The organism is Brevibacillus sp. FIR094 (assembly GCF_050477165.1).
Lineage (GTDB): Bacteria > Bacillota > Bacilli > Brevibacillales > Brevibacillaceae > Brevibacillus.
Map to the genome: position 1 here is coordinate 1 of NZ_JBEAES010000001.1, position 230,686 is coordinate 230,686.

The following is a 230,686-nucleotide window of genomic DNA, read 5'->3' on the forward strand; positions in this document are numbered from 1 at the left end:
AGGCACGCCGCCAGCGTTCGTCCTGAGCCAGGATCAAACTCTCCAATAAAGTTTGTTACTGGTTCAAAGCTGGCAAATCATTTAATGATAGACTCATTAACGCTTTCGCTGTTCAGTTTTCAAAGAGCATTTTCACAAGCACTTCAAAAGTGCCGGAATCACAATATACCATGTATGATTGTTTTAAGTCAACAGGTAATAATTGAAGTGTTTCATTTTGTTTCGTTCCGTCCTTTTTGAAAGGCGGAATACCAATATAGCATGATCTATTTGCTTTATCAAATGAAATAATTGGAAGTCATTACACTTCAGTACCTTTAATCAGATTAAACTGCCCAATAGCTTAATGAGGCAGCCGAATCATCTCCAGCAGCCTCTGATATTTTGGTAAGCTATCGATTCCGTTCGTTCAATTATAAATTTTGCTAAGTTTAGCTAATGTTGGGCTTCCTCAACGGCCATTAAAGGGATCTCGTATCCCAAGGCGTACTTGGAGCCTAGTCCCCAATAGTCGTAATCATATTCTTTTGGGTGCTTGATCAGGTATTTAGAACGTTCGAGCCAATTTTTCAGTTGTTCTGATTTAGCAGTTTTGGCCACATTTTCTACTAACGCTGATAACCTAACTATGTCTTCCGTACTTCTTGACCGAACGATATCCCCTATAAACACATAAAGACTGCTAAGAAAAAAAGGAGTGTGCTTGCATTTTGCATCGTCAATAAACGTACAAATCATTGGTATGTTTTCAAAACTGTTTACAGCAAGCTCCCAATCTTGCTCAGGGATCTTTTCATTACTGTATGCCCATGCTTTAATTTCTTCTGGACTTGGGTTCCATCCTCCCTTGTTTCGTCAAGGAGCGGTTTGCAGTTTCAGAGGGATTTGTTCTTGATGCTCTCCCCGATCATCTGTCCATTTTATATCCACCTTTAACTCAGAGAAGTAATATTCGAGCTGTTCTTTCGGCGTATCTTTTGCAGGAAAATCAGTCGAGAGAAGGTTCGGGTACTCCTTAAAAAGCAGAAACGGTTGCTTATCATTAAGCTTTTTTATAGATTCGTGGTCGAAATTACTGCTCGGATTACCGTTAACTAGGTGAGCCTCGAAATGCAGCTTCGTAACGTCATTCTCCATTTTCTTCGTCAGGTAAAATGGGTAAACAACATGAGTGTGTTCACTCTCAGTCGGCCTGATCTCCATGACCACGCTCCAATTGCCGCTCTCTCCCGTAAATGTGTGAACCCAGTCGTCATTCGCAGAGCAACCGCCAACGCTAATAAGTAGCATCGCAAATAGAATCAAGACAATCTGTCTCATCCTACTCCCCCTCTGATCGATAGGCCTTCGATCTACAGTCCCTCATTGCTCTTGCTCATCTGCCCACTCCAAAAATCCGGACAACAGGCTCTCTTCTTCTGCTTCATTTCCGCGTAGCTTTGCTTCTAACCGATCCATCCGCTTGTGATAGGCCTCTGCGTCGTCCTTGGACCTGTTTCGCAACAGACTCCCGCGCTTCTTCCACTGCTCATACGCTTGCTTCGTATAGCGCAAAGCCTTCTCCCAATCCTTCAACTGGTGCTCGTACAGCTTGGCAGCCTCAATATACACCTCATCCGGGACATATCCGGTGGACTGGATGCACGACTCCCAAACGGTTAGGGCTTGGTGCCATTCCTTTTGCTTTTTATACAGATGACCGATGGCGAGCTTGGCCCGGTTACTCCACGCATGATCGCTGTCTGCAACGAGACGATAGCCTGCCATTGCCGCCTCCTGATCCCCAAGCGCGTCGTACCATCTGGCAATTTCGTAGCTTTCCTCGAAAGATACTGTTACACTCCCTTGCCCTACCAATAGCCGCGTCATGTGGATGTACATCGTGATCAGAGACAGGACGTCCGTCTCGTTATGCCGCAGCACGCCTTCGATAACATCAGGGTCTTGGTCATGCAAAAAGTCGAAATACCGCACCGGCGCCAAATAGCCGGGCAAATCATCCTCACGATAAACATCCAGCTTTTCCTGCTCAATGATGCCCAATCGGCACGATTCCAGCTCTGTCTTCCACAGCCTCCTCGCCCCGTGCAAAAGGTCAAAATGACTAAAGGTAGGCAAAGCAGGCACTTGATCGCGCACCAGTGTATGCCGCGTCCGAACTTGCGGCCAGTCAAAGGACTTTCCGTTAAAGGTCACCAGATGCGAGGAGTTCTGTGCTTGCTCCAAAAACGATTGGTACAAGGTGACCTCTGCATGCGGGCCCGGGAGAAAATGCTGACGCACCACGACGTGCTCCCCCTCGAAACGACTGTACCCCAAAAGAAAAATCGCATTGCCTGCCCCGCCTGACAGCCCTGTTGTCTCCGTATCGAAAAACAGCAAGTCTTCTGGCCTCCTGCCCGCAGCGGACAGTGGATGCTCTCGACCAGCCGCTTCCCACATACGGATCGCCTCTTGCAACTCGGAAAAAGCGTAAGCGCCATGCTGCTGATCGATCGGATAACGAACCTCGCGAATCATGACGTACTCATCATCCCAGATGTAGGGCGATGCCTGCATTTCCTTCCACTTGTCGGCAAAAGGTATCTGTAGCTCGGCGCTGCCATCCGTTGGTACAGCCGCCCTCGGCTCTTCCCCCGTCTCTTTCTGGAGATTGGGCCTTTCCGATTCAACTGTTTTGACTGCTGGCGCTACCGCTTTGTCGGTTTCCAGCGAGAGATGTCCCTTCATCCGTTGCAGCTTGGATTTAAGAGACATAAGTACTTCCCCCTTGAGCGATTCGCAGCAAGGTCATGGCTAGCCCCTTGCTACCGTCATCTGTCGCTCCCACACAAGATGGACAGCCTGACTCACACGGGCAAGAGACAATCATCCGCTCTGCCTGTGTCAAAATCGTCTCCATTTCCTTATACACTTGCTCGCTCAAGCCGATGCCTCCCGGATAACGGTCATACAGAAAAATCGTCGGCTCCTGCGAATGAACGGCCTTTCGTTGCGGTATCACGTGCAGGTCCATCGGGTCGCACATGACAAACAGCGGAGCTACGTGCTGCAACACATGTGCCAAACCAACCAAGCCGCGTTCCACATCCTCTGTCCCAATCTCGCCGAGCAGCGCTTCGGAAAAACCGATCCACGCCGCATTTGTATGCAGTTCCTCTTCTGGCAAATGAATCGGTCCCGAGCCGATATTTTCATGCGTTTCGAACTTGATTTTCTTAAAGATCGTCGCCATCGCATTCACAGCCACTTCACCATAAGCCAACGTGCTCTGCGCATGACGACGGGACTGATCCTGCTCCAATACCTTCAGCGAGACGGCCAAGTTTGCATCTGTGTAATAATCGACCTGCACTTCCCGGACATACGCCTTCTTTTCCTCGTAGTCCAGCTTTTCCACCTGGAATTGCGTCCCTTGATGCAGGTAGATAGCCTCGTCATGCAAGAGCGTCATGGAGCTGAAACGATCCATTTCCCCGATGACACGCTCATTTCCCCGTTCGCTGATGTCGATGATCACGACATTTTCCTGCGAGGCTGACCGCAGACTGATGTTGTGGGCCGGGAATGAATCGTTCATCCAGAACCACTTGCCCCGCGAGTAATGAAGCACTTGCTCCTCGGTCAAGAACTCCAGAATTTCCACGATTTCCGCGCGCCCGAAGGTATCACCCTCACGAAACGGCAGCTCGTATGCCGCACATTTGAGATGATCCACCAAAATGATCAGATTATCGGGATTGATCCGCGCTGTCTCAGGACTGCGGTCGAAAAAGTACTCCGGATTGGCGATCACATATTGATCCAACGGCGTGGAGCTACCGACCATCACGACGACGGATTCCCCCTGCCGTCTTCCTGCCCGTCCTGCCTGCTGCCATGTGCTTGCGACCGAGCCCGGATAGCCAGTAATGACACACGCCTGAAGCTGCCCGATATCTACCCCAAGCTCCAGCGCATTGGTGCTGACCACGCCCATAATGTCACCATTGCGCAAGCCGCGTTCGATCTCTCTGCGCTGGCTCGGCAAATAGCCGCCGCGATACCCTTGGATCGTTTTTGGCCCAAGCTTGCGGCGAATCAGCTCCTGCAAATACGTCAACAAAATCTCTACACGTACACGGCTTCTCGCAAACAAAATCGTCTGGATGCCATTGATCAAAAATTGCTCGGTAATATCTCGCGCCTCCAACGTGGCACTGCGTCTAATATTGAGCTGCTTGTTGACCACAGGCGGGTTGTAAAAAATGAAATGCTTGATGCCAGACGGAGCACCATTGTTGTTGACCAGCTCTACCTCTTCTTCTGTCAGAGCTTCTGCCAATTGCTTCGGGTTGGCGATGGTAGCCGATGTGCAAATAAATTGCGGGTGGCTCCCATAAAAGGCGCAAATGCGCTTTAGCCGCCGAATGACATTGGCGACATGGCTGCCAAAAACGCCGCGATATGTATGCAGCTCGTCAATCACGATGTATTTGAGATGCTCGAAAAAGGACACCCACTTGGTGTGATGGGGCAAAATGGCGGAGTGCAGCATGTCTGGGTTGGTGATGACGATATTTCCTGCCTTCCGTACCATCTGCCGGATATTTGCAGGTGTATCACCATCATATGTTTCGGATTTGATTGAAAGGCCCATTTCCGTAATCAATTCGTGCAACTCCGACTTTTGATCCTGTGCCAAAGCCTTGGTTGGGAACAAGTAAAGAGCCCGCGCTTGCGTGTCTTCCGATAACGTCTGGAGGATCGGCAAATGATAGCACATGCTTTTGCCAGAAGCCGTGGGCGTAACCGCGACGATGTGTTTGCCTTCGCGCACATGGCGAAAAGACGTTGCTTGATGCGTGTATAAGGAGGGAATGCCTCTATTCGTCAGGGCATCTCGAATTCGTCCGTCCAGTTCATTTGGAAATGGAACAGACTTTGCTTCCCGAGCAGGAATTACCCGCCAGTGCGCGATATTATCGCGAAATCTTTCCTCTTTTTTTATGTGATCCAATATGGCTGCGATATCTTTTTTCACATTCATTTTCGTCACCTTCTTGCTTCCATTTTACGAATGGACGTTCGGCATGTAAACATGGAATAAAGATCCACTTTGAACAGATATTATTCGAGATGTGAAAGTCGAGGAATAATTTATATTTATTTATTTTTATTCCAGCAGGAAAACACAATTCACTTACATAATTTGTAAAAAATACAAATTAACTATATGAAAGGGTGGTTTGTTTTGAAACTTGTTAAAAATAGGCTTTATAAGCTAGGTTCTATGCTATTATTAGGCGCCTTAATGTTTACTTCAGTTGTTTCTCCAACCTCAGCTACCGAATCTAGTAACATTGAGTATATTGAGTCTATGAATGATACCTTACAGGAAATAGATGAATTTGCAGCCGAAAATGTGCAAATTGATTATATTAAAGAAGATGATCAATTTAGAGAAACTAAGATTATTAGTAATAACGAACAAGTAATTACCCGGTTAAATAAAGAAACGAATCAATTGGAAATAATTACTGAAAATGATGAAGCTTTCATCATAAACTTGGATGAAAAACAAAAAAATGAACAGAAAAAAAGTTTAAAGGCTGCAAGACCTAATGAAAGAGGATCTTCCTTACTTTATGATGGTGAGTATAGCGGATGGTATAATTACTCTAATGGAAAAGACTTTTGGGCTTTGGAGTGGGAAGGTAATACTAAAAGCACCTTCGAAAACAATAAGAACTCTAGCAATATAAAAGATTTTATCCAGGCAATTGACGCATTAGAAAGTAAAGAAGATAATCTTGCTACCGCTCTCGCTATCGGTGTTCCTAGTATAGGCGTTTCAGTAGTAGTCACAGCTATTACTGCAACACCAGCAGCGAAGTTGACGTTATCTGTTTTGGCTGGAATTGCAGCTACTCTTGCATTAACTGCTACTTGCATAACGATTATGAATGACATGCTTCCTACAGTAAGAATAGCGAACCGGACCTTCTATAAGATTTCTATTGAAACACCAAAAATTGCTCCGCTCTCTGACGAATCTTTTGAAGAAATCTCAACTCAGTAGAATTGTTAATCCGCCTTTCTTTTAAGGCGGATTAGCTTTTTCAAATAATATAATGATTCATTGGAGGTGATTATCTTTGATCTTAGAATTAATATTTCTTCCTTTGATAGTTGCTTTGCTATTACCAATCGCATTCAGTCTCAAAAAAATAACAGTGCAAAATGATAAAATAATTGAACTTCTTGAGGAATTGAAAAAGCGTTAGCCAAAGCAGCTACTTTTCCCCTTGATTAGCATAGATGTCCTAGAAGTATACAAAAAGCCACGAAAAGAAGATTCGTGGCTTTTGTGATTCTGCTTCCTAAGTTATTACGAATGGACGTTCGGCATGTAAACATGGAATAAAGATCCACTTTGAACAGATACTACTATCAACTCAAGTACGTAGAGGTATGTCCATGAAAGACGCTACTTTAACTTTTTTTCAGGTAGTTTGCATGCTGATGCTCACCATTGGCTTAATGAACCATGTAATCGTCATCCCGATTTTGATGGATGCCGCAAAACGGGATGCCTGGCTTTCCGTAATTTTGGCCGGTGTCTTCTTCATTGTGTGGGTCTGTCTTCTCTACTCGGCTGTTGCCAAAACTCGCCAGCAAAATCTCTTTCTCTTGCTGAAAAAAGCGTACCATCCCGCTGTTTCCAATTTATTAGCAGCTATTGCCTGTGTGTATTTATTCATGATGTGCGCGATTACGATGAGAGATACGGTTACCTGGATTCATGTCGCGTTTTCCCCGAAAATGCCCACTATTTTCATTGCCTTCATGTTGGCTTGTATTTGTTTATGCAATGCATACTTGGGCATACGCTCCATTGCAAACACAGCGGTCCTTTTCCTGCCTCTTGTCATCTTTCTTGGATTCTTTGTCATGTCTGCCAACTACACGCATAAAAGCTATATTTTGCTCAAACCATTTCTGGAGTACGGCATGCTCCCTGTATGGAAAGGCGTGGTCTTTGTCGGGGCGGGTTTGATTGAACTGATGATCCTTCTGTTCATGCAGCAGCATATTCGATCCAAGTATTCGCTACTGCCACTCTTGATCTTGGCTGTCATTTTAATTGGACTAACCTTTGGACCCGTCACGGGGGCCATTGCCGAATTCGGACCTGAACAATCGGAGAAGCTGAGATACCCTGCTTACGAGGAATGGCGCTTGGTTAATATTGGCCGCTATATTGAGCACATGGATTTTTTAAGTATTTACCAGTGGTTTTCCGGTGCCTTTATTCGGATGTCTCTGACCATATTTCTCATCGTCGATATTCTTCGATTGGAAAGCAAAGCGAAAAGAATGATGGTCCTTGTCTTGCTTTCTTCTCTTTTGGTTGCCATTGCCGTTCTCCCCTTCAGCGATAACGTCTTTCTGGACATGTTAACTGCTCATATCCTTCCCATTATGTTTTATACGATGGTCGTCTACTCATTCGTCATTATCGTGCTCGTAAACTGGTCCAGTCGAAGGAGGGGAATGATTCATGAGGAGAAAAAAGGGGATTGATGTATTTGTCCCAAGCGACCATCCACCATCCATTCCAGATGACCAGCCATTAACTGAGGACTATTTCCGCCAATTGTTTGCCTCATGTGCGGATGTCATCATAGATACAATTAGCCTCCCTTATCACGGAAACGTGGAGGGTTCATCTCTCGTAACCATTATTTATTCTGAAGGTCTGTGCGATATCAAGCAGATCAATCAATATGTAGTCCCGAAATTGTCCAAAATGCATCAAACCGCTCCCATGATGAGTTCTTTGGACATGCAGCAATACAGTGAGCTATTTTTGAAAGAGGTCATCGACGATCGAAACCCTGACCATATTGTCAAAAAAATATTCGAAGGGGAACTGCTCCTCTTCTTTCATTCGTTAAGCAAGCTGTATTGGATGGAACTCTCCGACCCGCCGCAACGTGCCCCCGAAGAATCAAATACAGAGGTCTCTGTAAAAGGACCGCGTGATGGCTTTACCGAAGAACCACACATCAGCATCGGGCTGATCAGGAAGAGACTCAAAACCAATCGGCTCGCCGTAGAAGAGTACAGATTGGGAGATGAGACGCACACAAAGGTCAATTTACTGTTTCTCAAAAATCGGATCAATCCAGATACCTTGGAAGAAATTCGCACAAAGCTTTCTCATTTGGAAGTACAGGCTCTTGTGAGCAACACGCAGTTGGAAGATATATTGACAGGCACCCGCATCCCCTTGTTTCCTCTGTTTGAGTATACAGGCCGGCCCGACTTTGCTGTGAACGCCTTGTTGCACGGAAAATTCGTCATCTTTGTGGAAGGATCTCCTTCCGCCACGATTGCTCCTGTTACGCTGACCTATTTATTCAATACGCCGGAAGATGTCTACTCGTATTTTTGGTACAGCGCGTTTACCCGACTCATGAGATTGTTTGGATTCGTATTGGCCTTGTTTCTGCCTGGCTTCTGGATCGCCTTGATCACCTATCATCAAGACCAGCTCCCATACACGTTGGTAGCCACACTCGTTTTATCCCGACAAGGCGTCCCCATTCCTGTCCCTTTTGAAGCAATTGTGATGCTCTTATTGTTTGAGTTATTTCGGGAAGCAGGCATGCGCCTTCCCATGGCTTTTGGCCAAACCTTGTCCGTCGTCGGCGGGCTGATCATCGGACAAGCCGCGATTAGTGCAGGCTTAACCGCTCCAGGGATTCTGGTGGTAGTAGCCATGTCCGTACTCTCTACGTTTTCGCTGGTCAATCAAGACCTCGTCGGAACAGTTAGCTTGCTACGGCTCCTTATCTTGATCGTTTCTGGTATGGCCGGATTGTTTGGCTTTTTCATCATGGTTGGGATCATCGTGCTGTACCTGACTAATTTGCGCTCCTTTGGGGTTTACTACCTAGAACCAATCTCTCCCCCTGTTTTTCAGGATTTGTGGAAAGTCATCTTTCGGATTCCATGGGGAAAATGGGGAAGCGTCCCCAAAATGCTGCAAAAAACCAGATCAAACAAGGAGAATTAACAATCGCTATGCAAAAACTACGATGTTTTTTCACAATTGTATTGATCTCTTCCCTATTAAGCGGATGCTGGGGCGCCAGAGAAATCGAGCATATGATCTACGTCAATTCCATCGGTATCGACTATGTAAAAGGGAAATTTGTGTTTTACGCGCAAATTATCAGTTTCAATAACATTGCCAAACAAGAAGCAAGCGGACAACGCAATCCGCAAACGATTTCCGTCGGGAAAGGAGAAGGAAGAACATTGGATGAAGCCATCTTCAATCTGTACCGGACTGCCCAGCAGCGTCTGTCCTGGAGTCATATCAAGGCCTTTGTTTTTACCGAGGACGCCTTGAAGAAAGATGTAATTAATCAATTATTGGATGTGATCGACCGATATTACGAATTTCGCTATACCGTATGGACGTTTGCAACGAAAGAGCCGATCGAAGACTTATTTAACGCCAAACCGATTCTCAACATCTCCATTCTTTATTCCCAATTAAATGACCCGGAGGATATTTACCGACAAAGCTCTGTGATAGCCCCCCTGTTCCTTTACAAGTTTATTTGGAAGTGGAAAGAAAGTGGACAAACCGTGCAATTGCCCTTATTGAGTACCAACAAAGTACAATGGTCCGAAAACAAAAAAAAGCATCCCACCCTGATCATGAGTGGCGTCTGTTTTTTGCAAAACAAGAAACTAAAGCTATGCCTGCCGCGCCCGGAAATCATGGGTCTGCGCTGGTTGGATAAAGAAACGCGTCGACCTGGGATTACTGTTTTCCATAATAGTGAACCCATTACCACACTCGTCATGGAAAAGATCAAGCCTGCGATCATTCCTCAAGTGGAGGATGACAAAGTGACGTTTCATCTCAAGGTGAATACAAAGGCAAACATGCCCCAATTGGTGAAAGCCGTTCCAGAGGAGGATTTACGAAAATATGCGGAAAAAAGTATTACCGACGAGATCATGCACACGTACCATCTCGGACTAAAAACACAGACAGATGTGCTGCAATTGTCAGATGCCCTTTATCGAGAAAATCCCAAAGCATGGCACAAGTTAACGAAAAATGGTGAGCTCCCCCTACGTCCCGATACGATTTCACGCGTGGAAGTAAAGCTGCAGCTTTTCGGGGGAAATTTGTCCAAGATACGGGAGCATTAAAACGAACCGGGACCAGTCTCTGCGGACTGACCCCGGCCTTTTTTGTTTAGGAAAGCTGATTCAAATGATTGTGCGGCGTTTCATTGCGTTGGATTCGTTCAATGTTTTCCACAAAAAATTGGTACCTTTTCTCGTGAAACTTGGTTCCGTCAGGCATGCCTGCCGTATGCGGCGTCAGTACGACATTTTTCAAAGCACGCAGCTCACTGTCCACGTTGAGAGGTTCTACTGTGAATACATCGAGGCACGCTCCGCCAATCACATTGTTTTTCAGCGCTTCGATCAAGTCTTCTTCACAAATGATCGGCCCTCTCGCTGTATTGACGAGAAGTGCATCGTTTTTCATTTTCGCTAAAAACTGCCTGTCCACCAAATGTCTCGTGGATTCATTCAGAAAAATGTTCAGGGTGATGACGTCTGATTGGGCAATCAGCGTGTCCAGATCAACCATTTCGGCATCATCGCTCTGCCTGTTCGGGTTGGTGTCGTACGCCAGTACCTTCATTCGGAAGGCCTTTGCCAGCTCCGCTACGCGAGAGCCGATGGCGCCAAAGCCGATGGTACCGATGGTTTTTCCTGCGAGCTCGCCACCGACGTAGACGATCTTGGTCTCATCCTCCCGGTTTTTCATCGCTTGATCGAGATAAGAGATGTTTTTGTAATACCCAAGAATGAGCGCCATAATATGCTCGGCTACTGCGTTTGCATTCACGCCAGCCGCGTTGCTCACCCAAATGTTTTTCTTCGTGCACGCCTTAATATCCACGTTGTCAAAGCCCGCACCCGTCTGGACAAACTTCAAGTTATGCGCTTTGTTCAGCAACTCTTCGTTTACTTGGATATGCTCAGGAATCAACACATTTGCTTCGCTGATAAATAACTCGATCTGCTCAGGCTCCACGATTTGGATGCGCCAATCCTGCGGAAACGCTTGTGTCACGCGTTGCTTGGAATAATCGGTAAAGTATCCCGTAATCAATACATTCACTTCTGCCACAGCCCCAGTCTTTTGTTTATGCATCGGCCCATGCTTCGTAAAAAGCACGTTTTACATTGGCGATTACCAGCATAGGCGATTCATTCTCAAAGCGCCCCACCTCAAAGGTCATGACTGGCTTCCTGGTCGGTTTTGGGCTCTTGAAAAAATCAATGTCATTGAGCGTCGTGATGAACGTCGTTAGCTCATTCACACCAACCTCTGAATCCTTGACGTGAAACGGGAGGTGCTTATCCCCGAAATAGCTGGCTTGCCTGTCTTTCAAGTAACAGTTTCCGAGATGAATGTGCGTCAAATAATCTTTGGCCAGCCACAAGGACTTGTGCGGGTCTTCGCCCATAATCGGTAAATGGCTTTGATCCAGCAAGAGGCCAAAATTGTCGTACTCGCTACGGATCTCATTTGCTACATGTACCGCCTCATGAGTAGGTCCGAGCAAATAATTGCGGTCGACATACCGATCCCCGATCTCCAAAGAAATGCACAGCTCGTACGTATCGGCTTTTTCTTTTGCGTACTTGCACAGCTCCATAGCCGAAGCAATAAACGCCTGGATGTTTTTCGGCATGTTTTCCTCGCCTTGAAATTTACCCGTTACGATATGCATGATTTTCGCGTTCATTTCATAGCAGTGGTCGATCAGCATCCTGCCTGATTGAATAGACTTGTTGCGAACGACCGGGTCCAAGGAGCTGAGATCAATCTGCAATTCTCTGGCTGCATCTCCGCCGTTGAAAATAACCTCGACTCCGCTGTACGCCATATACTTTGCCGCTTGTTCCCTCGTCTCTTTGTCTGCGATATAGGACACTTCTATCGCTGTAAAGAATGGGTCTTCCAGGATCGTAAGAAGACTCGGAAGCATTTGTTCAGGCCTGCTTTGTGAAAAAGGAAACAGCTTCGGCAAAACGATTCCGATACTCGCCATCTTCTCCACAGGGTAGATCATACGATTTTACCGGACAGAATCAGCTCTGGCAGTTCCTTTACCGTGTCGAGCACATGCGTATGATAGTACTTGCCCCATACCTCGATTGGAGTCGAGCCTTGCATCACGCCAATGACCGCTTTGCAACCTGCGTTGTAGCCTTCGAGCATATCTGCTGGCGTATCGCCGAGCTTGATGACTTGTCTGACGTTTTGTACGTTCAAATATTCCATGGCTTTGAAAATCATGAACGGGGCTGGGCGTCCTTTTCCTTCTGGTACCATATCCAGGTCTACTGCATAATCGATCAAGCCATCCTTCACCCAACCGAGCGACTCCATGATGACGCTGTTGATTTCTTTATGGAAGCCTGTCCCAGTCGCTACCTTGATGCCATTTTCTTGGCACCATTTCAGTGTTTCGGTTGCGCCTTCGATTTCGCGGCAATTTTCCTGATAAAACGCAATCATGTATTCGGTATAGCGTTCGTACAGCTTGACCGCGTCCTCGAACGAAGAGTTGTCGATATCGATTTCAAAGTTTTTGAAGTCGATCCTATTTCCTTTTGTTCTCGCAATCAAATATTGATAGAGATGAATCTTGTTCGTTCCCATGTGCGTGCTGATTTCATCTGGTGTCACGTTTAATCCGTATTCCACAGCCGCTTTATGCAGACAATCTCTCACGGCGTTATCGTCCTCTACCAACGTTCCTGCCAGATCAAATACAGCCAATTTGATGTCGTTTTTCATTTTTCCATCTCTCCTGTTCGCTATGTGTTATTGATTCAGTGCCTTGTCGAGTTCTTTCTGTGCCTTTTCTTTCGCTACTTTGAGCGCTTCTGCGGCAGGGACGTTTTCGATCAGCACCTTGTCCTTCGCCAACTCAATTTCTGCGTAAATTTTGCCGCCTGTCGGGTCTACAAAAGGAGCAATCCCATTCGTTTTCGCCTGTTCCAAAGGTACCGAGAAGTACGGATTTTCTTTCAATTTGTTCTGGTAAATTTCTGTGTTAACGGCGCTGTCGCGAATGGGAATATAGCCTGTCTGTACGGCCCAGTACGCTGTTTTTTCTGCTTCCGAGAAGTACTTCACGAATTCCCATGCGCCCTCTTGCTGCTCTTTCGAGGATGCTTTGAACAGGTTGAACATGACAGAAATGGCGACAGGTCTAGGTGGTTGTCCATTGAAGCCTTTTTGCATGCCGGTTGCTACCTTGGTGAAATCCAGATCGCCACCGTCACCGGAAGAGCCTGTATAACCTGCGGATTTTCCGTTCATCACGTTGTCGATGGTTTTGTACCACCATTCCCAGCCATTGCCGCCATAGACGGTATCCATGATTTTGTCCTCATGAATGTACTTGCGAATGCTGTCCCACGCATACACCCATTCTTCCGAGTCAATCGTGACAGTCTTGCCGTCTTCGCTCACGATATCGCCGCCAGCTGAACGAGCGTAGTCGATCATATGCTCCGTGTACCACATGATGGACCAGCCGTTGATTCCTTCTTTTTCTTTGATGAGCTTGGCTGCATCTGCCAATTGCTCGAAACTCGTGAGTGCATTGTAGTCAATCTTGTATTTGTCAAAAATGTCTTTGCGGTAGTACATCATTTGTGTGCTGACATAGGCAGGAACGCCGAGCATCGCATCGTTGTACTTCCCTTGCTCTAACAGCAGAACATCGTCCTTTTTATACTCCGGCTGATTGATCTGCTCATCCAATGGCAGCAAGGCATCGCTTTTCGCCAGCTTCATAAATTCCGGATACGCATTGATCGCCAAGGCTGGGGGCTTGCCAGCTGCCAGAGATGCCTGGAGCGCTTGTAACGTCTCGCTGTAGTCACCTTGGACAATCGGAACGACCTCGTATTTTTCATTGCTACTGTTAAAGTCCTGCACGATTTTTTGCATCGTCTCCCCGAGCTTGCCGCCGAGACCGTAGTAGAACTCCAGCTTGATTTTCTCGTCAGGGCCAGACGCTGCATTCGCGTTGCTGTCAGACGCGGCGTTGTTCGAACAACCGACAGCTCCGGTAAAAATAAGCGCAGAACTCAGGATGGAAAAAATGATACTCTTGGTGTTTCGCTTCTGATTTTTCACAATGACTCCTCCCAATAAATAGCGGTCTTGGTCTATTTGTTGACATACAGATTAGCCATGGAATGAATGATTCTTTTGCTTGCGATTGCGAGCAGGATCAGCATAGGTGCCAGTGAAATCGCACACGCTGCCATCGCCAGTGGGAAGTCCATCCCGTAGCCCGCCTGACTCATAAATAGCCTCCGCAAACCAATCGTGACGAACATGTTTTCCTCCGACTTGATCAAGAGCGAGGGCCACATATAGTTGTTGTAGCTGTAAATAAAGGTGATCAACACCAGCGAAGCAATCGCATTTTTGCAATACGGGATATACACGGTGAAAATGAGTCGTAGATGCCCCGCCCCATCCAGCTTGGCTGCATGCACCACATCCTTTGGCACCTGCGCGAACGATTGCCTCAGGAAAAAGATGGCGAAGATGCTGATCAGCTCGCTGAGAATATAACCCATGTGCGTATCCAGCAAATTCGCTTTGGACAGCAAAATAAAGGATGGAATGTACGTTACCGCTGATGGAAGCATGTAGGTCGCCAAAATAAGCACGAAGCAGTAACGAACCCATCTTTTCTGCGCCGTCGCGAAAACATACGCCGCAAAAATCGCGGTGAACATTTGAAAAACGATGATGATCAGGCTGACAGAAATGCTGTTCCACAAATAAAGCAGCATCTTCGTTTCCGTGAATACGCGGATGTAATTCTCAAAATGAAAGGTGGAAGGCAGCAGGCTCCCGCTGTACACCTCGCTTTTGGGCTTGATCGAAATCAAGAACATCCAGAGAAACGGAAACACCATCAGTACGCTTAACAAAATTAACATTGCATAATTGATGCCTGTTTTTAATTTTGCCAAGGACAAAGCTCCCACCTCATTTGGTAAACAGTAGTTTGGACAAGAAGAAATTCAATGCGCTAATCAATAGACACATAACCAAGAAAATCATCGCCAACGCTGAAGCTGGTCCGGTTTCAAAATATTCAAAAGCGAGCACGTAGAAGTAGTACAAGATGGTCGAAGTCGCTCCTGAAGGTCCACCCTGCGTCAAAATATAAATCTGATCATAGGCTTTGAGCGAATTCAGCGTAAAAAAGACGAACAGAAAAACAAGAATTGGTGAGATCGCAGGCAAGGTGATTCTGAATAATTTTCGTAATCCTCTCCCTCCATCCAAATCATTCGCTTTCTCTACTTCCGGGTCCAATTTTGCGAGAGCAGAGGAAAGCAATAAGATCCCCAGCCCCATGTACTGCCAGATGGTGACGATCATGACGACAATCATCGCGGTCGTTTGTCCACCCAGCCACTTTACTGGCTCCATACCGAAACCTTTCAGGACATAATTGACAATCCCCGAATCGGTATCGAATATGCTGACCCATACCATGGACACAACCACAGTTGGCGTGATCCACGATGAAAAGGCACTCGCCACAAAGAAATGGCGCAGCTTCTGTATTTTGTTTAACCTGATTGCTACGAACAGCCCGAAAAGAATCGGCGGAACGACTGTAAAAAAGGTAAACACAAGCGTGTTCAACAGCACCTTCCCGAAGAAAGCATCGCTCATCAAGTTTTGGTAGTTTTCCAGCCCTACGTAGTTGTAGTCAGGTGATATATAGTTCCAGTCGGTAAAACTGATTTGGAACGTTTTGATCATGGGGTAGATCCAAAAAATAACTAACGGAATCAGTGTCGGCAAAAGTAACCCAAGCGACCATGCGTTATCCTTGATCGTTTTGCTGATTGGTCTGCCCATTTACTCGTACTCCTTGAAGATATCTTTGATCGGTTGCCCGTCACATGGATGAGTGATTCGGAACAACTGCGCCAGTGTGGGTGCAATGTTCTCGATGTTTGTTTCTTCCATCACTTTGCTTTTCGTAAACGCATCCCCTAAGCACAAGAGAAATCCATTCATCTCATCGACATTGGCGGGATGATACCCGTGCAGGCTTTTCATCTCCTTGTATTTCGGCTGTTCGGGAAACGCGATATCTTCGCCGCATACTGTATGCTTCAAATCGAGGATACCGAATGGCCTGCACGTTGAAGGAGTTTCCCCTGCCAGCTCGTAAAAGTGATGTACTTCTGGCATCTGTTCAAAAAACGCCATGATTTCTTTGTTTTGCTGATAATCCAACGAGCTATAAAACAACAACGCCCCGCTGCCGTCCCCTGCGAATTTGATTTGTTTGTTTCGAAAATGCTGCTTCCACTGGCTTTTGGCCAAAATCTCATTCGGGTAAAAAAACGAGTGAATATCGCTTTGACCATGATCCGAGAAAATGATCAGGTTGAATGGTTTTTGTGTCTTTTTCAACGTTTGCTCGATTTGATCGAGATACGTAAGCAGCTCCTTTAGGCACCGCATTGCCTCAGAAGAGTCTTTTCCATATTGGTGCGACAGCGCATCATAACCGACAAACCTTGCCGCGATAAAATCATAGGTTTCCGTTTTGATCGCCTGCATCGTTTCACGTAGTGCGACATGATCGATTTCCTCTATTGAAACCTTTGACTTCAGCTTTTTTTTGCTGCCGGATTCCGTAATCAAATGGTGAATATACGGATTTCCGGACGTCATGGGCCAATGAATGCAGCAGCTCGTCCCTGCCTGTCTCGCCAACGAATGAAAAATCGTCTGCTTATGAAGTGCTTCGTTGCAAAGAATCTCGTGGTCGCCGTACAACGCCACTCTTTCCATCGTTTCTTGGCAAGCTACGATATTATCAAAAACACCATGCTTACCCGGTTGGCTCCCAGTCATCGCTGCCGCATGCGCGGTAAATGTGACCGAGGGAAACGTCGTGATCAGTTTTTGACAGAAGGAGTAACCGTTTTCTATCCACTGCTGCGCATAAGGTTCAAAGCTTTGATAGCTGATGCCGTCTAACGAGATGAGTACATTCATGGGCGGCACCTCAGATTCATTTGCGTACGCTTGTCAAATACATGGACATGGTCAGCGCTAATCCCTACGTTCACCTTTTGACCCTTTGCATACGTCTGGGTAAAGCTTTTTTTCACGATAAAATTGCTCCCTTTATACGTCAGATGGACCAACACATCCGTTCCGATAATTTCCGTGAACAGTACCTCCATGACGAGTGCATCTTCACTGTTTTCGGTGAGAAAGCAATGCTCTGGTCTGACTCCCGCTACAATCTCAGGAGCTTGTTCTATCACGGCGAGCGGGAGTTTGGTTTCCAGCGGCACCCCGTCTACCTCCACATATACCCGGCCATCTCGCTGAATCAGACTCGCTTCCATATAATTGATGGGAGGTGAACTGATGAAATTGGCAACGAACATATCCACTGGGCAATCGATGATTTCCATCGGCGTTCCGATTTGTCGGAACTTGCCTTCTGCCATAATCGCGATTCGATCCCCTAAGGTAACCGCCTCCACCTGGTCATGAGTCACGTAAATGAACGTCGAATCCAAGCGTTCATGCAGCTTTTTGATCTCAATCCTCATTTCATTTCGCAGCTTGGCATCCAGATTGGACAACGGCTCGTCCATCAAAAAGACTTTTGGCTCCTTCACGATGGCCCGCCCGATTGCGACCCTCTGTTTTTGCCCACCAGACAATTGGCTGGGGAACCGTTTCAACAAATGATCAATTTGCAAAATATCCGCTGCTGCCTTGATGCGCTTTTCTCGCTCTGCTTTTTTGATCTTTTTTATTTTCAGGCCGTATGCCATGTTTTCGTATACGGTCATATGCGGATAAAGGGCATAGTTTTGAAACACCATCGCAACTCCCCGATCCTTTGGCTCCACTTCATTGACACAAACATCACCAATGTACACATCGCCTTGGGTGATCTCTTCAATCCCGGCAATCATTCTGAGTAACGTAGATTTTCCACATCCGGACGGTCCCAATAACACCAGGAACTCTTTGTCTTTGATTTCCAGACTGATATCGTCCAGGGTGTATCTATCGTTGGTATATTGCTTGGACAATGACTTCAGCATAATACTCGACATGTTGAAAACCCCTTCATCATTCAATCTTTATTGGACAATTGTCATTTTTTTCATATTCACACCAACAATCTAATTTTTGTTCAAAAATGTTTGTACACTCATCGTAATCCAGCATTGTTAACTGCGTATCAAAGCCCATTGTGTTCTTTGTAAACCAGCGCACACGACGAAAAAAAGCAATCAGATCAACCTTTCCTTGATCCGATTGCTTTTCTTTATGGGCTTGTTTGTATGTGTTTCTTATCTTGTATGAAGAATGGACCATCTTTTTCGTAAAAGAAGTGTAAAGACCGTTATTGAAACAAGGATGCAAGATGATGCTCTAACACTTTTGTAATCCATTCCCCATTGACACGCTCCGGTTCAAGATAGGCATGCAGCGCCAGACCATCGATGACGGCATAGAGCTTTTCTGCTTCCATCTCTTTATCCAGCTCTTTACGTAATAGATTCAGTTGATCAGCAGAGTCCAACAGCTTGCGGACGGCGGCATAGATCCCGTCGTGCTGTGCATCAAAGCCTTCTTTCTTGTGTCGGAAGTACACGGTAAAAGCAAACCACACTTCCATTTCGACCATCTTTTCTTGATTCGTAGGGAGAAGCTCCAGCAAGATTTTGGTGATTCTCTCTTTTGGCGCCCATTCTTCATTCGCGGAGATTTCAGCAATTCGAGCGATTGCCCTCTCTTTTACGAGCTGCATGGCATACATCAACAGTTCATCCTGTGTTGCAAAGTAATGTCGCAGAGCACCTAATGAAAGTCCTGCTTCTTTTGCTATGCCCCTTACCGTTGCTCCCTCCATTCCTTGCTCGACAATAACACGCCACGTTGCTTCTGCTATTTGTTCTCTTCTTTTCTCATGATCGATTATTTTTGGCATAGTTGTATTTTAACAAGATTTGTAGGGGACAAGCAACGTTGATAATACGATTGTATTATTTAAAGTTTGATGATAAAATTCTTTTTGATAGCACAGTTGTATTATAAAAACTTCTCATACAGGAGAATAAACTTCCGAAAAGGAGACCTATTATAGTGAATTTTGTTGCATGGATGATTGTCGCATGTGAAATTGCATTTTGGGTGGTCATTGTACTTGGTCTTTTCACAAGGTACGTGCTCAAACAAAAAAAGGCCGGGCTCTTTCTTCTCGCCCTGACGCCTGTTGTTGATGTAGTTTTGCTCGTCGTTACGAGCGTGGATTTGTATCGTGGGGCTACCGCTACGATTCCTCATGCGTTGGCTGCCGTTTATATCGGGGTATCACTTGCGTTTGGGAAAAGCATGATTCAATGGGCGGATGAAAAATTTCAGCAGTACGTCACCAAGCAAGGTACGGCGAAGCCCAAGTTATACGGCATGGAGTATGCCAAGCATTACGCCAAAAGCTGGTTTAGACATCTCTTCTCTTATGTAATTGGGGCGGCTCTCTTAGCGGGGACCATCTACTTTATCCATGATGCGGAGCGAACGGCTTCTTTATGGCATATTCTCCGGCTATGGACTGTTGTTCTGGGGATTGATCTGTTGATTACAGCCAGCTATTTTCTATTTCCAAAGAAAGATAAGCGAGACACTGCTTCCAAAAATAGTTGGTGAGTGGCTAGCTTTCGTCTTCACTGTCATCCTCACCAAATGCAAGTTCCATACAAATGAATTGCATCACCAGCTGGCATATTTGATCGTTTTCATCTAACCCAAAATAGACAGGATAGGCTCCGTCTCCAAATCCCGTCTGAATCATCGGAACGGATAAATCGGTGCCTGGTATCGTCCAGTTTATATAGTCTCCAGCGCTTCTTTGGTATTTGGGATTGTCTTTGTAACTTTGTGCAAAAACCCCAGCGAAATATTCATCATAAATATTGCCCTCTGGATTGTCTTTTTTCCATCGATCATAAAATTCCAGATAAGCATCTCTCGTTTTGACATCTACCACAGTAGCCAGGCCTGCATCCACATTAAACCCAAAATATTCGCCTTCTCCTAGATTTTCGAGATCCTCGTTTCCAATGAGGGCTTCCGTAAATTTTTGGGGAGTTTTCTCTGTGAACTCCACCTTAGCAGCTGCATACCTGTAGTGGTCTTCTTCAACGGTTACCACACAAACGGTTAATGGGAAGGTTCCGGTAGGGACTTTTCGAAAATACGGGGCACTATTTCTCTCCAGATACACAAGCGGATCACGAACGATGATGTCTCCAGTGGGAATCGTGATTTCCCCCAATGAAAGCAAGCTGATTGGTTTCCCACTGATCTTTGTTGATGTGAAATAGGTGTGTAAATCAATTTGGGGCTCTAACATCGGTTTTTTTTGTTCATATCGTGCTAGCCATTGATCGTTTGGAATCTTATTCATCTTTATACCCATCCTAAAATTATCAATTTGTCAGTCACTCCTCAAATTATACAGAATCACCCATAGAAACGGTAGAACGGCTTGGATGTTTGCATAACGGGCAAGCCGATGCATAGGCATGGTTAGTGGATGAAGTACGACAAAACCTATGCCTGTCCAAGGATGAAGGAGGTTGCCCCGAATGAATCCGCCAGACAAAGGGAATCAAATTCCGCAGCCGATGAGAAGTGACGGGACCGGGTGGGTCGATCTCGGCCCACGGAACGTGATGCGTGATCGGCAAAATCCGAATATGCTCGTTCCTCCCGTCACAGATGCGGGCCTGCTGCCCAATCTGAAATTTTCCTTCTCAGATGCCTCGATGACATTAAATCATGGCGGCTGGTCCCGTGAAATCACCATTCGCGAGCTGCCAATCGCCACTACACTTGCGGGTGTAAACATGAGCCTGACGCCAGGCGGTGTGCGCGAGCTGCACTGGCATCAGCAGGCGGAGTGGGCTTATATGCTGCTCGGCCGTGCACGAATTACATCGGTTGACCAACGTGGACGGAATTTTATCGCCGATATCGGGAAAGGCGATCTGTGGTATTTCCCTCCCGGCATCCCCCACTCGATTCAAGGGCTTGAGGAAGGCTGCGAGTTTTTGCTCGTTTTCGACGATGGGCATTTTTCTGATCTGAATACGCTATCGATCTCCGATTGGTTTGCTCATACGCCAACAGATGTGCTTTCCGCAAATTTCGGTGTACCAGAATCAGCCTTTGCCGACATTCCCGACAAGCAAGTGTACATATATCAGAGCGAGGTTCCGGGTTCCATCGAAGCAGATGAAGTGGAATCTCCGTACGGAAACGTCCCCCTCCCTTTTTCTCATCGTTTACTCGCCCAGCGTCCCCTCATTACACCTGGTGGTAGTGTACGCATCGTCGATTCCCGCAACTTTCCGATCTCCAAAACAATCGCGGCAGCACTCGTAGAGGTCCGTCCCGGGGCCATGAGAGAGCTGCATTGGCATCCCAATAACGATGAGTGGCAATATTACATTTCAGGCCAAGCGCGGATGACTGTTTTTATCGGAAACGGAAACGCTCGAACTTTTGACTACCAAGCAGGTGATGTTGGTTATGTTCCTTTTGCGACGGGGCATTATATCCAAAATACCGGGACGGAAACAGTGTGGTTTTTGGAAATGTTCAAGAGCGACCGCTTTGTCGATGTGTCACTGAATCAATGGATGGCGCTCACCCCGCATGAACTCGTCGCTTCCAACTTGTGTGTAGGTCCTGAACTATTAGATGCTTTACGTAAGGATAAATGGCCTGTAGTCGAATATCCTGGCTATGGCTATGTCCCGTGAATGCAAGAAAAGACCAGCCCGAATGGACTGGTCTTCTTTTTACTTTTCTTTTTTGGGAGTCTTGTAGCTATTCGGTTGCTTCAGGCCACGCTGCTCCATGACCTCACGCAGACGGTCCAGGTAATCCGTTATGATCCCGTCTACGCCATCGTTGATCAGCTTGTTCATCGTAGGTGCATCATTCTCGTCGGTGACTTTGCCGTTTTGTGGAGAGCCATGCACAGGAGAGATCGCGTCTGCACCGAACGAGTGTGCCGCCGCCACGAGGTCTCCTCCAAAGTCGTCAATGTCGATTCCGCCCAGCCACGGTGAAGCTCCGGTTGACCAGGCAGCAAGAATTCCGCACGGTTCGTCAGTGCCAAAGTCCAGCGTGCGCACATGGTCGAGAGTGAGGTCCTTTATGTATTTGCCAACGTACGGGTACTCAGGATCGCCAGCGAAAAGTGGGCCTGTGTCCCGGCACTTGACACCCGAAATCTTGCGGTCATGCGTAATAACAGCCTACTTGTCCTCCGTGATTTGTACATCGAGCTCGAGTGTGCTCACGCCTAATTCAAGGGCGTGGGAGAACAACACTAACGAAACACAGCATAAGGGGAGCAGTTGCTAGCATTATCTTCTTCCCAATTACTTCCTCCGCTCTCATCACATGTTTTACTTTTTCACTATAGTAGAAAGATGTAAATTTTCATTTACATAGCTGTTAAAAAACCATAAAGAAAACATAGGAACGCTTTCATACAAGTCAACGAAAGTTCATTTCTGTTTACAACTGTCGTCTAGTATCAAAAAAAGACGCCCCTTGTAGGCGTCTAGTCATCGTCATCGTTTACATATGAGAGGCATTCATAACGCCCATCGATTGAATGTGATTCTTGGTTACTTCTGTCCCACACTCATAGAGCGTAGTGTAAATTTGCTGTAGACACTCATCATAAACATCATTTTCGGTATCAAAGTGATAAGGAATCGCTACGACATGACCACGCAAGAATGTACCAAACTCATACTCAGTCCTTTGGTCAAACAAGGTTCTCAGTGCATGCACTTGCAAGTCGGTTGCTTCTATTTCAAACTCATACGTTGCGTCACCTTGGTTTTCCAAAATAGTCCCGGCTTGAACAGAAACGTAGTATCGTTTTTTTTCCATTAAAATATCAGCCTCCAGAAGCTAAGAATATACAAGGATTGAAATTAGCACAACAACTAGCAGAACGGCAAAAGCTGCAATATAAACAAGCATCCCGACATTTCCCAAAACTTTATGCTTTACTGTCGTTTGGCTTATGTTGTGATCCAATTCCTTCGATTCTTGCCTCTTTATAAAACGTATCGTCAATAATAAACCTGCTAAAAAAATAAGAGCAAAAATACCGTAGTAAATCCAGGTATTTTGGAGCATTTCACTTCCCCGCTTTCGTATATGACTGCAATTAGTTTGTGGGAGACGGTACTTTTTATTCACCATTAATTAAATTACCTATCTTCGCTCCAAAAAAATCCCTCTCCGCATTGAGAAGGATTTGCTATATTTTTCACCTGAAACTAAGCAACTGAAAGCAACCATCCGCTCAAAGCCCCCGTAACCACAACCAGCCATGGCGGCAGCTTCCAGTGCTCCAGCATGATAAACAATATAGCCGCTACCGCAAAATCCAGCGGAGCAAGAATGGTACTCGTCCAAATCGGATCGTACAGGGCTGCCAGTAAAATCCCGACGACTGCTGCATTCACACCTACCAGCATTCCCTGGATTTTCGAATTTCTTCTCAAGGCATTCCAAAATGGCAATGCGCCAATGACGAGTAAAAAGGACGGTAGAAAAATCGCAATCGTAGCCACTACTGCACCGATTCCTCCTGCAATCATTGCTCCCAGATAAGCGGCAAACGTAAACAACGGCCCCGGTACTGCTTGCGTAGCCCCGTAGCCCGTCAAAAAAGCTTCTTGCGTGATCCAGCCTGTCGGGATCACCTCCCTCGCAAGCAAAGGCAATACAACGTGACCCCCACCAAAAACAAGTGAGCCCGCACGGTAAAAGCTCTCAAACAAAGCTAGCAAGGAAAAGCCTATACTCTCTCGGAGGATGGGCAGCACAAGCAAAAGTCCGAAGAAAACGATCCAGCAGGCAATCGCTAGTGCACGACTGATCGGCACACGAAATTCAGGAAGATCCAAAACTTTTTGTTGCCGGAAGATAAGCAACCCTGCTATTCCTGCTAGAATCATGACTGTGACCTGACTCCATGCAGAATGCCACAACAGCGTGATGGTAGCAGCGCTGATCGCAATCGTCACCCGTGTTCGATCCGAGGCAAGCTTTTGTCCCATCCCCCATACGGCATGAGCAACAATCGCGACAGCTACTAATTTGAGACCGTGAATCCAAGAAGCACTGCCACTGTCCACTCCTTGTAAAGTGAACGCAAAGATCAGGAGGGCCAATACCGAAGGCAGAGTGAAGCCGATCCATGCTGCAACCCCTCCCCACAATCCGGCTCGCATGATTCCGATTCCGATCCCTATCTGGCTGCTTGCGGGACCAGGGAGGAACTGACAAAGCGCAACCAAATCCGCGTAGCTTTGCTCATCCATCCATTTTCTTCGACGAATGTATTCGTTGTGAAAATACCCGAGATGCGCGATGGGACCGCCGAATGAAGTCAATCCCAGCTTGGTAGAAACGAGCAAAACTTCACGCACAGCTTCCCATCTACTTATTTGGTGCCCGGTTTCTTCTAAGAGATTATTCTTCACTGTGCTGTACCCCTCTCCGCTTTCCGCCTCATCATACATGCTATTTTATCGCGTTTCTCACCCTTTCATTGTAAAAAGATCGTGAAAAAGGCTCCGCATCGATACGGAGCCTAAACCTTGCTATTCCATTCGAAATACCGGTCCTCTCGCCACGAACGGCAGGTTACTTCCCTTCGGCAGCATGATGGCATGACTACGAGTTACTTTGATCCGATCACATTCCCCATCGGTAATGATCAAAATCGGTCCGTCCTTTGGAAAATCAGTTGCTTTCTCCAGCATGTCAATGCCCGGCTGCAGGATCGTTCCCCCGCGTCCTTTGACTTTGACGCGACCTGCAATGTCCTCGGGAGAAAGGTAGCCCGCATCATGCGCCTGCGCATCACAAAAGACCACGCGCGCATACGGAACATCTCGCGCTTCACTATAGCTCGCGATCGCCCCCAATGCTTTGCCGAGCAGTTTGGTATCCATCGAGCCGGATGTATCAATCACGACGCCAAACGTGCGTGCCAGCTGATCCGTTTCCCGAAAGCTCCAGGCAGGACGGGCAATGTCAGGTGTAGAGGACTGTCTGCGGCTTGCCCTTGCATACGTGCGGCTCTTTTCCAACGGCGGAAAATGCTCGTCAAACCAACGAGCAAGCTGAACATCCCACGGAATAGGCGGTTGCCCCAAGGCGCGAATCTCTTCTACCAAGCCCGCAGGCAAAAGCCCTCTCCCTTTCTCCTGATGGTAAATCAAGCCTTGCGACATCGCATTGCGATAAAAGTCATCCAGCGTCGTTCCCGGGCCCTTTTCCCAAAAACGCGGATCGTCGCCATCCAGAATATCGCCCATGCCGATTCCTCGTAAGGTGTAGAGCTTGCGATACGTACGCATGTCTGTCACGATCCGATCGTAAATCGCCTCTGCCGAGAGTCCCTTCAAGTCTGGGTCGTACAGTCCGCCAATTTGCGGGAAACGTCCCACACCGAGTTCCATCAGCCATTGATTAATCACGTAATCGCAGCTGACATTCCAGTAATACGGGTCGCGTCCTTGGCAGCGCTCATGGTGGCGAAGCCCTGCGTGCAGTAGCTCATGTGCCATCACGAATTTGCATTCCTCTTCATCCAAGCCCGCCGCAGGATTGATGAAGATTTCGTTGGATGTGACATCAATGGCTGCCACCGAGATTTGTAGCCGTTGGCAGATCTGCGAATCCTCGATAATCGTGAAATGACTTGCTAAGGAAGCCAGCAATGGATAATGATTGATGAACCAACGTTTGGCCTTTTGTGCCTCAGACAGCTGGTTCTCTTCATTCCCGAGAGCATCGGAATAGCCGCCCGCTACGCTGACAGCACTTTGCACCGCTTGCGACAGCCCGATTCCCAAGAGCCGCTCCCACTTCACATCTCGATTGTAGGTGTACCGGACATATTTATCCGAGAAAAGCATATCTGCCTGTTTTTCCCCGCCCGTTCCATACAGCTTCAAATGCTCTGGCACCCCATGCATCACGAACCAGTCATACAGCTCTTCTTCGCTCTTTCCCGATTTATCCAGCTCAAAAGCCATTTCAGCAGGAGGCCTCCCCAGCTTCATATCTCTCAAAAAACGCGTAATATAACAATCACATGCGATGTTCCACAAAATCGGCTGCTCTTTTTCCACAAAATGTCCGAAGCCCAAATGCAGCAGCGCATGTGCGAGAACATAAATCCATTCCCCGACTTCGCCTCTGCGCTTCGGATGCGCGTACAAGCTGCCTTCCCGGGTCACGACTACCCAACCGTTATCTGGACATATACTTCTCTCGGAACGAGTAAAGTGCGCTCGCGAGGACAGTGGACCAAACATCGGGTGATGACTCAAAAAATGTACGGCCTGCTCGTAGTTTTGCGTCGACGGGTCGTTTTTAACTCCACGGGCCATTGGCTATTTGCCCTTCCTGTCCATGGCCAATCGCGGTAAATCACGAATGACCTCCACGACGAACCAGTCTGGCAATCCGTCCCCATCCTCGTGTCGCGCCACTATCATCTGTGCCATTTCCAGTGAGATGGACGCGAGCTCCTTCAAGAGAGCTTTCGCTCGGTGCGCAAACCGTTTATGCTGCTCCCCAACGGAGGCTTTATCCGCTGGCAGTTCTTTTTTGATTTGCGAACGGAAAGAATCGGCCAGAAAATACAGGACGTCCCGATCTTCTGGAGCCGTTGGGAAAGAAGCCTCTCCCTCCAAAATACGGTTGAGCTGGTATTTGCCCTGAATGTTCTTGTGAAAAGCCCGAAATTGAGCAGCATGCTGGGGCGTCAAGCATCCGTAGGCTAGTACCCCCACCATCTCTGTCGTCAAGTTCTCACCGAATTCGTTCAGGGCATCAGATAGCATGTGCCAGGAACGCGGAGTAGAAAACGGTTCCTCGCTCTTCGGTGGCTGCGACCACAAATAGTCCGGGCGCACCTCCAAAAATTGCAGCACGTAGGAATGGATGCCGTTGCTGTACGCCCACTTCATCCATTGTTCATACGAGACTAGCAATTGGACGTGGAACATCCGATTGATCAGAGCAGATGACATCGGTTTGACAATCGCGCTATCCTGCGCCCTGTTTCCTGCTCCAATCACAATGGACCCTTCTGGCAGATGGTAATCCCCGATCCTCCGCTCATGAATCAGACTGTAAAACGCCTTCTGCACTTCTTGCGAGCATGCATTCAATTCGTCAAGAAACAAGCAGTACGGTTCTTCTCGCGCAATTTGCGCAGGTGGGCAAAATCTGCTTTTCCCGTCTACGATCTGCGGGACACCGATAATATCCTCAGGTGCCAGTTGACTACCCAATAACGATACGCAAGTCAGGCCCACCTGCTCGGCAAACGCCTCGACGAGAGACGACTTGCCGATTCCCGGTGCGCCCCAAATAAATACTGGACGAGCTACCGCAACATTTAGCAGCACATCCATCAGTTGATTTTGCGTGACTTGAATTCCTAGATTCATTTCATAACCTCTCTTGTTTGATTGATTTTTGCAGCAATCTACCTCTTTTCGTAATTGATTTCCATTGACTAGAGCGACCGTCACACCACAAATATTTCCTAATATTACAAGAAGATTGAATAAGGAGCAAGAAAGAAAGGCATCACCTTGTAAACCGTACCTGAATAAAAACAATGAAACCGACCACTCCCCTTATGCACAGTATCGGAATAGGATGAAAAGACATGAAGAAAGAAGGAGGACGTTTCATTTGTCACAAGCAAATATCCCCAACATTACCCCGCTCATTACTATCACACAAAGCCAAGTCGCAAACTTGCTACTCGCATCCATCGCATTAGAAGAGCTTGGGTTAAGCCATATCATTAACGCAGAGGCGGAAAAGCTTCAATATGTCCTTGGCACACTCCCAGGATTAACAGGTCCCCCTGCAACCATTAGTGATTTGCTGAACGTGAATTCTAGTGTAGTAAATACACTCAGAGAGATAACAAAGAAAGAAATTCTGCTAAACAACAAGCTAAATTCCGTATTATCAGCATCGTTTATTGCTAGTCTCACAGGACCAACGGGAGCCACTGGAGCAGATGGAGGTGGAACAGGAACAACAGGGGCTACGGGGGCGACTGGCGCTACTGGAGTAGGAATAACGGGGGCGACAGGAGTCGGCTTGACCGGGGCCACGGGGGTAACAGGCGCTACTGGCGTTACAGGAGCTACAGGAGCCCCGGGTGTAATAGGCGCGACAGGTACTGTTTCCAGTGTTTTCGGTAACTTCTGGCTATCCTCCGCTATCGATATTTCGCCAAATACGATCGTCCCGCTAAATGTATCCAATGCAGACAATTCACTTGGCTTTTTACTCGCTGGTGGGCAAGTGACCGTACCTGCAAGCGGGATCTATCTCATCAGCTATCGTGTTACTACTGCACAGGCGAGTGAAGTGTCTTTCATTATCAGAAGGAATGGCGCCAATATTACGGCCTCTGCCGGAACATCAAGCAGTGCGGATAGTGCAGGGGATGGAAATGCATTTGGCATGGTTACCTCTTTCACCCGATTAGTAGCAGGTGACATCGTAGACATATTCCGTACTGGAGGTATCGCAGACCAGTTTTTGCAAAGCTTCGCAGACGGAACGACGACGGTGACCGGCTTCCTCACTTTAGTGAAGATTGCCGACTAATCCAAACATAAATCATTTCGCCACTCGGAGCCGCAGCTACGACTCGATCCTGGCTGTCGTTGCGAGTGAAGCTCTTGCTGCGGACAAGCCTACTTCTCCTCCTTCTGTAACATTCCTTTTTTTACCACGTCACATAGGCAAAGGGGGAATAACAAAAGATGAGAAAAATCGTGAAAGTAAGTGGCATCACCATATTGGTCGCATCCTTGATTGGGTGCAGTTCGAATGGACAATTGGCGACAAGCGGTGCGGGTGAGAGCCAGCAACCAGCACCTGCCCAGAAAAGCGAGAATAAAGAATCCTTGAGCTCAAGTCCACGCAGTAGTTCAACCGCCCTGGCTGATTACGCCCTGGAAAAGACATCTCCCCCACCTACAAACGATATGTACTTCAAAGACTATGGCACCAATACTTTTGTCTCTACTGCAAAAGATCGCCTGTCTACCTTCGCCGCAGATGTGGATACTGGCTCCTACACGATCATGCGCAGTTTTGTTCAAGACGGCACTCTTCCTCCAGCGGAGGCTGTTCGGGTGGAAGAATTCATCAACTATTTTCCAGCAGCTTATCCGGCTCCCACCAATCAAACATTTGCCGTTAAAGTGGATGGCGGCCCCTCACCTTTTCAGAAAAGCAACCAATTGGTTCGAGTAGGCATCAAAGGAAAGGAAATTGCAGCCGAAGACAGAAAACCTGCAAACCTCGTCTTTGTCATTGACGTATCTGGCTCGATGAATAGGGAAAACCGATTGGAGCTGGTAAAAAGAAGTCTGAATGTCCTCGTGGATGAGCTACAACCCACGGATTCAGTAGGAATTGTCGTTTATGGATCTGAGGGACGGGTTCTTTTGCCTCCTACCTCTACTGAAAACAAAAACGCGATATTATCTGCAATCGCTGAACTCCAACCCGAAGGCTCCACCAACGCGGAAGAAGGACTGACGCTCGGCTATGAAATGGCGGCCAAATCCTTCAAGCCTGGCGCTATTAACAGGGTAATTCTGTGCTCCGACGGGGTGGCTAACGTAGGAGAAACAGGGGCCGAGGGCATATTACGTTCAATCGAGGACTATGCACGAAAAGACATTTATTTGAGCACCTTCGGCTTTGGAATGGGAAATTATAACGACGTCCTTATGGAGCAGCTTTCGAATAAAGGGGAAGGAAATTACGCCTATATCGATACTTTTTCGGAGGCGCGCCGTTTATTTAACGAGTCATTGACGGGCACCCTCCAAACAATCGCACGTGACGTAAAAATTCAGGTGGAATTCGACCCTAAGAAGGTAGACTCGTATCGCTTGATCGGCTATGAGAACCGCGATGTCCGCGACAAGGATTTTCGTAACGACAAGACAGACGCAGGTGAAATCGGTGCTGGGCACAGCGTGACGGCCCTTTACGAAGTCAAGCTTGCTTCCCCTACAAAAACAGATCTAGGGACGGTACGGGTTCGCTATCACAATACTGTTTCCCAAAAAGTAGAAGAAATTGCCGAGCCCGTGCAAGTGCAAAGCGCGCTGTCACCTGAGCTGACGTTCCTGGCTTCCGTTGCAGAGTACGCGGAAATATTGCGGGATAGCCCCTATTCGGAAAGAAACTCTCTTCCCGACGTACTCAAGCTAGCCGAATCGACAGCCACCGGTGAGGAACAGCTGGAATTTGTCAGCTTGGTCCGCGATAGTATGTCAATTATCGGGAACTAACGCTTCTTCCTTATGTCCTGCTGCTGTTCCTGTACCTCATCCAAATATAAACCATCATTCCAATCGCCGAACCGATTAGCAAAAATGTGATGCCGTAATGACGTATATAGACGACGACCTTGAGCCACTCTTTCTCAAGCGCCTGACCCAACAGTAAAAAAGTGACACTCCAAAGAAATGCGCCGGCGTAAGCAAAAATAGCGAATCGTCGAAACCCCATTGCGGAGACTCCTGCCAAATAGGCGGTAACATGACGGACGCCAGGCAAAAAATAGCCGATGAGCAACAGGTATGGACCATACTTGGCAAACAGCTTTTGGGTTGACTCTATTTTTTTCGGCGTAATATGCAAGTACGGTCCAACCTTCATAAGCAACGGCAGCCCCCACTTCCACGCGATGGCATAGCTGATCGAAATCCCTACTGCCGCTCCCAAAAAGGCGCTCAGCACCGTTAACGGCATGTGCAAAATACCGCGGGAAACCGCATAGCCAGCGTACGTCATCAGTACCTCATCGGGAATGGGGAGCCCTACAACACCAAGTGTGAGCGAAAAAAAGATGCCGACATATCCATATTTCATCAAAAAAAGATCCAGATGCTGCTCCACGGCTACCTCCAGTAATGTTGTCCTACTTCATTGTATTCTCTCCCTATTCTTTGACATTCTAGCTTTTTTACAAAAAATCAGATCAGGGCATATGGTATCCTAAAAAAAGATCTTATTTCCTTTTTCAGGTGACGACATGAACTATATGGAACAAATAACTTGTGCCCTCTCTTTTATCGAAAAACAGTTAACGGAAAAAGTCACACTCGATGAAGTGGCATCAGCCGCCGGATATTCCAAGTACCATTTTCAGCGTTTGTTTTATCACGTGACAGGAGAAACTGTCGGCCAATACATTTCGAAGAGACGCTTGACCGAGGCTGCCAAAGCGTTGTCGCTGGAACAAAAGAGCGTGACGGAGGTCGCCTTTACATACGGCTTTGATTCTCACGAAGCCTTTACTCGCGCTTTTACCAAACGCTTTGGCCTGCCTCCTTCTGCTCTTCGTCGATCTGGAAAAATGCCGAGATACATGATGCTGGAGCGCATGGAGTTACCGTATTTGGAAAATATTCAGCGGCAGTCCATTGAGCCCATTTATGTCCCGTCGCACGAAGCACTGCATCTCGTAGGCTACTCTCAAGCTACTTATTCGTTACATAATATCGTCCATTGCTGGAACCAATTGGGACAGACAATCGACATGCAGCTAAACAAAAAGCGTTATGGTGTCTTACGCTACCCCGATGCTTTTGGGCTGGAGCTGAGCTTTTCTTATTTTGCTGGGATGCAAACTCCGGAGCATGATGACACAGACGGACGGGAATCACTTACACTTCCTGCATCTAGTTATCTTGTGTTCCCTCACAAAGGACCGGTGCAAAATATCAAGCTGACGTATCAATACATTTACGGGAGCTGGATGACACACGCATCCGACCAGTTTTATGCCCGCTACGATTTTGAATACTACGATCACCGCTTTCTCGGATATGACCATCCTGATTCGCTTTGCTTCATTTATATACCCGTTCTGGCCAGAGAATAGTCGGTAGCGGTTCGCATTTTCGATCAAGTTTTCCTCGTGTTCCTGTCGTACGCTGGACGTGTGAAAAGGAGTGAATCGAATGAAAGAACTGATCGATTTGACAGCAACGGAGATGGGCACTTGGATTCGCGAGCGTAAAATAAGCGCCGAGGAAGCTACCCGGCATATCTTTAAACGAATCAACTTCCTCAATGGCAAAGTGAACGCCATTGTCGCTTCTGACGAAAAGTCTGCCATCGAAGCCGCCAAACAAGCAGACAAAGAAATAAGGGAAGGCATCTATCGCGGGCCTCTTCACGGGGTACCAATCACAATCAAAGATTCTTTTGCCACAGCAGGACTCACCACTACTACTGGTTTCACACCTCTCAAAGGCTACATTCCGCCACACGACGCGGCAGTTGTTAGCAGACTGAAGCAGGCAGGAGCCATCATCCTGGGCAAAACGAACGTCCCTCCTCTTCTGATGGACATGCAAACAGACAATGATATTTACGGTCGGACGAATAATCCATGGAATCTGGAGAGAACAACAGGCGGTAGCAGCGGTGGATCGGCAGCCGCAGTTGCTGCCGGACTTTCCTATTTGGATATTGGCAGTGACATTGGCGGTTCATTGCGTGTTCCTGCTCATTTCTGTGGCGTATTTAGCTTGAAGCCGACAGAAGGAGCCGTTCCGGCAGCTGGACACATGCCAGGCTTTGAAGGAATGTCTGATTATACATCGTCTCGTCATCTGGCCTGCTATGGGCCTGTAGCCCGTTCGATCGAAGACCTGGAAGTGGCGTTTTCCATCATTAGTGGCGGAAACGGCAACGCTGGCCTGCCTCATGGACCACAAGTCTTGACGCCTCCTCTCAAGGAACAGCCCCTGCACATTCGCTGGATGGAGGAGCTGCCCGGCTACCCGACGAGTCGAGCCATTCGCGATCAGTTGCGTCGCTTTGTCAAAATGCTGGAGCAACAAGGCATGCGCGTAGAACAAGTGACGGCACCGCCCCTGGATGTACGCAAGACTTGGGAAACATGGGGAAAAATGATCGACGCGGAGTTAAACTCTACGACGCCTTCACTTCTTCGCGGTTTGGCTCATCTCATGACGATGCCGATTTATCGCCAAATTCCCTCGGCTACCATGCTCATCCCGCTGACGTTCAAAAACTACATGCGTGTCTTAACCGTTCGGGAGCAGCTCATTCGCAGCTTCGAGAAATTTATGGCCGACTGTGACTTGTTCTTGTGTCCGGTTAGCTGCACGACAGCTTTCCCCCATTTGGCAAAATCGAGAATGTGGGGTTACAAGCCGCTTTACACCAAACCGCTGTACGTAGATGAGAACCCGCAAAACTACTGGGCCGCTACGACTTTTTATACGAGTCTGTTTAATGTCACCGGAAGTCCGGTCGTGACGATGCCGATCGGTTTTGATGAGCAAGATCTTCCTATTGGTATACAGTGTGTAGGCAAGCGATGGCGTGATAGGGAATTGCTCCAGGGAGCATCGAAATTGTATGCGACCTGCCCAGAGTGGCGGGCGCCTTCAATTTCAGTGGAGTAACATGACAAGCACGACGCATTGAAAATAAATTATTCCAGCTCAACTTGCATAAAGCCCCTTTCCTATGAAGAAAACTACCAGTGCGAACCCCATTTCTGGTATGTAGGAGGGGCTTTATGCTTCCATTATTGAAAAAGCGCCTAACACTGATCGTTTCCCTGCTTTGTGTGACACTTCACCTGTCTGGCCTGTCATTTGCAAAAGAGACCACAAACGCTCCATCTGTCCAACAGTCACTTCTCTTCCAAACGAAGCCATTTCTTCAATCGCAGGAGAGACTTGCCTACTCACTCGGCATTCAAGCATACATCTATGGCTATCCATTAGTGATGTCCGCCAAAACGATGGAAGCCATGGTCAAAAATCGAGCTCCGATCAACCAGTTTTACTATGCGGACACACTCGCTTCCCCAGCTTATCGGGATATCGTGACGCCAAACTCCGATACATTGTATATGAGCGCATGGCTGGATTTATCAGAGACGCCCGTCCGATTGACTGTCCCCGCCAATCCGCAAAACCGCTATTATACCGTGCAAATGCTGGATGCCTACACGAATACGTTTCGCAATGTCTCCAATCGTTCCACCAAACAGGAGGCCGGACAATATATCATTGCAAGCCCACAATGGAAAGGTCCTACCCCTGCCCATATACCTGTGATCTACGCCCCTACAAATACCGTCTGGCTCATTGGCCGTGTCGAGGTAAAGGGTGAAGCTGATTTACCGCAGGCTGTCTCGTTTGAAAAACAAATCGCGATTGCCCCTGTCCACCCAAAATTGCAAACAGCACATGTTCCCGAAACGCTTCCACCTGATGTATTGTCGACCCTTTCCTTTTTTCAAGTCATGACGAAATGGATCCAGAGCAATCCTCCGCCCGAATGTGATCGCGTCTTGCTCGATCAATTCACACAAGCCGGGATCGATGTCCAAAAAGGCTTTGATCCTTCCGCGCTCGGTCCAGCCAAGCTTGCGGGTCTACAGCGTGCCTTACAGGATGCCCCGTCCATCGTGCAAAATGGCTTTCCCGGCTACTCCACCTTCCGTAATGGATGGGGCTCCTTTTCCCCCATTGGCACATATGGAAACCAGTTTCTCGCCCGTTCCTTTATCGCCTATTCCGGTATTGGGGCCAATGTGCCGAGCGAGGAAGCCTATTATCGTGCATTGACAGATGGATCAGGAAAGCCACTTACGGGAGCCAAAAGCTATACGCTGCATTTTACAAAGGAACAGCTTCCCAAGACGTCAGCATTCTGGTCGATCAACGTCTATGACAACCAGTTGTTTTTAGCCAAAACAGCGGCCGATCGCGCATCAGTTCGCAGCAATACCGGAACGCTTGCGTACAATCCGGATGGCTCCCTCGATCTGTATTTGCAACAGCATCCGCCAAAAGGCAAGGAAGGCAACTGGCTCCCGCTCCCTGAAGGCGCGTTCAATCTCGTTTTGCGGGTATTTGCACCAGAGCCTGCAACCCTGGACAACCAGCACGCTTGGCCCGCTGTCATGGAAAGCAATCCAATACCATAACACATCAAAAAGGCACCGCCCCATCGAGAGCGGTGCCTTCTGTATTGAGTCTGTTACTTCTTCAAATCTTCAATGGAGTTGATCTCCATATAAGCTGGAACGGCCAATCCGAGCTTGGTTCCTTGCAGGTTCGGACCGAGGTCCTCCACGTCTTTCCCCAGCTTCTCCATGTAGTCTGCGTGCGTGGTTGGCAGCCACGCTGCTACCATCCCATCCACATCGCCATTCGATACACCTACCCACATTGGGCCAGCTTCTACTTGGCTCAGTTCTACTTTATATTTCAGCTTTTGCTCTAGTACAGTCTTCACCACATTCGTGCTGGCGATCTCAGAATCCCACGCGACGTAGGCGAGCGTCAATTTCTTGCCTTCTGCAGGCTGAATGCCTTCTACCCACTTGTTGACGGTAGCCTCATTGTTTTTCACCCATTCGGCTGCTGCCTCTTCCGGCTTTTTGCCGCTCTCGATATCGAGCATCACTTTTTCCATGTCCGCAGGTGTCCACGAAAACTTGTCGAGGAACGCATACGCGCTTGGGTGCTCCTCCTTCAGTCCTTTGCGCACGATGGTATGAATTTGCTCATCCTTACCGAAAGTGCCTTTCGGGTCATCGAGGTATTTCATCTCGAACTTGGAGAACATCCAGTGAGGCGTCCAGCCAGTCACGATAATCGGCTTTTTCTCTTTGTAGGCTTGTGTCAGAGCTGCCGTCATCGCTGCACTGGAGCCTTCCACCAGTTCCCAATCTTTCAGATCGTAGTCTTTCATGGCTTTTTCGGTCGCTTTCATCAGACCAGCACCAGGATCGATTCCGATAATTTTATGATCCACTTGTGCTCCAACGCTATTTGGTGCAGACGTACCCGTGTTACCCTCGGCAGGCTGATTTCCTTGCGGTGTTCCCGCGTTTGAACATCCTGCCATCACCATACTGAGTCCGAGTGCGACTGCCAGCCCTTTCAAGGTGCCTTTTTTCATTTTCATGAAAACCCCTCCTACGCGTTTTTTCTCTTTCCAACACTTTGCGTGAGACGATCCAGCAGAATCGCTAAAATAACGATGGCCAGGCCCGCCTCAAAACCTTCACCGATCTTGATCTGTGTTACAGCACGATACACGTCTGCCCCCAAGCCTTTCGCCCCAATCATGGAGGCAATCACGACCATGGACAGCGCGAGCATAATGCTCTGGTTAATCCCTGCCATCATGGTCGTCTTAGCAATCGGCAGCTGTACCTTCGTCAGTTTTTGCCAGTAGGTAGAACCGAACGCTTCCGAAGCCTCGATCAGATCGGCAGGAACTTGACGAATTCCCAGGTTGGTCAGACGGATCGTCGGTGGCATCGCAAAAATGACAGAAGCGATAACCCCCGGTACTTTACCAAGCCCGAAGAAAAAGATGGCGGGAATCAAGTACACAAACGCCGGCATCGTCTGCATGAAATCAAGCAGCGGTGTGACGATCTTTTGCACAGAATCATTCTTCGCGCACCAGATACCGACGGGAATCCCGATAATCACCGAGATCAACCCTGCCGTCAATACCAGCGCAAGTGTTTCCATTGAATGCTCCCAATAACCCAGATTCTGAATCAGAAGAAGTCCAATGAAGGTAAAAAGAGCAATTGCCACTTTGCCAGCGCGATACGCCAGCAGCGTAAACAAGATGATCAGGGCCCAAAACGGAATTCCTGTTAGAATCCACGATAACAAGTCAACGGTTCCACCGATTCCAGCTGATATGAAGTCGAACAAGAAGCCCAAATGCTCTTCCAGTCCATCTACAATTGTCTCTATCCAACTGTCGAGCGGCAGCTTCGGAAATAGTTGGCTTTGACTCATGATGGATTCACCTGCCCCTCTTCATTCGTTGGCTCTGGAACTTGTTGATTAACTTTTCCTGCCAATCCACCCAAGACGGCTCCTTTTACAATCACACCCAAGAGACGATTTTGTTCCCCTGTAACCGCTACGGGAATATCTGAAAACGCAACAAGGTCAAACATCTCATTGAGAAGCGTCTGCGGTCCGACAGTCGGTACCTCGGTTCGCAGTACGGATTCCAGCGACTGTCCTGCTTCCTTGGCTCCGTTTACCGCGTCTGCCGTCAGCACACCCAGCAATGTTTTTCGTTTATCCACCACGTACAGACTGGAGACACCGCGCTCCCGCATCATTTGCAATGCGACGCGAGGCCCTCTGTCCAGTGTGATCGTCTCTGCCCGCTTCATGACTTTTTCAGCGGATAACACCTTGGAACGATCCACATCCTCTACGAAGCGTTCTACGTATTCGTTTGCTGGATTAGTCATGATTTCTTCCGGCGAGCCGATCTGCACGATCGCACCGTCTTTCATCAGAGCGATTCGATCCCCGATCTTCAATGCTTCGTCCAGATCATGCGTAATGAAAATAATGGTCTTCTGCATGGTACTTTGCAGTTCCAACAATTCATCCTGCATGTCCTTGCGAATCAACGGGTCCAAGGCACTAAATGCCTCATCCATCAACAGCACATCGGGTTCATTCGCGAGTGCACGAGCCAGACCAACACGTTGCTGCATCCCGCCACTCAGCTGATCCGGGTAGCTTGCTTCCCAACCGCCGAGACCGACGAGTGCGAGTGACTTTTTCGCTTTTGCCTCACGTTCGGCTTTTGGCATCCCTTGAATCTCCAGACCGTACTCCGCATTTTCAAGCACCGTCCTGTGAGGGAACAAGGCAAACTTCTGAAATACCATACCCAGCTTCTTTCTTCTTACGTCCTGTAACTGCTCCGTGTTCATACTGACGATATCCGTACCGTCAATCAGGATTCTGCCTTCTGTCGGCTCAATCAACCGGTTCAACAATCGAACCAAGGTCGACTTCCCGCTTCCCGAAAGCCCCATGATGACGAATATCTCGCCTGCATGCACCTCAAAACTCGCTTGATTCACCCCAAGGGTAAGACCCGTCTCTTTTAAAATATCTTGCTTAGTCTTCCCCTGCTTCACCTGGGACAATGCGCGTTGGGGTTGGCGTCCAAAGATTTTGGTCAAATTCTCTACTTTGATCTTGGGCATATGGTCACCTCCAACTTTCTGCCCGAATCCGGACTGTTCTTTACCCTTACAATTGTAACCAGCCAATTTTTTTACCTCAAATTGGGTGAGCCATGATAATCGGGCATTTTCAGCGTTCAGAAAAAACTTTACGTACTTTTCTTTCTGTATTCGCAGTTTATCACGTATATACTGTACAATATCTCCATTTACTTTTTGCTTTTGGAGACGTACAATTCTAGTCAGGTTACTTTGACTAGAGGAGCTGCTTTTTTCAAAATGGATACCAATCAAGAAAAAATCCTCGAAAAAGCTCAGGAACGCGTGATTGAAACGCTTGCTCGCAACATGGATCTGTATGGAATTACCATGTCAACGGGACTGCTGTATGGCACATTGCTCTTTCAGGACAAGTCAATGACACTCGATGAGATGGGCGAAGCACTGGGCATGAGCAAAACCAGCATGAGCACTGGCGTTCGCACATTGATGGACTTAAATATGGTAGAAAAGATATGGAAAAAAGGGACACGGAAGGATCATTACGAAGTCAATCTGGATTGGTACCAGAACTTCATCGATCTCTTTTCCGTGAAGTGGCGACAAGCCTGTGAACATAATGTACACGCCTTGAAAAAGTCGCTCCTTGAGCTTCGCGCTCTCCAGCAATCCGAAGAGCTTACGGAAGAAGTCAGGGAACGTGTTGACCTTAGTATCAAGCGCATTGAAAATGGGTTGGAATATTATCTGTGGCTGTCCCGTTTAATCGACTCCTTCGAATCACATGATATCTTTCAGTTTGTACCGAAAAAGGAAAATGAATCATAAGAAGTTCGTAATCGAAAAAGACTCGTTCCTTCCAATAGGAATGAGTCTTTTTTGTGGTACAATTATCTAGAACAGTTTCACGCTCTTCTATGATGAAAGGAGTGGTCAGTTATGAAAAAGGACATGAATCGACGTTCTTATAAAGCTGTGCGTGTACCAAATAACCAAAAAGGGGAACACCAACACTAACCCCCTTTCACCTAGGAGGAAATGGATTGATTCGGAAAACAGCTCTTCTGATTATTGATGCGCAAGTAGGAATTATCGAGGGACAATTTGGTCCTGTTTATCAGCCGGCAACACTTGTCCAAACATTGAAAAAAGTGCGGGAAGACGCCTACAGCAAGGATATTCCTGTGTTGTACGTTCAGGATGATGATGTTGGAGAAGTCGGTTCAGACGACAATGCCATCCACCCTGAGATCGCACCTCTGCCATCAGAAACGGTGATTCGAAAACTAGCGACAGACTCGTTTCACGGAACAGATCTGCACGAAAAACTACAAGCACTCGGGATTAACCACCTTGTCATCATGGGGTGCAAAACCGAATATTGTATTGACAGTGCCTGCCGCAAAGCGACGACACTCGGCTATGATGTGACACTTGTCAAAGATGGACACTCTACGTCGGACAATGAAGTGCTGTCTGCGGAACAGATCATCGCCCATCACAATACATGCCTGCATGGATTAGGAAATATTGAGCCATTTATTTTGGTACGGGAATCAACGGAGGATGTCTTCGCCCCTACCCATGATTCTTACCGATAAAACGTTTTGCTGAACTTCTCGAAACCGTCTTTTCAGGCGGTTTCTTGTTTTGTCCTTGTCTTACCCACGATTCGTCCATGCTATTATGGAAGAAACGAATTTGCCGTTCGTGAAGGAGAAAATCATGTCGACTACTATCGCTATACCAAGATTGGGCGTAGGAGCTGTCATCTTAAACGACGAGAATGAGATTTTGCTGGTTTTACGAAACAGAGATCCAGAGAAGGATACGTGGAGCATTCCCGGCGGAAAAGTTGATCCCTATGAACAACTGGAGACGAGTGTCATCCGTGAAATCAAAGAAGAAGTCAATCTCGATGTCGAGATAAAGGCCCTCTTGTGCACCGCAGAAACGATCCGCCCGGAAAATGGCGAGCATTGGGTTTCGGTCATATACGAAGTCACGATCCTCAGTGGAGAAGCACGTAATTTAGAGGAAGACGGGGCGATTGGAGACATGCGCTGGTTTTCACTCGATGCACTTCCGTCGAATCTGGCTTGCTTCGCCGTACCCGCTATCGAGCATATGCAGAACCGGAACCGATCATGAAATGAAAAACGGACAGTTGCCCATGTGGCCTGTCCGTTTTTCTGAAGAAGATTACTTCCCTTTTTGGATAATCTCTTGCACTCTCCCCACTTGTCCATCCGTCAAACGAACCTTGATTCCATGTGGATGTGTACTGGAGTTCGTCAGGATATCCTTGACGATCCCACGGGTGCGCTTGCCAGTGCGTTGGTCCTGTTTCAATACAATTTCGACTTCGAGTCCTGCTACGATGTCTTTTCGGTTTTTTCCGTTCATTTTCCCTTCTCCTTTTTTCGTTCTGTGTCCCACCTATGATATAATCGACAAACAAATCCATCTCACCGGAGGAATCCATGCTTACTTTTGAAGAAAAACTAGCGATTATTGAATCTTTTCCACAACTGACTCGGAATGACGTCTCCCTGAAACGGGTTAATTTCCATTATGAGGAAAGCCTTCATGACAAAAAGACCGTGGTCTATCATCTGCATCCGAACGGCAACGGGTTTGTGTTCGTCGGCTTTGTGAAAAGCTACCAAAAGCAAAAAGACGATAAGGGCTTCATCAACATCCGTGATTTCTCGGCGGAAGAGCTGCGCACGGTTATAGAAGCATCGATCCACTCTCTCTCCCAAAAACGTGAAGAAGCGCCTAAAAACACCGCAGCAGCTGAGCAACTCGAGCAAACGTGGATCGACAAACAAAACCGCACGCTCTTGTTACAACAGGAAGACGCCCTGTGGAACGTATACCACGGAATGAATCTGGAAGCTTCCTTTGAATCGTACGTGGAAGCAGAGCAGTATCTGATTGAAGAAGGATTTTCCCTGCAACAATAAGCCCTTCCTTCTCCCTGCTACATGTACCATACCAAATTGTAGATGTTTTGATCAAACTGGCGCAAGCGAACGACTGCTTGCGCCATCCCAACACAGGGGGACGGTACGACATGATCAAGTACAGAGATACGCTTCTTACGAATATCCACAAACAGATTGAGACTTGGTACGACCAGGAGGTTTCCATCTCTCATGATGATCTCTATCGATTTCTCCATTCGTTGAAGGGGACAGCGGGGACAATTGGATTGACCGACTTGTCTGATCTGTCACAGCTTCTCTTGGAACAAATGGACGACATGCCTGCCAAGAACTGGCCGACGAGCGAATGGCGAGTGTTTTTGCATGAGTTGATCACTTTATGCTGCGAGAAGCGACCAGAACGGGACGTTTTTATCGAGAACCCCACTCTTCACCGGAAATCCCCTTGTGAGCAACAACCTTTAGTCCTCATCCTGGATGATGACGTCACTCTGCTCATGTATCTAAAAGAATATTTAGAAAAACGCAATTGGTCTGTCATCGCTACGGTCTACCCTCATAAGGCTCTCGACTATTTTCACGACATGAACCCTGACTGCTTCATTCTGGATTTGAACATCCCGGAAACGGACGGCTTCCAAGTGATGCAGACGATTAGCGAAAAAATAAAGAAGCAATACGTGCCTACGACCATTATCAGCATCGATTGCGAACGGGACACCCGTTTGAACGCCTATCGTTTGGGCGCAGATGACGTCATGTGCAAACCACTGGATATGGAAGAGCTGGTCGTACGCCTCGAACGCCAGCTTCGCCGGAAGAGCTGGATGAACAGCATCTTGTTTTTGGACGAGCTCACGGGTGTCAACAATCGCAATTCTTTTGTTGATACGTACCAACGGCTTCTTTCTGATGCCCAGCGAACCAACACCCCCTTCTCACTGGCATTTTTAGATATCGATTTTTTCAAAGGGGTCAATGATACATACGGTCATCTGATCGGCGACGAGGTGCTGACTCGTTTTGCTGCTTTCATCGGACAGAGCGCCGAAAAACATGATGTATTTTTCCGGTACGGCGGAGAGGAATTTATCCTGCTGATGCCGCGTACGACTGTACAGACAGGTAAGATGCGCCTGGAGCAGATGCTCTCTGCTTTTTGTTCGCTCACGTTCGAAGCTACTGAAGGAACGTTTTCTTTGAGCTTTTCCGGTGGAATCGTACAAGTAGATGATCCTCTTAAACCGCATACGTATTGGGTGGAAGCTGCGGACACTGCTTTGTATGCTGCCAAAAATGCAGGGCGGCGCCGGATTGAAACCGCCCAAATCACAGAGACGTATGACTCCCCTAAGGTAAAACTGAAGGTCGCCATTATTGATGACGATCCGATGATTCGCGTGATGCTTGCCGATTCCATCAAAACCAGCTTTGACGGTTGGATACACGTCAACATCCAGACTTACGAAGAAGGAGCAGCTTTCTTTTACTCCACCTGGCATCAAGGACAAGAGCCTTATCTCGTCATTTTAGACGGGATGATGCCACAGATGGATGGCCTCGAGGTTCTCCAGAAAATCCGGAATTTGCCGAATGCCAAGAAATATACGGTGATTATGCTTACAGGTCGTACAGAAGAGCAAGACATTGTCCGTGCCCTTCAGCTCGGTGCTGACGACTATATGACCAAGCCATTCCGTACACGCGAACTGGAGGCTCGCATCAAGCGACTGGTTAAGCGAATGTTGTAAGGAGGTAGTGAGATGGCAACGATTATGCTGGCCGAGGACGAAGCCGTGTTGCGCATGTTGATTGGCGACACGCTCGAAGACGAGGGACACGAGCTCGATATCGCTTGCGATGGAGAGGAAGCCCTGCAAAAAATCGGTCAAAATGAGTACGACTTGATCATTTTAGATTATATGATGCCCAAGCTAACAGGCTTTGAAGTATTGCAGCAGCTCAAGCAGATGGACGACAAAAAGGCAGTTAAGGTCCTGATCCTCTCAGCAAAAAGTCAACATGCCGAACAGGAGAAAATGCGTGCAGCTGGTGCCGATGACTTCATGCCGAAGCCCTTTAGCCCGATGGATCTTGTTCGAAAAGTGGAGGAAATGCTCGCATGACCGGGTTCTGGGCGTTTTTCAGAAAAAGTATCACTCGTCGCTTCATGGCGATGATGCTTCTCTTTCTGTCACTGATGATTGTGGGCGCTGGCATCGTTCAATATAGAAATAACAGCGCATTTACCGAATATCAGACAGCGATACAGGCAGCCAAACAAAAACAAGATTTGGTGAGAGAAATCTCTGAGCATACGAACCAAATCTTTTTTAGGGCCAGAGGTTATTACGCTTTTTTGAACCCGTATGAGTACAATGAGCTATTTCTGGAGAAAGAAAAGCTCGAACAAGCGCTGGAAGCTTTGAAAAAACTGCCGCTCAATCAAGAGGAACAAGCGCTCGTCGCTTCCATCGAGTCTTTTTTCACGAACTTTTTCGCCAATGTGTTTCCGACGACTTCGAATTATGCAAAGACCGGAGACTATGAATCCTTGCGAAAAATTTCGTCTAGTGGCTTGAATCAGTCAGTGAACAACCTGCTTCACTATGCCGTGCGTTACGAAGATGAGCATGAACAGCTATTGTACAAGAAAAACCAAACCCTTTTCCAAGAGCTGTCGGAGCAAAGCACCTGGTTCATCATGTACGTGCTGATGGTGCTCCTGATCATGATTTGGGTAACCATTCAAACCACACGCGATGTTGGCAGGCCCTTGGTTCGTTTAGCAGAGGATGCGGAGCGTTTCGCTAATGGGGATACACCCCTCTTGCAAGATTTGAACCGGGCGGATGAAATCGGTAAGCTCTCCAGCTCCCTCGACTATTTAATCAGGCAAATTCAAGCCAAAGAAGAAGTTCTCATGGCTCAAAACGAAGAGCTGCAAGCCCAGCAGGATGAACTGATGATGCAGCAAGAAGAGCTGCAAGAAGCGTTGGGCAAGATGGAGGATAATGAACGGTATTTGGAAAAGAAAAACCGCTTCATCCGCTCTTTGTCGAATACGTTGAATAAAAGCGAGCTGCTGTCTAGCATCATTCGCAATATAACCGAGGTCATGGATGCCGATAAAGGTGTCATCGTCATGCTGAACGCTGACAGGGATGCTGCTAGCTTTGGCGTTTCCCAGAACGTGCTGGAGCAACTGCGAAAAGGATTGGATGAAGGTCCGTTCATGCGAATCAAGGAAACGAGCCAGCCATATGTCCTGATCCGTGAAAGTACAGACGCTGAACGCGGCTACAAGGAGGAAATCTCTCGAACTTCCGAGCTCTACCTTCCTGTGTTCGATGCCCATCAGACAATCGTGGCATGTATCATCCTCTCCCGTATCGATCGCAAATTCACGGATCTGGAGCTACAAGTCATCATCGCACTCGCCAAGCAGATTTCCTTGGCATTCGATAAGCTCGAGATGTTTGAAGAGACGGAACGACAGCGCAAAATGACGCAGGATATGCTCGATTCTGTACAAGAAGGCATTCAGCTCATTGATCTTGGTGGAGAAACACTGCAGGTGAACCGGAATTTTAGTGAGCTCTTGTGCTACGACCATCAGCTCGCGTCGCAAGGATTTGACTTGGAACAGTTCCTTTCCTATCTACAGAGTCGAACCTCAGAGCCCGATCGGCTGATTCAATATGTCAGAGCTGTCGTTTTAGATGAAGGAGCCATTCCTTCAGGCAGCATTGTGTTTCAGATGACCGGACCGCAAGTACGCTATATTCAGCTCTATGCAGAGCCACTGTACCGGAATCAAGAGAAATGGAGCACCTTGCTCGTTTACCGTGACTTCACCACAGAATACGAGATCGACCAAATGAAATCGGATTTCGTCAGTACAGTCAGCCATGAGCTGCGTACCCCTCTCGCCAGTGTGCTCGGCTTTGCGGAGCTGCTGTTAACGAAAGAACTCAAGCCCGAACGTCAACAGCGGTACATAGCGACCATTTATCAAGAAGCGACCCGCCTGACTGCGCTAATCAACGATTTCTTGGATTTGCAGCGCATGGAATCCGGCAGACAGACGTATGAGCTAGAGAACGTTGCGATTGATCAAGTGATTCGAGATATTTTCGGACTTTATCGAGTCCAGTCCCCTCTCCATCGATTCGAACTCGATTTGCAAACGGAGCAAACTGTTGTTTATGGAGACCAAGCCAAGCTGCGTCAAATATTTATGAATCTGATCAGTAATGCCGTCAAATACTCCCCGCATGGTGGCCATGTCCGGGTGAGCTGTCGACAAGATGGGAATCGCTTGCTCGTAGTGGTCCAGGATGAAGGGCTAGGCATTCCTTCCGAAGCTATCCCTCACCTATTTACTAAATTTTATCGTGTCGATAACTCGGATCGCCGCGAGATCGGCGGTACAGGACTGGGTCTCTCTATTGTTCGGGAGATCGTGCATATGCACAATGGTGAAGTTGCCGTTACGTCCGAATCGGGCAAGGGTAGTACATTTACAGTTACCCTTCCGCTGGCTGAGCACGATTTATCCCCCGGCTATCTAGCGAGGACGGAGGAGGTAGTCACTCCAACTGGTCAATGCAATGGAAACGTTGTGATTATTGAGGACGATTTGAACTTATCCGAGTTGTTGCGTGATGAGTTGACCAGCTCTGGATTCCGTGTCAATTCCTTCTCTACGGCGACTGAGGCAGTAGTAGCAATCGAGGAGCTGCGACCGGATGCTGTCGTACTTGACCTTATCTTAAAGGACGGCGAGAGTGGTTGGAAGGTCATTGAGGAAATACGGAAAAATCCGGATTTACGGACCATTCCGATCGTGATCTCCAGTGCTTTTGAGGAAAAGAAAAAGGCATTTGATCTGGGGGCAACCGGCTATCTGATCAAGCCTTATCATCCTGATACCTTATCTAAAGCGATATTGCTGGCCATCACGAATCAAGAAGCAACGGGACAAATCTTCATTCCCGATGAACAGTAAAGCTGTACATGGACAAAAGAGGCTACGGCTATGCAAGTGCTACCTCTTTTTTTTACCTTCTAGCAATGAAAATCTTGGTATATTCATGCGCTTTCCATCACACATTAATAGAGGTTACTTTGTGCACTTTTGCCCTGCAAAGGAGGAGTTCATGTGTATTTCTCAAAAAAAGCAATCGTTCCAATCGAAGAAGAGGAAACAGATGTATGGACGTGCAGTAACGAGGGCTGTACGTGCTGGATGAGAGATAACTTTTCCTTTGATAAGAGCCCGAGCTGCCCCTTTTGCCATGCCCGTATGGTAAAAGACACGCGCATGCTGCCAGTCCTAACCAACCACAGCAGCAGGCGGAACTCTTGAGCTCTTCTTTTCTTTTTTCTTGCGGGTATTCTTCCTCTTCTCTACAATAAATTCATGACGTACGAATGTTAGAGGAGTATGCCCATGAACCGAAAAGAGATGGAAGATCAAGTGATTCAAGCCTATCAGCGCGACGAGGGTATGATGATTCTCGTTTTTGCCCAATGGTGTGTGAATCACGGTCTAGATGCACGCGAATTATACCGCCGCGCTTATCCCGCTCAAGGGGAAAATACGTTACTTACTCAAATGCTGGACAATACCGTTCCTAAAGAAGAAGCAGAGGACATTCCTGATCCGACTCTCCTTGCTGTATTGTCGATGTTTGGCAATGACGATTTGGCGTTTGTGGTCAGTGAGACCATCGATGAAATGAAAAAGAATCCGAAATAATGTATGAAAGCCATACTCGTGCAAAAGCTACGCGCGCGGGTGTGGCTTTCTTTCTTTCTTTCTTTTTCCCTTTCCAGAACTCCCCTCCCCTGTCCAAATACGAATCAAAGAAAACTTTATTATCATAAAAACCATTCACAGTTTATTGTTTGAGCGACAACGTCAGCCGACAAACGATGAAATGGAGAATATCGAAATGTATACAGATTCAAAAATCTTGAAATCTCTGTTTTACATCCAGCTCTTCTCAAGTTTTCTCGTTGTAGTCGGTCATTTCACGGCTTCTGCACTTTCTTTTACAGATCCGTTTTGGATCGTGGCCCTCAATCAGATTAGTCGCTACGGCACTGTCCTGTTGACGATCGCCACCGGTTATTTGACTGCTTATTCTTTAGAAGCCAAGAGCCCTACTGCTCGCGAGTTTTTTTCAGGGAAACTTCTGTATATTTTTGTCCCTTATTTAGTATCTGGTGTCCTGTACCATTACTTGTTGAAAAAAGGGATGCCACATACTGCCCAAGACTTTACGAACATTGTTTTAGGCAAAACGGGTGACCATCTGTACTTTGTATTTATGATTTGCCAGTATTACGTTTTTGCCTTTCTGTTTCGCCGTATGATCACCAAGCGCAACATTTTGTATGTCATTTGGATTCTGCTCGGTATTCAGTACGTGTACATCAACTTCATCCATCAGGGCTGGTTCGGGCTCACCACGCGTCATATGCTCCCGAGCTGGATTTTCACCCTGTACATGGGACATGTGTTGTATTGGTACCGTGAATCGATCCTTTCTTTTCTGCGAAACAACCGCTCCATCCTGACGCTGATGACGGGTGTTTCCACTGCGGCTGCGCTGTTTTTTGTTGTCTCAAACAAGCTGTATGTGGCTGTGCATTTGACTTTTGTCTTCGCCACGCTTCTGTCGTTTCTCGTGCTCATGGTCTTCTTTCTGGAACGTATCGATCGTTTGCACATCAAGTTTCGAAAAGGGCTGACGTATTTTATCTTCTTGTTCCACTCTGCTTTTTTGATCATGTTTAAAGATTATCTGTTTGAGAAATACGGCGAGGTCGCTTGGCTGTTTGAAAACACATGGTACTCGCTGCTGTACTTGCTCGTAATTATCGGGTGCAGTTGTCTGTTTGCGCTCATGCTGGTCTGGCTGGTAAACAAACTGGAGAGTATCTCCAAAACCATACGACAAACACGCCGGCAGCTTCACGCTAGCAAATAAACAGCTTTTTCACAAAAAAATAACCTATTCATGGTGCACGTCTGTTAACGATCGTGCCTTCATGGATAGGTCGCTTTTTGTGGTATTAGATATGCTGGCTCATCGACATCGAGCCACTTGTACATGCGTCGCAGGGCTTGAACTGCATGGAAAAATTCGTCTGCTGATCAGTAGACTCGCACGTAATCGTTCCTCCATGCCGCTCAATGATTTCTTTGCAGACGTATAAGCCAATTCCGGTACCGAGCTCCTTCGTTGTGAAAAACGGTTCAAAAATAACCGAGAGCAGGTCAGGTGGAATTGGTGATCCATTGTTGGAAACGGTAATTAAGGACCTGTCAGGCGTTTGGGACACCTCAATAACAATCTCCTTATCGCCTGTTTTTTTATGTAACGCATCCAGCGCATTGGAAATGATGTTGATAAACACCTGCTTCATCTCATCCTTGTAGCCTTTTAGTTGAAAGGTAGGATCGATACTGCATTTGATATCCACATTCACGTCAACGATATTCGGATAGAGGAAGGAAAGAATCTCATCGAACAACTCCCAAACGCTAAAAACCTCCATTTGTTTATAGACCGCTCCCTTTTTCGAGACCAGCAAAAACTGCGAAACCCGGTAATTCAATTGCCGCAGCTCATTTTCAATAATCTCTACGTAAGGGAGATTCGGATAATCTTCTTTTAACAAACGAGAGAATCCCATAATAGAAGTAAGCGGATTTCGGAATTCATGGACGAAGCTAGACGCCATTTGCCCCAGAATCGTGAGCCTGTCTTTGTGAGAACGCTCGATAAATAGCTTCTTCTCTTCCAAATCGTTGTCTTTGAGATCGGTGTATTTGAACACAGCGTGTACCAAAAAGACATCAAAGCATTCGTTTATTTTCAATAAGGCGGGCATTAAAGCGGCAGGCGTAAACGGACCTTTTTGGAGAAGATTGATAACCATTTCCCGGCCCATGCACACGTTGGAAACAAAATCGCCAATGTTGGTCTCTGCCCGGTTTCGTTCATAGGCGACCTTGTAAGCCAATTCTTTAATATCTTCGAGAGTGATTTCCGAACGAAAATATTCAATAACCATACGATACAGTGCTCGTCCATTCAGATGGATCAATCCCTTGTATTGATCACTTTCCGAAACGGCAATTCGTCGCTTGAATTCTTTCACGGTCGTTGCCTCGTGCTCGTCCAAATATACTGCCAAGTCATCCATCGGCATCTATCCCCACTCCGAATAATAGGCAAATCCCCTTCCAACCTATTATACTATCATTATTGATAATTAACTAAATATTTTTACTACTTTAACAAAAAAGAAATAGCAAAGGTAAAGGAGCTACTTGTCATCGTAGCTCCTTTTGCCTACTACGTACTAATTTTAATAATCGTCAAGGTCGCTCCAGCCCCTGTCAGAAGGGTAGCTGTTCCCAATAATCCAAACAGTTGCAGCGTGATTGTGGCTCCAGCGGTGAGAGGAGCTATGACGGTATTATTGAACGATGAAAGTGATAAGGCTGGTGCGATGATAGTCGGAGTGTATGGTGTCCCATTTATCAAGATTCTTGAACTAACCAGTAATGCAGCTGTTGTATTGATGGAATACGAAATTAAATAGTTGCCTGCCGACGGAACCGTAAATACTGTATTGGCTCCATTCACCGTAATGCCACCTGCTAACACCTGGTTGTTCGGTAGGGGGATATTCGTTCCTCCTAGGACTACTGCTATGAGAGCTCCTGTGGTATTGGCCCCAAAGGCGTTGATGTTGGTGAAGACTGTACCTGTCGCTCCGGTAGGGCCGGTGGCTCCGGTGGCTCCGGTTTCTCCGGTGGCTCCAGTGGCTCCCGTGGCTCCCGTGGCTCCCGTCGATCCCGTAGTTCCCGTGGATCCAGTTGATCCGGTCGCTCCAGTGGCACCAGTGGTTCCAGTCGTTCCAGTGACTCCGGTCGCTCCTGTTGGTCCGGTGGCTCCGGTCTCTCCTGTTGTTCCAGTCGCTCCAGTTGATCCGGTTTCTCCTGTTGTTCCGGTCTCTCCTGTTGCTCCGGTCGTTCCAGTTGTTCCGGTCTCTCCGGTCGTTCCAGTTGATCCGGTCTCTCCGGTTGATCCCGTTGTTCCCGTTGTTCCCGTTGTTCCCGTTGATCCGGTCGTTCCAGTTGCTCCGGTTGTTCCGGTCTCTCCCGTTTCTCCGGTTACTCCGGTCGCTCCCGTAGCTCCAGTCGTTCCGATTGTTCCGGTGGTTCCAGTCTCTCCTGTTACTCCGGTTGCTCCCGTTGATCCAGTCGCTCCGGTTGTTCCGGTCTCCCCAGTTGCACCAGTCGATCCCGTTGATCCGGTGGTTCCAGTCTCTCCCGTTGCTCCAGTTGATCCGGTTGCTCCTGTTGTTCCGGTGGCTCCAGTCTCTCCCGTGACACCAGTTGATCCGGTGGCTCCCGTTGCCCCGGTCTCTCCAGTTACTCCAGTGGCTCCAGTCGCTCCGGTTGCTCCGGTCTCTCCTGTTGTTCCAGTCGCTCCAGTTGATCCGGTTGATCCTGTTGTTCCTGTGGCTCCGGTCTCTCCCGTTGCTCCAGTTGATCCGGTTTCTCCTGTTGTTCCGGTCGTTCCAGTTGTTCCTGTCTCTCCTGTTGCTCCGGTCGTTCCAGTTGTTCCGGTCTCTCCGGTTGCTCCGGTCGTTCCAGTTGTTCCGGTCTCTCCGGTTGCTCCAGTCACTCCCGTTGATCCAGTCGATCCGGTTACTCCGGTTGATCCGGTTACTCCGGTTGATCCAGTCGATCCGGCTACTCCGGTTGATCCGGTTACTCCGGTTGATCCGGTCTCTCCTGTTGTTCCGGTCGTTCCGGTGACTCCTGTTGCCCCAGTCGATCCTGTTGATCCGGTTGCTCCCGTTGCTCCCGTTGCTCCGGTCGTTCCAGTTGCTCCGGTTACTCCGGTCTCTCCGGTTATTCCGGTCACTCCCGTTAATCCGGTCTCTCCTGTTGCTCCGGTGGCTCCGGTTGTTCCAGTTGCTCCGGTCTCTCCAGTCGCTCCGCTGGCTCCAGTCGTTCCGGTCTCTCCAGTCGCTCCTCTGGCTCCAGTCGTTCCGGTCTCTCCGGTTGTTCCAGTCTCTCCTGTTGATCCTGTCGATCCAGTTGCTCCGGTCTCTCCTTTTACCCCAGTAGCTCCGGTTACTCCAGCGGCTCCGGTTACTCCCGTTGCTCCGGTCTCTCCCGTTGATCCTGTCGATCCGGTTGTTCCGGTTACTCCCGTTGCTCCGGTTACTCCGGTCTCTCCGGTTGTTCCGGTTGTTCCGGTCTCTCCTGTTACTCCGGTCTCTCCCGTTGATCCTGTCGATCCAGTTGCTCCGGTTGCTCCCGTTGCCCCGGTCTCTCCTGTTGTTCCTGTTGTTCCTGTTGTTCCTGTTGTTCCTGTTTCTCCCGTAGCTCCTGTTGATCCTGTCACTCCAGTTGATCCTGTCACTCCAGTTGATCCTGTCACTCCAGTTGATCCGGTTACTCCCGTTGCCCCGGTCTCTCCTGTTGTTCCAGTCTCTCCCGTTGCTCCTGTCGATCCAGTTGATCCGGTTGATCCGGTTACTCCCGTTGCCCCAGTCTCTCCGGTGGTTCCTGGCGCTCCGGTTGTTCCTCTCACTCCGGTTGCTCCGGTTACTCCGGTTACTCCTGTTCCCCCGGCTGCTCCTAGCGCTCCGGTTGTTCCTGGCGCTCCGGTTGTCCCGGTCGCTCCTGTTGCCCCGGTAGCTCCGCGTGGTCCCCTCGGTCCACTAACTCCAGTTGCTCCCGTAGCTCCCGTAACGCCCCTCGGCCCTTTCTCTCCAGTTGCTCCGGTCGGTCCAGTTGGTCCAGTTGGCCCCGTAACCCTCCTTACCGGACATTTAGAAGCATCCAGCACTGCCTCCAGTTTCTGTTGCAAAAGCATGTCTTGCTTTGTCGCTGCTTCGAGCATGTCCCGCGCACTCTTGTTTAACGCGAGCAAATCCGAAATGGTGGCTCCTGGTCCAGATAGCCCGGGAATTGTCCCGAGTGCATACTGAATTTTTTCAGCTTCCGCATTTAAAATATGACTAAGCCCCAACTCTTCCATAGCTAAAGAAGACAACATTAAATTAAGCGCTTCGTCACGCCCTATAAGAATGGTCGGGGTGATATTCGGTATATTTGGAAATGACATGATTCTCCTCCTCTTTGAAAAGGATGTTTCCCCTCCCTCATGAGTTGTTACACAAGAAGCCGTGGCATACTGATTTCCCAATCATCTGAAAAAGTATGGGACAAAAAGAATGGCACTTACAAACAACTACGAGAAAATAGAAGGAAAAAGGAAACCGTTGCTCATTCATTAGAGGAATCAATACGAGGAGTAATCGTTATTGAATTGCTTTACCAAACCGTAAACGGGGTCTTAGTTTTCATCCATCCTCTTCCTCCAAAAAAAAGAAGCCATCCCCCTTAATCTAAAAAGGGATTCCAACAAACTGTCATGCAGCTCTTACCAGTAACGGATGGAGAATCTCCTTCTTTAATCAACGGGGATCGATTCCATTTTTGTAGAGAAGACCCGTGCAAATAACAATTTCCCAAATACAATACCTACTACCAAGAAGGAGTATAGCCATCTACTGTTCTACCGAATCCGGTTGCTCCAGTCTTGCAAAATAAGCTTCGTTGTACGCTACACTTGGATGCGTCGGGTAATACAGCTTTGCCATGTCGTGGTGAATTTTAGCCTTTCGTTGATCTCCGATCCGATCGTAGCAGTAGCATAGCTGTATATGCGGCAGCCACGTCCATGCCGATTCATCTACCTTCCCCATGGAACCTTGTGCCCGCTCCAATAATGTCGCTTGCCGGTACCAGTAAATGGCCTTCGGGAAATCCTGCTTTTCCACAAAAAAAGCCCCCATCCTGCAGCAAATCTCCGCACGCGGAAGGTCAATCGCAAATGTCCTGGTCAAAGATTGAATCTGTTTTTCAGGTTGCTTCAAGTGAGCGTAACACTCTGACTGCTTCTGACACGCCCATATCTGATCCTCGATCCAGCCCAAGCCTTCGTCCAAAAACAACTGATACTGCTCAGCCGCTTCTTCGTACCTCGCATGATCGAGCAATTCATTTGCAAAATAAAATTGGTCTCGCGGATCAAAAACTTCACCTTTTTCCTTGCGCTTTACGAAAATTTGCAAATTCCGGTCTGTATACGGCTTATTTTTTTCGTGAGTAATGGCGATTTCACTGTGCAGAATTTCCCCCGCGACAGCCAAATACTCATGGACCGCCCCATGCCAAACAAAATTACACTTCCGTCTGACGAGGCGATTTCTGCGCAAATAGTGAACGGGCTTCCCTCGCTCATCTACCATTAAGTGGTACGGCATCGAGACACTGTCGTAATCAAAATGGTCCAAGGCCTTCAGTGCTGCAAATCGTTCCCGATCCACTTCCAAAAGCACATCATCCGCATCCAGCCAAAAAATGTACGTCATCTTGGCTTGCGCAAAAGCAAAGTTACGAGCTGCTGAAAAATCGTCCACCCAGGTAAAATCAAACAATTGTGCACCATAGGTCAATGCAATTTCCTTGGTCCGATCGGTCGACCCTGTATCGACAATGATGATTTCATCTACCAAATCGTAGACTGTCGACAAGCATCGACCGAGTGATTCTTCCTCATCCCGAACGATCATGCACAAGCTAACCGTGAACATGCAGATCGCCCCCTCCCCAGAAAATCATTTTCTCAACATCCTATTTCCTACCATCCACCTTTATGTATCCGTACTTTCATAACCATCTCCTCGCACGAATATGGTGTAACAATATGTTCTGACAACACCGAAAAGAAGGTGATCATCCGAATGAGCCCTCCTCTCCTTTCACTCTGCATGATCGTCAAAGACGAAGCAGACCAGATCGAAGCATGTCTGTCCAGCGTGCATATGGTGGTGGACGAGATCATTGTTGTCGATACAGGATCAACCGATGGTACACAGGATATTTGTCGGAAATACGGAGCGAAAGTTCTGGAAATTCCTTGGGAAAACAGCTTTGCAAAAGCAAGAAACGCCGGATTGCAGGTTGCCAAGGGAGAGTGGATTTTATGGCTGGATGCGGATGAAATCGTACAGGAAGAAAAACCGGGCGTGCTTCGTCAGGCTGTGAGTGCGAGCAAAGGTGACGCCTTCTTTATGAAAATGATCCATTACACTGGTTCGCAAAAAGAGCAAGCTTCACGCCACTCCGCCTACCGATGCGGGCAAATCCGCTTATTTCGTAACAAAAAAGGGTTTCGATTTGTGCGAGACATACACGAAGTGCTTCAATGGCCGACCTCCGCTTCTAGAGATCTCGCCGTCCCTTTGCTACCTGTACATATCCACCATCTCGGATATATGGAAGATGCCGTTCAACGAAAACAAAAAGCTTTGCGCAATTTGAGGCTCTTACGTCACGAAAGGAAGCAATCCAAACAAGACCCCTGGTGTGATTACCATCTCGCAAACGAATTTTTTCGCGCTAAACAATTAGAGCATGCCTTTACACTGGTGAATCAAGCAATGAAAGGCTTTTTGACCACCAAACAACCTCCCCCGTCTATTTGCTACAAGCTGAAATTCGATATTCTTTTTCAGCATGGCAGTATGCGCGGAGCATGGCCGGGTATTGCACGAGCTATTCAAATCTACCCCAATTACGTAGACCTTCATTTTTACAAAGGCGTTTTCCTGATGGAACATGGTCTGTATGCCGAAGCGATAAAGGACTTCGAGTATTGCTTAGAGATCGGGGACAATCAGTGGGAGCATTTTAGTGAGCAAGGAATGGGGAGCTTTTACGCTTTTCACTTTTTGGGACGATGCATGGAGCGCATGGGTAAGGCACATGAATCCCTTGTCTACGATTACACAGCGAGCTCCCTACATGCTTCGCACTTCGCACAAAAGCGAGAGGTGGTGCTATGAGCGTGAAAACAAGTGTGCTAATCGGAAGTCCAGTTTGTCAGAAACCAGATGTTCTCCGGATGTTTTTGTTTTCGTTAGAAAGGCTGGCAACCTCAAACTTGACGTTGCACTATTTGTTCGTAGATGACAATAACGATCCACTCTCGAGTAAAATCCTTCATAACTTTGCAGAAAAACACACGGGACGGGTCGACATTATCCCCGCTGCTGGTAGCCTCCATCCTTACACATGCGATGAGACGACCCACTACTGGAGCGACGCACTCGTTTGGAAGGTCGCTGGATTCAAGGACGAAATGATCGCCCGCGCCAAACACCATGATTACGATGCCCTCTTCCTCATTGATTCGGATTTGCTTCTCCAGCCAACTACTTTGGAAGTTTTGCTCGCCTCTGACAAACAGATCATATCTGAAATCTTCTGGACGAGCTGGACACCAGATACCGTCCCTGTCCCTCAGGTGTGGCTCAAAGATGAATACACCCAATTCGAATGCGCACGCCATGAACAAATTTCATTAGAAGAACAATACTTGCGGAAGTACGCTTTCTACGGACAGCTCCGTGTCCCCGGCGTATATGAGGTTGGTGGTTTAGGGGCTTGCACCCTCATCCGCAGAAAAGCACTACAGGCTGGCGTCAGCTTTAAACAAATTCCAAATCTGAGCTTCTGGGGCGAGGATCGTCATTTCTGCATTCGGGCTCAGGCTTTGGGTTTGTCCCTTTTTGTGGATACACATCATCCCGCTTTTCATCTCTACCGGGAGAGTGACTTTGCGGAAGCGCGAACCTGGATGAAGCAAATCTACGGCTCCGCTCCTTTACGCGTCAAAACCACTCGCTCTCCTGTGGTCAACAATACGATCCCCCTTGGAAACTAACCCATTATATGGTATAGTCATTCCACGTCTATTTGGATGGAAAGGTACGGTAACTACGTATGCCAACAACTACTTTGTAATGGCCTAAAAAACTGGATAGTTTGCCCTTCGGAAAACGAACTGTTTTTCGCACAGGTGCAGTCTGCCCTTTTTTCCCATTACAAAGGAACGTAACGAAATCTGTAGGTGTATATCCTTACGGAGGTTCGCTATGGGGAATCTCCGTTTTTTTGTGTCCAAAAACAGGCCTGCCCTACAGGACATCCAAATAGCAGCTGCGTTCCTTTCACTTTTTACACGAGGTGAAGGACCATGCATACCATCGAGCATACGTGGGTTTTACGTGAAAATCATGAAAATCAGCCAGTGCGGCGACATTGCAGCAATTGCGGGCGAATCGTTCTCTTTTTCGATACCAACATCCGCCGCCACAACGCTAACGGCAAAAACATCTATCGCTTCGCTATCTATAAATGTGAAAAAAATCATACGTGGAACGAAAAGCTGGCCATCTACAAAGCCTTTACAGATCATCGGGAGGTGCCAGACACGGAGTTCAGTGAAGAAATCGCGCCACTCCCTACTCTCCCCTTTCATGAATACCAGGAAAAGGGCGTTCAGGAAGTGACGATTCGGATTGAGCGCGCAGAGGCTCGGTTCCGACTCGACAAGCTGCTGTCTGAACAGATAGAAGGCTGGAGTCGCAGCGAGATTGTCCGCAAGATCAAGGACGGGCAAATTCGACTGAATGAGCAGGAAACGAAACCAAGCGCTGTCTTGAGTGCGGCGGATATCATTCAGATTATGATTGAATAAAAGTATGTATGGAAAAGTCGCAGACAATATCTGCGGCTTTTTCTTTTATTTCTTTAATACGACCGCTTTTCTCGGCTCGTCCCACTCCACTTGCAACCCAAGTAAGGCAGCCAGCTCTCTTGTTTTTGCAAAAGTAGTTCCCTGATCGTTTACATAGGAGACTTCCTGTCCGTTCACGGTCACTTTTTGCGTGGAAGGCTCCCATTCCACTGCTCCACCGACTGCCTCCGCAATCATTCGGATGGGTACATACGAAACATCATCGATTAATTTTCCTGTGGAAGTAAGTGTTAGTTCAACTACACACTTATCCACATCAGGCTGTGGTTTTTGTGGATAAGCTGTGAGAAACCTGTGGACATCCTGTTGAAACTTTGCCCATGAGTCCTTCGCTGACATTCCCGTATATGTTTGAGCGGTCGTATTGACGACAAAAAAGGCCGGGCAGTTTTTCCCCGTAATGTCGTAATGACGCCACAGGTGCTCGACTCCCCAGCCATGTCGTTTCAAGATATCCGCGGTCAGTGCCACTGTTTGCTCGTACATTTTCTCAAAGCTTCCATCTGCATTGACGCACATTTCAATCCCAATCGTGCAGTTGTTCGGGTAGTTGCTCAATTTGGTCAAGGCGACCTGTGAATAAGTTTTCGCCCCGACGTGGTAGCCCATCTCGTCCTCGGGGAGACAGCGAACAATTTCTTTGTCATCCACGATGTAGTGTGCGCTCGCTACTGTCGTTGGTCTGTTGAAGTAGTTTCGGTTTGCGACAGCATTTGCACCGCTGCCCTCGTTGGCCGTCCAGTGGATGACGACTCCTTTTGGGACGATCTTCTTTTTGGGACGGGAATTTACGTTGGTCAGAAGCATCTCGGTGATTTTCATTGTTTATTAGGACTCCTTTCGTTTGGCTCGCTCAGCCTTTGCTTTGATTTCGGCGCTGACTAATTTCTCGACGGATTTGGGCATCGGCCAGCCTGCTCGGTGGGCATTGGCGGTAAGGCTTGTCCAGGTGTGGTAGATGAGGCCGAAGGTGACGCCGTAGAACAAGAAGCCAGGGGTGCCCATGACGCGGTCTAGGAGATTGGCTACGGCTGGTAGGGCCATGAGGAATAAGGTGCGGGGAATTCGGGATAGGCCGTAGTCGGATGAGTAGGATTGGTCTTTTTTGGCGGCGGAGATGCCTGTGATCCAGTCGAGGACGATCATGAAGAAGAGGACGATCAGGATGTCTTGGCGGTTCGTGCCGTATAGATAGTGAAAGGCGGGCGACACGATGGCACCAGCTGTTGTCGCCCAAGCGTTTGCTGGGGTTGCGATGCTTTCTAGGCTGTGTAGGGATTTCATAAGTTCGTACCTCCTCGCCCCCTTGGGGGAACAAAAATAGCCCCGCTAGGTACGGGGCTGACTCAAATTCTCTGTGTTTGAAATAGTAGTAGCTTAAAAGTCTTGGTTGGTAATTTGCTTGAATTCCTTTGGAGAGATTTCTCCAAAAGGATTGGATGTAGTCTTTACAGCAAGTCGCAGCTTATCTGCTGTGATCCACTTCATGTTAAATGCCAACTCCCAAAATGCCATCACTTAGCACCTCCTTTTAATTGGATGAGCTCAAGCTTAACTTGGGCTAGCTGTTCGCCCATTGTTTGGATTAACGCATCCTTTTGGATGTTGCTAATTTTGAGTGTGGAAAGCTCCTGTCCCATTGTCATAACTGGATCTGTTTGTTGCTGTTCTCTAATCACTGAGATAGCCTCTTTATTTTGCATCTTCATTAATCGAACGCACCCCCATAACCATTTACAAGTACACGTTCCCTAGCTGTTCCTTTGTTGATTGTCACCCATAGATTAATAGCCCATTCGGGAGCTGTTTTATTCTTATTGGTGAACAAATAGCCTCGGTTGACCTTTACCGCATTTGTGCAGTCTTCCCATGTCGGCACATCATCTAAGTAGTTGTTGCAGACTTTCACACTCTCAATTGACGAGCCTTCTGGCAAGTATCTTTCAAGTGTCACCAGGACACGCAAGGGCATACCGTCCAATGTGAAGTCTGCTTTCATATCTGGATTTCCGTACTCTAGCAAAAATTCGATATGCGTCTCTGTTCGGGTGAATGTGTAAATCCGTTCGGATGAGATTCCCGCGCTGTCCGTGGCAACGATCTTGATTTGATGCTGTACATCCAAATCCAATCGAATCCAAGCGTCATGGCTAATTTCAACTGTGTATTGCTGTCCGGCTACGCCCGCAAACGACCTGATTTGCTTGCCGTTCAGATATTCGGTAAAAGTGAAAGTGTTGGCCTCTGGATCGGTGGCTGAATAGTTCACTGTTGGAATTTGCATGAACGCGCCGAGGTCTTGATCTGTTCCGCTTATGACTGGCGGCATGTTGTACTTAACTGTATACGTGCGTTGCGCTGTTGCATACAGGTTGTTCGTTTGGTCGAAAACTTGTATAGTCGCGGCGTTAACTTTGTTTTCTTGCAGGATTGGCGATACCGCTGTGTTTCCGTCGAACATCTGTTTGTTTCTGTATGTGTATGTCTTGGTGAATGCCTTAGGTGTTACTCCGTCAGAGATGAATGTGTCTAATGGGAATGCCCCGGCTCCAAAAACTCCACTAATTACAATTACAGCTCCGACAGATGCGCTTTTTGCAGAACCAGTGAATGTGTACGTTTGACCTTCGATCAACTCTACACCATTATTTGGAGATGTTAGTGTAACCTCTGGCGGATCAGCTACTTTCCATGTACCCAAGAACGAAACTGTTTGCGCGTTGTTTGTTGGGTTTGTTCTTCTGAAAGCCAGTGGAGGTACAGTGAATTTCGTTTTGAAATTTTGTTCTCTTAGAACGGATAATCGGTTGCTGTTCGGAACGGTAAGTTCTGACGACACTGTTTTTGAGGCGGGGAACGTAACGAATCCATCCGTTGACGATGTAAGGAACAACGTATTTCCGTTTGCGACATATGCATAAACCACGCTGTCGTTATCTACAGCCATCTGAACATCCGTACATACGCCCAAATCAACGTGAGCTTGCCAGCTAACGCCGTGATTAGACGAACGCGCGAACCTAGCTTTGACGGCGCCAGAAACCGTTTGTGCAACGAATATATTTACGTATCCATTAGGTGTGTATCGCGCAAACAGACTAGTGATCTCTGATGCTCCTAGCTCTGTAGTTCTAAACTGCCATGTGTTGTTTGTCAAGTCGTAATGCGCGGCTCCTACTTGTGTTCCGCTTCCGGTCATGGACTTGTAAAGTATGAACTCGTTATTCCCATCCGCAGAAACGTCGTGACTAACACCCATAAAGTTGGTGGTAGATACGTTTGCCATGCTCATTAGCACTGATTTTCGATTAGCTGGAGTGAGGTGCCCTTGAACATCCAGCATAACTTGTCCTCTAACAATGTTGTACGAGTTAGGGTACGACGGAACCTTAGCAGACACAACGTAAGAAATGGAATTTCCTGTATATGCGTTGAAAACTAAACTTAACCTTTCTGCTGACACAACAGTCTCAACTTGCAACGGAGTCTTTGTTATAGGCGCGTTCGGCATCGGTTTCGTGACGTCAAGTGATAATATAGACACGTTCGATGCGGTAGGCTGATAAAGAAGATACAACATGTTGCCGTTGGAAGCTATCGACCAACCAGGAGAAGGTGATGTTGCCGTTGCTGTCAAGTCACCAGAGAAGTCCCACTTCTTGCCTCCGTCCTTGCTCAAGAGGATAGATAGCGTTGTTCCAGCCGCATTCACTACAACCTGCCCAAGCCACCCATTTGCGAATCTAACAATAGGCGATGACGATGTGTTGTAGAAACTCCCGCTGGTAACTTCCGTCGGAACTGTGATAACTCCGTTTTTTTGTTTCACTTCGAACGGAGCGGAACTGATCCAAACAGACGGAGCTCCTTTGTCGTCGACAGTGCGCACGCGAATCTTTGAGCCATTTGTATCTAACATAGGTCTGCACATATAGCTTGCTGGTGAAGCATTGGCATCGACTATATTTGTATATTCTTGTGTCGCTGGATTAAGTTGCTCTATTTGAGTTTTTACAGCCCCTCCTTCTGGGTCTGTTCCCGGCGTGAAGCTGACTTTGATCGTGTCGCCAACAAAGTATGAAGTTTTATCAACCGCAATGTTAGTCGGTGGTGTTGGTGGTTCGTTGACGATTGGATTAAGGACAAGTGCTGTTGTTACTCCTGCCGTCGAAGGAGAAAAGTTGGTTGTCATTTGTGCAGACAAGACCGTCTCTTTGGCGAACAGACTCTTCGATCTGTGCGTCTGCAACGTTCCCGGAACGCTAAAATTGAAGTCTGTGTTGAACACAAATGGAGTTGTGTATTCGTTCGTTTGTGTAGCGAGCAAGTTGATGTTAACTAGCAACGAACCTATTTCCGTAGGCGTGATATCTCCGGGTGCAATGTACGAATTGAACATTTCGTAGGAATTGCTCTTTACCATGCCTATACTTTTTACATTGCGATAAGCTGACATTGATCCGTACCAAGAAACTCCGGAAAACGATTTGAATGTCGCGTTTCCTGATAATATCTCGTCGTTAGTGAGTCTTTTGTAGAAAAGTCCCATTCTACCGTTGTTCTTCACTTCTGTTATCGTAGCCCATCCATCAGGCGGAGTAATTGTGTATGTCGGAGACTCTGAGTTGTGCTTGAGAGCCGCGAACGCAATATCTCCAACTTGCACCCCGGTTGGAAATGGCAACAAGAAATCAGATACCGCAGAAAGGCTTTTTGAACTTCCAGCAACAAAATACACATCATTCCTGATAGACGGCATGTTGTACGTGATTGTCAAATACGGTCTTGGTGAAATTGTTCCATGTTCTTTTGAAGCGAATACGAAGTAAGCGGATTCTGATTCGTTCTTGTTCATTAGCATAAGCCCGTAGTTAGGAATCTCTGCGCTTACCCACTTTTGAACAAGCATGGAGATGTCAAGAGACATTGTGCTAAATTGGTGGTTGTTTACAAACGACAATCTCGTATTAGACAAAGCTGGTTGAGTGTTATACGTTACTGTTTCTAGCCACTTTTCTGCCGGAGCAACAACGTCTAAGTTCGTCAACCCTCCCAGACTATCTGTTCTTGTCAGCGTTAGGACTGCCGACATAACAACGGCGCCTCTCGGTATTAAACCGAGATCGAACATCAGGTATGCTCTATTTACTTGACCGCCACCTATCAAACCGAACGCAAGTGTGGTGGTTCCTCCACTATTTGATCCGGGTGATGCTGATGTAACCCCTCCGTCATACGCTAATCCATTTGTATAATCTAACTTAATCGTAGGCATCTTTATCCTCCTATCGTTCTATTACTACGATGGTGTGTCTCATGATCGTGTCTGATGGAACAGGGACATATGTGTTATTGGTGCTGGCTCTTCCGCAAATGTCCGTTCTTGCGCCTCAATTCTTGTTTCTACTATCTAAACCTCCAACCGGCTCTGAGCTTCGTTATAGTAGCCCCGAATCACCCTGATAAAACTGATAGTAGACAGGTCATCGTTGAAATTGTTGTGTACGAATCCGTCCGGCAATGTAGATTCGATTGTATTCACTCGCACTTTCAGGTTCGAGACATCCGCTTTCAACACTGCCAGCTCCGCATGGGCATCTGCAATGCCCTGCTCCCAACGATTAATGTCCACCTCAGTGACCGGATCATCGTGTTTCCAGTCCGTTTTCGCTACATAGGACACTTACACCCCTCCTCTCGCTTCGATAACAAAGGTCAGGTTTACGAACTGCGCCCCGTTCATTTCAATGTTTCCTGTCTTCTCAGCAACGACCGCTCCAGTTCTGGTCCTCAACTTTGCGCTCGTGATTACTGGCACGCTGGCGACATGTTGGGCAGATACTTGTAATGCAATTCCGTCTTTTATGCCTGCAATCGGATGCGAAGAAATCTCCACAGCTTGTACAGGCACTGAAACTGTGCCGTTTATCAAAATATCGCCGCCCGACACCCTAGCCAGCAAGTCATTCCGGACGGTTTGAAGATAGCTTGGCAGGATCATTTCACGACCTCCTCGTAACGCTTGATTGGTGTCATCCCTACACGAAATTCACTGACCTTGTGGTACTCCTTAATCCCAACCACTAAGACATCTCGCAGCACGATCTTCTCCGACACAACAGGTTCAAAAGCAACTCCATTACAATGAACTGGCCTGATTCTCTCAACAGCTTGAACAGCATTCTTTGTATCAAATCGGTCCTCAATCGAGTAGACGTACCGAATGACCTTCTTTCCGAAATCTTCGACCATCTGGACATGCTTGAATGATGAGGAACTCAAACCAATCGCCCGCAGCACGCTGGGAGTAAAACCAAGATATGACCAATGTTTTTGCTGGATATTCTTTCGCCGTTCCTCAACACTCAGCAATTGCTTTCTCCCGAAATAAATCCAATCCCAGACATCCAACCCCCAGGTAGCTGACCATGGGCTAAACTGCTGTAGGATGTCCTCACGCTGCAAATCGAAAGCATCTACAACTGTCCCTGCACCTTCAAAGTGAAATTCCGCCACTTCATTCTCGTACCATTGCGGCGGCAGCATCTGCCGATAGCGTTCTGGAATCATGTTGTCACCGCCATGGTTAGAGTCGATACAGAGTCAGCAGGCACCGTCAAATTCAATTCCGCGCCGTTTAAGGTGTAGCCAGTGAAATCTATTACCCCATCCACGAAAAAGAGCGCCCCGATCTGCTGGTACACGATCTGAGAACGCCCTTTAAGGTAGGTTTTGATTTGTGCAGTAATTTGGTCTTTGACCTTCTCGATTTCCGCATCTGGTCGCAAAGCCAGTTTTACAGCGATAGTCACCGGATAAACGTTCGCTGGCAGTACCTGCAAGTCGTGCAAGGCCCTTCGTTTGTCTTCCAGTTTTGTTCGTACACTCGTAGCCAGTTCCTGCCCTGCAGGATTGCCTGTCAGGTCTGTGATATACACATCAATAGATAGGTCATGTCGTGCCTTCTCGATGGCAACGGCTCCGCCTACCCCGTCAACATTTCGTGCCCACCGCTCGTAATCTTGGCGTCTGCCGTCTCCCTCTTCTGTCCGAGCTCGGTCAATGAGGCGTTGTCGGTAGGCGTCGTCGGTCTCCCCCTCATTGCGAGATAAACCGAAGAATACGCCTGTTGCATCCAGAAATTCTCCGTCTGCCCAGGGTAGAAACCGCTGAAGAAAGCCGTACTCAAATAACTGCTGCTGATCGCTGATTTCCTCTGCGATCGGATAGCCGAGGTCATAAAAGATTTCTCCCTCTTCCGTCGCTGGTGGCGTCTCTCCACGCTTTTGTGCGATCATTGCCATCCGATTCGCCATCCGCTGATAAATCTGATCCGGGGTTTCCCTGAGAATCGGCATTTCTGGTTTGTCTAACGTTGCCATGTATTCACCTCCGTCCTAGTTGTTCCTCTCGTGCCCTCCATTTCGAGCGAAAAAATGACCCGGTTGTTCTCAAACCGAATGTCTACCACTTCCGCACGCTCAACTTCACTGTGAGCCTCTAGCGCCTCTTGTGCTTGCGTCTTAATCGCTGGCAATGAAATGCCCGAGCGCATCCTTCCTGTCTCATATAGGAAGTCTACTCCGTACCTTTCCGAGTAGATCCCGTACCGGAAACGACGCGTATTCAGGATTTTCTTTGCTGTCTCTTCCAGGTACTCCTCATAGGTAGTCGTCCGTAAATAGCGACCATCTGGCCCTTGCTGCAATTGTTTTGTAGTCCAGTCGAATTTGTATGTCCATGGATTCGGGTTATCTGTAGATTGAACCAGTTGTGTTTCGTCTCCGTTCAGCTCTGGAAACATTACTCCACCACCCCAAGCAGGAGGTATTGTTCGTTGTTGCATCGCAGCAGGGCTACTTTTTTGCCCACATCTTCTGGCTTTAATTGGGCAGAACGCAATGCCGACAGCTCATACGGTTCCAAGGGTGTCGGGTCCTCGTCGAGCTTTACAGACAAGGGTGAAAGTGACAAAAGCTTGCCGAACTCCCCTTGGGTATTCTCGATGCCGTCCTGTGCGTGCCCTCGCAGTTTTGCGATAACCGAATGCATCCCTTACGTCCTCCTTTCCAATTGGAGATCCATTGTGTACTGACCGCCCTGCCAGCGCGCTTGGCAGCTGGTGACGATCCAATCCGTGATGGTTTTATTGTCTTTCTCCATGATTTTGATGAGCCAGCCTGCACGTAACCTAGCGGCATTTTCATCCTCGTGCCTGACCGAAATGGAACGTGTCTTGGGGATTTTGGACAACTCTGCGAGCTGCTTGGCTGCCAATCCAGCTACGTTTTTGTCTTCACCTGCGTCGATGATTTTTTGCATGCGCCCGAGTTGTTTGACCAAGCTATCATTAGATTTCGTTGCACTACTTACCACTCGATCATCCCGGTAGCGTTCTACTGTCACGACGGTGTATACATCCTCGATACTCTCACCCGTCGAGCTGCTTGTGAGCAAGCTCGCTTTGAACATCGGGATGATGCTGTTTTTCCCCTCGGGGAGTACCGTCAGCTTGTCACGCTGGTATTGCACGAAATAGCGGGTGCCTGTCTTTTCATAAGCTTGCTCGGTCAGCGAAGTAAAGAGAGACGTATATGATTGGGACGAGATTCTCTCCTTGACCGTAAAACCGAACGCCGGGCAGCTAAAATGGATACCTGCCGACTTGATGATTCGTGCAAGCTCTGTCCCTGCGTCCCCGTCCAGCTTGAGTCTGGAAACTTCGTTTTTTTGCAAATACCAGCCAAGCTCGTATGCTGTGGCGGATAGATCGCCTGTCCGGTCATCCCGGTCAAAACGAACGAGCGGACCATGGAAAAGCTGCTGAGACTCTTTTAGCTCTGTCCCCGAAAAGAGCATCAAAAAACCCGCCGATTGTAGCGGCGGGCCTTCCTTGATTCTCACATCACAATTTTGAGCGATTTGCCCCCTGGCCGAGGACCAGGACAACTCGGTAATGGCTGGGGTCAGGTCATAGCGGGTCTGTTCTTTTCCGTAAATGACTTTCATTTCGTCTGCCCTCCGTTACATTCTGTTTTCTCTTTCTAGCTTTTCGTGAATCTCTCTTTTCCTGTCTTCCAATTTTTTGCTGTCTATCCGTGGGGCCGCTTGCTGTTTCCGTGTCTTCTTTGCTACCTTCCCGCTCGTATTCGGACGAGCTGACTGCTGTCGTGTGATGACTGCACCTGGGGATAGAAGTTGCGTCTGATTGCTCCACGTAATGAATTCGTCTTTGACAAACAGCGGAAGATCAATTGAGCCGTGAAAATCTACGTTTTTCCCAAGAAATTTGCCGTCGCATGGCCCAATGAGCACATTCCAAGCCAGATCAAGCTCATCTATAGTCAAAAGTGCTTCTGAGCCCGTTAAACGATCCAAGCCAGCAAGCCACTGTCTGGGCCCTTGATAGCCCTGCACCTCGACGTAGGGAGCTGTACTGTCTCCAGGTAAAATGAAGTCAAAGGAAATGGATTTTGGGCGTCTAGAAGAGATGCGGTTGCCGGACAATAACGTTATCGAAGTCGTGCTTTCGATGTCGTTGCCATAGCCGCGAAACTGGATTTCCGCAGGTGTGACGGGAAATGTCAGCCTATATTTTCCTTGTAGACGGATCATGTCGTTACTCCTCCCCTCGTCTCTATTGCATCGAGCAGCGAGCGTTCGATGATGTCTTTTATCCTCTGCGCGACAGATGGATCGCTGAGCATTTTTAACATGGTCGGGATATCCTGTAGTACGCCTTGTACGTGTAATGGGACTGAAATTTGCGGAATGGTGATGGAGACGGGCTGTTTTGGCATACTGCTGACAGGTGAACGATTTGGCATCGAAGCGACTGCTGGGATTAAGGGCTGTATACTAACCGGTTGTGGAGGAGACGTATCCTGCCACCATGATTTGATCCAATCGTATAGAGCTCCACCTGCCATTGATCCACCGATATTGCCACCGACACCACCAGCCAAACCGCCGACGAATGTACCAACGCCAGGGGTAACGAGTGAACCAGCGGCTAATCCGACTGTCGCTCCCAATCTAGCTCCAGCCCAGCCTCCGAGGGATTCCGCCCCCAAACGAGCTGCAGCATCAAGCTTGTTCTCCGATGTGAATACTTCTGCGAGGCTTTCGATGATTCCGAGTTTGGGTACCTTTTTCATCCCAGCTTTCATTTTGTCGATGGGCAATTTATTGAATTGTTCCATGAACTTGTCTTTGAGTTTACTCGGGTGCAATTCTCCAAGCTTATTCATGAACCCATCCTTGAGTTTGTCTAGTGACAAGCTATTAAACTGCTCCATAAGCTTGTCTTTACTCAACCACAATCCCCCAAGCCCAAGGCCCAACATGATCTTACCTGTCCGTCCACCTTTGAGCTTCCCTAAAGGAAAGCGTTTCATGAGCTGGTCTTTTAACTGATCTGCTAACTGGTCTATGACCTCACTCGTACGTCGTTTCCTTGGAGTATTCTTGTTACGTCTATTTTTTGAAGAAGAACCTGATTTACGGTTTCGGTTATTACGGTTATTACCCTGACAACAGCAACAGCAGGAGTCTTTTCCGCCAGTCGCTTCTTGAGGAAACTTTTCAATGGTTGTCCGAAGATCTCTGAACTTTTTCAGTTGAGATGTCGTATGAATGTTCAGAGCACTACCAAGGAGTAGTAATCCTCCGGCAAAAATCGCAGTACCTTTTATCGACTCGTCCAAAGAGTTGAATGAGCTCATTACTCCTTCAGCTGCTTTCGAAATCTCCGTATTTATCCCAGACATTTGTTCTGTGTACAGAGTCGCGATCTCCATGGCCTCGTTTCTCGCCATAGCTTGTGCCTGCCCAGGTTTGAAATAAACATCGTTCTGTGCAGACAGCTTATGTGCATTCACCGCTTCATTCCCGACTTTATATTCGTTTTGTTTTTCATATTCTGGTACAAAAACCCCTGTAGTTATATCCTTTACTTCTTTCAGACCTTTCGACAACTCATCTCCAGTATCGCCTGTCAACCCAGCGAATGCCTCTCGTTGTGTTGTCTCATCTTTTATGGAAGAAAAAGTCGTTATGAGTTTTGCGAGGGCGATATTAATTGTTTCTTTCTCCCCCGATGCGAAATCTCGATTCAGCTTTGCTATATCTTGGGCGGCCTTGGCCTTTGCATCCTTCTTATTTTGAGCCTTGTAATGCTTCTCAAGGATTACGGCGAGATCACCATTATCCGACATCTTCTCTGCATTCTCATACAACGCACCATACGTTTTAAAATCATTCAAAAGCTTTCCTATTGAGACATAAGTAGCGGCCATTTTTTCAGGCGTATTCAGCAATTTGCCATTCTGAAGGTTGAAGTGAGCCATGGATTCCACAAATTTTCCGGTCGCGGCTCCCCCTCCCTTATTGCTTAAATACTGAACGGCATTTGACTGTCTAACAGTACTATCATGACCAGTAGAAAACTCAATAGAACTCATCATTTTCATGATCTCATCTTCCGTAAACCTCGTCGTGTATTTTAGCATGCCTGCTTTTTCTGCGTACTTTAAACCATTGGTTGCATGCACAAGTTCGGCTTTGGCGATGAGGCCGTATGCTTGATCTTTCTTTATATCCGGGTTGAGCTCACGTATTTTTATGGAAGTCTCTTCTACCTTCAGGAGTTGCTCATTACCTTTGCCACCAGCTTCAAAAAGTGTCTTTTCTCTTTCTGTCGCCTGAGCTTCTTGGGCAACCGAACTCAGCGTTGTTCCAAGAGCCTTTTCGATCATGGGAGTTAGTGAGCCCAGGAGTCCTTTTTTGAATTCGTCATATTTACCTACTATTCCGCTATAAGCATCAAATGTTTCCATCATTGTTCCTGCCATTCTTTCACCTCCTTGTCCTCCCAGATGTCTACACCCAGCAAAACCCAAAAAAAGCCGGGAGACCTACCCCCCGGCCCTTTCCTCGTCCTCTGCCTCAATCATCTGACAGGAAAAAATAAACAGCTTCTGCTTGTACAAATCGACTTCGTACTCGAGTAGATCCGACGGGCGGCCTCTGCCTTTTAAAAAGGCGCGGCAAATATGCCAGGCCTCGCCGTCAGATCGGATTAGTTTTTTGCTTCTTCAATGGCTTCTTCTTCCGTCTGGGTTGCATTGACTTCACGGACCGCATTGAGCAGCTTGGTGTAGCCTTCTGGATTGTCGCGGAAAATTTTCTCGACGAGCTCGTACTTGGTGCCGACCTTGTACGCTTTTTTCAGCTCTTCCTGATTCCAAGGGAAATCGTGCTCGGTGGCTTTCACCAGACGTGCATCGTTGTACAGGAACCAGTCCGTTTTCTCACCTTTGTCAGCCATTCGTTCGCACTCGCGCAGCTCGGACAAATTCAGTTGGCGAACCTTCCACTCGTCACCGTCGATGGTTACGGTGATTTCTTTTCGCGAAGCTTGTTCATTGGCTTTGGCCAAAAATTTCTCGAGTTTGTTTTTGTTCATATTCAAGCACTCTCCTATTCCGTGTAGGTTGGCAATTCATCCAGGTAGTCCGGCTTTTCGATGGACATCCCTTTCAGGTCGTAGGTCGCGTGATCGTTGCCGTCTGCTTTGGCTTCCCACAGCGTAATTTCGTCTGGGTTCAGCACGATATTGGAAATGCGGACGCGTTCGGAGTTGCCCGCTTCCTTGTCCAGTGTCTCGCCGATCAGGAATGGGAGGACTGGGGTCTTGCCTTGCGTCAATTGATCGACGCAGTAGTATTTCAACGCAGCGTTAGTTGCGGTAATTTTCAACGTCACTTCTACATGCCAGTCGTTGACGGTCTGGATTTTTCCTTTTTGCAGGCGGTTCGTATCGCCGTACTCTACCTTGAGGACCATTTTGCCTTCCAGAGTACCGAAGATAGGGTCTCCGTTTTCATCGTAAATTTGGCAGTTCTTCAGTTTAATATCGCGTGCAATAGCCAATTACAGCACCTCCCAGTCAATGTCAAAGTATTCGATGGCATCAAGCGGCTTCGCAGACAAGAGGAAGCCACGGCGATCCCCGATGCCGTTCTTTTGATCCGTAAACGTCCAGCCTGTATCAATAGCGCCCTGCTGCTCGCGGACGGTCATGTACGCGTTGACGGCAGAGACAAACACTGCGCCGCCCAAATCGTTGTTGCCGAGCTTGCCTTTGTATTTCTTGCCGACTTGGCTGATGTCGTTGACGATCTGATCCAGCGTCATGCTGACACGGATTTTGCCGTAGTCCTCGCGCTCATGCGTACCCAGAACAGCCAGTGTATTAACGGCGCTCTCGATGATGTACACATCCCCGTCGCGGGTTGCGATCAGCGTACCAGAGCCGAGCGCACTCAAAATATCGGTGTGGCCCCAATCCTTGTGCGCTTTTTTCAACGGAACGACAACGGCTGTCAGCGATTCATGCGCAGGTGTCGCGGCAATCATACCCGCTACCCATGCGGCCCACTCCAGGCTACCGTATACTTTTCCGTTGTTGTGCTGACCAGCGATGGCACTATTCACGACAAAACGGGCATTTTGCGCCACAGAGCGCTCGATGTGGTTCGCCATGTTCTCGTCATCCGCCGCCTTGCCGCCGATTACCAGCGTGCTGAGCTTCTTATTTTGCGTGCGACGATCGCTCATGAATTGCTTCGCTGCCGCTTGTACAGCCGCATCGTCAAAAGGCAGATACATCGTGTCGAAATCAGCACCGGAAACAGCCATGAACAGCTTAGTCGAGTCAGCTGGAGTAAGCGCTACTGTGCCACTTTTCGCTCCTGCCAGTGCTGTTTCTGGCACGATTGTAACGGCAGTCTCACCCAGCTTTTTCACACGTACATAGTTGGATTGGCTCGTTTTCGTTGCCAGCTCATTCGCATCCGCAAACGAAAACTTCTCGGTTTGCAGAGGGCCTGTTACTTGGAGTTCCTTCTTGCCAGGCTCGGACGTTGAGGCAGTGATCGTCACTTTCAACTCGCTACCTACCAAACCTGGATACAGAGCCTCGACTCTGATCGCATCGGCCTGCTCATACGCCGCTTTTGTGGCTGTGCCATTCGTCATGCGGTACGCGAGAATCGTCGCGCCGCCTTCTGCTGCCAGCTCCACGGTATCGACCTTGCCAAATGTCTGCGCAAGTCGCTCCTCAAAGCTCCCCAGCTTCACCAGCTCGTCTGGCGCGCCCCACTCTGCTTGATACGGCACCAATACGACACCGCTCTTCGGTACTACACGTTCTTTTGCTTTTGCGATCAGTTCGACCGTTACACCTGGACGTTCACGTTGAATGGTCATGCTTACACCCCGCCTTTGTATTTGGTCAGTCGGCTTTTCACTTGTCCTTCTGCCAGTAGTTGATCATCTGCTTCAGAAAAAAGAGCACCTGCTACCTCGAACCGTTCGGCTCCAAGATAAGCGGCGCTCTTGATCCACTCTAGTTTGGTTTGCACAAGCTCTGAGGCCTGTGCTTGTTGTTCTTTTCGTGCCACTATGATCGGACCCCCTCTACATCGAATTCGTTGATTTTGTCTGTGACTGCTCTCTGCACCGCCACGTTGTAGGTGAACTGGAACGCGATTTCCGTCCGGTCCTTTTTATCCCGCCATATACGGAAGGTGGAGCTATCGATCTCGATGGACAATCCAGACGTATTGCCTTGATAGCTAAATTGCCGCTGACGAAGGAGCTCACGCAGCGGCTCAGCTGAAAGTGGCTGATAGACACCTGCTACCTTTGGATAGTGGAGGACGATGGCTGCTTCTGAGACCACTTGATAGGAAGTGAGGCTTCTTCCTTCTTCACGGACCCCTTGCGTCAAAAGAAACGCGATAGGCGGCTGAAATCGCTGCGCCATCCAGTCGTCCACATTCACAACAGTAGCGAGTTCTGGATACGCTTCCTTCACCAGCTCAATGAGAACGGCTAGCTCACGATCCATTAAGCTTCCACCTCCCATACTTGCGGTATTCTCTTCTGTCTTCGTCACATGTCTCTTCCCCCCACCATTTCACTTCATTTGGCAAGGCATTCACGGCAAATGCCCGCCGAGCAGGGAGCGAGTAGCCTTAGGCTTTGAACTCGCAACATCACGTGGCGCCAATCGCCGTTTTCCCCGCTCGCCGGACAGTTGAGTCATCGGCGTACATAAAAAGCCACCCGACAGCTTCATCGGATGGCTCGTATCTCTCTTACTTGTTTCGCTTGACTCAAGTATAACCGATTCGGAGAAAAAACCGGGAAAATGACCCTATGTGTCAGGTAGTGTCAACCTATGTCAGCCTCAACATGCTTGCGAAAATGAAAAGAAGCTGTCATCATCAGACAGCTTCTCGTCTATCGCGAGGTGCTTTGTTTCCATTATCCAGTCTGCTGAGCCTGATCGCCATACATCGCCCAAGCCATCTTCATCACGGCACTGCGCTTGATTTCATAATACCGCTGTCGGGACACACCGATTTCTTTGGCAATCAGATTGTTCTTATCGCCATCCAGCAAAGCTTCGACCACCAATCGCTCTTGCTCCCCCGGAATCGTCTCTACCGCTTGGTTGATCCGCTCGATTTTATCCTGCAACTTTTGCAGCCTCTTCCACTTTCGCTCCCGGCGTGCAACCTCTGCGTGCGTCCGATCTCCCGTGGTGCCCTTTCCTTTTGGCATCCCTGCATCCAGTCCGTACTGTGCGACCATTCCTTCCCCCGCCTCACGCAAAAAACGCTGGATGCGCACGATCTCGATCTGCATGTAATTGTAGTCGCGGATTTCTTCCTCGGCTTTTTGTAGAAATTCTACGATGGGGGCTTGCTCACTTAGCCGAACGAAGCCTTCTTTTCTAGCGGATACTATCTTTTGCTGCCCCTTTTCCTTTTGATCCCGCATGTACTTGTCCCACTCCGGGCAAGAATCAATTTTTCCTACGTGCCTATCATGAACCTGACAATGTGATTTCTTTCCCCAACACGTTGCCGGACACACCTCGCATACTGCTTCCATGAAAATATCTTTATTGATCAAGGCACTATTCCCCCTCGGTCATGTCTATGAAGTCTGTATGATTGCTTAACGGTTTTCGTTGACTCTTGCGCCTTTTCTTAATCTTTGAGACAAACCGATCTGTCCGATAATGACTCCGATCAATAAGACAGCTGCTCCGATTAATGCTGCTTCTATCATTTCGTACGTATCTCCTTTGCATCATCATTTTCTTGTATAATGAAAGGGGCAAAGAGGATACTCACCAGTTGTATTCTTTGCCCCAAGCAATCAATGGGGATTCCGATCGTCAGTCGGAGTCTCCTTTTTTTGTTCCAGTTGCTCTTTCTTTTTCTCTTTGTTTGCCTTTAATTGCAGGTTGAACAGATTATTAATCCGAATCTGCAAATCTACTTGCTTAAACGTGACGATTAAAGCAAGGAAGCACACGACAACCGCGAGAACCTGAACGTAGTCAATCGTCATCATAGCATCACTTCTCCACTGCGGATTACTTCGAGCATCGCGGTTTTCATTTCTTGCATGCTCTCTTCGCGAGGCAATTTGATAAAGGAAGCAAGGTACTCCATGTCGGGAAGCAGAAAGTCGAGGATCGTCAGTACGGCCCGATTATCCCCTGACTGTGCTTTTTGGAGGGTCAGGCTGAACGAGTCAGCTTCTCGGCCAATTGGCGCAAATATTTGTTTTTGCATTTACTCACTCCTTGTCTAGTCATATTCAGTTTTTTGGCTACTTGTTCTTCTGTCATTCCTTGAAGGACGACATGCTTGATAATGATCCGGGCTTTTTCTGGGAGTTGCATCAACACCTCCTGAACATACAGGTCCGACAGGTTGTCCTCGATCGCTTCCGTTCCCCGTATCCCCTCTTTGATCACCGTCTCCCTGTACAAACGCTTCTTGGCGGCGTACTGCAATCGCCAAGCAATCCTCTTGAGCACTTTTCTGCAATGCTCTTTCAACTGCTCATCTGTCACATGCTTCACCTTCTGTCTTTTTCATCCGGAAATAGGAACGTTAGTTCTCTTTATAGTACAAGTATCTCATACCTCGGTAAAAAGTTCAAGTTCTTTCTACCAGATTTTTGGAGATGATTTTTCCGGTTGATCCTCTGCATAACTGTCAAAAAAGACGTCAAAAAACACGATCCCAACTGGAGATCGTGCCTGTCTGGAAGTATTACATTATCTTTACACAGCTACTGTCCCTACTCCATAAAAGTACATAATTCTCATACTTTTTGGGTTTTATCTGCCCATCATACGAGAATCACCTTTAATGAAGAAGGACCTTTTAAATAAAAAAGCAAGCCCCTCTCGCATCCACAACAGAAGAGCTTGCCTGCTTTTCTATCCTTCGCACTCTTTAATCCCAAATATTCGGACGTTCAACACCCATCGTTCGCATATAATCTAACAGTTGACCGGTATGTACCGACTCATGATAGGCGATTCGCAGCAGCATGTCTCCAAGCGTGCGGACATAGCCGATATCGGATCGATCGATGCGGACACTTTCCAGGTCGCTCTTGGACAGCCCGCTGACAAAGCGGAGAAATTCTTCTCGATACGGCTTCGCAAAGGCCAAATCTTCTTCTACAGTCGAAAACTCTTTGGTTTCATATGGATTGGGGAGAGTAGACAAAGCGGCACTTCCCCGTTGGATCAATGGTGATACAAAAACTCACCCTCGATGACATGGCGAATCATTTCCCCACACGTGAACGCTTTATCGTCAGGCTTCCAGTGCAGCATTTCTTTAGGAATTGCCTTCCAAACTTTGATGCTTCTACGTCTTACTTCCCCAAAGTTTAAGAGTAAGAGATCATTTTCGTTCATGCCATTCTCCCCTCTCCGTAAGCTCGTCCTAGTTTTTTTGGTAGAGATCACATGTCGCTACGTGATCATTGACCATGCCGACTGCTTGCATAAAGGCGTAGCAAATGGTTGAACCGACAAACGTAAAACCGCGCTTTTTCAAGTCCTTGCTCATCTTGTCACTGATTTCGGTAGAAGCAGGCACATCCTTCATTTCTTGAAAATGATTATGAATCGGCTTGCCGCCTACAAACGACCAGATATAGCTGCTAAAGGACCCAAACTCCTCCACAACCCGCAAATACGCGTGGGCGTTCTTCACGACGCCGCGAATCTTCAGCCTGTTTCGAACGATTCCTTCGTCTGTCAGTAATTGCTCGATCTTGGCTTCATCGTATTGAACGATTTTCTCCGCTTCAAAGTTATCAAACGCTCTTCGATAATTTTCCCGCTTCTTCAAGATCGTGTACCAGCTCAGTCCGGCTTGAGCACCTTCCAAATTCAAATATTCAAAGAGCAAACGATCTTCATAGATAGGAACTCCCCACTCGTGATCGTGATAATCCATATAAATAGGGTCCTGATTCACCCAGCCGCACCGATTCATGGCAAGAAACCTCCTCCACAAAATACGAACATATATTCTTATATAAAGAATATACAATCATTGGCTATTCTGCAAGTTTTTCTTCACAAAAAAAGACCTCAACAATATGAGGTCTCCCTGCTATCAAGCTGTTAAAATAATTGGCTTCCCCTTCGTTACAACGATAGTGTGCTCGTATTGAGCTACATAACTCTTATCAGGCGTAATAAGCGCCCAACCGTCCCTGCCATCGTCCACATATTCCGTCCCCGTTGAAATGAATGTTTCAATCGCCAACACGAGACCTTCTGTGAGCAAGCGTCTATCCTTTTTGTCATAGTAATTCAAAATGTAAGCAGGCTCTTCATGCAAGCTTTTACCGATGCCATGACCCGTAAGGTTTTTGACGACTGTAAAGCCTTTTTTCCTGGCCTCCTGGTGAACAACGCGACCAATCTGGCTTAGCTTCGATCCTGCCTTTACCGCATCCAATGCCTTATACAGAGACTCCTCGGCGCATCGGCATAAAGATTGCTTTTCAGGCTCGCCTTCTCCTACCACGATAGAAGCACCTGTATCGGCAAAGTATCCATCCAGCTCTGCCGAGACATCGATATTGATGATATCGCCATTTTGCAGGACCGTATCATCAGGGATGCCATGCGCAACAATGTGATTGACACTGATGCACGTATGCCCTGGAAAATCATAGGTGATATTCGGTGCAGACCGCGCTCCGTACTTTGCCAATATCTCTCCGCCAATTTGGTCGAGTTCTTTTGTAGTCACACCTGCTCTCACGGCCCTAATCATCGTCTCTCTTGCCTCTGCCACAATACTACCGATCCGTTTCAAGCACAGCAAATCATGTTCATTTTGAATCGACATGTGTCTCCCTCCTGTCTACAAATATAATTATTTCCCTTATTCATACTCACATTGGAACATTTTCCTTCACCAATCGCAACCGAAGAAAAAACAAAGAACCCCAGAAGCATCCTCTGCGGCTCTTATCTTACGAAGCTATGCTGGATTCCATGCATACATTCCTTGCGCTATTGTCGACTGCTTTTGAATAAACCCGATGGAGATTCGGTTAAATTCTTCCGGCTGGTCGACATTGACGACATGGCCGCAGTCAGCGACTAGACTCAACTGTGCAAATTGTCTTTTTTTCACACGCATCTGGACGAACGGCAAAAACATATGGTCTTCGTCACCCATAATAAACAAGGTAGGGATAGGAGGCTCTTTATCAAAGAGGGTTCCTAGGAATCGATTAATGCCTTTTGTCAGCTTAAACCATCTCTTGAATTCTTTTTGACAAAGCTTTTTGGCTTCGCGGATAAACAAGGAGCGCGATTCTTTATGACGCTTGCTCGGCATGATCACCCATGCAAACAGTCGATACAGCCACATGTACGGGATGAAATGTTTGACCATATTCCCCAGCGTGATTAGCACCCGCGACCGCACGTTCATATGCGTCACAGCTCCTGCCAAAACCATCGAACGCATTCTCTCGGGGGCCTGCTCCGAAATAATCTGCACAATGATCGTCCCCAAGGAAATCCCCACAAAATGGGTGGAAGTGATTTTTAAATGATCCAAAACCTCTATGATATCTCTGCTGACATCATCAAAGGTGTATGTTTTGAACAGCTTGCCTGGGATGTTTTTAGATTTTCCGTGACCACGCATATCTACTAGAAGAACATTGAAATTCTCTTTGTATGCCTTAAGTTGTTTAAACCAAATCGATGAGCTGCCCCCTGCCCCATGGACAAAAGTCACCCATTCGCAATCTTCACCACATATGTATGTCTTATAATGGATCACTAATATCCCCCCACCAGTATTATATAGGAGGGATGTCCCAGGTGAAAGGATTACCATAATATTGAAATTTTTGTGTACATAGTGGCATATCGCTTCACCTGAGTCTCTCTACCAAAAACCAAACGACATTGGAAATGAGTAAAGACTGTCCGACTCCAAAACTGAACCCTGTGAAAAATCGCAGCTTGTTATTGCTTGTTCGCCACTTCCATTGTTGGGTAAAGCCATCCATCAGCATCGGCAATAATAGGAATTCAATCAAATAGTAAGAGGTCACGATATGCATCCCTGCAAAAACAGGCGCCAGCAGGTATCCCGCTAGTATTGAAACACATCTGGCACATAGCGGCATTTGCTTACCACCGATATAAAAGGAACGATCTGGTCGCCGATGACAGGGAATCCACTGCGTATTGATCTTCATCAACTCCCTCAATCTGGCTTACAATCGCAATCACAATCTGGTGCATCACAATCTGGACAATCGACTGGAAGATAGTTGCAATCAAACATGCTACTTTTACGCTTTCTCCTATTTGTTGAGTAATAGAGGAACATGCTAATCAATACAAGAAGCCCAACAACGATCAGGACTCCTCCCGTTACATAATCCCCTTGATACAGAAATACGCCTCCCGCTATCCATGCGATCATGCAAAGCGTTAATCCAACAAAAAACAGGTACATCCTCTCCCTTCTTTTCTTTCTACGTCAAAGAGTATTTGCAGTTTCACTGTACGCTACGACCCGGCTGATTTGTTATGGCGATGACATAGTTATACCACTCTGAACACGTGTATTTGAGCCGATAAACGGGGATAGGGACAGGTCGCTTCCGTCGGATATGTAATCATCACTTTTCTCCCGAACGAAAAAAACCGTCAATGCAGACACTGACGGCTTTCTCTAAATGAATTCCAAATCCTAATCATCATCACCATCATCCAAATCATCGTCGTTGTCGACGGAGTTGGTGTCACCACTTGTAGAAGTATCTGCCGGAGCACTGCCATTTTTATCGGCTGGTGTCTGATCATCATCGTCATCGTCATCATCATCGGTAGAGCTATTGTCGATGGTGGTCGTCGAAAGCACTTTTCCGGTAATAGCATGTATGCGTACATCTACCGTTTTGGAGTCTTTTTTCGTGATCACCCGATAGACTGCTCCACTCTTTGTCTCGATTAAATCAACATCATCGATCTTGCCGCCACTTGTTCTTTCCGTCGCAATCTGTTTCGCTTGCTGTTCGGTAATTTTGGTCTGTGGCTGCGCTGATGGATTCGAGCTTTGATTCGGCTTTGGCTGCTGCTGTGTTTGGGAGTGGGTTGTAGCTGGTTTCCCCGTCCCTGCTGGCTTGGTCGCGTTGCCTGAAGCATCCTTCCCGCCGTTATTTGGTTGCGGCGCTGTGCTGGCTGTCGGAGTTGAACCCGGCTGCGTTGGATTCGTCGCCGTTTCGTTTGCCTTCGGCTGTGCAGTGGCTGCGACCAAGGAGAGCTCCTTCAAATCAATAATCTCGCCCGTATGTGCATTCACCATCACACTATATGTTCCACGCTCATTGAGGAGTTGGAGATTGTAAATGCTGTTTTCTCCTACATCTGTCATGGAGATCGATTCAATCTTTCCCGGGTAGCGGGTCGTCACGATCTGTTTGACTTCCTCCTCTGACAATGACTGCAAATCCATGCTCGCGAAGATCCGTTGCATGCCAAATGCCGTAGTGACTAACAGAAAACTCGCCAGCAGCCCTATTTTCCATTTTTTATTCATACGTACCTCCTGCTATTTCTTAGCCGGCCCCGGCAGAAAAACGGTCACGAGCGTCCATTTCCCTTCTTCACTATCGAGTGCAATATCGCCTTGATGGGCATCGACGATCTGTTTGGCAATGGAAAGACCGAGTCCTACGCCCCCTGTTTCGCGGCTGCGGGCTTTGTCTACACGGAAGAAACGATCAAAAACATGCTGCAAATCTTCTTGCGGAATCCCCATTCCGTAATCCTTCACTGAGATGTATGGGCGATCCCCTTGAAGCCCCACCCCAACCTCAATTTCATTCGAGCTGTATTTCATCGCATTGTCGAGTAAAACGACGAGCACTTGTTTTAGTTTTTGTTCATCGGCCATTACAGGAACCGATTCATGGTTTACGCCCAGTTGAAAGGACCTGCCATACGCATTGGTCAATTGTGCAATGGTCGTTTGGCACATAGAGACCATGTCGATTTCTTTGACATCCAGATTCCATTCGGCGCTATTGTTGGCGAGAAGAAGCATTTGATTGGTCATATCCTTCATGCGCACGGCTTCCGAATAGATCGCTTCCACCGACTCTGCCAAAACCTCAGGCTTTTTCGTCCCCCAACGCTTCAATAGCTTCGCATAGCTTTCTACTACGGTCAGCGGCGTTTTCAATTCATGGGAAGCATCTGAGACGAACTGCTGCTGCTTCTCGAAGTTTTGCTGTAATAAATCCATCATCTTGTTAAAGGTACTTCCTAACGCGTGCAATTCATCTTTGGATGTGTGCTCAAGCGGTATTTTCTTAAAAATACTGCGCGCTTGAATGTCTTCCATCGTTTGAATCATCGAGTTGACTGGTCGTAAAATCAGATTGCTCAACATGCGTCCGGCAAAAAAAGCAGGAATCAACACGAACAGCGATGCAAAAAACAGAACGTTTTGCAGCAAGCTCAAATTTTCTTGCAAACCCGCAATACTTTCAATAACTTCTAACGTGACAATTTTTCCATTCGTCCAAATGATCGGGACCTTGACGTACGCGTATTTCGCTCCGTTGACATCGAAGACACCGTCACTCGCTTTGCTATCAAAGATGGGCTTCGGTGCCGGGATTGGCTGCGTGCTGTCTACTTCCTGCGTGACGATAGCCCGCGATTGCTGATCGATAATCCGGATCATCCCGTTTGACGGCAAATATGGCTGCAGCAGCGTGGCCGGGTCGAAACTTTCCACACCATTCTGATTGAGTCCACTCTGGATATGCAGAACTTCTCGTTGCAGACGATCCAATTCTCCGTCTGTTGTCACTTTGTAGAACATGAAGTAAATGAAGCTATTGACCATGAGCAACAGAAGCAAGAGTGCGACCGTGGAGAACAAATGAATTTTATTTTTGATTTTCATAATCTACCCCTTCAGCATATAACCAACGCCTCGTACTGTATGCAAAAGCGGGGTTTCATACCCTTGGTCCACCTTTTTACGCAGGTAACGGATATATACGTCAACGACATTTGTGTCTCCGAAATAATCAAATCCCCATACGTGTGTAAGAATCTGTTCACGATTCAGAACTTGGTTTTTATTCTGCATCAGATAAAGCAACAAATCGAATTCACGCGGCGTCAGCTCGATCTGACTGGAACCTCTCGTCACTTCCCGGGATTTTTCATCCAGGCTTAAATCTGCTACTTCTACTTTGGAGCTGGCTTCCACTTTCCTCGTCATTTGGGACAAGCGGAGGCAGGAACGGATGCGAGCCAGCAGCTCTTCGATTTCAAAAGGTTTCGTGATGTAGTCGTTCGCTCCTTGATCGAGTCCATTTACTTTGTCCACGACAGCATTTCTGGCCGTCAACAAAATGACTGGCGTCGAGGAGTCCTTTACCCGAATCCGACGAAGCACTTCTATACCTGACAAACCTGGCAGCAGTACATCGAGCAAAATCAAGTTCCATCCGCCTTGATTGTATTGTTCCAGCGCCTCGATCCCTGTTTTGGCGATCTCGCTTTCGTATCCTTCGTATTCCAGCTCTAATTGAATCACACGAGCAATTTTCTCTTCATCTTCCACAATTAATATTCGCTCCGACATGTAATCCTCCTAAGCCTTGCATCCATTATCCAGTTGAGTTTAGCAAATATTGTCTGTGGATCAAAGAGTAATCCGTACGAAAGATATAATTTTTTACTTATATCGATAAACCCACCCACTGCCAGTACGCGTAATAAAAGACGACCATCAGTATCGCGTGGGCCGCACCAGCATACAAGCTCAATCGCAGCAGATCCTTAGGCAAAAAGGTCTCCTTGCCGCTTTCCTGGAACATGAGCAATGCTTTGGAGCTGACAGGGAAGGTCAGGCAGTAGTTCATGCCAACGATTCCTAAGAACAACACGGTCACTTCATTCAAATCAAGGCTGCTCGCAAAGTAGAGAAGCGGCGGAACAAGAATGACGGCTCTCGTTGTATGCGATGTAATGTAGAGATGAGATGTCAGTGTCAGCAAAGTAATGACCACAATGATCAGAAGCGATGATTCCCCTTCCAGTTGCTCGGTGATCGTGAACAGCTTCTTCATGATCCACTCTGCCGCGCCGCTCTCCAACAACGACTTTCCAAGTGCAATGGCTGCCCCTACAAACAGAATCAGGTTCCACGAGACAGACTGTACGCCATCCTTCCATTTCATGACGCCTACATTGGGGAGTGTCAAAAGAAAGGCGCCGACGACTGTCGTGGTAGCAATCTCGATTCCGTGAAACCGCTCTGTCAGCCAGAAAATGACCATCGCCCCGATCACAGCAACCGTATATTTTTCGTTGCGGGACAAGCTGAGGGAGAGCTTTTTACTCGCGAGTGGGCGCTGCATCTCTTCTTTGGTGAGAAACAGAACCAGAACAATCCGGCAAGTCACGATGCTGGCCACTATCCCGAACGGCAGTCCCCACAACAACCACTCCGCAAAGCTAATCCCTTCCCCATTGAACTCCTTTAGCATATCGAGTGCGATAAAATGGGAGCCCGCTCCGATCATGGTGGAGCTCGTCGATACTAAAATAATCGTCGGAATCAGGATCGCCATAGCTTTCGTGATTTGCTTGTTCCCGATTTCTGAGGTCAGCGAGTGGAAAACAGGCAGTAGCACCGCTGCGCGTCCAGAGGTAGACGGGATAAAGAAAGCGAGAAATTGAACGACGACCGTCAAGAGCCAAAACAAGCTTTTGACGTTCTTTGCCTTGCTCACGACCAGATCTGTGAGTTTGCCTGCCAAGCCTGTCACTTGAAGTGCACCACCGAGAATGAACGAGCCAATCATTAACCAAATAACATCGGAGGCGAGCGAGTCGAACAAAATTTCCTGGTCGGCTGTTCCTGTTACGACGAGGAGTAGCACGGAGCCTATTGCTACATAGGCGGAGTTTAGCGAGGTTGTCGTCCACAGGATCACAGCGACACAGAAGCAAAACAAGCTCCATTTGGCTTCAAATGTCAGGGAAGACGGCAGCATGAGCAGTAATTCAACGAACATAATTAGGACAATCGGAAGGACCCAGGCAGGTCTTTCCTTAGCAACAGTCTGTGCAATCACGATACTTGCTCCTTCGCCATTAAACGATTTGCGAGCTGCAGGCCCACCATAATGGTTCTCATGGAGCTTTCCGAGCAATCAGTCAGCCATTTCTGCGCATGCGTGAACGCTTCCTCCAACGTTGACGGCATCGGCAAAATACTCGTGTACGCATCAATTCCGTGCTCATAATTGAGTCGGGCACCTTTGCCAACAGTCCCCACCAAAGCCACTACCGGCAGGGCATGCTTCTTCGCCCGCTTGGCCACTTCCACTGGAATTTTTCCTCGCGGTGTTTGAAAATCAATGCTGCCTTCCGCCGTAAACACAAGGTCTGTCTCTTGAAGCATTCGATCCAAATCAATGTACTTCATGATGATGTCGTAGCGTGGATACAGATTCGCACCAGTCAGTGCATGCAGTCCAGCTCCCAAGCCCCCCGATGCGCCACTGCCCGGCATTTCTCTGACGTCGATACCGAAATCCCGCTCGATGATAGCCGCGAATTGTTCGAGTGCTTCTTCCAGCTCAACGACCTGCTCAGGCGTCGCTCCCTTTTGCGGGCCAAACACGCGAGCGACTCCGTTTTCCCCACACAGCTTGTTAAACCAGTTGCAAGCCACATCGATTTGCACCTGCTTGAGTCTTTTGTCTATGCCAGAAACATCGATTTTCGTTACTTTTGCTAGTGAGATTCCGCCTTCAATATGGATTTCTTGACCGCTTGCATCCAAAAATTTCGCACCAAGTGCTTGCGCCATGCCTGCCCCGCCATCGGAAGTACCGGAATCGCCGCAGCCTAGCAAAATACGTTCTGCCCCCATGTCCAGCGCCTCTTTGATCAATTCACCGACGCCATGAGTCGTCGTTTTGCGCGGATCACGCAAGCTTCTTGGAACCAGTCGCAGTCCCGCTGCTGCCGCCATCTCAATCACAGCCGTTTGACCTGTTGTCTTTGATCCGAATATCCCGAAATGGGAAGGAACCTTTTCTCCTACGGGGCCTGTTACTTCCTTATCGATAATCGATCCATTCGCAATTTTCACAATCGCTTTTGTAAAGCCTTCTCCTCCGTCTACCATCGGCAGTGTCTGTACTTGGGAGAGCGGGAGCACGCGCAAAATTCCTTCTTTCATGCACTCCGCTGCTTGCTCGGCATCTAAACTTTCCTTAAAGCCCGAAGGCACAACGAGTATACGCATAAAAACAACATCCCTTCTCTTTATTTGAATTTGCTTTTGCATTTGTCTCACTTGAGTAAGACCAATACTAAGCTTCAAAAAAGAGAAGGGAATAATAGGAAGATGAGAAATTGATGAGAGAAAAGCAAGAAGAACGTTACGATTCTAAGCGTTTCGCTTTCTGCGCAGTTGATAATAGGTCACAGCTAGGGCCAGCGCCAAAACCGCTCCCTTAATAATATCGTAAGCGTAATACGGTAGATTGAGCATTGTCATGCCGTTGAGCAGCACTCCGATCAGGATGGCTCCCACAAATGTACCGAATACGTTTGGCTTTCCTGCACCGAATACGGAGAAGCCTACGAAAGCAGCCGCTACTGCATCCATTAGCATGGAGCCACCACTACTCACCTGCCCGGTACCGATCCGCGCTGCCAAGAGCATCCCGCCCAAGCCTGCAAAAAGAGCGGAGAGCACATAAGCCAAGGTACGATAGCGATTCACAGGAATCCCCGACAGACGGGCTGCTTCCAAATTGCCGCCTGTCATGTACAGCATCCGTCCCTGTCTCGTATAGGTCAAGTACACATGCGTGATCGCGACAAGTAAAAAGGTCAGGATAACGGGAACCGGTACGGAAAGAATTTCTCCTTGGCCCAGCCAGAGGAACCATTCCTGGAATTTTCCCGGAGCCTGTGAGCCGTCCTGCATCGGCATGTTTGCGTAGATCGAGTAGCCTTGGGAATACGTCATATGAATGCCGTTGACGATGTAAAGCATCGCCAGAGTAGCCAGCAAATCAGGGATGCGGATTTTCACGACCAGGAAGGCGTTGACCAGCCCGACGAGCAAGCTAAGTACAATCGGAACAACCAGTGTCGTGAAAACTCCTTGTTCGTACCAAACCATCATCGAAGCAGAAACGACTGTGGTCAATGAAACCGTCGATCCTACGGACAAGTCAAAGCCTCCGACAATCAGCGAGAACGTAACGCCAATCGCGACAAATGTCACAATCGAGATGGAACGAAGAATGTCCGTCAAGTTGTCGTACGTGAAGAAATACGGGTTGGTCAAACTGAATAACAACATGACAATAACGATAACTGCAACCGTACCGTATTTGTAAACAAAATCAAATAAGCTAAACTTTTTATCTGCCACGTTACTCACCTCCGCTTGCGTAGTACATAATCAGCTCTTGTGTTGCTTCCTCGCGACTCAATTCCTTCACGATCTTGCCCTCGAACATGACGAGAATTCGGTCTGCGATCCCGATGACTTCCTGAAACTCACAGGAGAAATACAGGACACCCTTTTTCTGCTCGGCAAGATTTCCGATCACGCGGTAAATATCGCTTTTCGCACCGATATCCACCCCTTTTGTCGGCTCGTCAAACATAAAGAGGTGAGCGTTTGTATCCAGCCATTTGCCGATAGCCACTTTTTGCTGGTTTCCGCCACTGAGGAAACCGACCAGCTGCTTGATATCGGCTGTTTTTACACCAAGGCGCTGCACGAGCTCTCTTGCGTTAGCCGCTTCCGCCCCTCTTTTGATAAAACCGAGCCAGGACTTCTTTTTCAACGAGGCGACAGACAGGTTGTTCTGCACGGACTCTTCTACGAAAATTCCTTCTTTGCGCCTTTCCTCCGGGACGAGTACGATTCCTGCATCGACGGCGTCTTTTGGCGAGCGCAGTTGGATACGTGTTCCGTGCAATCGAATGGCACCGGCTTTTGCCTCATCCGCACCGAAGAGCAATCGGGCGAGCTCAGTCTTCCCTGCCCCAACCAGACCAACGACACCCACAATCTCTCCCTCGTGAACCTCCAGGTCGACTCCGCGTACTTTGCCACCAGCCACGCCTGACGCCTCAAAAATCGTTTCGCCAATCGGCACTTCCAGCTTCGGGAACTCCTCGTCAAAGCTTTTGCCCAGCATGTTCGCAATCACTTCATCCATGTTAGTCTTCGCCGTGTCTGTGGTCACAACATGCTGTCCATCGCGCATGATGGTGATCCGATCACAGATTTCAAAGATTTCCGGCAACCTGTGGGAGATATAAATGATCCCGACTCCAGCTTTTTTCAACTGCGCAATGATTTGAAACAGCCGCTCGCTCTCCTTCGTGCTCAACGGCGCTGTCGGTTCATCGAAAATGACGTACTTCGCCTTTTGAACGGTAGCCCGTGCTATCAAAATCAATTGTTTTTCCGACAGCGTACATTCTTCGACGAGCATCTTCACTGGAATGGAGAAGCCGAGGTTTTGTAAAATCTGCTTCGATTCGTTGTACAGGCTCTGCCAGTTGATCAGTCCCTTGGTTTTCGCCTGGACGAGCTGGCCCGTCAATATGTTTTCGGCAACGCTCAAATACGGGATCAAGGCGGTGTCCACTTCCTGATAGACACATTGAATGCCCTGTGCTTTGGCGTCCTGCGGAGATTGAATCGACACGGCCTGTCCATCGATGGTGATCGCACCGCCATCTGCCTGGTATGCTCCCGTGAGAATTTTCATCAGGGTACTCTTTCCCGCGCCATTGGCACCGAGGAGTGCATGAACCTCTCCAGCGCGCACCTCAAAATCGACGGATCGCAGGGCAGGAACCCCAGAAAACTGCTTCGCCATCCCTTTCATCTGCAATGTGGACATTTTTCACACCTCCTGTTTACCTGCGTATTCCAACCCCTATAAGGAAAAATCCCGTTGACGGGATACAGATCAACGGGAAAAGCCAATTTGGTTCTTACTTGCCCCAATCTTGTACGTATTGGGACAGGTCGCCCATCGTTACTTTCTTATCCTTCGGCAGGTCTTCCTGTTTCACCAGCACTGGATTCAGCTTCACGTTGTCTGGCACTTGCTCGCCTTTGATTTTTTGGAACACGGTTTGGGCATGAATGCGTCCGATATTGGATGGGTCTACTGCTGCCGTCGCTGTCCACGGAGAGTTTTCCGCCTGGATCATTTGCAGATCCTCATCGCTCAAATCGATGGAGTATACTTTGATTTCCGTACGACCTGCTTGCTGGATAGCACGTGTCGCCCCTTTGGCAAATTCATCCCAAGCTGCCCATACTGCTGTGATGTCGCCTTTGTTGGGATACTTTTTCAAGATCGCTTCCATCTGCGTTTGTGTATCGAGTGCCGTATTGTTGGTAGCAGAACCGAATGCCGCAATCTCTTTCAAGTCCGGGTATTTCTTCTGGAAAGCTTCATACGTCACTTGGCGTTTTTCCATAGGCGCAAAGCCAGCTACCCAAATTTTTACGATGTTGCCTTTGCCATTTGTATCTGCCGCCAGCTTCTCTAGGCTCAGCTCTGCCAACTTGTTGTCATCCTGCGCCACAACTGGCACACCCGGAATGTTGATGTCTGTATCAAACAGGACGACCGGGATTTTTTTATCCACGGCCTTTTGCGTGCCCTGCTGCAACGCTTCTGCCGTTCCATGGTCGATCAGAATGCCATCAAACTTTTGGTTCACAGCCGCATCGAGGTTGGACGCCATTTTTGCCAGATCGGTATCTGCGTTGAATACGGTCAACTCACCGCCGTTTTTCTCCACCTCTGTCTTCACGCCATTAATGTATTGAGCGGAGAACGTCCCTACGTTTTGACGCATGATTAATGCGATTCTCTTCGCGTTCTCTCCACCCGGCTTGTTCGTGCTACCGGTTCCGGTGCTTGTTCCTCCGCCGCATGCTGTAACGAGTACGGACGCAGCCACAACAAGTGAAGTCAGTAATCCCAGTTTCTTTTTCATCGCAAATGTTCCCCCTTTTTCTCTTTGAAAACAGATGATACATGCAAAAAATCCTCTTTCACAGAGAAAGAGGACAAAAATCGACAAGATTCTCGCCTCTTATCTGTCAGGTATTCTACCTGTTGGAGTTAGCACCTTGGCTCGAAAGAACACAATCTCTCGTGCTAGGTTGCCGGGCTTCATAGGGCCATTCCCTCAGCCTTCTCTTGATAAGAGTAGTTTCTATTTTCAAAACGTTTGTATAAGTATATACAGAATATAATCTGGCAATTACCTATCTGTCAACTAGGTTTACCGAAAGAATTTTCTTGATAAATATTCCAGTTTCTTGTGTACAACAAGAGGGATTTTGTTGTGTCTTGTCGAATTATCGTAGATTGATACAAGCCTAGCAAATATTTGCGATGGGGATGCTACATGAGTCTATTAAAAGAAGTTATACTTCAATGGTTTTTCGCCATTATCCCGTTTGTGTTTTTCAACATCTATTACCGTGACAAAATGAGGAACTACAGCCGTTCCTTTATTGTCATCATTAGCTCAGCCTGCATGTTTCTCGCGATGACCTTCGCCCCGAGTGTCACGAATGGCATGTTTTTTGATATCCGACATGTCATCATTCTTTTCGGACTGGTTTATGGCGGAATCGAGATTGCCTTGCTCCTTTTGATTGAAGCCTTGGTTTATCGGTACTATTTGGGTGGAGAAGGAACATGGGTTGCGCTGCTGATCCTTACAGTCAATTTTGTCTTGTCACTCTTTTTATATCGACACTACAAAGCCAGTTATCGAAAAACACTGTATCTTTTTATGACGAGTGCGATTTTTTCTACGGTTGCTTTAGGGACTACTTATTACTTTTTTCCCACGTATGTAACTCAACACCTCGTTTACTACACCATAGTGATTCCTATTCAGAACTTTTTCGGCCTCTGGTTATTAATGTCGCTTTTCAGCAAATGCGTTTCGGATAAGGAGCTGTTTATTCGCCACGCGCAAAACGAAAAAATCCAGACGATGAGCCATGTTGCTGCATCGCTCGCACACGAGGTTCGCAATCCGCTGACAGCTGTCAAAGGCTTCTTGAAATTAATACAGGAATCCCCGGAGAATTTGGTAAAAACCGATCAATACATACGCATCAGTCTCGACGAAGTCCAACGGACAGAAGCCATTTTGACCGAATACCTTGCGATTTCCAAGCCGCTCAAGGAACGGCATGAAATCATTAATGTTAGCGAGCATCTGCATGCCATCCGCGAAGTGATGCTCCCCTTTGCTAATATGCATAACGTGGAGCTTACGCTGCAAGACTTTGAGAGACCTGTGACGATCAAGGCCAATCCAGACGAGTTCAAGCAAGTGTTGGTGAATTTCATCAAAAATGCCATCGAGGCATGCTCGGATATTTCGGACGGAAAAGTCTCCCTGGACTTGCTCATCGAGCGAAACAAAGCACTGTTGGTCATCAAAGATAACGGTGTCGGCATGGATGCAGGACAGATCAGCCGTCTCGGAACGATTTATTTTTCTACGAAAACAACTGGAACCGGTCTTGGATTGACGTATTCCTATCATGTCATTCATGCGATTGGCGGAACTGTCAATGTATCAAGCAAACCACGAGTAGGAACCAAGTTCACCATTATGCTCCCGTATAAGGCACAGTAACTTCTTGCAGTTTTTGCAGAGGGACTGTGCCTTTTTCCATTTCGATAGCTAATGATGCAACGGAGGTACTTGTGGTTCTTTTTCGTTTTTCAAGGAGAACTGCAATTCATTTTTGCGATTGATCGTTGCGAGAAAGACTTGTTCGGACGCGATCCCCTTTTTCTTCAATTCGTGCACAAGCCATTGCTCATCACGGTTCCGGTATGACAGCACATCCGGATAAATCTTGCCTTCCACAATGACAGGCAACGACATTCCCGAAGAGGAAGTCTGGATGTTTACATCCTGTTTCGTTACGAACTGCTGCTCAACTTTTTTGAGCACAGTCAACCGACCGTTCGCCTCGATAATGGCCAAATCAATCTCTGCCAGGTCAAAAATGTCTTTTTCACGAAGCATATGAAGGACATTATCGAGCGAGTAGCGGATTTTTTTCAAGTTTTTGACATGAAAAGCTCCGTTGTAGAAAATGACGGTCGGTTCAAATGTAACCATTCTGCCAAACCAGCGAAAGACAATGGACAACTGCGATACGACTCGTTGCAAGATACCCAACGTCACAATCGCCAATGCGATCGATATGTGACGGACATCCGGCTCTGCAATGTCAGCCCCTGCCACTGATCCCAATGTAATAATGATGATAAAGTCAAAAACAGGCAGCTCCCCAATCGAGCGCTTGCCCATGAACAAGGTGACCAGCAGTAATAAAGGAATAATCGTACAGACACGCCCGATGACGACCATGCTTTCTCCGAATCCTTCCACATTTGTCCCTCCCCTCATTCTTTACTATGCAATTTCTGGGAAGGCATTATGCAAAACAAAACACCAGGAGTCTCCCCTGGTGTCTCTCTTTATTCGTATGACAGCCATTCTCCCGTAATGGCATCCACATCCCCATTGCTCTTCAGTATTTCTGCCGAATAGACCAAGACCGGTTGCTCTTGAATCCTATTGTTTTCAAGCGGGAATAGATAGCGGGCACTGAGCGGATTATGTTGGAGATAAACCTGCGACGCCTCTTCTGCTGAAATCACCTTGGACGCATCTGCGAAGCTCTCCTGCTCATGCGGGAATGTCAAATTTATCCCGATAATTTCTCCTGTCTGCCCGTCGAGCGTGACCTTATAATACTGATCTCGCACCAATACGCCGTTTACTTCCCGGACAAAGTTCAGTTCAACCTGTCTACCCATCACGTAAATTTGCTCCTGCATCCGAACAGACTTCACCCGCGTATCCAAATACGGCTCCAAAAACAAGATTGCACGCTCCTGCAATTCTGCGACGGTGAGTGTCGTATCACCTTCTCTAAGCTCAGGATAAGAAATCTTGAACGCTGTCGCCCGACTATCAACGGTAGTCAGCTGCATAATTCGCTGACCTTTTTTGGCAACGTATTCCCGTTCGTTGTCTCCCATCATATAAGCGGGCACATTGCTCCCCGTAAACGCATAGCCCTCTACCTTCTGACCGAAAAACTCCATGGTAGCCGCAGCCTCTTTTACCGACGCAGCCATTGCCTTCTTGCCGCCTGACTTGACGGCGATACTGTCGCTAAAGGACTCCCCACCCCACAAGGTGGTTTTCACTTCCTTGCCTGTCTGCGCGTCAAGATACCCGGAGAAGTTTTCTTCATAGCGAAGGACGTAGTCCACATCCTTCTTTCCAACTCTCTGATACGTCAACTGCATGACTTCTGCAAGCCCACTCTCGGCTTTTTTCAGCGAAGGTAACTCATCTATGGCTTGAAACTGCCCGATGTCCAGATTGACTCCCGTTGTATCGCCTGAATTGATGTAGCCAATCTGGCCCATATCGTTCATGCCGATCACATAGGAATCCCCTTCTACCTGTACATCATTTACGTAGCGTTGCAATCGGACAGCGTCGTGCGAAACGGCATCCGCTCCCTCTTGCGTATCTAATGGTTCGAACCGATACTGTGCCATATTTTTACCCAGAAACGATTCCATGAATGCCTTCGCCTGTTGCTCTGTTCTCTCTTTGGAAGGCGCTCCCTCGATTTTCTCTTGCCCTGGAATTTTCTCTGCATCGAATCCCAGCAAGGCCCCGCTTTTGGCGTCTAGTTTCACTCTTGCATATAGCGACACTTCTGTTCGTTCCTTATTGCTGAACGTGCGAAAATCTATGTTGTATACCTCTCGGGGGGCTTTCGTTACAGAGACCGATTTTTCCGCTTCCCGAAATGGAGGATATTTCTCGTACAACTTTTCCAGCGTTCTGATCGCCGCTTGGCTTAACTCGCCTTCTTTTATTTCTGTCGATAAGAAGGAGCGCGGAACCAATTGCGATTCAAAACGAGATTGTGTGAACAACTCCGGAGTTACCCCCATCATCCATACTGCTGCTGCCACCGTTGCAGCGGAAACCGTCCATGTCGCCAGCTTGATGCCGACTCTATTCGGACGATTCATTTTTGCGCGCGCCCGTTGCACCAGCTTTGCTTCCAGTGCTTCTACGAATTCGTTCCTTGGCTCCGCATCCTTTGACCGAGGAAGAGTCGCGAAGAATTGCTCATCATTTGGAGTATTCATTAGCCAACCCTCCTATCCAGTCGACATGCAAAACTTTTTTGAGTTCTTTTGTGGCCCGGTGAAAATCTACGCGAACCTTGGCTTCGCTTGTACCGAGAATTTCCGCCGTTTCCCGGATACTGTAAGCCCTGATGCCGCGTAAAATCAGTACATTCCGATGATGTGGCTTCATTTTCTGCATCGCCTGCTCAATTTCCAGCTGCTCTTCCTTGGAAGCCAGCTCCGCTTCCGGCCTCCCCAGAAGAGAAGGTAGCCCTTTTAACAATTCCATGCCAAAGAGCGTTTGCACCCGTCTCTTCCGGTAATCATCGATGGCGACATGCTTGGCAATATGTAAAATCCACGTCTTCACACTGGAACGCTCCTCGTATCTGCCCAAGGCATCCAAGACCCGGATAAATACTTCTTGCGTCAAATCCTCCGCATGCTCGCGCTTCCCCGTGAAGTAGTAGAGGTATTGATAGACATCCCGGTAGTGCTCGCGATAGATCGCTTTGATCCGCGACTCGTAATCGATTGTGTCCTGCACTGGATTTCCTCTCCCTGCTCCCTACTTGATGGATTGACCTGTAACTGCATCAATCTTTCCGCCTCTTTCTTTCTGTTCATAAACAAGGACAGGTGTTGCCTGGTAACGTCCGTTAGGGGAAGGAAATACGTAGCTCAGTGTAAGCGAATTTGCTGTCAGCAATGCTTGTACGGCTTGCTCCGGCCCTACGACATTGGAGGCATCATCATAGGATAATTCACCAGTAGCTTCTGGAAAACCGGCGGATACAATGTCTCCCGTATGCATGTCAACTTTTACCGAATAGGCCTGGCCCTCCACCATAATACCTTGGTGTACTGGGAAAAATAGAAACGCTTGCTTGCCTTCTTCTTTGTTAATCATTTGTGGTACCAGCTCCGTTACTTCTGCGTCTACAAACGGTTGCAGAAACGCCACTGCTTTTTCCTCTGCAGCTACCTCTGTAATCACCTTCTGCTTTGGTGGGTTTTCAAATACATGAAAGTACGTTATCTGATCATTCATTGTCCTCACCAAGAACCTTTTGTTGCCAACCAGGGCATCATACTCCTTTTCCCCTTCGAGAACTAGAGCACCTTTGGTCATTTTAAATGCCATTCCTTCTGGAACAGGAATAAAGGTAGAGAGTGCTGTGGCTATCTCCTCATTTGTCTTGGCGAAAACCCGTTGGTTTCCAGATGTTACCGTGATTGGTTTGCCGTACTTATTTTTCCTGGTCCATCCGGACTCTACCTCGGCTCCTGATCGTGCATCCAAATAGCCTGTATAAATTGGGCTGTAGACAGGGCGAAAGCCAGCGGTAATGTCCTTTGCTTTTTGCTGATAGCTGAGGTGCAGCAGGTCTTCTAAATGCTTGCCGATTACATCTGGTTGCTTAACCCCTGATGGAGCGGCGAATTTGCTGGTGTCCATCTGCAATCCTGTTGCTTCGCCTGCGTTTATATAGTCCAGCTTTCCTGCGCCATTGATCGCCACTACGTACCCATCGTCTTTGACCGGAATCTGATTCACGACACGGACGAAGCGTACGTTTGCTATAGCCTCTGTGCCCTCACCATCAACTGTTACCTCTTCTATCCGGTATTGCTTAATGGCATCACCACTGAAATCCTTCAGGATATTCTGTGCTTTTTCTTTTCCCATCGCTTCCGTAGGCCGCGCAGTGGGTTTCTTTCCGGGAATATCCCGGGCAGAGAAGGACAACAGTGTACCCTTGTTTGCATCGATTCTAGCATCCGCATACAGGGATACCTTCGTCCGCTCCTTGTTGCTGAAGATGCGGAATTGGATGTGGATGACATCTCGCATCTGATTGTTTCGCGAAATGGTCTTTTCCGCGTTTTTCAATTCCGGGTAGTGTTTGCTCAGCTTGCCCACGGTTTTCTGGACTACTTTGCTCAACTGGGGTTGCGTCGATGTGGCTGCCGCGGCTTGTACGGTTACTTGTGGTTGCGTTACCCACAATGGGCTTGAGAAGAGCACAGCAGCAGCTCCTACTGTGATCATCAGCTTTTGGGTTGCGTATGATTTCATTTTAAATTTCCTCCTGGCTTCCTCTTTTTACGTTCTTAGCCAAATAGTCGGAAGCGAAAGGGAAATGTTACAAGTGAACCTAAATTTTATAGGGAACAAATGGATTTTTTCTGAGTTGAATGTCAAAATGTAATTACGATCAATTTCTTGTACCCGCAATGGAAGCTGTTTTCCCTCTATTCTTTCTGGGCTTCGTTCTTTCTTTTGGCGTTTCTTTTGCTGCAAGGGAGCGTGTATTGGTATTTCAAATGGAAAGGATTAAAAAGGGAGAAAGAGAAACACTTTCTCGTACTCGTTCAATGGAAAACCCCACAATGTAAAAACCTCCCAAAATTTTTATTTATAAAACGAAAAAGAGCATAAAAAAAGGCCAGTCAAGCCTTTGACAGGCCGCCTAGCCGTTGCGAGGTTTTGTGAGCGACATCCTTTACCCGTTCACTCAAATACTGGAGTCGTTCCTCCTTCAAATCATACGTAACAATTCCAATGCTTAACGCCCCGATTACCTTTTGGGTGTAATCAATCACCGGCGCTGCGACTGACGCCGTATTTTCCGTCCGCTCCGCAAAACTAACTGCATGACCAGCTGCTCTGATCTCCTGGAGCTTCTCCATAAAAGCAGGCACCTGCTCTTCACCCACTAGCTGCACTACGGTTTGTCGTGCTTCTTCCACAGACATATGTGCCAGCACGACTTTATTGGCCGCACCGATATGCATCGGAATCCGCAAGCCCAATTGGTCGTAGATACGGATATTATGCTGACTGTCTACACGATCGACGACAATGGATTCAAGTCCGCTAGGTTGACTGAAGTAAACACTTTCGTTTACTTCTCTGGCGAGCTCCTCGATCATCGGCTTGATCACTTTGCGATAATCGATCCGATCAAGCACGCGCAAACCGAACTCCATCCACTTAATCCCCAACGTATATTGCTTGGTCGCAGCATCCTGCTCAACCAGTCCATGCTTCATCAACGTGTACAACAGTCGATAAATGGTGCTGACCGGGAGCTGGCATTCCTTCGCTAAATCATTGATCGTCCACCATTTTCTATGTTCATCCGACGAAAGTGCCGTTGCAATCGCCATCGCTCGATCAAACGATTGAATCACGGTCATCCCCCCTTTTCTATCTATCTTCTCATATGAAACTATGTTAAACCATTTGCTCTAATTTTGTGAATCGCAAAAAAACTCGAATGAGGAATCACAGATTGACAGTCAGAAATCAGAATGTGTAAACTAATGGTGAACATTTCGAAATATGAACAATATTCTGCAATGTGGAAAAAGGGAGGCAACTATGTTCCAAGGCAGCCAATCCATGGTCAAAAAGATGAAAACGGTCATCATCAAGCATCCCCATCAAGCATTTATCAGCCAAGAACATCTCGATCAATCGTGGAAAACCTTCAACTATACAGACCGCCCTGACTGGGACCGCGCTCTGCATGAATACGCCAAATTCGAATCAATTTTGCGCGAGCATGTAGAAAACGTCCTGCACTTGCCACAATCCGATAAAACTGGACTGGATTCCATTTACGCCCATGACCCGGTGAAATTTACTTCCAAAGGGGCAATCATCCTCAAATCTGGCAAAGAGCTCCGTCAGGGAGAAGCCGAAGTATACAAAGCCTTTTTAGAAGAAAACAACATCCCAATTCTGGGGCAACTCACAGGCGACGCGTTGTCAGATGGCGGCGATCTCGTCTGGCTGGATGACAAAACACTCGCAATCGGCCTTGGCTTCCGTACAAACGAAGCGGCTATCGCTCAAATTACGGAAATGGTCAAGAATTTCACAGAGGAAATCATCGTCGTACAGCTTCCTTATGATCGCGGTCCTGCGGAATGTCTGCATCTGATGTCGATTATCAGCATGGTCGATCATGATTTGGCAGTCGTCTACTCCAAGCTGATGCCCGTATTTTTCCGCCAACTCCTCATCGACAGAGGCATTCAGTTCATTGAAGTACCAGATCATGAGTACGATAATCTGGGCAGCAATGTTCTCGCCCTCGCTCCACGAGTGTGCATGGTCGTGGCAGGCAACCCGATTACCAAGCAACGCCTTCTCGACGCAGGTGGGACTGTGTACGAGTATGAAGGGGAAGAGATTTCCTATAAGGGAACAGGTGGACCTACTTGCCTGACAAGCCCAGTGGAACGAATGTAACCGACTGTACCCCAATTGTTAGACCATTAACGATTGGAGGTGCAGTTTTTTATGACGAAAAAGTTTCCTTAAGCAAAAACTTTGTTGCCTGGGAAAGAATCTTACCTTAAACTAAAATCATGAAGATATCGAATACGTGCACTTTTTTTTACCTTCATTTTTGCCCTAAGCCAACAGTTTGTCCTTAATGAAAAAGGAGAGTGAACATCATGCCATCTATCAGCATTCCTTTGTCTGATGCCTTGATTGGTAGCCACATCTGCCTGGATCGTATTGACGTTCAGGGTATACTGCGCAGGCGATTGCTGGATCTCGGCTTCGTCCCCGGCAACATCGTTGAAGTTATGCAAAAAAGTCCGCTCGGCGATCCCATTGCCTTTCGGGTAAATAACACGATCATCGCCCTGCGCAAAGAAGAAAGCTCCCTTATATTCGGGGAGTACGTGGGAAGTGACGAAAAATGACTTCCTACACGATTGCCTTGGCAGGAAATCCGAATACCGGTAAGAGTACATTATTCAACACATTGACGGGACTTCGCCAACATACAGGAAACTGGGCAGGAAAGACAGTCGTAATGGCTGAGGGAGAATTCTCACGGGGAAATACGGCTTTTCGGATCATCGATTTGCCAGGCACGTATTCCTTGTATTCCAACTCGGCGGATGAAGAAGTGGCGAGAGATTACATTATCTTCGAGCAACCTGACGTCACCATTGTGGTACTGGATGCAACTTCATTGGAACGGAATCTCAATTTGGCCTTGCAGGTGTTGGAAATGACCCCTCGCGTCGTCGTATGCGTCAATTTGATCGATGAGGCGAAAAGGCTTGGCATTCGTATTGATCTGGAAAAAATCTCACAAAGATTAGGCGTTCCCTGTATCGCCATTTCCGCCAGAAATCAAATCGGGATCGAGAATTTGCTCGATCAGGTGGAGAAAGTAGCGAACGGAACCATCGTGCCCAATCCTGTACAGATAACCTACAGTGATCAGATCGAATCCAAGCTGGCTGAGTTGGAGCCGCTCATCGAGAAAACCTTGGGTAGCCGTTTTCCGACAAGATGGATTGCTCTGCGGTTGTTAGATGGAGATGAAAGTTTGTTACGAACCTTGAGAGAGCGCATGCCAGATCCGGCTACAACTGCAAGAAAGGAGCCTTTGACCCATGGCCGAACCGTTTGCCACTAATCCGTCTGATTCCCTTGATACGCTTCTTTCCGCGGCCCGGACCTCAGTGGAAGGAAGTGAAATTCGGGACACGATTGTGAGTGACATTTACCGCACTAGTCGCAGCATTTGTAAGGAAGCCGTGACGTACGAAGACAAGCAAAAGCTGTCTAACGCATACAAACTGGATAAAATCGTGACGTCCAAAATATGGGGCTACCCCATCATGCTGGCGATTTTAGGCACTGTATTCTGGATCACGATCGCAGGTGCCAATGTTCCATCCGGAATGCTTGCCGACATGTTCGGTGTTGTCGAGGGGTATCTAACTGCTGGCTTTCAAGCTGTACATGCACCTGATTGGCTGCACGGGATTCTGGTTCTCGGATTCTTTCGCGGTACCTCCTGGGTTATCAGCGTCATGCTTCCTCCGATGGCAATCTTTTTCCCAGTCTTTGCCCTGCTCGAGAACTTCGGATATCTGCCGCGTGTCGCGTTCAACATGGATCGTCTGTTTAAAAATGCTGGCGGACACGGAAAACAGGCATTAACCATGTCGATGGGGTTTGGCTGTAACGCAGCTGCCATCCTTTCAACCCGGATTATCGAATCTCCTCGGGAGCGAATGCTGGCGATTCTGACCAATAATTTCGTCCCGTGCAATGGTCGTTGGCCAACCTTGATCCTATTGGCTTCACTGTTTATGGCAACGAGCGCGACCAGTGGCTGGCAATCTTTGATTACTGCTCTCATTGTTATGGGTATGGTACTTTTTGGAATCGTTATCACTCTTACCGTTTCCTGGACGCTATCCAAAACAGCTTTGCGCGGAGTACCTACACACTATACGTTGGAGCTGCCCCCATACCGCCGTCCGCAGATTTGGAAAACGATCCTCATTGCAACCAAAGATAAATCATGGAGTGTGCTAAAAAGGGCTGTCATTGTAGCCGCTCCTGCCGGTATCATCACTTGGATATTAGGCAATATCTATGTCGGTGGGGATAGCATCCTCGCCCACATGGCTGCCTTTTTTGATCCGTTCGCGCAAATCATTGGTCTCGATGGCTATATTCTCATGGCCTTTATTCTCGGCTTGCCCGCTAATGAAATCGTGCTGCCGATTCTTCTGATGGGGTATATGTCCTCCGGTGCCATGGTTGATGTGGAAGGGATCGACAATATCAAGGATGTCTTCTTGCAGCACGGGTGGACTTGGTTGACAGCACTCAACATGATGCTGTTCTCGCTGCTTCACTACCCTTGCGGCACAACCTTGTTCAATATTTACAAAGAGACGAAAAGTGTGAAATGGACAGTGCTTTCCGCACTCATCCCTCTAGCCATTGCGATCGGAGTAACGTTCTTGACTGCCCAGGTGGCAAGGGCACTCGGTTGGGTGTAGAAACACAGCAAAAAGCCTTTGCACAAAACCAGAAATCCTGGTTCGTGCAAAGGCTTTTTTATTGCGTAATAGGTATCACTCCTCTAAGGGGGAATCTCTCAAACACAAGTCCGCTCATCTCCAGCTGATACGTATCCTGTTTGGGTACCTCGAAGACAATTGAAACAGTCTCAGCGTTCTCTGCGACAACAAAATCCTTGTAGTACTGACCATCTACACGCAAGTTAATCTCTTCCGGTCCCTTATTCGGGATGACGATGAAAAGCTTACCTTTGTCATAATACACCTTTTCTATGTTCAACTTTGTCTTTTTGCCAAATGGAATGCTTTGCGGAGATTTGGCATTCCGATCCAGCACGATGTTTTCTCTAATGGTCTTATTCGCAGATACCTCGTCGAATCGAAGCTCGAGTTTTTCAGGTACGTCTTCAAAGAAAAGAGATGGAAAAAACTGCATGGTATACTTGTCGCTGCCTTGAACCCTGATAGCATCGCCACCTCGAAGCCGTTCAAGATTCTCATTGAATCGGTCATCCATTGCCGGATATTCCTTTCCGTTCCCATCTACCAGCTTCACATTCTCCAAGCGATACAGCTCGAACCCATCCTGCAAAGTAGCTTCTAGCTCCGCTTCCATCACAGTCGGAGAAGCTATGATCTGGTTTACTTTCAGACTCGTCAACAGGCTGTCTGTTTCTAGCACAGCATCTACTTCTGCGTCCGGTTGAATTACCTTTTCTGCTACAGTGACGGACTTTGGCAGGGGCAGCAACAGCTCGGCTACCACTTCATCAACTTCTTTCTTGCGCATATCTACAATTTGCACAGGCAGAACGGGCTTCGTCTGATTCATGAACTCCTGCATTTTTTTCTCGTCAATTCGGTAATTCGGTGTGATGATAAGATAATGCACACCATCGATTACTTGAAAATCTTTCGGAGCATGACCGATTTCTTTCAGCTCCCCCAAATCTACACGAAGACTCCCATAGAGCATCTCGCTTCTTTTCGATTCGTCCGGAATCCGAGCGATCTCCTCCATTTTTTCACCGGAGATTAACAGTGTAAACGTAATCCTTCTGTGATCGACCATGGCATCCCTGATCTGATAAACAAGACCGTCCTTCTCCAATTTCACCTCAGGCAGAATCGGATAGCCATTTTTCAAAGCATGCATGAAACCTTCATCGGGCGTGATCCATTCAAACGATTCCTGTCCTTTCTCTGCTCCCGTCAGTCCCCACAAGCTTCCATCAAAGGGCTGTGCAATCTGGAAGAAAATCGTCGCAGCAACTGCCACTCCGGCTGCCCAAGAGGTTACCTGCAAGCGACGGCGACGTTTCTCACGCTGAATTTTTGTGAGTACTTCCTGCTCGAATTTTCCCAAATGAAACGGATATTTCTCACGAACGGATTGCTTTGCTGATTGACTCCATTCCTTCCACATGCGATCGTCGCTCATCCTTTTACCTCCTTCGACATGGTCTCCTTCAATTGCTTCCTGGCTCGATGCAAACGCGTACGAACGACCTCCTGCGAAACCGCGAGAATGTCCGCCACTTCCGCAATCGATAGGTCTTCGTAATAATGCAGGAGGATGACCTGCCTGTACTTCGGTGCGAGGGATTGAATGTACGTGACGACCTCTTCCCGCTTCACCCGGTTTAAAATCTCTTCTTCTACCTGATTGTTTGCCTGCCGATCCATCAGGTCGCCAAGATGATCATCCATCGTCGGAAAAATGTTGCGGAACGACCACGACCGAAAATGCTTTTTGCTTTCATTCATCGCGATCTTGTAGAGCCAATGCTTGATCTGTCCGTCCCCGCGGAACTGATCGAGATGCCGATATGCCTTGATAAACACGTTTTGGGTAATATCGTCCGCCAAGGCATGATTCTTCACCGTGAGACTCACCAGATGAAAAATCTTCTCCCCGTATTGCTGCATTAGCCATTTCAGTCTGGCTTCCCGTGTAACCTCCAGACTCACTGGCATTGTTTCTGCTTCGTTCAACCCTTTCACCTCGTCCGTTGATTGCTTGCTATTAGGTATGATCCGTCCCACAGCAAAAAGGTGACAGAAATGAAAAAGAAACCGCTGTGGTTTCCACAACGGCTACTTCGCTGTTCGTTCTTCCTTTTCCAAAAACCAAACCTTTTGAATTATAAAAAATGCTGCATCCAAATATTCGGCTCGATATATATGACTTCGTTCTTTTCCACGTCAACCTGCACGGGAACTAATGCGTCTGGAATGATGTACGAACCGGACTCGGGGAATTTCATTCCTGTCCAGCTTTCCCATTCCATCAAGCTTCCTCTGATCAGCATGGATTCCGGCGCCACCTGCATGATCGTCGCTCCCAGTTTCCAATGTGTGCGCACCCACGGATCAAACGGAGCGTCATCGGTCGTTTTCCACTGCACGTACTTGTCCATTGGCGTGAGCGGATACTTGTGCTTGAGCGATGGACGTACGGGTGCCACCACGTACGCCAAGCCATTTTCCTTAGCGATATCCTTCATTGCCGTAACCATCTGCTTGCTCAGACCGAGTCCCCGATAGTGGGGATCGATAGAGATAGAGAGTGCCGATAACGCGTTTGGTTGTTGTTTTTCTTGGCGGTAGTCTTCGATCCCTTGCAGAAAGACATCATCCCAGCCTTTTGGCAACCCTTCCGTAGTGCCATCCCAATAAAATGGAATCGCATTTCCTACAGCCATCACCTTGTCAGCCTCATCCGTCAGCATGAATTGATAAGAAGAGAACCAGTCATACAGATGACCGTAATATTCGTTAGCCACTTCGTCATTCAGCATGAAGGCAGACCAGCTTGCTTCGATTAGTGCATCAGCTTGATCGTTTAAATCCGATCTTTGTGCGAAAGTGTAGATGTTGTATGACATGCTTGGAATCCTCCTACGAACTCAGATGTCTATCTTCCCATCTAATCCCTATTCGATTTTCTTCGACATTTTCCTCTTGCGGTGTGTCACACAATCGCTCCCTCGCTCGTTATATGGTCAAACCAAACGAGGAGCTGATTGGCATGAAAGAACGAACATGTGTGATTGTCGGAGGCGGGTACGCAGGTATCAACGCACTAAAAGCCGTTCGCGAGACGTGCAAAGGACGCCCGATCCGCTTCATCTTACTCGATAAAGAGCCTCATCACCTTCGCAAAGTCCTGTTGTTCAAACCAGCTGCTGGCAAAACAGATATCTCGATTCCGCTAAAAAGTCTGTTTCCAGAGGGCGTCGAATGCGTGCAAGGTACAGTCACGTCGATCAAAGGGAAGGAGAAGACCCTCTTATTCCGGAACAAAGACGGCCAAGAGCAGGCGTTGCCCTACGACATGCTCATCCTGGCAGTAGGAAGCGTCATTCGCCAACCCGAGCCAGAACAAGGCGGCATCGCTTTGACGGGCGTCGAGGCGGCCGAGGCGGTTCGGGAAAAGTGGCTTGCCAACATGCGCCAAGCCGTCCATGAGAAGCAGCCATCCGAACGTGAGCGATTGTTGACGATCGCCGTTGCCGGAGCGGGTATCAGTGGGATGGAGACCGCTGCGGAGCTGGCTTTCGCTATGCGCGAGGAAGCGAAGAACCTCGGCATCCATCCTGATGAAGTCAACATCTATCTCATCAACGCACAAAATCGCTTGTTTACCGAAGGGTCTGCCAAAATGGGGCACAAGCTGGAGAGTGCACTCACAGATGGTGGCGTAACCATTCTGCATGGTCAAAAGGCACTTCATGAGCGGGACGAAATGCTGACGCTAGCCAGTGGTCGTACGATTGCTGTCGGACTATGCGTCTGGTCGCTCGGATTGCAACCCAATCCCGCATTGCGCAGTATGGGCGTACCACTGACCACACACGGACAGGTGGTCGTCGATGAATCCTATCGTGTGGCGGGAACGCCGGGGGTGTACAGTATTGGCGATTGTGCACGCATCGTAGATCCAACCAGCGGGCAAGCAGACACGATGACATGCAAGGAAGCCTCCGGACAGGCGATGCGTTTGGGCAAAATTGTGTTAGCTGACTTGGATGGAACCCCTGCTCCCACACACAAAAGCTACATGGACATTTACTGCGTCGGACTCGGCCCTGAACGCGGAATGGTTTGGACGAGAAAATGGGGACTCGATATCATTTTGACAGGGAAATTGGGGTGGAAGCTTCGCCAGTTCACCTGGAATGCTGCCAGCATGATAAAATAGGAAAAAATAGGGACGTACGAAGACACAAGAGGAAGTGACACAGCCATGGAGGCTCTGTACAAACAATATAAGGGGCTCATGTTCCGCCTCGCCTATCAGATGCTCGGCTCGGCCACGGATGCGGAGGATATCGTGCAGGACGTATTCGTGAAGGCCCATGATGTCTCGCTGGAACAGATGCTTGAACCGAAGGCTTACCTGTGCAAAATGACCACAAATCGCTGCCTCGATTTGTTAAAATCGGCCCGCAAAAAACGGGAGCTGTATACTGGACCATGGCTGCCAGAGCCCATCTCTACCCCTGATGCAGACAGCTATGATTCTGTCATTACCAAAGATTTGCTATCCTACGCAATGCTCGTCCTGTTGGAGCGGCTTTCTCCCCCAGAACGAGCGGTGTTCGTCCTGCGAGAAGCCTTTGACTTCCAATATGACGAGATTGCCGAGCTGGTTGGAAAAAGCGAAGCGAATTGCCGCAAGATCGTTAGTCGGGCGAAAAAGAAAATGGGGATTGACCCTGAGGAATCTCATCTCCCCCCAGAAAAAGAGCTCGGCGAAGAATGGATCGGCCGTTTTCTGTCTGCGCTGGAGCACGGAAATGTCGATTCATTGCTCACTCTGCTTGCCACAGATGCAGTATTGCTCTCGGACGGCGGCGGCAAGGTCACCGCAGCCCTGCATCCGATCTTGTCTGGCGAACGCGTGGCATCCTTCTTACTTGGCTTGATGCGCAGCTTCTCGAAGCATCCAAATTTCTCTATAGTGCTCGCACCTTTAAACAACCAGACTGGCTTTGTGATCAAACAGGACGACAAAATCGACACCGTGGTGTTTTTGCATATCGAGCACGGAGCCATTCGTAATCTCTATTTTGTCAGAAATCCTGATAAGCTAAGATTCATAGAATCATAGTCATCAAAGCGAAAAGCCACCAGTAGCAGGTGGCTTTTCTTCGTTTTATTTTACCGTTACCCGAAGCGTTACTTCTTTTCCGCCGTAGCTTCCTCTCAGTGTCGTGCTGCCAATGGAAACTGCTGTCACTTCTCCACCGTCTACAGTTGCTACCTCAGGATTTTCCGATACCCACTCAACCTCTTCGGAAACCAATTCGGTATACCCTCTTTCATACTCGGCATGAACTTGGAGGGTAAAATTCTCTTCTGGAGAAAGACGCAGTGTGGAACGGTTCAGTTTTAACTTATTCGGCGCTTTTTCATCAAGCACTAAAACTCTTACACGCGTGTACTTATTGTCGTACCTAGCAGACACATAGGCTTTTCCGCTTTTTAGTGTTCTGATCTCACCGTTTTCGAGCACTTCCAGAACATCAGGATCGCTCGAAGTCCAGGTGGATTTTTCTGTGACGTCCTTACTGCTCTTGTCGCTAAAGGAAGCGGTTAGGGTCAACTGCTTATTTTGTTCTGGTTCCAACACAAACGTTTCCTCTGACAATTGAATCGATTGGAGAGTCAATCCAGATACACTTACCGGAATAGTGAGATCCTCTCCTTGGTACTGAACGGTAATGACGGATTCGCCTTCTGTTTTGCCAGCAGTAATGCGTCCCTTTTTCAAAGAGATCAGATCATTGTCGATGCTGTACGTAGTCTCTTTGTCTTTCGTAATATCCTTGCGCTTTTTACCGTCTATCACATACACCTTGAGGTACTTGGACTGTTGAGGTTTGAGCATTAGTTCCTCTGGTGATGCTTCCAAGGTAAAGGTTACTTTTTTCTTCACAGTAACCTTGGCGTTTGCCGTCTTGTTCCCGTCCAATGTTCTTACGGTGATTGTCGTCTTTCCTGCACTTTTCGCGGTTACGTTGCCTTCCTTGTCTACCTCTGCTACCTCAGGGTTGCTACTGGTCCATTCTACGGTTTTGTAGGAAGCGTATGTTGGCTTGATCGTGGCATGCAGCCCGACAGGCTCATCCCCGAGTGTCATCGTGAATGCCTCTTCCTCCAGTGTTACTTCGGAAACCGGATAGTAGGATGGCTGTGGCGTTGGTGGAGTCGGCTTATTCACGACATTCACGGTCCTTGTGATAACGGTTGATATGTTTCCAGCCGAATCTCTCACATAGTACTTCAGCGTATATGTCCCTGTCTGACTGGAGTCGATTTGACCGTCGACTTTCGCCTCTAAACCGCTTTCCCGGTCCGTGATGGTTACACCAGGATCAGTGAATGTACTTCCTTCGAAAATAGTCATCGTCTCATCGCCATTTAACGTGATAACTGGCGCCGTCTTGTCTATGCGGACCTCTACTTTTTCCTCATCACTCTTTTTTTGCGAACCGTTGACCTGTACGGCGACAACCTCTGTAATTCCCTCCGTCGATATCGTAATCTTGTCAGTGTAAGGTTGCCAGGTGCCGTTGTTCAGCTTGTACTGAATCGTATTTCCTGGTTCGCCCGCCATCGTTACTTTGACATCCTGATTGGTCCAGTTGTTATGGCTAAGTGTCAGGACTGGCTTGGATGGAGTAGCTTCGACAGGCGTAGTCGCGTTGGAAGGTGCAGAAGGAATTGATTCCCCTATTTCATTTGTGGCAGTGACTGTAAATGTGTACTCCGTTCCATAGCTCAACCCTGTTACTGTAATCGGGCTTTCTGCTCCAGTAGCCTTCAAGTTTCCAGGATGAGAAGTAACCGTGTAGCTCGTGATTGGTTTTCCGTTTGGATTTCCAGACTGGAAGCTTACAATCGCACGATTATTTTCCGAGGTGGCCTTCACATATAACGGGGCCTCTGGCTCTTTGACATCGAATAATTTCAATTCCCCAATCACTGGTGCTAATCCATCATAGGTATCTGTTACATTGACTCTTACATATCGACTTGTTACAGGAGTTGACAATAATAAAGAAGTTTGGCTTTCTCGATTACCTGTTACTTTCGCGTTTGCATCAGGAATATCCGAAAAATTGATTCCGTCACTGCTTATTTGCAAGGAATAGTCCATGTTACGATCATTGAATCCATATACTTCCCATAACCGAAAATCAGTTGGCTCACCTAAGTCAACTTGCAACCATCCCGTTCGTTTTGTACTACTGATCCAGCTATTTAAAGGGCCCAACTTTCCATCTACCGCTTTGTCTGAAGAAAACTGTGGTTCATAATTGCCATTTGACGTAGTCGTTTTCCCTAAAGCCAAATTCTCGGGAAAAACAGCACTCACAGGATTCTCGATCCCCAACGTAAGGAGAACGAAACAGAGCAATGTAGCCAATCCTTTTTGAAACAGAAGATGTCCTTCCTTTCGCTTTGATATTCTGTCTTTTTCGCTAGCCATTTTCACGCCTCCTAGTCATGTCTCGTAGTCGGCTCCTAGCGTATCAAATGATTCTCACAAAAAACTCACAAAAAACCCCCTTTCGTTTTCATGAAAAGAGGGTTTCATCCTTGTCATACGCGTTCTAAAAAAGTGTAATCAAAATAGGATTTGAAATTCGGATACAAAAAGATCAGTGATTCTTTCAGTTTGTTACGATCCGTATTTTCGTCATCCATTTCAAACAAAATTTCATGGTCAATTTCATAGATTCCACACTTCTCTTCGTCTGGACTTTCTTGTAAATCGATACATCGTATATTTCCGTACTCCGTATCCCATGAAAAAGGAAGGTAACCTAACTTGCAAAGCAATGGATTGTACATATCCCGAATACGATCGAATGGCTCATCAATCCCTTGTTCAGGGATGACGTCGAAAAAATGATGATACGTAGAAATGAAGACTTTATACCACTCCGGAAATTTCAGCCCAAATTCTTCTTCGAGCGCAGCCACATCATCGTGACTTACGATTGAAGGAACCAGCTTCCATCTGGACCATTCCTCATCGATATCAGCTACCTTCATGACATCAGGGACGCCTGGCCGCATCCATCTGCAAAAGCCTCCCTCTGTCACTTGGTTATATCGCGCATAGTGGGCTTCAAAACCATTCTTGATATACTCGTTTCTATCCATATGTAAAGCCTCCTTTTTCCTATAGGAAGTCAGTTCCTCCATAATCGCTTCACTTCCACGAGCACTTCATCTTCGAATTCCATTTTGTAAATATCAGGCTTGGACATCGTCCATAAAAAATCCAAGTCGTACTGACTGTCAAAGTACCCCATCATCAATGTCATAACGGCACCATGCGTTCCGATTACAACTTTCTGCCCTCTATATTGCTCTAAAATTTTTCGCAACGTACTTACCACACGATTCCGACAAATGGTGATGGATTCCCCCCCAGGCAACGAAAAGTCTGGCTCAGTAAACATCTTCTTTACTAATGGATACAATTCATTATCAGCCATGATTTGATCATTTCCGATAAAAACGAGTTCTCTCAGCTCTTCTAAAACAACGATCTCTTTCCCTACGGACTGGGCTAGTTCTTCTATGGTTGCCATTGCTCTTTTATACGGACTAGAAATGAACGCATCGATCCCCTCATCTTTCAACAATTGCGTAATGATACCGGCATCTGACCTACCTTTTTCAGTCAGTCCTCGTGTTCTTTCGTCCCCTTCGGTTTTTGGTGATTCTCCATGCCTGACCATGTAAATAAAGGTTTTCATGAGTACCCTCCCTGTATATGTATTACGAAAAAGCCCCCTTTCTGTTTTCACCAGAAAGGGGGACCCTCTTAGATTTTGAACCGATGCACGATCTCTTCCATCGTCTGCGTCAAGCCGACATTTCTCTCTGAAATAGCTGCGACCTGTTGGTTGTTATCCGCAATAATGCGAGATTGCTCTGTGATCGCCTCCACACTGTGGGCACTTTTCTCCATAGAGTTCGTCACTTGCTCCACCACAGTAACCACATTGCTAATCGTTGAATTCAACTCTTCAAAAGACGCATTGAATTCCGCCAGCAACGTATGGAAACGGTGTGCATCCATAGTGTACTTCTCCGATGTTTCCATCATGCTATCATAGTCAGGGCTGACCCGCGTATCGATGAAGTCCAATACGCTCGACGAATGAGTCGCCAGATTGTCTACAGATTCGCCTGCGACCTGAATAATGCGTTGAATATCAATCACGACCTCCGACGATTGCGTCGCCAGTCTGCGTATCTCATCCGCTACGACAGAAAACCCTCTACCGCTGTCTCCCGCACGTGCAGCTTCAATCGCCGCATTCAATGCCAACAGATTCGTCTGTTCAGAGATCGTGAGTATCGCCTCTGCCAACAGGTTGATTTTTTCCATCGAATCCTTCGAGTCGGTGATCGCAATTTCCGTTTGTGCCTTTACATTCATATAGAGCTCTGTCGTCATTTTATCCGCAGCCAATGCATGTTCCCGCAAAGCAGTTGCCCGCGAGCTGACATCCTGCGCGGTCACAGCCGCTTCTTCTGTTCTTTTCGTAATCGTATGAATGACCGTCTCCATATCGTTTAAGGTCGCATTCATCTCTTCTGTGGCCGCCATCGTCTCCTGCATATGGGCGAGCAAGATGCCTGTAGCCTCCGCGGTTCCGCTAGACTGCTCGCTTACTTTGTTCGTAGATTGCTTCGCGCTCTGTGCATTTTCAGCGACCGAGCGAGACACGGCTGTCAGCTTGCTCACAACCTCGCTCAATTGCTCACGCATGACAATGATCGACTGTGCCGTTAATCCAATCTCATCCTGCGTGCCCTGCTCGTTCACCGCTATTTTTTCCCGCAAATCAAATTGAGCCGTCTGCGTAATGATCTCCCTCATTTGATCAATCGGGCGGGTAATCCAGCGACTCAACAGGAAGGATAGCAGCAACGCTCCTGCCACGGAACATACCAGCTTCCAGACAACAGACTCCAGATTGTCCGCCAACTTCTGGTTCAGCTCCGTATTGTCATACACAATCTTGATAACACGTGATCGGCTGAGATCATTAGGATCTTTGCCTAGCTTATACGGGACGAGGCGATAAGTGAGATCTTTCTCCTCTGTTTTTTCATGAAACTCTCTGATTTCTTGTGATTGGTATGCTTCCATAAAAATCGGCAAGTGATTATCGATCACCCGCAAGGCTTTCCCGTCGCTCCCTGTTCTCCCCAAAGCGTAACCATCATGAGAAAAGACCAGAATGTCTTTTACCATGTTGTATTTCTCCGTCATCGCCTGCGAAACAGCCAAGAAATTAAAGGTCTGGAAAAGAGAGCTGTCCTGCAAATTCACACTGACTTCAAACAGGTACTTCTGGTCAAACGTTGGGAGATAAGCGAACTTTTTAATTTGACCTGTATTGACGGAAACCTCCATGCCATCGGCAGAAAACTCTTTTCCATCGATCCGATTTTTCAACAGCTCCGTAAATGCTCCTGCATTGCTGAAATCAAGCCCAATATCGGTTTTGACGCTGGAATGAACGACCTTGATATTTCGGTCAATGATGAAAATATCCATCCCATACTGCTCACGCAAGGCTGCATAGTCCCACGTCTCCACCGCTGGATTTTGCCGATAGTTGTTCGTTAACACTTGCAGTGTTTGCTGCATGCGGTTTTCCATGTCTTTCTCAAAAACGCCGTATGCCATATCCACATTCTTCACTGCATTCGTGACATGATCCTCTACCAGCTGGTACTGTACCACTTGGTCAGAAATAATATTCGCCTTGAACTGAACATAGTCAATAATAGACAACACAATGGCTACCAGCATCGTAAATAAAGAAATCATCAAGGTAAGCTTAGTACGAAAAGACATCCACATTCGTTTCATAAGTCTGCTCCAAGAAGTTTTATTTTTAAACATAACTTAACATAATTTACCACAACTTAACTTGTCAATCCTTTCATAAGTTTACTGTATTTTGGCAATATATACACTAGGATTTACCATTAACACCGTGCTTATAGTGTCAATGAACACCGTATGAACTTATACCCAAAACCGCACTACACCGCCAATTGTTATGTTAAAATCGGCTCGAACAAAGATGTTCAAAACGTATGTAGGAGGAAACCCACATGCAAAATCGTCAAAACGAAATTATTATTCCTGAAAATCCTGTTTCACACTTCCTGTTCTCCAGCACGAAATCGGCTGCGATCTGGTTGATTATCAGACTGTATGTCGGCTATGCATGGATTACTGCGGGATGGAAAAAAGTCCAGTCCGATAGCTGGACTGGAGATGCGGCTGGCGGCGCGATTCAAGGGTTCGTAAAAGGCTCCTTGGCAAAAGCAGCAGAAGGAAAGGACGTAACGGGGTGGTACGCTTGGTTTCTGGAAAATATGGTATTGCCAAATGCCAAGGTGTTCGGCTTCCTCGTTGCTTGGGGTGAGGTACTCGTCGGACTCGGCTTGATCCTTGGATGCCTGACAGGGATCGCAGCGTTTTTCGGCGGCTTGATGAACGTCAGCTTTCTGTTCGCAGGAACGGTCAGCACCAACCCACTTCTTTTTGTTTTTGCCACTTGGCTCGTTCTGGCTTGGAAGGTTGCGGGCTGGTATGGTCTTGATCGCTGGGCGCTTTCGTATCTCGGAACACCTTGGACGAGAAAATCGCGCGATGGTGTTTTGCCGATGAACAAGTAATACGATCTTCCCTAATGACAAAGCCACCTTTTGCGGGTGGCTTTTGTTGTTCCTTCAGATCAATCGTTATTTAAGTAACGGACAAATTGTATGAATTTATTCCGACAGGTAACCGTGATTTCTGATGAATGTTTATACATTATGTTGAATGACTGTCTGATTGCTGTGCATTATTCTTTTGAGGAACTATAAATTTTCTTATTTTTCAAATAATTCATCAGGAGGACTGTATGAACAAGTGGCTACTAGGCATTTCTACTGCTGTTTTGTTGTTTAGTCTCTCAGTCGGCTGTAGCTCGAAACCCGCCAACAATATCCAATCCCCTCCAGCGGAAGCAACAGCAAAGCCTACTACCTCAGAGCCAATGGTCCTGCAATGGAGCATCACCGGGGAGCCGTCTACGATGGATGCCGGCATTGCAACAGATTCAACCTCCATGGACATGATCAATCTCAGCTTCGAAGGACTGACCAGCGTCGATCGTCAAGGACAGATGATCAACGCCATCGCAGAGAGCTACACGCATACTCCTGACTTCACTCATTTTACTTTTACCATTCGAAAAGACGCCAAATGGAGCAATGGCGATCCTGTTACCGCTCACGATTTTGAGTACGCCATCAAGCGCAATCTCGACCCCAAAACCGCTTCCGGCTACGCGTATCAGCTCTTCTATATCAAAGGGGGAGAGGATTTTTACACCGGAAAAGGCAAGCAAGAGGACGTCGGGGTAAAGGCAAAGGACGACTACACACTAGATTTCACCTTGCGCTCACCAACACCGTTCTTCCGCGAATTGACCTCATTTACTACCTACTACCCGCTTCATAAGAAGACCATCGAGAGCAACCCCCAGTGGGCAACCGAAGCCAAAACGATTGTCGGCAACGGCCCGTTTGTGATGGACAAGTGGGAGCACAAGTCCAAGCTCACCTTCAGCAAAAGTCCTACTTATTGGGACAACGCCAACGTCAAGCTCAATCAGATCCATATTGTCATCATCGAAGATAACAACACCGCCCTGTCCATGTTTGAAAATGGTGATTTGGACTGGGGAGGCTACCCTTCCTTTGGCTTGTCTCCGGATGCGATCGGACAGATTAAAGAAGAAGGCAAGCTGCTCGTCGCAGATAACCCAGGTACCAAAGCCGTTATCTTCAATACAAAGAAGCCCCCTTTTACCAACAAAAAAATTCGCCAGGCGTTTTCGTATTCGATCGACCGACAGCAATTGGTGGATAACATCCTACAGACCGGTGTCCCGCCCGCTTATGGCTGGGTTCCCGTATCCATGGGGTTGAATCCAGACGGCTACTTTAAAGAGGATGTAGCGAAGGCCAAGCAGCTTTTAGCAGAAGGCATGAAAGAGCTCGGGCTGACACAATTCCCTAAAGTTACGTACTACTACGACACCGGAGAGACGGACAAGAAGTTGGCTCAAGCACTCCAGGACGAGTGGAAGAAAACACTTGGAGTCGACATTGACATTCGCACCTCAGAATGGAAAGTGTTCAACGAGGATGTCCAAAATGGCAAATACGACTTCGGCATCTGGCTATGGGGAGCCGATTTCAACGATCCAATCAATTTCCTCGAAATGTACAAGGACTTGGGTGGCAACAACGTCGTTCGCTTTGACAACAAGGAATACCGCGATCTGCTCAATAAGAGCTACTATGAGACCGACGAGCAAAAGCGCAAGCAGCTGATGTTCGATGCAGAGAAGATTTTGATGGAAGAAATGCCGCTGGCACCGCTGCATTTCCGCGGCAATGCTTATGTGAAAAACGACAAGGTGAAGGACTTCGTGATCTTCCCTCTCGGCGGTTCCTACTTTAAATACGCGTATATTGAAAAATAATAAAGCGCGGGCATCCTCTCTATGCGAAACAGATAGAGAGATGCCCGCGCTTCCATTACAAATACCGCGCGATCATCCGAACTAACTTTGCAGGGAACTCATGTAAATTGGTAATATCCAAAAATCTTTCATTCCCATAGATTTCACTTATCACATCCTTATCTTGACCGATTGCGGCTGCAAGAAATGTGACTCCTTTTCGCTCATATTCCTGTATGGTCTGTTTCATATCTGTAACAGCATAACTCCCGGTATAGTCATCCATTGCTTTCGGTTGCCCGTCACTTATGCTAATCAACAGTTTTGTCTTTTGGTGGGAAGCGGCTAATCGTTCCGCCATAATTCTAAGCGCCATTCCATCGCGATTATTACTTCTCGCATGAATTCTCATTAACCTGAAGCGATCATTAGCATCCGCTTTATCGAAGTCGGCATAGGCAAAGATCGACATTTGCTCCAATCTGGAAACATCCGCAGTATCGCCGTAGATCAAAATGGGGATATGACAAAGCTGACAATATTCATATACGGCAATCACTGCTCGTTTTGCTGCTTCTAATCTCCCATAAGCTGACATAGATGCGGATTCATCAACCCTAAGACCAACCACAAGAGAGGGGGATTCCGTAGGAGGACGTTTCTTGGCAAAATACTTGTAATCCCTGTAAGCAACGCTGTCTGCTTGAAATTTGCTGCCATAGTAACGATTCCTCGCGAAGTCGGAAGAGATCTCATGTTCCAGATACGGAAGTGTCTTTCTGGCAATCTCTTGCACGATAGGCATGAGTCCCTGACAAAGCCGGGCATATTCCTGTTGGTTTTCCTCATCATAGTCTGGACGGTGAACAATGAGCTTTACGTTTTTATGAATCGAATCGGAAATGACCTCTCTTGCGTCGCGATTCAGCTTTTTACGGAAATCGCGTTCCTTTTGTTTCGCTTCCTCTGACATGGATTCGGGATTTGCCTGATGATAGTTGGGAGAGCCCTCATCCCCCAAACCTGCACGTTCCATATGGGTTGAATCATCAGAGACACGGGAAGAGCTTTCGTCACTATTGGCAGATTTTTTCAATGCGATGCCCTTTTCCTCTCCATGGTTGTCTTTGCCAAAATCAGTGTCGTCTATGTCTCCCGATGTCCTGATCTCTATGGCGTCGTCAGATTTTCGTTTTTTTTTAGTTCAATCTCGGCCTCTTCCAAGCTGGCAAACAAACCATGATTTTTTAGTGCTTCTTCCAAAAGCTTTATTTCTTCCGAATCGGTTGTTATCTTGTAGATGACCTTATGATAAAGGGATTCTTTTGCGGAAGCTCCTCCGGCAATCGCATCTGCCCAGTAGAAAAAGGAACGCATTCCAGCCACACCCTTGATCGCATTGGCCCGCGCTGTTCTGTCTAAAACCATAATCATGTCCGCTAAAATACCCAACACCTTTCCATCTTGAAAACCGGTTTTGGCTATTACACGTTCGATCATGATTTCTTTGGTCGGTAGGTCCATCTTTTCCGTATGCTGAACCCTGTCACGCAGCGCTTCGTTTAACGGTCTGGTTCCCGCATAACTGCGGTTTGTTGTGATAACCGCTATGAAGTCTGGATGCCTGCGTATGATCTCGGTGGGAAGATTGATGCTGCCATCCAGCTCCAAGGCAGAGTTTAGTGCCATTAACACCGCAGCATCACGAATCACGTTTGGTTCTTGGATTTCCAGAAGATAACCCTTTTGATAAGCTCTGACGATTTCCGAAGGGTAAAATCGGTACTCAATCGGTTCGCCCTCGGTGTTTTCCGCTGCTGCGAGCTTCAGTAATTGCTTCATCTTTAAAGCTGCCTGTTCCTGTGTAATCCCCAGTGCATCCATTACAATTTCAGCTATGCTTTGAAACCCATCGCTTTCATATAATGCTTTCCATATCGTTTGGTCGGCAGGCTCCATTTTCTCTAAACGTTCAGAAGAAATGACCGGCAAAATGGCGCCAATAATATCCGATTTATCCATATCAGCAAAACAAGTCACTTTCGTATACGGCAGCCCGAAATTAGCCGATAATGCTTTGGCTAGTTGTGTTTTACCAGAACCAGCGTCACCTTCTAATAATATATTGGCGATTTTCATTTCCCCGCGGTTCCAGTTACGTTTTATTTCTTTACGAATGCGCTGTTCTTCTTCACTGACCATATGAGTGGAAGGCTTTTTCCAAACAAGCTTTTTTTCTGCATCAGTCAGCTGTCTTTCGGGTGACAAATCATATTTTTCATTTTCAGTCATCACATTTCTACTCCCCTCATAGCGCTGGTCCACTCTGATCTTTTCCCTTTTTCTCCACAAGAAGAGGCAGCAACAACGACGCACCGATCATAATCAAAACACCACTCACCACATATACCGCAACCAGCGAGAACGTCTCCTTCAGATAGCCGGATATAAACATGCCAATTACCATCATCCCCATAAAAACAGGCGTGATCGTACCAGATACCCGGCCAATAAACGCCCCTTCTGTGTTACGTACAAGTAGCGTCTGGATTCCGCTTTGAATACAAGGGAAAAAGAAACCACTGATCACTAATAGAGCAATGGTCAGCCAAATCATTGTAGATGCGCCTATTCCCATCGTACAAACGGCCGTGACAAGCAAGCCTACCATGAGCAACATCTGTGGCCTCACCTTTTTGGCCATCCCGATTATGATGGCTCCTCCTGCCAACATGGCTGCCCCATTGGCCATAACCAACCACTGTAGAAATGGTTTGTCCTGTCCCAAATTCTCGATGACAAGAAAGATCTGAAGTGGCTGTGTCAGACCTGACGCTAATCCGACAGCGCAGAAAGTTAAACAGAGAGTTCGTAAGGATTGATTGGACCCGATATAGCGCAGCCCGGCCTTCAATTCCTTTATAAAGCCGCCGGCATCGTCAGACTTCGGTTCCTCCGCGTCACGGGGAAGTGTCGCTAATATAAAGGAAGACCCTAGGAACAGAATAGCTGTCAGAATCAGGGAAACTGTAATTCCAAACTGTATGAAAATAAACGTGCCGATGACCGGACCTAAAACCGTAAAGACAGCGACAAGCGTTTGGGACATTGCCATCGCGCCCTGCAATTGTTCAGCTGGCACATGACGTTTGTACAGCTTCATGGCTGAGGGCTGAGAAAATTGAGACAGGCTGGCGGAAATAAAGGTTCCGATGAGAAGTGCCATCCATCCACCATTCGTGAGTGCAAGCAACACAGCCGCTACGGACACGGCAGACAGCAGATCGCTCCAAACCATTGTCCGTTTCGGCCGCCATCGATCAGCAAAGGTACCACCAATAAGGCCGAATAGAAAAATGGGTGCGAATTCCGCAACCGAAATCAGTGATACATAAACCGGATCATTATTCGTCCATTCACTAACGAAAAGTAGAACGGCATAATTCCGGATCCAAATCCCCAAATGTAGCAGCACACGGGAGAGGATAATCGTTCGAATATAAACATTGGAAAACATTTCAATACCCCATATCTTTTAATAGTTTTGACAAGGCGCGCAGACGCTCGCTGATCATCTCATCGTCGTTGCTCAGCGCTTGGCTGAACAGCTTAATATCTTCATGAAGACTCTCATTGTCCGTACATATCGCCACGTTCATTGCATCCCCTTGCAAGGCAACCCGGTCGATGACAGGCTCCTGCGGGTCATAATAATGCTCATATCTGTATGCGTCGCGAAAGTGTGCCAAAGACCGACAAATCAGTATGGACATATCAAGAACCCGATGGAGAGGCAGTTCCTCCGATTGTTTTGTCCATTCTTCTCCTGTGCATCTCCATACCTTAGCTGATAGATCGACCTTTCTTCTCGAGCTGCCCTCTACCACTCCCAGAGAAAGTGCTTTCGCATCTGTATTCCTGGCTAATCTGCCATCCACGCGCTCATAGTTATCCGACACCACAACAGGCTTATGGTTCAAGGTAGTAGGTATTTTCATTTCTTTTCCCTCTTTTCGTATGATTATTGTTCTTTCTTTTTTTCCTGGTTGTATCCGCGATCTCCGTATGGCTGGAGCTGATCGAGCCATTTTTGTTCCAGTTTCTTCAGGGCATCCTTTTCATCAAAGTATCCGTCTTCCTTCTTTTTCAAAACCTCCAACACTTCAAATACGAATGCCTCTTCTCCGTACTCATTCCATTCCTGTTGAAGCTGCTTGTTTATATGCGAACCCATTTTGAGAGTGAACAGCTTTCCGTTCATCGTCTTGAGATTGCGGGTGGCGCTGATCCAGACTTTTTGGTTTTGGGTGTTTTTGATCTGATACACCCCGGCCTGCGTTTTCGATTCTTTATACAGTTGTTTCAGTTGTTTCAGTTCTTCTCGATCCATGGTTGCTCCCTCACTTCACATTGACTAAACCAATAAACAAAACATCTTTTTGTTTGGTATTTAATAAACATAATGATGCATCGTTTTATCGTTGTCAAGTAAACAAAAAAGCACCGGAACATGTCCGGTGCCTAATTTGGGTCGAGTTACAACGAGTACAGGGCCTATGAATCTCCAATAAACAATAGAGAGAAATGTCTATGCTTATGCTTGTTAGCTGGATAAAAGGCGCTACATATGGTACGGCGAATTGCACGGTTGACCATATCTTACAGACTATTCACACTATTAACAACGAATGATAATAACTAAATGACCGGCCTGATAAATTAATGAGTCAATACCATGGCTGCACGTGTGAGAAGTAACCCTTTCCATTCATGCATTGGTCAACTAAACCCGCTTCTTCAAATAAAAGTAAAACAAAACGCCATTTTCTGTATTATCAACCCCATATGGAACGTTATGCAGTTCGAGAATGTTCTTAGAAATGGCGAGCCCTAGTCCGGAACCTCCTTGCTCACGCTTACGTGACGTATCTACTCGATAGAAGCGGTCCCATACTTTATCCAATTGGGCTTCTGAGATGTGAGCTCCCTTGTTCTCAATACTCACTTTCACCCATTCACTTTCTATCATCAGCGAAATATAAATGTGTCCCCTCTCTGGTGTATAACGAATGGCATTTGTTATAAAATTGGTAATGACCTGTTCTATGCGATGCTGATTAGCGATGACTTCTACGGAGGGAAGCTGTAGTTGTACTTGAAGTTGCTTTTGTTTCATTTTATGTGATAATTGCTCACAAATTTGCTCGACTCCCCTATCGATTTCAAAAATATCCATCTCCATCTTATAGGTACCTGATTCAAACCTGGCAAGCTCCAGCATATCTACGATCATCAAGTTCATCTTATCAACTTCTTTTTCCATCGCTTCGAAGTAATGCTCTCGCTTATCGTAAGCAACGCCATCCTTTAAAATAGAGACACAACTCTTCATGATGCTTAGTGGTGTTTTCAACTCATGAGAGACGTCCGAAATAAATTCCTTCCTCGTTCTTTCCAACTGTTTTTCTTTTTCAATGTCCAGATGCAACTTTTCTATATATGAGTGTAGCGTCTTCGATAACCGATTGATATTTTTTGACAAATCACCGATCTCATCACTAGAGGCTATAGGCACAAGTTCGGAAAAATTGAGATTTGCGATCTTCTCGGTGGTTTTATTGATTTGTAGCAGTGGTCGGGAGATTTTTTTCGAGTAGTAAAATGAAACAAGCAGAATGAGCAACATCGCTAAAACAACGAGGTAACCATAATATTCGTTCATCATCTGAACCGCTTCATCAACTGGCTGCAGTGAGGCAATCGCGCACACGTACACGGTCGAACCATCCCTATCTTGAATCGAGTCAATGAACATATAATACTTTACATTACCATATATCATTTCCGTTGATCGCATCGAAACCAGGCTTGGGTTTTGTTCATTGAGCAAGAGGTTTGCCTGGAATTTTTTAATTTTCTCCATGAACAACATATCGGTATTTTTAAAGTTTGAATCAATATTTCCGGTGGTGTCCTGGATTTTATCGATGATTCCGTCAAGCATCACCATCGTATCGCTCGCAAATTTTAACTTGAGTGAGGTTGGGTTTAATTGTTTCAAAATTAGCTCGTTACCCCAATAACTGCTATTATTTGCTTGTATTTTAATTGGAATATAAGAGTTATTCTTCTTGATTGCTATAATCATGACTTTTGTTCCTGGACGTATGGTCGTATTCGGATCTACCCCCTCATTAACTTTAACAAGATTGTAGAGGGGGATCCTGAGGACTGTATTCGCGAGCTCTTTATTATATGGGGAATTGCTTATTTTAACATCTACGAAAGAGTCAGAGACGTTCTGTAAGTTCCCATTACTGTCGAGCGTAGTGATTAGTGCATTGTTTGATCGGTAAAAATCTTGTTCCAGTTTCATAATGGCAGTTACGTTGCCTTCGCTCTTTACGTAATCTTCTCCAAATTTTTTGATGCTGGTTTCAATATTATACAGTTTACGATTTTCGTAATATTGCTTAAAAAAGATTGTTTGTCCTAAATAAATGGTTGCAAGAATGAGCATGCATAAGATGGTAGTCAATAGGAACAATTTCCATACGATGCCGATTCTCATATATTTACCTCAAATTTATAGCCAACCCGGACAACGGTTGTTATGTGTCTCCCTCTATCACCCAACTTGTGACGAATGTTGCGAATATGTGTGTTCAACGTACGATCGTCCCCTACGTATTCATAACCCCATATTTTCATAATCAGCTGTTCCCTCGTAATAGCAATGCCCTGATTAAGCATCAAATAGGCTAAGATTTCAAATTCGGTATACGTTACGTTTATATTTTCTCCTTCCACAAAGACAGTACGCGAAGAACTGTGAATGCTTATGCCGCAGACAGATAATGTGTCCTGAGGTGAAATAACTTGGCGGCTGCGGCTGTCCAGCAGACGCTTTGCCCTCGCAAGCAGTACTTTGGGACTGTACGGCTTTGTTACGTAATCGTCTGCCCCGAGTTCAAAGCCAAGCAACGTGTCATCTTCGTCAACCCGAGCAGTCAGCATGACAATTGGAATATTGGAGGTCTTTCGAATACGTCTACAAACAGACCAGCCATCTATTTCGGGAAGCATAATATCGAGGATAATTAAATCAAATTCATATTCTTGAAAATAAGTTAACGCTTCTTTTCCATCTTTTGCATCTTGCACATCATAGCCCTGATCTAATAAATAATCTTTAATAATTTCACGCAAGATATCCTCATCTTCTATAATCAGTATTCGCTTTTTCATTTTTTACTCCCTACAAAAAGATTGCGTTTGAACGTGATGGGGAACTAGCGGCAATTACTTCCAACTATAGCATGCTCGCCAATATAGGAACAAAGGAAGATCTTAGGTGATTCTGCAAGCCTTTAGCAAATACCACCGAACCTACGATTAAACTACAGACGTACAAAGGTCGATCTTGTGCAGTATTACGCTATGAAAATGTATTATTAATTGTAGAAAGTAACTCTTGCCAATCAAGATAGAATCAAAATCGTATAAAGATTAAATAAAGAATATAAAGATCATTCACATACTCAAGGAGCATTTACAGAATTCCTTCAAAAAGGAACCAAGGCACTTTTCTCTATAAGAAAAGGACCTTGGTTCCTTTTGAAATAAGTATATTTGAAAGCTCCAAATCCTCTCCCGACAGCTAACTTCCTCTTACCTTCGAAATTTATATCTTTGTCCATCTGTGAGATTGATTCGAACATTCACCTTTTCAAGGGTTGTAGGTTTCAACGGAAGGCTTCCATTAACACTGTGTTCCCTCCATTCTTTCGGATTGCTTTTAAATAAATGACTTCCTAGTTGAAGAAAATCCGCATTTAACTCTAAGCCTTTATTGTAAAACTCCCTCAACTCCTTCTCGACGGTTTGTTCAGCAAGCTTCTCGATTCTGTCAAGCGATATATCCTGTTGCTTCTGAAAAAGGGTCCCTGTCAAAGACAACACCAACTCAAAACGAGGCTTTCCCTGAACCCCTTTAGTTTGAATATCATAATCGGATCTTTTCACGCCCAATGTAGCTACAGGCTTTAAATCTTGCTTGATTGTTATGATAGATTGATTGTAATTTCGATATGTCCAGCGCCCCATGTTTGCCTCACTATGACTAATCCAGCCTTTATAGCGATATCCACTCATGATGAACTGTCCATTCAATTTAAGCATAGAAGTCACTTTCATATCCTCTGTCCAGGTCTTCGAAGTAAGCGCAATTGCTGGGATAAATACCGTCGAATTCGGTTCATTCATCTCCGCAATCAGATCATTCATGTAGAGTGGATGTTCATTGGAAATTTGTCGATACTGATCCTGCGGGTTATTCAAAAGGCTATCCAGGTTACTTGTATCAAACAGCGCATGGGTAGATAACAACTCATTCAAGTTCTCTCTTGTTGCGAATACCCATTTTGAATACCGCATATCTCGATGACGAGTTACCTCTTCAATGATTTCCGGTAATTTTCCCTCTCGAAGGATGTTTTCGCTGATAATAATGGCATATACATGTCCCCAGAATTCGCGTCGCTGGCTACTTTTCGCGATTTGTTCCACTGCGTCAAGAAACGTCGCTCCCCGTCCTCTACCTACCGATATCTTCGCTTGCGAGATCAGCCCTTCGGTTTTACCAGTGCTCTCGAAGTTCAAGATTTGGACGTAGGCCTCCATGTATCCATTTTTGTAATCGACACCAAAGGCTGTGATATAATTTTGATTTTGGATTTCTTTGGCATCCCAACAGCCCTCTAGAGTAAAGGTGAATAGGAACGAAATAACGAAGACAAGCGCTAATTTTTTCATGATCGTTATTCTCCACCTTCAGAATGTTTACTAGCCGACAATCCATTTTTAGAAAATGGAAGTCGAATGAATCGGAGAAATCCATTTCTCAAATTAATGTTAGCTGATGGGAAAAAGGGAGACCCGTACGAATGTAAATTCAACAAATACAACAAGAGAAATAGAAGGGCCAAGATGGTCCCGTAAATGCCCAACCATGCTGAGAAGATAAGAACAAACAAGCGCAGAATTCTAACTGCCCCCTGAAGGCTGATATTAACGATCGTAGAGCCCGCAACGAATGAAAAAGCAGCAATATACGTCATACCTGGAGATAATACTCCTGATCTTAATGCGGCGTCACCAATAATAAATCCCCCCACTACCGTGATCGTAGAACCAATAGGAGTCGGAAGGCGTGCTATGGCTTCCCTGAACATGTCCAACAGAATCAATATCAACAGCATTTCTGCAATAGCTGGAATCGGTAGTCCGTTCCTTGATAAACCAATTGTCGCCAAAAGCGGAAACGGGATTTGGTCCTGATTGTACGTCAATAAGGCAACATAGAAACCCGGGGTAAAGAAAGCAATGAAAAAACAGATAAAGCGGATGAATCGTCCGACAGTCGCAACAATATAATGGTAGTATGAATCCTCAGGACTGAGAAATTGATCAGCTAACGTAGAGGGGCCAATGGTAACTGTCGGAGTGCCCTCGAAAATTAGCAAAAATTTTCCTCGAAGCAATCGTTCAGCTGCAAAGTCTGGCCGTCCCGTATAGTCATTCAATTGAAAAAGAGAATAACGGTAATCCGATACGAGGTCTTCTAATCGGCCACTTCCCCCGGTTAAAGTTGTGTTCTGTAGACTTAGAAGTCTTTTCCGAATGACATCGAGAGTCTCTGGGGACACACGATCCGAAACGTACAATAAAGCCACGCGAGTTCGCTGCAAGCCATTCGCAGTAAACATTTGCACGTTCAGCTTCTCCGTAGATAGGCGCTTTCTCACAAGCGCGATATTTGTATCCAGTTCCTCTACGAAACCGTCGCGAGCCCCACGCATTGTAGGTTCAACAGGGGTTTCTTCCGGTTTGCGTGCAGGTTTTCTACTTATGTCCAAACTTATTATGGAAGATTCCTTTTCCAAATAAACGAGGAGCTTCCCATTAAAGAGATTGGCGGAAATCTCACTATCTTCAAGAGTTGGCACAAAAATTGTAGCACCCATTTCGTGCTGAAATCTTGTCCAACCTGCTTCGCCTTTTTCCAACAGATCAATGAGTCTCGGAACAACAAACTCGCGGAAATGCTTCATATCGATTAAGGCCGCCTGGTAAAACAAGTGCACACTCTGACCATAATCGGAAAATTGCTGCTTTTGCACGTCAGCGCATGAATTCATAAGTACTTCCATTCTATCGAGGAAGTTTTCCTTCATCCCGAATTCACTCCTCTTTTCTTGCTTATAACAATAAGTGCAAAAAGAATGCAGGAGAACAGAAGCGCAAACCATACTGTAGCAGGAAAATACCACTGAGCTAGGAAATCATAGAATGATTTATCGTTGTATGGAAGGCAGGTAATGACAAACATCAAAAATGCAAACCCTAGAACGGTACCATTTTTTCTTTTCACAGAACGATGAGGGAGTATATTTTTTAGGATGAGTAAGGCCAAAGCGATTCGAATGAAAGCTCCAGCCAACCATTGGTATACTGACAAAAAATCGACATGATCAATATACTTACCTATTTGCAACAATCGCCACTCTTCAAACGCCGGGAACCGTTGTTTACTCGCTTCGACAATGCCAAACTCAGCAATGGACCCGATTAAAGGACCAAGAGTAAGACCACAGAGCAACCATACGAGAATGATGAGTTTACTTGTTTTTGGTGTTTTGATAAGAACGGGTTGCAGGAATAGAATCAAAACAACTTCCAATAAGCCTCCGCAAATATAAATCAATCCTTGTGAAATCGATGTATAGCCGTTCTCCAGAATCGGTAACAAGTGAGAATAATTTTTGCGAGGTATATTAGCGGTACTTACAAAAAAACCTAAGATGACCACGAATGGGAGAAGAAAAACAGAGGCTCTGGCAATGACATTGGAACCTAACACTGCCGCCCATGCGCAAGCAAGAATGAGCCAAATTGCCAGAAACCATACGGGTGTATTGGGTAGCATCATGGTTTTTATCCATGCAATCGTATCAAGCAAAGTAACGGTTCCCAAAAGAAACACAAAAATCATGGCCGGAACTAGGAGCAATAATGATACAATCCGGCCAAATCGTAATCGCACCCAGGTATATAACGGTTCCATGTTCGTATTCCACATGATATACGGAATAAGTGGAACCCATATGGAAATCAATCCAGCGGCAACCAAAACGGAGATCCAAGAACTTCTTCCTGCTGAACTTAATAAAAATGGTAGAACAGTGACATGATTCATTAGACCAGTAGACAATAGAAAAATCATCATTACTTGCCCGAATTGAATTGATCTTATAGTGGTATCCATATGAATTTCCTTTATTTATTCTGAGTTGATTTCTTAAAAGTAATGTCCCCTTTATGGAAAATGTTATGCTTTAAAAAAGAAACGGAATGTCCTAGGAATCCCGTTTCATAGCGATCAGGGGTTCCTATTTACATCCCGTCCGAGGTAAAAAACATTTTTTATAGGGAATCTGCGTATACTACCGCTTAAAGATTTGAATAGAGGTTGCTGTGTCATTAAAGTTAAAATCTTTTAAGTTCACAGCATTTCCAGTTAACTTTATTGATCTCCCTTGGAAGTTCATGTGTTCATATAAGATGACTTCGTATGAGCCGACAATTCGAACTGAGCTTACCAAATCATTCATGTTAATGGGGGAATAAACACCAATGTTCGGATTATGAGTATCAACCCTTATGTTTTTCCCTTGGTAATTCGAGTCCGCATATAGCCATACACCATCTTTAACACCAGCAATATTTTTCCCTTTGTCTTTAAATACGAAATACTCTTTTCCTCCCACCACAGCTACCAACGCGTACTCATCTTCCGGATGGTATGGTAACCAGTCGGCCCATGCAGCAGTATTTGGTCCTACAGCCCACAAATCATGAGTAGTATTTTTTGTTAAATTAATCACTTTATAAAACGCATGTGGTGCATTTGCTCCAGACAGTATTTCAAAGGTATAAGCTGCATGAATCGGTTTGTAAAAATAAGAAATACTAGTAGGTCGAAGTTGATTCATGATTTTTTGATCATCTTGATCCCAATTTTCTGCCACTTTTGTTTTGAGATTGTCATTTTTTTCATCTACTGCATATACGACAATATGTTTTCCTGCGTAAATTCTACTTTCACTAATAAAATCTCTGAAGTTGATCGTTCGCTTACCTTGTGAATCTACTTGAGGGGCAGGTCTAATGCCCGTCAAATTTCCATCTATAGCTAGTTGGTAACGTACGGTTGTGTTTGGAACTTTAGAAAACGTTACACTGTCAAAATATCCGGGTTGTGGAGTATTCCAACGTGATACAATATGATTTTTTACAAGATTTTCTGTTGTACGCCATTCTGAAATAGCAACATCGTCAATATATAATTCAGTCCCACCCGTATTATGAATTGCCAGTGCATTATATTTTTCTGGAGAACTATTAGTATTGAAAGGAATTTCCAATAATTTCCATTCGCTACTTGTTCCTGTTAGGGTAAAACTTTCGTTTAAACCTTGCCCTCCCCCTAAAAGGATGCCAACATTATGTGGACTTGTTGATGATGATTTCATCCACATACGAACTGTATAAGACGTGTAAGGTTTTAAATTCAGACTTTCATTTAGATATGCCGTTGAACCTGGGCTAATAGATCCATAATGAGATCCTGTGTGGGCAAAACCACCACTATGCCACCAATGAGTCATATAACTAAAACCAGTAGTTGATTCCATATCATAATACTTCAAAGGCATAAGAAGCGTAATTTTCATGCCTCTTTTCAATTTGATATCAAACACTTTTTTCTGTTGCATTTGATCTAATTGCCTATTAAATTCTGTTTCTGTTCTCTGATCCACCACAATATTAATGGCACTTTCATGAATAGGGATTTTCTTACCTGTATCTTGCTCTGTATAGTATAACAAACCGCCTACTTCAGTAGCTCCAAATGCTTTTTTTATGGCCTCTTTGACTGTAATTTCAGGTGTTCTATCCTCCGGATCATTGATATCTCTTGCAGTAACTCTTCGTTCTAGCGTTTCCTTACCCGTTTCTAAAATGAAAGATGCTGAAGTTGCATCAATATTAGATCGGATAGGATCCCACTGCTTATTAGCATCTGTAACAGAATTTCCTGTTGAATCTAATATGGCGTATTGTCCACTACTCTGTGTCGTTTCTAAATCAATGGTCTCATGCTGTGTTTGAATACTATCCAATTGAGCTGCATTTACGGAAATTCTCACTACTCCTGTGTCACTTGCTCTATCGAGTGAAATGGCCGTTTGACCTTTCCTTGGATATGTCTCTCCTGGAGGTAAACTATTTCCTATTTGATTCGGTCCAGATCTTACCGTTGCTAAAGATTCTTGTGCTTTTTGTAATACAAAATTCGTTGTTGGGCGAACCTCATAAATGGGTGCAGTACCTGTGTTATAATATCTTACATTTGCATTCAAAAATGCAGCTTGATCTGTATTTATTCCAATTTGTTTAGACCAAGATTCGGACGATGAATCCTGTACCGCGGTACTGGTTGTCCAAGTGTGGGAATAGCTAGGAGAAAATTCAAAACTAAGCCCTTTATCAGAAAAACCAATTTTCGCACCAATGCTTACCGTGTCTGAATTCGTGTCTGTCTTCGTTGTACTTATAGATTTTGAACCGCTTGAACCATCCGTCACATTTTCATTTTTTGAAAATATTAATTTTTCCATCACAACTCCAACAGCTGGATATGCAGCTACTAAGGGGTCTCTAGCTTCTGATTTCGTTGCTGCTGGCATATATCCGGTTACTTTTTCAAAATCTGTATATGGATCTGAGGCAGTTCGAGCCTTATACGGATTCGATACATATTTTTTATATCCTTGGGAACTGAATGCATTATCCCATTTTGTCACAACATTGTTCCTTACTGTGTATCCATTTAATTCCCAATCATCTGGAATACCATCTCTATCAGAATCGGTAACAGGATCTTCCCAATCAACTGGAATTCTTTGCAACATAGTGTTTGCACTATTTTTACTTAGATTAGATTTTTGTTGATTTGCATCAGAATTCAAAGAATTTCCAACTTCCTCTTTCGTAACAGAATCAGTATCTGCTTCGACATCGGTATCTGCCTCGACATCAGTATCTGCCTCGACATCAGTACCTGCCTCGACATCGATATCTGCCTCGATATCAGTATCTGCCTCGACATCAGTATCTGCCTCGACATCAGTATCTACATTGATATCTGAATTGCTATGGTCATTAAATAAGCTAACATTTGGAAGTAAAGCATGTTCGGATTCTTCTGTGGGAAGCTCTGCTTTTTCTGAGAAATTTGGCGCGAATAAATTTTTAGCAGGAATCCTCTCCTTTTCTATATCAGGAGTGGACCAGAAAAGTTCTAAATCTTCTAACGTATTAGACTCACCTCTAAACTCAATTTTTATTTCGTACAACTTATCTCTCTCCAATTTCACATGGTCTTTCATAGGAGATTGATTCATGATCGAATTGCCATCCAACAGGATGATGACATTTTCGTCAGAAGAGGTTGATAATTGATATTCATCTGTTTGAGAAGACATAATATAACCGATCCATCGTGCAGATTGAATACCTTGCTTCTCTTGCGTAGATAGTTCTTCTTCTACTTTTTGATGAAAATACAACTCACTGGTTGAATTTGGCTGTATGACAGCTAAATCTCTAAATTGGCTATCTTTAAAATAGTAGCCTACTAAACCTGTTGCTGGGTTCTCTACAGGATTTAAAGAATCATTGTTTCTCTTATTTCCTGTTTCTGCATAAGTTGTAGCTGGAAGCACAACCGTAACTTGCGCGAGTAACGTAGCAATGGCTATACATTTGTTAAAATGCTTTAAATTCATATTCCTTCCCTCCTCTTTTCATAATGCCAAGACAACATTTCCAGCGAACCCCCCCTTTATTATTTTGAATAGCTTTTATATTGTGAATACTCGTTGTGAATTGAAGGGTAATGCTTACAAATCAAGATAGAATCAAGATTGTAAGAAAAAAGAAAACAACCTGAGTCTTTAGGAATACCAAACTCAGGTTGCTTAGAAATATACACCCTCATATGTTACTGGGAATAAGGATTCGATGTAATCTCATATTCAATCATTGCTTAAGATGTATCGGCTGTTCCTGAAATATTACCTTCGTCTATCGGTAATACAATATACCCCATACTATCATCAGCGTCTAATATACTTGGGTCATATTCCACTACTTCTAATTTCAATCGCGGATTATCATCAGAAACTGCTATATGAATGGTGTTGGCATATTATTCCAAATCATTATTTGCTGTTTTTTGGTCACCACCAAAATTGACACGATGTGCTACATGTAAAGCAGCATTATCTTTCATCCATACTCTTTCTCCTACATATCTCTCTCCATTTACAGGTGAAATATTAACATAAATGTCAGGTAGATTATTTCCGGGGTCCTTGTAAGCTTTGGGAGTAACAGATTTAATTGTCACTTTATGTGTCCAATATGGATTGTACACATATTCATGAGAAAATGTTCCTAATCCATTAAAGTCGATATCAAATAGATGGGCTGGGTCCGTGAAAAAGATTCCTCTTCCTAGAGTGCCATCTTCTTTTTGCTCCTTGTCATTCCAGTTCCACGGGGCATTTGCATTTCCGTTTCCAACTGTACTTGGAAAAACTCCAAATGATTTAAATGGCGTATTATTATACTGATATTTTTTATTCCATATTTCCTCTATAGGTAAGATTCCATATTGATAGGTGTGCTGCCATTTCGGTGAAAATTGATTCGGCTCACCAGATGGATTCCCGCCATATATATAAATAATCGCATCATTGCCAGCATCTTCGGTACCGGTAAAAGCACTCACATCATGCCCGTACTTCCATTTGAAGAAATATATACTTCTGGGTGGGTTCGTCCTGATAAACGAACTGGCGTGTTTTCAATTCCAACGTGCCCTGGCTTTACGTTTGAATCATGTAAACGATACCGTAGGAAATCAGAGTGACTAATTTTTTCCATCGCCACAGGCACACCATAGCTTCCATAGTAAATCTGCTCTCTCATCGTAATTAGCATTTACATCTTGATAAATAACAGGAGAATATTTTTCAATATATTCACTATAGGACTTTCCATCTGTACTTAATCGATTAAATAGAGGGGATTGAATGCTCGCATTTTGTGTCTGTTCAGCTTCTACTTTTGGGGATAAAAAAATGAGGCTCCCCAATAATGCTGTAAATCCAATCGAGCAAGCGGCTGTTAGTTTTGCAATATGTGATATATTCAAATGCATCCCTCCTTTTGCTTCATAACGATACTATAGTCACTCCTCCACAATTATTGGGAATGAATAAACGATTACCTCACCCTCGACATTCGTCACTCTTGAAGCACCCGCCAATAAATTAAGCTTTTCTTCATCGTCATCAAATACGAACTCAAGTCTGAATACTCCTCTTGAGACGGTTACCGTCCTAGGTAACACCCAAATCTCCCCAAGCATTGTTTGATACAACAGACGATCATGGTATCTTACCTTCTTACTAGAAGTATCTACAGTTTGGTAACCATTCTTGTTCATCTACTTCTGCCCTCCTTGTTCATCTAGTTCTGCCCTCCTTGTTATTGGGTTCAAGGATATATATCAAAATCAGGACGATAACGTATTGAATTTATTGCTATATGATAAAACTTACTTCTCATAGATCAAGATAGAATCAACACCATATAAAGATAAAACAAAGAATGTAAAAACCAACAAACCATGACCCCATCGATCTCTCATATAATCTCCTGATATCTTTCAGTTGCACAAATATATATAAAAAGACAGGCTTCTTCATCTTTGTAGAGATGAAGAAACCTGTCCTAGTAATTCTGAGAATATCTATCGTCCCCGTTCCATCGTAAACGACACCCCTTCTATAGCGTTTTCACCATATAATAGCGATCGTTTCCACTACCCTATTCCGCAATTCGTGTCTCGATAACCGCAAAGCCTGCTTTTTGATAGAGTCCGACTGACGAAAATCTCTCATGAGCTGAGTTCTTGTATCGCTCACGTGTTGATCCCCCTCAACATGATCAAAATTTCCTCAATCACCATCTCCGGTTCATCGTGATGAATATAATGCCCGCTGCGAGTAGCCATTCTTTGCTTGCTTGAGGTTGAAAGTCTCCTGAAATCCGCTTGCAGACGCTGTTCGATGGTTAAGATCTCCTCGTTTGGCCATTCCTCGTCCCACACGTCCGGTAAGCCTCTCGTGATAATCGAGACAGGTATGTCACTTTGCCGAAAATAGTCAACGATCTCTTGGTAGCTTCGTATCTTATCAATCTTCTCGCTGTTTCGCATCGGATTCTCGTAATATTCTCGATTGGCTGCGCTCAAATTGTCAGGCAAAACCTTTTCATATGCGAGCTCCTTATATTCGGGAGCAGCGTCAACCAAAACCATCCCCGAAACAAGCTGCGGATATAGACTAGCAAACAGTCTAGCGACCAGACCACCAAAAGAATGTCCGACCAAAATACAAGGCGCCTCCATCTCAATATCCTGCAACAAATCGTATAGCTCCTCGACCAGATCGCGACAAGTTCGCGGGACGACCGCTGCCGCTGGACTCCTGCCAATACCCGCCCGATCATAGGATAAGGTAGACGCTTCCTGCGAGATACGGTCTTGAACAATCTGCCATGTCTCACCGCTATCGCCCATTCCTGCTAAGAAGATCACACAAGGTGCCCCACTTTTTCGTGAATACAGTCTATGTATCCGTCGACACATGATCCCAATCATCCTCCATGTAACGAACCAGCCAATTCAATGCTCTGTGTCTTTCTACGACTACTTCGTCATTCAAACCACCCGCAACCGTGCGATTGTTGATGCGCGCATCCACGCATGCCCAGTCATAGCGGTAGATTAAATCTGCTTGGTCGAGAATCTCTTGTTTGCTTCTCACAACCGCATTGCCGTAGAAGGTGTCATAGTCACCTGCGCTTCTGAGAGCGTCAATCGCGGTGTTTACATCACAAATCTCATCTGGGAAATGGAGTTCTTCCACATAACTGAGCGCCCACAGCAGTACCCAGTAGCATTCGTACATCCATGCCATCTGAATCATATCGGTTCGGTCTGGCTGTGGATCATTCAAGAAGTCTCTCTCTTTTTCCGTAAAAAATTCAGCAGCGCCAAACTGCTCAATAATTCCCTCGATGAACTCCCGCTCTTCCTTGATTTGTCCGTTTTCAGCGATCCCTCCGGCATATACCGCAATCAAACATAGAGCAATCGCTCGCTGAACCATCTCATCCTTGCTCCTGATGACAGCATCCTCGTCCCCTACGATGACAGGAAGATGCGAGATGTACGGAATGCCTTGCTCCTGCAATAGCTTGATGCTCCGCTCTTTGCGCGCATCTCCTGACTGGGAGGGCTGAATATGTCCATCGATCAGGTCTACGCTGACCGTCACCAGAAAATCGTCCACTTCCGATTCTCCTGCCGTATTGAGAATCAGCCTTCCTTGTTTATCGAGCATGTCTCCGGTAGGGAGAAAGACGATCCCGTGCACTTCTTCGGCAATCGCCATAATAGCCGCAAACGTCTTCTCGTCGAATTCCTTGCTCGCTACGATCCCTACCGCCACATTGAGCGCTGTAATTTGGTACAACAGCTTTTGTTGGACCTTCTCGTGGGCCGTTTCAATCTGTGCGAAGTAACCGTACATCCCTTTTTTCATCTGGAGAAATTCTTCTTGGTCATCATCCTCGCACATAAGATTGAAGGTGATCTTGCTCTTGCTAAACCATTTTTTATCTGTCACGGTCACGGCCCACTCGTCTGCGGATAGTTCTACCAATTGATCACGAAAAGCCTCGACAATCGCAGCGACGACTTTCTCGCATTGCTGGATGGAGACATAGATGGTGCATTGATTCATCTGACAACCTCCTTTGCTGAGCAAACATTTTCAAAGCGCTGAATTTTTTGTAATCAATAGTCAATTATGGTATTCTACCCCTGTTTAATCAAGCTCAAATCTTTATAGTTATCGGCGAATCTACCACGATGATTGAAGGTGAAACCTATGAAAAACATCCTATTAGAGGAGTTCTCTCCCATTTGTCCGATTCAAGCTTTTGTCGAAGAGGATGAGAACGGCGTCTTTTTTTATTTGTGGGATTATCCCGGTGAGGAGCATGCCAGCATTCGCTCTTGTTGGGTAAGAAATTACGGACCTGCACCGGACTCGCTCGATTTCGAGGCCATGCAGGATGGTCAGGCTCCCATGCTTACACGCGATTGCTGCGCTCATCCGGATGGAGCAGACAGGCTAGACCCGGAACAGCTCTCGATCGTTTGGCTGGAGGAAGGCGATGCAGCGGCACTTTTGTATGAGGATAAGGTGCTGTGTGTGATTCCCGCCTGGGCTGGCCCTTCTCCGGACGGCTCGCACTATCCTTCGTATGCGCGAGATTGCACCGGAGAATCTCATTTATGTTTTCCACTGGGAACACCAGAAACGAACGCCATGTTTGCCCGCATTGAGGCTGCCCAGCATTTTTGGACGAGCTGGGATGGCAACCCTTGGCCTGACATCCAGCAGCAGTTCATGGACGCGATTACCTCGACTCTCGGCCCAGTTAAACAGTATTACGGCATCGACGGCGGTCATTGGCCCCCAAAAGCATTGGTGACCATCGAAAAAGGCGACGTTACCTATGCAATGACCCTCGGCGTGTCTATATTGCGTCAGCCAAAAGTCGAGCAGTATACAGAAGAACCAGAGCAATTACGCCGATTCGAACTGGCCTTTGCCTGCGAAACCAAATGGCTTGCCCAAAACGAACAGCAATTGCTGGCCTACATCAGCGGCCAAACCTCTCTGCCGTGGTCGTATATGACCTTCCTCGCACAAGGTCACACCATTCCGTGCCAGGAAATCAGTCAAGTCGATAGCCGTTTCTCCTCCATACTGCTCGTAAAGCCTGAGGATGCACCGACCATTCCACTTCCGCTCATGGCGGGCGATCCTGTGAATCTATTATGGATGATTCCGATTACCGCAGAGGAACAGCAGTATGCAGAAATGAACGGTTCAGAGCAATTGACTCAGCACTCCGCGGGAGATGGGGCGGATTGGGTTTATAACGGGGTAGCGAAATTTATGAAGTAAGTGTGAAGTTTGAAAACAGTCTCTGCGGAATACATTCTGTGGGGACTGTTTTTTGTTTTCTCAACTTTGAGACGGGAAGAGATTGTATTAATCTCCGTGAATCTCCCCTACAACAGCTACTATTATCAAAACAAAAAACCACCCTATTCAGGTGGTTCCAGTCACTACAAATCAAGCAGCTCCATTCTCTCCATCTCTTTCTTCCTCTTCGCCTTCATCGCTCTTCTGCCTGCCAACCAAGCCAATGATAGAATCGCGCTGCCACCAATTGCTACCAAGACCAGTGTCAGTTCACTGCCTTCTTTAAATAAACCAGTAATATAACCGTAGACCAGGTACGCTAAAAAGAAGCCCGGGAAAATAGCCCCCCAATAAGCGTGATTCAGTCTGCCGAGTAAATTTTGCATCCCCACAATACCGAGCCCAACCAAAAATTGAATCATCCCCGTACTCATCTGTTTTCATCTCTTTCTTGTTTGTATTTTTCAATAACGAGCTTGGCTACCTCCAAACTCATCCGTTCGTCAATGACCAGGTTTTTGATCATTTGCACGAACTCTACTTCCGCTTCCTTGCTATGTAATTCGATCTTTTTAATGATTCGGTCGAGCTTGGCCCTCACTGTTGGGTACGATACACCGTATTCATCAGCCATACCCTTGAGAGAGCCCGAACTGATAATAAACTTCCTGATAAATTCGAGGGTTTCCTTGTCCAGAGCTAACACCCAAGATGGAATTTCGTCGCGTTCCATGAATCGCCTCTCCTCCTGTCTTTCATTATATTAATAAAAACTTTAATTTTATTCAAGTATTTATTAATATAATGAAAATCAACTATAAAAAAGGAGCATCCTCACCTGATGCTCCCGCTCGTGTCCTCATCCTTCTACTCAACCTTCGTTAGTCGAATATCCATCCAATGTGCCAAACTCTCATTATTGCCCAAATACATTGAGTTCAGCTACACTTGTCCATGGGTTATTGTTTACCTCGCTTAAGGCACGCAATTTAATATAGCGACCTGTCTTGGCTGCAAAGCTGACTTCTTTCAACGTCGTATCATTTGCAAAGGTTCCTGTAGCTACAGCTGTCCCCCAATTCACTCCATCACTACTGACGTAGAACTCATAATTCTTGATCGTTCCGTTCACTTGACCATCTTGTCTTGGCAGGTAACGGAACTTGGAAATGCTATACGTTGCACCCAAGTCAATTTGAATCTCGTGCGGCATTGGAGCTACGGGGCTCCATTTTGTGTGCCAAAACGTGCTGTTGTTTCCATCAAAGGCTTTCGGGGCTTCATTGTACAATTCATCGCTGTCTACATATTTTAGCGTCCAATTCGTTTGCGGAATCAGACTGCCTGCTCCTGCTGTGACTGCCACATTCATGGCAGAATTACTTGTGCTTGTCGTCGTAATCGTTACTCCCGAATTTTCTCCAGCGTAGGTATTACTGTTCGGATTGGTGTTTGGCCCAAAGGAAGCAGCATGATTATTATTCGTGTAATAGAATGGGTCTTGGTATTCGCTCACGGATTGCTCTATGTCAATGAAAGGATGAGGATCATTCGTGTTATTATTCATGGATTCATCAATGTGCCAAACCGCGATGCCACCAGAATCTGTTTGCAAGCTCGCATCATATCCAACTTTTTCGCGATTCTCAACTAAAAAATACGTATTATCCTTTAAAGGAACCTTTAAAACATTATAGTTATTTGGGATGGCTTGTAGCGTAAAATTGTTGGTGGCATTTACGACAGTTGGTGTTACAAATCCTAATTTTACTTTTGACCAGGCATCCATATGAGTGGGTGTAGTTCCAGGTTCTTCCCCTTGGAGATTATTCCAGGTTCCATTTGCCATTATACTTAGACCACTCACATGATTATTAGCACCATAGAGATCTGGAAGGCCTAAGGAATGACCCAATTCATGAGCAGTGATACCCATCGTTGCCATATGACCAAATTGTTTTTCACCCTGCGTCGTATACATACCTGATACTGTAACACCATCATGATTGGTGTTGGGAGCATACCACTGATGTGCCCAAATATTTGGCACTGCACCACCACTAGCCTCTTCATTACCAGCAAGAACCGTTACAATGTAGAAGCCATCTTTGGAGTCGATGACTTGATCATTATTGGTATCAAAACTAGCAAAGTTCACCTCAGAATCCGCTTTATCCAGTGCATCTGTTATAACCGTCCTAATGTCTTTTCCCGATGTATCCGGATGAGCGTAATCTAATCTGACTTTCACAACTCCATCATTTTGCGTACCGTATATTTCGGATGCTGGAGTGATCTGTGCTTTTCCATTACTCACTTCATTATAGTAATGCTTTACTGACTTTTGATTTGCAGAAAAGAATTTGTTGCTCCAATCGTTGGAGCTATATGCGATATCAACATCTGTAAACCCAATTAACAAAACAAGCAATTTTGGGTTTCCTGAAACTGGCGTGACACTTCCGTCAATATTTTCTGGCGATCCCGAAAATTCTTGTTGTAGCTCATTCATGAACTCCTGTTTTTTATTTGCTTGAGGGTCGGACTCATTTATCCATTCCATCAAATTTTTTTCATTTACCGCTTCTGAAGGCTTTTCGTCAATTTTATATTTTAATCCCGTCGATTTCAGATCATCTGATGTAAGTTCAGCGTAATTCCAATACCCCTCCTGATCTTGTAAAAGTACATCGCCATCCTTTGTGCTTGCCCAATGGAACCATTCATCTCCATGCATCACGGCTTGAAACGATTCACCTGACGGTTGCTTCATTTTGACAACTCCATCGTATGCGGGTGCGGCAAAAACATCCGTTTGAAAGTACAAAACACAAATCAAAGAAAAAACAGACGTGAACAGGTATTTAAAACCTTTTTGCATAGACCTTCCCCCTGTTTTCGAAGTGGTTATCCTGTGGGAATGGTTCCTCTATAGATTCATGAAGATCGCCCCCCTTTCTATGGCATGCGGGAAATTCTGTTGAGAACTGCACCAGATTCATACATAGGCTGAATGGACAGATCATCTATACAGAACTACCAGAATACCCTTACCTACAATATTGGGAATTTTTGGTAACATGTTAACTTTTTCTATAAATTGGAGGTTTTTTTTTATAATTAACTAATAAAACGGAATGGATGGAGCATGCTTGCATTTGAATGCCTTTCCTGTTACTGCATCCATCCTAAAGCCTGAAATCGTGTCCACCGTATAAACCAGAAGTAGCTTTCGTTGCAGCCTGCTGCTGATGAGAGCTTCACTCCCTGCCCTTGATTGGTCGCAGCTTGTACGGTCATCGTTGGGTGTTCAGCCATAGCGGAGTTGTCGCCAACAGGCTTGCCATTAGAATCGTGCTTGCCAATTTCTTTGTATGTTTCACAGTTGTTCCCTCCTGAGGAATTTTGTGTTTGTTTTTTGTCCTATGTAATAGTCGGAAAAACCACAAGGAGGTTACAAAATAAAAAAAACCACCCTTTCAGGTGGTGGCATTATTCATGACCCATGAGCACTAGATAGAGACTCTCCTGTAGTATCTGTTTGAAAATGAGCTCCCCACTCTCGCAAATAATCAATGACTGGACCCAAGCCTTGCCCTAGCTTGGTCAACTCGTACTCTACTTTTGGCGGAACGACAGGATACACTTCACGCTTGACGATTCCTGCTTCCTCCAACTCCCGCAATTGTTCTGCCAGCATTTTATGATTCACACCGATTATATTTTTCTTTAACTCACCGTACCTTTTCTTCCCTCGGAGTAGCTGACAAATGATCGATATTTTCCACCTTCCCGCAAAAACCGAGACGGCAAGCTCGATCGGGCAAGGATATTCCTTGCCATTTAACAGGTACATCATCGATGGCCTCTTCTTCATCCCTCTCACTTCCCTTTTCGTAAGTATTAACCGAAAAAGTGCGTACTTACTTTTCTTTAGTGTATTCGGTATGATCAGTTTTGTAAAACACTTTTAAAAGGAGCCAGCTATCGTGAAATCAACTCTGGACATTTAGTGCCGTGGGAACAGGGAGAGACCCTCATTGAGGAAGTCGCCCAATTTCTATCAACGGTTTCATAAACTTATTCGAAAGTAGGATGACATCATGCGTAAAGATCAAATCATAGAAGCTTATCAATTCAGGCATGCCTGCAAAGAGTTTGATTCAGCTAAAAAAATTACGGTTGAAGACTTTGATTTTATTATGGAGACGGCTCGCCTGTCGCCCAGCTCCTTTGGCTTTGAACCATGGAACTTCCTCGTGCTGCAAGATCCAGCTCTTAGAGAAAAGCTGCTACCCGTTACATGGGGTGCGCAAAAGCAACTGCCTACCGCAAGCCATTTTGTCATCGTACTTGCGCGGACCAAACAAGAAATGGCCGCTGATTCCGAGTATATCCAACATATCATGAAAGACACGCAGGACTTGCCGGAGAACGTCGTACAGCAAAAAGGCTCTGCCTACGATCACTTCCTGAAAAACGATTTCGCCCTGTTTGACGACGAGCGGGTTATGTTCCAATGGGCATCCAGACAGACCTACATCGCGCTTGGCAATATGATGACGTCTGCTGCCATGATCGGCATTGATTCCTGCCCCATTGAAGGCTTTGCAAAAGAAAAGGTCGAGGATATCCTTGCGGCAGAGGGACTCCTCGACAGAGAACGCTTCGGCGTCGCCTGCATGGTGGCTTTTGGCTACCGGAAAAATGAACCACGTGCGAAAACCAGACAAACGAAGGAAGAGATTATTCGTTTTATCGGGTAAAACCAACGATTGGCTCCACGTAAAAAAGCATTCGAATTCCGAATGCTTTTTGTCGTTTCCTTACTCATCCATATACTGAAAGCCTACGATACGACCTGCTTCATCGACGGAGATCGTGATTCCCTTGCCTTTGGCTGGACGGAACGCCACCTCTGCTGTCACAAATCCATAGTCGTAGTCTTCAAAAATGGCACCGCCACCTCCCCGCTCTACCTTTGCCTCTACGTTATACTGACTTGCTTGATCGCCCACCAACTGTTTCAAGAAAACGGCCGCTTTCTCTTTTGCCACCTTCTCGGCAGGGAGCTTTTTCGACACCCACGCTGGGTTTTGGATCATTACTTTACCCAATTCGTTTGTACGGGTTTCCATGATAACGAAAGCTTCTGCTCGAGGAGTCGGACTGTACACCTGTTTTTGTGCTTCAAACATTTTCAGGAGTTGCCAGTTACCTTCGATACCATAGTTATCATAATCGGAAAACTGTGCAGTGTCTGGGAAAAGCTGGGTCACCTCAGCTACTACCTTTTCCACCTCAGGGGAAAACTTGCTCTGCTCCACTCCCGCTGGAATGCTCACTTCGAATGTTTTCTCATCAAATGCAGGGTGGAAATCCACCTTGTCTACGTTGTACGAAAATGCTTGTGCTTGATTGTGGGTGAAGGTGCGTTTGAGCAGCAGCCCTGTTTCTTTGTCGATCCACAAGTCATCCTGGTAATGGTGAGGCTTGCCATCAATTTTCGCATCTTCTTTTTTGACGACTTGATACACGGCCCGATTCAACAGTTGTGCTTCCTTCAAGGTGATCGTCACCTTCGAATCTGGCAACGCCACTTTCAAGCGCTGGAGCTCTCGCTTCGTCTTGTTGATTTCGTTATCGTATGGGCCAATCGTTGCGGAGTGGACAAATCCTCTGCCGCCTTCTTGATACGCCGCCACCTGTCCTGCCTTTCCTACGGCATGCTGAACCCTTTTCCCGTCTGAGATTTCCTCTCTCCATTCTCCTTTGATCGTGTTATCCCATGTTTTTGCCTTTTGGGTCTCGGTGCCCTGCTTCGCTTTCGATATGTGCGTGGATTCAATGTACATGGAAACGGGTTGTTTTTTGTCCATTTCTTTGACGAGCTGATCAAAAGTGATCGCTTGCGCTTTATTCGCAGCGACTACCATGTTGGTTTGAGCTTGTGCGATCCCGAATGGGGATACCACTGAGAGAAGAAGTGCTGCCATGCTAGCAGTAACAAGTGCTTGCTTTTTCATGTCGGTTCATCCTTTCGACTCGTTGATTGCTGTTCACTTGTTACGATCCTCGTCATGCACAGCTTGTGACACAAACCCCTGAAAACATATGTTTTCGATCATCCCTTTTAGCAAATCGCTAGTATACATAGGGAGAGTCAGCCGATAAAAAAGTGATCGAATGGTGCCGTGCTTTTGGCTTTCAGCAAGTCATTGTGCTCTCATCGGACAATGGTACTCCTTGTCCGACGATGTTTCTGTCTTGTGTCGGCCGTTTTGCGGTTCAATATTTGGGAGAGAAGATTCGCAACTGCTATATTACGACACAAAATATATGAAAATAGGAAAATACGCCCATTTTTCAGTTATTTTAATAGGTGTATTTAGTCCTAGTACCCTTGAGTATGTAAGAGAGAAGGGGTATTGTTCGAATTTTCACAATTAACCTCTCGTATTCCCAGTATTATACACCCCATGATAGAATCGGAAAGGAAATTCCGTAGTTTTCCAATTATGTATAAAAAGGTGGATCTATTCAGATGAAAAAACTAGTATCCGTAGCTTTGTTGCTCTCCATGTTGGCTGTCTCTGCTTGTTCAAACAAGCCAGCTGATACTAAGCCAGCTGAGCAAAATGCAGCACAAACCACAGAAGCCGCTAAAACAACTGATGCGCCAAAGACAGATTCGGCTACACCAGCGCCAGCTACAAACGACAAGCTGGAAGCGAAAAAAGTTCTGAACGACAAAGTGGAAATCTTGATTCCAAAAGGCTTTACTGTCATGTCTGATGAGATGGCAAAAGAAAAATACCCAATGGAAAATCGTCCTTCCTTGATTTATACCGATGAAAAAGGTTCCATTAACATTGCGTTTAGTCATACAGAAACACCTATTCAAGACAGCCTTCTCAAAGACATGAAGGATCCAATGAAACAAGCGTTCTCCAACATGTACCAAGATGCAACCTGGTATCGCGATGAAGTAATCCAAATCAACGGGAAAAACGTTGGTGTGTTCGAACTGCTGACTCCTGCTGCTGATACGAAAATTTACAACCTCATTTTCTTTACAGAGCTTGACGGCAAAATGCTGATGACTACTTTCAATTGCACCGAGGCACAAATGGAAGAGTGGAAGCCGCTCGCACAAGAAATCTTGATGTCTTATAAAGTGCAATAAGGAAACAACGCTTCCCCCTCATAAAGTAAAAGCACCCTCTCATGGGTGCTTTTTTACCTTTTATCCCACTCTTTCTTCCAACGAAGCAAAGCCTCCCGAGAAGGATACGGATTGGGAAACTGCAATGCTCGCTCGATGGATTGAAGAGCCAGAGCATGCATCCCTGCTTTTCTTTGCGCGTCCCCTAGGTAGTACCAATACCTCGCCGCATCACTCTCTTCAAGAACAGACTCATAGTAGGCAACGATCTTCTGAAAATAATAGGGATAGACATCATCTGCGATTACCAAATTTCCTGCGTCCCACCTATACACCTCTACTTGAAACGCTCTTCCGCTATCATGTAGCCACAGCGCAAGCTCAGCGTTGCCATCCATTCCATTAACCCCCGGCATATCTTCTACCTCAACCCTGCTTGCCCGTGTCTCCTGATGGAGCATGTGCATAAATCCATTCGCTGTCCACTGCAAAATATCTATATTCGACCATACCCCGCCTATTTGCCACCCGATCAATAAGCTATTCATTTGGGCGTTGACAATGGGAGCAGCCAATAATTCGGAAACCGTATAGCCTTGTCCTTTGAAATTGCCGATTGGATGCCAGCGATTCTCATCCTGCTTGGCAATCATGACGTACATTTCTCCTTGGTTGCGATAAACACAGGCTACTTCCTGATGCTTATCTCCATCGAGATCAGCGACGATAACGGCTGGTTGATCGTGTGGCTTTGGCATGACCACTAGTTCTGCCGTAGGAGGTATTAAGCTCTTTATGACGCTCCGATGCTGCGTTCCGATTCGATTCATATTGGTCTCACCCATCTTTTCCAGTCTCAACAAAATATATGCTTCTTTTTTCACCACATGCTCGCAGTATCCTTGATTGCACTCGCACACAAATAAAAATAGACATTTTATTTAATTGTCTATTATAATCAAAACAATAATTAAGTTTGTTTGCGTAAATTTAAGGGGGGCCTATCATGAATCAGTTTGAAAACAAAGTAGCGGTCATTACCGGAGCGGCCAGCGGTATTGGTCGCGCATTGGCAATGCGCTGTGCTGAGGAGCAGATGAAGGTTGTTCTTGCTGATGTAGAAGTAGCAGCACTTCAACGAGTAGAGCAGGAGTTAAAGGCAGTAGGAGCAACTGTCCTCGCCGTTGTAACGGACGTAAGCAAAGAAAAAGATATCCAGAAGCTTGCACAGAAAACGCTAGACTCGCTCGGTGCTGTCCATCTATTGTTCAACAATGCAGGGGTTGGGGCAGGCTCGACAATCTGGCAAAGTACCCTCGCTGATTGGCAATGGGTCATGAATGTGAACTTGTGGGGAGCCATTCACGCTACACAAAGTTTCGTACCCATGATGTTAAAACAAGGGACTGAATGCCACATCGTGAACACCGCCTCTCTCGCTGGCCTTGAGTCCGGACCAGGGAATAGTATTTATCGTGTAAGCAAGCATGCGTTAGTCAGTCTGTCGGAAACCCTCTATCATGAATTGAAAATGATTCAAGCCAAAATCGGAGTTTCCGTTTTATGCCCCGGCTTTGTTCAGACGCAAATATGTGACGCCCATCGCAATCGTCCAGCCGAGTACAGCAAACCAGGAGATATTGTGGAGCCCTCACCGATGACCACCGCCATCGACCAGTTCATTCGTTCAGGTGTCGAGCAAGGAATTTCTCCGAAAGAAGTAGCTGATCACACCTTCCTAGCGATCAAGAGCAATCGCTTTTACATTCTGCCAGATCCCTCGTATAAAGAGACTGTGCGTCAGCGAATGGAAGATATTTTGAACCAGCATAACCCGACGTTCGTGATTCCCTCGCATATTTAACTCCGATTGAAAATGCGATTCAAACCAAAAAGCCACGCTCTCAAAGGAACGTGGCTCTTGTTTTATCTATCCGTTAATTCTCGATCTCGTAAAGAAACCAAAATCACGAATCCAATCATCACCTCTGTAATGTTAAACGCTACCTGCTGACCATTCCATACTTGTGATTGCCACATGGCGAACCACTCTGCGCCCACAATTGCAAATCCGAAAAACCAGATACAAAAAGCAACCATGTATGCGATGTATGCGAATGTTTTAGAGTTATTGAACGTTTTCGCATCCTTCTTTACATTACGCAGCATATTTCCTGTAGCGACCCAACCATAAAGGGAGAACACCCCTTCCGCTATGATGATTCCGATATAAGCTATAGTGTGAGCAGTAGGATCAGTAATCGCTCGCCACATAAGTGCGTTACCCTCAAACGTGGTATCCATGGACAGAACATGTTGAACAAATTGATAATTGGAATGGTAGTCCATAAGATTCCCCAAGAAAATGGACGTCCCAAATGCTGCGGACAGTGCTACAACCAAAACCTTCAAATACCGTAACGTCAAATTACTCAATGATGATCACTCCTCTTTTCCCCTATTCCCATATAATGTCTTTACTCATTCTCGATCGGATTGACACACCCTTTCTCTTTGCAAGAAAAATCTATCTATTTTCATCACGAGTATTCATCACCATTAGATGGAAACCTATTCGGAACTGGAACCATCTAATTCATGATTTTTTTACCCATCCATGTTCAACAGTTTGGAACGATTTTGTCACATGTATTTTTCTTAACAATGTTATGATGAAATGGATTCCCCCCATATAACAAACAATGAATATGTGCAAGGTTGTGATTATCATTGGAAGCCTGATCGGTCGAGCAGTCAAACACTATACCACCAAATAGCCGATGAGATTGAACGCAGAATTTCATATGGAGAGTTCCCCCCTGGGAGCCTGCTCCCTTCTGAGAGAAAACTGGCTGAGCAATTAGGAGTAAACCGAAGCACTGTTATTTTAGCGTACGAGGAACTTCGGGCATTAGGCATCATCGAAAGCAGAACAGGAAGCGGTACTCGTGTGAGTAAAAATAAATGGGAGGCAACTCCGAAGCATACACCGAACTGGCATCGATATGTAGAAGGTGGTCAATTTCTCCCGAATTTGTCTTATCTGCGGCGGATCAGAGAAGCCTTGCAAAAAGACAGCAGCCTCATCGATTTTGCGAGTGGTGAATTGTCTTCCCAACTCTCACCCGGCAAGGAAATCAGTACCCAGATGAAGGAAAACCCCTTCACTGAATATTTGGGATACGACAATCCACAAGGCTTTACGCCATTGCGTGAAGAGCTGGTCTCGTATTTGTCACGATACCGGAATGTGCAGACAACCGACTCTTCCATTCTGATCACGTCGGGTTCTCAGCAATCTCTGTATTTGATCACCCAATGTCTGCTTGCACCAGGCGATGCAGTTGCCATCGAAGATCCCTCTTATTGTTACTCGTTGCCTATGTTTCAATCTGCTGGCCTTCGTCTGTTCCGCCTTCCTGTCAGCAATAACGGAATCGATCCAGAAGATATTCGTGCCTTGTATAAAAAGCATCGAATCAAGATGATCTTTATCAATCCTACTTTTCAAAACCCGACAGGGATTTGTCTTGATCCCACTCGGCGCGCGCAACTGTTGGATGTAGCAAGCGAACTCGGTCTTCCGATTGTCGAGGACGATCCTTTCAGTCTGACTTCCTATGACGGCAAGCCTCCACTGCCACTCAAATCATTGGATCAGCTTGGCTCCGTTGTCTACATTGGTTCCTTTTCCAAAATTGCTGCATCCGGTTTACGAGTCGGTTGGATGGTGGCTCCTCATTCCGTTGTCGAACGTTTGGCAGATGCCCGCCAACAAATGGATTTTGGCCTGAGTGTGGTGCCACAAAAAATCGCGGCCCAGTTTTTACATTCCGATAACTTCCTGCCACATTTAGAGCGGTTACGTATGCATTTACAGTACAGAAGAGATTTGCTTGTGGAGGCACTGCAAAAAGAGTTGCCCAATGAGCTGTCTTTCACCGTTCCCCAAGGCGGATTACACTTGTGGTGTAAAATTAACCCGGATGTGAACGACAACCAATTATTTGAAGAAGCCCTTCGCAGAGGCGTCGTTTTTGTGCCAGGCAGTGTGTATGGCTCAGACTCCGGCTACATTCGCTTTACCTTTGCGCGACCAAAAGAAGAGGAAATTACGCTTGGTGTCACTAAATTTGCGGCTGCGTTGAAGGCTGTTTTGACCTAAAGATGGTGGTCCGCTAACTATTGTGGTCGGGAGAAGCCCTGACACATGTTTTCCAGTCGCCTGTATCCTCTCTACGCTCGGGCGGTCTCCTTCCAAACATGTGTCAGGACTTTCATACATTTTTTGTTTATTTCAGGCTATTAGAGCGTTTTGCGTGTTAGAACAGAGGAGCTTGATACCACTGATTTACTTCCTTGGATTCACGTTCAAGTTCTTTGCCAAAGCTACGTAGGAGAAGCGCATTTCCAGTCCAAGCGCCTCTGGAGCCCATCCCAGCACAGGAAGAAATGGCGGGGAATTTCAGCTTCACTTATGAAATGCTTCTTCGAAAATTCTACGTTTGAAGCGCTCCCGCCATTTCTTTCTGTGCGGACAGTCTTCCCCCCTTGCAGGGCGTAGGTTGAAGCGTAGACTGGAAATGCGCTTCGCCTCCACTACAGCAACTTAAAAAGACCTCCACCGTTTTATAGCAAATGGAGGTCTATTACTATTTAGTTGCAAAATGTCCTACTTCATCCATTTCACATTCTCTTTTTTCTCTTCATTCACCAACAATGTAAAAACATCCGGTCGCGAGTAATGTCCAACGACATCAAAATCGAATTGGCTATAAGCGATGTCGCGAATGTCCAGATCAGCGTAAAGAATCTCCTCCCGACCAAAAACAGGCTCGACGATATAGTCACCCAATGGCCCCACAATCGCACTTCCACCTCTGCTCATCTCGTCTGGCGAAGAGGCAAGATCGTCGTAGCAGGCCAAATCAGTTGGATACATATCTTTTGTTACGTACTGATTGCTCGATAAGACGAAGCATCTGCCTTCCAATGCGATGTGGCGGATGGTAGCTTGCCATGCATCCCTTGCATCAGCTGTAGGTGCGATATAGATTTGAACGCCTTTTGCATACATCGCTGCTCGCGCTAACGGCATATAATTCTCCCAACAAATCAGGGCCCCGATCTTACCGTAAGGAGTATCGAATACCGGCAAAGTACTTCCGTCCCCTTCGCCCCAAATCAACCGTTCGGATGCAGTTGGCTTCAGCTTGCGATGCACGCCGAGCAACTCACCATCAGGTCCGAAAAATAAGACGGAACAATATAAGGTGCCGCCGCTATTTTCATTGTCTCTCTCGATCACACCAATGACGAGATACACGCCAGCCTTGCGCGCTGCCTCCCCGAGCTTGTCTGTCTCTTCACTCGGGACGACAATTGAATTGTCCCAATAACGAAACCAGTCTTTGCGACCTTCTGAGGAACGACTGCCTACCTTTGTCCCAAAAGTAAGGCCTCTTGGATACGCCGGGATAAAAGCTTCGGGAAAAACAACGATCTTCGCTCCCTTTTCTCCTGCTTCCAGTGTCAGTGAAACAGCCTTTTCCGTACTTGCCTCCCTATCCATGATGACAGAAGCAGCTTGCACAACAGCAACTCGAACGTTTTGTTGCGGATTAGACATATTGACCTCCCCTGCTCTCCTAGAGAAATTCGCTTGTTCTCCTACTATTCGGTGTATCCGAGGGTCTCCCCTACTGCTGCAACAATTTAATATCCTCGATAATTTTATCGTAAGGCACGTCCGTCATCCCATCATAGCGACCAACCAGATTCCCCTGTTGATCGACCAGATACAACAGCGTGTCGTGAATAACTTGATCGGAATTCGGGTCCTTGGCTATCGGTGTCTTAAACGATTTGAGAATAAACGTTTTGATCTCTTCGAACGTATAGCCCGTCAAAGCGTGCCAGTTTGAGAAATCGGCATTGAATTTGCTGAGATACGTTTTTAATGCTTCTGGCGTGTCTCTTTCTGGATCGACGGAAAAGGAGACGAACTCCACATCCAGACCCGCTTCTTTTGCTTTTTTCTGCAATTCGGCCATGTTTGCTGTCATCGTCGGACAGACGGTTCCACAATACGTAAAAATAAAGTTGGCGATCCATACTTTATTTTCTACTTCAGTTGAAGAGAAAGGCTTCCCTTCCTGATCCGTATACGCAAATGGATGAACCGGATTGTTTAGATCATATCTTGCTGGAGCACACGCAGTTACCAAAACCATCAGGATACTGAGCATGATCAACCAAGCTGTTTTTTTCATGGTACCGCCCCTCTCCTATTCCTTTTTCTCAGAGAGCCACTTCGCTAACTGGCCGATTTCTTCGGCGCTGAGTACATTTTCATAACCAGGCATGCCATTTGCGCCGACCGTAATTATTTCAACGAGTTTTTCCTCTGTCATTTTCGAGCCAACTTGCTGCAAGCCTGGACCCACCCTACCGGATAAGTCGTTACCGTGGCAGCTCATGCAATTATTTTTGTATAGCTTCATCGCACTTTTATCTGCATCTGCAACTTCTGCTTGTTCTTCTATTGCACCACTTCCGCATGCAGTTACGAGCAAGAACAGAGAACCGATCATTAGATACCTGATAGCTTTCATGGAACTCCCTACCCTTCCTACGGGAATGACTATCCCTTACAAAAAGGGACGGCCTGCCGTATCCACTACCATGCACACAAACACAATCATCAAATAATTAATTGAGATGAAAAAATTCGTCTTCGCCCATTTTTCCGTATTCTCCGACACAATCCCAATAATCGTATGCCCCATCCATACCATTCCGAATAGGAAGGAAACAGCGAAAAAGATAATCCCTACGTAACCCAACACATACATAATCGTTACCGTTGGCAATAGCAACACTACGTACGGAATCATTTGCAGCTTGGTCCGCTTGATCCCCTTCATTACCGGGAGAAGAGGAAATCCAGCCGCTGTATACTCGTCTACACGTCTAATGGCGAGCGACCAGAAATGAGCAGGCTGCCACAAGAAGAGCAGAGCAAACAAAAGCCACGCTCCTGCGTCAATCTCATTCGTATAGGCACAATACCCCATCACAGGCGGCATGGCCCCGGACACTCCACCAATGGACGTGCTCCAAGTGGACGTTCTTTTGAGCCACATCGTGTAAACGACTACGTATACGAACATCCCGAATAATCCGAGCCAACCTACTAGCGCATTGACTTTATAAAATAGCACCAGCTCTCCCACAAGACCGAGAACCAGGGCGTACAGCAGTACGCCCCCAGGTTTCAGTCGTCCAGTAGCAAGTGGCCGGTCTTTCGTACGGGTCATTTTTTGGTCAAGCTGCCAGTCCCAAATGTTATTTAACACGCAGGACGAAGCCATTGTGAGTGTGGTACCAATCATCAGCCATAACAAAAGCATCCAATCCGGCTCCCACTTACTCGCTACCCAATACCCGCCGAATGCCGCTACCAGATTGAGTTGAAGAATGCGGGGCTTGGTGAGCTGTATCCAGTCTGCTAGCATCTCCCTACCCCCGATTTAATTTACGTCATTATAGTGCGACCATGTTATACATCATGATCCAGATGGAGCCGATCACGATGAGGAATACGATAAACAACCCGAGTAAAAGCGACATCAAGTTGTATCTTGGTTTATCCTCTTCTTTCAGATGCATGAAGAAGAATAACTGGACAATAAACTGGAACAGAGCCGCTACTAAATAGATGATGATTCGCTTATCGCTATCCATCCAACCATTCTCTAGGGCCATGATGGGAATGATGGTGAGTACAAGCGACAAGACGAAACCGATCACATACGATTTCAGGGAACCATGACCGCCGTGTTGTTCTGTCGTGCCATGTGCAGATTGCTTGCTCAATTAATTCACCCCCATCACATACACGATGGTGAAGACGAAAATCCAAACAATATCAAGGAAATGCCAGAACAAGCTGATGATGTTTACTTTTCGTTTCGTTACGGGTGTAATGCCGCGCTTCGCGATTTGCATGATGACGATGATCATCCACCCTATTCCAAGCGCCACGTGCAAGCCATGCGTTCCTACCAGCGTGTAAAAAGCGGTCAGGAATGCACTCGTGCTAATCGTTGCCCCTTCGCTTACGAGGTGTATAAACTCGTTGATTTCTAAGAACAAGAAGGATGCTCCCAAAAACACGGTAACTCCCAGCCAGTTCATCAAAGCAAGACGATTGCCTTTATTCATCGCGAGAATGGCAAGACCGCTCGTAAAGCTACTGGTCAGCAAAATAAACGTACTCGCGTAAATACCATTCATTTGAAACAAATCTTTTGGACCTGGTCCACCATCCGTATTTCCTTGCAGTACGATATACGTCGCAAACAAGGTAGCGAATAAGATTACATCCGTCATGAGGTAGATCCAAAAGGCAAACGTGCGCAATTCCTCTTGGTCTGGATGATGATCATGATGTCCAGCATTCACATTAGCCATTACGTAATCACCCTCCCTGCTTCAGCCTCTGTACGTTTAATCTCTTCCACCGTGACGTAATAGTCCGTGTCGTAGTTAAACGAGTGAACAACCATACACGCAAGTACACCGATAAACCCTGGGACGGCCATCCATAGCCAGTCAAAAATCAAACCGAATCCGACAAAGAACCAGAACATGGACATCACGATTGGAACACCGGAGTTTTTCGGCATATGAATCGGTTCCAGCTCTACTTTCGCCGGCTTTTCCAAGCCTTGCTCGATGCGCAGCTTTCTTTCATGCCAATCATCTTGAGACGTTACCTGCGGCATTACGGCAAAGTTATAGAACGGAGCTGGAGAAGGAATCGACCACTCCAACGTACGGGCATTCCATGGGTCTCCTGTTGTATCTCTCTTCATGTGCTTGATGCTGTGTGCAATATCCCAAATTTGGACAAGAAACGCAGCACCCATGATTACGGCACCGATCGTCGATACCAGGTTCATTTCGAACCAACCTTTGTCCCAGCCGTACGAATAAAGACGACGCGTCATTCCCATCAAGCCCAGCGCGTATTGCGGCATGAAGCACAGGTAGAACCCGATGTTCCACAGCCAGAAAGCCCAACGACCTATACGCTCATTCAGCTTGAAGCCGAAAATCTTCGGCCACCAGTAATACAATCCCGCGAAGAATCCAAACACGACACCCGCAATAATTACCTGGTGGAAGTGGGCAACGAGGAAGTAGCTATTATGATATTGGAAGTCAGCAGGTGCTACGGACAGAAGAACACCCGTCATCCCACCGATGACGAAGTTCGGGATAATCCCAACCGTCCACAGCATCGGCGTTTCGAACGTAATTTTTCCTCGGAACATCGTAAACAGCCAGTTAAACACTTTCACACCCGTCGGAATCGCAATCAACATCGTCGTGACCGCGAAGAAGGCATTGACGTCCGCGCCGGAGCCCATTGTGAAGAAATGGTGCGCCCATACGAGGAACGACAGAACACTAATAATGATCATGGCGAACACCATGGATTTGTAACCGAACAGCTTTTTCCGAGAGAACGTCGCAACGATCTCGGAGAAAATCCCGAACGCTGGCAGAACGATAATGTAAACTTCCGGGTGACCCCACATCCAAATCAAGTTGATGTACATCATCGGATTACCGCCGCCATCCAAGGTAAAGAAGTGTCCACCCAAATAACGGTCGATAAACAGCAGTGCCAATGTAACAGTCAAGATTGGGAATGCGAAAACGATTGCGATACAACTCGACAAAACTGACCAGGAAAACATCGGCATTTTCATCAACGTCATACCAGGAGCACGCACTTTCAAGATCGTCACAATAAAGTTAATCCCGGTCATCAAACTACCAATACCTGAGATCTGAATCCCCCAAATGTAGAAATCCTGACCTGGTCCCGGGTTAAAGGCTAGCTCCGAATACGGCGGATAAGCCAGCCATCCTGCATCCGGGGAACCCCCAATGACGAAGGACAAGTTAAACAGCATCGCCCCTGAGAAAAACAACCAGAAGCTGAGCGCATTCAGGAACGGAAACGCTACGTCACGTGCACCTAGTTGCAGCGGCACGATGACATTGAACAAACCAAACATGAGGGGCATCGCCATAAACAGAATCATGATAACGCCATGCGTCGTAAAAATCTGGTTGTAGTGATCCCCACTCAAAAACTGCATATCAGGCATGGCGAGCTGAGCCCGCATCAGGAGAGCATCTACCCCTCCTCGAAACAGCATGAGAACGGAAGCGAGAATGTACATGATACCGATCTTCTTGTGATCGACAGTTGTCAGCCATTCGCGCCAGAGCCATCCCCATTTTTTAAAGTAAGTCAGCACCGATACGATTGCGATCATACTGAGCACAATGCTGACGTCCGCACCGTAAATAAGTGGATCGCCTGTTACGAAAAATTCAGAGGCGAATTCTTTCACACTCTCCCACATCGTTGTCTCTCTCCTCCCTCTTTCAATTTCAACCGACTATTCTTTCACCCGCGCTGGCGGTTGCACTCTCGTAGATAAGCCGTGGTTGTGTGAAGCAGCATACTTAGTCACAGTCATCTCGTACAATCCTTCAGGGAAAGCAGAGAAATAACGTACATCCGATGTTCCTTGTTTGGTCAGCTCTTTGTAACCATCCAGCGACAGCTCAGGGGAAGTATTTTTCACCTGATTCACCCATTGATCAAAGTCTTCTTGGGAAGTCGCATTCGCTGTAAAGAACATCTTCGCAAATTCTTTACCGGTAAAGTTCGCACCAGATCCCATGTACTCACCCTGCTCATCTGCTTGCAGATAGAGAGTCATAGACATGCCGGACATGGCATAAATCTGACCGCCAAGCTGTGGAATCCAGAATGAATTCATCGGGGCGTCAGATGTCACTTCAAAGCGTACTGGCGTATCCTCTGGGAATTGCACGTAGTTCACAGTGGCAATGCCTTGTTCAGGATATTGGAACAGCCACTTCCAATCCAAATTCGTCACTTGAATCGTGATCGGTTTCTTCTCGGATTCCAACGGTTTAGATGGCTCCAAAGAATACGTGTACTGAACTGTCACGATCCCAATTAACGTAATAATGATGATGGGAATGCCCCACCAAATGATTTCCAGTTTCGTACTGTGTTCCCAATTAGGCGTGTACTTCGCCTTTCGTCCTTCTCTGTCACGGTATCGCCATACAATGACAAAAGTAAGAATTAATACAGGAACAATCACAATTAACGTTAAAAGCGTGGATAAAATCATTAAGTCCTTTTGCTGTTCACCAATGGGTCCTTTCGGATCGAGCACGATATAGTTATCAGCGCAACCGGTCGTCAAGAACAGCAGGATGAACATGAACAAAAACGACATACAGCGTACTGTCTTGGACGTCTTCATGTCCTTGTCCTCATCTCCTATCACCATGCACGGGGTACTATTGAAACAAGTCTTACTTTAAAGCCGGACCACTGGAGTGTCACCAGCCAATGACAAAGTGGATCAACCAACCATGTTCAATAATCCGCTACATTTCAGACACTTTTTAGACATAAAAAAACCCTTCTTTGTCTGAAGCAGGAGGACTAAGATCAATTCCCCGCACAAGGAAGCCATTCACTCCTATTACAAACCCTTGAGTAAGCAAAAGAAAAAGGCCACCCCAAGGCGGCCTTTCCTCCTATGATTCACTACGGTTTAACGCAACGGCAATTTGTGCAGCGAGCTTTGCATTATTTTTCACCAGAGCAATGTTCGCCTCTAGGCTTTTTCCGCCTGTTCGTTCTTTTACATTCGCTAACATGAATGGCGTTACTTGCTTCCCAGTGATTCCTTGGTTTTTCGCATCATGCATCGCTTGGAGAATAATCGCTTCGATTTCATCGTAAGGGATGGCATCCGCTTCGAGGATCGGATTGGCAATCACCGCTCCGCCCTTCAAGCCGAGCTGCCATTTAGCATCCAGCATCGCAGCTGCCTCTTCTGGCTTATCCATACTTACAGACACATCAAATCCACTGTGGCGGGAGTAAAAAGCCGGGAACTCCGTTGTTTGATAGCCAACAACAGGTACTCCGAGCGTTTCCAAGTACTCCAGTGTTCTTCCGATATCCAAAATGGATTTGCAGCCCGCACATACGACTGCCACATTTGTCTCTGCCAGCTCCGTCAAATCAGCAGACACATCCCACGTCACTTCCCCTTCACGGTGAACACCGCCAATTCCACCTGTTGCAAACATGCGAATGCCTGCCAACTCAGCACCGATCATCGTCCCCGATACGGTTGCTGCTCCTATTTTTTTCGAGGCCAAAATATACGGAATGTCCCGGCGGCTAACCTTCGCCACATTTTTGTTTGTCGCGAATTCTTCCAGCTCACTCGCACTCAAACCAATCTTGATTTGCCCGTCCATAAAACCAATCGTTGCCGGAACAGCACCATGATTGCGAATAATTTGCTCTACGTCATTCGCCATTTCTACATTTTGCGGATAAGGCATTCCATGGGAGATAATCGTCGTTTCTAGTGCAACAATCGGTAATTGATGATCAAGTGCGTGTCTGACCTCTTCCGAAAAGCTGAGATATTGTTTCATAAAATTCTCCTCCAATGCCTGGTTGTTTGGTTATTCCTTGATGACACGTATGGTTTGTAGCGTAGGGTCTTCAAAGCCTTGTACAGGTAAACCTGCCTCGAGGTTTTTCTTCGTATAGATGAGGTTCTCTTCCGAAATGATCTCACCCGGGATAAAAATCGGAATACCTGGTGGATATACCATGACAAACTCCGCGATGATTCTTCCCACGGATTGTTCGACAGGAATCATCTCTGTCGGTGCGTAAAATGCATCGCGCGGAGTGACAGCCAGTACTGGTATTTTAGGAAGCTGCATTTTCGGGCGAATTTTTCTGTTTCCTTGATCCTCAGACCCGGCAGCCAGCTCCTCCAAGGCATAGACGAGGATTTGCAAATCTTCTTTCGTATCACTTGGTGTGATAATACAAACGATGTTGTACAGGTCAGATAGCTCTACCTCAATGTTATAGCGATCACGAAGCCATTTTTCAGCTTCATATCCCGTCATACCGAGGTCTTTTACCGAGATGACCAGCTTGGTCGGATCATGAGCAAACGCTCCATTTGTCCCGATAATTTCTCTCCCAATGCAGTACAAATGATTAATTTTATTGATTTGAGCTCGTGCTTCGTTTGCCAGCTGAATCGTTTGATCCAATAGCGCTTTCCCGGATGTCACCAACCGCTTTCTCGCCACATCGAGCGAAGCGAGCAGTAAATAGGAAGTGGATGTCGTAGTGAGCATGCTATAGATAGCTTGTACACGCTGAATCGAAACGAGATTTCCCTGAATGTTCAACAACGAGCTCTGCGTCAGAGAGCCTCCTAGTTTATGCATACTGCTTGCTGCCATATCTGCACCAGCTTGCATCGCTGATAGTGGGAGCTTGGGATGGAAGTGAACATGTGAGCCATGTGCTTCATCTACGAGTACAGGGACTCCTCTGGCATGCGCAACTTGAACGATACTCTTCAAGTCACCAGCAATTCCGAAATAGGTTGGATTGATGACTAGAACTGCCTTTGCATCGGGATGCTGTTCCAATGCTTTTTCCACAGCTTGCGGTGTGATTCCATGTGAGATCCCGAAGACAGGGTCTATTTCTGGATGTAAAAAGATAGGAGTCGCACCCGATAAAACAATTCCGCTCATGATAGATTTGTGTACATTCCGTGGCACGATGATCTTATCGCCGGGATTACATACCGCCATAATCATGGTCATAATGACTCCGCTCGTACCTTGAACAGAAAATATGGTGTGATCAGCGCCAAAGGCTTCAGCAGCCAATTCCTGCGCTTGTTTGATAATTCCTTTTGGTTGATGTAAATCATCTAATGGTTCAATGTTAATCAAATCGATGGAAAGTGCATTTTTTCCCATGAACCATCGAAATTCAGGATCCATCCCTTTCCCTTTCTTATGACCGGGTATATGGAATTGGATTGGATTCTTCTGGGCATGCTTTCTCAGCCCGTTGAAGAGCGGCGTTTGCCCTTGAATCAACATTTTTCCCACCTCACTATCCTTCCGTGTTGTTTGAATGAGTGTTGTTTCTGGGCTGATTATAAAATAAGCGGCTCCTTCCTTCATGATCCAATCTTGACTTTTATGAACCATCCAATTTGTGTCCTTCCTCGTAATTGGTCTGTTTCATCTTTCGCGAATTGGCTGGTTACAGTGCTGGAGATTTCACTTACAGTGTTGCTACCATGAAGTTTTGGAGGCCATATAGATGAAACAACTGCCCACGACACAATCGCGAAAAACATTAGAAAAGATACAATCCTATCAACCTGGAATGCCGATTTGGGAGATTAAGAAAATGTACGGACTCTCTCATATCATTAAATTAGCCTCAAATGAAAATCCACTCGGCCCATCCCCTAAAATTATCCGCGCCATTCTCGGTGCGATCCCGGAGCTGCATCGTTACCCCGATGCCCATACAACCACGCTGAAAGAGCACTTGGCTGATCATCTTGAGTTAAGTACGGAGCATTTAATCGTCACGAATGGCGGTGACGAACTGATCAAGCTCATTTCGGAAACCTATTTGGAAACGGAGGACGAAATCGTCGTGCCTTCACCGACTTTTAGTGAATATGAATTCGGGGCACATCTCATGGGGGCTGCCATCAAAACGGTTCCGCTTGAGGCCGATTATGCCTTCAATGTCTCTGCTATTTTGGCAGCCATTACGGATCGAACAAAGCTGATCTACCTTTGTTCCCCTAACAACCCGACAGGCACCTATTTGACTCGTCAGGACTTGACGGCATTACTAGACAAACTGCCAGATGGGATTCTTGTGGTACTCGACGCTGCTTACAGTCACTATGCAACGGCTGACGATTACACAAGTGGTATTGAATTTGTCCGCCAAGGATACCCTGTTCTCGTCTTGCAAACCTTCTCAAAAATTTACGCCCTTGCCGGTATTCGCGTCGGATTTGGCGTCGCTCACCCATCCGTGATCCAAAAAATCCTGAAAGTAAAAGAGCCATTTAACGTCAATTCTTTGGCACAAACAGCCGCAATTACCGCCCTTGGAGACGTGGAGCATTTTGAAAAATCCCTCATGGAAAACACCAAAGGCCGCAAGCAGCTGTATGATGCATTCGATGAAATGAATATCCCTTATACCGTGAGTATGTCTAATTTTATCTTCGCAAAATTGGGGCCAAATGCAGGTAGGATTTATCAAGAGCTGCTGGAAAGAGGAATCATTTTGCGTTACGGAGACACTTGGGGGTTACCGGAGCATATTCGAATCAGTGTAGGTACGCTGGAAGAAAATCAAATCCTCATACAAAACCTCCGTGAGCTATTGCTTATCGTAGGAAAATAAACGAAAAACACCGGATAGAAAATGTCCGGTGTTTTTGCTTTTGCAAAGTGCTTATAAAGCTGGATTATTCTTGTGTTTACCCGTCGCCAATACTATACTGAATGCAAATTCCCCAATCCTTTCCACAGGAAGGGATGACTGAAATTTCATAACTTCTTGAAAGCTTTCTCTCCATAGAAAGGTGGATCAGATGTCACTCAAACCTGAAGATTTACAAAGCTACATCGACTCCCCAGATAAACAGCAAAGACTATACAAACGAACGCTCTGGATTGTCGTCATCTCACAAATTTTCGGCGGTGCAGGTCTTGCGGCAGGTGTCACCGTAGGGGCTCTCCTCGCTCAGGATATGCTCGGTTCAGAAAGTCTTGCAGGCATCCCTGCCGCATTACTCACGCTTGGCTCTGCTATCGCTGCATTGCTGGTGGGTCGACTCTCTCAACGCTTTGGACGCCGTTTGGGTCTCGCTAGCGGGTTCTTAGCCGGTGGTATTGGCGCAATTGGGGTGGTTATCGCAGCCGTCGCAAACAGTATTGTCCTTCTGTTTGCTTCCTTAATTCTATATGGGGCTGGCACCGCTACTAACCTGCAGGCCCGCTATGCAGGCACTGACTTGGCAAAGCCTAAACAGCGAGCGACTGCCGTCAGTATTGCCATGGTCTCCACTACATTCGGGGCCGTTGCAGGACCAAACCTGGTGGAAGTCATGGGACGATTCGCTACATCCATCGGTGTCCCCGCTCTGGCTGGTCCTTTCATCTTGGGTGCCGCAGCCTTTATCCTCGCTGGTCTCGTTTTTTGGGTATTGCTTCGCCCAGACCCGTTCATCGTTTCGAAAGCAATCGCCGAAGCACAACAAGTGGATCAGAGCTCGCCGTCCTTTCTGAATGAGAATCAGCTTGCAGGCAACAACCAGGGAATCATCGTGGGAGCCACCGTCATGATTTTGACGCAGATCGTCATGGTCGCCATTATGACGATGACACCTGTACATATGAAGCACCACGGACATGGTCTCTCTGAAGTAGGCATCGTCATTGGTTTTCATATCGGTGCGATGTACCTCCCCTCACTTTTGACGGGTGTACTCGTTGACAAGATCGGTCGCTCCACAATGGCTTATGCTTCAGGTGTCATACTGCTTGCAGCCAGCATGACTGCTGCTTTTGCGCCAGCCGATTCGATGCCGCTACTCATCACGGCTCTTGTGCTGCTCGGACTGGGCTGGAATTTTGGATTAATTAGCGGCACAGCACTCATCGTGGATGCAACGCAGCCCGCTACTCGTGCGAAAACGCAGGGAACGGTTGATGTCTTGATTGCCTTGGCTGGTGCATCCGGTGGAGCCCTTTCTGGTATGGTCGTCGCCAATGCCAGCTACGCAATACTTTCCCTTGCCGGAGGAGCTATATCACTGTTGCTGGTCCCTGTCCTAATATGGTCCCACAAAAAGAGCAAACACAGTGTAGAGATCTCCCAAAACTAAAGCCACCCTCATCAGGTGGCTTTTTCTCTATCCTAAGTACCTCGAAACAAAAAATAACACTGCGCACAGGCAGTGTCATTTTCCTCCAACCACTTTATTATCATGTCGCTCATTCGGACTATGCTCATCTACAATCTGTTTTAAGCTAGCGAAGCCAGGAGTAAATTTGCTGTTGGGAATCTTCTTCTTGGAAGAGAGATTTTTCGAGTAAACAGCAGTTTCGTTGCCTCTTTTCGCGAAGAACTCAGCTAATTTCATCGTATCCCACTCCTAACTAGCTCTCTTTAAGGTTTTGACCTTATTCACAAACTTGGTAACAAATCCTAATAATAACATATACGTAGTCAACCGCTCGAACTCCTGCATATTTTCGGGAGTAAATGTGTCATTCTTGTAAACAGCGACCGCAAATCCAAGCCTGAACTTGCCAAAATTTTTTACAATCGCAAATTGTTCAATATCCGTGTTTTGAATACGTCCCTTTACTTGTTTATCGGCAATTCGGCAATCCTCTTGAAGCATCGAAGACAGTAATAGAGTTCGTACCGTGTCGAAATCTTTCAACTCGGTTAAGTAAAACACTTCAAACTGCTTGTCATTATTCGTAGGTACGATCCAGTAACAGCATAGCTCGTCCGGTTTCAATCCATAAATCGTCTTTACTTCCATTTCAAATGCCTTCATAAACGTGATCGCATTCGCATTAATAATAGCTGTTGATTGACCGCTGCCATCCAAACTGTAAATCGCATTGGCCAATTCTTTCTCACAATATTTCACTTCCATCTGGAACTCGATCTCGTTCCCTCTGATCTTATCGCAGATGAACAAAACGATGAATACCATTCCTGCCAAAATGGCGGAATACAAGATAGACAAGCCTAGGACAGAGCCTAATGAAGCTAGTTTGTTTTCCTCATGTGGCGGTGCTAGGATAAACAGCCATTCGATCGGTTGAAACATCCACTTATGTATGACTGCTATCAAATCTGGCAGCAAACCTTTTAACAATTCAAATACGAGCCATGAGACCAGAACGAACAAGATGCCAAGAACAGAAAAAACAATTTTTACATTGCTCTGCATGAGATTCTTTAGCACCTCTAACCTCTCCTTCTGGTAAAGTTTTACATTATTTTAACATTTTATTTAGATTCTACAAATAGGAAAAAACTACCTACATTTAGGTAGTTTTTTAGGCGTTTCTATCGTAATCGTACTGACTTTTTGATTTCCTATGTACTGTATCGTCTGCTGTACAATCTTGCTGTTCTCTTCAATTCTCTTCAGTGGTTTAAATGAACTCAACAATTGCACGTTCCCCCTATCGGTATACTGGGTGTAATTCGTAACGAAATGCTCCCTTATTGGTCTGCCCATTTTTCACCGCTATCAAACACGAAATGCTCATCATGACCTTCCATCCATCTTGCTAATACCCCATACCTTATGCCGTTTTGATTTTGTTTAGACCCTCTTCTGGGTGCTGCTTTTCCACTGTTAGTGACGATTTTGTTACGGACAATGTTGCTCCCATTGGCACAATTGACTTCCTCAATCCTTGCCATAATAAAGGATAATCCGAACGAAAAGGAGTTAGTCAGAATGAATTCAGTAATACCGAAGAATGAAACCATTCTTTCCTATATCATTGCCATAGCGCTTATCTTGCTCATGGTAGCGGCTTCCGTCATACTCGATGATCCCGAAGTGATTCTACCAGAAATAGCAGCGATGGCGATTGGCATATGGGTATACCGAGAACCGGGATGGATCAGACAGCCTTCTAAAATTTTTGTGGCTCCGTCGATTACAGCTGCAATCGGATTTGCGATAAATCAACTAGACTTGCCTTACCTTGGAAAAGTAAGTATCACACTTGTACTCATGATGCTCTTTTTACGAATCATCCAATCGAATTTTGGACCATCCCTTGCCACTGGCTTATTACCTCTGGTCACGAATGCCGTTGAATGGTCATTTATGATCTCCGTTGTCATGCTTTCCTTCATCATCATGCTCGGCGTTCTCGCCTTCAAACTGAATGGCGGCCTGGAGAAGAAAGTGAAGATACCGTATCAGTATATGCTCGTGTTCTTGATTTTGATATTCGTGTGGATTGGTTTATGTTGGATAGCTGGTTACCCACAACTGGCCGTTATTCCGCCCATTCTCGTCGTTGTATATGAATCGCTTCACAAGCCGATGTTCAACAGCAAGATGGCCTTCAAGCTCGGCCTGGTTTTAACCATTTCGGCTACAGTTGGTACTTTGCTCTACTTTGCCATTGATTCGTGGGTGATTGTCACGCTACTCGACATGATTTTGATGCTTGTTTTGCTACGAATCGTCGGCATGCGTGTCCCAGCCGCATACGCTTTTCCTCTGCTTCCTTTTGTCTTTCCGGATGAAATGGTGGTCATGTTGCCTGTAGGTGCGCTCATCGCTTCTACATTCTTGTTTGGCTCCGTGCTCCTGTACAAGAAGTGGGAGAGAAAAAGAAGTCAGCTTCTTGCCCCGAGGAATTAGCCCATAACAATAGAGCCACCCGTCTTGGGGTGGCTCTTATCCTTACTTCGCTTTTGGGGTTACCTTTTCCACTTTGTTTTCGCCCATCTTCACTTTGAATACATCTTTTTTATCACGATCGGAGGCTTGATAGTCGTAAAAAAAGATGAAATCTCCCCCGATGTTTATCGATTGACTGGAAATGCTACCTAATGGATACAGCGGGGTTGTCTTGCCGTCCGTCATATTCATTCTGCCTACCGTATGTGCGTCCTTTATTTCTGAGATGTAGTATAGATACTTCCCAGCGACGATGATCGGATTTTCTGCTGGAGGCAACCCTTTCTTGACGAGAGCGGATTTCCCATCCTTTAGTCCGATTTTATAAACATCGACGACGCCTTTATCGTTTACCCATTTTGTGTAGTAAATGAAATCTCCAGAAAGACCGACAAGGGTCAGTTCTTTGTCTTTGCTTACTACCTTATTCTGCGTTCCATTCCGCTTCATTTTGTATAGTTGACCACTCTTATTGGTGTAAAAAATCCAATCCTGATAGAAATAAACTTCCTCATACTGATCAAGCAGCTTCTTTTGATTTTTGCCGTTCGTGTCCATCCTGTACAAAGGACCATAACCATCTGCGTAGTAGATGATATCTCCCACTACGTACAATCTATATACGTTATTGCGATCCCCTTCCGCAAGGCTTCCACTTTTGATGACTGTTTTCGAACTGCCGTCTGTCTTGATTTTCATGAGCTCCGTCACATCTTCATACGTATCATTGATATCGTAAGCGGGCATCTCAAGCTGATAGATTTCTTTCCTAGGCTTATTGCGCGTATAGTAAATCCAGTCCCCTACCACATTCAGATTATCGGCCCAGTCACTACTCAACTTTTGAAGGGAGCTTCCATCCTTTTTGATTTTGTATAAGCCATCGTTGTTATAAAAAATCCACTCTCCTTGAACGGTGACAAAGCTTCGACCTGAATTGATATTGACAGGATCGCTGCCCATAACATTTATCACTGGCTTTTTCGTTGGCGCAGTCGCCATTGTTTGTTGATTGCCAAAGCCAAGAACCACAATCAGACATAATGTCATCGCAATGGTGATGATCCAATTCCCTTTATGTTGCACCATGCGTCCCTCCCGTTCATAGCCTAATATAGCCACAGCGAAGATATCCCCCATTCCGATACAATCCGACAACACTGATTTATGTATACCAAAACAAACCTACTTTTTCTAGATATATATGTAATTTTTGGAAAATTATATATCAAACATATAGGAACAATGGGACGAGTTCTATTTATGATTTCCAGGAGGGAGAACCGTGTCACAAGCAAATTTGCCGAATATTACTCCTACCATAACACTCACCCGTGACGACGCGATTAATATGCTATTGTCCTCTATTGCTATAGAAGAGCTGGCGTTAGGTCATGTCATTAACGCGGAAGGGGAAAAGCTTCCCTCTATTCTTCGTACGATTTCAGGGGTTACTGGGGCTACCGGAGCCACTGGAACAGCCGGAGCCATTGGGGCTACAGGAGCAGCTGGGGCTACAGGAGCTACTGGGGCTACAGGAGCAGCTGGGGCTACAGGAGCCACTGGGAGAACCGGGGCTACTGGGACAACCGGAGCTACTGGAACAGCCGGAGCCACTGGCGTTACAGGACCACAACTGACCAATAGCGCGCATGTCTATAATTTGACTACGATTATAACAACCGTCGCTAATCAGCCTGTCGCCCTCAGTAACAACGGCGTCATAACGGGAACAAATATCACCCATGTTCCGGGCTCACCTGATATCGTACTGGCAGGTGGTCATACTTACTTTGTCACTCATTCTGTCAATATGACGAACAACACACCTCCTGCCATCTTTCTCACACTGAATGGAGCTCCTGTTCCAGGCTCTGGATATACGACTATTGCGAAAGCACCCCAAGCCTCCACCTATTCCGCTATCATAACAGCTCCTGCTGAGGCACCCAGTGTCCTTAACCTCGTGGCGGCAATCAGCGGAACAGTCTTTTTTGCAGAACCATTCCCTCCCCAAACAGCCAATGTCAGCATTACCGTTATCGAGTTATTTTGAGAATAGAAGAAGCCACCCATCATGGGTGGCTCTTTCTCTCTATGCTAAAGGGAAATGACACGCGACCTGTCGATCCTGGCCTACCTCAATCAGCTCGGGAATCTCCTTGCTGCATCTCTCCTGCGCCATTGGACAACGAGGATGAAAACGACAACCTGACGGCGGATTGGCCGGAGATGGTACATCCCCTTGCAGAACGATCCGCTCTTGTCGCCGATGCGGAGTAGGCTTCGGAATCGCCGACAACAATGCCGCCGTATACGGATGCATTGGCTGTGCAAACAAGTCATCCGTTCGTGCAATCTCCACCATTTTCCCCAAGTACATCACGCCTACCCGATCAGAAATATGGCGTACCACATTCAGACCATGCGCGATAAATAGATAGGTCAGCCCCATCTCTTTTTGTAATTTCATCATCAGGTTCAAAACCTGTGACTGTACCGACACATCCAGTGCAGAAACAGCTTCATCCGCCACAATAAACCGTGGCGAGAGGGCAATCGACCGTGCAATACCGATCCGTTGCCGCTGTCCTCCAGAAAACTCATGCGGATACCGATTTCTCCTCGAAGGATCAAGCCCCACCAGACTCATCAGCTCGACTACCCGTTCATCCATTTCCTTTGCAGATGCACGCAGATGAACCCGTAACGGCTCTCCAATAATATCACTTACCAAGAATCGTGGATTCAACGAACCAAACGGGTCTTGAAAGATAATCTGCATATCCCGTCTCAGCTTCAAATTCTCTTGTCTGTTCACCTGATGAATATTGGTTCCGTCAAACAGCACTTCTCCGCTCGTCGCCCCTTGCAAATTCAGCACAACACGCCCTAGCGTCGACTTCCCGCAGCCGGATTCTCCTACGAGACCGAATGTCTCCCCTGGCCGAATTCCGAAAGATACATCATCTACGGCTTTTACATGACCGATGACACGGCTCAACAGGCCAGCCTTGATCGGAAAATACTTTTTGATTTGTTTTGCTTCGATCAAATATTCCCGGTTCATTGGCGGTTCACCTCTGCTTTGCTTCCAGCGACTGAATTGGCACGCTGATTTATTCTGAAGTGATTGCCGACATCTTCATTCAGCCAGCAAGCCACTTGTTGTCCCGTAACAACCTCACGCAAGATGGGTTCCTCTTTCCGGCATTTGTCAATCGCATGCGGACAACGTGGGTGAAAACGGCAGCCCGTCGGCAATTGGGTAATGCTCGGGATGGTGCCTTGGATGGTGTACAATTCTCCGCCGCGCTCCCCTTCAAATCCGGGAATGGACTGCAGCAAGCCAATCGTGTAAGGATGACGGGGCTCGTCAAATATCCGTTCGACCGTTCCTTCCTCCACAATCGTTCCTGCATACATCACCGCGATACGATCCGCCATCTCTGCTGCTACCCCCATGTCATGGGTGATCAGCAAAATCGACATGCCCAATTCCTTTTGCAGCCGTCTGAGCAAATCCAAAATTTGCGCCTGAACCGTTACATCAAGAGCAGTAGTTGGCTCGTCTGCTATCAGCATTTCCGGTTTGCAGGCCAAGGCCATCGCGATGACAACACGTTGGCACATCCCACCAGACATTTCGTGCGGGTACTGTTTCACTCGTACTTCCGGAGCTGGGATCCCAACCAGACGAAGCATCTCGATCGCTTTTTTGAACGCATCCGACTGGTTCATATTTTGATGCAGCATCAAGCTCTCCGCAATTTGATCGCCTACCGTAAACACCGGATTGAGAGCCGACATCGGGTCTTGGAAAATCATCGCGATTTTGTTCCCGCGAATGTGCATCATTTCATCCAAGTTCTTTGCCGCCAGATCCTGACCGTGAAACATGACATTCCCACTCTGAATAAATCCGCCCGCATAATCTATCAGTCGCATGACCGCAAGTGACGTCACACTCTTTCCACTGCCGGATTCCCCTACCAAGCACACCGTCTGTCCTTTGCCAACGTTGATGCTCACTCGATCCGTGGCCTTGACCGTGCCGTCATCCGTAAAGAAGCAAGTGGTCAAATTTTTTATTTCGAGGATGTTGCGTTCCACTTGTTCAGCCTCCTTTTCGGGTTCTTCTTTTTCTTCCGTGGGTCGAATGCATCGCGGATGCCGTCTCCAACGAAGTTAACCGCTAGCACCACGAGCAAAATACAAAGTCCAGGATAAAGTGCTTGCAAAGGATCGACCAGCATGAATTCCTGTGCCTTGCTGAGCATTAATCCCCAGCTTGTTTCAGGCGGTTGAATCCCCAAGCCTAAATAAGAGAGACCTGACTCTGACAGAATGGCCGAACCAACCATGAGAGTCGCGTACACAATGATGGGAGCCATTGCATTGCGTACCAGATGACGCGTAATAATGCCCCAGTGCGAAACGCCAATTGCTCTCGCTGCTTCTACATACTGCATTTCCCGTAGCTGCAAGAACTGCCCGCGCACTAGACGTGCCACACTTGTCCAGCTCGTCAGCGACAAAATCAGAATCATGTAGATAAATTCCGCTCCGAAGAGAGCCAGAACCAGAATGTTAAAGAACAGACTCGGAATGGAGTTCATCACGTCCACGAGACGCATGAAGCAAGTATCAATCCAGCCGCCGAAATAACCAGAAATCGCTCCAATCAGCGTCCCAATGACAACCGCAGCAAAAGCAACGCTGAAGCCGACCAGCATGGACACCCGGCTGCTATGAATGAGGCGGGACAAGATATCACGACCGAGCTCGTCTGTTCCGAGCACATGCCCTTCTGTTCCAGGAGGCAGATTGGTAATCATAAAATCAACCTTTGCCGGATCATGCGGTGCAACCCAATCGGCAAACACAGCAATCCCAACAAAAAACAGCAGTACGATCAGCCCACCAACAGCATATGGATTTCGCATAAACTTTTTGCCCGCTGTTGCAAAGAGCCCAGGAGGTTTTTGACCAACAGGATTCGTCGGTAATTGTCCACTTGGTCTATTTGGTTCGACCACAGTGTCGTCTTGAAGCTGCACTTGACTCATGCTGCCTTGCCTCCTTTTCGTCCAAGCTGTACGCGAGGATCAACTAGTGCGTAGATTAAATCTGCCAACAGATTTCCGATAATCACCATAAGCGAAATCAGCAACGTGATCGACATCAACACAGAATACTCACGCGCTACAGCCATTTCCACAAACAGGCGCCCCATGCCTGGCCAGTTAAATACACTCTCTGTCAATGCTGCACCTGCTACCAGAGTCGGCAAATCCAATCCGATGATCGTCACAACAGGAATCAGTGCGTTCCGCAGAGCATGGCGGAAAATAACGCGTCTTTCCTTCATCCCTTTGGCACGTGCCGTCCGAATATAGTCCTGCTCCAAAACCTCCAGCATACTGGCGCGTGTATATTTGACATAGGCTGCGATGTTCACCAGTGTTAACACCGTAACTGGTAGAATCAAGTGCAAAATGAGGTCGCTTACTTGTCCCTCTTTCCCCATCGTGTACATGTCAGATAGTGGGAGCAGATTCAGCTGCATCGCGAAATACTGCTGTAGCATAATCCCAAACCAGAAGGTCGGCATCGCGAATCCCAGATAGGCAACGATGGAGGCGATCTGGTCAGATAAACCGTATTGTTTTGTGCTGTTGTAGATCCCCCACGGGATGGCGATCAGCATGGAAAGCCCCCACGCTACAGACATGAGCACAAACGTATTCCAAACCGTCGGCCACAAAATATCACCAACAGGAACGTTATTTTTAAAGGTATGGCCCAAATCTCCTTGCAGCAAATTACCGACCCATTTCATGTATTGAATATAGACTGGCTGATCCAACCCCATATTCTTCATTTGGATGAGCTGTGCTTCAGGAGACATTCCCGGTGAGAGCATGACTTTTAGCGGTCCTCCGGGTGCTGCATGCATGAGTCCGAACGAAACCACTGTGATCAAAAATAAAACAAGCACGGCTTGTAGTACGCGGCGTACTAAATATTCAGTCAATCAGCATCCTCCTTTCGTTTGAAAGGGGAAGGGACATAAGGCTGCCCTTCCCCCTTTTCATTTTGCTAACCGCTACCAGCCGAGCTTATTTTTTGGTATCGTCGATCCACCAGTTCAGGAAGCCAAAGGTCTCCCCATATGGAATCATGGATACTGGTTTAAACTCATCCTTATATTTGACGCGAGAAGTCATGCCTCGTGGCGTTCCGTACTGATACATGAATACGTATGGCAGGTTCGTCGAGATTTCTTTTCCGACTTCTTTATAGATCGCTGCGCGCTCCTCTTGTTTAACCGTGGATACAGCTTTTTCCCAAAGTGCATCCAGCTTCGGATTGTCGTACCAGCCAGCGTTGTTGCCAGGCGGGAATGCCTTTTTCCCGAAAGTAGAAATTCCATCTGGATCCGGGTCAGACAATTGCCATCCGAGTAACAGAACCTGGAATTTACCAGGGTTGGCATACTGATCGACAAGAGCCGAGAAGTCTAATGCTTTTGGCTTCGCTTCAATTCCGATCTCTTTCAGGTTTTGCTGAATAACAACTGCTGCCTGTTCACGACGACTGTTCCCCGAGTTGAAAATGAATTCAAAGGAGAACCGATTGCCATCTTTGGCAAGGATTCCATCTGACCCGGCTACCCATCCGTCTTCTTTCAGCAATTGTTTTGCTTTCTCTGCACTATATTCGTAATGGACTGCTGCATCGCCCGGGTCTGCCCATGTACCTGGCAGGAACGGTGCATCCATAATTTTTCCGGTTCCTTTCAAGATATTGTCGATAATACCTTGACGATTGATTGCGTGGGCAATGGCCTGACGCGTTTTTTGACCTTCAAACAACCCGTAGTTGTTCGGGAAGTTCTTCTTGTCGAAGTTGAAGGCAAAGTATTCATAGCTAGGACCTGGCTCCGTCGAGATATTGATCGTTCCTTTCGCCTTCACCGCTTCGAGCTGCGTGACAGGAATGGAATCTACCAAGTCAACGTCACCTTTCATCAGAGCCTGTACTTGTGTGTTTTGATCCGCATAGATTTTGTACACAACCTTTTTGATATGCGGCTTCTTTTCGCCCCAGTAATCTGGGTTAGCATCTAGCACATGGAATTCCTTTTGTTTCCACTCTGACCATTTGAACGGTCCTGAAGTTGGCGTCTTGGCTGGATCTTTTCCGTAAGAATGTGCTTGTAATTCTTTAAACGGTACGTCTTTCAACACGTGGGCTGGTGCCAACTTTTGCATTAATCCAAAAGCAAACGGAGCGTACAATTGAGCCAATTTGATTTCTACGGTGTAATCATCCAGTTTTTTCATCTCTTTAACTTTGTCGTATTTCGTAATTTCTGGTGATCCAGTCTCAGGAGTTTTGATGGCATTAATGGTAAATATCAAGTCGTCTGCCGTGATTGGCGTTCCATCCGACCATTTCGCATTATTCTTCATCTTGATTGTATAGGTGAGGCCATCTTCGCTTATTTTCGGCAGCTCAGCTGCAAGGGACCAAGGGTAAACCGCTAAATCAAATGACGGGTTCCGATTGTACAAGTACGCCTGGGTGTACTCCATAACGTCGCCGGATGCCGTGTCATTTCCGAAAATCGGATTGATGGTGACGATGTCGGATGTCGTAGAATGCGTGAACGTTCCACCGTCTACTGGCTTCTCATCATCCGTACTGGTCGCCTGAGGAGCTACCTGCTCCACCGGTTTCTTTGCTGGTGCTGGTGTTGCAGTTCCTGGCGAAGCATTGTTCCCGCTTGAGCAACCGACCAACAGCGCGCCGGTTAACGAGAGCAACGCCAACGGCTTCAACCAACCTCTCCCTTTTTTCAAATCATATCCCCCTCTTTCAAATGTTTTTCAAGCCTTTTCCATAACGGGTAATACATACCAAGGCCTGTCTTTTTAATATTAAATAATTTTCTGTTATTTGAAAATATTTTCCCTTTAAAATATTTAAAAAAATCAGATGATTTTATATTCTTTTATAAACCTTCATAATAAATCCCCCTTCAAATGAAGAGGGAGCGTACAGGTCTGCTCTACACAGTTTGGAACTGCAACAGTTCACGTACAATGCTTAGCGCCTTGTCGATATCCGCTGTCTCAATACCGGAATGAGTCACCGCGCGAATTCTGCCGTGACCGAGCTCAGCTACGCGCAGACCATGTGCTTGCGCTGCTTCTACGAAGCTCTGCCACGTATGGATTGGGTGTTCTATCCGGAAGAACACAATATTGGTCTCTACATCTTCCACATGAGTCACGATTCCTGGAATCTCCGCCAGACCACGTGCCAAACGAAGGGCGTTTGCGTGATCGACTGCCAATCGATCCGTCATCTGCTGCAAGGCAACCAGACCTGGCGCTGCAATAATCCCAGCCTGGCGCATACCACCACCCAGCATTTTGCGAAGACGATACACTTTTTGAATAAAGTCCTCAGTTCCCACGACAAGGGAACCAATCGGTGCTGACAACCCTTTCGACAGACATATTTGCACGGAATCCGCATAACGTGCAATCTCTGCCGCATCCACGTCAAGAGCAACTGCCGCATTGAACAAGCGTGCACCGTCCATATGAACGGGCACAGCCTTTTCGTTTGCAAATGCACGAACCTCTTCCAAATAAGACAGCGGTAGGACACGTCCCCCCATCCGGTTATGCGGGTTTTCTAGGCAGATCAGGGAGGGCAATGCGAATTGTGGATCTTCTGGCTCCAACGGAAAGACCCGTTCCATATCAGCGATGTCCAACCTTCCATCTGGTTGCGTCGGAATCGGCTCGTACATAATGCCACCGCACACAGCCGCGCCACCCGCTTCGTAGATGTAAATGTCGGTCTCATTGCCTACAATTACTTTCGAGCCACGAGGACAATGCGCCATTAAGGATGCCAGATTGGCCATCGTTCCACTCGGCATGAGAATGGCTGCCTCTTTGCCCAGCTTCCGGGCCGCTTCTTGCTCCAATTGACGAACCGTAGGATCCTCCCCATACACATCGTCACCGAGTACCGCCTCTTGAATTGCATCCATCATCTGACTTGTCGGCAAAGTGAATGTATCGCTTCTCAATTCTATCAACGGTTTCATACCCCACTCTCCAATTGCTGACCTACTTGTACCTTTAGGTTGTCATTTACCTGTTGGATCAGCTCGGCGGTCTCGCTGTAATGCTTGCCTTCCACGATGACATAGCCGAGACGATGTGAGAAATTTTGCGGAGGCTGGACATTTTGCCCGATTTTCGCATGAATCGCTACTTCAGCAATCCCCGGTAGGTTTCGAACGGTATCCATTCCATGTATCCCGCTAAAGGTTCCCTGACTCTCAGACACGAGAAAATGAATGCCTGCATATCGTTGCACTTCGATTGTTTGAGACAATTCAGGCGCAAGTCCAGCCGCACACCGAATCTGTTGCAAAAGCAGATCAATCCCCGTTGAACGGCGAACCAACTCTGGAATCATTCCACCGGCAAGCCTTGCGTTGACTTCGATGACAACACAACCTGCTGATGTCCACTTCACTTCTGTATGGGCAGCACCGAACTGGTAGTTCACCGCCGCTAGCGCCCTTTCCACTGTTCGCTCGATCTTCTGCTTCTCTTCTGCCGACAGTGGTGCAGGGAAAATATGCCCTGCTTCCACGAAAAATGGATATCCCGTTAACCGTTTCTGCGTAATGCCGATGACAAAGCATTGCCCTTGCCATGAGAACGTCTCCACGCTAAATTCAGGACCCTCGACATACTGCTCCAGAAGAACTGTTCGGGCTGTTTCCTGGCCGCGCGCATTGTACTTGATCGCAAGAATTTCCGTTGCCATTTGCTCCACTTCATCCCAGCTAAAGCACAGCCGTACGTTATTCGACCCGCTATCATCAGCTGGCTTCACCACGCAGGGCAGAGAAATGGAAGAGCGCGCTTCCATCAATGCCTCCATAGAGTCTATTGCCACAAATTCAGGCTGAGACACTTGATACCCCTGAAGCTTCTCGCGAAATATCGCTTTATTGCGGCAGGCCTCAATCGCCTCCAGCGAATTGCCTGTCCAACCGAATTTTCGGGCCAGCTTGGCTACCGATTCGAGGTAATAGTCGCTTGTCGACATGATTCCAGCTATCTCTCTGCCTTCCTTAATCACTTGTGCTACACTGTCAGTCAGCTCTGCTTGAGAATTCGTATCTGTCACGACTACGTGACATTCCAACTCATTTAAACCATGATAACGTTCAGGCTTCTCTGTGAAAAATACGGGCGTAAACCCCAATTCGCGCGCCTTTTTAATAGCGAGCATACCTGTCCCCGTCGTATTCGCTTCAACGAACAGAAAGTGTTTGTTCATTCGGATACATCCCCATTAATTTAGAATAGGACCAACTAGTTACGACTGTCTTTGGTTCCACACATTGTGGCGTATCTGGCAGGTTCATTTGCATCAGACCTTTGCTCTCTCGGTAAGAGTCGCTATAAATCGTATCGATATAACGATCCCCTCGATCCGGCATAATAGCCACGATATTGCATTCACTCCCGACTTGGTTCGCTAACCAGTTGGCTACGGCGTACACGGAACCCGAGCTGTTACCAGCAAAAATATGCTCATTTCGGGCCAACTGCAGCGTAGCGGCAAATGCCTCCGCATCGTTCAACCAATGCACTTCATCGATCACGGAAAAGTCTACATTCTTGGCGACCAAACTGTTTCCCAAGCCACCTTGTAGTCGCGTAGGCTGATCGGGCTGTCCGAATATCACACTCCCCGCTGCATCAACCGCCACGACGCGCAGATCCTTACAATGACGCTTCAGTTCTCTGGCTGTCCCGGACAAGGAGCCTCCGCTGCCGACTGCACCAACAAGCACGTCAATTCGTTCGAGGTCTTGCATCAACTCGGATGCCAGCGCAGCATATGCACGCGGATTTTCCGGATTCTCGTATTGTCGAGGCCAGAACGCTCCTGGATACTCCCTCATTAATTCTTGGAGTCGTTCCAGTCTGGCGCTTTGCCATCCTTGTTTCCCCATCTGCGAAACTACGTGAACATGGCAGCCAAGCGAAGTCAACTTGGCATAGGTAATAGGGTCAATTCTCGGATCAGTCACGATGTGTACGTCATGCCCAAACTGGCGCCCAACCAAGGCCAAGCCACACGCCAACGTTCCTGACGAGCTTTCGATAATTGGCATGCCCGCCTGAAGCTCTCCTGACTGTATCGCTGCCAAGACCGATTGCTTAGCTACGCGATCCTTCATACCGAACGGGTTCATTAACTCGAGCTTTGCATATACAGAACCGACTGCTCTTTCATCAAGCCTCAGCTTGACCAGAGGGGTATCCCCGATTGTATCTGCCAGCTGTTCATACCGCATCTACGCTCACATCCTTTCCTCGCTTGCCAGAAAGTAGCCTCTTCATTACCCTCTCCCGCCTTTCTTCGATCGCCTGCAATTGCCCTTGTCGATCTTGCCACTCCCGTTGCAGCTTCTCTCCATGCTCCCTCTGTGCCTTCAGCATCTGCTGTACTTCTTCCGGGTTCGTGGAGCCCGTTGATTTCTTCGCGTACAAGCCCCCCTGCACATCGAAGGAAGCAGCGAGGAGCGCAGCCGTATCCGATACTTGAAAGCCAGCTTCCGCGCAAGCTTCATCGAGTAGCCGTGGATCTCCTGGCTCCGGCGATACACCGTGTTCCAACGCGCTAACGATGTATCGGCCTGCGATTACCTGGGCTGTGCGATACGGAATCTCATGCTCCAACGTCAACAAATTCGCAAGAGTAAATCCTCCAAAAAAGTCCCGTTTACATATATGGAGCAAACGATCCTCATTGAATTGCAAATGATCAATCACCGCTTTTAATAGGCGCAGCAACGTTTTGGTTTGTTGAAACAACGTCAGAAGATGTGTGCCTGCCTCTTTGGACGTCTCTACCAAATTCGTGAAAGCTGTATTGCGCTGACCTAGCACCATATCCATATAAAATCCGGTAAGATGCGCACTCTTCCCCCGGATACGCTCCAGGATCGGAAAGTTTCTTTTCTGTGGCATGGCAGAAGATATTCCGGAAAGCTCATCCGGCAATTGGAGGAAGTTCATTTCGCTGCTGCCCCATTGGATCAAATCCGTTGTAAACCGGGAGACCAATACTGAGAAGGTGGACAGTTCTCCTGCCAACCTCAAAACCCATTCCCGAGACGCGACCGCCGACAACGCACTCATTCGAGGCTGTCTGAACCCGAGCAGCTTGGACAACCGTTGACGGTCCCACGGCAGTTCTACCCCAGCCATGGCCCCTGCCCCAAGCGAGCACTGATTCATATCGTCATAGATTTGTATCCATCGATTCATGGCTTGCAAAAATTCACCGTTAATAGAGGAAAGATAGAATCCAGGGGTAATGATTTGTGCGGATTGGTAATGCGTATATCCTGGCATGGGAACCGAACGATATCGAACAGCCAGTGTATGCATTGATTGAATAAGCTGTCCCAATTCCCCCATCGTCTCCAGCCATTGCGCACGACCAAACATTGCTTGGGCGCACGCTTGAACATCATTGCGGCTGCGATCCATATGCCAACACGGTACTGATCTCGGGAGCAAACCTTCGATATATCGCTCGAGGGCAAAAGAGATATCAGACATGTTCCGTCCAGGGTCAGGAGCTATTGTTTCTGGTGTAGCACCCTGAAGTGCCTGTGCGATAGGCAAAGCGTCCTGTCGTGTAATCAAGCCCATTCTGACATATTCCAAAAGCATGGCGAATTCAATCTGAATATACCCAGGCAACAAGTGATCGACTTCATATTTGAACTGTGGTTCCAATACTTCATCATGCAAGAGGCGGCTTGGTGTCGAAGCAATTCTGCCCGTTAATTTTACACTCATGCAAAAAATACACCTCGCTTCCGACTGAGTAACGATCCAACTAGGAGTTGCACTAAAGAGAGATTCCCCCTGATTTCTGTTCCGCATAATCGTAGTGATGTTCTTTTTTCATTCTCAAGTGTGGATTCATCAACATGAGAACCACAACGAGAAGTCCCGCTCCGCCAATCATTCCAAATATCGTAAAGATGGAAACAAGACCAGTAGTCAGACCTACCAGGAAGACGGAGACTGGCATGGCGCACAAAACCATTACACTGATCAAGCTCGATGCTCTTCCCAAGACTTCCTTAGGCACCATCAAGGTGATCAACGTACTCATTTTGATATTGACGAATGCCGAGCCTATGCCATTCACGAATACACATATGACTTGCCATACAAGTGGAATGCCAAACGCAAACATTCCGATTCCGATACTGAACAGACTAATGCCGCAGCAAATGTAAATAATCGCATCATATCGATTCAAATAATTAATACATAGCGACCCAAGCATAATCCCGATAAAAAAGCTGATCTCGAGCATGGCCAATTCGGTAACATTAGTAACGACCAGTGGCAGCAAGATCGCTTCTGGAGCGGTCAAAAAATTGAGGATGGTAAAATAAATCATGCAGTTTCGCAAAAAATCATGTTTTGTAATCGCATGAATTCCATCCTTCAAATCCGTCATGATCATCTTCGCTGTAAACTCATTGACAGAAGAAATGACCAGTTCCCTCTCGTTAATCCATAAAATAATCAGTGCACCTAACAAATAGGTGACGACATTCAAAATAAAAGCATATTCCATTCCAAACGCGATCAACCCCGCTGCCAATGCCGGAGCCGCCAACCCGACAATCGTTTGAATCATCTGCGATAAACTTTGGGCTTGCGTCATATGTTGTTCGGGAACCAGCGTCCGTATCGCTACCGTGAGTGCTGGCCTGAAGAAGGCACTGACCGTGGTCAGCAAAACGGCAATGATGATCAGTACAGCAGGATGCAGCATGTTAAACAAGAACAACAGAACGATACATAATAGGAGCGCAGCTCTTAATAAATGGGAAACGACCATGATCCTCTTTTTATTTCCTCGATCAACAAAAACTCCCGCGAACAATCCGAATATGATCAATGGGATGGTCTCCGCTGCCAATAAAATCGACATTAACAAAGGACTTTCCGTCAAAACCTTCATTAGCCAAATAAGCGCTAATCGATACACTCCATCTCCCATATTCGAGACAAATTGCGAGAAGATTAAATAGCGATAACTTTTCAAGCCAAGTAACACCCGAAAAGATACCTTTTCATTAACGCTTACTGGCTGTTCCATCTCGATAATCCACTCCCAATACAAACGAAATCAATTTTTGGGGAAGATGACTTCCGAGCATGCCAGAAGCCATCTCTTGGATCTGATCCTCTATGTGTGGTACACATGCACTTCTTTATTCAATTCACTTAACCATCTATACCCCAGTTCCAGCTTTTGATAGAAGTCTGGCTCTTCTTTCAACAATAAAATACCGAGGCTGGTCCCACTATGTGCCACAACAGTACCTAATCCTCCAATTTTCTCGTTGATCTCCATGACTTCCGACAATAATTTTTTGGGCAGAATCTTTTGATTCAAGATCGCACTTCTGGACGACACGGCACCTATCGTGTGGACATCTCTTTCTCTGATCGCTTTCGTAATTTTTTGTAACAGCACGCTGTACTCCATCTTTTCTTCTTGGGTATAGGGCTTTGTTTGCTTATTGAACTCAACGGTATCGATGGTTCCTCCCTCATCAATACTTAAAATGCATAATGCCGGCAGTTCCCCGATGTATTCTCGCAATCTGACTTCTTTATGATAGTAAGAAACAGAACCCTCATACATAACGCCATCCGTCGGCTCAATACTCGACAAAAACCACTCTAGTAAGGAAGGCTCGATGTTTATATCGAAACAATCTCCAACCGCTCTGGAGGCAGCCACCAAATCTGCTGATGAGCTTGCCAAGCCTTTTCCAACCGGAAGTTCAGAGTTGATCTCTAAAATTCCACCTGCCGGCAATCCATAATGCTGAATGATTTTTTCCACCAACCTTTTTGATTTTTGCTTGGAGCGTGGCACGATGACGATCTCCTGTAGGGTTGGAATCGAATAAAAAGTAGCGTAGGATGCATTTTTGATAGGCAAAGTCACCAGAAAATCCAGATTATTTTCCTCTAGAATCCCCTGCAGAAGTTCCCCAAAAGTACCGATAGATACACCGATTCCTACGTCATTCGTATTAGGAAAACGACTAATGGAACTAGTCTTTATCATGCTCATAGTGGCCCCCCGTTTACACGAATATGATTTGGTTACATGATGATCGCTTCCGCAGGACGATAGCGCTTCATGAAATAGTCAAAAAATTCTATTTTGTTGAATTGACTTTTATTTGTACTAACAAAGACTCCCATTTGTTTTTCTGGCAGGAACCACATAAAGGAGTTAAAGCCTATGACCTCGCCTGCCTTCGCCAAAATATTCTCATGTACGTATTCTGGGTGGAATTTTACTGTAAATCCATACCCTGTATATGTTCCTTTTGGATGAGGTACTGATTTACTGGAGAACATTTTGTCTAACGAATCTGCCTCTAAAATTTTGGCTTTGCTATCAGCGCCTCCATGTAAGAGAGCCAGCATAAATGTGGCGATATCGTGCCCTGTGGAGAGCATGCTGCCGTCTGGTGAGATTGCAGGGCTGAAATCGTATTTTTGCACGGCCTGATTTTCCAGATCATAGCCTGTGGCCATTTTCGCCTCTAATTCTGGTTGGAGTAGAAAACTGCTGTCTGTCATTTCGAGAGGCGTAAAGAAATGCTCTCTTGCATAGCGATCAAAGGAAACTCCCGTAACTCTTTCCACAAGATAACCCGCCAGCATAAAGGCAAAATTCTCATTTCCATATTGTTCGCCAGGTTTGTAAATCACGGTTGGCATATAGCGGTGAATATACTCTTGTAACGTTAGGGAGTCACGCCCGCCAAAATTATAGCTTTGATCATTTCCCGCGTCTGGCGAGTCAAACCCTGTTGTGTAACTGAGTAAATGTTCTACCGTGAGTGGGCCCTCAGCCCTTCTCGGTATTTCAACATCGAGGTATTGCTGAACATCCTCGTTCCATCCAATTAGACCCTGCTCCACTAGCTTCATAATGGCAGCGACTGTTACAAGTTTGGAAATCGAACCTACCTTGACTACGGTTTCATCTGCACTCATAGGCACTTTTTCTGATAGATTGGCGTATCCGTAAGCTTTCTTTACTTTCACTTGACCGTGTTGGACTACCACTGCTATTGCACCAGGAAGATCATCCATCGTAGAAGAGTCGAAAAATCCGTCTATTACTGCTTCGAAATCTACCCATTCTCCAGCGACTTCGTGGTCAGGATTGTTGCGCAATTTCATCATGCAGTGTTGGATGACTTCCCTTAAACTATCCTGGAGGCATGCAGTAAGTCGTTCGATCGTTTCCGTTTTATATTGTGCCTCGCTGTAAGCTACCATAAAGTGAAAGCTTCCATTCAACACCACGCACTCAATGTCAATCTTGCATTCCCGGGACTGCTCCAGACTCATGGATTCTCCACCTGAGAATGTGGACAATTGAATGTCGTCATCCTTTTCTTTTCGATCCATATCAAATTGTCCCAAATAATTAAAACTGACCTCAGGATGTACATTCATGGTGGTGCTTGGCGATTTTGCGGACAAATATTTCAATACACCGTAGTGAATCCCTTTATGCGGTATTCGTCGCACATCTTTTTTGATTTTTGGAAGAATAGCTGACGGATTCATTTCGTTCCCGACATCTACCATCACTGGATACTCACTAGTGAACCATCCTACTGTACGGTTAATGTTCAGATCTGGTAGAATCGATTCCCTACCATGCCCTTCCATATTCAAGACGACGCGATCGATATTTGCCCATTTTTTAAAGCCCATTCCAATAGCAGCCAACAAAAGTTCATCGATTTCTGTCTGATAGGCACGATTGGCTTGTTTTAGCAATTCCTCGGTTTGTTGCTGATCCATCGTGACCGTTTTCGTCCTGGTTGTTTTCCGAAGCGGTTTTTGCTCATCATAATCCGTTGGCAACGATTGGGTGTCTCTCTCCTCGATTCGATTCCAATATTCACGCTCTTGCTCGAGCCTTTTGCTATTGGCATACTCGTTCAATTGTTGCGCCCATAATTGGAAGGAATCACTTTTTAAAGGTAAACGAATCTCTTCGTTACGGAGGAGCTGCCCATAAGCTGTTTTGAAATCGTCGATTAAAATGCGCCATGATACTCCATCTACGACTAAATGGTGAACAGCAATAAGCAAGTGATCGCCATCCGTGCATTGGAATAACCCAAGCCTCATTAATGGGCCATCAAAAATGTTCAGCCTCGATTGAATATCACTGCATTTCAAGTCCATCGCTTGTTCGATTTCAGACTCATTTTTGTTTAGATAGTCCCAAATCTCCAGGCTATACATGTCGCTAGTGTTGACGCCTCGATTATAAGCCTCATAGCCAGTCTCGGTTTGGTGGAAAATCATTCGTAGTGCATCATGGTGCTGTACGAGCTTATCGACGACTTTGCGAACCATTTCCTCATCAAACCGCTCTTTGCGGTAGAACACAAAAGATTGGTTATAGTGATGGAGATGCTGACTATGTTCTTGCATCAACCAATGCTGAATCGGGGTCAGCGGTACAACGCCTTCCATATCCTTCTGGTCAATTTTTCGATTCATCGGTTTCAGTTTTGTACTCAGTTCTGCGATCGTTGGATATTTGAAAAGATCTCGAATCTCCATCTTGTATCCCAAAGCTGCTAATTGCGATGAAACTTGAATCGATTTAATAGAATCGCCACCAAGTTCAAAGAAATGATCCAAAGTCCCAATCTTTTTCTCATGTAAAACGTCTTGCCACACAGCCACCAATAACTTCTCGGTGTCCGTTTGGGGCTCCACATATTCCATATCACTCTGCAAGACGATGTTGATATCCACTAACGCTTTTCGATCAATCTTTCCATTCGGCGTTACTGGTATTTCATCTAGCTGAACAAAATGGGATGGGACCATAAATGCCGGTAACGACTTCCGCAACGATTCTCTCAATACGTTCGATTCCACGGCTTTTGCAGCTACATAGAATGCAACCAGCCTTTTTTGCCCAGATTCATCCGCTCTTGCGATAACGACCGCGTCGCGAATATCGCCCATTTTTCGTAATTCCGCTTCGATTTCTTCCAATTCGATTCGATTCCCACGTATTTTCACCTGATTATCCAATCGCCTTAAAAATTCGATATCTCCGCTGGGGAGCCATCGAGCCATATCCCCTGTCTTATACATGTTTTCGCCGATACAAAACGGATTGGGAACGAATTTTTCATTCGTCAAATCTGGCCGCTTGAAATATCCTTTTCCTACCCCCAAGCCACCAATATACAGTTCTCCTGAGACACCCACAGGCTGCACATGAAGATTGGCGTCCAGAATATACATCTTCACCCCTGGCAAAGGCTTGCCAATCGGCAAAAATTTGTAATCTTGCTGTTTATCTCTTTCATAATAGGAGGAATCAATGGTAGCCTCTGTCACTCCATAGCTGTTTAAGATTCTCATCGTGCTTCCGTATCGATCGACAAGCTTGTGAAAGGCATGTAACGGGCATTGATCCGAGCCAAGAATCAATATTTTCATGAAGTCTAGGTTGAGCCCATTTTCATAGAGATAGTCCATGAAAGGAATCACCAGGACAGGAGTCGATTCAAACAGATTAATCTCATGCTTTTCCATCAGGTGGTAAAGGCGCTCCAAATCCACTCTCGCATCTTTCGGGCAAATAACCAGTTTCCCACCGTTTAACAGACATCTCATATAATCACCGGTAAACACATCAAAAGAAAAACTTGCCCATTGCAAACTCCTGACGGGGAATTCGTCCAGCTTGTATTCTTGTTTCCATGCCTGCGCAAGCGAATGAAGCTGTCGGTGTTCAATCATGACTCCCTTTGGCGTTCCCGTAGTGCCTGATGTATATATCACATAGGCAAGCTGATCAAACTGAACAGGTAACCCCAGATTCGTGTTCTCCTGGTGATAGGACTCCTCATCGTCAAGCATGATCATTTTTTTGTCAGCATTCACTTTATTGCGTACCGATTGATGCAGCAGCAACACTTCTGCTCCCGAATGTTCCAGCATGTACCGTATACGCTCTTCCGGATAATCAGGGTCAATGGGGACGTAGGCTCCACCCGCTTTCACAATCGCCAATACGCCCACAATCATCTCTATGGAACGTTCTGCGATGATCCCCACCAATTGATTTGCACGAACGCCCTCAGCTACCAATGTCCGCGCCAGCTGATTCACCCGTTTATTCAGTTCTGCATAAGACAGTTCTTGCTCTTCAAAAGCGAGAGCAATGCGATCCGGGGTTCTCTCTGTTTGCTCCTCGAATAGCTCGATGATCGTTCTATGCTCATCCCCATTGGTAAAAGAAACTTCCTTATATACTGAGATCATTGCCTGTTTTTCTTCCACTGACAACAGTTCGATATGCTTGAAATGAATATCTGGTAGATTGGCTACCTGTTCGATGATGTTGCCCAAATATGTGAGCATCCGTTGAACCGTTTCTGACTTAAATAAATCCGTGCGATATTCGACAGTCAAACCCGCTCCGTTTTCTATATCCATGCATACGAGCGATAAATCGAAATTCGTCATGGAATTATAGGATTCAACAGCTGTCATTTCCAAGCCATTTATTTTATTTTCCTCTTCCGTTTTTTCGATATATTGGAACATAAAAGAAAAAATAGGATTGCGGCTAACATCTCTTTCCGGATTAATTTTTTCGACCAATTTATCGAATGGATACTCATGATGCATGTAAGACTCCAGTGCTTGCTGGCGCCAAACGTGCAACGCCTCGATGAAGGTATGCTCCTGGTTGACTTCCAGTCTCAAAGGGAGTGTGTTAATAAAAAATCCAATGACCTGTTCAATATCCATGTGGTTCCGGCCAGCCTCCGGAGTACCGATGATGATATCCTGTTGATTGGTCAACTTGGACAACCAAATGCCTATTGTTGATAAAATCACCATAAACATGGATGCATCATGTTGCTGAGCAATCTCTTTCATACGGCTAAACGTTTTTTCCGGAATTTGATAAGATTCCGTTGCCGAAAAATACGTTTGTACAGGCTGTCGCTGGAAATCTGTCGGCAAGTCCAATACGGGAATCTCTTTTTCGAATGTCTTCAGCCAATACGCTTCTGATTCCCCCAGCTCTCCATGATGAATCGAATGATTTTGCCAGACTGCATAATCTTTATACTGGATGCTCAATTCCCGCAATTCGGGGTCTATCCCTTGATGCAAGGATTCGTAGATGGTGCCCAAATCCTTCATCAATATCCCCCATGACCATTGATCACTGATCATGTGATGCATGTTCATTAACAATACGTATTTTTCTTCCGCAGCCTTGCATAACTTCACCCGGAACAAAGTATCCCTGTCAAAATCAAAGCTGGTTTCCGTCTCTTGTTGGATAATCAGATTAATCGCTTCTTGCTTCGACGCTTCTGACTCCTTGGTAAGATCGACAAATGCATAGGTGAAGTCATTGCTCGGCAGCACCTGTTGAACGGGGCGTCCGTCTCTTAACAGGAATTTTGTTCGCAACACTTCATGTCTTTTCACCAGCAACCCGAGTGCCTGATGTAGGATACGCTCCTTCAATGGCCCCGTGATATGGTAGATCGTCGGCATATTATAAGCCGTATTCTCAGGCTCTAGCTGCTGAATGAAAAACAATCTCCTCTGCGCATGTGACACCGGGTAATACGCTTGCTCTGTTGCCTTCGGGATCGTTGATCGATCATGTTGCGCATGGAGCTCACCTGTGGACAGGTCTTCCTCGTGATGAAACAGAGAGGATAACTCCCGAATGGTTCGATGCTCGAATAAGTCCTTGATGGTAGCTTCTATGCCCAGCTCTCTTTTCATGCGCAAGCGAACCTGAATGGTTTTCATAGAATGCCCGCCAAGCTGGAAAAAGTCATCGTCGATCCCAATGTCCTCTATGTTTAGCACAGTACGCCAGATAGCTGCCAAGCTTCGTTCCAGATCGTTGCGCGGAGCGACGAATGCTTCTGGCTTCTTTTGAATCACGTCTGTCTCCGGTAATGCTTTTTTGTCTACTTTTCCGTTGCGATTCAGTGGCATCGCATCCAGAATCATGATCCGCTCTGGAATCATATATTCCGGCAAGATCGTTCTGAGATAGGCTTGCAGCTCATGTTCACTCTGCTGTTCATGCATGACCACATAGCAAACAATTCGGTTCTGCCCATGTTCATCTTCCCGTGCAACCGCTACACACTGTCTCACCAGCGTGTGCCGTAAAAGGGCATTTTCTATCTCGCCGAGCTCTATGCGATGTCCGCGTACTTTTACCTGAAAATCTGCCCGCGTAACAAATATGAGTCTCCCATTAGACAAATAACGTCCCAAATCTCCTGTTTTATACAGCCGTTCTTTTCTACCCTGCAAAAATGGATTTTGTGAAAATGCTAGCTCAGTGCGTTTGGCATCATGGAGATACCCCCGCCCTACGCCAGTTCCAGAAATGTAGATTTCCCCGACGCAACCAACCAGAACGGGACGCATCCATTTATCCAGCACATAGTGCTTCATATTGGCGATCGAGCTTCCCAAGGCCACATAAGGATAATCATCATGCGCATACGAACGATCAATGATTTCATGCATCGTATCATCTGAGCACTCCGTAGCTCCATACGTGTTCACTACAATCACATCGGGATACAGGCTTTGCCACTTTTTGCACAGGGTAACTGGCAATCCCTCTCCGGTAGAAATCATGTATTGCAATTGTGGCAACGCATGCTGTTCCGCTGGAAGAGTCAGTGCAGCATTGTGTAATGCTTCTATCATCGCTGGTACCATCTGAATCACGGTGACACCGTCTCGATTCAAGGCTTGGAGCAATGCATCCGGATCAGTTGCCGTCTCGTTGTCGTAAATCACCAGCCGTCCCCCTGCCATCAAGGGAGCCAGGAATTGCCACACCGATATATCAAAGCAATGGGAAGCATTCTGCGCTACGATGCTGTCTTTATTCAGTCCAAGGACATCCATTTTGGCGTATAGATGATTCAGCATGCCGCTATGCTCGATCATTGCCCCTTTTGGCAGACCAGTGGAGCCTGAGGTAAAAAAGACGTTTGCCAAATCATCATGCGTATTGATGATCTCTGGATTCGATGTATCCGATGTTTGCAAGGAAGAGATATCCGGGCTTGACCCGTCCCCTTTGTTCAGGCAAAACACGACTGGCTTGTGGTCCAAGTTGTCTGCCAAGGTCATGCTGCGCGCTTGGAAACGCGCCTCGGTCAGTAAGATCTTCGCCTTGCTGTTATCAAGAATCGTAAGGAGTCGTTGATCGGGATGGGTTGTATCAAGCGGGACATAAGCCCCTCCTGCTTTCAGCACAGCCAGAATGCCTATCAGCATGTCGATGCTTCTCTCTGCAAATAGGCAAGCAAGATCATTTCGGCCAAAACCTTGTCTTCGCAACCAATGCGCCAATCGGTTCGAATCCTCATTCAATTCCCGGTAGGTGATGGATTGCTTCTCATCGATAGCAGCAATAGCGTCAGGGGTACGCTTGACCTGCTCTTCTATGATTTGGTGCGCAAATTGCTCCATACTACGATTCGACGTGGCGAAATTCCCCATCACCTTCGTCATGATCTCTTGCTCTTCATCCGTCACGATGTTCAGATCGCTAATGCTCCTGTCTGCCTCTGAGCAGACTTGCTCGAGCATATGGATGTAATGGGACTGCAATCGTTCCAAATCGCTCGTAGAGGACGCATTCATATGGAAAATTTGAATCTTGATGAACTGCCCGACCGTCACCACTATCTCCACTGTTTGGAGGCCGCCGCGATAAAGCATGGCAGATTCCTGGTGATCTTCTGCACCATTCCGTATCGTCAGTGTCGTTCCAAATATAGAATCAGTTTCTCGGACGCCTGCATAGTTACGGACCATGTCTAGTGTGGCCATTTCATGTTGCTGTAGTTGTTCCCAGCTTTCCTGGACTTCCTTTACCACATCACGCACTTTTTGATTTGCTTGCACGGTCTGGAAAACAGGCAGGCTGTGAGCCAGTGGCCCAATAATGGAATTCGCCTCTTTCCATGTTTCAGGTCTGCCAGAAACGGTAACGCCAATGACCAGCTTGTCCTCGCCACTGTACATATTCTCCAGCAAGAACCAAGCAGCCTGAAAGAATGCCTCAATGGATACACGCTGCTCGAATACCATGCTTCTGATGGATGTGGTTAACGCTTCGGAAAGAACAGCGTTGCAACTGATCGGATGACTTGCTTCCTTCTGTGCTCCTTGCACTGGATAAAACACAGTCTCGCTTTCATAGCCTTGGAATTGATCTGCCCAAAAGCTTTTAACTTTGGAGCCATCTTGGCTCGACTCCCAAGCAACGTACTCTTTGAATGAGGCCCGCTGGTCAACAGATGGCTGATTACCCCGTACCCGATTCAGCCATTCCGCTACAAGAAACTCGCGACTGGCATCGTCCATACATAATGCATGATGGGTCCAGATGAGGATGGCTTGGTTGGCGTCCATCTGCAAAATCGATACCCGGATTAATGGCCCCTCCTCATACGAAATGGGCTCCTGATGGGATGTAAGTGTAGAGAGATACACTTGCTCCTGCTGTTCAGGAGATAATTCCCGTACATCGTGCCAGTCAATGGGAATGGGTAGCTCCTTCAATACGACTTGTACATGTTTATTTTTGAGCTGCCGGAAAACCGTTCGCATCACCGGCGTCTGGCTGACTAATTCCTTCCACGTTTCTTGAACGCGTTCCGGTTCGAGACGGTGCTCGATGAGGTAGCGCATGGTTGTAATCTTGTCAGGACGTAATAATTGCTTTTGCACCATGGAAAGCTCTATGACTTCCAGTACGTTCTCTTTTGTTAAATGCTTCAAGCCAGTGCACCTCTTTCGCTACAGAAATAATTGTTCAAAATCATCACTGGTCAGGAATTGGCTGTTCAGATGACTGACAATCTCGCGGATTCTTTGATGCGGCTCGGCTGTCACACTTTCCAACAAGTATTCGTATTGGGTGCAGATCCGTTGCACAGTCTCCCTCTTGAATACATTCGATTTATAGGTAATGGCGCCATTTATGTGGTCGTTAGATTCATGGATGCGGAATTGAAAATCAATCGTGGAGGGATATTTATTCTTACTCTTTTCAAATAAGAGTTGAGGCTCATGTGTTTTAGGAAAGGACGCTTGATGATAATGGGCTTCTTTTAACTTGCTTTGTATTTGTAAAACCAAATCGCCAAGTAGTGGATTGCCTGACAGATCAGCTCGTAAAAGAAAGGCGCTTGGGACATTCTCGCTCTCGTCCCACCCCGCACGAAATGCCAAAGCCAAATCCTCCTTCTCAGTTTCTGCATACAAAAGTATGAGAAATACGGTCATGAATATCGCATAGGGAGAGGTATCCCAAACTTCAGCCAGATGAGATATCCCAGTCTCCCGCAAGCATGCCCATTCAAACGCCTCTTGCTCGAACTTTATTGGGTCGGTAGTAAGCGGGATGACGTCCTCCGGCAATATTTTGAGGGAAGGTAGAGCGGAAAGACTCTCCATCCAATCAACGGGCTTGCCTGCATGTGCAGGGATGTTTTCGCAGTCATTTCTCAAAAGTGAAAGACTGGTGCATTCAAAGTCAGCAACCCATTTGGCAATGGTTTCTTCATCCAAAATATCCGAATTGTATTCGAATCCCGCCAATATGTCATGATCGTTGTCCTTTTCAACGACCAAACATAAATCATACTGGGATACATCCTTGCCAATTGGATAGGTGCTTACGGTAAGACCATGGCTATCAAAAGTATTTTGCGCATTGCCCAGCATAATGGCTGCATCCTGCTTAATCGCTTTTTGATGGACGAAAGCCGTTGAAAAAAAGGAAGCATATTTTTTATCACGCTCATATTGCAAGTCAGCTGTAATCAAAGAGATGGGATAGTTTTGATACTGTGAACATAATGACAACTCTTCATGAATCAGCTTTGCCAACTCACGCAGCGAGCTGTTCTTAGGAATTTTGATTCGCAGGGGAAGCATCACCATACACGGTCCCATGATCGTATGAAACTCTCTTTTTGGCCTGCCGTATCTCGGTACGCCAACAATGATGTCGTCTTGCCCAGCTATCCGATAAAGAAAAGCACTAAAAAGGGATAAATAAATGACATCCGTAGGATATTTGTGATGTTTATGATAAGCAATCAGCTCATCCCGAAGTTCGCGGGTAAACGTAAAGAACGATATCCCCCCTGTAAACGAAGGGGTACTAGGTCGCTTTTTATCTGCCGGTACTTCTACCCTCTCAAGAGTTCCGCCCAATTTCTTTTTCCAAAAAGCTCTCGCAGCTTCGCCTTCTTGGCTGGCAATGTAATCCTGTTCCCACTCCACAAAGTCCGCGTATTGGTGCTTTTGTGGTTGCAACTCGTGATCATTGCCCGTGATCAGTAGTTGGTAGATCATCGTAAATTCATCGAGCGTGAGCGAAACACTCCACCCATCAAAGCAGATATGGTGATATTTGAAACATAAAATACTGCCGCCTTCTTTATAATCTAGCAATCTGCAACTGAATAACGGCCCTTCTTCCAGCGTAAAAGGCTTGCTGAACTCCTGATTACAATATTCTCTAATCATCGTGTCGTCCCAGGTAGTGGCAGACACATGTTCAAAATCTAATACGGGCTCGCTATATACTTTTTGGATGGGCTCGTCTTCCAAAACAAAAATGGAACGATAGATTTCGTGGCGTTTCACGATTTCGTAAAGAGCACGGATCGTAACCGATACATCCAATCGACTTTCGAAGTGGAACAGATACTGCTCCTGATAATATGGACTCATTGGATAGACCAAATAGTGTAGATAGTAATCTTTTTGAGCCTCAGATAGAGGGATGGTTTTGATAAAAGTTTTATCCATCATTCGTAGTCTCCCCGATACGCAACAGCGTAATGGTTGGGCATGCGGCTCTCACCAGCATGCCCCAACAGCCATAAACTAGTTAGCTGAATAGTTCATTGAAATCATATTCTTCCACCAAGTTTATTTGAGACAAACGCTGCATTGGATTGTCAATCATTTGGCCAATGACATGCTTTAGCTGATCCAGTAACGTATCCATGGCATTTTCGCTGAATGCTTCCGTGTTGTAATGGGCAGTTAACGTCAGTTGGTCATGACGCGTGGACAAAAATAACATCATATCCAATTGATCGTCTTGAACAAAGTGACTGCCTTCATATGCTTGGATAATCGTTTCATCCAGATAACGACGTAACGGACATTCCGTAAAGGTCATTTCATCTGATTCAGGCTGATTGTTCGAGACATGTTGTCCAATAAAAACAATAGAATACAAACTCTTCTTATCGCCTGTGACAGCTAGTTGATCCTCTACGACCAAATCGTACGGATACTCTTGATTCTCGTACGCACCATATGCGGTTTCTCTTGTTCTGTTCATCATTTCCAATACAGTCGGGTTGCCTGACAAGTCTGTACGCATAGCGACCGGATTGATTAGCGGACCAATAATTCCTTCTAGATCCGTCTGAGTACGACCAGATAATGTCGATCCGACAGTTATGATGGTTTGATCTGTGAGGAGCGACAGCCAAATGTTGATCGCCGCAAGCAAGCTCGTATAGACGGTACCACCAGCCATTCGAGTCAATTCTAAAAGCGATTGTCCCGTCACTTGCTCAAGGGGAAGCAAGGCTACATTTGAAATTCGGTTGTCGTGAGTAAACGAATGTGTCTCTCGCGGTATGAACGGTGCATCTACATTTTGTTGCAGTTGTTTTAACCAATAGTCCCGTTGTCGGTTCAGTTCTCCCTTTTGCAATCGTGCTTGCTGCCACAAGGTGTAATCCATATAATCCAATGGTTTGGCAAACTCCTGTTGCGTACCACTCTTTACTTGCTGATAAATGCCCCTCAGATCACTCATAAACACATCTAACGACCAGCCATCAAATCCAATATGATGCGCGCTCAAGATGAAGAAGTGCTTCGTTGATGAGAGTCGATACAAGTTCATCCGGAAGAAAGACTCTCGCGAAAAATCAAATGGCTTGTACAGAGCCGCTTGCAAATCCATTTGGATGCGCTGCTCGCCTTCCATCACAGATAATGAAGACAAATCTACAAACTCATTCTCCACCTTAAGGTCGTCATGCACTTTTTGATACAATTGCCCTTCGTTTTCGATAATCGTCGTGCGCATGATTCTGTGACGTTCAAACATGAGGCCCATAGACCTGTGCAGAGAATGACTGTCAACGGGACCAGCTACTTCAAAGAGGTAAACCCCTCCTACTGCTTCTTGGTCACTGAATTTTGCATGGAACCATTGTCGTCTTTGCCCGTGGGATACTTCGAATAAGGAGACGTCTGTCTGATTTTCTACGTGTAATACTTCATGGATGCGGGTATTCGTCTCGCTGCCTTGCTTGATCTCAGATATACGAGCGGCAATCGCTTCAATGGTTGGAAACTCAAATATCGTGCGCAAAGGTATGTCCATCCCCAAAACATTTCGCATGCGGGAAATGACTTGCGTAGCCAATAAGGAATGTCCACCCCTATCAAAGAATGAGTCCTTGATCGAAATCTGATCCACCTGCAATATATCGCACCAGATGGAGTGTATAAGTTCCTCTGGTATTGTGCGCGGCTCGATGATCGAGAAATCGCTTGGTTTCACCACTGGTAATTTCAGTCTATTTCGGTCAATTTTTCCACTCGTAGTTTTAGGAATGCTATCCAACTTCATGAAATAAGCTGGAATCATATAAGCAGGCAAATGCTCCTTCAGGAATGCCCGCCATTCGTTTACATCCCCGTCCCCCACGATATAAGCAGCCAATTCCGTAGCTGACCTGTCGTTTTTCACAGAAATAACGGCTGCTTCACGAACGGACGGATGCCTGCTTAATGTGGATTCAATTTCACCCAATTCAACCCGCATGCCTCTAATCTTGATTTGATTATCTTGTCTGCCTACGAATTTAATGTTGCCCGAAGGCAGGAAGTACCCCTTGTCGCCGGTTCGATATATTCTTTCCCCTGGTACAAACGGATTCTCCATAAATACTTCTTGGGTTTTCTCGCTATTATGCAGATAGCCTCTGGCCAATCCAAGTCCACCAATATAAAGGTCGCCAATGACGCCAATTGGGACAGCCTTCCTATTTTGGTCAAGAACATAGACTCTGTTGTTATCAATCGGCTTGCCTACACTCACACAATCCTTTTCCAGCACGTCCGTTGGTGAGCATGTGTAAATGGTGGAGTCGATCGATACTTCTGTGGCCCCCCACGTATTATGGAGTTTGGCATTTAGCTTTTTAAAAAACTTGCCTACTGTTTCGGGTAAAAGCGCCTCACCACTGGAGATGACATTTTTTAATTTGTGCAAGTTGGATGCATCTTCTGGCGTTAGGGCGTCCACAAACATATTGAGCATGCTCGGTACAAATTGAATGCACGCAACTTGATAGTGAATGGCAGCCTGGATAATCGCCTCAGGGTCCCGATGGAGCCATGGTTCCAAGAGGGATATCCGTCCCCCTACAGACAATGGCCAAAAAAACTCAACAGCCGCATCATCAAATGTTAATGTTGTTTTTTGCAAAACAGACTCGCCTTGCTCCAAGCCATGTTGTCGCTGCATCCATAACATGCGATTTACCCAACCAAAATGAAGGTTTTCAACGCCTTTCGGAGTTCCCGTCGAACCTGACGTGTAATAAATCGAAACCAAATCTGTCGGTTTTACGGTTTGCTCCGGCAACTCCTCCGGCATGCCTGCTATTTTTTCTTTTTCCGCTTGGGAATCTATACATCTCACATATGTGGCTTGTCCAAACAGGTTCATGAACTCCGGTTCAGATATACAAATGTTGGTATTGGAGCTTTCCAACAGTTTCGCCAGCCTCGCTTGCGGCATCTCTGTATCCAGTGGGAGAAATGCTCCGCCGGCCTTTACGATGCCGAGGATCGATATGACAAGCTCAATGGAGCGATTCATACATATCCCGACAGGCGTATTGGGTCCAACACCCAGCCTAATCAGGTAGTGCGCCAACTGGTTAGAGCGTCTATCCAGTTCTTGATAGGTCATCTTTTCACTACCATATTCAGCTGCGATGAGTTCGGGTGTCTTTTTGGCTTGTTCGATAAACAAATCATGCAGGCATGTATTCTCCGGAATGGCGACTGCTGTATCGTTCCACTCCACGAGGATTTTGTGACGTTCTTTCTCGCTCAACAATTCTAGTAAGGCCATCGGCACGTCCGGTGCGTTCACAAGCTCTTGCAACCAATTTGCAAAGTGGTCTGTCATTATTTCAATCGTGGATCGATCAAATAGATCCGTGTTGTAGATCATGTTCATCACGAGACCGTCCTCAGACTCACCCATGGATAACTGAAGATCAAATTTCGCCACATTGATCTGAACCGGCATTTTTTCTAATTGCCCACTGGACGTGCGATAGACATCCGCTGTCATTTCCGCCCATGTGAACACCGTCTGAAATACCGGGGAGTAGCTTGTATTGCGTTCCAATTGCAGCATTTCTACGATTTTTTCAAACGGAACATCCTGGTACTCCTGTGCCTGTAGAGCTTTTTCTTTTACTTGGGCAAGCAATTCCTTGAACGTTGGTTTGTCTTGGAGGTTCGCCCGGTAGACGAGCGTATTGACGAAAAAGCCAATCAATCCTTCGATTTCCTTTACATGTCGGTTCGCTATCGGGCTGCCCACCAGAATATCGGTCTGTCCGGTATATCTGGATAAAAAGCCTTGGTAAGCGGCCATCAGGGTCATAAATAAGGTGGTATTTTCTTGCCGACTGAACGCTTTCAGCTTCTCAAGCAATTCGGATGTCAGCACCATCTTATGCATACTTCCGGCGTAGGTTTGAATGCTTGGTCTTGGTCGATCGAGCGGCAATTGCAAGACAGGAAGCTCTCCGGACAACTCCGCTTTCCAATAGTCCAGTTGTTGGCCCATCACTTCATCCGTCAACCATTCGCGCTGCCATACTGCGAAATCAGCGTATTGAATCGGCAATTCTGCCAACTCCGCACGTGCCCCGCTCTCTGCTTCCTCGTAAAAGGCCAACCATTCTTCCAATAAAATATCCTCTGACCAGCCATCCGTAATGACGTGATGCATCGTGCACAGCAAAAGGAACTGGTCCTCCTCGACGACGATTAATTTGGCTTGAATCAAAGGTCCTCGCTGTAGCTCAAATCTTCTGTCTGCTTCCTGCATGATAATATCGTGGATTTGCTCTTCTTTTTCGGCGGCAGGTCGATCGCGTAGATCAGTCACCGGCAACGTTCGATACACATGGGGTTCAATGACTTGGAAAGGTTGACCCCCTTCATTTGGAAACACCGTGCGCAAGATGTTATGACGTAGAAGAAGCGCATTCCATCCCGTTTCCAACGCCTGCACATTCCACTGCCCTGTTAAGCGCCACATGTGAGGAACGTTGTACGCCGTACTCTCCGGTTCTAATTGATGTAAAAACCACAGACGCTGCTGGGCATGCGATAACGGCAGCTTTTCTAGATGCGGGGCTTTCACAATAGCTTGTGTCTGTTCTCTTTTTCCATCCCGGCCAAGCTCCATGATTTTGGCATCTAGACTTGCGATCGTCGGGCATTCAAACAGGATGCGCAACGGGATAGACAAATGAAAGGCTTCCTGCAAGCGGGAAATGACCTGCGTCGCAAGCAACGAGTGTCCACCCAAATCGAAAAAGGAATCGTGGATACTCAATCGTTCCGTTTCTGTTTTTAAAACTTCACGCCAAATCGATGCAATCCGATTCTCTGTATCCGTACGTGGTGCGACAAATTCATCTTTCATCGTGCGCATTTCTGGAAGCGGTAATGCTTGACGGTCCACCTTCCCGTTAGCTGTAAGTGGGAAAACGTCCATTTTCACAAAATAGGAAGGGACCATGAAAGACGGCAATTGTTCACTTGCATACCGTTTCCATTCATCGACATCCCCGTCTCCCGCGATATAAGCAATCAGCCGTTTATCATCCGCTCCATATTCATGTACAAGGACGACGGTGTCTCTTACGCTCTCATGCTGGCAGAGGACTGCTACAATTTCACCGAGCTCGATCCGGTTCCCCCTTATTTTTACTTGATTATCTTTTCGACCGATAAATTCGATTCCTCGCCCCGGCACATATTTCACCAGGTCGCCCGTCCTGTATAATTTCGCTTCAGGGTCTTGTTGAAAAGGATGCGGAATAAATTTCTCTTGGTTCATCTCCGGTCGGTTCCAATATCCGAAAGCGAGTCCCTTGCCTCCCACATACAATTCCCCCACGAGACCGTCAGGAACTACCTTTAACATTTCGCTTAAGATATACACCTCCGTATCATTGATCGGTCGCCCGATCGGAACGGAGTGCTGGATTTCGCTCTGATTTTTTATAGGATAATAGCAAGTAAATGTCGTGTTTTCTGTCGGGCCATACCCGTTAATCACCAATGTATCTGGTAACATATCCAAGGCACGTTGCGCATGCTTGGCGGACACGATATCGCCGCCAGCTAACAATTGACGCACCCCTATTAAATCCTCGATCCGGTAATCAATCATTTGATGAAAAACACCTGCGGTTAGCCATAACGTGCTGATTTTTTCATCGCGCAGCACCTGTCCCAACTCTTCAAGAGACAAACCGTGAAATGGATAAATCACCAATTTAGCGCCATTTAGCAAGCTCCCCCAGATTTCGAAGGTAGCTGCATCAAATGAGATCGATGCGAGTTGCAGCATGGTTTCTTCCGGTGTGAGTGATACATAAGAGGCATGCTTCGTAAGTCGGATCACCCCTCGATGCGGGATGAGTACCCCTTTCGGATTTCCTGTCGAACCGGACGTATACATCAAATAGGCAAGACTTTCCGAAGTCGTACTCTCGCCTAGATTTGTATCTGATTCCTTGTTGATCTCGCTAGCTTGCAGATCGGGACAAACGATTTTTAATCCATCTGGCAATCTGGACATCAAGCTTTCTTGTGTCAGTACAATCGAAATGCTTGCATCTTGCAGCATATACAGCAAGCGTTGCTCAGGGTAAGCAGGGTCAAGCGGAACATAGGCGCCGCCTGCCTTTACAATAGCGACCATACTGATAATCATTTCAAAGGAGCGATCCATGTACAAGCCAACTCGGCTATCTGCTCCTACTCCGCACGATTTTAAATAATGAGCCAATTGATTCGCTCTGCTATTAAGCTCTCTATAGGACAAGCTCGTGCCTTTGTATGCTAATGCAGTGGCATCAGGATGAAGCTCCACTTGTTCTTCAAATAATGTGGGGATGGAATCTTGCATGGAGACTGTAGCCCCATCATTTTTTCCAAAGTCACCACTCGTATGATTCCATTCCAGTAAGAGCTTGTGACGTTCTTCCTCAGTCAACAATTCCAGCAAGGCAATGGGCACATCCGGTGTGTTTACAAGCTCTTGCAACCAATGCGCGAAGCGGGCTGTCATTTTTTCAATGGTAGATGGATCAAATAGATCCGTGTTGTAGATCATGTTCATCACGAGGCCGTCTTCGGACTCACCCATGGATAACTGAAGATCAAATTTCGCCACATTGATCTGAACCGGCATTTTTTCTAATTGCCCACTGGACGTGCGATAGACATCCGCTGTCATTTCCGCCCATGTGAACACCGTCTGAAATACCGGGGAGTAGCTTGTATTGCGTTCCAATTGCAGCATTTCTACGATTTTTTCAAACGGAACATCCTGGTACTCCTGTGCCTGTAGAGCTTTTTCTTTTACTTGGGCAAGCAATTGCTTGAACGTTGGATTGTCTTGAAAATTCGCCCGGTAGACAAGCGTATTGACGAAAAAGCCAATCAAACCTTCGATTTCCTTTACATTTCGGTTCGCTATCGGGCTGCCCACCAAAATATCGTTTTGTCCGGTATATCTGGATAAAAAGCCTTGGTAAGCGGCCAGTAGTGTCATGAATAAGGTGGTATTCTCTTGCCGACTGAACGCTTTCAGCTTCTCAAGCAATTCGGATGCCAGTACAATTTTATGCATATCTCCGGCATAGGTTTGAATGCTTGGTCTTGGTCGATCGATCGGCAATGGCAAGGCAGGTAGCTCCCCGGACAACTCCGCTTTCCAATAGTCTAGTTGTTGGCCCATCACTTCATCCGTCAGCCATTCGCGCTGCCATACCGCGAAATCAGCGTATTGAATCGGCAATTCTGGTAGTTCCGCACGTGCCCCGCTCTCTGCTTCCTCGTAAAAGGCCAGCCATTCTTCCAATAAGATATCTTCAGACCATCCATCCGTAATGACGTGATGCATGGTGCACAGCAAAAGGAACTGATCCTCTTCAACGACGATTAATTTTACTTGAATCAAAGGTCCTCGCTGTAGATCAAACCTTTTGTCTGCTTCCTGTTCGATATAGTCGTGGATTTGCTCTTCTTTTTCGGCAGCAGGTCGATCGCGTAGATCGATCACTGGTAACGTTTGATACACATAGGGTTCAATGGCCTGGAAAGGTTGGCCCCCTTCATTCGGAAACACAGTACGCAAGATGTCATGGCGTTGAAGGAGAGTATTCCATCCCGTTTCCAACGCACGCACATTCCACTGCCCTGTTAAGCGCCACATGTGAGGAACGTTATAGGCCGTACTTCCCGGTTCCAGTTGATGCAAAAACCATAGACGCTGCTGGGCATGCGATAACGGCGGCTTTTCTCGAAGAGAGACTCTCACAATAGCTGGTGTCCGTTCTCTTTTGCCATCCAGACAAAGTTCCATGAGTTTGGCATCTAGGCTTGCGATCGTCGGGCATTCAAACAAGATGCGCAACGGGATAGACAGATGAAAAGCATCCTGCAAGCGGGATATGACCTGCGTCGCAAGCAGCGAGTGTCCGCCCAAATCAAAGAAGGAGTCATGGATGCTAAGACGCTCCACCTTTAAAATTCCATGCCAAATCTCTGCAATTCGATTCTCTGTATCCGTACGTGGTGCGACAAATTCATCCTTCATCGTGCGCATTTCTGGCAACGGTAATGCTTGACGGTCTACCTTCCCGTTAGCTGTGAGCGGGAAGGCGTCCATTTTCACAAAATAGGAAGGGACCATGAAAGGTGGTAATTGTCCACTCGCATACGTTTTCCATTCATCGATATCCCCGTCTCCCACGATGTAAGCAATCAGACGTTTATCATCCGATCCATATTCATGTACAAGGACGACGGCTTCCCTTACATTCCCATGCTGGTTGAGAACAGCTACGATCTCACCAAGCTCGATACGGTTCCCTCTTATTTTCACTTGATTATCTTTTCGTCCGATAAATTCGATTCCTCGACCAGGCACATATTTCACCAGATCGCCCGTCCTGTATAATTTCGCTTCAGAGTCTGGTTGAAAGGGATGCGGAATAAATTTCTCTTCGTTCAACTCCGGTCGGTTCCAATATCCGAAAGCGAGTCCCTTGCCCCCCACGTATAATTCGCCCACGAGACCAACAGGAACGAGCTTTTGCTTATCGTTTAGGATAAAGACCTCGGTATCATTGATTGGTCGGCCGATCGGAACGGAATGTTGAATCTCGCTCTTCTCTTTTATGTGATAGTAGCACGTAAATGTCGTATTCTCTGTCGGGCCATACCCATTAATCACCAGTGTATCCGGTAACATGTCTAAGGCTCGTTGCGCATGGTTAGCGGACACGATATCGCCGCCAGTCAACAGTTGACGTACCCCTATTAAGTCCTCGATCCGGTAATCGATCATTTGATGAAAGATGCCTGCGGTTAGCCATAACGTACTAATTTTTTCGTCACGCAGCACTTGTCCCAGCTCGTCAAGAGACAGACCGTGAAATGGATAAATCACCAATCTCGCGCCATTGAGCAAGCTCCCCCATATTTCGAAGGTAGCCGCATCAAATGAGATCGACGCCAGTTGCAATATCGTTTCTTCCGGTGTGAGCGATACATAAGAGGCATGCTTCGTAAGGCGAATCACCCCTCGATGCGGGATGAGTACCCCTTTCGGATTTCCTGTCGAACCGGACGTATACATCAAGTAGGCTAGACTTTCCGAAGTCGTACTCTCGTCAACATTCGCATCTGATTCCTTGTTGATCTTGCTAGCGTCCAGATTGGGACAAACGATTTTCATTCCGTCCGGCAGTCTGGACATCAAGCTTTCTTGTGTCAGCACAATCGAAATGCTGGCATCTTGCAGCATATAAAGCAATCGTTGCTCAGGGTAGGCAGGGTCAAGCGGGACATAGGCCCCGCCTGCCTTTACAATAGCGACCATACTGATGATCATTTCAAACGAGCGATCCATGTACAAGCCAACTCGGCTATTTGCTCCAACCCCGCACGATTTTAAATAATGCGCCAATTGATTCGCTCTGCTGTTAAGCTCCTTGTAGGTAAGGCTTGCATCTTTGTATACCAATGCAATGGCATCAGGATGAAGTTCCACTTGTTCTTCAAATAATGCGGTAATGGAATCTTGCATACAGCACCTCCTAATGATTACTCCACATTTCCAGCAGTTGTTTTTCTTCCTCTTCTGAAATCAGTCGCAAGCCTTCTATCGACTCCTCAGGATATGCCATCACTTGTTCGAGCCAATTCACAAAATGTCCGATCATTCGCTCTATGCTCGACTGATTAAATAGGTCTGTATTGTAGCCAAATGAAATTGTCAACGAGTGCTCTGAATTGACTTCTATTGAAATAGACAAATCAAATTTGGCAACCTTGATGGTGCTTTTCACTGGCTCAATTTTTCGATTTGGCCATTGCTTTACGTTTCTCAGGTGAGTTTGCATCGTAAAAATCGTTTGGAAGACTGGAGAGTAGCTTGCATTTCGCTCTGGCTGAAGGGCCTCTACTATTTTTTCAAAGGGCACATCCTGATTTTCTTGCCCGCGCAATGTTTTTTCTTTGACTTGGGCGACCAATTGCCTGAAGCTTGGATTGTCTTCGACGTTCACTCTGTAAACTAGCGTGTTTACAAAGCACCCGATTAACCCTTCCATTTCTTTTCGCGTGCGATTCGCAACCGGGCTTCCTACTAAAATGTCTGTTTGTCCGGTATAGCGAGAGAGAAAGCCCTGATAGGCAGCCAGTAATGTCATGAACAGGGAAGCACCCTCTTGCTTGCTGAAAGCTTTTAGTTTTTCTAGTAATGCAGAGGCCAAATCGATATGCTGCATGTCCCCTGCATACGTTTGAATGGCTGGCCGTGGACGATCGAATGGCAACTGAAGCACCGTAAGATCGTCTGCAAGTTCATTTTCCCAATACGCCACTTGCTCTTTCATCGTCTCGTCTGATAGCCATTGTCTTTGCCATACAGCAAAGTCCCCGTACTGTATGGATAATGGTGGCAGATCGGCAGGCGTTCCGCTGATTCCTTCTTCATAAAAGGCCATCCACTCGTCCAACAAGATATCCTCTGACCAGCCATCGAAGACAATATGATGTACGGTACAAAGCAGAACATACTCCGATTCATCCTGCTGAATCAGCTCGGCCTCAATCAACGGTCCTTGACTCAAGTCAAATACGCGATCAGCACTCTGTTGAATATAATGCTGGACCTGTTTTTCTCTTTCATCCGCGGAGAGACTACTTACATCAATAACAGGCAACGATCTTGGTTGATGCGGCTGAACGAGCTGTACAGGGACGCCATTTTGTTTTGCGAATACGGTACGAAGCATTTCATGACGTTCAATTAATTGGTTAAATCCTGTTTCTAATCCGGCAACATCCCATGACCCGCTTAAGCGCCATACATAAGGAATGTTATAGACGTTGCTTCCAGGCTCCAATTGGTCGAAAAACCACAACCGCTGCTGCGCAAAAGATAACGGGATCGGTTTCGTTCTATCCACTTGCAGAAGTGCAGGTAGTTGCACCATTTTCTCACCTTGTCGCAATTCGGTTAGCCGCTTAGCCAAGCCCTCAATGGTCGGGCAATCAAAAATCGCTCGGAGAGGTAGATGTTGACCAAATACTTCTCGTATGCGTGATACAACCTGTGTTGCCAACAAGGAATGCCCGCCCAATTCAAAGAACGAATCAAATACCCCTATTTGGTTTACTCTTAAAATTTCACTCCAGATGAGTGCGAGCAATTCTTCCGTTGAGTTTCGCGGCGCTGTGTAGTGATGGCTTACTATGTGGATCTCAGGCAGTGGCAATGCTTTCCGGTCCAATTTGCCACTCGATGTGAGCGGCATTTCCCCCACCTGTACAAAATAAGAAGGAATCATATAAGGCGGTAACTGTTTCTGTAAATGGCTTTTTAATGTCTCGGCCTCTGATGCCCCACTGTAATAAGCAATTAATCGTTTATCCCCCGGCTCATATTCATGGGCAATGACGGCAACTTCTCCTGCCCCTTGCTGCTTCCTCATAACCGCTTCGATTTCACCTAATTCAATCCGATAACCGCGAATTTTCACTTGATTATCCATACGGCCGATGTACTCAATATTGCCGTCTGGCATCCACCGAGCGTAGTCACCTGTCTTGTAAAGCCTTTCAGATGGATGGCCAAAAGGATTCGGGACAAAACGTTCAGCTGTTAACTCAGGCTTACCGATATACCCTCGTGCAAGACCAGTGCCCCCAATAACCAATTCTCCCATCACGCCTATTGGTTGTAGAGATCCTTCCTTATTGAGGATGTAAGCTTGAATATTATCCATCGGCTTACCAATGGGGATTACCTTGCTATCGGCCTGGCAATCATAGTAGGTCACTTCAATGGTCGTTTCCGTAGGGCCATACAGATTAATAAGCGTCGTATGATTCCGTTGCCCGATTAATCGATGAAAACGTTGAACCTGTTCCCCACTCAAAGCTTCCCCGGTCGTATAAACTCGCTGTAACGTTTTGATTTCCTCTACGCAATCCACGTTTTCCAAATGGTCTAAAAAGATGCTGAGCATAGATGGAACAAAATGAATATAAGTTACCTGGTGCTGGGCAACCGTTTTGACAATAAGCTCCGGGTCTTTCTCTGCATCGGGTGCGAGGAAGCATAGTTTGCTACCAGTGAAAAACCATAGGACTAATTCCGTTACGGAAACATCAAAACTATAGGGAGTCTTTTGCAAGATGGTGTCATGCTCGTTCATGGGGTAGCGATGAACCATCCAGTTCATCCGATTGACAACCGAGCAATGTTCGATCATGACTCCTTTTGGTGCCCCCGTCGAACCCGAGGTATAGATGACGTACGCCAAATTTTTCGAATGGACAATAGACTCAAGATTCTCGCATTCTACATCCTGATCCGGCCTATTCTCTTCCAATAACAGGACGGGTCCATTGAAATCGATCGCTGTCTTGAATTTCATTTGCATGACGACGACCTTCGTATCGCTATCCTGAAGAATATAGGACAATCTTTCTTTTGGTGCCGCTGTGTCCATTGGCATATACGCGCCACCCGCTTTTAGAATGGCAAGAATACCAATCATCATGTCGGGAGAACGCTCACTCATTAGCCCTACTAATGTATCCGGCTTCACTCCCAGATTTCGCAATTTGCTTGCCAGGAAGTTTGCCCTGTTGTTTATTTGCCTGTAGGTCCATTGTTCGTTGCCGAATACAACCGCCATTCGCTCTGGCGTCCGGGCAGCTTGCTCCTCGAATATTTGATGGAGCGTTTTCTGATCCTCAAACGCAACTTCCGTGTCATTCCACTCTTGGAGGATTTGGTTCTCTTCAGGAGCGCTCAGCATAGGCATGGAATGCAACGTCCGGTCACTGTGTGTAAGAACGCTTTTCAGCAATTCAATATAGTGCGCAAACATGCGGCGCATCGTAGATTCGTCATACAAATCCTTATTGTATTCCCAGTCGAGGCTTATACTTCCGTATTCATCCTTTGTTAACAGGGAAGAAGAGAGCTCCTCGTGATTCGTGACCACTACGTTGATATCAAATTTGGCCGATCCGTTGCTAATGCCTTCGGTGAGTTGAATATTCAGATTGGATACAGGTAAATGAGTGACTTTTGCATCCTGGAAACTAAACATGACTTGGAATAGAGGATTACGGCTTTGATCACGCTTCAGTTTTAAGGCATCGACTACTTGATCAAAAGGAATCTCTTGATTCTCGTACGCTTCCAAGGCCGACCTCTTCACATCTTGCAATACATCCTGGAACGTCATATTGTCGGTAAATTGCGTACGGATCACAATATTGTTGACAAACATCCCGATCAATTCTTCCGTGTCTTTCCAGCGGCGATTCGCAATACCTGAACCTACAATAATGTCTTCTTGATTGGAATAACGATGGAGCAAGGTTTGAAACGCAGACATCATGACCATGAATAAGGTCGTATTTGTTTTCATGCAGTAATCACGCAATTGAAGATACAGTTCTTCCGGTATTAATTGGGTGAACATATTCCCGTGAAAGGTTTGATTTACTGGTCGTGTCCTGTCAGTGGGCAGTTCCAGAACCCCATTGGCCCCTTGTAGTAGATTCTTCCAGTACGTTAACTGTTTGTTTTCCTTGCCGCGCTTAAACATCTCATTCTGCCATACGCAATAGTCTGCGAATTGAATCGGCAACTCAGCCAGTGGAGATGGTTTCTTTTCAAGATAGGCACTGTATAGCGTAAACAGTTCTTTTAAAAATTTGCGGAATGACCATCCATCATGAATCAGATGATGCTCCACAAACAAAATGACAGACTCCAACTCAGAAATCTTATAAACAATCCATCGCGCCAATGGAAGCTGCGCGATATCAATCGGATTTTTGATCTCCATTTGAATGAGTCTCTGTACTTCAGCGGCACGATCACTCTCAGGTAAGTGCGAAACATTTATAACAGGTAATTCCACATCGAATGGTTCATAGATCACCTGATATGGTTGTCCATTTTTCTCATGAAAAACGGTTCGGAATATTTCATGTCTACGCACAATCTCCGTAAAACACTTATTGAGTATGGGGAGCTCCAGCATCCCGCGCACTTTCATTGTGGCTTGAAAAATATAAGCCAAATTATTCGCGCTTAACTGTTCTAAAAACCACACTCTTTCCTGCGAATAAGAAAGCGGCAATTCTCGATCTCGTGATACCCTCTTGATGGCAGGGAATGCATCCACTGCGTTTACCTCATCTGCGGCAGTTACGATCGGCACGATGCTCCGAATCGTCGGATGGGTAAACAGAGCAGACAACGGAATCTCTTTCTTGAAAAGAGCACGGATTCTGGCAATAACCTGAGTCCCCAACAGCGAATGTCCGCCCAATTCAAAGAAGTTATCCTCGACTCCAATCTCGTCGTATCCGAACAAATCCATCCAAATGTCCAAGAGCTTCGTTTCCCATTCTGTTTCCGGTTTTACATATTCCGTCGAAACATGCGGGCGACTATTGCCGACCTCTGGCAATGACTTCAAGTCGATTTTTCCACTGGGGGTAAGCGGGAAACCATCCATTTTCACAAAGTAGGCCGGAACCATGAACTCTGGAAGCTGAGCCTTTAGATAATCGCGCCATTCTGTTACCGTTCCAGACCCTATCACATAAGCGATCAGCTTGTTATTTTCATAGGCGTCTTTTTTCGCCACAATGATTGCTTGCTCAACTGTCGAATGATTGCCTAAAGTGACTTCGATTTCCTCCAGCTCAATTCTGTACCCTCTCACTTTTACCTGGTTGTCATTCCGCCCGATATACTCCAAGTTTCCGTCGGCCATGTACCGAACCAAATCACCCGTTCGATACAAACGCGAGTCTGATCCTGAACAATACGGGTTGGAAATAAAGCGTTCCTTTGTCAATTCAGGACGGTTCAAGTAACCTCTTGCTACGCCCGATCCGCCGACATACAGTTCTCCGGCAACTCCGACAGGTTGAATTTGCAAATGCTCGTTCAACACGTATAACTGTGTATTGGCATTCGGTTTTCCAATGGGTATTTGCGCGTGTTTTTCATCTGGATGGCATTTAAAACTGGCAACCTCGACTGTCGTCTCTGTCGGCCCATATGTGTTATATAAGGTTGTCCCATGAGGAATGGTCAACAGATCGGTACATTTCGTAACAACATGAGGCGGAAGCACTTCCCCTCCAACCGTGATGTATTTCAAGGAGGATAATGCAGAAGAAGAACCATGATTTTCTATAGAATCCAATACCGCTTTTAACATAGACGGCACAAACTCGAGATGAGTAATTTTATGCGTATCGACTGCTTTCACAAGCAAGGCGGGGTCTTTCTCATCACTGTTCGGGAGGATGTACAAGCTAGCGCCTTTCAACATCCACCAAAACAGTTCCCAAACAGAAGCATCAAAGGAAACAGACGTTTTTTGTAAAAGCCTGTCCGTTTGTAAAAGCGGCCTGCGACTCTCCAGCGTTTGAAGAAAATTCATAACGGAATGATGCTCAATCATTACCCCTTTCGGATTTCCTGTCGAGCCAGAGGTATAGATGACATAAGCAAGATTGTGGCCATTCACTTCCAGTGCAAGGGGCTCCGTGCTTTCATTCGACAAGAATTTGCAATAATCCGACAATTTTACCACTTTTATTCCGTCAGGTACTTTCGTCGCGGACGCTTCATCCGCAATCACTACTTGTAAAGCGGCATCGTCCATAATATAGTGGATTCTTTGAACGGGATAAGCAGGATCGATCGGTACATAAGCGCCTCCTGCTTTTAACACACCTAATATGCTTACGATCATTTCAATGGAACGCTCTTGGCATATTCCCACCAGCACTTCACTCGTTACGCCAATCTTTCGGAGGTAATTCGCTAATTGATTTGAGCGGATATCCAATTCCCTATAGGTCATCTGCTCTTGCTTAAAAACGAGCGCAACGGCATCGGGATTCCGATTAGCTTGGAGATCAAAGGCATTCAAGATTGTGCCAGAAACATTCGTGGGTTCATCATTCCTGCACCACTCTTCTACCAGTTCTCTTTCTTGGTTTTGGGTTATCAGTCTCAATAAATCGATAGGAGTTTCGACATTATCGATTACTTGTTCGATCCAGTTGCAAAAGTTCTCGATCATTCGTCGTATCGTCTGTTGTGCAAACAGGAAGGAATTATATGTAAATGTGATGCGAATTCCCTCAGCTTCTTCGACATCAACACGCAACTCTACATTTGCTATTTGGGAATCGACAAAAAGTTTGTTATCCTCATCCCCGGCTTTTCCCACTCTTAAAAAGGTATGAAATAATTTCGTAGTTTCGGAGTTGCTGGCAAGCTTCTCCTCAATTCCATTCTCTTTGACTTCGTTCAATAACTGCTTAAAATTCGTCGTTCCACCAACAATCACTCGACTTGCAAAAAAGGCAGAGCTTTCACTCGCTATCGCACCAATCCGAATGTCGTTTTGCCCCGTATATCTGAAAAGATAGCTATGGTAGGCAACCAAGAATAGCATAAACATGTCGGTCTCTTCTTGCATACAAAGTAATCTTGCTTTCTCCCCCACCGTTTTTGACAGATCAATCGATTGCCGCTCTTCTGCATAGCGAACATTTTTTTGTCTGGGGGTATCAAACGGAAGCTGTAGCAATGGAGCCTCTCCTGCCAATTCTGAAAGCCAATGATTCACTTGATCTTCCATGGTCATGGTTATCCTCCCTTTTTGAACTTGATAATGAAGGGGGAACCCTCTAAAATTATGAAGTTCCTCACCCGCTCTGCCTGATCAGATTTTTAAAATGGATATTGGTCGGTAAGCCTCCCCCTCCTTTACAAAGTAGGCGTTGACTCATCGAATCGTCCACGATAAAGACCGGACACCCGATTAGTTAAGGTGAAGCAAATAGAAAAAGGGAAAAACAGAGGAATAGTTGACCAAACAAACATGTTGTTTTCAAATTTTATCGTGCATGTTCAAAGCGACTATAAACGAGATGTGAAAGGGAAGGTAACTGAATCGAATTGCTATGAATTCGCGAAAAAAGTGGAGTAGTGTTTTGAATACAGTTGAGTATGAAACACCTATGCAGGAAAACCTTGCAATTGGATGGTGAATTGTTCTTTCGAATCGTGGAAAGGCAGCTTCAGATTCTACTAGGAAGAGGGGGGTTTTTAGAACAATCACCTATTAAAAGCATAAAATGTAATAGATTGCCATTTAAGGGCATTATATCATATCTGAATTTTATGTCAAATCTTAGCATAAACATTGGTTTATCATAAAACAAAAATAGACATGTTTTCCTTCTCGGGTAGGCTCGTGTAGAAATTGATCGATACCTGAGAAGGTTGAACATGTCTATTTTTCTTGTAAAAATTTGCTTACCCGATACGTAAAATCATTAACCTTGAAAAAGGGTATACCCTCCTACTACTAGCGAGACTGCAAATAAAATGCCGAAGTACCACTTCGCAAACCGAAAACTGAACCACGAGCCTTCCCACCATAAGATTCCAAAGAAAATAGCCCCAACCAACATGCTAGTGACAAAAGCAATGAATGCATTTTCCATATTTCTTCACCTTTGAAAACAGAATGGAAAAGAGGCTGCCCTCCACAGTAGATCGAACAGCCCCTTTTCATTTACCAGACTGTAATGTTAATCGTAATGGTCTCGCCGCCGTATTCCACTGTAATGGTTGTTTTACCAGATTCCAGTGCGGTCACGACACCATTTTCTACAGTCGCAATCTCAGGATCTTCCACTGTCCATTCGGCATCCTTGGTGACGATCTCCTCGTATCTATTTTCATAGACCGCATACAGGACGATCTCTCCCGTTTTGTCTGCCTTCAAGTGCAGCGAAGAGCGCGATACTCGCAAATCTTTTACTTTCTTTTCCTCTACTACGAGCACACGATTGGTTACCTTTTTACCGCCATATTTCGCAGTAATGACAGCCTTCCCTTCAGCCAGCGCTGTCACTTTTCCCTCTTTTGTTACTTCGATGACCTCTTCGTCGCTTGAGGACCATGTTGCTTTCTCTGTCACCTCTTCGGTGTTCTTGTCACTGAAGACGGCTGTCAGATTTAGCTGCTTTTCCTCATCGATCTCCAGCACCAAATCCTTGAAGGAAGTCGTCAACGAACGAATCGTTTTCTTAGAAACCGTCACCGGAATCTCCAGTTCCTCGCCCATATAGCGAACGGTAACGATGTCTTCTCCCTCTTCTTTGCCTGCCGTAATGCGGCCCTGCTTGACGGTAACCAACCCGTTTTCCGTGTCGTACTCAACATTTTTGTCTCGCGTGATGTCTTTGCGTTTTTTGCCTTCTACCTTATAAAGTCGCAAGGTCGTGGTTACTCTTGGCTTAATCCAGAAGGACGGTTCGTTTGTTTCCAACTGGAAGGTGGGTATTTCCTTCACGATTACTTCCACCGAATCAGTTTTGCTCCCGTCCTCGGTCGTCACTGTAATCGTGGCGTTCCCTGGAGCTACAGCTGTGATCTTGCCTTCCTCATCTACCTCGACGATCTCAGAATCGCTGCTTTCCCACTTGACTCGTTTGTTGGTGGCATTCGTTGGTTTTACAGTAGCTCGAAGGTTTTCTGTATCGCCAACACGCAGCGTTAACGCCTCTTCCTCCAACTCAACTCCGGTGACCGGCTCTCCCGTTGGCGGATTCGACACATATAGCTCAATGGAATCATCCAGATCGACGGTGTTTCCTGCCTGGTCGCGAAGCTGGATCAGAACTTTTTTCATCCCATTGCCATACGTCAAGTTCCAGGGTACCGTTCCCGTCACTCTTTCCCAGCTGCTCCACTTGCCTTGGTCATTGGAGATGCGCATGTCGACATCTCCCAAATTGTCCGAAGCAATAACATGCAGTTTCACGCTGGTAGAGTGGGTTAGACGATCATCATTGTTGATGACGAACGTTCCCGTTGGTGCTGTCTTATCCAAGGTAAACGTGATCTTGGTTTCGTTTGCGGAAGCATCTACGACCCGCAGTTCATGCTTGCCTTCACTTGTTACCTGGTCGCCACTTGCGAACGGAACACTATTCAATGTCGCTGTTCCTTCATTGAAGGTGATGGTCACGTCATCTTTGTAAATGCCTTTGTCCTCGACTCCTGTAACAACTGGCGCATCTGCATCCAGCTCGATCGTATCGGAAACGGTTGTGATGTGCCCTGCCTTGTCTGTGATCTGCATGTCGACGGTCTTGGTTCCATCACCAGACTTCAGTTGCCATGCTTTGGTCGCAGTTACTGCCTCCCAATCGCTCCAGTCGTTGTCACCATTTGCCAAGCGGATTTGTACATCGCTCGTACTGTCGTTCGCTGTTATGGCGAGCGTAACATCACGGGACTTGGTGTAGTTGTCTCCGTTATTAATCGTGATCGATCCAGTCGGCGCCACCACATCCAGCTCAATCGTATCGCTTAGCTTTGTGACGTTCCCCGCTTTGTCCCGCAGCTTGACATAGACTGTTTTGGTTCCGTTTGTACTGCCATCAGCCAGCTTCCATGCTTTTGACTCCACGAAACGCTCCCACGTGCCCGTATTGTCATCCGCGTTAGAGACAAGCATTTCGATGTCGTCTGTATTCCCTGAGGAAGTAAGGTGTAGCGTCACATCTTCTGTTTTGGCAAATTCGGCTCCATTATCGATGCTAAGCGTTCCTGTCGGTGGTGTTTTATCCAGTGTGAAACGAATCGTCGTGCGATTTTGTGCCTCATCTGTGACGACCAATTCATACGATCCTTCCACAGTAACGACAGAACCGCTCGTAAACGGATTACCATTCAGTAATGCGGTTCCCTCGTTGAAGGAAATCGTTACGTCGCTCGCATAGACACCATCTTGAGCGACTCCTGTGACGACTGGTCCAGCAGAATCTAGTGTGATTTGCTTTTGAAGGGACTGTTGGTTTCCGGCCGGGTCTCTCAGCTCGAGATAGACCGTTTTGGCTCCATCAACACTGCTCAGCTCCCATGGAACATCGCCTTTTGTTGGTGCTGTTTTCCAATTACTCCACGTCAGGTTGTCATTGGACAAGCGCATTTCCACACCATGAGCATCAGCCGACTCCACACTCAACGTAACTTTGCTTGAGTTGGTATACAACTGGCCTTGATTGATTTCGAAGGCACCCGTAGGGCTGGTCATATCGAGTGTGATTTCATCGGTAAAGCTGGCAATATTCCCTGCTTTGTCCTTTACTTCCATGTAAACCGACTTCGTTCCGTCACCAGTCGGCAAGGTCCATGTCTTTGTCGTGGTCAGCGTTTCCCAGGAAGTCCAATTGGCTGGATCACTCGTATCATGGGAAAAGCGCATCTGTAGGTCATTACTGAAATCGGTAACGGCAATTTGCAATGTGGTTGCAAGTGTATTGGTATAATTGGCGTCACCATTGATCTTGAGACTGCCTGACGGCTTTGTTTGATCGATGGAAAATGCAAGCGTCGTTGTATTGCCCGCTTCATCTGTGACAATCAGCGTATAGGCTCCATCCGCATTGACGATTTCTCCGTCAGCTATCGGCTTTCCGTTCAAGGTCGCCTTTCCTTCGTTGAAGCTGATCGTAACACTCTGATTGTACAGCTTGTTGTTCTCTACCCCTGTGACAACAGGTGCAACCGTGTCGAGTGTAATCGTAGACTGTAAATCATGAGTGTTGCCAGCTTCGTCGATCAACTGTACATAGACCGTTTTCTGCCCATCCCCATTTGTTAGCTTCCAAGCCTTGCTGGTCGCAACATTCTCTGGCGCACTCCAGCTGATGTTATCGTTGGACAGCTTCACTTTTACCTTGCTGGAAATGTCAGTGGCATCGATTTGCAAAATGACATCCTGGCTATTCGTATGGGTGGCTCCATTATTGATCGCAAGAGTTCCAGTAGGCGGGGTTTTATCCAGGGTAAAGGTTACCGTAGTCGTGTTCCCCGCTGTATCTGTCACTACCAGCGTATACTTGCCCTCCGCACTCACCTTTGTGCCGCTGGCAAAAGGAGCTCCATTCAATGTCGCTGTGCCATCGTCGAAGACAAGGGTGACATCTGCCGTATAAAAGCTGCCATTCGCAACCCCCGTCACAACAGGTGGCGTCTTGTCTAACACGATGGTATCCGATGTCGTAAACTGATTCCCTGCACCATCACGGAACTTCGCGTAGACTGTTTTTTGTCCGTCTCCACTAGCCAAGTTCCATTCCAGCTTGTTATTGGCTGGGATTGGAACCCAACTACCTGTAAAGTTGTTATCATTCGACAACATCAACTCTACCGGGCCGTTCGCATCGCTGCCCTGTATGGTAAGCTCGACCTTTTCCGATGAAGTAGCTACGTTCCCGTTATTGATCTCGATTGTCCCTGCCGGAGGCGTCGTATCCAGCACAATGCTATCCTGCGCTTGCAAGACAGTTCCTGTTCCGTCACGCAGCTCCATGAAGACCGTTTTGGTCCCTTCCCCTGTCGTAAGGGTCCACGTTACAGGTGTCACAAACGACTTCCATTCGCTCCAAGGACCACCTTCCGCATTTGTCAAACGGTACTCGGGCTTGGTCGCGTCAGGGTCATCCTGGGTCATGGTGAGCGTCACATTTGCTGAATTCGTAATCGCAGCACCGCCATTGATGGTAACCGTCGCTGTCGTAGGTGGTTCATTTACATCTGTCACCTGGATGGTCATCACCTTGGTAAAGAAATTGCCAGCCGAGTCTGTTGCGGTTATCGGTACGTCGTAAGTCGGCTTCGTTTCAAAATCAAATTTTTCCGTTACCTTCAGTTGATTTCCCTCAATAGTAAATGGCACCGTATTGTTTAAAATGCTAAACGTAACGGTTTCTCCTTGATCAGGATCTACTGCCGAAAGCGTACCAACTACCGCTCCTATTTGATTGTTTTCAGGAATCGAATTGGACGATAAGAGGATATCGGTTGGTGGAGTGTTAGCAGCATAAGTGATTTCCAGCTGAGAAGCGTAGCTAGGATTTCTTTTGTCATAGAAAACGATTTGAGGCTGATACAAAAGGGGAACAGGTGGCGCTGTTTGTCGTCCTCTTAAAACAAAGGTAGCTTTTTTGTCTGGAATCTGGCTCTTAACAAAGCTGGTTACGTCAAACGATTTCCACCCTGTGAAATTACTGGGAAGTATCTCATTTGTTATGATTCTTTCATGATGCACTGGTAGCGTCATCGTAAAATCATCGTTCCAGCTGTCATCAAGCGAGCCCCATAAATCAATAAAGGGCATATCTCCGCCTGTTGATTCTACCTTATGCACATAAACTTTCAGGGCGGCAGACTCAATTCTCTTCTCACTTTTCACGCCGCTCAGGTCAAAACGCAGGGCAGCATTCGCAGCCCCATAGTCCCCGCCAGAGTCTCGCGCGTAGCCGACGATCAACGCGTTCTGAATCAATTCATATTGCAATCCATCTGGATAGGCACCAGACGTATCCACGAACTTGTCCGCCTCTACTCGAATCACATCTGTAAGATTAGCTGCGTTCACTTTTTCTTGAATAAACACAGGTTGGACAATTGCAAACAACAAAGTAAATACCAACAAACGAGCAATCATTCTTTTCATCAATAACACTGTCCTCCTTCCTTATTCATTTGAACTCCTCCTACTGTCGACACACTCCCCTAGCAAAACATCTAGGTGAAACAAAAATATGGTAACAACAGTCTTTTGCAAAAAATACTAACTAAAGTTATGTCTTTTGATGATTGTTTTTTTCTCAACAAAAAACCCCACCGTATAGGCGGGGTGATTCTAATGATCGATCTCACTTTCTCTTAATCTGACGATTGCTTGTGCCCGATTTTTCACCTGGAGCTTGCTAAAAATTTGATGCACATGCCCTTTTACCGTCCCCAGGGTGAGATGCAGCTTGTCCGCAATCTCGGAGTTGGATAACCCTTCACCGATCAGTGCCAGCACTTCCGACTCTCTTTCCGTCAATTTTTCCAATGCGGGGGATACCCGGATTTGAATATCAAGCGTAGGAAATTCCTTCTCCACACTTTTGAGCAGCATCGAAAGATAAGCCATCTCTTGCTTGGATACGTTTTTGCTTTTATAGAGCGAATAGAGCATTTTGGCGACGCCAGGGCCTTCATCCAAAAAAGTGCGTACATAGCCTTCTAGCGCGGCTAACATTACCGCCATGCGCATACACGTCATCGCTTCATGATGCTGTTTTTGAATCATGTAAGCTTGGCTGAGCAAAAGAAAGACTTCAATCCGACTCCCGAGCCGATCCTTTATTTCCGCCTCGTGCTTTAAGCTCGTTAGTAGCATGATGGCTGCACTGTCGTTTTTTAAATAGATGTATACCCGGGCCAACGTCATTCGCTCAAATTCATGTCGGGAAGCGACAATATCGACATTCATTTTCGTGTAGGGCTCAGCCCATTTTTCTATTTCTTCCCGTCGGTTTTCTTCGATCCATAATCGGACGCGGAATGTTTCTACAAAAGACATCCAATGGGGAGGCGCATCGTGCTGGCGGCATAGCAAGGTGATTTCCTCCATGGCCAGCCACATCTCGTCGTTACGATGCTCTGCCTTTCTCCATCGGGCCAAAGTCAGATACACTGGGACCAATACGCCAAAATTCAAGGAGATGGTGCCTAACTGGATTGCTCGCGGTACGAAATATTTTAACTGCTCAAAATCATTTTTCTCATAATAGAGCTCAGCCATCACGATAGAACCGTAGGCTAATATGCCAAGACCACTGTGCTTCCAGATCGCCCTTAATTTTGGATAGTATTCATTCACATTGGACAAATACCCGCTCAAGGCCACACGACTACGCAGCACGTACGGCTCATCTGAATTCAGCTCTATGCCGACGATGAAGTAGCGGCTGAATTTTGGCTTCATTTGAACCGACTCTTCCATATATTTGAGGGAGAGGTCAACATTTCCCCGCATCACTTCGATATATCCCCGAAGCACACACATTTCTACTCGACAGTCGTCAAAGCTCCCATGATTGGTCCGTGTTGCTTCGTCAGCCAATTGAAGGAGGATTTCCGCCTGATCAATTTCGTTGGATACAGCATGCAGCCAAGCAAAAGCAATGCACAGCTCAGGGTTGCATTCCAACCAGGACTTCTCAAAGTATTTCATCCATCTGCGCAGTGTTATATTTTCGTACTGTTTCAACATCCACGGCGCATGTGAGACGATCAAACGGCTCGCCCGGGTCCAATCTTTTCCGAGAAACGCATGCTCAGTCGCCTCCATTATCCACCCGTGACTTTCAAACCAACAGCTTGCAGAGATATGTAGGGCAGGAAGTAGTTCATTATATGTCTTTCTTACATGGGAAAGTAGAAGTTCTGCGAATAAATGATGATAACGATACCACTCATTTACGCCATCCAGTGCGATGACAAATGAATTCATTCTCTCCAACGTGCGAAGGATGTCGTGAGCATCCGGCTCTCCCGTAACGGCTGCGCATAGATCGCCTGTCAGACGCGGCAGTATGGACGTTTTCAACAAAAACATCTGCACCTTTTCTGGAAGCCGTTTCAATACTTCTTCCGTCAAATATTCCCCGACATATTTGTCATTACCGGAAAATTGATGAATGACCTTAGAAGCTTCGGACTTTCCTTGCATGGAGAGGGCTGCTAACTGCAAACCGGCCACCCATCCCTCCGTTCGTTTGCTTAGCAAGCCAATGTCTTGTTCTGACAGACTCAGACCTAGTTGCTCATGGAATAAGCGCCGGCACTCGTCCTCATTGAACCGAAGAGTGTCTGAGCCCAGTTGCTTCAACTGTTTCCGAACGCGTAGACGGTGTAGGGCAAAAGGAGGTTCCTCCCGCGTAATCAGGACGACATGCATATATAAGGAAGCATGCTGGATCAGTGTCTGCAGTCCTTCATGAATGGAAGGCTCCTTAATGAGATGGTAATCGTCCAATACCAGATAAAAATCACGTTCAAACCCCGCAATTTCTTCGAGTAGCACGGACATCAGCTGCTCAGCAGAAGCCGTATACTGGGGGTGAAGCACCGAGGAAGATTCTTTGCCCAAGCCTTCCTGTGCCCTTTCAATTGCCCTAGCAAAATATCGCCAAAAGCGCACGGGATCATTATCGGATTCATCCAGGGAGATCCAACCGGTCGGTTTGCCGGAATTTTGCGTCCATTGACTGACTGCTGTCGTTTTACCGAAACCGGCTGGCGCGCACACGAGAATCAATCTTGCTTCGCCCGCATCATCGATTTCTTTCAATATTTGATGCCGAAGTAACAAGTCCGAACCATACTTCGGAACATGAAGCTTGGTTGCGATAAGTGGACTGTACGTTAATAAATCCATACGCATCTCCTGCCTAGAAGTAAAATGACATTCATGAAGGAAACATGGAAAGTAGCCTCGCTATCGATGACTTGAAGCGCAATGAAGTTGGCTATCGGGGAAAAAGAGTCCATATAAAGATAGGAAATATTGCTCAGATTAAAGATACAGCAAAGTGATCCCAGAGTGGGTATTTTTTTTATGAACGTTGCATCCAGACAGAGAAAAACCCGACCGGTACAAATGTCGGGTTTACCTTGAGTCATCGAAGCATTCTGTTGATTCGTCTGGCTTCTATCGCGACTTTTTTACTGTATAGCCTTTTATCCTGTTTGAGTTGCAGCATCTTGGCACACTGATCTTACTCATCTTTTCCCATTTTAATTGTCTACAATTGACAATACAATTTTCAAAGTGGTTAAATGTAATATGTTTACATTTTTTCAGGAGGTGCACAAAATTGGAGCAACAACCGCCATCATTATCGGTACCGACAGAGTTTTTTCCTCTTGCCCAACAAGAGCCGCCAAAAAACATGGGGGATTTATCGAAATCATACGACAGGGCGACGATTTTTTTCACGAGATGGGGAGCCCATGTTCTTGATCATATTCTTCTCGCTTGTTTTCTAATCGGATTGCTGTCACTTGGGGTTTCCATTGATAAAGACGCCAACGGTCTTTACTTCTTTATCCTAGCCGCCATTATCCTATGTTCTTATTATGTACTGTTAGAAGGACTTACCGGATATACGATCGGAAAATTTACTTTCCGCATCATTGCTGTCAATGCAGAAGGACGACCACCGGGGGTATGGAAATCATTTATCCGTTCCCTCATTCGTCTATTCGAAGCAAATGCGTTTCTTCTAGGCGGGTTGCCAGCTGGTATCAGTGTGTTGGCTTCCGACAAAAGACAACGGTTAGGCGATCTAGCAGCGAATACATACGTCGTTAAAGTGAAGGATCTGAACAACATCAGCAAAAAGCAAACAACCGTACTTGCTGTTGTCTTCTCCATCGTAGCCGTTCTATCCATCATTGGTATGATTTTTGGGATAGTCGATCTCGCATCAAGAACGCCTACCGAAGAAATTTTCTATAGCGAAAATAAAAAGTTTCAAATAACAGCCCCTTCCGATTGGGATAAGGATTCAGCCCTTCATGATGAAGCTGATATAGCCATCTCCAATCGATTCAGCGAAAAGTATGTATTGGTACTGTCAGAATCGAAACAGGATCTAGATAGTTCATTCTCGCTTCAAGACTATGCCCAAGTCATTGAGTCAAACCTTCAAGAGGCTGTAGATCATGTATCCGTTGATAAACAGATTCGTACTGTAGTCGACAACCAGGTGGCCATCCAATTCAATGCCAAAGGCGAAGTAGACGGCATTAAGGTCGCTTATATTGTGACATTGGTCGAAACGCCTACACATTTTCATCAAATCATGGCTTGGACAGAAGAAAAAAGGTTTGAGTCCCTTAAGCAAGAACTGCAAAAGGTCAGTGCAAGTTTTCGTGAGATAAAATAGCTACTGCCTTCTCCATAAAAAAGGAAAAGAGGAGCTCTTCTTAGGGCTCCTCTTCGTAGTTCACCGTTTTCTTTCCTCTCACACACTATTTCTCTATCGGCTCTTTATCAATGGCCTTATTGTTGGCTATTTGATTCCCCCACGGAGGTTCTGCTCTCATCAAGTGCCGTACAAAATAATCCCACTTTCTGCGGATAAAGTACGGTTCCATGGAAAAGCCGTGATGTCGGTTGGGCAATAGCAGCATGTCAAAATCTTTGTCCGCTTTAATCAGCGCATCCGCCATCCGAATCGTTTGGGAAGGATGCACATTATCATCCATATCTCCGCTCACCAGTAAGAGCTTTCCTCTCAAATTGGCTGCCAGATGTGCATTGTCTTGATCCCTGTACAAGTCCGGGTCATACAAACCTTGATAGCGTTCCGCCCATGCTGCAATATATAGCCGTTGATCATGATTACCACACGCGGAAACCGCAGCCTTGTAAAACTCAGGAAATGAGAGCATGGCCCTTGTCGAAGCGTAGCCTCCCCCTGACGAGCCCCATATGCCTACCCGATCAACATCCACATACGGGTAGCGCTCAGCCAATTGCCTTACCGCTGTCACATGGTCAAGCAAACCTCCTGCTTCCTCCAATTTTCCATTTGAGATGTCATGGAACCATTTGGAGCGATAAGGTGTCCCCATCCCATCTAGGATTAATACGATAAAGCCCAACTGCGCCAATGATTGTGCACCACCCAGCGGGTCATGGCTTCGACCGGGATCGAGCGCGAAAGCTTTCGGCGTATTGATGATCTGTGGTCCCCCGTAAATGTAATCGACGACCGGATACTTGCGTGAAGGATCAAACGGGAATGGTCGCAGCATCAATCCATAAAGATCAGTCACACCGTCTCGTGCTTTAACGGTAATCCTTTCTGGTATTTGGTACCCCATCTCGAGCAGCATTTCCACATTAGCGTGCTCCAATTCGCGAATCAGCGTGCCATCTATCGAGCGGAGAACAGAAACAGGCGGCATATCAACTCGCGAAAACGTATCCACGAAATACTTCATAGTGGGAGAAAACACAACATCATGCTCTGCATCTTCTGGCGTCAGCAACGACAGACCCGTTCCATCTAGGCGAACGCGATACAGGTGTTGATAATAAGGATCGCGCCCCTCTTCTAGGCCTCCTCCAGTGATATACACCCATCCCTGCTGCTCGTCCACTGCCATCAATTTTCGTACCGTCCAGGAACCCGATGTAATCGGATTGCGAATCTCTCCGGTTTTGCCATCGCAATGATAGAGATGGCTCCACCCATCACGCTCTGAGTGCCAGATGAACGAACCATCAGCCAATAACCGAATATTCGGATTAGTTGCTCCAAGGTTATGCAGGTCTTGGTTCAAAAACGTATCGCTTTGTTCCCTCAGTAGCGTGCAAACCTCACCGGAGCAAGGATCAGCTACGGAAAAATCGACAGAGCGGGCATCACGGGACATCCGGGCGATATATACCTGTTTACTGTCGGCTGACCATCCAGCCATTTGCATCCCCGGAGTGAGAGGTGAGACTGGACACGCTATTAAAGGCTCGCTTTCAATCTGGACTGTGGTACGCCTTTCTAAATCACAGACGACCAGCTCTGCCAACGGTACGTGTGGATCGCCAACCAGTGGATAACGGTATGAGTACAGTACCGGTCTGACTTCTTCGCCTTTCGGAACCGATTGAATCAGATGCAAATTGCGCACCTTTCTTTGATCAAGCCGATGGGTCAACAGCATCTTGGAATCGGGCGACCAAATCGCTACTGGAGGAAGCTTCATGTTATTCAATCGCTCCGCCACGGTCGAGAGCCGACATTCAGGCTGGGTTCCGTAATCATAGTATGCCTTGCCGTCGCGGGTCAGCCTGAAACGCTTTCCGGTTTCGACTGACCGAACATACAAGTTGTGATCATATACGAAGGCCACCCACTTTCCATCTGGAGACGGCAGTTCATCCATCGACGGCTTATCAACATGATCGATGGGCTTGCAGCTGTATTGCTGTAAATCACAGTTCCAAACTGTACCGCCCACCTCAAACTGGAATGACGTTCCATTCTCAGTAATCAAAAGTTCCCCAAGTGGCAATGTATCTGCGCTATACGTTTCTCCTGACCTTCTTGACAAACAGACGGCTAATCGCGCGTGGTCGAATGCTGGCTGACTCGTATTCTGTTCAGCATCCACGATCACATATTGTCTGCCAGTACCCTTTTCCAAACGGATTTCTCGGATGTACCAGAATCGATTCCCGCTGATCCAGTTTGGCCTGACAAAAATATTGAATACTGCGTCGTAATAATTGGAAGGATGCAAGCGTTGTGCCCTCTCATACTGTTCCCGTGTGACAACATTCTCCATACGAATCCCCCTCTTTCAAAGTGAGATACAAGAATCATGTGCTTCACATTTCCAAACCAGAAGTTTCCTTAATTATCCATTTGTTACATGCATATGTAAAACGCGAGATAATATATCTCCGAATTTACTTTTTTAGCACCGAACAAGTGATTTTTTTTCGAAAAAGAAAGAGGCGATCTCTCGCCTCTTCCCTCCTAACATAGATTACTCCACTTCTGCTATCCTTGTTTGGTTCCTACCCGATCTTTTCGCCTTGTACATGGCTTCATCAGCTACATGCATCAGATCTTCAGCCGAAACAGCATGGGAAGGATAGTGTGCAATGCCTTGAGAAACGGTTAGCCGCTGCCCGATTGGATTGGTGCTTGTTTCTAAAGCATGGCGTATTCGTTCGGCCAGCTGATAGGCCTCCTCCAAGCCAGCATGGGAAACAAGGACAACAAATTCCTCACCACCAAAGCGACAGCTCACATCTTCTGGCCGAAGTGATGAAGAAATCATTTTCGCAAAATGTTTCAACACCTCATCTCCAGACTGATGACCATATGTGTCATTAATAGCTTTAAATCGATCAAGGTCCATCATAATAATAGAAAAGGGGATTTGCTCCATCATCCATTTTTGCATGGTTTCCTCGAGCGTTCTTCGGTTTGTTAGCCCTGTCAACGGATCTGTTCTCGCATCATGAGCCAACTGATCTGTCTGTTTTTTGATATCGTTTAATGTAAAGCGAATGGCTCGAGTTAACAGCTCAGCCTCTCGATTCCAATGCTGTCTACCTTCCGAGAACTCAACCTCTTCTCTACCGGCCTTGCTCACAAGATCGGCCAGGGAGACGAAAGGCCTTGCTACTTTGCGCGCGAGCCCAATCACAACTAACATTAATAATAAAAAGGGAGGCAGCGTATACAACAAAACGAATTGAATATCACGATTTACTTGTTCATAAACAACACTGATAGGGGACACAACAATGACACCCCAGTCATTCTCTGGAACCTTCACGTAAGCGGCCAATTCCATCTGTCCCCTCAAGTTGACAATCGGTTCATAGCCACTTTGGCCTTGAATGAGTTTGCGCACGGCTGGATTTGCACTGATATCCTCTCCGATTCGACTTGCATCGCGGTGGAACAACAAATGACCGTTTGATCCTACGATGTAGAAAGAAGAACCTAACTCGTCCGTTGGGTTGCTCCCCAGGATCGTATTTAAAATGTTCTCTTCATGAAGATAAATCGTTCCCCCGATAAACCCACGGTAGATTCCGTCTTTATCGAAAATGGGTTCGCTAATAAGCAAAATGAGACGATTCGAATGTGCAGTGATATATGGTACAGAAATATAGGGCTCTTTTAATGCCAGTACCCTTTTCCCCACATCCATTTTCACATATGTTCCTGCTGTACCAATTGATTCAGGAGACACCCCTCGAACAAGCCCGGTTTCATCCACCACGATAATCGAATTAAAATAGTTGTTGGTACGACGTATCAATTCAAGCTTCCTATGTATTTCATCTGCATCCATCGCGTGCATATCGGAAAAGATGCTCGCCGAATACTGTAAGCTACTCCGCATGGATTTTATCAAAGCGTCTATGGTGTGACTCATTTTAAGTGCACTTGTGTGATTTAAGGTCAACGTCGTGTGAATCAGTGCCTGTTTTTTGGATTGATAGAATGAGATAAGTAGGATAGTAACAGTCAGAACAACGGATAAAGAGACTAGTCCTGTTAAAAGTGTCACTAGACTAATCTTTTTCGAGTGGTTTGCTTTCTTCTGTAAGATAGGCATCGGATGCCCCCTTGTATTTAGCATATAGCTATTATGCAATAAATAAAAAATAGTCTAACACTTGATAATATTCGTTTCAAGTATATAAGGGAGTTCAAGCAGCCGACTTTTGGCTTGAGGACATAAAAAAGCCACCTTTGTCAGGTGGTAGTTTCGCATATGTATTTTGGGGATTCCCCCGATACTAACCGTAGTGCATCATGATCTAGGAGACCCGAAAGCTTTGTCTTCTCATCCACATCGTTGCCACCCACTTCTCCCCATGGATCACTTGTGTCCCTGCATGCAAAGTGAACTCGTTTAATTCTCGATTTCTATAAAAATATTCAAAGTAGACAGCCATGCCTTTAGTAGGGAATACAGATAAATTTAGCAAAGGAAACACCGTTTCTCCGCCTTGCTCCACATCATTCAAATACATCACGAGCGTGCTAATGCGATTGTTCGTACTTGCTCGACTCGTTTCTGCAAAGAAATCATAATGAGGTTTATATTCTTGACCAGGGGTATATCGTAGAACTTGCAAGCCATCACCATGCTCAATCGGAATGTTCATAATTTGGGAGATACGCTTCTCGACTCTTGTAATCGTCTCCGTCTGCTCGCAGAACACCCCGCTGCTCGTTCTAATAGAATTGACTGAACGATCTTCGCCTATTTTTGAGCGTTGCAATCGTTCTCTGGAATGTTCGATTAGCTCATCGCATTCGCTATCGCTAAGCACATTTCCTAACACGACAACCAGTGGTTCCTCATACTTAGCAAGAATTCGAATCTCTCGGTCTTCTGTCTTGATCCTATTCCCAGTATGATCAAATATCGTCCGTTCTTTCTCTGTCGTGTGCCCTATCATCGTTATGCACCCCATATATATGACATCCATAGCAAAAAATAGAATACCATAAAATAGGTAACTTCAATCAGTAAACTTTAGAAAAATAAAAATATTTTTAACTATCACTCGATACTGATTGACTTATGAAAAAACCCGTCTCCTATATGGTAAGAGACGGGTTTGTAATGCATCTTCTAAGTGGCATGTGTCTATGTGAAAAGTTAGATTCATGCCTCCTTGTGTTTTTGAACGTGATACGTATTCTTCCGGGATACACTGATCATGTATCCGCATACCCCACCTATAAGAGAAGGTAGTAGCCAGCCCAAACCTACGTCATACAGTGGAAGGAACTGAGTAAAATAATGATGGACAACACTATTTTCGACTCCAGCAGCCTTTAAGCCATCAAACAGACTAATCAGAAAAGTGAAAAGTAAACTTCCTTGATACACTTCTGGCCTGCCATTGAATGCTTTATGCAGAAACGTCAAGAAGAGTAACGAGATCGCAATCGGGTACATGGTCATTAAGATCGGAACGGAGACCTTAATGAGTTGCGTTAATCCAATATTCGCAACGAGTGTACTGAAAACAGACAAAATAACCGCGAATTTTTTGTAAGAAATCTTCGGAAGCAATGAATGAAAAAAAGAAGAGCAGGCTGTAATAAGCCCTACACTTGTAGTCAAGCATGCCACTGTAATCATTAATCCCAATAAAACGGCACCATAAGAACCAAAGTAGTAATTTGAAACTTTCGCCAAAACTTCAGCGCCATTTTCTAAGTGGCCCAACTTTTCTACACTAGAAGCACCCATAAAGGAGAGTGCGGTATAGAAAAGAGCGAGGAGTAAACCGGCTATTATTGTTGCTTTTGCGCACGCAGCCAAAACTTGTTTTTTGGCAGTAACTCCTTTTTCTTTAATCGCATTCACAATGATCATTCCAAAAACAAAAGCTACAAGCGCATCCAATGTTAAATACCCTTCTTGAAAACCCTTGAAAAATACATCGGATGTGTAATCTGCTTGCGGGGCTTGAAGGGCTCCAATTGGATAAATAATAGCCGTTACTGCAATAATTCCGATAAATGTCAATTTAATTGGAGTTAAGATTTTTCCGACTACATGGATAATTTTCATAGGATTGAGCGATAAGAAGCAGGCAATTGCGAAAAACAGGATGGTAAATAGAATCAGCGGTGCCGAACCTGCCTGTTCTGATAGGAAAGGCTTTATCCCAATATCAAACGATACATTGCCGGATCTCGGTATCGCAAAAAACGGACCGATTGCTAGATATAGAACAATCGTAAATACAATTCCGAATACGGGATGCACGCGACTGGCTAAAGAGCGCAAGTCGTCTTTTCCCGAATAAACAAAGGCTGTGATCGCTAGCAAAGGTAACCCGACCCCTGTAACCAAAAAACCTGCATTGGCTATCCATACATTTGTTCCTGCTAATTGGCCGAGCATTGGCGGAAAAATTAAATTCCCCGCCCCAAAAAACAAAGCAAACAACATGAATCCTATCGTAACTACAAAAGAAACTGGCGCTTTCTGTGACACAACAATCCTCCTAATTGTTCTATATCTCTCATTCATCAATGTTCATTCAGATGGTTACTTAACCAACCTTCATTTATACATCCTGATACTATACTCTAAATAAACATTCTTTTCAAACATACATAATTCAAAGTACCGCTCCCCACGTAAGAGAAAGACACTCCAAACGCTATGAGCTCAGTTACTCCAAGTTGCCGGAAATCAAGCTTACACCCCTGATACAGTTTACTACAAGCACCCCTAGTGTCGCAGCAGGAAGTACCTTCCCTGGAATAAGCCACCATCAATAAGATTTACATATTTCAGAAAATATTTATTTTTCTTAACTTGAAATGAATTGTCAATTTTCCTTATAATTACAACTAAGCCTTTTGTTGATAAAAGGTACACATAATTCCATTCTTATAGAAAGGAGGTGTAAACTCATGAAAAAGGTCGTAAAAGTAGCAGTAAACAAGAACAAACAAGTGCAAGAAATGAAAGCTCTGAAATGGCGTGTAGTTGTTGATGTGTGCTTGTAAGAGAGTCAAATAAGCATGCGTTATCTCCTTATATAAAATTTGGAAGGGACGGGATTCCCCATGAAACAGGTAGTGAAAGTACAACTTTCTAGCAATCAAGACGTTAAAGAAATGAAATTGCTTCTCCATCCAATTATGACACTTGCGTGTAAAAAGTAATCGATTGTTCAAGAGCACCTCGTGTGCTCTTGAATTTTTTCCAAGAAGTTCTCGCTTTCCAGGCAGTAAGCAAACATGACGGGATGGTGCAATTTATGAATCAAGCGCATTTGTTGGAAAGATATCATCAGTTGAGAGAGCTTGCCGAGGACGCAGACGCATGGCTGGAATCAGAGATTGGTTCCGATCTTTGGGTGGATGGAATTAACGTATTTTTAACGGTATCACCAGAGGATTTTATTGAGGGACTTGAGAGATTCGAGGGTAACTACGATTTTATCAACCATGGAATTGTAAGCGATATACGTCAACTTCAACAATATTGTAGAGACGCATCAGCGGATGGTGAGTTTCCTTTATATCAGGCTCTAGCAGTTGGAATGACCTGGTTAAGCTTACAGCCTCAAATAAACGGCGGCTATTTCAACTTGCCTGTTCAAATTACCAATCACTCCATCGCTTTGTTGCTAAGCCCAACCTATTTAGCAGTTTGGGCACATAGTTACAATGAAGGGATTGGATTATACTTAGATTTGCATTCGACGCTACCAACGTTATTCAGACCAGAGCATGGACGGATCTACCAAAATGCAGGATCGTATTTGGAAGGAAGTCACATCAAGTTTCCTTTTCAAAATTACTTCCACGAAATTGCTCATATCCTATTCTTCCATGACGTCTATCAACGTGTACTGGGGAGCGAAGACGAATGTAGAAGCTACTGGACACATATAGAAGCATGCATTTATGGACTTGAGGAGCAGGTGCTCGCTGAAATGATGGAAGTGCAACCAGATTTGCATGCCATCGATGATGGATTCGGAAGTAGTAAAGGATTCGAGGATTTTATCTCTTATCGCTTTGGAGTTCTTGGTGCTCAAGAGGATGGATCAATATCAAAAGACACGGTTCGAACATACATCAAAAGAAACATGCAATTAGGTGAAGCGAATGAAAGCATCCCTGATAATGGAGTAAAAGCGAGGATTCTTGCTAGTCATAAGCTAGATGAGGAACGATTAGAAGAGCTCGATACTTACTGTAAGTCCTTTGCTACTGCATTGCAGGTACATAGCTTGTGGGGAATCAAAAGCTATCAACGAAACTCGATTCCAGCGTTTCGTGAAGTGGTAGAGTTACTCTCTCCTGATGCATACTGCCTACAAAAACTCGAAGAATCTCTGCGACCAGATTCATGGCGTACATTAGAAGATTTGTTATCGAAAAATCCTTTTGTTGAGATATGCTCTCAAACAAGAGAAATAAATATTCAAGGTTGGAACTGGCGTGATACCCTGTCTCGGTTGGCAGAAATGCGCGGATATTTGGCAACCGCTAATGAATCTGATTATGGTGAGACCAATCAAGAGCTATTTGGGATAGCAAAGCGTTTAGCAAAAGTAATTCACGAAGAGAAACAACAAGGCCTGGAAGAGCAGTATGAAAGCCAGTACGCCGAGATGAAACGAGAAATTAGCGAATCATTAAACCGATTGCCTAACGTGGAAGTACGCGATCATTTGCACAATCTTCTCTCCAAACCGTATTACTTTGTGCTAGAGCCCAATTAATAACTGATTATGAGTCAAAGACCGGCGAATGTTGGTCTTTGTTTTTTTATGTAAGGAACGAGATCCTCCTTTACTCCCCCTTTTTCTTTATGACGTTCAGTTTTTATCCTTTTTTTAGAAATCGTTTAGGGTTTGTTTTGAACTTGCATTTAGGATGAGGGTAAGAAAAATGATTCAGAAGGGAGCGGTTTTTGCATGCTTGAGAAACTTCCTAAAACTTGGTGGGGATTATTTCTTGTATCTCTCGTGGTTATCGTTCCATTTATGTTTCCCTATTTAACATTAGATCCTACAAACAGTCGAATAACGATTATTCCCGGCACTGTTCAGTATCCTTTATTAGTTGCTCATATCATGTCTGCTTTCATTGCTCTTCTCACTGGTTTTTTCCAGTTTGTCGACCGAATTCGCCTAAAGAAACCAAGGATACATCGTTTTCTTGGAAGGGTTTATGTGTACAGTGTGTTTATCAGCGGACTACTTTCTTTAGCGAGTATCTTTTATGCAGAAAATTTCATGAAGGCAACAAGCTTCCTTATCTTATCGTTAGCTTGGCTGTTCACTTGCTGGAAAGGGTATCGTACCGCAATCAACAGACAATATGAGGAACACCGAAAATGGATGATTCGCAGTTTTGGAATGACATTAGTTGCCATAAGCGCGCGACTTTTAGTGCCAGTATTACTCCTTCTCTACTATATTTTACAAGGCTTTTCTCTTCCGCACGGTATGGAAACCGTCATTGGTGAGGTATTGAATGTTAACATTTGGGCTGGTCTCATTCTTAATTTTGTTATAGTCGAATGGGCTATATTGAAGAAATAGGCTTACTTAGACACGCCACATGGGCGATGGAGTCGTAGCACAAAAAGGACTGTCTCTATCGTTGAATCGGGGATTAAGTCTATAACAATTTATGTAAAAACATTAAAATAAAACCAAATTCTCAAAGGAGCTTAATAAGAAAATAGCGAATCCTAACAGAAAATATTTTTTATGAGAGGGTGTTTTGTTCATGCTTAAAAAAAGTATGGTTTCTGCTTTAGGTCTACTAGTAGTTACAATGTCTTTATCCATTCCTACCAAGGCTACTGAACTCACAACATCTTCTCAGGAAACGTTACTTCATAATAATTCAACCGACTCTCGTAAAGTATCAAGAATAACTAGTGTTAATTTTGGAGCTACAAGACAAATTTCAAAATCAACTCCGATTCCTCCAGATTGGGTCATTACAACAGCAATGAGTGACTACTACATCATCCAATATGTAGGTGGAGCAAGGTTGGGTCAGACAGTACAGACTGCTAGAACGACCCCCATTCCAAAAGACTGGGTGATCACTCTTGCAACAAGTGATTTCTTTGTATGGACGTATGTAGGAGGAGCAAGCTTCGGACATACAATTCAGACGGCAAAAATAACCCAAGTTCCAGAAAACTGGGTGATTACTCTAGCAACTTCGGATTTTTATCAACTGAAGTATGTAGGAGGGGCAAGCTTTGGACAGACCGTACAGACTGCAAAGTTCACTCGAATTCCAACAAATTGGGTGATCACCCAAGCAACTTCGGATTACTTTGTATGGATGTATGTGGGAGGGGCAAGCATTGGAACGACCGTACAGACCGCAAAAATTACCCAAATTCCACCTGGCTGGGTCATTACAACCGCTACATCAGACTTTTATATCCTTACTTATAGAGGATAGTGGTAGTTAGAGTACACATGCATTACCAGATCTGATCGACTATTCTTTTGAAACACTACTCATAAACTATTGTTACAGCCACCGTAGGAAATTTTGGCTTGCCGAAACAAAAAAAAGCGAGATACGCATCTGCGTACCTCGCTTTTGTCAGTGTATTATACGAACATGGCGTACTGCTTATAGAAGGATTGAAAAAAACGTGCCGAAAGCGGCCGCTTTCCATAAAGTTTCTCGCAGAACGCATAAATCGTTTTTCTTGCGACTTCGTCTTCGAGCATTGTCATATGTGTCGATGCTTCAACGTCCATCACGTACGCCTGCGGGATCTGTCGAACCCATTCCTCCCAGTAAGGCAGATGGTCGAACGGAACGGCCCCTTCTTTTGCCATTAAATAAGGTTCCCATGGTCCCATGAACACCCCACTCTGGTTTCGGAAGTAATAGCAGGTCACCTCATCAGGCCGAGGCAGAGGCAGAAGATTATAGTCTATCAACCCGTAGCGCTGCTGTATCGAAAACTGACGCTCCAATTGCTTCTCCAGCAGCAGCTTAGGAATATCCAGTCCTCTATGCTTGGCTAGCTCGGTTAGACGTTCAAAGAATACATCGAATCCGTTGTCGCTATCAATCTCATCCCTATGGATGAGAAGACCTTTCTCATCGTTCGAGGCAATGCCATGGGTGGCTGCCAACGCCATGTTAACGGTTTGCAGGGCTATAGAATTCTGATCGAGGGTCGTACTCTGGATCTCCGGGCTAAACATCGTATCCAGCATGACCAAAGACGATACGGTCTCACCCACTTCCTGCAGCTGACGCGTCATTTCGTAGGCCAACATACCGCCGAGCGAATATCCGCCAAACTCATAAGGGCCCTCCGGCTGAATGGCTTGGATGAGTCGGATATATTGTGAAGCAATAGCCACTATGCCCTCAGGTGCATCATCGTCGGTACCACCGAACGATTGGATTCCGTAGAACGGTCTTTTCGCATACGCCGCTAAAGAACGATATACTTCCACGCCTCCGGATGCGCCATGAATCCAAAATACCGGCCTTCCATCCGTAATAGGATTGAGCTTAATGATCTGCTGATTGAAGTTCTCCTCCAAAAAAGAGCCATCAACATGAAGATCATCGATTTCCAGCGGGAAGTTCGCTTGCACCTTGTTGATCAAGTCTTGAATCGTTTCACAAGTCAACAGATCAGGGAGCTCCATCGATGGAGCAGCCACTTTCTGGAGGCCTGCAAGCAATTGCGCGAGATGAAGCGAACTCAATCCGTAATACATCAAACGCTTGTCGGGTTGAATCTCTGTCGGCATCATGCCAAGAAGTAGAGCGACGCTGTTTAAGACGATTGTCTCTGCATCATTCCCGTTCATGGCAAGCTGAGCCTTTTGTGCGCTCATCTCATCGTTCTTGCTCATCTCAGCTTCCGTTCGCTCTAAACCCGCTTCCGGTTGGAATTCAAGCCAGCAGCGCTGCTTGACGAACGGGTAAGTGAGCAATGGTACGATTCTCCCCTTTCTTCGGCTACGATACAATTCCCTCCAGTCCATATCGCCACCCTTTGACCAGTAGATGGCAAGCTTCTCGACATCATATTCATCCATCAAGTGCTTCATATACAGCTGGCCGTTCTTACCAGAAAGGAGCCTGAGCATATCATCCGGAGGTCCGCCCGCATTTCCTTCGTATAACCCGAAGCTCTCGGATAGCGGACGATCCGAACTGCCGGTATCATCAAGATAGTACGAGAGCGCGGCCATCAATTCTTCCCTGCTGCTCGCTGTTACAGCAAGGCGGAAGTCCGTGGATTCACGACCGACCTGCAGCGTATAGGCCAGATCGTCCAGCGAAAGCTCCTCGTTCTGCTTCACATACTGACGTACATGGTACACGGCTTCCTTCAGACGTTCCCGGCTTTTGGCTGAGAGAATCAATAATTGACTTCCAGTTTCCTGTACAGACGGCTCTTCAGCAGGCGGCACATATTCCTCGACAATCAGATGAGCATTCGTACCGCCGGCACCAAAGGAGCTGATCGCCGCGCGAAGCGGGAATTTCCCGCCATGTGGCGCTTCATTTTCCGTCTGTTGCCAGTCCTCTAAACGCCGCTGAATACGGAAATTCGTTTCCTCAAGGCGTAAATTCGGATTCAAGGCTGTGTCCGAACCGATTGTCGGAACAAGCTGCCGATGCTTTAACTGAAGAACGACTTTTGTTAATTGGGCGATGCCCGAGGCAGCTTCCCCATGCCCGATGTTGGATTTGACAGACCCAATCGACACAGCACGCTTCGTACCGGAATGGCTGCGGTACACCTTGTTCATCGCCGCCATTTCAACTGCATCGCCCATGGATGACCCGTTAGCCGCACACTCGATATAGCTGATTGACTCTGGTTTTATGTCGGCCTGGCGCATGCTTTCTTCCATTAGTTGGGCTTGCGCATTCGGATTCGGTGCTCCGTAGCCGTTTGTCTGTCCTCCATGATTGACGGCGGTTGATTTAATCACCGCTAATATGGAATCACCATCCTCAATGGCTTTGACCAGCGGTTTTAATAGGACAGAACCGACTCCTTCCGATGGCAAATAACCGTCCCCGTCCGCGAAGCTTCTGCTTCCAGGATGACTGCCAGCCAAACGCGACATGCTTAAGCCGACATACTTTTGCGGATGAAGCGAAAGATTGACGCCGCCGGCGATCGCCAGCTCGCATTCACCCTTCCGCAAGCTTTCGCATGCCATATGGATCGCGACCGCCGAGGAAGAGCACATCGTATCGACAGCGATACTCGGACCTTTGAGATTAAAGAAATGGGACACCCGGTTGGCGATGGAGCTATACGAGGACAGAGCAAGAAGCGGCTCCTTCGCCGGGTCCTTATTAAGCAAATGATAATGATTGTACATACAACCGGCATACACGCCGACTTTGCTGCCGTACTCATGCTCAAGCGTCTGGCTTGTATATCCCGCTTGCTCTAGCGTGTTCCATACGGACTCGAGAAACAGCCGCTCTTGCGGGTTTATATAAGACGCTTCTAGAGGTGAGAGCTGGAAGAAGATCGGATCGAATTGATCGATATCTTTCAGAAACCCGCCCCATTGACAGTAGCTCTTGCCCGGCTTGCCTTTCTCAGGATCATAATACTTGCCGCTTTGCCAACGAACAGCGGGTATTTCTTCAATACAATCCTTCCCGTTCTTCAGATTGTCCCAGAACTGGTCTAAGTCGTCCGCTCCTGGATAGCGGCCCGACAATCCGATGATCGCGATATCGGACGCAGGTTTACGTTCGGATATCTCCTCGCGGATCAGCGTTGCTTGCTTTAACGCTGGTTTTGTCGCCGCTGGAGCCGGCATAACGGATAAATGAGTAGTCGCTAAGACCGGTGAAGCTGCCTTTGTTATCACTTGTGTAAGCTCGGGCGCAAGCAGCCGACGAAGCTCATGCTCATAATGACCGAGAAGATATTCACACAGCGCCTGTATATTTTCATACTCGAAGAACAAGGTTTTCGGCAGCGAGCCTAATTCGTTCTCAAGCTGTGCCGTAAGCTGCATCGCCATAATCGAGTCAATGCCAAACTTACTGAAAGAGGTCTTGGTATCCATGCGATGCAGCGGCATGCGTATATAGGATGACAGGGTCTCCCTTAAGTAGTGCATCGTTCTCTCATACAGCTCATCTGGTCCGAGCAGGTTATCTCTATCTGCTTGCCACTCGGCCGCGGGAGCTTGCTGCGCTGTCGCCACCTCTTCCATGTGCGGCGTTGTGCTCAAAACCATGTTCGTCACCGCAACTTGGTGCTTCCCGCTTGCCAGCGCAGCGTAAAGCGCTTGAATGCCCTCTTGGCTCTGCATCGCTTTCATTCCCGCGCGCTGCTCCATCATCGCTTCCGTTGCGGGATCGACGGTCATGCCGCCTTCCTGCCACAGCGGCCAATTCACCGAAAGCGTATGTCCTTGCCGCTGACCAGCCGCTGCCAGCTCATTCCGATAAGCGGCGAAAGCATCCATAAACCCGTTTGCTGCCGCATAATCCGCCTGCCCATAGTTTCCGAGGCATCCGGAAAGCGAGGAAAACAGAATAAAGAAGTCGAGCTCCAGCCCGCTTGTTGCTTTGTCTAATGCTATGAGCCCATCCACTTTAGGTCCCAAGACAGCAATCAAATCGTCTGTTGTTTTATGGATCAGGAAGCTATCCTTCTTCATACCTGCAGCATGAAGGATACCGTTCAATCGGCCATGTCGTGCTACGATTCCACTCATCAGTGCCGCCATGTCCGATTCCTTGCAGACATCTGCGGTATGATACTCCACGTGTGCGCCTAATTCGCGGAGCGTTTCCAATTGGGACTGACGGTTACGGTCAAGCTTTGACCTTCCGATTAGAATGATTGCCGCTTCACGGGACTTCCTAGCGATATCCTGCGCGAAGATCAATCCAAGTCCCCCGGCACCGCCCGTTATGAGGTAGACGCCCCTGTCCTTCCACGGCGCTTCCACTACAACGTCCGCCGCATTCAGGCCTTCGATTACCGCCTCATACCGCCGGCTTCCTTCATAACGAATATGGCTGACCGATGGATGACGACCGTCAATCTCTATAAAGGAAAGCAGTTGCTCGGATGAGACGCCCCCATCGATTTCGATTAACTGGCACCATACATTTGGATTCTCCAGATGCGCCGTCTTCAACATACCAGCTAAGCCGGCGTATAGCTGCTGCTCACCGGAAGCGGGGATCAGCAGCTGGATCAGTGTCTGACCGCCAAACTTGTCCCTTAGGATCTTCTGAATGTCAACCAAGAGCTGCTCCGCATAGCCGGCATACCGTTTTTCGATCACCGGCCCTTCTGCTTTCAGCACCTTGCACTCCGCTTCAGGGAATGCTCGGGCCAGCTGCGCGTTCATGCTTTGGTTTTCTTCCAGCAAATACATATACCGCCGGGTGATTGTGCACGCTTCACTTCGGTCTTCATCATTGCGTTCAGCCCATGCCGGATTCCATAGAAGCGGAGCGTTTTCTTCCATAGCCATCATTGCCGCTTCCTCTTCCAATTGACGCGAAGAGAGGCCTTGCAGCATCGCGCAGTGTTTTCCATGCTCATCATAGATGTCGATATCAAGCTTTTGAATCGCCCCTGTTGCGGTGCTTCCGGAGCTTCTTCGAATCCATGCCCACATGACCGCTGTACTTGGACCCAAAATCATCAAACGGTCCAGTGCATAAGGAAGTCCCGGCCTTAATGCTCCTTCCGAACCGGTTCCTCCTTCCGAATCTACAGGTAATGCGGCCATTCCGATTGATGCTTGCAGCGCCGAATCGATCATGCCCGGATGAAGCACATAATGCTCCAGTGTGGACAAAGCGGAAGTCGCAATTTCCAATCGGGACAGCAGCTCGCCTTTACCAACCTGGATTCGGTCAATAGCACGATGGCCAGGTCCGTAATCCATGTCTAGCTGACCAAGCATGTCATAACATTGGGCGCCGGTGATCAGTCCAACATCACATCTAGCCTGAAGTTCTTCGAGCAATTCGGTATGCGGAACTTGAATGGATTCACCTAATGCCGCTGTTCCTTGACAGTGAACCGTTCTTCCCGCCGGATGACCCGATGCTTCCGTATAAATTTCGAAGAAGAAGTCCGCTTCGGAATTACGCTGCAGATGAATGTTCACCGTGACGGAACGATCTTCCACGACGATTGGCTGCGCCCATCCGATATGCCGCAGCAAGACGGGTGACGTTGTTTCGTATGCTGCCGTCACAGCCGCCCGCGCCATCTCCAGATAGGTGACGGCAGGCAGCACCTTTCGACCTCGAACTGAATGATCCGTCAAGAAAAACTCCGTCCCCGTCAGAACCGTTTGAAACAATAGGCCTGAAGTGTCCTTCAACGAAGCGCGCTGAAGGTTCAGAGGCAAAGATTCGTTAGACGCTTTCATAGGTTCGCGTCTTTGTGGATCCTGTGGCGGATAGTCAGTATTCGAAACCCAGTAACGCTCTTTGGCAAACGGATATGTCGGAAGCGGAACACGCGAATAGGAGTCGCCGGCAAACAGCTGACTGTAATTCAGCGCATAGCCTTGAACATACAATTCGGCTGCCGTGGACAAATGCTCCAGATACAAGCCTGGATTCGTGCACGTTTGGCAGCTCTCGATCGCGGCATTGCCGAACCGCTTTAACGATTGCTGCTCGCGAACGTCGTTTTCCGCTAACTCGGATACGTACACCTGCGCCATTTTACCGCGCGATAGCCAGTTGGAGAGCAGCTGTTTTAGCTCTTCAGCGTCTTTGACGATAAAGGCCAACCGATGATTCATGTGACGGCGTCCAACCAGTAGTGTATAGCTGATGTTTCCCGCATCAATGCCAGGTACCCGCTGGCAATGCTCCAACAGCCTCTCGGCTTGCTGCTTCAGCTGTTCCCGGCTGCGGGCTGACAGCGTAATGAGATAAAACGGCCTCGATGCATGCATGTGCAAAGGAGCTGGGGCCTCCTCAATGACCATATGCGCATTGGTGCCGCTGAAGCCGAAGGAGCTGGTGGCTGCAATCCGCCTTGAACCCGGTGGAACCGCCCAATCTTTACTCTCCGTATTGACATAGAACGGGCTGCTGGAAAACTTGATATGCGCATTGCCCGTCTCATAATGCAAGGAAGGCGGGATTTGCTGGTTTCGCAGCGACAGCAAAATTTTGAAAACGCCTGCGACACCTGCAGCTGCAGTTGTATGACCAATATTTGTTTTTATTGTACCGATCGCGCAGAACTGCTTTTTATCCGTGTAATGGCTGAAGGCACTGTTCAATGCTTCGAACTCGATCGGATCGCCGAGACGGGTTCCGGTGCCATGCGCCTCCACCATTTGAATCTGCTCCGGATGAATGGCGAAACGCTCATAGACGGACTTTTCCAGCCGTTCCTGCGAATTGGCGCTTGGAGCGGTAATGCCGTTTGTCGTCCCGTCCTGGTTAATGCCCGAGCCTTTAATAACCCCGTGGATATGATCGCCGTCGGCAATGGCATCCTTCAATCGCTTCAGAACGACGACCCCGCCCCCTTCGCCAGGCACGAAGCCGTCCGCCCGATTATCGAACGTGTGACATTTGCCCGAAGGAGACAGCATGCCGGCCCGGTTGGAATTGATATAAAACGTTGGCGTCGTTTGGACAAACACGCCCCCTGCCAGCGCCATTTCGGTCTCTCCGGTCCATAAGCCTTGGCAGGCAAGATGGATGGATACGAGCGAGCTGGAGCAGGCAGTATCCACCGTAACGGCAGGCCCCTGCAGATTTAAATAATAGGCGATTCTGGCGGGAATAATGGATGGAGCATTCCCCCACATCGCTTGCGGAGGCGAGTTGTCTCCGATATGGTGCACATAGTCGCCGATATTGTAGCCGACATACACGCCGCAGGCACGACCCTCTACGCTCTGGCCCGCATAACCCGAATCCTCCAGCGCCTTCCATGATTCCTCCAGGAACATGCGCTGCTGCGGATCCATATAGGTAGCCTCGAGTCCGGAAATATTAAAGAAGGACGGATCGAACTTATCGATCTCATCCAAGAAGCTGCCGTGATTGCAGTAAGGCTTGCCTTTGGGTGCATACTTCGACAGATCCCACCGGGTAACTTCTTCAACAAGATCATGACCTTGAGCCAAATGGTCCCACAATTCATCCAGCGTGTTCGATTTGGCAAAGCGGCCACTCATTCCGATTATGGCGATGGGCTCTTTAACTGCTGCTTCCGCAGCCCGAACGGATACAGCGGCCTCGGCCGGCTGCGCGGACGCCTTCGTTTGCAAGGATTCGAAATGGACAGCCTGCTCCTCCCTTTCGAGAGAAATTGAACCTTGCTCGTTAACGGCGGCCAGTCGGTCGCTAAATGCGGACATGACAGCCTCTTTATGCGCAGACAGCAAATAACCGGCAAGTTGACTGATCGAGCTGTAGTCAAAAAGAATGGTCGTCTTCATCTCAATCTGCAATCGTTCGTTAAGCGTATTGACGATAT

General features: G+C 46.6%; 179 protein-coding genes, 4 pseudogenes and 1 riboswitch (1 of these 184 cut by a window edge). Of the genes and pseudogenes, 48 read left to right on the plus strand and 135 right to left on the minus strand.

Features of this window, described 5'->3' with window-relative positions:
- Nucleotides 1–240, plus strand: a 240-nt coding sequence (locus tag ACQ5DJ_RS00005) for a hypothetical protein (RefSeq protein ID WP_429840631.1), incomplete at its 5' end; no start/stop codon positions are given.
- Between the two features lie 615 nt (nt 241–855).
- On the opposite strand, the gene ACQ5DJ_RS00010 is transcribed toward ACQ5DJ_RS00005, so the two are convergent.
- Genes ACQ5DJ_RS00010 through ACQ5DJ_RS00020 form a run of 3 tightly spaced genes read right to left on the minus strand, consistent with a single transcriptional unit; the run spans nt 856 to nt 5,029 of the window.
- Nucleotides 856–1,320, minus strand: a complete 465-nt coding sequence (locus tag ACQ5DJ_RS00010; RefSeq protein ID WP_429840632.1) for a hypothetical protein — start codon at nt 1,318–1,320, stop codon at nt 856–858.
- Between the two features lie 42 nt (nt 1,321–1,362).
- On the minus strand, nt 1,363–2,757 hold the full coding sequence (locus ACQ5DJ_RS00015) for a ribonuclease H-like domain-containing protein (RefSeq protein WP_429840633.1): 1,395 nt from the start codon (nt 2,755–2,757) through the stop codon (nt 1,363–1,365).
- Nucleotides 2,747–5,029 (minus strand): DEAD/DEAH box helicase, encoded by a 2,283-nt coding sequence (locus tag ACQ5DJ_RS00020; protein WP_429840634.1) that lies wholly within the window; start codon nt 5,027–5,029, stop codon nt 2,747–2,749. Before ACQ5DJ_RS00020 ends, ACQ5DJ_RS00015 begins: the two co-directional genes overlap by 11 nt.
- A gap of 204 nt (nt 5,030–5,233) precedes the next feature.
- Here ACQ5DJ_RS00020 and ACQ5DJ_RS00025 point away from each other — a divergent pair, with 204 nt between their 5' ends.
- The 4 genes from ACQ5DJ_RS00025 to ACQ5DJ_RS00040 all read left to right on the plus strand — a co-directional run bounded on the left by ACQ5DJ_RS00025 (nt 5,234) and on the right by ACQ5DJ_RS00040 (nt 10,221).
- A complete protein-coding gene (locus ACQ5DJ_RS00025) occupies nt 5,234–6,061 on the plus strand; it encodes a geobacillin-26 family protein (RefSeq protein WP_429840635.1) in 828 nt (275 codons plus the stop codon).
- Between the two features lie 398 nt (nt 6,062–6,459).
- Nucleotides 6,460–7,566 (plus strand): GerAB/ArcD/ProY family transporter, encoded by a 1,107-nt coding sequence (locus ACQ5DJ_RS00030; RefSeq protein ID WP_429840636.1) that lies wholly within the window; start codon nt 6,460–6,462, stop codon nt 7,564–7,566.
- Nucleotides 7,544–9,064, plus strand: a complete 1,521-nt coding sequence (locus tag ACQ5DJ_RS00035; RefSeq protein ID WP_429840637.1) for a spore germination protein — start codon at nt 7,544–7,546, stop codon at nt 9,062–9,064. Before ACQ5DJ_RS00030 ends, ACQ5DJ_RS00035 begins: the two co-directional genes overlap by 23 nt.
- Before the next feature lie 8 nt (nt 9,065–9,072).
- Nucleotides 9,073–10,221, plus strand: a complete 1,149-nt coding sequence (locus ACQ5DJ_RS00040; protein WP_429840638.1) for a Ger(x)C family spore germination protein — start codon at nt 9,073–9,075, stop codon at nt 10,219–10,221.
- Between the two features lie 46 nt (nt 10,222–10,267).
- On the opposite strand, the gene ACQ5DJ_RS00045 is transcribed toward ACQ5DJ_RS00040, so the two are convergent.
- The 9 genes from ACQ5DJ_RS00045 to ACQ5DJ_RS00085 all read right to left on the minus strand — a co-directional run bounded on the left by ACQ5DJ_RS00045 (nt 10,268) and on the right by ACQ5DJ_RS00085 (nt 19,130).
- A complete protein-coding gene (locus tag ACQ5DJ_RS00045) occupies nt 10,268–11,242 on the minus strand; it encodes an NAD(P)-dependent oxidoreductase (protein ID WP_429840639.1) in 975 nt (324 codons plus the stop codon).
- Complete coding sequence (locus tag ACQ5DJ_RS00050; protein ID WP_429840640.1) at nt 11,235–12,146, minus strand: sugar phosphate isomerase/epimerase family protein; 912 nt, start codon at nt 12,144–12,146, stop codon at nt 11,235–11,237. Before ACQ5DJ_RS00050 ends, ACQ5DJ_RS00045 begins: the two co-directional genes overlap by 8 nt.
- 17 nt (nt 12,147–12,163) lie before the next feature.
- Nucleotides 12,164–12,898 carry an HAD hydrolase-like protein gene (locus ACQ5DJ_RS00055; protein WP_429840641.1) on the minus strand — a complete coding sequence of 245 codons (735 nt, stop codon included), beginning with the start codon at nt 12,896–12,898 and terminating at the stop codon, nt 12,164–12,166.
- 27 nt (nt 12,899–12,925) lie between these two features.
- Nucleotides 12,926–14,251 carry an ABC transporter substrate-binding protein gene (locus tag ACQ5DJ_RS00060; RefSeq protein ID WP_429840642.1) on the minus strand — a complete coding sequence of 442 codons (1,326 nt, stop codon included), beginning with the start codon at nt 14,249–14,251 and terminating at the stop codon, nt 12,926–12,928.
- A 32-nt stretch (nt 14,252–14,283) separates the two neighbouring features.
- The gene (locus ACQ5DJ_RS00065) at nt 14,284–15,105 is read right to left on the minus strand and encodes a carbohydrate ABC transporter permease (RefSeq protein ID WP_429840643.1); all 822 of its coding nucleotides are present in this window, start codon (nt 15,103–15,105) and stop codon (nt 14,284–14,286) included.
- Between the two features lie 16 nt (nt 15,106–15,121).
- Entirely contained in the window at nt 15,122–16,009 is an 888-nt protein-coding gene (locus tag ACQ5DJ_RS00070; RefSeq protein WP_429840644.1) for a carbohydrate ABC transporter permease, read from the minus strand.
- Nucleotides 16,010–17,164: an alkaline phosphatase family protein gene (locus ACQ5DJ_RS00075; protein ID WP_429840645.1), complete on the minus strand. Its 1,155-nt coding sequence runs from the start codon at nt 17,162–17,164 to the stop codon at nt 16,010–16,012.
- Complete coding sequence (locus tag ACQ5DJ_RS00080; RefSeq protein ID WP_429840646.1) at nt 17,161–18,249, minus strand: ABC transporter ATP-binding protein; 1,089 nt, start codon at nt 18,247–18,249, stop codon at nt 17,161–17,163. The genes ACQ5DJ_RS00075 and ACQ5DJ_RS00080 overlap by 4 nt, the downstream gene beginning before the upstream one ends.
- Before the next feature lie 293 nt (nt 18,250–18,542).
- Nucleotides 18,543–19,130, minus strand: a complete 588-nt coding sequence (locus ACQ5DJ_RS00085; protein WP_429840647.1) for a TetR/AcrR family transcriptional regulator — start codon at nt 19,128–19,130, stop codon at nt 18,543–18,545.
- A 155-nt stretch (nt 19,131–19,285) separates the two neighbouring features.
- Here ACQ5DJ_RS00085 and ACQ5DJ_RS00090 point away from each other — a divergent pair, with 155 nt between their 5' ends.
- Nucleotides 19,286–19,849 carry a hypothetical protein gene (locus ACQ5DJ_RS00090; RefSeq protein ID WP_429840648.1) on the plus strand — a complete coding sequence of 188 codons (564 nt, stop codon included), beginning with the start codon at nt 19,286–19,288 and terminating at the stop codon, nt 19,847–19,849.
- 4 nt (nt 19,850–19,853) lie between these two features.
- Here ACQ5DJ_RS00090 and ACQ5DJ_RS00095 read toward each other — a convergent pair whose 3' ends face one another.
- Nucleotides 19,854–20,609, minus strand: a complete 756-nt coding sequence (locus ACQ5DJ_RS00095) for a DUF4241 domain-containing protein (RefSeq protein WP_429840649.1) — start codon at nt 20,607–20,609, stop codon at nt 19,854–19,856.
- Nucleotides 20,610–20,790: 181 nt separating this feature from the next.
- Between ACQ5DJ_RS00095 and ACQ5DJ_RS00100 the strand changes: the two genes are divergently transcribed.
- On the plus strand, nt 20,791–21,969 hold the full coding sequence (locus ACQ5DJ_RS00100) for an oxalate decarboxylase family bicupin (protein ID WP_429840650.1): 1,179 nt from the start codon (nt 20,791–20,793) through the stop codon (nt 21,967–21,969).
- 39 nt (nt 21,970–22,008) lie between these two features.
- Here ACQ5DJ_RS00100 and ACQ5DJ_RS00105 read toward each other — a convergent pair whose 3' ends face one another.
- The 5 genes from ACQ5DJ_RS00105 to ACQ5DJ_RS00125 all read right to left on the minus strand — a co-directional run bounded on the left by ACQ5DJ_RS00105 (nt 22,009) and on the right by ACQ5DJ_RS00125 (nt 27,714).
- Nucleotides 22,009–22,347 (minus strand): hypothetical protein, encoded by a 339-nt coding sequence (locus tag ACQ5DJ_RS00105; RefSeq protein ID WP_429840651.1) that lies wholly within the window; start codon nt 22,345–22,347, stop codon nt 22,009–22,011.
- A gap of 451 nt (nt 22,348–22,798) precedes the next feature.
- Entirely contained in the window at nt 22,799–23,119 is a 321-nt protein-coding gene (locus ACQ5DJ_RS00110) for a hypothetical protein (RefSeq protein WP_429840652.1), read from the minus strand.
- A gap of 395 nt (nt 23,120–23,514) precedes the next feature.
- A complete protein-coding gene (locus ACQ5DJ_RS00115) occupies nt 23,515–24,726 on the minus strand; it encodes a chromate transporter (RefSeq protein WP_429840653.1) in 1,212 nt (403 codons plus the stop codon).
- Nucleotides 24,727–24,846: 120 nt separating this feature from the next.
- Nucleotides 24,847–26,646 carry a vWA domain-containing protein gene (locus ACQ5DJ_RS00120; RefSeq protein ID WP_429840654.1) on the minus strand — a complete coding sequence of 600 codons (1,800 nt, stop codon included), beginning with the start codon at nt 26,644–26,646 and terminating at the stop codon, nt 24,847–24,849.
- Nucleotides 26,647–26,649: 3 nt separating this feature from the next.
- Nucleotides 26,650–27,714, minus strand: a complete 1,065-nt coding sequence (locus ACQ5DJ_RS00125) for an AAA family ATPase (protein ID WP_429840655.1) — start codon at nt 27,712–27,714, stop codon at nt 26,650–26,652.
- A gap of 250 nt (nt 27,715–27,964) precedes the next feature.
- Between ACQ5DJ_RS00125 and ACQ5DJ_RS00130 the strand changes: the two genes are divergently transcribed.
- Together ACQ5DJ_RS00130 and ACQ5DJ_RS00135 are read left to right on the plus strand one after the other, a co-directional pair.
- A complete protein-coding gene (locus ACQ5DJ_RS00130) occupies nt 27,965–28,900 on the plus strand; it encodes a hypothetical protein (RefSeq protein WP_429840656.1) in 936 nt (311 codons plus the stop codon).
- Between the two features lie 158 nt (nt 28,901–29,058).
- Nucleotides 29,059–30,606, plus strand: coding sequence for a vWA domain-containing protein (locus tag ACQ5DJ_RS00135; protein WP_429840657.1), 1,548 nt, complete (start codon nt 29,059–29,061; stop codon nt 30,604–30,606).
- Nucleotides 30,607–30,616: 10 nt separating this feature from the next.
- Here ACQ5DJ_RS00135 and ACQ5DJ_RS00140 read toward each other — a convergent pair whose 3' ends face one another.
- Nucleotides 30,617–31,228: a DedA family protein gene (locus ACQ5DJ_RS00140; RefSeq protein WP_429840830.1), complete on the minus strand. Its 612-nt coding sequence runs from the start codon at nt 31,226–31,228 to the stop codon at nt 30,617–30,619.
- A gap of 124 nt (nt 31,229–31,352) precedes the next feature.
- Between ACQ5DJ_RS00140 and ACQ5DJ_RS00145 the strand changes: the two genes are divergently transcribed.
- From ACQ5DJ_RS00145 to ACQ5DJ_RS00155, 3 genes are all read left to right on the plus strand, one after another.
- A complete protein-coding gene (locus ACQ5DJ_RS00145; protein WP_429840658.1) occupies nt 31,353–32,204 on the plus strand; it encodes a helix-turn-helix domain-containing protein in 852 nt (283 codons plus the stop codon).
- A 79-nt stretch (nt 32,205–32,283) separates the two neighbouring features.
- Nucleotides 32,284–33,762, plus strand: a complete 1,479-nt coding sequence (locus tag ACQ5DJ_RS00150) for an amidase (RefSeq protein WP_429840659.1) — start codon at nt 32,284–32,286, stop codon at nt 33,760–33,762.
- A 116-nt stretch (nt 33,763–33,878) separates the two neighbouring features.
- Nucleotides 33,879–35,300 (plus strand): DUF1254 domain-containing protein, encoded by a 1,422-nt coding sequence (locus tag ACQ5DJ_RS00155; RefSeq protein ID WP_429840660.1) that lies wholly within the window; start codon nt 33,879–33,881, stop codon nt 35,298–35,300.
- A gap of 53 nt (nt 35,301–35,353) precedes the next feature.
- Here the strand turns inward: ACQ5DJ_RS00155 and ACQ5DJ_RS00160 are convergent, their stop codons facing one another.
- Genes ACQ5DJ_RS00160 through ACQ5DJ_RS00170 form a run of 3 tightly spaced genes read right to left on the minus strand, consistent with a single transcriptional unit; the run spans nt 35,354 to nt 38,366 of the window.
- Nucleotides 35,354–36,280, minus strand: coding sequence for a glycine betaine ABC transporter substrate-binding protein (locus ACQ5DJ_RS00160; RefSeq protein WP_429840831.1), 927 nt, complete (start codon nt 36,278–36,280; stop codon nt 35,354–35,356).
- Nucleotides 36,281–36,297: 17 nt separating this feature from the next.
- On the minus strand, nt 36,298–37,143 hold the full coding sequence (locus tag ACQ5DJ_RS00165) for an ABC transporter permease (protein ID WP_429840661.1): 846 nt from the start codon (nt 37,141–37,143) through the stop codon (nt 36,298–36,300).
- Entirely contained in the window at nt 37,140–38,366 is a 1,227-nt protein-coding gene (locus tag ACQ5DJ_RS00170) for a quaternary amine ABC transporter ATP-binding protein (RefSeq protein WP_429840662.1), read from the minus strand. Before ACQ5DJ_RS00170 ends, ACQ5DJ_RS00165 begins: the two co-directional genes overlap by 4 nt.
- A gap of 258 nt (nt 38,367–38,624) precedes the next feature.
- Between ACQ5DJ_RS00170 and ACQ5DJ_RS00175 the strand changes: the two genes are divergently transcribed.
- The 3 genes from ACQ5DJ_RS00175 (at nt 38,625) to ACQ5DJ_RS00185 (ending at nt 40,496) form a co-directional block, all read left to right on the plus strand.
- Nucleotides 38,625–39,173, plus strand: coding sequence for a GbsR/MarR family transcriptional regulator (locus ACQ5DJ_RS00175; protein WP_429840663.1), 549 nt, complete (start codon nt 38,625–38,627; stop codon nt 39,171–39,173).
- A 215-nt stretch (nt 39,174–39,388) separates the two neighbouring features.
- Nucleotides 39,389–39,946 carry a cysteine hydrolase family protein gene (locus ACQ5DJ_RS00180; protein ID WP_429840664.1) on the plus strand — a complete coding sequence of 186 codons (558 nt, stop codon included), beginning with the start codon at nt 39,389–39,391 and terminating at the stop codon, nt 39,944–39,946.
- 124 nt (nt 39,947–40,070) lie between these two features.
- Nucleotides 40,071–40,496 carry an NUDIX domain-containing protein gene (locus ACQ5DJ_RS00185; protein ID WP_429840665.1) on the plus strand — a complete coding sequence of 142 codons (426 nt, stop codon included), beginning with the start codon at nt 40,071–40,073 and terminating at the stop codon, nt 40,494–40,496.
- Between the two features lie 51 nt (nt 40,497–40,547).
- Here the strand turns inward: ACQ5DJ_RS00185 and ACQ5DJ_RS00190 are convergent, their stop codons facing one another.
- Nucleotides 40,548–40,751, minus strand: coding sequence for a YwbE family protein (locus ACQ5DJ_RS00190; protein WP_429840666.1), 204 nt, complete (start codon nt 40,749–40,751; stop codon nt 40,548–40,550).
- A 77-nt stretch (nt 40,752–40,828) separates the two neighbouring features.
- On the opposite strand from ACQ5DJ_RS00190, the gene ACQ5DJ_RS00195 reads away from it, so the two are divergent.
- From ACQ5DJ_RS00195 to ACQ5DJ_RS00225, 7 genes are all read left to right on the plus strand, one after another.
- Complete coding sequence (locus ACQ5DJ_RS00195; protein ID WP_087348974.1) at nt 40,829–41,314, plus strand: hypothetical protein; 486 nt, start codon at nt 40,829–40,831, stop codon at nt 41,312–41,314.
- 110 nt (nt 41,315–41,424) lie between these two features.
- A complete protein-coding gene (locus tag ACQ5DJ_RS00200) occupies nt 41,425–43,047 on the plus strand; it encodes a GGDEF domain-containing response regulator (RefSeq protein WP_429840667.1) in 1,623 nt (540 codons plus the stop codon).
- Nucleotides 43,048–43,059: 12 nt separating this feature from the next.
- Nucleotides 43,060–43,422 carry a response regulator transcription factor gene (locus ACQ5DJ_RS00205; RefSeq protein WP_069852954.1) on the plus strand — a complete coding sequence of 121 codons (363 nt, stop codon included), beginning with the start codon at nt 43,060–43,062 and terminating at the stop codon, nt 43,420–43,422.
- Nucleotides 43,419–46,307: an ATP-binding protein gene (locus ACQ5DJ_RS00210; RefSeq protein WP_429840668.1), complete on the plus strand. Its 2,889-nt coding sequence runs from the start codon at nt 43,419–43,421 to the stop codon at nt 46,305–46,307. Before ACQ5DJ_RS00205 ends, ACQ5DJ_RS00210 begins: the two co-directional genes overlap by 4 nt.
- 153 nt (nt 46,308–46,460) lie before the next feature.
- Nucleotides 46,461–46,667 (plus strand): cold-shock protein, encoded by a 207-nt coding sequence (locus ACQ5DJ_RS00215; RefSeq protein ID WP_429840669.1) that lies wholly within the window; start codon nt 46,461–46,463, stop codon nt 46,665–46,667.
- Between the two features lie 84 nt (nt 46,668–46,751).
- Nucleotides 46,752–47,060 carry a hypothetical protein gene (locus ACQ5DJ_RS00220; protein ID WP_429840670.1) on the plus strand — a complete coding sequence of 103 codons (309 nt, stop codon included), beginning with the start codon at nt 46,752–46,754 and terminating at the stop codon, nt 47,058–47,060.
- Nucleotides 47,061–47,256: 196 nt separating this feature from the next.
- Nucleotides 47,257–48,297: an acyltransferase family protein gene (locus tag ACQ5DJ_RS00225; protein WP_429840671.1), complete on the plus strand. Its 1,041-nt coding sequence runs from the start codon at nt 47,257–47,259 to the stop codon at nt 48,295–48,297.
- Nucleotides 48,298–48,382: 85 nt separating this feature from the next.
- Here the strand turns inward: ACQ5DJ_RS00225 and ACQ5DJ_RS00230 are convergent, their stop codons facing one another.
- The 3 genes from ACQ5DJ_RS00230 to ACQ5DJ_RS00240 all read right to left on the minus strand — a co-directional run bounded on the left by ACQ5DJ_RS00230 (nt 48,383) and on the right by ACQ5DJ_RS00240 (nt 54,001).
- Entirely contained in the window at nt 48,383–49,525 is a 1,143-nt protein-coding gene (locus ACQ5DJ_RS00230) for a histidine kinase N-terminal domain-containing protein (protein WP_429840672.1), read from the minus strand.
- A gap of 146 nt (nt 49,526–49,671) precedes the next feature.
- The gene (locus ACQ5DJ_RS00235) at nt 49,672–52,467 is read right to left on the minus strand and encodes a BclA C-terminal domain-containing protein (RefSeq protein WP_429840673.1); all 2,796 of its coding nucleotides are present in this window, start codon (nt 52,465–52,467) and stop codon (nt 49,672–49,674) included.
- A 445-nt stretch (nt 52,468–52,912) separates the two neighbouring features.
- Nucleotides 52,913–54,001, minus strand: coding sequence for a glycosyltransferase (locus ACQ5DJ_RS00240; protein ID WP_429840674.1), 1,089 nt, complete (start codon nt 53,999–54,001; stop codon nt 52,913–52,915).
- Between the two features lie 150 nt (nt 54,002–54,151).
- Between ACQ5DJ_RS00240 and ACQ5DJ_RS00245 the strand changes: the two genes are divergently transcribed.
- From ACQ5DJ_RS00245 to ACQ5DJ_RS00255, 3 genes are all read left to right on the plus strand, one after another.
- Nucleotides 54,152–55,255, plus strand: a complete 1,104-nt coding sequence (locus ACQ5DJ_RS00245; protein ID WP_429840675.1) for a glycosyltransferase — start codon at nt 54,152–54,154, stop codon at nt 55,253–55,255.
- Nucleotides 55,252–56,136, plus strand: a complete 885-nt coding sequence (locus ACQ5DJ_RS00250; RefSeq protein ID WP_429840676.1) for a glycosyltransferase family 2 protein — start codon at nt 55,252–55,254, stop codon at nt 56,134–56,136. Before ACQ5DJ_RS00245 ends, ACQ5DJ_RS00250 begins: the two co-directional genes overlap by 4 nt.
- Nucleotides 56,137–56,448: 312 nt before the next feature.
- Nucleotides 56,449–56,952, plus strand: coding sequence for a cytoplasmic protein (locus tag ACQ5DJ_RS00255; RefSeq protein WP_429840677.1), 504 nt, complete (start codon nt 56,449–56,451; stop codon nt 56,950–56,952).
- A gap of 45 nt (nt 56,953–56,997) precedes the next feature.
- Here the strand turns inward: ACQ5DJ_RS00255 and ACQ5DJ_RS00260 are convergent, their stop codons facing one another.
- The 37 genes and pseudogenes from ACQ5DJ_RS00260 to ACQ5DJ_RS00440 form a co-directional block, all read right to left on the minus strand.
- Entirely contained in the window at nt 56,998–57,834 is an 837-nt protein-coding gene (locus tag ACQ5DJ_RS00260; RefSeq protein ID WP_429840678.1) for an N-acetylmuramoyl-L-alanine amidase, read from the minus strand.
- Between the two features lie 6 nt (nt 57,835–57,840).
- Nucleotides 57,841–58,296, minus strand: a complete 456-nt coding sequence (locus tag ACQ5DJ_RS00265; RefSeq protein ID WP_173616791.1) for a phage holin family protein — start codon at nt 58,294–58,296, stop codon at nt 57,841–57,843.
- 93 nt (nt 58,297–58,389) lie between these two features.
- The gene (locus ACQ5DJ_RS00270; RefSeq protein WP_429840679.1) at nt 58,390–58,527 is read right to left on the minus strand and encodes an XkdX family protein; all 138 of its coding nucleotides are present in this window, start codon (nt 58,525–58,527) and stop codon (nt 58,390–58,392) included.
- Complete coding sequence (locus tag ACQ5DJ_RS00275; protein WP_429840680.1) at nt 58,527–58,721, minus strand: XkdW family protein; 195 nt, start codon at nt 58,719–58,721, stop codon at nt 58,527–58,529. The genes ACQ5DJ_RS00270 and ACQ5DJ_RS00275 overlap by 1 nt, the downstream gene beginning before the upstream one ends.
- Nucleotides 58,721–62,287: a DNRLRE domain-containing protein gene (locus tag ACQ5DJ_RS00280; protein ID WP_429840681.1), complete on the minus strand. Its 3,567-nt coding sequence runs from the start codon at nt 62,285–62,287 to the stop codon at nt 58,721–58,723. The genes ACQ5DJ_RS00275 and ACQ5DJ_RS00280 overlap by 1 nt, the downstream gene beginning before the upstream one ends.
- 135 nt (nt 62,288–62,422) lie before the next feature.
- Nucleotides 62,423–62,695: a hypothetical protein gene (locus ACQ5DJ_RS00285; protein WP_390235350.1), complete on the minus strand. Its 273-nt coding sequence runs from the start codon at nt 62,693–62,695 to the stop codon at nt 62,423–62,425.
- Nucleotides 62,696–63,013, minus strand: coding sequence for a hypothetical protein (locus ACQ5DJ_RS00290; protein WP_429840682.1), 318 nt, complete (start codon nt 63,011–63,013; stop codon nt 62,696–62,698).
- Nucleotides 63,010–63,582, minus strand: coding sequence for a hypothetical protein (locus ACQ5DJ_RS00295; RefSeq protein ID WP_429840683.1), 573 nt, complete (start codon nt 63,580–63,582; stop codon nt 63,010–63,012). Before ACQ5DJ_RS00295 ends, ACQ5DJ_RS00290 begins: the two co-directional genes overlap by 4 nt.
- Nucleotides 63,579–64,394 carry a baseplate J/gp47 family protein gene (locus ACQ5DJ_RS00300; RefSeq protein ID WP_429840684.1) on the minus strand — a complete coding sequence of 272 codons (816 nt, stop codon included), beginning with the start codon at nt 64,392–64,394 and terminating at the stop codon, nt 63,579–63,581. The genes ACQ5DJ_RS00295 and ACQ5DJ_RS00300 overlap by 4 nt, the downstream gene beginning before the upstream one ends.
- The gene (locus tag ACQ5DJ_RS00305) at nt 64,382–64,816 is read right to left on the minus strand and encodes a DUF2634 domain-containing protein (protein ID WP_429840685.1); all 435 of its coding nucleotides are present in this window, start codon (nt 64,814–64,816) and stop codon (nt 64,382–64,384) included. Before ACQ5DJ_RS00305 ends, ACQ5DJ_RS00300 begins: the two co-directional genes overlap by 13 nt.
- Complete coding sequence (locus ACQ5DJ_RS00310; protein WP_007727547.1) at nt 64,816–65,064, minus strand: hypothetical protein; 249 nt, start codon at nt 65,062–65,064, stop codon at nt 64,816–64,818. Before ACQ5DJ_RS00310 ends, ACQ5DJ_RS00305 begins: the two co-directional genes overlap by 1 nt.
- A 3-nt stretch (nt 65,065–65,067) precedes the next feature.
- Complete coding sequence (locus ACQ5DJ_RS00315; RefSeq protein WP_429840686.1) at nt 65,068–66,021, minus strand: XkdQ/YqbQ family protein; 954 nt, start codon at nt 66,019–66,021, stop codon at nt 65,068–65,070.
- Nucleotides 66,022–66,036: 15 nt separating this feature from the next.
- On the minus strand, nt 66,037–66,627 hold the full coding sequence (locus ACQ5DJ_RS00320; RefSeq protein ID WP_429840687.1) for a hypothetical protein: 591 nt from the start codon (nt 66,625–66,627) through the stop codon (nt 66,037–66,039).
- On the minus strand, nt 66,624–68,864 hold the full coding sequence (locus tag ACQ5DJ_RS00325; protein WP_429840688.1) for a hypothetical protein: 2,241 nt from the start codon (nt 68,862–68,864) through the stop codon (nt 66,624–66,626). The genes ACQ5DJ_RS00320 and ACQ5DJ_RS00325 overlap by 4 nt, the downstream gene beginning before the upstream one ends.
- A gap of 227 nt (nt 68,865–69,091) precedes the next feature.
- On the minus strand, nt 69,092–69,478 hold the full coding sequence (locus ACQ5DJ_RS00330; RefSeq protein ID WP_429840689.1) for a phage tail assembly chaperone: 387 nt from the start codon (nt 69,476–69,478) through the stop codon (nt 69,092–69,094).
- Between the two features lie 14 nt (nt 69,479–69,492).
- Nucleotides 69,493–69,945 (minus strand): hypothetical protein, encoded by a 453-nt coding sequence (locus tag ACQ5DJ_RS00335; RefSeq protein WP_007723453.1) that lies wholly within the window; start codon nt 69,943–69,945, stop codon nt 69,493–69,495.
- Complete coding sequence (locus tag ACQ5DJ_RS00340) at nt 69,946–71,283, minus strand: phage tail sheath subtilisin-like domain-containing protein (protein WP_429840690.1); 1,338 nt, start codon at nt 71,281–71,283, stop codon at nt 69,946–69,948. It lies immediately after the preceding gene.
- A 2-nt stretch (nt 71,284–71,285) separates the two neighbouring features.
- Nucleotides 71,286–71,477, minus strand: a complete 192-nt coding sequence (locus tag ACQ5DJ_RS00345; RefSeq protein ID WP_429840691.1) for a hypothetical protein — start codon at nt 71,475–71,477, stop codon at nt 71,286–71,288.
- Nucleotides 71,477–71,974 carry a hypothetical protein gene (locus ACQ5DJ_RS00350; RefSeq protein ID WP_429840692.1) on the minus strand — a complete coding sequence of 166 codons (498 nt, stop codon included), beginning with the start codon at nt 71,972–71,974 and terminating at the stop codon, nt 71,477–71,479. The genes ACQ5DJ_RS00345 and ACQ5DJ_RS00350 overlap by 1 nt, the downstream gene beginning before the upstream one ends.
- A gap of 42 nt (nt 71,975–72,016) precedes the next feature.
- Nucleotides 72,017–72,157 (minus strand): hypothetical protein, encoded by a 141-nt coding sequence (locus ACQ5DJ_RS00355; protein WP_429840693.1) that lies wholly within the window; start codon nt 72,155–72,157, stop codon nt 72,017–72,019.
- A gap of 188 nt (nt 72,158–72,345) precedes the next feature.
- Nucleotides 72,346–72,864, minus strand: coding sequence for a hypothetical protein (locus ACQ5DJ_RS00360; RefSeq protein WP_429840694.1), 519 nt, complete (start codon nt 72,862–72,864; stop codon nt 72,346–72,348).
- A 384-nt stretch (nt 72,865–73,248) separates the two neighbouring features.
- Nucleotides 73,249–73,446: a hypothetical protein gene (locus ACQ5DJ_RS00365; protein ID WP_017251814.1), complete on the minus strand. Its 198-nt coding sequence runs from the start codon at nt 73,444–73,446 to the stop codon at nt 73,249–73,251.
- Nucleotides 73,443–73,670 (minus strand): hypothetical protein, encoded by a 228-nt coding sequence (locus ACQ5DJ_RS00370; protein ID WP_429840695.1) that lies wholly within the window; start codon nt 73,668–73,670, stop codon nt 73,443–73,445. The genes ACQ5DJ_RS00365 and ACQ5DJ_RS00370 overlap by 4 nt, the downstream gene beginning before the upstream one ends.
- Entirely contained in the window at nt 73,616–73,954 is a 339-nt protein-coding gene (locus ACQ5DJ_RS00375) for a sigma factor-like helix-turn-helix DNA-binding protein (protein WP_429840696.1), read from the minus strand. The genes ACQ5DJ_RS00370 and ACQ5DJ_RS00375 overlap by 55 nt, the downstream gene beginning before the upstream one ends.
- Nucleotides 73,955–74,342: 388 nt before the next feature.
- A pseudogene (locus ACQ5DJ_RS00380) lies at nt 74,343–74,815 on the minus strand (DinB family protein).
- A gap of 28 nt (nt 74,816–74,843) precedes the next feature.
- A complete protein-coding gene (locus ACQ5DJ_RS00385; RefSeq protein WP_429840697.1) occupies nt 74,844–75,401 on the minus strand; it encodes a DNA-3-methyladenine glycosylase I in 558 nt (185 codons plus the stop codon).
- Between the two features lie 123 nt (nt 75,402–75,524).
- On the minus strand, nt 75,525–76,268 hold the full coding sequence (gene map / locus ACQ5DJ_RS00390) for a type I methionyl aminopeptidase (RefSeq protein ID WP_429840698.1): 744 nt from the start codon (nt 76,266–76,268) through the stop codon (nt 75,525–75,527).
- A 135-nt stretch (nt 76,269–76,403) separates the two neighbouring features.
- Entirely contained in the window at nt 76,404–77,219 is an 816-nt protein-coding gene (locus tag ACQ5DJ_RS00395) for an alpha/beta fold hydrolase (protein WP_429840699.1), read from the minus strand.
- Nucleotides 77,220–77,313: 94 nt separating this feature from the next.
- Complete coding sequence (locus ACQ5DJ_RS00400; protein WP_429840700.1) at nt 77,314–77,643, minus strand: DUF2085 domain-containing protein; 330 nt, start codon at nt 77,641–77,643, stop codon at nt 77,314–77,316.
- Nucleotides 77,644–78,143: 500 nt separating this feature from the next.
- Nucleotides 78,144–78,992: a PepSY domain-containing protein gene (locus ACQ5DJ_RS00405; RefSeq protein WP_429840701.1), complete on the minus strand. Its 849-nt coding sequence runs from the start codon at nt 78,990–78,992 to the stop codon at nt 78,144–78,146.
- A 12-nt stretch (nt 78,993–79,004) separates the two neighbouring features.
- Nucleotides 79,005–80,369 (minus strand): HAMP domain-containing sensor histidine kinase, encoded by a 1,365-nt coding sequence (locus tag ACQ5DJ_RS00410; protein WP_429840702.1) that lies wholly within the window; start codon nt 80,367–80,369, stop codon nt 79,005–79,007.
- Nucleotides 80,370–80,372: 3 nt separating this feature from the next.
- Nucleotides 80,373–81,059 (minus strand): response regulator transcription factor, encoded by a 687-nt coding sequence (locus ACQ5DJ_RS00415; RefSeq protein WP_429840703.1) that lies wholly within the window; start codon nt 81,057–81,059, stop codon nt 80,373–80,375.
- 97 nt (nt 81,060–81,156) lie between these two features.
- Nucleotides 81,157–82,497, minus strand: a complete 1,341-nt coding sequence (locus tag ACQ5DJ_RS00420) for an SLC13 family permease (protein ID WP_429840832.1) — start codon at nt 82,495–82,497, stop codon at nt 81,157–81,159.
- Nucleotides 82,498–82,553: 56 nt separating this feature from the next.
- Entirely contained in the window at nt 82,554–83,738 is a 1,185-nt protein-coding gene (locus ACQ5DJ_RS00425) for a glycerate kinase family protein (protein ID WP_429840704.1), read from the minus strand.
- Between the two features lie 144 nt (nt 83,739–83,882).
- Complete coding sequence (locus ACQ5DJ_RS00430; RefSeq protein WP_429840705.1) at nt 83,883–84,881, minus strand: ABC transporter permease; 999 nt, start codon at nt 84,879–84,881, stop codon at nt 83,883–83,885.
- 1 nt (nt 84,882) lies between these two features.
- Nucleotides 84,883–86,373: a sugar ABC transporter ATP-binding protein gene (locus ACQ5DJ_RS00435; protein ID WP_429840706.1), complete on the minus strand. Its 1,491-nt coding sequence runs from the start codon at nt 86,371–86,373 to the stop codon at nt 84,883–84,885.
- Nucleotides 86,374–86,467: 94 nt separating this feature from the next.
- Nucleotides 86,468–87,487 (minus strand): sugar ABC transporter substrate-binding protein, encoded by a 1,020-nt coding sequence (locus ACQ5DJ_RS00440; protein ID WP_429840707.1) that lies wholly within the window; start codon nt 87,485–87,487, stop codon nt 86,468–86,470.
- Between the two features lie 96 nt (nt 87,488–87,583).
- Nucleotides 87,584–87,703, minus strand: a riboswitch (SAM riboswitch).
- Nucleotides 87,704–87,904: 201 nt separating this feature from the next.
- Between ACQ5DJ_RS00440 and ACQ5DJ_RS00445 the strand changes: the two genes are divergently transcribed.
- A complete protein-coding gene (locus ACQ5DJ_RS00445) occupies nt 87,905–89,158 on the plus strand; it encodes an ATP-binding protein (RefSeq protein WP_429840708.1) in 1,254 nt (417 codons plus the stop codon).
- Between the two features lie 48 nt (nt 89,159–89,206).
- Here ACQ5DJ_RS00445 and ACQ5DJ_RS00450 read toward each other — a convergent pair whose 3' ends face one another.
- From ACQ5DJ_RS00450 to ACQ5DJ_RS00465, 4 genes are all read right to left on the minus strand, one after another.
- Nucleotides 89,207–89,926, minus strand: a complete 720-nt coding sequence (locus tag ACQ5DJ_RS00450) for a DUF421 domain-containing protein (protein ID WP_429840709.1) — start codon at nt 89,924–89,926, stop codon at nt 89,207–89,209.
- Between the two features lie 89 nt (nt 89,927–90,015).
- Nucleotides 90,016–91,719, minus strand: coding sequence for a hypothetical protein (locus ACQ5DJ_RS00455; RefSeq protein ID WP_429840710.1), 1,704 nt, complete (start codon nt 91,717–91,719; stop codon nt 90,016–90,018).
- Complete coding sequence (locus ACQ5DJ_RS00460) at nt 91,703–92,248, minus strand: RNA polymerase sigma factor (RefSeq protein ID WP_429840711.1); 546 nt, start codon at nt 92,246–92,248, stop codon at nt 91,703–91,705. The genes ACQ5DJ_RS00455 and ACQ5DJ_RS00460 overlap by 17 nt, the downstream gene beginning before the upstream one ends.
- A 21-nt stretch (nt 92,249–92,269) precedes the next feature.
- The gene (locus tag ACQ5DJ_RS00465; protein ID WP_429840712.1) at nt 92,270–93,781 is read right to left on the minus strand and encodes a YcdB/YcdC domain-containing protein; all 1,512 of its coding nucleotides are present in this window, start codon (nt 93,779–93,781) and stop codon (nt 92,270–92,272) included.
- Nucleotides 93,782–93,919: 138 nt separating this feature from the next.
- On the opposite strand from ACQ5DJ_RS00465, the pseudogene ACQ5DJ_RS00470 reads away from it, so the two are divergent.
- Nucleotides 93,920–94,054, plus strand: a pseudogene (locus ACQ5DJ_RS00470) (general stress protein); the annotation flags it as partial.
- A 101-nt stretch (nt 94,055–94,155) separates the two neighbouring features.
- On the opposite strand, the gene ACQ5DJ_RS00475 reads toward ACQ5DJ_RS00470, so the two are convergent.
- Nucleotides 94,156–94,899, minus strand: coding sequence for an IclR family transcriptional regulator (locus ACQ5DJ_RS00475; RefSeq protein WP_429840713.1), 744 nt, complete (start codon nt 94,897–94,899; stop codon nt 94,156–94,158).
- A gap of 190 nt (nt 94,900–95,089) precedes the next feature.
- Between ACQ5DJ_RS00475 and ACQ5DJ_RS00480 the strand changes: the two genes are divergently transcribed.
- The 4 genes from ACQ5DJ_RS00480 (at nt 95,090) to ACQ5DJ_RS00495 (ending at nt 98,541) form a co-directional block, all read left to right on the plus strand.
- On the plus strand, nt 95,090–95,965 hold the full coding sequence (locus tag ACQ5DJ_RS00480) for a dimethylarginine dimethylaminohydrolase family protein (RefSeq protein ID WP_429840714.1): 876 nt from the start codon (nt 95,090–95,092) through the stop codon (nt 95,963–95,965).
- A gap of 209 nt (nt 95,966–96,174) precedes the next feature.
- Nucleotides 96,175–96,429 (plus strand): FeoA family protein, encoded by a 255-nt coding sequence (locus ACQ5DJ_RS00485; protein ID WP_251253390.1) that lies wholly within the window; start codon nt 96,175–96,177, stop codon nt 96,427–96,429.
- Nucleotides 96,426–97,157, plus strand: a complete 732-nt coding sequence (locus ACQ5DJ_RS00490; RefSeq protein ID WP_429840715.1) for a FeoB small GTPase domain-containing protein — start codon at nt 96,426–96,428, stop codon at nt 97,155–97,157. Before ACQ5DJ_RS00485 ends, ACQ5DJ_RS00490 begins: the two co-directional genes overlap by 4 nt.
- Entirely contained in the window at nt 97,135–98,541 is a 1,407-nt protein-coding gene (locus ACQ5DJ_RS00495) for a nucleoside recognition domain-containing protein (RefSeq protein ID WP_429840716.1), read from the plus strand. Before ACQ5DJ_RS00490 ends, ACQ5DJ_RS00495 begins: the two co-directional genes overlap by 23 nt.
- A 58-nt stretch (nt 98,542–98,599) precedes the next feature.
- Here the strand turns inward: ACQ5DJ_RS00495 and ACQ5DJ_RS00500 are convergent, their stop codons facing one another.
- The 3 genes from ACQ5DJ_RS00500 to ACQ5DJ_RS00510 form a co-directional block, all read right to left on the minus strand.
- A complete protein-coding gene (locus ACQ5DJ_RS00500) occupies nt 98,600–100,003 on the minus strand; it encodes a hypothetical protein (protein ID WP_429840717.1) in 1,404 nt (467 codons plus the stop codon).
- A complete protein-coding gene (locus ACQ5DJ_RS00505; protein ID WP_429840718.1) occupies nt 100,000–100,557 on the minus strand; it encodes a sigma-70 family RNA polymerase sigma factor in 558 nt (185 codons plus the stop codon). The genes ACQ5DJ_RS00500 and ACQ5DJ_RS00505 overlap by 4 nt, the downstream gene beginning before the upstream one ends.
- 149 nt (nt 100,558–100,706) lie before the next feature.
- Nucleotides 100,707–101,450, minus strand: coding sequence for a GNAT family N-acetyltransferase (locus tag ACQ5DJ_RS00510; protein ID WP_429840719.1), 744 nt, complete (start codon nt 101,448–101,450; stop codon nt 100,707–100,709).
- Between the two features lie 143 nt (nt 101,451–101,593).
- Between ACQ5DJ_RS00510 and ACQ5DJ_RS00515 the strand changes: the two genes are divergently transcribed.
- Both ACQ5DJ_RS00515 and ACQ5DJ_RS00520 read left to right on the plus strand, forming a co-directional pair.
- Entirely contained in the window at nt 101,594–102,766 is a 1,173-nt protein-coding gene (locus ACQ5DJ_RS00515) for an NAD(P)/FAD-dependent oxidoreductase (protein WP_429840720.1), read from the plus strand.
- A gap of 45 nt (nt 102,767–102,811) precedes the next feature.
- Nucleotides 102,812–103,678 carry an RNA polymerase sigma-70 factor gene (locus tag ACQ5DJ_RS00520; RefSeq protein WP_429840721.1) on the plus strand — a complete coding sequence of 289 codons (867 nt, stop codon included), beginning with the start codon at nt 102,812–102,814 and terminating at the stop codon, nt 103,676–103,678.
- A 45-nt stretch (nt 103,679–103,723) separates the two neighbouring features.
- On the opposite strand, the gene ACQ5DJ_RS00525 is transcribed toward ACQ5DJ_RS00520, so the two are convergent.
- The 4 genes from ACQ5DJ_RS00525 to ACQ5DJ_RS00540 form a co-directional block, all read right to left on the minus strand.
- Nucleotides 103,724–106,063 (minus strand): Ig-like domain-containing protein, encoded by a 2,340-nt coding sequence (locus ACQ5DJ_RS00525; protein WP_429840722.1) that lies wholly within the window; start codon nt 106,061–106,063, stop codon nt 103,724–103,726.
- 113 nt (nt 106,064–106,176) lie between these two features.
- Nucleotides 106,177–106,743 (minus strand): SMI1/KNR4 family protein, encoded by a 567-nt coding sequence (locus tag ACQ5DJ_RS00530; RefSeq protein WP_429840723.1) that lies wholly within the window; start codon nt 106,741–106,743, stop codon nt 106,177–106,179.
- 29 nt (nt 106,744–106,772) lie between these two features.
- Entirely contained in the window at nt 106,773–107,345 is a 573-nt protein-coding gene (locus tag ACQ5DJ_RS00535) for a histidine phosphatase family protein (protein WP_429840724.1), read from the minus strand.
- A gap of 68 nt (nt 107,346–107,413) precedes the next feature.
- On the minus strand, nt 107,414–109,480 hold the full coding sequence (locus ACQ5DJ_RS00540) for a methyl-accepting chemotaxis protein (RefSeq protein WP_429840725.1): 2,067 nt from the start codon (nt 109,478–109,480) through the stop codon (nt 107,414–107,416).
- 248 nt (nt 109,481–109,728) lie between these two features.
- Between ACQ5DJ_RS00540 and ACQ5DJ_RS00545 the strand changes: the two genes are divergently transcribed.
- Together ACQ5DJ_RS00545 and ACQ5DJ_RS00550 are read left to right on the plus strand one after the other, a co-directional pair.
- Nucleotides 109,729–110,298 carry a DoxX family protein gene (locus ACQ5DJ_RS00545; RefSeq protein WP_429840726.1) on the plus strand — a complete coding sequence of 190 codons (570 nt, stop codon included), beginning with the start codon at nt 109,729–109,731 and terminating at the stop codon, nt 110,296–110,298.
- Nucleotides 110,299–110,528: 230 nt separating this feature from the next.
- Nucleotides 110,529–112,160: a peptide ABC transporter substrate-binding protein gene (locus ACQ5DJ_RS00550; RefSeq protein WP_429840727.1), complete on the plus strand. Its 1,632-nt coding sequence runs from the start codon at nt 110,529–110,531 to the stop codon at nt 112,158–112,160.
- A 55-nt stretch (nt 112,161–112,215) separates the two neighbouring features.
- On the opposite strand, the gene ACQ5DJ_RS00555 is transcribed toward ACQ5DJ_RS00550, so the two are convergent.
- The 18 genes and pseudogenes from ACQ5DJ_RS00555 to ACQ5DJ_RS00640 form a co-directional block, all read right to left on the minus strand.
- On the minus strand, nt 112,216–113,235 hold the full coding sequence (locus tag ACQ5DJ_RS00555; protein WP_429840728.1) for a vWA domain-containing protein: 1,020 nt from the start codon (nt 113,233–113,235) through the stop codon (nt 112,216–112,218).
- A gap of 74 nt (nt 113,236–113,309) precedes the next feature.
- Nucleotides 113,310–114,431: an AAA family ATPase gene (locus ACQ5DJ_RS00560; protein WP_429840729.1), complete on the minus strand. Its 1,122-nt coding sequence runs from the start codon at nt 114,429–114,431 to the stop codon at nt 113,310–113,312.
- 16 nt (nt 114,432–114,447) lie between these two features.
- A complete protein-coding gene (locus tag ACQ5DJ_RS00565; RefSeq protein WP_429840730.1) occupies nt 114,448–115,656 on the minus strand; it encodes an MFS transporter in 1,209 nt (402 codons plus the stop codon).
- A 1-nt stretch (nt 115,657) separates the two neighbouring features.
- A complete protein-coding gene (locus tag ACQ5DJ_RS00570; RefSeq protein ID WP_429840731.1) occupies nt 115,658–116,137 on the minus strand; it encodes a DUF6530 family protein in 480 nt (159 codons plus the stop codon).
- A gap of 23 nt (nt 116,138–116,160) precedes the next feature.
- The gene (locus tag ACQ5DJ_RS00575) at nt 116,161–116,529 is read right to left on the minus strand and encodes a GIY-YIG nuclease family protein (RefSeq protein WP_429840732.1); all 369 of its coding nucleotides are present in this window, start codon (nt 116,527–116,529) and stop codon (nt 116,161–116,163) included.
- Nucleotides 116,530–116,922: 393 nt separating this feature from the next.
- Nucleotides 116,923–118,710 carry a sensor histidine kinase gene (locus tag ACQ5DJ_RS00580; RefSeq protein WP_429840733.1) on the minus strand — a complete coding sequence of 596 codons (1,788 nt, stop codon included), beginning with the start codon at nt 118,708–118,710 and terminating at the stop codon, nt 116,923–116,925.
- Nucleotides 118,707–119,387 (minus strand): response regulator transcription factor, encoded by a 681-nt coding sequence (locus ACQ5DJ_RS00585; RefSeq protein ID WP_429840734.1) that lies wholly within the window; start codon nt 119,385–119,387, stop codon nt 118,707–118,709. The genes ACQ5DJ_RS00580 and ACQ5DJ_RS00585 overlap by 4 nt, the downstream gene beginning before the upstream one ends.
- A 423-nt stretch (nt 119,388–119,810) precedes the next feature.
- Nucleotides 119,811–120,953 (minus strand): Ger(x)C family spore germination protein, encoded by a 1,143-nt coding sequence (locus ACQ5DJ_RS00590; protein ID WP_429840735.1) that lies wholly within the window; start codon nt 120,951–120,953, stop codon nt 119,811–119,813.
- A gap of 5 nt (nt 120,954–120,958) precedes the next feature.
- Complete coding sequence (locus ACQ5DJ_RS00595; protein ID WP_429840736.1) at nt 120,959–122,374, minus strand: spore germination protein; 1,416 nt, start codon at nt 122,372–122,374, stop codon at nt 120,959–120,961.
- Nucleotides 122,371–123,465, minus strand: a complete 1,095-nt coding sequence (locus ACQ5DJ_RS00600; protein WP_429840737.1) for a GerAB/ArcD/ProY family transporter — start codon at nt 123,463–123,465, stop codon at nt 122,371–122,373. The genes ACQ5DJ_RS00595 and ACQ5DJ_RS00600 overlap by 4 nt, the downstream gene beginning before the upstream one ends.
- 178 nt (nt 123,466–123,643) lie before the next feature.
- Complete coding sequence (locus tag ACQ5DJ_RS00605; protein ID WP_429840833.1) at nt 123,644–123,922, minus strand: beta/gamma crystallin-related protein; 279 nt, start codon at nt 123,920–123,922, stop codon at nt 123,644–123,646.
- Nucleotides 123,920–124,231 (minus strand): annotated as a pseudogene (locus ACQ5DJ_RS00610) (hemolysin BL-binding component precursor); the annotation flags it as partial. The pseudogene ACQ5DJ_RS00610 and the gene ACQ5DJ_RS00605, both read right to left, overlap by 3 nt.
- Nucleotides 124,232–127,051 (minus strand): annotated as a pseudogene (locus ACQ5DJ_RS00615) (binary toxin-like calcium binding domain-containing protein); the annotation flags it as partial.
- Between the two features lie 422 nt (nt 127,052–127,473).
- Nucleotides 127,474–128,058: a hypothetical protein gene (locus ACQ5DJ_RS00620; protein ID WP_429840738.1), complete on the minus strand. Its 585-nt coding sequence runs from the start codon at nt 128,056–128,058 to the stop codon at nt 127,474–127,476.
- A gap of 141 nt (nt 128,059–128,199) precedes the next feature.
- Nucleotides 128,200–128,484, minus strand: coding sequence for a hypothetical protein (locus ACQ5DJ_RS00625; RefSeq protein WP_429840739.1), 285 nt, complete (start codon nt 128,482–128,484; stop codon nt 128,200–128,202).
- Nucleotides 128,485–128,520: 36 nt separating this feature from the next.
- On the minus strand, nt 128,521–128,778 hold the full coding sequence (locus tag ACQ5DJ_RS00630) for a hypothetical protein (RefSeq protein WP_429840740.1): 258 nt from the start codon (nt 128,776–128,778) through the stop codon (nt 128,521–128,523).
- Nucleotides 128,779–129,255: 477 nt separating this feature from the next.
- Nucleotides 129,256–129,984, minus strand: coding sequence for an alpha/beta fold hydrolase (locus ACQ5DJ_RS00635; protein WP_429840741.1), 729 nt, complete (start codon nt 129,982–129,984; stop codon nt 129,256–129,258).
- Nucleotides 129,965–131,143 carry a DUF4272 domain-containing protein gene (locus tag ACQ5DJ_RS00640; protein WP_429840742.1) on the minus strand — a complete coding sequence of 393 codons (1,179 nt, stop codon included), beginning with the start codon at nt 131,141–131,143 and terminating at the stop codon, nt 129,965–129,967. Before ACQ5DJ_RS00640 ends, ACQ5DJ_RS00635 begins: the two co-directional genes overlap by 20 nt.
- Nucleotides 131,144–131,290: 147 nt before the next feature.
- Between ACQ5DJ_RS00640 and ACQ5DJ_RS00645 the strand changes: the two genes are divergently transcribed.
- A complete protein-coding gene (locus tag ACQ5DJ_RS00645) occupies nt 131,291–132,379 on the plus strand; it encodes a suppressor of fused domain protein (protein WP_429840743.1) in 1,089 nt (362 codons plus the stop codon).
- Between the two features lie 164 nt (nt 132,380–132,543).
- Here the strand turns inward: ACQ5DJ_RS00645 and ACQ5DJ_RS00650 are convergent, their stop codons facing one another.
- The 4 genes from ACQ5DJ_RS00650 to ACQ5DJ_RS00665 form a co-directional block, all read right to left on the minus strand.
- Nucleotides 132,544–132,834: a hypothetical protein gene (locus tag ACQ5DJ_RS00650; protein ID WP_429840744.1), complete on the minus strand. Its 291-nt coding sequence runs from the start codon at nt 132,832–132,834 to the stop codon at nt 132,544–132,546.
- A complete protein-coding gene (locus ACQ5DJ_RS00655) occupies nt 132,831–133,133 on the minus strand; it encodes a DUF2089 family protein (RefSeq protein ID WP_017251752.1) in 303 nt (100 codons plus the stop codon). The genes ACQ5DJ_RS00650 and ACQ5DJ_RS00655 overlap by 4 nt, the downstream gene beginning before the upstream one ends.
- A gap of 183 nt (nt 133,134–133,316) precedes the next feature.
- Nucleotides 133,317–135,281, minus strand: coding sequence for a M6 family metalloprotease domain-containing protein (locus ACQ5DJ_RS00660; protein ID WP_429840745.1), 1,965 nt, complete (start codon nt 135,279–135,281; stop codon nt 133,317–133,319).
- 615 nt (nt 135,282–135,896) lie between these two features.
- Nucleotides 135,897–136,277 carry a winged helix-turn-helix transcriptional regulator gene (locus ACQ5DJ_RS00665; protein ID WP_429840746.1) on the minus strand — a complete coding sequence of 127 codons (381 nt, stop codon included), beginning with the start codon at nt 136,275–136,277 and terminating at the stop codon, nt 135,897–135,899.
- A gap of 226 nt (nt 136,278–136,503) precedes the next feature.
- On the opposite strand from ACQ5DJ_RS00665, the gene ACQ5DJ_RS00670 reads away from it, so the two are divergent.
- A complete protein-coding gene (locus ACQ5DJ_RS00670; RefSeq protein ID WP_429840747.1) occupies nt 136,504–137,166 on the plus strand; it encodes an NAD(P)H-dependent oxidoreductase in 663 nt (220 codons plus the stop codon).
- A 60-nt stretch (nt 137,167–137,226) separates the two neighbouring features.
- On the opposite strand, the gene ACQ5DJ_RS00675 is transcribed toward ACQ5DJ_RS00670, so the two are convergent.
- Nucleotides 137,227–138,426 carry a hypothetical protein gene (locus tag ACQ5DJ_RS00675; RefSeq protein WP_429840748.1) on the minus strand — a complete coding sequence of 400 codons (1,200 nt, stop codon included), beginning with the start codon at nt 138,424–138,426 and terminating at the stop codon, nt 137,227–137,229.
- 518 nt (nt 138,427–138,944) lie between these two features.
- Between ACQ5DJ_RS00675 and ACQ5DJ_RS00680 the strand changes: the two genes are divergently transcribed.
- Nucleotides 138,945–139,586 (plus strand): hypothetical protein, encoded by a 642-nt coding sequence (locus ACQ5DJ_RS00680; RefSeq protein WP_429840749.1) that lies wholly within the window; start codon nt 138,945–138,947, stop codon nt 139,584–139,586.
- 53 nt (nt 139,587–139,639) lie between these two features.
- Here ACQ5DJ_RS00680 and ACQ5DJ_RS00685 read toward each other — a convergent pair whose 3' ends face one another.
- Entirely contained in the window at nt 139,640–140,395 is a 756-nt protein-coding gene (locus ACQ5DJ_RS00685) for a hypothetical protein (RefSeq protein ID WP_429840750.1), read from the minus strand.
- A gap of 176 nt (nt 140,396–140,571) precedes the next feature.
- Here ACQ5DJ_RS00685 and ACQ5DJ_RS00690 point away from each other — a divergent pair, with 176 nt between their 5' ends.
- Nucleotides 140,572–141,429: an SDR family NAD(P)-dependent oxidoreductase gene (locus ACQ5DJ_RS00690; RefSeq protein ID WP_429840751.1), complete on the plus strand. Its 858-nt coding sequence runs from the start codon at nt 140,572–140,574 to the stop codon at nt 141,427–141,429.
- A 62-nt stretch (nt 141,430–141,491) separates the two neighbouring features.
- Here ACQ5DJ_RS00690 and ACQ5DJ_RS00695 read toward each other — a convergent pair whose 3' ends face one another.
- Complete coding sequence (locus ACQ5DJ_RS00695; RefSeq protein ID WP_429840752.1) at nt 141,492–142,001, minus strand: DUF2165 family protein; 510 nt, start codon at nt 141,999–142,001, stop codon at nt 141,492–141,494.
- Between the two features lie 241 nt (nt 142,002–142,242).
- Between ACQ5DJ_RS00695 and ACQ5DJ_RS00700 the strand changes: the two genes are divergently transcribed.
- Nucleotides 142,243–143,730, plus strand: coding sequence for a PLP-dependent aminotransferase family protein (locus ACQ5DJ_RS00700; RefSeq protein ID WP_429840753.1), 1,488 nt, complete (start codon nt 142,243–142,245; stop codon nt 143,728–143,730).
- 507 nt (nt 143,731–144,237) lie between these two features.
- On the opposite strand, the gene ACQ5DJ_RS00705 is transcribed toward ACQ5DJ_RS00700, so the two are convergent.
- From ACQ5DJ_RS00705 to ACQ5DJ_RS00750, 10 genes are all read right to left on the minus strand, one after another.
- On the minus strand, nt 144,238–145,194 hold the full coding sequence (locus tag ACQ5DJ_RS00705) for a carbon-nitrogen hydrolase family protein (RefSeq protein WP_429840754.1): 957 nt from the start codon (nt 145,192–145,194) through the stop codon (nt 144,238–144,240).
- Between the two features lie 70 nt (nt 145,195–145,264).
- Entirely contained in the window at nt 145,265–145,837 is a 573-nt protein-coding gene (locus ACQ5DJ_RS00710; protein WP_429840755.1) for an SCO family protein, read from the minus strand.
- A 15-nt stretch (nt 145,838–145,852) separates the two neighbouring features.
- Nucleotides 145,853–146,179, minus strand: a complete 327-nt coding sequence (locus ACQ5DJ_RS00715) for a c-type cytochrome (protein WP_429840756.1) — start codon at nt 146,177–146,179, stop codon at nt 145,853–145,855.
- 36 nt (nt 146,180–146,215) lie between these two features.
- Nucleotides 146,216–147,082 carry a heme o synthase gene (gene cyoE, locus ACQ5DJ_RS00720; protein ID WP_429840757.1) on the minus strand — a complete coding sequence of 289 codons (867 nt, stop codon included), beginning with the start codon at nt 147,080–147,082 and terminating at the stop codon, nt 146,216–146,218.
- Nucleotides 147,083–147,110: 28 nt separating this feature from the next.
- The gene (cyoD, locus tag ACQ5DJ_RS00725) at nt 147,111–147,443 is read right to left on the minus strand and encodes a cytochrome o ubiquinol oxidase subunit IV (protein ID WP_429840758.1); all 333 of its coding nucleotides are present in this window, start codon (nt 147,441–147,443) and stop codon (nt 147,111–147,113) included.
- Nucleotides 147,444–148,040, minus strand: coding sequence for a cytochrome o ubiquinol oxidase subunit III (gene cyoC / locus ACQ5DJ_RS00730; protein ID WP_429840759.1), 597 nt, complete (start codon nt 148,038–148,040; stop codon nt 147,444–147,446). It lies immediately after the preceding gene.
- Nucleotides 148,040–150,013, minus strand: a complete 1,974-nt coding sequence (locus tag ACQ5DJ_RS00735) for a cbb3-type cytochrome c oxidase subunit I (protein ID WP_429840760.1) — start codon at nt 150,011–150,013, stop codon at nt 148,040–148,042. Before ACQ5DJ_RS00735 ends, cyoC begins: the two co-directional genes overlap by 1 nt.
- 36 nt (nt 150,014–150,049) lie before the next feature.
- Complete coding sequence (gene cyoA / locus ACQ5DJ_RS00740; RefSeq protein ID WP_007723961.1) at nt 150,050–150,955, minus strand: ubiquinol oxidase subunit II; 906 nt, start codon at nt 150,953–150,955, stop codon at nt 150,050–150,052.
- A 280-nt stretch (nt 150,956–151,235) separates the two neighbouring features.
- Nucleotides 151,236–152,153 (minus strand): pseudouridine-5'-phosphate glycosidase, encoded by a 918-nt coding sequence (locus tag ACQ5DJ_RS00745; protein ID WP_429840761.1) that lies wholly within the window; start codon nt 152,151–152,153, stop codon nt 151,236–151,238.
- A gap of 30 nt (nt 152,154–152,183) precedes the next feature.
- Complete coding sequence (locus ACQ5DJ_RS00750; RefSeq protein ID WP_429840834.1) at nt 152,184–153,641, minus strand: aminotransferase class I/II-fold pyridoxal phosphate-dependent enzyme; 1,458 nt, start codon at nt 153,639–153,641, stop codon at nt 152,184–152,186.
- A gap of 229 nt (nt 153,642–153,870) precedes the next feature.
- Between ACQ5DJ_RS00750 and hisC the strand changes: the two genes are divergently transcribed.
- Both hisC and ACQ5DJ_RS00760 read left to right on the plus strand, forming a co-directional pair.
- Complete coding sequence (gene hisC, locus ACQ5DJ_RS00755) at nt 153,871–154,986, plus strand: histidinol-phosphate transaminase (RefSeq protein WP_429840762.1); 1,116 nt, start codon at nt 153,871–153,873, stop codon at nt 154,984–154,986.
- Nucleotides 154,987–155,176: 190 nt separating this feature from the next.
- Complete coding sequence (locus ACQ5DJ_RS00760; protein ID WP_429840763.1) at nt 155,177–156,472, plus strand: MFS transporter; 1,296 nt, start codon at nt 155,177–155,179, stop codon at nt 156,470–156,472.
- Nucleotides 156,473–156,547: 75 nt separating this feature from the next.
- Here the strand turns inward: ACQ5DJ_RS00760 and ACQ5DJ_RS00765 are convergent, their stop codons facing one another.
- Together ACQ5DJ_RS00765 and ACQ5DJ_RS00770 are read right to left on the minus strand one after the other, a co-directional pair.
- Complete coding sequence (locus ACQ5DJ_RS00765) at nt 156,548–156,730, minus strand: hypothetical protein (RefSeq protein ID WP_007723975.1); 183 nt, start codon at nt 156,728–156,730, stop codon at nt 156,548–156,550.
- A gap of 12 nt (nt 156,731–156,742) precedes the next feature.
- Nucleotides 156,743–157,573, minus strand: coding sequence for a hypothetical protein (locus tag ACQ5DJ_RS00770; RefSeq protein WP_429840764.1), 831 nt, complete (start codon nt 157,571–157,573; stop codon nt 156,743–156,745).
- A 504-nt stretch (nt 157,574–158,077) separates the two neighbouring features.
- Between ACQ5DJ_RS00770 and ACQ5DJ_RS00775 the strand changes: the two genes are divergently transcribed.
- Nucleotides 158,078–159,001, plus strand: coding sequence for a hypothetical protein (locus ACQ5DJ_RS00775; protein WP_429840765.1), 924 nt, complete (start codon nt 158,078–158,080; stop codon nt 158,999–159,001).
- A gap of 42 nt (nt 159,002–159,043) precedes the next feature.
- On the opposite strand, the gene ACQ5DJ_RS00780 is transcribed toward ACQ5DJ_RS00775, so the two are convergent.
- Nucleotides 159,044–160,129 (minus strand): DUF5050 domain-containing protein, encoded by a 1,086-nt coding sequence (locus ACQ5DJ_RS00780; RefSeq protein ID WP_429840766.1) that lies wholly within the window; start codon nt 160,127–160,129, stop codon nt 159,044–159,046.
- Between the two features lie 196 nt (nt 160,130–160,325).
- Here ACQ5DJ_RS00780 and ACQ5DJ_RS00785 point away from each other — a divergent pair, with 196 nt between their 5' ends.
- Nucleotides 160,326–161,096, plus strand: coding sequence for a hypothetical protein (locus tag ACQ5DJ_RS00785; RefSeq protein WP_429840767.1), 771 nt, complete (start codon nt 160,326–160,328; stop codon nt 161,094–161,096).
- A 39-nt stretch (nt 161,097–161,135) separates the two neighbouring features.
- On the opposite strand, the gene ACQ5DJ_RS00790 is transcribed toward ACQ5DJ_RS00785, so the two are convergent.
- From ACQ5DJ_RS00790 to ACQ5DJ_RS00870, 17 genes are all read right to left on the minus strand, one after another.
- Complete coding sequence (locus ACQ5DJ_RS00790) at nt 161,136–162,110, minus strand: ABC transporter ATP-binding protein (RefSeq protein WP_429840768.1); 975 nt, start codon at nt 162,108–162,110, stop codon at nt 161,136–161,138.
- Nucleotides 162,107–163,153 carry an ABC transporter ATP-binding protein gene (locus ACQ5DJ_RS00795; RefSeq protein ID WP_429840769.1) on the minus strand — a complete coding sequence of 349 codons (1,047 nt, stop codon included), beginning with the start codon at nt 163,151–163,153 and terminating at the stop codon, nt 162,107–162,109. Before ACQ5DJ_RS00795 ends, ACQ5DJ_RS00790 begins: the two co-directional genes overlap by 4 nt.
- Nucleotides 163,129–164,109, minus strand: a complete 981-nt coding sequence (locus ACQ5DJ_RS00800; RefSeq protein ID WP_429840770.1) for an ABC transporter permease — start codon at nt 164,107–164,109, stop codon at nt 163,129–163,131. Before ACQ5DJ_RS00800 ends, ACQ5DJ_RS00795 begins: the two co-directional genes overlap by 25 nt.
- On the minus strand, nt 164,106–165,077 hold the full coding sequence (locus ACQ5DJ_RS00805; RefSeq protein ID WP_144619054.1) for an ABC transporter permease: 972 nt from the start codon (nt 165,075–165,077) through the stop codon (nt 164,106–164,108). Before ACQ5DJ_RS00805 ends, ACQ5DJ_RS00800 begins: the two co-directional genes overlap by 4 nt.
- A gap of 85 nt (nt 165,078–165,162) precedes the next feature.
- Nucleotides 165,163–166,908: a peptide-binding protein gene (locus tag ACQ5DJ_RS00810; protein ID WP_429840771.1), complete on the minus strand. Its 1,746-nt coding sequence runs from the start codon at nt 166,906–166,908 to the stop codon at nt 165,163–165,165.
- Between the two features lie 209 nt (nt 166,909–167,117).
- On the minus strand, nt 167,118–168,173 hold the full coding sequence (gene ltaE / locus ACQ5DJ_RS00815) for a low-specificity L-threonine aldolase (protein ID WP_429840772.1): 1,056 nt from the start codon (nt 168,171–168,173) through the stop codon (nt 167,118–167,120).
- A complete protein-coding gene (locus ACQ5DJ_RS00820; RefSeq protein ID WP_429840773.1) occupies nt 168,170–169,426 on the minus strand; it encodes an ATP-grasp domain-containing protein in 1,257 nt (418 codons plus the stop codon). Before ACQ5DJ_RS00820 ends, ltaE begins: the two co-directional genes overlap by 4 nt.
- Nucleotides 169,401–170,453, minus strand: coding sequence for a PLP-dependent cysteine synthase family protein (locus tag ACQ5DJ_RS00825; protein ID WP_429840774.1), 1,053 nt, complete (start codon nt 170,451–170,453; stop codon nt 169,401–169,403). The genes ACQ5DJ_RS00820 and ACQ5DJ_RS00825 overlap by 26 nt, the downstream gene beginning before the upstream one ends.
- Nucleotides 170,443–171,969 (minus strand): argininosuccinate lyase, encoded by a 1,527-nt coding sequence (locus tag ACQ5DJ_RS00830; RefSeq protein WP_429840775.1) that lies wholly within the window; start codon nt 171,967–171,969, stop codon nt 170,443–170,445. Before ACQ5DJ_RS00830 ends, ACQ5DJ_RS00825 begins: the two co-directional genes overlap by 11 nt.
- A 52-nt stretch (nt 171,970–172,021) precedes the next feature.
- Nucleotides 172,022–173,293, minus strand: a complete 1,272-nt coding sequence (locus ACQ5DJ_RS00835) for an MFS transporter (RefSeq protein WP_429840776.1) — start codon at nt 173,291–173,293, stop codon at nt 172,022–172,024.
- Between the two features lie 90 nt (nt 173,294–173,383).
- On the minus strand, nt 173,384–174,283 hold the full coding sequence (locus tag ACQ5DJ_RS00840) for a kinase (protein WP_429840777.1): 900 nt from the start codon (nt 174,281–174,283) through the stop codon (nt 173,384–173,386).
- A gap of 32 nt (nt 174,284–174,315) precedes the next feature.
- A complete protein-coding gene (locus ACQ5DJ_RS00845) occupies nt 174,316–183,078 on the minus strand; it encodes an amino acid adenylation domain-containing protein (protein WP_429840778.1) in 8,763 nt (2,920 codons plus the stop codon).
- Nucleotides 183,079–183,096: 18 nt separating this feature from the next.
- A complete protein-coding gene (locus ACQ5DJ_RS00850; RefSeq protein ID WP_429840779.1) occupies nt 183,097–185,124 on the minus strand; it encodes a condensation domain-containing protein in 2,028 nt (675 codons plus the stop codon).
- 79 nt (nt 185,125–185,203) lie between these two features.
- Nucleotides 185,204–194,770 (minus strand): amino acid adenylation domain-containing protein, encoded by a 9,567-nt coding sequence (locus ACQ5DJ_RS00855; protein ID WP_429840780.1) that lies wholly within the window; start codon nt 194,768–194,770, stop codon nt 185,204–185,206.
- A 10-nt stretch (nt 194,771–194,780) separates the two neighbouring features.
- Complete coding sequence (locus ACQ5DJ_RS00860) at nt 194,781–201,896, minus strand: amino acid adenylation domain-containing protein (protein WP_429840781.1); 7,116 nt, start codon at nt 201,894–201,896, stop codon at nt 194,781–194,783.
- 936 nt (nt 201,897–202,832) lie between these two features.
- The gene (locus tag ACQ5DJ_RS00865; RefSeq protein ID WP_429840782.1) at nt 202,833–207,791 is read right to left on the minus strand and encodes an Ig-like domain-containing protein; all 4,959 of its coding nucleotides are present in this window, start codon (nt 207,789–207,791) and stop codon (nt 202,833–202,835) included.
- Nucleotides 207,792–207,980: 189 nt separating this feature from the next.
- Complete coding sequence (locus ACQ5DJ_RS00870; RefSeq protein WP_429840783.1) at nt 207,981–210,551, minus strand: LuxR C-terminal-related transcriptional regulator; 2,571 nt, start codon at nt 210,549–210,551, stop codon at nt 207,981–207,983.
- Between the two features lie 439 nt (nt 210,552–210,990).
- Between ACQ5DJ_RS00870 and ACQ5DJ_RS00875 the strand changes: the two genes are divergently transcribed.
- Nucleotides 210,991–212,064 (plus strand): RDD family protein, encoded by a 1,074-nt coding sequence (locus tag ACQ5DJ_RS00875; RefSeq protein ID WP_429840784.1) that lies wholly within the window; start codon nt 210,991–210,993, stop codon nt 212,062–212,064.
- An 85-nt stretch (nt 212,065–212,149) separates the two neighbouring features.
- Here the strand turns inward: ACQ5DJ_RS00875 and ACQ5DJ_RS00880 are convergent, their stop codons facing one another.
- The 4 genes from ACQ5DJ_RS00880 to brnQ all read right to left on the minus strand — a co-directional run bounded on the left by ACQ5DJ_RS00880 (nt 212,150) and on the right by brnQ (nt 218,677).
- Nucleotides 212,150–214,471 carry a DPP IV N-terminal domain-containing protein gene (locus ACQ5DJ_RS00880; RefSeq protein WP_429840785.1) on the minus strand — a complete coding sequence of 774 codons (2,322 nt, stop codon included), beginning with the start codon at nt 214,469–214,471 and terminating at the stop codon, nt 212,150–212,152.
- Nucleotides 214,472–214,675: 204 nt separating this feature from the next.
- A complete protein-coding gene (locus tag ACQ5DJ_RS00885) occupies nt 214,676–216,268 on the minus strand; it encodes a sensor domain-containing diguanylate cyclase (protein ID WP_429840786.1) in 1,593 nt (530 codons plus the stop codon).
- Between the two features lie 205 nt (nt 216,269–216,473).
- Entirely contained in the window at nt 216,474–217,121 is a 648-nt protein-coding gene (locus ACQ5DJ_RS00890) for a 2OG-Fe(II) oxygenase (RefSeq protein WP_429840787.1), read from the minus strand.
- A gap of 209 nt (nt 217,122–217,330) precedes the next feature.
- Nucleotides 217,331–218,677 carry a branched-chain amino acid transport system II carrier protein gene (brnQ, locus tag ACQ5DJ_RS00895; RefSeq protein WP_429840788.1) on the minus strand — a complete coding sequence of 449 codons (1,347 nt, stop codon included), beginning with the start codon at nt 218,675–218,677 and terminating at the stop codon, nt 217,331–217,333.
- Between the two features lie 775 nt (nt 218,678–219,452).
- On the opposite strand from brnQ, the gene ACQ5DJ_RS00900 reads away from it, so the two are divergent.
- The 3 genes from ACQ5DJ_RS00900 (at nt 219,453) to ACQ5DJ_RS00910 (ending at nt 222,639) form a co-directional block, all read left to right on the plus strand.
- Nucleotides 219,453–220,928, plus strand: a complete 1,476-nt coding sequence (locus ACQ5DJ_RS00900; RefSeq protein WP_429840789.1) for a hypothetical protein — start codon at nt 219,453–219,455, stop codon at nt 220,926–220,928.
- Nucleotides 220,929–221,123: 195 nt separating this feature from the next.
- Nucleotides 221,124–221,753: a DUF2306 domain-containing protein gene (locus ACQ5DJ_RS00905; protein WP_429840790.1), complete on the plus strand. Its 630-nt coding sequence runs from the start codon at nt 221,124–221,126 to the stop codon at nt 221,751–221,753.
- A 190-nt stretch (nt 221,754–221,943) separates the two neighbouring features.
- On the plus strand, nt 221,944–222,639 hold the full coding sequence (locus tag ACQ5DJ_RS00910) for a hypothetical protein (protein ID WP_429840791.1): 696 nt from the start codon (nt 221,944–221,946) through the stop codon (nt 222,637–222,639).
- 155 nt (nt 222,640–222,794) lie between these two features.
- Here the strand turns inward: ACQ5DJ_RS00910 and ACQ5DJ_RS00915 are convergent, their stop codons facing one another.
- Nucleotides 222,795–230,686: the 3' portion of an SDR family NAD(P)-dependent oxidoreductase gene (locus ACQ5DJ_RS00915; protein WP_429840835.1), read on the minus strand. It continues 2,116 nt past the right edge of the window; only the last 7,892 of its 10,008 coding nucleotides appear in the window; the start codon falls outside the window, past its right edge — the gene reads right to left on this strand; it ends in the stop codon at nt 222,795–222,797.

Excerpts from the sequence above, each read along its gene's own strand:
- ACQ5DJ_RS00010 (WP_429840632.1), bottom strand. The coding sequence starts at position 1,320 with ATGAGACAGATTGTCTTGATTCTATTTGCGATGCTACTTATTAGCGTT.
- ACQ5DJ_RS00015 (WP_429840633.1), bottom strand. The coding sequence starts at position 2,757 with ATGTCTCTTAAATCCAAGCTGCAACGGATGAAGGGACATCTCTCGCTG.
- ACQ5DJ_RS00020 (WP_429840634.1), bottom strand. The coding sequence starts at position 5,029 with ATGAATGTGAAAAAAGATATCGCAGCCATATTGGATCACATAAAAAAA.
- ACQ5DJ_RS00030 (WP_429840636.1), top strand. The coding sequence starts at position 6,460 with ATGAAAGACGCTACTTTAACTTTTTTTCAGGTAGTTTGCATGCTGATG.
- ACQ5DJ_RS00035 (WP_429840637.1), top strand. The coding sequence starts at position 7,544 with ATGAGGAGAAAAAAGGGGATTGATGTATTTGTCCCAAGCGACCATCCA.
- ACQ5DJ_RS00040 (WP_429840638.1), top strand. The coding sequence starts at position 9,073 with ATGCAAAAACTACGATGTTTTTTCACAATTGTATTGATCTCTTCCCTA.
- ACQ5DJ_RS00045 (WP_429840639.1), bottom strand. The coding sequence starts at position 11,242 with ATGCATAAACAAAAGACTGGGGCTGTGGCAGAAGTGAATGTATTGATT.
- ACQ5DJ_RS00050 (WP_429840640.1), bottom strand. The coding sequence starts at position 12,146 with ATGGCGAGTATCGGAATCGTTTTGCCGAAGCTGTTTCCTTTTTCACAA.
- ACQ5DJ_RS00055 (WP_429840641.1), bottom strand. The coding sequence starts at position 12,898 with ATGAAAAACGACATCAAATTGGCTGTATTTGATCTGGCAGGAACGTTG.
- ACQ5DJ_RS00070 (WP_429840644.1), bottom strand. The coding sequence starts at position 16,009 with ATGGGCAGACCAATCAGCAAAACGATCAAGGATAACGCATGGTCGCTT.
- ACQ5DJ_RS00075 (WP_429840645.1), bottom strand. The coding sequence starts at position 17,164 with ATGAATGTACTCATCTCGTTAGACGGCATCAGCTATCAAAGCTTTGAA.
- ACQ5DJ_RS00080 (WP_429840646.1), bottom strand. The coding sequence starts at position 18,249 with ATGTCGAGTATTATGCTGAAGTCATTGTCCAAGCAATATACCAACGAT.
- ACQ5DJ_RS00085 (WP_429840647.1), bottom strand. The coding sequence starts at position 19,130 with ATGCCAAAAATAATCGATCATGAGAAAAGAAGAGAACAAATAGCAGAA.
- ACQ5DJ_RS00095 (WP_429840649.1), bottom strand. The coding sequence starts at position 20,609 with ATGAATAAGATTCCAAACGATCAATGGCTAGCACGATATGAACAAAAA.
- ACQ5DJ_RS00100 (WP_429840650.1), top strand. The coding sequence starts at position 20,791 with ATGAATCCGCCAGACAAAGGGAATCAAATTCCGCAGCCGATGAGAAGT.
- ACQ5DJ_RS00110 (WP_429840652.1), bottom strand. The coding sequence starts at position 23,119 with ATGGAAAAAAAACGATACTACGTTTCTGTTCAAGCCGGGACTATTTTG.
- ACQ5DJ_RS00120 (WP_429840654.1), bottom strand. The coding sequence starts at position 26,646 with ATGGCCCGTGGAGTTAAAAACGACCCGTCGACGCAAAACTACGAGCAG.
- ACQ5DJ_RS00125 (WP_429840655.1), bottom strand. The coding sequence starts at position 27,714 with ATGAATCTAGGAATTCAAGTCACGCAAAATCAACTGATGGATGTGCTG.
- ACQ5DJ_RS00135 (WP_429840657.1), top strand. The coding sequence starts at position 29,059 with ATGAGAAAAATCGTGAAAGTAAGTGGCATCACCATATTGGTCGCATCC.
- ACQ5DJ_RS00145 (WP_429840658.1), top strand. The coding sequence starts at position 31,353 with ATGAACTATATGGAACAAATAACTTGTGCCCTCTCTTTTATCGAAAAA.
- ACQ5DJ_RS00150 (WP_429840659.1), top strand. The coding sequence starts at position 32,284 with ATGAAAGAACTGATCGATTTGACAGCAACGGAGATGGGCACTTGGATT.
- ACQ5DJ_RS00155 (WP_429840660.1), top strand. The coding sequence starts at position 33,879 with ATGCTTCCATTATTGAAAAAGCGCCTAACACTGATCGTTTCCCTGCTT.
- ACQ5DJ_RS00160 (WP_429840831.1), bottom strand. The coding sequence starts at position 36,280 with ATGAAAAAAGGCACCTTGAAAGGGCTGGCAGTCGCACTCGGACTCAGT.
- ACQ5DJ_RS00165 (WP_429840661.1), bottom strand. The coding sequence starts at position 37,143 with ATGAGTCAAAGCCAACTATTTCCGAAGCTGCCGCTCGACAGTTGGATA.
- ACQ5DJ_RS00170 (WP_429840662.1), bottom strand. The coding sequence starts at position 38,366 with ATGCCCAAGATCAAAGTAGAGAATTTGACCAAAATCTTTGGACGCCAA.
- ACQ5DJ_RS00175 (WP_429840663.1), top strand. The coding sequence starts at position 38,625 with ATGGATACCAATCAAGAAAAAATCCTCGAAAAAGCTCAGGAACGCGTG.
- ACQ5DJ_RS00185 (WP_429840665.1), top strand. The coding sequence starts at position 40,071 with ATGTCGACTACTATCGCTATACCAAGATTGGGCGTAGGAGCTGTCATC.
- ACQ5DJ_RS00190 (WP_429840666.1), bottom strand. The coding sequence starts at position 40,751 with ATGAACGGAAAAAACCGAAAAGACATCGTAGCAGGACTCGAAGTCGAA.
- ACQ5DJ_RS00195 (WP_087348974.1), top strand. The coding sequence starts at position 40,829 with ATGCTTACTTTTGAAGAAAAACTAGCGATTATTGAATCTTTTCCACAA.
- ACQ5DJ_RS00200 (WP_429840667.1), top strand. The coding sequence starts at position 41,425 with ATGATCAAGTACAGAGATACGCTTCTTACGAATATCCACAAACAGATT.
- ACQ5DJ_RS00205 (WP_069852954.1), top strand. The coding sequence starts at position 43,060 with ATGGCAACGATTATGCTGGCCGAGGACGAAGCCGTGTTGCGCATGTTG.
- ACQ5DJ_RS00210 (WP_429840668.1), top strand. The coding sequence starts at position 43,419 with ATGACCGGGTTCTGGGCGTTTTTCAGAAAAAGTATCACTCGTCGCTTC.
- ACQ5DJ_RS00220 (WP_429840670.1), top strand. The coding sequence starts at position 46,752 with ATGAACCGAAAAGAGATGGAAGATCAAGTGATTCAAGCCTATCAGCGC.
- ACQ5DJ_RS00225 (WP_429840671.1), top strand. The coding sequence starts at position 47,257 with ATGTATACAGATTCAAAAATCTTGAAATCTCTGTTTTACATCCAGCTC.
- ACQ5DJ_RS00230 (WP_429840672.1), bottom strand. The coding sequence starts at position 49,525 with ATGCCGATGGATGACTTGGCAGTATATTTGGACGAGCACGAGGCAACG.
- ACQ5DJ_RS00235 (WP_429840673.1), bottom strand. The coding sequence starts at position 52,467 with ATGTCATTTCCAAATATACCGAATATCACCCCGACCATTCTTATAGGG.
- ACQ5DJ_RS00240 (WP_429840674.1), bottom strand. The coding sequence starts at position 54,001 with ATGTTCACGGTTAGCTTGTGCATGATCGTTCGGGATGAGGAAGAATCA.
- ACQ5DJ_RS00245 (WP_429840675.1), top strand. The coding sequence starts at position 54,152 with ATGAGCCCTCCTCTCCTTTCACTCTGCATGATCGTCAAAGACGAAGCA.
- ACQ5DJ_RS00250 (WP_429840676.1), top strand. The coding sequence starts at position 55,252 with ATGAGCGTGAAAACAAGTGTGCTAATCGGAAGTCCAGTTTGTCAGAAA.
- ACQ5DJ_RS00255 (WP_429840677.1), top strand. The coding sequence starts at position 56,449 with ATGCATACCATCGAGCATACGTGGGTTTTACGTGAAAATCATGAAAAT.
- ACQ5DJ_RS00260 (WP_429840678.1), bottom strand. The coding sequence starts at position 57,834 with ATGAAAATCACCGAGATGCTTCTGACCAACGTAAATTCCCGTCCCAAA.
- ACQ5DJ_RS00265 (WP_173616791.1), bottom strand. The coding sequence starts at position 58,296 with ATGAAATCCCTACACAGCCTAGAAAGCATCGCAACCCCAGCAAACGCT.
- ACQ5DJ_RS00270 (WP_429840679.1), bottom strand. The coding sequence starts at position 58,527 with ATGGCATTTTGGGAGTTGGCATTTAACATGAAGTGGATCACAGCAGAT.
- ACQ5DJ_RS00275 (WP_429840680.1), bottom strand. The coding sequence starts at position 58,721 with ATGAAGATGCAAAATAAAGAGGCTATCTCAGTGATTAGAGAACAGCAA.
- ACQ5DJ_RS00280 (WP_429840681.1), bottom strand. The coding sequence starts at position 62,287 with ATGCCTACGATTAAGTTAGATTATACAAATGGATTAGCGTATGACGGA.
- ACQ5DJ_RS00290 (WP_429840682.1), bottom strand. The coding sequence starts at position 63,013 with ATGATCCTGCCAAGCTATCTTCAAACCGTCCGGAATGACTTGCTGGCT.
- ACQ5DJ_RS00295 (WP_429840683.1), bottom strand. The coding sequence starts at position 63,582 with ATGATTCCAGAACGCTATCGGCAGATGCTGCCGCCGCAATGGTACGAG.
- ACQ5DJ_RS00300 (WP_429840684.1), bottom strand. The coding sequence starts at position 64,394 with ATGGCAACGTTAGACAAACCAGAAATGCCGATTCTCAGGGAAACCCCG.
- ACQ5DJ_RS00305 (WP_429840685.1), bottom strand. The coding sequence starts at position 64,816 with ATGTTTCCAGAGCTGAACGGAGACGAAACACAACTGGTTCAATCTACA.
- ACQ5DJ_RS00310 (WP_007727547.1), bottom strand. The coding sequence starts at position 65,064 with ATGCATTCGGTTATCGCAAAACTGCGAGGGCACGCACAGGACGGCATC.
- ACQ5DJ_RS00315 (WP_429840686.1), bottom strand. The coding sequence starts at position 66,021 with ATGAAAGTCATTTACGGAAAAGAACAGACCCGCTATGACCTGACCCCA.
- ACQ5DJ_RS00320 (WP_429840687.1), bottom strand. The coding sequence starts at position 66,627 with ATGATCCGTCTACAAGGAAAATATAGGCTGACATTTCCCGTCACACCT.
- ACQ5DJ_RS00325 (WP_429840688.1), bottom strand. The coding sequence starts at position 68,864 with ATGGCAGGAACAATGATGGAAACATTTGATGCTTATAGCGGAATAGTA.
- ACQ5DJ_RS00330 (WP_429840689.1), bottom strand. The coding sequence starts at position 69,478 with ATGAACAAAAACAAACTCGAGAAATTTTTGGCCAAAGCCAATGAACAA.
- ACQ5DJ_RS00340 (WP_429840690.1), bottom strand. The coding sequence starts at position 71,283 with ATGACCATTCAACGTGAACGTCCAGGTGTAACGGTCGAACTGATCGCA.
- ACQ5DJ_RS00355 (WP_429840693.1), bottom strand. The coding sequence starts at position 72,157 with ATGAAGCTGTCGGGTGGCTTTTTATGTACGCCGATGACTCAACTGTCC.
- ACQ5DJ_RS00360 (WP_429840694.1), bottom strand. The coding sequence starts at position 72,864 with ATGCGGGATCAAAAGGAAAAGGGGCAGCAAAAGATAGTATCCGCTAGA.
- ACQ5DJ_RS00365 (WP_017251814.1), bottom strand. The coding sequence starts at position 73,446 with ATGATGACGATTGACTACGTTCAGGTTCTCGCGGTTGTCGTGTGCTTC.
- ACQ5DJ_RS00370 (WP_429840695.1), bottom strand. The coding sequence starts at position 73,670 with ATGCAAAAACAAATATTTGCGCCAATTGGCCGAGAAGCTGACTCGTTC.
- ACQ5DJ_RS00385 (WP_429840697.1), bottom strand. The coding sequence starts at position 75,401 with ATGAATCGGTGCGGCTGGGTGAATCAGGACCCTATTTATATGGATTAT.
- map (WP_429840698.1), bottom strand. The coding sequence starts at position 76,268 with ATGTCGATTCAAAATGAACATGATTTGCTGTGCTTGAAACGGATCGGT.
- ACQ5DJ_RS00400 (WP_429840700.1), bottom strand. The coding sequence starts at position 77,643 with ATGAAGATCAATACGCAGTGGATTCCCTGTCATCGGCGACCAGATCGT.
- ACQ5DJ_RS00405 (WP_429840701.1), bottom strand. The coding sequence starts at position 78,992 with ATGAATAAAAAATGGAAAATAGGGCTGCTGGCGAGTTTTCTGTTAGTC.
- ACQ5DJ_RS00410 (WP_429840702.1), bottom strand. The coding sequence starts at position 80,369 with ATGAAAATCAAAAATAAAATTCATTTGTTCTCCACGGTCGCACTCTTG.
- ACQ5DJ_RS00415 (WP_429840703.1), bottom strand. The coding sequence starts at position 81,059 with ATGTCGGAGCGAATATTAATTGTGGAAGATGAAGAGAAAATTGCTCGT.
- ACQ5DJ_RS00420 (WP_429840832.1), bottom strand. The coding sequence starts at position 82,497 with ATGTTCGTTGAATTACTGCTCATGCTGCCGTCTTCCCTGACATTTGAA.
- ACQ5DJ_RS00425 (WP_429840704.1), bottom strand. The coding sequence starts at position 83,738 with ATGCGTATACTCGTTGTGCCTTCGGGCTTTAAGGAAAGTTTAGATGCC.
- ACQ5DJ_RS00435 (WP_429840706.1), bottom strand. The coding sequence starts at position 86,373 with ATGTCCACATTGCAGATGAAAGGGATGGCGAAGCAGTTTTCTGGGGTT.
- ACQ5DJ_RS00440 (WP_429840707.1), bottom strand. The coding sequence starts at position 87,487 with ATGAAAAAGAAACTGGGATTACTGACTTCACTTGTTGTGGCTGCGTCC.
- ACQ5DJ_RS00445 (WP_429840708.1), top strand. The coding sequence starts at position 87,905 with ATGAGTCTATTAAAAGAAGTTATACTTCAATGGTTTTTCGCCATTATC.
- ACQ5DJ_RS00455 (WP_429840710.1), bottom strand. The coding sequence starts at position 91,719 with ATGAATACTCCAAATGATGAGCAATTCTTCGCGACTCTTCCTCGGTCA.
- ACQ5DJ_RS00465 (WP_429840712.1), bottom strand. The coding sequence starts at position 93,781 with ATGAAATCATACGCAACCCAAAAGCTGATGATCACAGTAGGAGCTGCT.
- ACQ5DJ_RS00480 (WP_429840714.1), top strand. The coding sequence starts at position 95,090 with ATGTTCCAAGGCAGCCAATCCATGGTCAAAAAGATGAAAACGGTCATC.
- ACQ5DJ_RS00485 (WP_251253390.1), top strand. The coding sequence starts at position 96,175 with ATGCCATCTATCAGCATTCCTTTGTCTGATGCCTTGATTGGTAGCCAC.
- ACQ5DJ_RS00490 (WP_429840715.1), top strand. The coding sequence starts at position 96,426 with ATGACTTCCTACACGATTGCCTTGGCAGGAAATCCGAATACCGGTAAG.
- ACQ5DJ_RS00495 (WP_429840716.1), top strand. The coding sequence starts at position 97,135 with ATGGCCGAACCGTTTGCCACTAATCCGTCTGATTCCCTTGATACGCTT.
- ACQ5DJ_RS00500 (WP_429840717.1), bottom strand. The coding sequence starts at position 100,003 with ATGAGCGACGATCGCATGTGGAAGGAATGGAGTCAATCAGCAAAGCAA.
- ACQ5DJ_RS00510 (WP_429840719.1), bottom strand. The coding sequence starts at position 101,450 with ATGTCATACAACATCTACACTTTCGCACAAAGATCGGATTTAAACGAT.
- ACQ5DJ_RS00515 (WP_429840720.1), top strand. The coding sequence starts at position 101,594 with ATGAAAGAACGAACATGTGTGATTGTCGGAGGCGGGTACGCAGGTATC.
- ACQ5DJ_RS00520 (WP_429840721.1), top strand. The coding sequence starts at position 102,812 with ATGGAGGCTCTGTACAAACAATATAAGGGGCTCATGTTCCGCCTCGCC.
- ACQ5DJ_RS00525 (WP_429840722.1), bottom strand. The coding sequence starts at position 106,063 with ATGGCTAGCGAAAAAGACAGAATATCAAAGCGAAAGGAAGGACATCTT.
- ACQ5DJ_RS00530 (WP_429840723.1), bottom strand. The coding sequence starts at position 106,743 with ATGGATAGAAACGAGTATATCAAGAATGGTTTTGAAGCCCACTATGCG.
- ACQ5DJ_RS00535 (WP_429840724.1), bottom strand. The coding sequence starts at position 107,345 with ATGAAAACCTTTATTTACATGGTCAGGCATGGAGAATCACCAAAAACC.
- ACQ5DJ_RS00540 (WP_429840725.1), bottom strand. The coding sequence starts at position 109,480 with ATGAAACGAATGTGGATGTCTTTTCGTACTAAGCTTACCTTGATGATT.
- ACQ5DJ_RS00545 (WP_429840726.1), top strand. The coding sequence starts at position 109,729 with ATGCAAAATCGTCAAAACGAAATTATTATTCCTGAAAATCCTGTTTCA.
- ACQ5DJ_RS00550 (WP_429840727.1), top strand. The coding sequence starts at position 110,529 with ATGAACAAGTGGCTACTAGGCATTTCTACTGCTGTTTTGTTGTTTAGT.
- ACQ5DJ_RS00560 (WP_429840729.1), bottom strand. The coding sequence starts at position 114,431 with ATGACTGAAAATGAAAAATATGATTTGTCACCCGAAAGACAGCTGACT.
- ACQ5DJ_RS00565 (WP_429840730.1), bottom strand. The coding sequence starts at position 115,656 with ATGTTTTCCAATGTTTATATTCGAACGATTATCCTCTCCCGTGTGCTG.
- ACQ5DJ_RS00570 (WP_429840731.1), bottom strand. The coding sequence starts at position 116,137 with ATGAAAATACCTACTACCTTGAACCATAAGCCTGTTGTGGTGTCGGAT.
- ACQ5DJ_RS00575 (WP_429840732.1), bottom strand. The coding sequence starts at position 116,529 with ATGGATCGAGAAGAACTGAAACAACTGAAACAACTGTATAAAGAATCG.
- ACQ5DJ_RS00580 (WP_429840733.1), bottom strand. The coding sequence starts at position 118,710 with ATGAGAATCGGCATCGTATGGAAATTGTTCCTATTGACTACCATCTTA.
- ACQ5DJ_RS00585 (WP_429840734.1), bottom strand. The coding sequence starts at position 119,387 with ATGAAAAAGCGAATACTGATTATAGAAGATGAGGATATCTTGCGTGAA.
- ACQ5DJ_RS00590 (WP_429840735.1), bottom strand. The coding sequence starts at position 120,953 with ATGAAAAAATTAGCGCTTGTCTTCGTTATTTCGTTCCTATTCACCTTT.
- ACQ5DJ_RS00595 (WP_429840736.1), bottom strand. The coding sequence starts at position 122,374 with ATGAAGGAAAACTTCCTCGATAGAATGGAAGTACTTATGAATTCATGC.
- ACQ5DJ_RS00600 (WP_429840737.1), bottom strand. The coding sequence starts at position 123,465 with ATGGATACCACTATAAGATCAATTCAATTCGGGCAAGTAATGATGATT.
- ACQ5DJ_RS00630 (WP_429840740.1), bottom strand. The coding sequence starts at position 128,778 with ATGAACAAGAATGGTTACCAAACTGTAGATACTTCTAGTAAGAAGGTA.
- ACQ5DJ_RS00635 (WP_429840741.1), bottom strand. The coding sequence starts at position 129,984 with ATGTGTCGACGGATACATAGACTGTATTCACGAAAAAGTGGGGCACCT.
- ACQ5DJ_RS00640 (WP_429840742.1), bottom strand. The coding sequence starts at position 131,143 with ATGAATCAATGCACCATCTATGTCTCCATCCAGCAATGCGAGAAAGTC.
- ACQ5DJ_RS00645 (WP_429840743.1), top strand. The coding sequence starts at position 131,291 with ATGAAAAACATCCTATTAGAGGAGTTCTCTCCCATTTGTCCGATTCAA.
- ACQ5DJ_RS00650 (WP_429840744.1), bottom strand. The coding sequence starts at position 132,834 with ATGAGTACGGGGATGATTCAATTTTTGGTTGGGCTCGGTATTGTGGGG.
- ACQ5DJ_RS00655 (WP_017251752.1), bottom strand. The coding sequence starts at position 133,133 with ATGGAACGCGACGAAATTCCATCTTGGGTGTTAGCTCTGGACAAGGAA.
- ACQ5DJ_RS00660 (WP_429840745.1), bottom strand. The coding sequence starts at position 135,281 with ATGCAAAAAGGTTTTAAATACCTGTTCACGTCTGTTTTTTCTTTGATT.
- ACQ5DJ_RS00665 (WP_429840746.1), bottom strand. The coding sequence starts at position 136,277 with ATGAAGAAGAGGCCATCGATGATGTACCTGTTAAATGGCAAGGAATAT.
- ACQ5DJ_RS00670 (WP_429840747.1), top strand. The coding sequence starts at position 136,504 with ATGCGTAAAGATCAAATCATAGAAGCTTATCAATTCAGGCATGCCTGC.
- ACQ5DJ_RS00675 (WP_429840748.1), bottom strand. The coding sequence starts at position 138,426 with ATGAAAAAGCAAGCACTTGTTACTGCTAGCATGGCAGCACTTCTTCTC.
- ACQ5DJ_RS00680 (WP_429840749.1), top strand. The coding sequence starts at position 138,945 with ATGAAAAAACTAGTATCCGTAGCTTTGTTGCTCTCCATGTTGGCTGTC.
- ACQ5DJ_RS00685 (WP_429840750.1), bottom strand. The coding sequence starts at position 140,395 with ATGAATCGAATCGGAACGCAGCATCGGAGCGTCATAAAGAGCTTAATA.
- ACQ5DJ_RS00690 (WP_429840751.1), top strand. The coding sequence starts at position 140,572 with ATGAATCAGTTTGAAAACAAAGTAGCGGTCATTACCGGAGCGGCCAGC.
- ACQ5DJ_RS00700 (WP_429840753.1), top strand. The coding sequence starts at position 142,243 with ATGGATTCCCCCCATATAACAAACAATGAATATGTGCAAGGTTGTGAT.
- ACQ5DJ_RS00705 (WP_429840754.1), bottom strand. The coding sequence starts at position 145,194 with ATGTCTAATCCGCAACAAAACGTTCGAGTTGCTGTTGTGCAAGCTGCT.
- ACQ5DJ_RS00710 (WP_429840755.1), bottom strand. The coding sequence starts at position 145,837 with ATGAAAAAAACAGCTTGGTTGATCATGCTCAGTATCCTGATGGTTTTG.
- ACQ5DJ_RS00715 (WP_429840756.1), bottom strand. The coding sequence starts at position 146,179 with ATGAAAGCTATCAGGTATCTAATGATCGGTTCTCTGTTCTTGCTCGTA.
- cyoE (WP_429840757.1), bottom strand. The coding sequence starts at position 147,082 with ATGCTAGCAGACTGGATACAGCTCACCAAGCCCCGCATTCTTCAACTC.
- cyoC (WP_429840759.1), bottom strand. The coding sequence starts at position 148,040 with ATGGCTAATGTGAATGCTGGACATCATGATCATCATCCAGACCAAGAG.
- ACQ5DJ_RS00735 (WP_429840760.1), bottom strand. The coding sequence starts at position 150,013 with ATGTGGGAGAGTGTGAAAGAATTCGCCTCTGAATTTTTCGTAACAGGC.
- cyoA (WP_007723961.1), bottom strand. The coding sequence starts at position 150,955 with ATGAAGACGTCCAAGACAGTACGCTGTATGTCGTTTTTGTTCATGTTC.
- ACQ5DJ_RS00745 (WP_429840761.1), bottom strand. The coding sequence starts at position 152,153 with ATGAAACAATATCTCAGCTTTTCGGAAGAGGTCAGACACGCACTTGAT.
- hisC (WP_429840762.1), top strand. The coding sequence starts at position 153,871 with ATGAAACAACTGCCCACGACACAATCGCGAAAAACATTAGAAAAGATA.
- ACQ5DJ_RS00760 (WP_429840763.1), top strand. The coding sequence starts at position 155,177 with ATGTCACTCAAACCTGAAGATTTACAAAGCTACATCGACTCCCCAGAT.
- ACQ5DJ_RS00765 (WP_007723975.1), bottom strand. The coding sequence starts at position 156,730 with ATGAAATTAGCTGAGTTCTTCGCGAAAAGAGGCAACGAAACTGCTGTT.
- ACQ5DJ_RS00775 (WP_429840765.1), top strand. The coding sequence starts at position 158,078 with ATGAATTCAGTAATACCGAAGAATGAAACCATTCTTTCCTATATCATT.
- ACQ5DJ_RS00780 (WP_429840766.1), bottom strand. The coding sequence starts at position 160,129 with ATGGTGCAACATAAAGGGAATTGGATCATCACCATTGCGATGACATTA.
- ACQ5DJ_RS00790 (WP_429840768.1), bottom strand. The coding sequence starts at position 162,110 with ATGAACCGGGAATATTTGATCGAAGCAAAACAAATCAAAAAGTATTTT.
- ACQ5DJ_RS00800 (WP_429840770.1), bottom strand. The coding sequence starts at position 164,109 with ATGAGTCAAGTGCAGCTTCAAGACGACACTGTGGTCGAACCAAATAGA.
- ltaE (WP_429840772.1), bottom strand. The coding sequence starts at position 168,173 with ATGAAACCGTTGATAGAATTGAGAAGCGATACATTCACTTTGCCGACA.
- ACQ5DJ_RS00820 (WP_429840773.1), bottom strand. The coding sequence starts at position 169,426 with ATGAACAAACACTTTCTGTTCGTTGAAGCGAATACGACGGGGACAGGT.
- ACQ5DJ_RS00825 (WP_429840774.1), bottom strand. The coding sequence starts at position 170,453 with ATGCGGTATGAACAGCTGGCAGATACAATCGGGGATACCCCTCTGGTC.
- ACQ5DJ_RS00830 (WP_429840775.1), bottom strand. The coding sequence starts at position 171,969 with ATGAGTGTAAAATTAACGGGCAGAATTGCTTCGACACCAAGCCGCCTC.
- ACQ5DJ_RS00835 (WP_429840776.1), bottom strand. The coding sequence starts at position 173,293 with ATGGAACAGCCAGTAAGCGTTAATGAAAAGGTATCTTTTCGGGTGTTA.
- ACQ5DJ_RS00840 (WP_429840777.1), bottom strand. The coding sequence starts at position 174,283 with ATGAGCATGATAAAGACTAGTTCCATTAGTCGTTTTCCTAATACGAAT.
- ACQ5DJ_RS00850 (WP_429840779.1), bottom strand. The coding sequence starts at position 185,124 with ATGATGGATAAAACTTTTATCAAAACCATCCCTCTATCTGAGGCTCAA.
- ACQ5DJ_RS00855 (WP_429840780.1), bottom strand. The coding sequence starts at position 194,770 with ATGCAAGATTCCATTACCGCATTATTTGAAGAACAAGTGGAACTTCAT.
- ACQ5DJ_RS00860 (WP_429840781.1), bottom strand. The coding sequence starts at position 201,896 with ATGACCATGGAAGATCAAGTGAATCATTGGCTTTCAGAATTGGCAGGA.
- ACQ5DJ_RS00865 (WP_429840782.1), bottom strand. The coding sequence starts at position 207,791 with ATGAAAAGAATGATTGCTCGTTTGTTGGTATTTACTTTGTTGTTTGCA.
- ACQ5DJ_RS00870 (WP_429840783.1), bottom strand. The coding sequence starts at position 210,551 with ATGGATTTATTAACGTACAGTCCACTTATCGCAACCAAGCTTCATGTT.
- ACQ5DJ_RS00880 (WP_429840785.1), bottom strand. The coding sequence starts at position 214,471 with ATGGAGAATGTTGTCACACGGGAACAGTATGAGAGGGCACAACGCTTG.
- ACQ5DJ_RS00885 (WP_429840786.1), bottom strand. The coding sequence starts at position 216,268 with ATGCCTATCTTACAGAAGAAAGCAAACCACTCGAAAAAGATTAGTCTA.
- ACQ5DJ_RS00890 (WP_429840787.1), bottom strand. The coding sequence starts at position 217,121 with ATGATAGGGCACACGACAGAGAAAGAACGGACGATATTTGATCATACT.
- ACQ5DJ_RS00900 (WP_429840789.1), top strand. The coding sequence starts at position 219,453 with ATGAATCAAGCGCATTTGTTGGAAAGATATCATCAGTTGAGAGAGCTT.
- ACQ5DJ_RS00905 (WP_429840790.1), top strand. The coding sequence starts at position 221,124 with ATGCTTGAGAAACTTCCTAAAACTTGGTGGGGATTATTTCTTGTATCT.
- ACQ5DJ_RS00910 (WP_429840791.1), top strand. The coding sequence starts at position 221,944 with ATGCTTAAAAAAAGTATGGTTTCTGCTTTAGGTCTACTAGTAGTTACA.